Origin of the sequence: Amycolatopsis sp. NPDC049688 (assembly GCF_040674975.1) — a bacterium.
Lineage (GTDB): Bacteria > Actinomycetota > Actinomycetes > Mycobacteriales > Pseudonocardiaceae > Amycolatopsis.
Genome location: NZ_JBFANY010000017.1, coordinates 1 through 217,087, shown reverse-complemented (window position 1 = coordinate 217,087; position 217,087 = coordinate 1). Strand labels below are relative to the sequence as shown.

The following is a 217,087-nucleotide window of genomic DNA, read 5'->3' as shown; positions in this document are numbered from 1 at the left end:
GCCCGCCTCCTCGAAGGCGCCCCCGCCACCGCCACCGCCGAAGCCGTCAAAGACCCCGTCATGGCCGCCATGATCGGCGGCATGGACCTCCAGCAGGCCATCGTCGCCGGCGGCGGAGCTCTGCCCGCCGACAGCAACGGCACCCCCTGGAACGGCAAATACATCATCGCCTCCGGCAACCTCCTCGCCGACTTCCGCGCCAACGCCGCCGCCGAAGCCCAAGGCCGCCTCCAAACCGCCCGCCTCTACAACATGACCGACGACCCCGGCGTCAAAGCCATGCTCAAGTTCAACCTCGCCCGCGACACCGTCCACCAAAAGCAATGGCTCGCCGCCATCGAAGAGCTCAAAGCCGACGGCCTGGAGGACGAGATCGCCCCCAACGCGTTGCTGGACGAAGAAGACCAGACCCACAACCACACCATCTGGCACCTCTCCGACGGCCCCGACGGCGCCAAAGGCACCAGCTGGACCACCGACGCCGGCATCGAATACCTCATGGACCCCCAACCGCTCGGCGGGCCGGGCACTGCACCCAAACCCGACCCCGCCCTCTACGGCACCTACGCCCCGCTCATGGACGCCAAGGGCACGGCCAAGGGCAAGGCCAAGGAAGTCAAGAACAAGCTGACCTGACCCGACCGCGATCGGTGCGGGACCGCTGAACACCCAGCGGTCCCGCGCCGGGTGGTGCGTCCGGGTGAGGAGGGCGACGTCACGGTGTCCGGGGTCCCCCGACGGGGTATCCCAGCCGGAGATCACCCGCACCTCTGGAGGCCCAGTGCAGCCCTGGCCCGGTTCCCCCTACCCGCTCGGAGCCGATTACGACGGCGTCGGCACCAACTTCGCGCTCTTCTCCGAGGTCGCCGAGCGCGTCGACCTCTGCCTGTTCGCCCCGGACGGAACCGAGACCCGGGTCCGGCTGCCGGAGGTCGACGGCTTCGTCCACCACGGCTACCTGACCGGTGTCGGGCCCGGTCAGGAGTACGGCTTCCGGGTCCACGGGCCGTACGACCCCGCTCGCGGGCTGCGGTGCAACCCCGCCAAGCTGCTGCTCGACCCGTACGCCAAGGCGGTCACCGGCCGGGTGGACTGGGACGAGTCCGTCTTCAGCTACCGCTTCGGCCGGCCCGAGGAGCGCAACGACGACGACTCGGCGGCCCACACGGTCCGCGCGGTCGTCGTCAACCCGTACTTCGACTGGGCCAACGACCGGCCGCCGGGCGTGCCGTACAACGAGACCGTCGTCTACGAGGCCCACGTCCGCGGGCTGACGAAGCTGCACCCGGACATCCCGGAGGAGCTGCGGGGCACCTACTCCGGGCTGGCGCACCCGGTGATGATCGAGTACCTGAAGACCCTCGGCGTCACGGCCGTCGAGCTGATGCCGGTCCACCAGTTCCTGCACGACCACGCCCTCACCGAGCGCGGCCTGGCCAACTACTGGGGCTACAACACCATCGCCTACTTCGCGCCCCACAACGGGTACGCCGCCTCGATCATGCCCGAGACGCCGGGCAGCGAGGTGCACGAGTTCAAGGCGATGGTGCGGGCCCTGCACGAAGCGGGGATCGAGGTCATCCTCGACGTCGTCTACAACCACACGGCCGAGGGCAACCACCTCGGGCCCACGCTGTCCATGCGCGGCATCGACAACCAGGCGTACTACCGGCTGGTCGAGGACGACCCGCAGTACTACATGGACTACACGGGAACCGGCAACTCGCTCAACGTGCGGCAGCCGCACACCCTGCAGCTCATCATGGACTCGCTGCGGTACTGGGTCACCGAAATGCACGTCGACGGCTTCCGCTTCGACCTCGCCGCCACCCTGGCCCGCGAGTTCTACGACGTCGACCGGCTGGCCACCTTCTTCGACCTGGTGCAGCAGGACCCGGTGGTGAGCCAGGTGAAGCTGATCGCGGAGCCGTGGGACGTCGGCCCCGGCGGGTACCAGGTCGGCAACTTCCCGCCGCTGTGGACCGAGTGGAACGGCCGCTACCGGGACACCGTCCGCGACTTCTGGCGCGGCGAACCGGCGACGCTGGGCGAGTTCGCGTCGCGGATCACCGGCTCGTCCGACCTCTACCAGAGCGACGGGCGGCGCCCGTTCGCGTCGATCAACTTCGTCACCGCCCACGACGGCTTCACGCTGAACGACCTCGTGTCGTACAACGATAAGCACAACGAAGCCAACGGCGAGGACGGCCGGGACGGCGCCGACGACAACCGGTCGTGGAACTGCGGCGCAGAGGGCCCGACCGAGGACGAGAAGGTCCTGGACCTGCGGGCACGCCAGCGCCGCAACCTGATCGCCACGCTGCTGCTGTCCCAGGGCGTGCCGATGCTGCTGCACGGCGACGAGTTCGGGCGCACCCAGCAGGGCAACAACAACGCCTACTGCCAGGACAACGAGCTGTCCTGGGTGGACTGGTCGCAGCTGGAGCAGCACCGCGAGCTGTTCGAGTTCACCTCGGCCGTCGTCGACCTCCGCCGCCGGCACCCGGTGTTCCGCCGCCGCCGCTTCTTCGCCGGCCGCCCGATCCGCCGCGGCGACGAACTGCGCGACATCGCCTGGTTCACCCCGGCCGGCGAGGAGATGACCGACCAGGACTGGGAGGCCGGCTTCGGCCGCAGCATCATGGTCTTCCTCAACGGCACGGCGATCCCCGACCTCGACGCCCGCGGCGAACGGGTGCTGGACGACTCGTTCCTGCTCTGCTTCAACGCCCACGACGACGACATCACGATGACCGTCCCCGACGGCGAATACGGCGCGGAGTGGGCGATCGTCCTCGACTCGGCGACGGGCGAGGTGTTCCACCGGTCCGTCGGCGGCGTGCTGGTCGGCGTGGCGGGCGACCAGCTGGCCACCCCGCGCACGGTGGCGGGCAACGGCACGGTGGTGGTCGCCGGCCGCGCCCTGACCGTGCTGCTGCGGACGAAGGAGCAGGACGGGTAAGCCCGGGCCCGCGGGGTAGCCGGAGCCCGGCGGCGGGCACCCCGGCTACCGCCGCGGGAAACGGGAGGCACCATGGGCAAGGCGACACACCACCTGGAGGTCCACGCGCCGGCGCAGGCCTGCTACGACTGGTGGCGGCCGCTGACCCGGCTGCCGGAGATCTTCTCCGACGTCGAATCGGTCGAGGCGGTCACCGGCGACGGGTCGCGGACGCGCTGGAAGGTGGCGGGCCCGGCCGGGACGACGGTCGAGTGGGAAGCGGCGATCACCGAAGACGCGCCGCCACACCGGCTGGCGTGGACGACGGCCGCGGACTCCGATCCCGACGTCACCCACTCCGGCAGTGTCCGGTTCGAGGACAAGGGCGGCAACCGGACGGAAGTGGACATCACCATCGAGTACCACCTGCCCGCCGGCAAGCTCGGCGAAGCGGTCGCGACCCTGCTCGCCGACCCCCAGCGCAAGGTGGAGCGGGCCGGCGCCGAATTCAAGCGCGTCATCGAGACCCGGTGAGGCACGGGACGCCGGCGGTGCAGGACGAGCCGCCGGCGTCCCGGGCAGGGGTCAGCCGAGGCCCGGGCCCTGGGCCGGCTGCGGCCCGGAGGTGCTGCGCCCGGCGCGGGCGGTCAGCAGGCCGAGGGCGATCATGCCGACGCCGAGGGCGAGGTGCAGCCAGTTGTCGGCGGTGTTCACCGGCACGAAGTTCGCGTCGCTGCCGTGGTCGATGAGCAGGCCGTACAGCCACAGGACCAGGTAGACGGCCCCGCCGGCGACCAGGTACAGCCGGGCGCCGCGCGCGGTGCGGGCCGCGGCGAGGCCGACGACGCCGAACAGCAGGTGGACGATGTTGTGCAGGACCGAAACCATGAACACGCCGAGCAGCATGGCCATCGAGTCGTGGCCGGCGAAGCTCAGCTGGTCGTAGTGCGTGGTGACGCCCGGGATGAACCCGAGCAGGCCGACCAGCAGGAAGACGACCGCAACGACCGCGGCGGCGACCTGCACGGGCGACTTCGTGCGGGGGTGGGTGGCGGTGGACATGGGATTTCCTTTCCGCAGTCGGCGCGCCCGCCCGGTGGGAGGGCGCCAGGCCGGGCGGCTACCCGGCGGTACCGCGGCTAATCTCCAGCGTGGCCACGGTGCGGCTTCACCCGCAAAAGACCACTAGGCGCCGGATGTCCGGAACCCGGACGGATGAACTTCCGGCCGGTCGCCGCGCGCGTGTGTATCCGGGCCCGGACGGGGGTACGCGCGCGGGCAAGGCCCGTTCCCGGCAGCTCCAGGTGGGAGTCCGATGACCGACACGGTGGCACGCCCGGCCCCGATCCCGCACCGGCCGGTGCAGCGGGGGAAGCGCGGCGCGACGATCCTGAAGACGATCCGCACCACCGACCACAAGACGATCGGCGTGCTGTACCTGACCACGTCGTTCGGGTTCTTCCTGATCGGCGGCCTGACGGCGCTGCTGATGCGCGGCGAGCTGGCCCGGCCCGGCATGCAGTTCCTGTCGCCGGAGCAGTACAACCAGCTGTTCACCATGCACGGCACGATCATGCTGCTGCTCTACGCCACGCCGAACCTGTTCGGGTTCGCCAACTTCGTGCTGCCGCTGCAGATCGGCTCTCCGGACGTGGCGTTCCCCCGGCTCAACGCGTTCTCCTACTGGCTGTACCTGTTCGGCGGGACGATCGTGCTCTCCGCCTACGCCACGCCCGGCGGCCCGCCCGACTTCGGCTGGACCGCCTACACGCCGCTGTCCAACGCCATCCACAGCCCCGGCGTCGGCGGCGACCTGTGGATCACCGGGCTGATCGTCGCCGGCCTCGGCACGATCCTCGGCGCGGTCAACATGATCACGACCGTGGTGTGCCTGCGCTGTCCCGGGATGCTCATGTGGCGGATGCCGATCTTCACCTGGAACATCCTGTTCACGTCGATCCTGATCCTGCTCGCGTTCCCGATCCTGACCGCGGCGCTGTTCGCTCTGCTGGCCGACCGGCACCTCGGCGCGCACGTGTTCGACCCGGAGAACGGCGGCGCGATCCTGTGGCAGCACCTGTTCTGGTTCTTCGGCCACCCCGAGGTGTACGTGGTCGCGTTGCCGTACTTCGGGATCGTCACCGAGATCGTGCCGGTGTTCAGCCGGAAGCCGCTGTTCGGCTACAAGCTCATGGTGTTCGCGACCATCGGGATCACCGGGCTGTCGGCGGTGGTGTGGGCGCACCACATGTTCGCCACCGGCGCCGTGCTGCTGCCGTTCTTCTCGATCATGACGTTCTTCATCGCGGTGCCGACCGGGATCAAGTTCTTCAACTGGATCGGCACCATGTGGCGGGGGCAGCTGACCTTCGAGTCGCCGATGCTGTGGTCGGTCGGGTTCATGGTGACCTTCCTGCTCGGCGGCCTGACCGGGGTCATCCTCGCGTCGCCGCCGCTGGACTTCCACATCCACGACAGCTACTTCGTCGTGGCCCACTTCCACTACGTGCTGTTCGGCACGATCGTCTTCGCGACCTTCGCCGGGATCTACTTCTGGTTCCCCAAGATCACCGGCCGGATGCTCGACGAGCCGCTGGCGAAGTGGCACTTCTGGACGACGTTCATCGGCTTCCACACGACGTTCCTCATCCAGCACTGGCTCGGCGACGCGGGCATGCCCCGCCGCTACGCGGACTACCTGTCGAGCGACGGTTTCACCTGGATGCACATGGTGTCCACGATCGGTGCGTTCCTCCTCGGCCTGTCGGTGCTGCCGTTCATCTGGAACGTCTTCAAGAGCTACCGCTACGGCGAACCCATCACGGTCGACGATCCCTGGGGCTACGGCAACTCCCTCGAATGGGCCACCACGAGCCCGCCGCCCCGGCACAACTTCCTCGAGCTGCCGCGCATCCGCTCGGAGCGCCCGGCGTTCGAACTGCACTACCCGCACATGGTCGAACGGATGCGCGCCGAAGGACACGTCACCCGCGGGCACCCCGAAGGCAAGGCTTCGGGCGCGGAGCTCGCGGCCGCCGCCACCCAGCCCGGTGACCAGGGCGAAACCGAGGATCCCCGCGGCCGCTGAGCCGCCGGGTGGCCGCCCGCGGTGCGGGCGGCCACCCGGGCCGAGCCGGTCAGAGGATGGGTGTCCCGCCGGTGACCGCGACCCGCGCCCCGGACACGTAACTGCCGTCGTCGGAGGCGAGCAGCACGTACACCGGCGCCAGCTCGGCCGGCTGGCCGGCGCGGCCCAGCGGCACCTGCTCACCGAAGGTCTTCACCGCCTCCTCCGGCATGGTCGACGGGATCAGCGGCGTCCAGATCGGCCCCGGCGCGACGCTGTTGGCCCGGATCCCCTTCGGTCCCAGCATCTGCGCCAGCGCGGCGGTCATGTTGGCGATGCCCGCCTTGGTGACGTCGTAGGGCAGCAGCTGCGGGGTGGGGTTGTCGGAGTTCACCGACGAGCTGCCGATGATCGACGCGCCCGGCTTCATGTGCGGCACCGCCGCCTTGACGAGGTGGAAGAACGCGCTCAGGTTGATGGCGAGGGTGCGGTCCCACTCCTCGTCCGGGATCTCTTCCAGGGTCTCGTGGCTCATCTGGAAGGCGGCGTTGTTCACCAGGACGTCGATCCGGCCGAACTCTTCGACCGTGCGGGCGACCAGGGCCCGGCAGTGCGCCGGATCGGCGACGTCCCCGGGCACGACAACGGCCTTGCGCCCGGCCTCCTCCACCCAGCGCCGCGTCTCTTCGGCGTCCTCGTGCTCGTCCAGGTAGGAGATCAGCACGTCGGCGCCTTCGCGCGCGTAGGCGATCGCGACCGCGCGGCCGATGCCGCTGTCCGCGCCGGTGATGAGCGCCGCCTTGCCGGTCAGCTTGCCGGAGCCGCGGTAGGTGTGCTCGCCGTGGTCGGGCCGCGGCGTCATCGCGGCGGTCGTCCCGGGCGGGGTCTGCTGCTGCGGGGGCTGCTGGGACACAGTGGCTCCTCGGGTGCGGTGATGGCTCTTCCGTCCCCGTGTTCCCGGCCGCGGGCGATTCAGTCCGTCATCTTGATGATGACTTCCTACTTGTCATCGTTCTGATGACATGCTAGAACAGAAGTGCGTGTTGACACCCACCGTCGAAGTCAGGAGGAGGACACCGATGTTGATGCGCACCGACCCGTTCCGCGAGCTGGACCGCCTCACCCAGCAGGTCTTCGGCACCGCCGGCACCTGGACCAAGCCCGCCGCGATGCCGATGGACGCCTACCGGGCCGGCGACGAGTTCGTGGTCTGCTTCGACCTGCCCGGCGTCGCCGCGGACGCCATCGAGCTCGACATCGAGCGCAACGTGCTGACGGTCAAGGCCGAGCGCCGCCCGCTGCCCAGCGGCGACGACGTGCAGATGCAGGTCTCCGAACGGCCGCTCGGGGTCTTCTCGCGCCAGCTGTTCCTCGGCGACACCCTCGACACCGACCACATCGCGGCCGACTACGAGGCGGGCGTGCTGACGCTGCGCATCCCGGTCGCCGAGAAGGCCAAGCCGCGGCGCATCGAGATCACCGGCAGCCAGTCCGACCGCAAGGAGATCCAGGCCTGAGGGACGCACGGTGAACGACCACGTTCGTGCCGCGGCGGAGCGGATCTTCGCCGCGGCCGCCGAACTCGGCACCACCCGCCAGGAGGCGATCCTCGTGACCCGGGCGGTCCACGCGGTCAAGAAGGGCCGCCCGACCGAGGTCGCCCTCACCGACACCCCGCAGCACCGCCGGCGTCAGCTGGCCCACGTCGTCGGAACCGTGTTGTGGGACCCGTACCTGAACGCGGACGAGGTGCTCGCGGCCGTCACGAGCGCTCCGCGCGAGCGCCCGGTTCCGGCCGCCGCCTGAGGATCACTCCCCCGGTCCGGGCCGGCGCACGGTCAGCGCCGGCCCTTCGCCGCGCCCCGAAAGCGGCGTCGGGCCGAACCAGTCGAGGCACACGACCATCGCGTCGTCCTCGGCCTGGCCGCCGTGCCGGCGGGTCGACAGTTCCCGCAGCATCGCGCCGGGGACGTGCGCCGCCGGCAGCTCGGCCGTCGCCGTCACCGCCTCCGCCAGCTCGCGGTCGCCGTAGAGCTCACCGTGCGGGCCGAGCGCGTTGTAGACGCCGTCGCTGACGAAGACGAACCGGTCACCCTCGGCCGCCTGGAACCCTTCGACCGTGTAGATCGTGCCGTCGAACGTGCCCAGCGGCAGCTGCTCGTCGAACAGAACCCGCTCGGCCTTGCCGTCCCGCAGCCGCCAGAGCCGGGGCGAGCCGGCGTCGACCACGGACACCGCGCCGGTGGCGAGGTCGAACTCCAGCAGCAGCGCCGCCACGTGCTCGGCGCCGCGGAAGTGCGCGTACAGCGCCTGGTCGGCGAGCTCCGCCTGGGCGTCGAGGGGCACCCCGGCGCGCCGGGCGTTGCGCAGCGCGTTGATCGCGAGGTTGGTCAGCAGGGCCGCTTCGCTGCCCTCCCCCATGCCGTTGATCAGCGTCACGGCGAGCTTCTGCGCCGACGCCGACCAGTCGAAGCAGTCGCCGTAGATGGCGTAGGCCGGCTCGAGCTGGCCGCCGAGCGCGAACTCGGCCCGCGTGCAGGCGCGCCCGGGCAGCAGCTGCCACTGCATCTCCGCCGCCAGCGTCAGCCGCGACGAACGCCGCGCCTGGATGTAGAGGTCGGTGTCCCGGTCGGCGACGAACAGCTCGTGGGCCACCGCCTCGGCGAACCGCTCGAGTTCGGCCCACACCGGCGGTTCGGGCTCCTGCGGCAGGGTGACGGCCAGGACGCCGAGCCGGTCGCCGCGCACGCTGACCGGCAGGTAGCCGGTGACGCGGTCGCCGTCGCGGGTGAACGCGGCCGCCTGCGCGACGAACGCCGCGCCCGGCGAGGTGCCCTCGACCGGGATCGGCTCCGCCGTGTAGGGCTGCTCGCCCACCTGGCACAGCTCCGTCAGGGCGTAGTCGGCCATCAGCAGCTCGACCGACAGCGCACCGAAGTGCTCCCCGAGTCCCGCGCGCAGCGCCCCGGGCAGGTCGTGCGGCGGTACGTCTCGGAGAAGACGCTCCACCGCCAGGGATCTGTCCAACGCCTGCCTCCTGCTCACGGGGTCCCAGCGCGCCGGCGCCGGAGTCGGTCCTGTCGAGTCTGCGCCGCTCCGGCGGGCCGGTCCACGGCGAGTCGCGCGAGCTGTGCTGCCGGTTCAGCATAGGGATGCCACAGTGGACGCCGTGGATCGATCCCGCGAGCAGGCCGCCCCGGACGGGACGGCTGCCGTGTCGGACCTCGCCCGCCTCTTCGAGTCGGTGGTCGAGGGCGAGCGGGACGTCTCGCCGCGCCCGCTGTCGGTGTCGCAGCTGCGTGCGGTCGTCGCGCTGGATCGCCACGACGGTGTCAACCTGCGGGAACTCGCCGAGCAGCTCGGTTCGACGCCGCCGCTGGTGAGCCGGCTCTGCGACCGGCTGGAGGCGGTCGGCTTCCTCGAGCGGCTGCCCAGCGCGCGCAGCCGGCGGGAGCTGACGCTGCGGCTGTCCGACCGCGGGCGGGCCTACCTGCAGGAACTGCGGGCGCGGCGGCGCGACCGCGTGGAGCTGCTGCTGGCGAAGATGAGCCCGGCGGGCCGCACCGCGCTGGCCGCCGGGCTGGCGGAGTACCGGGCGCTGGCCGAGCGGGCCGGGGAACCCCCGGATTTGCATCACTGACACCACTGTTGTTATATGGCAATACTTAGGTCGGCGTACAGCAGAGCGCGCCCGAACACCGGAGGAGGAGTCGGTGCTGGGCACGGACGACAGCCAGGTCCGCACAGTGTTGGCGCGCGTGCTGGAGGAGGACCGGACCGCGCTGGCCCACGACTGGGCCGGCCCGGAAACGGGCGACGGCGGCTCGCCCCAACTGCGCCGCGAAGCGGTCGAGCTGGTGGAAGCGCTCCGGCAGGCGCTCACCGGCACCCTCCCGGTGTCGCGGATCGTCGAGCAGGACCCCGCGGTGCGGGACGCGCTGACGTCGCTCTCGGAACGCCGGGCCCGCGCGGGCGCCCAGCCGTCGGCCACGGCCATGGCGATCCTGGCGCTCAAGCGCACGATGCTGGGCGCGATCGAGCGCCACACCGAAGACTCCGCGCTGCGCTACCGGGCCGCGCTGCTGGTCAACGAGCTGCTCGACAGCGCGGGCGTGCTGACCTTCGAGGTCTACTCCACCGGCCGGGAACGGATCATCCGCGAGCAGCACAGCCAGATGCTCGAGCTGTCCACGCCCGTCGTGCGGCTGTGGCGGCACGTCCTCGCGGTGCCGCTGATCGGCACGCTCGACAGCGCCCGCAGCCAGGTCGTGATGAACAGCCTCCTGGAGTCCATCCAGGCGAACGAGGCGCGGGTGGCGATCATCGACATCACCGGCGTCCCGACCGTCGACACCGCGGTGGCGCACCACCTGCTGCAGACGGTCAGCGCCGTCCGGCTGATGGGCGCGGAGTGCGTGATCAGCGGCATCCGCCCGTCGATCGCCCAGACCATCACGCAGCTGGGCATCGACCTCTCCCACATCGTCACCCGTGGCTCGCTGGCCGACGCACTGGCGACCGCGATGCAGCTGCTCGGCGACAGCGGCAGGCCGGGCGCGGTGTCCGGGTGAACGCCGGCCTGCCGATCCTGCGGCTGGGGGACATCCTGCTCAGCGGGCTGATGAGCGACCTGGACGACAAGACGGCCCTCGCGTTCACCGACGAGCTGACCACGCGGATCGCCGACGAGGGCATCCGTGGCGTGATCATCGACATCTCCCGGCTGGAGATCGTCGACTCGTTCGTCGCCCGCGTGCTCATGCAGCTGGCCGGCACCGGACGGCTGCTCGGCACGCGGATGATCGTGGCGGGGATGCGGCCGGCCGTCGCGCTGACCCTCACCGAGCTCGGGCTGCAGCTCACCGGCGTCCGGACCGCGCTCAACGCGGAGCAGGCGATGGAGCTGCTGGGCTGGCGCCGTCCCGCCGAGGCCGCCGAAGAGGCGCCTCATGCTTCCTGACGAGCGGACCACCCCGTCCGGCGAGCACCCCGTCCGTGTGGAGGAGGACCTCCTCGCGGCCCGCCACGCCGTGCGGGCCGCCGCGGTCGCCGCCGGGTTCTCGATCGTCGACCAGACGAAGATCGTCACCGCGGCCAGCGAGCTCGTCCGCAACGCCTACATCCACGGTGGGGGCGGCACGATGACCGTGGAATCCGTGCGGGACGCCGCCGGCCGGCACGGGCTCCGGCTGCGCGTGCGCGACGAGGGCCCCGGAATCGCCGACGTCGAGCAGGCGATGACCGACGGCTTCAGCACCGGCGCGGGGCTCGGGCACGGCCTCGGCGGCACCCGCCGCCTGGTCGACGACTTCGACCTCGACACCGCGCCCGGCCGCGGCACCACCGTCACGGTCGTGCGCTGGAAACCATGACCGTCACCGCCGACCTGACGCGCCAGATCCGCGTCGACCACCCCAGTGCCGGGTACGCCGCCGCCCGCGTCGCGCGCGAAACCGCGCAGGACGCCGGGCTGCCGGCGGTGCTCGCCGACCGCGCCGCGGTCGTGGCCGCCGAGCTGGCCGGCAACATCGACAAGCACACCGGGGGCGGCTCGGTGTTCGTGCAGCGGTCGCTCGGCGGGCGCGGCATCGACGTGCTGGCCGCCGACGACGGCCCGGGGATGGCCGACCTCGACCACTGGCTGCTCGACGGCAACACGAGCACCGCCACCCTCGGCGCCGGGCTGGGCGCGGTGAAGCGGATGGCGACCGAGTTCCGGATCACCTCCTCCCCCGCGGACGGCACGCTCGCCGCCGCCCGCCTGCTCGACGCGGCCTCGCCCCCGCTGCGCGGCGCCACCGGGCACTTCCGCCTGGCGCGCGACGGCGAGGAGTACTGCGGGGACGCCGTCGCGCTGGCCGAGGTCACCGGCAGCCGGACCGCCGTCGTCGCCGACGGGCTCGGCCACGGTCCCGACGCCGCCGAAGCCGCGGACGCCGCGCTGCGCGTGTTCACCGAGAACCCGGACCGCCCGCTGCCGCACCAGCTCACGAACATGCACCGCGCCCTGCGCGCGACCCGCGGCGCCGCCGTCGCGCTCGTGCGGATCGCGCCACGGCGGCTCGAGTTCTGCGGTGTCGGCAACGTCGGTGGCGCGAGCGTCGGCGACGGGCCGGCCCGGCTGCTGCTCAGCACCCCCGGCATCGTCGGGTTCACGCTGCCGGCCGCGCCGGTCCGGCACCTGGCGCTGGCCGAAGACGACGTCGTCGTCCTGCACACCGACGGCGTCGGCACCGGCTGGCGCGTCCCCGGGCGGACCCCCGACCTGCTGCTGCTCGCCGCGGACCTCGCCCACCGGCACCGGAACCCGCGCGACGACGCGGCCATGCTCGCCCTGCACGCGGACCGGCCCGCCTGATGCGCCCCGACCTGGCCCGGATCCGGCGGCGGCTGCGCACCGCCTGCACCCAAGCCGGGGTGCCCGCCGACGACCGGGGACGCCTGGTGCTCGCCGTCACCCTCCTCGCCGAACCCGCGCTGACCGCCGGGGAAACCGTCGACCTGGCGACGGCGGCGTCGGACCGCCGGCTCGCCGTGACCGTGCGGCTGGAGCACGCCGTGACCCAGGGCAGCCGCGACGCCCTGCCGCTGCTGCCCGAGCGCGGCGACGGCGACACCCTCACCTGGCACCTCGCGGGCGGCCGCCCGGCGGCCCCGGCCGACCCCGACGACGACCGGGCGACGCGCGAGGAAATGCTCGCGCTGGTCGCCCGCGCCGACACGCTGGCACAGGAGCAGCGCGACCTCAAGCACGAGCTCGCGGAGACCAACAGCGGCGTGCTCGCGATGTACGTGGAACTGGAGCAGCGGGACGAACAGCTCCGCCGCGCGCACGCGGCGATCTTCCGCGAGCTGGAGGACGCGCTGCGCCCGCGGCCACCGGCGGTACCGGGCCTGGAGCTGGCCGTCCACTACTCCCCGACGGACCAGGACTCCCCCACCGGCGGCGACCTCTACGACTGGTTCATCCTGCCCGACGGACAGGTCCACGTGACGCTGGTCGACGCGGTCGGCCACGGCGTCACCTCGACCCGCCACGCCCTGACCGTCACCCACGCGATCCGCACCCTCGCCCTGGAGGGACACCCGTTCCCGGACCTGATCGCCCACGCGTCCCACACCCTCTCGGCGATCGAACCGGGCCTGATGGCGACGGTCCTGCTGGCCCGCGTGGACCCGGTGACCGGCCGCACCCGGTTCGCGAACGGCGGGCACCCGGAGCCCGTGGTGGTCACCGCGGCAGGCCCGGCGCGGCTGCTGCCCGCCCCTGTCCCCGGCCGCGGCGTCGGCTTTCCCGACCCGGGCAGTCCGGAGCTCGTCGACCTGGTCGTCGAGCCCGGCGACACGGTGCTGCTGTACACCGACGGCCTGGTGGAAAGCCGCAAGAACGTCGACGAAGGCCAGGCCCGCCTGCTCGCACTGGCGGCGGCCCACCGCACCCGGCCGACCGCGGAACTGCCCCGCGAGATGGTGACCCGGATGCACGACGTCGTCCTGCACGCCGACGACACGGTCGTCCTGGCCCTGCGCCGGACGGCCGTGGCGTAGGAGGCACGGCCGCGGGTACCCCGCGCCCGATGCACACCGGCCGCGTGCGGGGTGTCGGCCGGCACCGAGCGCCCGGGCCGTCCCCCGGCCGTCCTTTTCGGACACTCGGCCGCCGCGCAGGTCGCGGTGCGGCGCCCGGACCTCGTCCCGCACTACCTGCGGCCCGGGCCGCGGCGCCTGCTCCGGATGATCCACCCGGAGTCCTGGGCGCGTGTTGATCACGGAGTTCGCCGGGGGTTAGCCGCGGTGCGCCCGGGTATGCCGGACACGCGCGTCGGCACGACGTTCGGGCACGAGTTCGTCGGCGTCGTCGAAGAGGTCCTGCGATGGCGACGGCGGTGAAGGTCCGGCGCGGCCTCGTGGCTCTGGCCGCCGGGCTCCTCGTCTTCGCCGCCACGGCGTGCGACCGGCCCCCGGCCTCGCCCGGGACGGTGCACGGCGTCGCCGTCGACGGGAAGCTCACCACGAAAGCGGGTGGCCTGGGGGTGGCCGGGCCGCCTACTGGGGCCCGTTCGTCAGCGAAAGGTTGAACGTGTAGCGCGAGGCGCGGTAGACGTGCCAGCCGTACTCGACCACGCGGCCGCTGTCGTCGTAGGTCGTGCGCTGCATCGTCAGCAGCGCCGCTCCCGGCTCTTCGTCCAGCAGCTCCGCGTCCTCCTCGGTCGCCAGGCGGGCGCCGATGTGCTGCTCGGCCGCGTGCAATCGCACTCCCGCCGAGCGCAGCAGCTGGTAGAGGCCGTGCTCACGCAGCTCGTCGTCGCCCGGGTCGAGCACGTCGCCGGGCAGGTAGTTGTTCATCAGGGCGAGGGGCTCGCCGTCGGCCGACCGGATCCGCTTCAGCCGCCGGACGCGCGTCAGCCCGGGTGCTTCCAGCAGCTCGGCGACCTCAGCAGCGGCGTCTTCGACGCGGTTGACCAGCACCGCCGACGCCGGCTTGCCACCCAGCCCGGCGAGGTCGTCGAACAGGCTGCTCAGCCGCAGCGGCCGGGCGACCTTCGTCCGGACGACCTGCGTGCCGACCCCGCGCCGCCGGACGAGCAGGCCCTGGTTGACCAGGGTCTGGATCGCCTGGCGGATCGTCGGCCGGGACAGGTGCAGGCTCGCGGCCAGGTCGATTTCGTTGCCCAGCCGGGCGCCCGCCGGCAGCCTGCCGTCCTCGATCGCGGCGTGCAGCTGGCGGGACACCTGGAAGTACAGCGGTTCCGGGCTGTCCGGGTCCAGGACGATCTCGCGGCCCGGGTCCCAGGCCCCGAAGGTGACGTCCACCTTGTTCATCCCCGGAGCCTACCGCCACCGCACCCTCTGTAGGAATGACTTGTTGTCCATATGTCTTGACAAAGTCGCTCGCCGCTGCGATCGTCGTCTTCGAGGGCACGCACGCCCTCTCAGACTGCGAGCGGAGTGTGGAACCGTGACCGAGGTGCTGCGGCGCATCGTCGACCGGCGCGTGCACGACCCGGGAGCGATCGCCGAGGCGGCCGCGAGCCGCGTGCGGGCGAAGTCGCCCTTCAACGACAAGGGCCGCACGATGATCGTCGCCGCGGACCACCCCGCTCGCGGCGCGAACGCGGTGGGCGGTCGCCCGACGGCGATGGCCGACCGCGGCGAGCTCCTCGAACGGCTGTGCCTGGCCCTCGAACGCCCCGGCGTCACCGGCGTCCTGGCGACCGCGGACGTCATCGACGACCTGCTGCTGCTCGGCGTGCTCGACGGCAAGACCGTGCTCGGGTCGATGAACCGCACCGGCCTGGCCGGCTCGAGCTTCGAGATCGACGACCGCTTCGCCGGCTACGACGCGGGAACGATCGAGCGGATGCGGTTCGACGGCGGCAAGACGCTGACCCGCATCTGCCTCGACGACCCGGCCACGCCGAGCGTCCTGGAGAACACCGCCAAGGCCATCGGCGAGCTGGCGGACCGCAAGCTGATCGCCCTGGTCGAGCCGTTCCTGTCGACCTGGGTCGACGGGCGCATCGAGAACGACCTCTCCCCCGATGCCGTGATCAAGTCGATCACCATCGCCGCCGGGCTCGGCCGGTCCTCGGCCTACACCTGGCTGAAACTGCCGGTGGTGGACGAAATGGAGCGCGTGCTGGCGTCCTCGACCCTGCCCGCCGTCCTGCTCGGCGGCGAGGTGAAGGACCCGGACGCGGCCTTCGCGGCCTGGCAGCGGGCGCTGACCCTGCCGACCGTGCAGGGCCTGGTGGCCGGCCGCTCCCTGCTCTACCCCCACGACGGCGACGTCGCCAAGGCCGTCGACACCGCGGTGGGGCTGCTGTGAACCCCCGGCACCACCGCGACCCCAGCGCTACTACCGGCAGGAGCACCGTGAACACCATCGAACACTGGATCGGCGGATCCGCCACGCCGGCGGGCTCGAGCCGCACGTCGCCGGTCTTCGACCCGGCCACCGGACAGCGGCAGGCGTCGGTCCTGCTCGCCGAGCCGTCCGATGTGGACACCGCGGTCGCCGCCGCGGGCAAGGCGTTCGAGGCGTGGGGCGACTCCTCGCTGGCCCAGCGCACCAAGGTGATGTTCGCCTTCCGCGAGCTGCTGGTCCGGCACGAAGACGAGCTCGCCCGGATCATCTCGGCCGAGCACGGCAAGGTGATCGAGGACGCCCGCGGCGAGATCGTCCGCGGCCGCGAGGTCGTCGAGTACGCGTGCGGCATCGCCGACGCGCTCAAGGGCAGCTTCTCCGACCAGGTCTCCCGCGACGTCGACGTGCACGACTTCCGGCAGCCCCTGGGCGTGGTCGCCGGGATCACGCCGTTCAACTTCCCGATCATGGTGCCGCTGTGGATGCACCCGATCGCCATCGCCACCGGCAACACCTTCGTCCTCAAGCCCAGCGAACGGGACCCGTCGGCGTCGAACTTCGTCGCGCGGCTGTACGCCGAGGCCGGGCTGCCCGACGGGGTCTTCAACGTCGTGCACGGCGACAAGGTCGCGGTCGACGCGCTCCTCGACCACCCGGACGTGGCGGCGGTGTCGTTCGTCGGCTCGACCCCGATCGCGAAGTACGTGCACGAGCGCGGGACCGCGGCCGGCAAGCGCGTCCAGGCCCTCGGCGGCGCGAAGAACCACGCGGTGGTGCTGCCCGACGCCGACCTGGAGTACGCCGCCGGCCACCTCACGGCCGCGGCGTTCGGCTCGGCCGGCCAGCGGTGCATGGCGATCTCGGTCGGCGTGGCCGTCGGCACGGCCGGCGATCGGCTGATCGAGGTCCTCGAGCGCAAGGCCCGCGCAGTGCGCGTCGGCCCCGGCACCGACCCGGCCAGCGACATGGGCCCGGTCGTCACCGAGGCGGCCCGCGAGCGCGTGGTGCAGTCCGTCGCCCGGGGCGCGGAGCAGGGCGCCACGGTGGTGGTCGACGGCCGCGACCTGAAGGTGGCAGGCCACGAGGAGGGTTTCTTCGTCGGCCCGTCCCTGCTCGACCACGTGACCACGGAGATGGACGCGTACCGGGAGGAGATCTTCGGCCCGGTGCTGGCGATCGTCCGCACGGAGACGATCGACGAAGCGATCGCGGTCATCAACGCCAACCCGTACGGCAACGGCACGGCGATCTTCACCGGCAGCGGCGAAGCGGCCCGCAAGTTCCAGCGCGCGGTGAAGGTGGGCATGATCGGCGTGAACGTGCCGATCCCGGTCCCGATGTCGTACTACTCCTTCGGCGGCTGGAAGGACTCCCTCATCGGCGACAGCCCCATCCACGGCCCGGCGGGCGTGCGCTTCTACACCCGCGCCAAGGTGGTCACCACGCGTTGGCCGCACACGAGCGCCTCGGCGGCGTTCGCCTTCCCGACGTCCGGCTGACCCGCAACCGGAACACCCTCCTCCGGTTTCCGGTACGGTGGGCGGCGAACCACCGAAGGAGGCTGCCGTGGGATACCGAGGCCCGCTCCCGAAGAACGCCGTCGACCGCGTCAACAGCTGCGTCGGCGCACTCCGGACGTCACCACGCTGGGGACCTCTGGTCCGCCGGCACCTGACCCAGGTCACGTACACGGGCCGCCGATCGGGCCGCACGTTCAGCACCCCCGTCGGCTACCGGCGGACGGGCGACGTCGTCACGATCGGCGTCCGCCTGCCGGACGCGAAGTCGTGGTGGCGCAACTTCACCGGCGAAGGAGCCCCGCTCACCCTCGAACTCGACGGCACGGACCACACCGGCCACGCAGTGGCGCGCCGCGACGAAAAGGGCCGGGTGACCGTGACCGTCCACCTCGACGGGGCGGCCTAGGACCTGTTCGCGAAGGCAGCTGAGCAGCGTGGGCGGATGGCTCGCCGTCACCTCACCTCCCCCGAGGGCAGGTCTAGCCGGACTGCGCGGCCATCCCGTGCCACAGCAGATCCGCGAGGCTCGCCGCGTCACTGCGCCAGTCGCCGTCCGGGTCGAGCCACAGGAGGCCGCCCATGCCGCGCATGACCAGCACGGGGGTCAGGCCCGGGCGGACCGTCCCGGCCGCCACGTTGGCGTCGAGCATCTTCGCCACCGCGCCGAGCATCTCCTCGTAGGCGTCGACCGGCAGCTCACCGCGGAACGCCGTCGCCGTCCGCAGCGCGTCGGCCAGCCCCTTCTTCGTCATCATGTAGTGGGCGACGTGGTCGGTCACCCACACGCGGAGCGCCTCGGCCGGGGCGTGCTTCTCCAGCAGCACCGGCACGACGTCCACGATGTGCCGGACTTCGCGCCGGTACACCGCCAGGATCAGGGCCTCCGGGGTCGGGAAGTGCCGGTACACCGTGCCGACGCCGACCCCGGCCTGCTTCGCGATCGCGTTGAACGAAACCTCGCCGGTATCGGCCAGCGACGCGGCCGCCGCCGCGAGGATACGCTCGTGGTTGCGCCGGGTGTCCGCGCGCCGGGGACTGACCGATCCCGTCGTCATCGCCTCTCCCCGTCGTCGTGCCGTCCCGCTGAATCTAGCCGAGAGCTGGAGCAACTCCAGCGTGCCCGCTTCGTTGCCAAGCGGATTGTAATCCGCTAGCCTCGCGACCGAGTGAAGCGGATGAGTATCCGCTCCCCGTGCTAATCCCCCACCACACCGCCCGGCTCTGCGGAAAGAGACCAGTGGACATCTCACTCGAAGTCAACGGCACCACCGAACACCTGGACGTCGATCCCGGCGTCACGCTCCTGGACGCGCTGCGCGAGCGCCTCGCCGTCACCGGCCCGAAGAAGGGCTGCGACCGCGGGCAGTGCGGCGCCTGCACCGTGCACGTCGGCGGCAAGCCCGTGCTCTCCTGCCTCACCCTGGCCGCCACCGTGCGGCAGCCGGTGACGACCGTCGAAGGTCTGTCCACAGAGGACGGGCTGCACCCGGTGCAGCAGGCGTTCGTCGACCAGGACGCCCTGCAGTGCGGGTTCTGCACCGCCGGGCAGATCATGTCGGCGGTCGCCGCCGTCGAGCAGGACGTCGAGGACGTGCGGGAGTTCATGTCCGGCAACCTCTGCCGGTGCTCGGCCTACCCGAACATCGTCAAGGCGGTCGAGCAGGCGAGGCGGGCCGATGCGTCCCTTTGAGCTGACCGCGCCCACCACCGTCGAAGCGGCGGTCGCCACACCCGGCACCTTCCTGGCCGGCGGGACCACCCTGGTCGACCTGATGAAGCTCGACGTCCTGACGCCGCAGCACGTCCTGGACATCAACGGGGTGCCGCTGCGCGGCATCGACACGGCCGACGGGCTGCGCTTCGGCGCGCTGGAGCGGATGGGCACCATCGCCGCGCACCCCGGCGTCTACCCCGCGATCTCGCGTGCCCTGCTGCTGAGCGCGTCCCAGCAGCTGCGGAACATGGCCAGCATCGGCGGGAACCTGCTGCAGCGCACGCGCTGCTCGTACTTCCGCGACATCACGATGCCGTGCAACAAGCGGGTTCCCGGCAGCGGCTGCTCCGCGCTCACCGGCGCGAACCGGATGCACGCGATCCTCGGCACCAGCGAGTCGTGCGTGGCCACGCACGCCAGCGACGTCGCCGTCGCCCTGGTCGCGCTCGACGCGCGCCTGCGGCTGACGGACGCGAACGGCAGCCGCGAGGTCGCCCTCCGCGACTTCTACGAGCTGCCCGGCGACACACCCGCGGTGGAGAACGACCTGCGCCCCGGCGAACTGATCACCGAGGTGCTGGTGCCCCGGCTGGACTGGGCGGCGAACTCCACCTACGTCAAGGTGCGCGACCGCCAGTCCTACGAGTTCGCGCTGTGCTCGGCCGCCGTCGCGCTGGACGTCCGGGACGGCGTGGTCGCCGACGCCCGGGTCGCGGCCGGCGGCGTCGGGACGGTGCCGTGGCACCTGACCGGCGTCGAAGCCGCCCTGCGGGGCGCCCCGGCGACCCAGGCGAGCTTCGAAGCGGCCGCCGCCGTGGCGGTCGACGGCGCCCAGCCGCTGGCCGGGAACGCGTTCAAGGTGCCGCTGCTGCAGCGCACCATCGTCCGGGCACTGCTCGAACTGACCGAGGGGAGCTCCCGATGATCACCCGGCTGGACGCGCCGCTGAAGGTCACCGGCCAGGCCAAGTACGGCGCCGACCACAACTTCTCCGGCATGGCCTACGGCTACATCGTGCTCAGCACGATCGCCCACGGCGAGGTCGAAGCCATGGACGCCGCCGCGGCGAAGGCCGCGCCCGGCGTACTCGGGGTGTTCACGCCGTTCGAGCCCCTCGAACTGCGCACGCCGAGCCTGCCGGTGTTCGGCGAGACGTGGGTTCCGTTGCAGAACAAGGAAGTCACCTACTACGGCCAGCCGATCGGCTTCGTGGTCGCGGAAACGTTCGAGCAGGCCCGCGACGCCGCGACGCTCGTCGAAATCACCTACCGCACCCGGCCGGCCCGGACGTCGCTCGCCGAACACCTCGACACGGCCGAAATGGCGCCGCCGACCTTCAACGGCGCTCCCCCGGAAATCGAGGTGCTCGAAGACGGCGTCGAATCCTTCGAGGCCGCGCTGGCCGCGAGCCCGGTGGTCGTCGAGGCGACCTACACGACCGCGACGCAGAACCACGCCGCGATGGAGCCGCACTCCGCGGTCGCGGTGTGGGACGACGGCGAAGTGACCGTCTACAGCGGCAACCAGGCCTCCGACATGCAGGCGACGGAGCTGGCCGTCGCACTCGGTGTGGAGCGCGAGGCCGTCCACGCGATCAACCCGTTCGTCGGCGGCGCCTTCGGCGGCAAGGGACGCACGTCCACGCCGGCGTTCCTGGCCGCGGCGGCGGCCCGGGCGCTCGGCCGGCCGGTGAAGGCCGCCCTGAGCCGTGAGCAGGTCTTCACCGCGACCGCCGGCCGGGCCGCGACGGTCCAGAAGCTCGCGCTCGGCGCCGAGCGCGACGGCACCCTGGTCGCCGTGCGCCACGACTCGTGGTGCAGCACCGACACCGCCCGGTCGTTCGTCGAACCGACCTCGCACGGCACCTCGCGCGAGTGGTACGCCACGAAGAACCTGTCCATCACGCAGAAGATCGTGCCGCTCAACGTGCCGCCGACGACGTTCATGCGGGCGCCGGGCGAGGCTCCCGGCTCGTTCGCGCTGGAAAGCGCGATCGACGAGCTGGCGGTGAAGCTCGGCATGGACCCGATCGAGCTGCGCGTCCGGAACAACTCGATCGCCCCGCCGGGGCACGACCTGCAGTGGTCGAGCAAGCACCTCGACGAGTGCTTCCGGATCGGCGCGGACCGCTTCGGCTGGGCCCACCGGCCGGCCGGCTCGCGCACCGACGGCGACTGGCTCGTCGGCACGGGCGTGGCCACCGCGGTGTTCCCCGCCCTGCGGTTCCCGGCCACCGTCGGCATCACGCTGCGGGCGGACGAGACCGCCGTCGTCGCGACGAGCGGCGCGGACCCCGGCACCGGCCTGCTGACCGTGCTCTCCCTGGTCGGCGCCGAATCGCTGGACATCCCGGCGGACCGGATCGTGCCGCGGCTCGGCGACTCGGCCCTCCCGCCGGGCGGCATGTCCGGCGGCTCGACGGCGACGGCGAGCGCGGGCACCGCGATCATGCTCGCCGCCACCAAGGCGATCGACGAACTGGTCGCGCTGGCCGCCGATCCCGGTGGCCCGTTCGAAGGCCGGCAGGTCACCTACGCCGACGGCCGCGTCTGGGCCGGCGGGACGTCCATGCCGTTCGGGGAACTGCTGCGGGCGGTGGGCCGCGAATCGCTGGAGGTGACCGGCTCGTCGGCGCCCGGTGAGGAAATGACCAAGCACTCGTTCGCTTCGTGGGGCGCGCAGTTCTGCGAGGTCCGCGTGCACAAGTGGACGCGCGAGGCGCGGGTGTCCCGGATGCTCGGGGTGTTCGACGCCGGCCGGATCATCAACGACAAGGCCGCGCGCAGCCAGCTGATGGGCGGCATGATCTGGGGCGTGTCGGCCGCGCTGCACGAAGGCCTGGAGATCGAGGCGAACGGCCGGTTCGCCAACGGCGACTTCGCGAGCTACCTGCTGCCGGTCAACGCCGACATCCCCGAGGTCGACGTCCACTTCGTCGAGTACCCCGACACGCTGCACAACGCGGTCGGTGCGCGGGGCCTCGGCGAAATCGGCACGGTCGGCATGGCGGCGGCGGTCGCCAACGCGGTGTACAACGCCACCGGCATCCGGGTGCGGCACATCCCGATCACCATCGAGGACCTCCTCGAAGGCTGAGACCGCGGGCGGGGCGTGCCGGCGCCCCGCCCGCGCTTCCTCGGGAATTCGCCGGGTCTTCGTCCGTTCGGCCGATCGGGGCCGGGCGCCGTTATCCATCCGCGACCACGGAAGGGACTCCGCCCGTGACGGCGGCCCGTCCGCGGTCCTAGGCTGACGGGCGCTTCCCCCACCGTCCACGAAGGGCCCCCGCATGACCGACCCCGTCGTCCCCACCACGTCCGGCGCGGTCCGCGGTCAGGTCACCCCCGCCGGCGTCGTGCGCTTCCGCGGCATTCCGTACGCCGCCGCGCCCGAGGGCGAACTGCGCTTCGCCGAACCTGTCCCGGCGCCACCGTGGGAAGGCATCCGGGACGCGCGGAGACCGGGGCCGACCGCCCCGCAACGCCGGCACGACGTGCCCGGGCTCGACCTGACCCCGCTGGCCGGCACGGGCTGGCGGCCGGGACCGGAGTACCTGACGGTGGACGTCTGGACCCCGCAGCCGGGCGCGGCTTCGCTGCCGGTGCTGGTGTTCGTGCACGGCGGCGGGTTCATCGGCGGCACCGGGTCGGCCGCGGTCCACGACGGCACGGCGTTCGCCCGCGCCGGCGCGGTGCTGGTGACCGTGCAGTACCGGCTGGGCATCGACGGGTTCCTGCCCCTCGACGGCGGCACGACCAACCTCGGCCTGCGCGACCAGCTCGCGGCCCTGCACTGGGTCCGGGAGAACATCGCCGGGTTCGGCGGCGACCCCGCCAACGTCACGCTCTTCGGCGCGGCTTCCGGCGCCGTCAGCGTCGCCTGCCTGCTCGGATCGCCGCTCTCGCCGGGGCTCTTCCACCGCGCGATCGTCCAAAGCGGACATCCGGACATGGTCCGCGACGGCGTCCAGGCCCGGCGGCTGGCCAAGGTCGTCGCGGACGAGCTGAAGGTGGAAGCGACCGCGGAGGCGTTCCGCAAGGTGTCGACGGAGCAGCTGCTCGACGCGCAGGACGCGGTCCTGCGCCCGGGCGGCGCACCGGACCTGCGCGACGCGCTCGGCTACGACCGCGGCTACGGCCTGAGCCCGTTCCTCCCGGTGATCGGCGACGACGTCCTGCCGCAGCACCCGGGCAAGGCGATCAAGGCGGGCGCGGGGCGTGACGTCGACCTGATCGCCGGCAGCTGCAGCGAGGAGATGCGGTTCTACCTGGTGCCCACGGGAGCGCTGGAGGCGGTGACCGACGACCAGGCGGTGGCCTCCCTGGCGGTGTCCCACCCGGACCCGGCCGGCGTGCTGTACGCCTACGGCCTGGGGTCGGGACGCACGGCGGGCGAGGTCCTGGTGGAGGCCCTGACCGACCTGGTCTTCCGCGACGGCGTCCGCGCCCTGGCCGAGAACCACACCGGCCGGACGTTCCGCTACGAGTTCGAGTGGGGCTCGCCCCTGCTCGAGGGCCGCCTGGGCGCCTGCCACGGGCTCGAGCTGCCGTTCGTGTTCGACGCACTGGACGCGGTGTCCGGCCCGCGCGGCCTGCTCGGCGAGAACCCGCCCCGCGAGCTGGCCCAGGACCTGAACGGCGCCTGGCACCGCTTCGCCACGACGGGCGCACCCGGCTGGGCGGAGTACGAGGGCGAAGAAACGATGTTCCACGCGTACTGACGGGCTCTGTCGCCGCGCCTGCGGTCCCTGCTCGCCGCGACTGTCCGCACCGGACACCCGTCCCGCCTCGGATCTTCCGCACACCCCTCTTCACCTGCACCTGCACGCCCGTTCGAGCACCAGGTCACGAACCGGTCGCCCCCTTTGCTCCAGCGGGCTGGCTCGCGGCCGGGACGGTTGACGAGTCCCCTGCCGCGCTGCCAGGCTCAGGCCGCCCGGACGGCCGGATTGAATGGGGACCACCGATGCCCGAGGCGGGCTCTGCCGCACCGCCGCGCGCGTTCGTCCGCACGCTGCTGCGCAGCGGCACACCCGCGGAACCCGCCGAGCCGCTTCCCGACACCAGCGACCTCACCGCCGTCGGGGACGCGACCCTCGCCCGCGCCTCGCGCTACTGGGTCGCCGTGCCGCTGGCCTACCGGGCCGCGGCGTTCGTCAAGGTGTTCATCGGGTTCACCGCCGCGAACGGCGTGCTCGGGCTCGGGCCGGTGCTGGGCGCCACCGCCTTCGCCGTCGTGGTCAACACCGCCGCCGTGATCTGGGTGCTGCGTGCGGGCGGCCTGCGCGCCCGGTTCACCAGCCGCGCCCTCGCCCTCGACCTCTCTCTCGGCGTCGCCCTCAACCTCGTGGTGGCGATGACGGCCCCGCCCGCGATCCAGCCGTTCGCCGTCGACGTGTCCTGGACCTGGCTGGTCGGCTCGGTCGCCATGTGGGCGGGCACGTCCGGGCTGCCCGCGGCGCTGTGGCTGTTCGCGGCCGCCGTCCCACTGCGCGCCGCGCTGACCCTCGCCGGCGGTCTCCCCTTGGGCAACCAGCTCGCCATGACGCGGTCGATCGGCTGCCTGGTGGCGCTGGCGGTGGCGATCGTGCTCGCCGTGGCGATCCTCATCCTGCTCGGCGTCGGCACGCGGTTCGCGGTCGACATCGGGCTCCGGCGCGGGCGCCAGGCCGAGCGCCTCCGGACCCGGCGGATCATGCACGACAGCGTGCTGCAGACGCTCGAAGCGCTGGCCATTTCCGCGCCCGGCGACGACGCTCACGCCGTCACGCGGCTGTCGGAGCTGCGTTCGGTGGCCAAGGCGGAGGCGGCCGAGCTGCGCCGCCGGATCACCGAGCCGGTGCCGACGGGACCGACGCGGAGCTTCGCGGTCGAGCTCGCCGACGTCGCCACCGAACTGGCGCGCGACGGCCTGCGCACGCAGCTGGTCGCCGCGGACTTCGCCGACGATCACAAGGTCTCACAGGTCCGGCGCACCGCGCTCGTCGAAGCGGTCCGGGAGGCGTTGCGCAACACGGTGAAGCACTCGGGGACCAAGCAGGTCGTGCTGCGGGTGGAGGAACGCGACGGCGGGATCGCGGTGGTGGCCCGCGACCAGGGCCAGGGCTTCGACGTCGGCGCCCGGCCGCCGGGCTTCGGCATCAGCCAGTCCATCGTGGCGCGGCTGGCCGAGGTCGGCGGGCACGGCACGGTGGACTCGCAGCCGGGCCGCGGCACCCGCGTCACGATGTGGGTGCCCGGCTGAGCGTGGCCGGATCCCGGCGGTTCCTGGCATTCCTGCCACTCCCCGGCGCCCGCGAAGATCGGTAACTTCGCCGCGTGTCGAAAATCCTGCTCTCGGTCCACGTCCTGGCGGCGATCCTCGCCGTCGGCCCGGTCGCCGTCGCGGCCAGCATGTTCCCCGCCGCCGTCCGCCGGGGCGACGTCAAGTCGGCGACCCTCCTGCACCGGATCTGCCGCGTGTACGCCTACGCCGCCATCGCGGTGCCGGTGTTCGGCTTCGGCGTCGCGGGCACGATGCACGTCATGGGCGACCCGTGGCTGCTCGTGTCGATCGGCCTGACGGCGGTCGCGGCCGCGGTGCTCGCCCTGCTGGTCCTGCCGCGCCAGAAGCGCCTGCTGGCCGAGGAGCCCCCTTCGGACGTCCTCGGCCGGCTGGCCATGCTGACCGGGGTGTTCAACCTGCTGTGGGCGGCGGTGACGGTGCTGATGATCGTCCGCCCCGGCTCGTCGACCGGCGCCTAGACCGCCACCGCGAGCGGCACGCGCACCGCGACGAAGTCCGGCCGGTACCGCAGCGCGAACCCCAGCGAGAGGTAGAGCCGGATCGCGGCGGTGTTGCCGGCCGCCGCGTGCATGATCGGCGTCTCACCGCGCTCGCGGATGCCCGCGGCCACCGCGAGCACCAGCCGGGTCGCCAGGCCCTGGCCGCGGAACGCCGGGTCGGTGCAGACCGCGCTGATCTCCGTGTGGCCCGGCGGGTGCAGCCGCTCGCCGGCCATCGCGATGAGCGCGCCGCCGCGCCGGATGCCGAGGTAGGTGCCCAGCTCGACGGTCCGCTTCCGGAACGGCCCCGGCCGCGTCCGCTCGACGAGGTCCAGCATCTCGGGCACGTCCGCGGGGCCGAGCCGCACGGCTTCCGGGTCCGGCGCCGCCGCGACCCCCTCGTCGACCAGCTGCACGCCGGGGATCTCGTCGAGCACCTCCCAGCCGGACGGCGGCCGCGCGGTGGCCGCGGCGATCACGACGGTCGCCCCCGGCCCGGCGAGCTCGGCGACGTCCAGCCAGTCCTGTTCGCCGGGGTCGTCGGGCAGCGCCAGGAACGGCGCGACGTCCTCCGGGTAGCGCAGCACGCGCCCGCGCCGTTCCGCGAAATGGGCGTGCGGGCCGGTCAACGACGCCCAGGTGGGGTTGTCCAGCGGAGAAGCCATGGTTCCAGCATGCTGATCGGCGCGGGGTGGCCGCCGTCACTCCCACATCCTGGGTAGGGTGCGCACGTGGGTTCCCAGGTCCCGGTGTGGATTCCGGTCGTCGTCGCGCTGCTCGGCCTCGCCGGGGTGATCCTGACCCAGATCCTTTCCGGACGACGCGAGAACCGGCGGATGGCCGAAGACGCCGCCCGCGAGGAGCGTCGGTGGCAGCGCGAGCGCGAGGCGCGGACGCACGAAACCCGCGCCGACGCCTACGCCCAGCTGATGGGCGTCCTCGAAGCGTTCGACGGGGTCCTGTTCCAGGCCCGCGCGGTCGTCGAATCGGGCCGCAAGCTGGACGAACACCAGCTCGCCGAGCTGCGGGAGGTGCGCAGCGAGGCCCAGCACGCGCTCGGGCCCGTCGTGCTGCACGCACCGGAGGCGGTCCGGCGGCTGGTCAGCGACGCCACGCTGCCGCGGATGCGGCTGGCCGCGATGCTGCTGGACCCCGACCCCGACGACGGCGCCCGGCTGCGGCCGGCCTGGGACGCCGGCCAGCGCGGCTACCGCGTCATGCGTGCCCGGATGCGGGCCGACCTGGGCTTCGACGCGGAACCGGTGGACGAGCTGTACGGCCCTCAGCCCACCGTGGTCAGCTCCTCGTCCGAGAGCACGTCGGACCCGGCCGACACGACCAGCCTGCCGCCGCCGACCTGATAGCGGTAGTCGCCGTTCACCGCGACGAAGCCGTCTCCCGACGCTTCGGCGGGCAGCATGATGTGGGTGTCATCGGAGGCCGCCTGCCCGCGGGCCTGGCCGTCGTAGAAGATCCGGCCGTCGGGCGTCCGGCAGATGGTGACGAGCGACTTCGCGGTCTGGGCGACGAGCAGCGCCGTCCCCTGCCCGCCGGGGAGGTAGTGCGCGGCGTCCTCCGGGCACGGCTTCTCCGCCGTCGTGCTGGACGGCGTGACCGGCGGGGCGACGTCTTCCGCCGTGGTGACGACGACGGTCTTGGTGGTCGGCAGGGCGGGTGTCGTGTACTCCGGGAACGGCCCCGACGCGGCCGGGGCGGGCCGCGGGCGCCCGGCGAACAGCAGCACCCCGCCGACGGCCAGGCCGGCGACCACCATCAGGGTCAGCAGCACCCACAACGCCCGCGCGCGGGCCCGGCCGGGAGCCAGGCTCGCGCACGTCCCGCAGCGCCGGGCAGCGGGGTCGTTGTCCGCGCCGCACTGCGCACACGTCCAGGGAAAACCCGCCATCGGGCCTCCTTCGGCCCGGCGCCACGCCACGCCGGTCCCTCCATCGTCACCGACGGCGGCACCGGCTGCAACGCCTCGCGGCTAGCCCTGGACGACGTTGACCATCCACGGGATGCCGAACTTGTCGACGCAGGCGCCGAATTCGTCGCCCCACATCTGCTTTTCGAACGGAACCGTCACGGTGCCGCCGCCGCTCAGCTTGTCCCAGTAGCCGCGCAGGTCGTCGGCGTCGTCCCCGCTGAGGCTCACCGAGATGTTCGTGCCCGGGTTGTGCTCCATCCCGGCCGGGGTGTCCGACGCCATCAGGGTGAAGCCGTTCTCGGCCTCCAGCTGGGCGTGCATGACCTTGTCCGAGTCCGCTCCTTCGGGTGAACCGAACTCCCCGAACGTGTTCAGCGTCAGCGTGCCACCGAAGACGCTCTTGTAGAACTCCATGGCCTGCCGCGCGTCGTCGCGGAAGCTCAGGTACGGGTTGAGACGAGAAGCCACGGCCAACTCCTTCGATCGAAGAGAGCAGCATCCTCGCAGAGCTCACCGGCGGCGCCAATCGGCGGAATTTCAGCGTTGCGCGTCAGAGCGCGAACCGCCGGTGGGCGGTGGGTTCGAGGGGCAGGGCGCCGTGCAGCGCGGCCCGGGCGCGCAGCTCCAGCGCCCGGTCCAGCGGCCGGGTCCCCGGTGCCGTGGCGTGGAACGTCCCGCGGTCGAACAGGTAGACCAGCGCGAGTTTCCCCTCGCGGCGGCCGGCCGGCTCGCCGAACTCGACGGTCGCGCAGCGCAGGGAGCCCCCGTAGCCCGCCCTCGCCAGCCGGTCCGCGACGTCGACCAGGTCGCCGGTCAGCACGCGCAGGTCGCGGTTGCGGCGCCAGCACCGGACCGTCGAGCGGCCGTGCAGGTCCTGCGTCACCAGCGGGTGCACCGGCAGCCGCGCCGACGTCGCGGCGATCAGCTCCGCTTCGGTGCGGGCCAGCGCGTCCCCGTCCACCTTGAAGTCGACCGTGCCGCCGCCGGTGGGCGCCAGGCCGAGCGCGGCCCGCACCCGCGGGGCGGCCGCGGCGAGGGTGTAGAGGGACTGCAGGTGCGGGCGTGAAGTCCAGCACCGGACGAGCTTGCTGTCCAGCAGAGTCACGAACGTTCCTATCTTCGGTCGAGAAGACCGCCGGACCGGGCGCACTGGCAGTGTCCACTGTGGACGTCAGGCGCGGGGCGCGGGGGTCGGAAAGGACAGCATGCGCTTGTGGGGTGGATTCCGGTTGTGAACCGGGGGGTGGGGCGGCGAACGGCAGCACTTTGACGTTGAACGGTCACTGCGGGTCAGGTTCCGCCGATCAGCGGTGTCCTTTCGGCCTCTGCCGTGGCTGGTCGTTCGGTCGCGACGGGATTGCAAGCATGTCCTCGCCGGACGGGCAGGCTCTGGGATGACCACCTAGCTCCTTTGGTGTGAGAGTCGCCGTGGTGGCTTCCAGCATTTCTCGCCGAATCGGACATTTAGCGTTGCTAATAGATCTGGGTCAGAGCTAGTTTGGGGGTGTGAGTGAACTCGCCGATCGCCTGCTGGGGACCGTTCTGGGGATTCGGCGGGTGGTGCGCCGCCGGGTGCGCGCTGGTGCGCCGGGGCCTCCGCTGCCCGGTGCGCAGGTTGAGCTGCTGCGCGTGGTGGCCGACCAACCCGGCATCGGCGTTGCCGCCGCCGCGCGTGAGCTGCATCTGGCGAACAACTCCGTCAGCACGCTGGTCAACCAGCTCGTCGATGCTGGGCTGCTGCGGCGCGAGGCCGATCCGGCCGATCGGCGGGCCGCCCGGCTGGGCGTCACCGCCGTGGCCGCCGAGCGGATGGCGGCCTGGCGCCGGGTCCGCACCGGGCTCGTTGCCGACGCGCTCGCCCAGCTGTCCGAAGAGGACATCGCCGCCATTGAACAGGCGTTGCCGTCGCTCGAAAAACTCGTGGGAATTCTGAAGGAGCAGTCATGACCGAACCGGCGGCGGTGCGCTGCACCGGTCTGCGCCACTCGTTCGGGTCGACCCGCGCTGTGGACGGTGTCGACCTGGAAATCCGCCCTGGCGAGGTGTTCGGGCTGCTCGGCCCGAACGGGGCCGGCAAGACCACCACCCTCCGGATGATCACCACGTTGCTGCCGGCGGCTCCGGACCGGATCACCGTCTTCGGTGTCGACGTCGCCCGGCGCCGGATGGTCGTGCGGCGGCTGATCGGGTACGTGCCGCAGCAGCTGTCCGCCGATGGCGCGCTGACCGGCCGGGAAAACGTCGCCTTGTTCGCGCGGCTGTTCGACGTGCCGCGCGCCGGGCGGCGCGAGCAGGTGCAACTCGCGCTGGACCTGGTCGGGCTGGGCGGCGACGCCGATCGGACGGCGAAGACGTACTCAGGTGGCATGATCCGCCGGCTGGAACTCGCTCAGGCTCTGGTCAGCTCGCCGCGGCTGCTCGTCCTCGACGAGCCGACGATCGGGCTCGACCCCGTCGCCCGCTCCTCGGTGTGGGACCGCATCGGCTCGATCCGCGCGGCGACCGGCATGACCGTGCTCGTCACCACGCACTACATGGACGAAGCCGAGCAGTACTGCGACCGCGTCGCCCTGATGCACGCCGGCCGGATCCGGGCGCTCGGCACCCCGGCCGAGCTCGAGGCCGACCTCGGTCCGGGGTCCACTTTGGACGACGTGTTCCGGTCCGTGACCGGTGATCGCCTGACGAGTGAAGAAGGAGGAATCCGCGGTGTCCGTGCCACTCGCCGTACCGCCCGCCGTCTCGGCTGACCCGGGTCCGCTGCGCCGGCTGCGGGTGCTCGCCGCCCGCGTCGGCGCGATGTGCCTGGTGGAGCTGCAGAAGCTGCGCCGTGACCAGACCGAGCTGCTCACCCGGGCCATCCAGCCCGCGCTGTGGCTGCTGATCTTCGGGGAGACGTTCACCCGGCTGCGGGCGATCCCGACCGGCTCGACCCCGTATCTCGACTACCTGGCGCCGGGCATCCTCGCGCAGTCGGCGTTGTTCATCGCCATTTTCTACGGCATCCAGATCATCTGGGAACGCGACGCGGGCGTCCTGGCCAAGCTGCTGGTGACCCCGACCCCGCGCGCGGCGCTCGTCGCGGGGAAGGCGTTCGCCGCCGGGGTCCGCGCGCTCGTCCAGGCCCTGATGGTGCTGATCTTGGCCGCGCTCCTCGGCGTCGGGCTGACCGCGAACCCGCTGAAGCTCCTGGCGATGGCCGTCGTCCTCGTGCTCGGTTCGGCGTTCTTCTGCTGCCTGTCCATCGTGATCGCCGGGATCGTGCTGTCGCGGGAACGGCTGATGGGCATCGGCCAGGCGATCACGATGCCGCTGTTCTTCGGGTCGAACGCGCTGTACCCGGTGGACCTGATGCCGCCGTGGCTGAAGGTGCTCAGCCACGTGAACCCGTTGAGCTACCAGGTCGACGCGCTGCGCGGCCTGCTGATCGGCACTCCCGCGCACCTCGGCACCGACTTCGCCGTGCTGGCCGTGGCGACGGTGGCGGCCGTTTCGGTCGCCTCGGCCCTGCTCGGGAGGTTGGCCCGGTGAGGTCCATGTCTCACCGAACGGAAGCTTTATCGCCGGATGCCTAATCTCGATTCCGTGAAACGTCGCCGGGGTGTGGTCCCTTTTGCCGGATTGTGTGTGCTCGCCGGAATTCTGGTCGCCGGGACGGCGGCCCCCGTCGCCCTCGGCGCGGGCCTGCTGTCGAATCAGGTCAGCGATTCGGTGGACGCCATTTCCGCCCAGCTGGCCGCGGCCGACCCGCCCTTGGTCACGACGGTGACCGACCGCGACGGCACCCCGATCGCGACGCTCTACGCGCAGTACCGCCTCCCGGTCACCGCGGCCGGGATAGCGACCACGGTGAAGGCCGCGATCATCGCGGTCGAGGACCGCCGGTTCTACACCGAAGGCGGCGTCGACCTGCAGGGGATGCTGCGCGCGGCGGTCAACGACAGCACTGGCGGCGCGCTGCAGGGCGCGTCGACGATCACGCAGCAGGACGTCAAGAACTACCTGATCAACGTCGTCGACCGGAACGACCCCGCGGCCCAGCAGGCCGACCGGGAGGACTCCCTCGCCCGCAAGCTGCGGGAAGCGAAAATGGCCGTCCAGCTGAACGAAACGAAGAGCAAGGACGACATTCTCGCCGATTACCTCAACGTCGTCGAATTCAGCGGAACCGTGTACGGGGTCGGAGCCGCGGCAAAAGCGTATTTCGGGACGACGGCGGACAAACTGACCGTGCCACAGGCGGCCCTGCTCGCCGGAATGGTGAACAACCCCACGATCTACAACCCGTACGCGCACCCGGACAAGGCGCTGCAGCGCCGCAACCTCGTCATCGACGACATGGTCACCAACGGCTCCATCCCCGCCTCGTACGCGGCCACCGCGAAGGCCACCCCGCTCGGGGTGCTGCCGAACGGCCCGGTCACCCCGTCCGGCACCTGCCTCGGCGCGGCGCCGGACGCGGGATTCTTCTGCGCCTACGCGGAAAGCTACCTCGTGCACGCCGGGTTCACCGCCGACCAGCTGGCCACCGGCGGCTACACGATCAAGACGACGCTCGACCCGCGCGTCTCGCAGGTGACGAAGGACGCGGTCGACGCGAACGTGCCGACCACCCAGGACGGCGTGGCCAACACCTTCGCCGTCGTCCAGCCGGGCCAGGACGGCCACCAGGTGCTGGCCATGGTCGCCAACCGCAACTACGGCACCGACCCGGCGCAGGGCGAGACGTCGACCGACATTGTCGCCGACGCGAGCAACGAGTTCGGCGCGGGCTCGTCGTTCAAGATCTTCACCTCGGCCGCGGCCCTCGTCACCGGCAAGGCGGGCCTGGACACCCCGCTGCCCAACCCGGACAGCCAGTGCTTCCCGGTGCCGGACGCGCCCTGCTACACGGTTCACAACGACGGCCACTACGCGGACCCGATCACCCTCGCCGACGGGCTGGCGACGTCGCCGAACGTGGCCTTCGTCGGGCTCGAAAGCCAGGTCGGGATGCCCGCCGTGCTGGACATGGCCGCCAAGCTCGGGCTGCGCAACACCCTCGCGACCAACGACGCCGGCCACGCACCGGACCCGAAGTCGGGCAATCCGCAGTACAGCCGGCCGCAGTCGCAGTACTTCCAGAACCTGCTGTCGTTCACCCTCGGCAACAGCCCGGTGAGCCCGCTGGAGATGGCGAACGTTTCGGCGACGCTGATGAGCGGCGGCGTCTGGTGCCCGCCGAACCCGATCCTGTCGGTGACCGACCGGAACGGGACCGCGGTGCCGGTCCGGCAGCAGGCGTGCGAGCGGGTGATCCCCACCGGCGTCGCGAACACCCTGGAGGCGGGGCTGAGCAAGGACACCACGAGCGGCACGTCGGCCGAAGCGGCCCGTGCGGCGGGCTGGACCCGGCCCGACATCGGCAAGACGGGCACGACGCAGCAGAGCGAATCGGTGGCGTTCGTCGGCGGTGTCGACGGCTACGCGGTGTCGTCGATGGTGTTCGCCGACGGGCCGCACCCGCGCGAGATCTGCCCGGGCACCCCGGTGCACCTGGGCAACTGCGGCCACGGCGCGTTCGGCGGCACGGTCGCAGCCCCGCCGTACTTCCACGCGATGAGCGTGCTGCTGGCGGGCGTCCCGGACCAGCCGATCCCGCCGGCGGACCCGGCGTACCTGCAGGCCCGGTCGTGACCTACCGCGGTTCGAGGAAGACGAGCGGGATCTCCCGCTCGGTCTTCGTCTGGTACTGCGCGTAGTTCTTGAAGTCGGCGGTGATCTTCGGCCACAGCTGCGCCCGCTCCGCGGCATCGGCGACCCGGGCGCGCATCGGCTGCTTCGGCCCACCCTTGATCGACACCTCGACGTCGGGCTGGTCCCGCAGGTTGAGGAACCACGCGGGATGCACGTCGTCCCCACCGCGCGACGCCACGACGACGTAGGTGTCGCCGTCCTGGTGCGGCGAGGTCAGCAGCACGGTCCGCGGCTGCCCGCTCTTGCGCCCGACGGTGGTGAGCTCGAGGACCGGCATGGCGGCCTGCCACCCGACCCGCCCGCGGGTCAGCTTGATCAGGCCGCGGTGCACGGCGTTCATCGTCTTGAGGGCGAAGTCGCTCGGCATGCGCCCAATCTAGCGCCGGGTTCGCCGAAACCGCCCCACCGGGCGCCGGCGATGTGCGAGGCTGCCGGGCGAACGAAGACCGAAAGAGAGAAGACCGATGCTGATCTGGGGCTGGCGCACGCGGATCTACGTGCTGGCGATGACGACCTTCCTGTGCGGCCGCTGCGGCAACCCCGCCTCCCACGCGGTGCGCAAGGCGGTCACGAAGTTCACGCTGTTCTTCATCCCGTTGTTCCCGATCAGCGTCAAGTACACGGCGCAGTGCACGTTCTGCGGGATCGAGAACCGCATCCCGAAGGAGGACGCGGTCCGCCTGCAGGCGCAGGAAGAGCAGAACCAGGCCCAGCCGCAGGCCGCACCGGGGTACCCCCAGCAGGGCCTGCCGCAGGGTCTTCCGCAGCAGGGCGTTCAGCACCCTTCCGGGTACCAGCACCCTTCCCAGCCGCAGGGGTTCCCGCAGCCGGGCCAGCAGGGCCAGTTCCCGCAGCAGGGTCAGTAGGCAGGAGCCCGGCCGCCACCTTTCCGTGGCCGGGCCTCCGATGCCGAGCCTTTCCGCGAGCACACCTCCCCGACCCTGAATCCCTCCCGCAAACAGGCCTCCGGGTGCCGGAACCACCCCCGCAGCAAGTACCCGGCTCAGCCGCTAACCGCCCACCGGCACGAACCCCGCGGTCCACCGCCCGATCCGCACCGCAGCCGCCGCGCGGACCGCGGCCACCGCGTGCGCGGCCGGCCGGGCGAGCGCGGGCCGGACGTCCGGCGGCACGCGGCCCGGCGCGTCCGCGACCTCCCGCGCAAGACCACCCATCCGAGTGAGATCCGCGGCGGTGTGCACGGCCGCGACGACCGCCTTCACCTCCGCCTCCCGCGGCGCGTGCAGGGCCGGCAGCGCACACGCCTGGTCCTCGCACGCGGCCCCGAGCGCGGCCGCCGCGGCGACCTGCTCGCGCCCGTGTCCGCCCAGCGTGTGGTCACTTTCCAGGACCGAGCGCGTGGCGTCTTCGAGCGCGATCGCGACGAGTCCGCACAGGTCCGCCTGCCGGCAGGCGAGCGTGAACAGTTCCTTCTGGAACGCGGTCGGCATGGCGGCCGGAAACCAGCCGGACGGGTGCCGGCCTCTCGTCCCCCGGCCCGGAATTGTCGGACCCCCATGCTCTCCTCGACGGGCAAGAGCGGTGCACCCCGCACCCGGAGCAGAAGGAGAGACCGATGGCAGGCGAAACGACGGTCACGGTGGTCGGCAACCTGACGACCGACCCCGAACTGCGGTTCACCCCGGCCGGCGCGGCGGTCGCGAACTTCACGGTCGCGAGCACCCCGCGGCAGTACGACCGCGAATCCGGCACCTGGCGCGACGGCGACGCGATGTTCCTGCGCTGCAGCCTGTGGCGGCAGTACGCGGAAAACGTCGCGGAGTCGCTGGTGCGCGGAACCCGCGTCGTCGTCCACGGCCGGCTGAGACAGCGGTCGTACGACACGAAGGAGGGCGAGAAGCGCACCGTGATGGAGCTGGAGGTCGAGGAGATCGGGCCGGCCCTGCGCTACGCGACCGCCAAGGTGACCAAGGCCGTCCGGGCGACGGGCACCGAGGGCAGCAGCGCGTGGACTCCGGAACCGGTGGCGGTGGGCGACCCGCCGTTCTGAGCCCATCCGTTCGCGGCCGTCCTCCGAACGTCCGTCGACGGGGATTCGACCCGATCTGGACCGCCGGCGGTGACGATGAAGGAACGCTCCGGCCGGTTTCCACCCGCATGTCGAAATCCCGTCTTCCGGTTCGACGCAGAGGCAGGGACAAGGCCGAACCACGAGCGGGAGGGACCGAGATGAACGGGAACGAGAAGACCGGCTCACCGGCGGCGCACCCCGTGGTCAACCACCGGATGCGGGCGATGCTGCGAGCGGTCGGCGCCGGCCGCGCCCTGGTGTCCTGCAGCAGCGAACCCGACCTGTTCATCGACGGCCTCTCCTGCGGCGACCAGTTCGCGGCCCACGAGCTGGCCCACCAGGGCCTGGTCCGCGCGGCCCGGCCGGGCCGCCCGGGCGAGCTGGTCCCGGCCGTCCTGACGGCGGCGGGCCAGGCGGTCATCACGGCCGGGGAACGCCCCGCGGCCTGACCCGGCAACGGGCACGGTGTTTGACAACTCCACAAAGCAAAGGCGCCCTCCCGGCCCGGCGGCGCGGCTTCGATCGTCCTGGCGGCCGTTCCGGGCCCGGCTGCCGTGACCCCGCCCACCCGCGCACCACCCGGGATCGCGACTACCGTGGCGGACATGAGCAACACCGAGGCCGCCCCCGCCGAGCTCGCCTGCGGCGACCGGCCCGCGGCCGCCGATCCCGACCGCCCGGCCGTCGAGGTCCTCACCCCGCGTGAGGTCCCGCTGGGCGGCCCCCGCGCGATGCGCGTGCGCCGGACCCTCCCCCAGCGGTCGCGTTCCCTGATCGGCGCGTGGTGCTTCGCCGACCACTACGGCCCGGACGAGGTCACCGGGCCCGGCGCGATGGACGTGGCCCCGCACCCGCACACCGGCCTGCAGACGGTGAGCTGGCTGTTCGCCGGCGAGATCGAGCACCGCGACAGCCTGGGCACGCACGCCCTGGTCCGGCCCGGCGAGCTGAACCTGATGACCGGCGGCCACGGCATCTGCCACTCGGAGGTCTCGACCGCGGCCACGAAGACGCTCCACGGCGTCCAGCTCTGGGTGGCCCTGCCCGAGCGCCACCGGCACACCGCACGGGCCTTCGACCACTACGTCCCGTCGGTGAACCGGATCGAAGGCGCGGAGATCCGGGTGTTCCTCGGCTCGCTGGCCGGGCGCACGTCCCCGATCCCGACGTTCACCCCGTTGCTGGGCGCGGAGGTCGTGCTGAGCCCGGACGCCCACATGTCCCTCGGCGTGGATCCCGGCTTCGAGCACGGCATCCTGGTGGACACCGGCGAAGTCGTCGTGGCCGGCACTCGCGTCCGCGCGGCGGAACTCGGGTACGTCGGCACCGGCGTGCGCTCCCTCACCTTGAGCAACCGCGGTACCGTCCCGGCCCGGTTCCTCCTCCTGGGCGGCACCCCGTTCGACGAAGAGATCCTGATGTGGTGGAACTTCGTCGGCCGCACCCACGAGGAGATCGCCGCGTTCCGCGAAGCGTGGCAGGCCGGATCGGACCAGTTCGGCAGCGTCACGGGCTACCCGGGTGAACGCCTGCCCGCGCCGGCCCTGCCGACGGTCCGCATCAAGCCCCGCCGCAATCCGGCGTCAGGCCAGGAACGCGCCCACGGCTGAGCCGAACGCGGGTGCGTCGTCGAGCCACGGGTAGTGCGCGGCGCCGGGCAGCACGACGACCTCGCCGTCCGGGAACAACCCGGCGAGCCGGGCCGCGACCGCCGGGCTGGCGATCCAGTCCAGTTCACCGGCCAGCACCAGCACCGGACCGGTGACGCCACCGAGCGCGGTGCGGGTCGTGCCGGGCTCGAAAGCGCCCGCGGAGTTGTAGATCCGCGCGGCTGTGCCGTTGCGCTGCACGCGTTCCCCGGCGTGGTGGCGCTGGGCCGCGGAGTCCCAGCGGCCGTAGTACAGCGGCGCGACGGCGGCCCAGTCGGCGGCCGTCGCGGTCTTCGCGGCGATCGCCTCGTAAGCGGCGGACGCGGCGGCGAACCACGGCGCGCCGGCCCGCCGGGCCACGATCCGCCGTCGTTCGGCGGCGGGCAGTTCGAAGCCGGCGGCCCGGGGGCTGGGCGCGATCAGCGCGAGCCGGCGCAGTCGCTCCGGGTACCGGGCCGCGTAGTGGAGGGCCAGGCTCGCGCCGGCCGAGTGCCCGAGCAGGTCGAACCGGTCGAGGCCGAGGTGCTTGCGCAGCGCCTCGACGTCCTCGACCTGCCGGTCGCACCGGTAGGTGGCCGGGTCGCGGGGCTCCTCGGAGGCACCGGTGCCCCGCAGGTCCAGCACGGCGAGGCGCCGCCGGGCGGTCAGCCCGCCGAGGTCCCCGAGATAGCCGCCGGCCCGCATCGGCCCGCCGGGCAGGCACACGACCGGCGGCTCGGCACCGGAGCCGTGCAGGTGGACGGCGAGCCCGGTGCCGTCCGGGGCGGGGAAGACCGGCATGCCCCGACCCTGGCATCCCGCCTCCGGGGAAACAACCGGCGGGTCACCGATCCCGGGCGAGATAGGCGTCCAGGGTCGCCATCCGGTGGCTCCGGGCGAACCGCTCGACCTCCGCCGGCTCGGCTCCGCTCTCGATCAGCTCCAGCAGCTGTTCGTGTTCCTCGACCGACACCGGTGCGCGTCCCGGCACCGACGTGAACGTGCTGTCGCGGACGGCGGCCAGGCGGGTCCAGCAGCGCTGGACCAGGTCCACCAGGTTCGGGTTGGGGCAGGCGCGGAACAGCACCTCGTGGAACTCGGCGTTCAGCGCGGTGAACGCCAGCGGGTCGAACTCGGCGAGGCTGCGGCGCATCCGGTCGTTGAGCTCGCGGGCCCGGCCCAGTGCCTCCGCCGTCAGGTGCGGCGCGGCCAGGCCGGTGGCCGCGCCCTCGACGATCGCCACGGTCTGCATCGCGTGCTGGTAGGCGGTGGGATCGATGGCCACGACCCGGGCACCGACGTTCCGCTCGAACTCGATCAGCTCTTCGGCCTCCAGCCGGCGCAGCGCCTCGCGGACCGGCACCGCGCTGACGTCGAGCTCGCGGCCGATCTGGTCGAGCACCAGCCGGTAGCCCGGGCCGTACCGGCCGTCGAGGATCCGGGCCTTGATCGTCTCGTAGGCCAGCTGGGACTTGGTGACCGGTCTTCCCGCGGACGCGCTGATCATGTAGGAAACCATATATGGTTCCGCCGACGGACGACGCTCAGGAGGCCGCGCCGATGCCGATCCCCCCGCCTGCCCCGACCGCGGCCGACCTGATCGTCGACGGGCTGCGGGCCCACGGCGTGGACACCGTCTTCGGCCTGCCCGGCGTGCAGACCTACGACCTGTTCGACAGCCTCGCCCGCGCGGACGGCGAGATCCGCGTGATCGGCGGCCGGCACGAGCAGACGGTGGCCTACATGGCGTTCGGGTACGCCCAGGCGACCGGGCGCACCGGCGTCTGCACTGTGGTGCCGGGCCCCGGCGTCCTCAACGCGTCGGCCGCGCTGCTCTCGGCGCACGGGGCGAGCGCCCCGGTGCTGTGCCTGACGAGCGAGATCCCGCGCGCGTACCTCGGGCGCGGGCTCGGGCACCTGCACGAGATGCCGGACCAGCTGGCGACCCTGCGCACGATCACGAAGTGGTCCGCGCTGGTCGAGCACCCGGCGGAGGTCCCCGACGCCTTGGCGACGGCGTTCCGGGAGGCGGCAGGCGGGCGGCCACGGCCGGTGGCCCTGGCGGTGCCGTGGGATGTGCTGGGGTTGCGCGCTCCCGCCGAAGCCTCCGGCCCGCTGCCGCTGCCGCGCCCGGCCGTCGACCCGGTCGCCGTCGGCAAGGCCGCCGAGCTCCTGGACGGTGCGAAGCACCCGATGATCATGGTGGGCGGCGGCGCCCGGCACGCCGCCGCCGAGGTCCGGGCGCTGGCCGAGCGGCTGCAGGCGCCGGTGGTGCCGTTCCGCGGCGGCCGTGGCGTCGTGGGCGACGACCACCCGCTCGGCTTCACCTGCGTGTCCGGCTTCGAGCGCTGGGCCGAGACCGACGTCGTCATCGGCATCGGATCGCGGCTGGAACTGTCCTGGTTCCGCTGGCCCGGCAAGCCCACGGGCCTGAAGACGATCCTGCTCGACATCGACCCGCGGCAGGCGACCCGGCTCGAGGCGGACGTCGCGGTCGTCGCCGACGCGGCCGACGCCACGGCCGCCCTGACCGCGGCCGTGGGTCCACGACGGACGGACCGGACGGCGGAGTTCACCGCGCTGAAGGCCGCCGTGGCGCAGCGGTTCGCCGACGTCGGACCGGAACTGGAGTACCTCCGGGCGATCCGGGACGTGCTGCCGCGCGACGGCTTTTTCGTCGAAGAGATCTGCCAGGTCGGCTTCGCGTCGTACTTCGGGTTCGAGGTGTACGCGCCGCGCACGTTCATCACCTGCGGCCACCAGGGCACACTCGGCTTCGGCTACCCGACGGCGCTGGGGGTGCAGGCGGCCTTCCCCGGACGTCCGGTGGTTTCGGTGGCCGGGGACGGTGGTTTCCTGTTCGCCGCGCAGGAACTCGCCACCGCTGTCCAATACGGACTGAACGTGGTGGCGGTCGTGTTCGACAACGGGTCCTACGGCAACGTCCACCTCGACCAGGAGCGCCTCTTCGAGGGCCGCGCACTGGGCGGCCGGCTGCACAACCCGGACTTCGCCCGCCTGGCCGAGACGTTCGGCGCGCTCGGCCTGACCGCGCGCACGCCGGACGACCTCCGCGGCGCCCTGGACAAGGCGTTCGCGGCAGGCCGGCCGTCGCTGATCCACGTGCCGTGCGAGCTGGGCGTGGGCGCGTCGCCGTGGAAGTACCTGATGCCGAAGTCGGACCGCAGTTAGCCGGCCCGCTGTTCGAGCGCGGCGAAGATCCGGTCGACGTCGGCGGCGGTCGTCCGCCAGTTGCTGAAGGCGGCGCGCAGCGCGGGCCGGCCGTCATGGACCGTCGGGGTCAGGAACGTGGTCCCGTCTTCGGCGATGGCGCGGACGAGGGCGTCGATGCGGTCCTGGGTGGCGTCCCCGGCCGGGGTGAAGCAGACGACGTTGAGCCGCACCGGCGCGAGCAGGTGCCAGCGGGGCGAGCCGTCGATCCGCGCGCCCAGGTCCCGGGCCAGTGAGACGCAGCGCTCGACGATCTCGCGGTGCCCGGCGCGGCCGTAGGCGACGAGCGAGAACCAGGCGGGCAGGGCGCGCAGCCGCCGGGAGTTCTCCGGCGTGAGGTGCAGGAAGTCCGGGATGTCGCCGATTTCGCCGAGGTAGGCCGCGTTGTTGCTGAAGACCCGCAGCTGCAGATCGCGGCGGCGGGTGAACTGGACGGCCGAATCGTAGGGCACGTTGAGCCACTTGTGCAGGTCGACGACCACCGAGTCGGCCTGGTCGAGGCCCGCGGTGAGCGCCGCGTGCTCCGGCGCGAGCGCGGCGAACCCGCCGAAGGCCGCGTCGACGTGCAGCCAGAAGTCGTGACGCTGCTTGAGCGCGGCGATCGCACGCAGGTCGTCGAAATCGACCGTGTTGACGGTCCCCGCGTTCGCGACCACGATCGCCGGGCCGTCGAGCGTCTCGAGCACCTCGGCGAGTTTCGCGACATCGACGGCTTCGCGGCCCGGAAGCACCGGCACCTTCCGCAGGGAGGAACGTCCCATCCCGAGGAACGACAACGCCTTCAGGACGCTGGAGTGCGGCGAGCCGGAGAGCACGGTGACGGGCCCGAGCGCGGCGGCGCCTTCGACGGAGACCGTCACGCCGGCTCGTTCGCCGAGCCACTCGCGGGCGATGGCCAGGCCGGTCACCGTGGACATCGTGGCGCCGGTGACGAACGCGCCGGAGAACTCTGGGCCCAGCCCGAAGAGTTCGGCCAGCCAGCCGACGGTCTCGCGTTCGAGGTCCTGTGCGGAGGAGTCCATCCCGCTGGCCGGGTTCTGGTCGTAGGCGGCGGTGAGCCAGTCGCCGGCCAGCGAGGCGGGAGTGGCCCCGCCGGTCACGAACCCGAGGTACCGCGGCCCGGCACTGCCGGCGAAGCCGGGCTCCCACTTCCGCGAGAACTCCTCCAACGCACCCCGCGCCCCGGCGCCCCCCTCCGGCAGCGGCGCGGCAAGCACCCCCACGGGCGGAACAGCGGCCGCCCGTTCACCCAGCCCGGCGAGCGCCGCACCGGCGATTTTGCTTGCGGCATCGAGAAGATCGGGCAGGGAGTGCAGATCATCGGCCAACCTCGGGTCCATACCCCGACGCTAGGCCGCTGCCCACCCCCTGTCGCGGTCCAATCCCCCGAAACTGGCCTCCCGCCCCACCACTCACCACCCCAATGCCCGCCCACCCACACGAGATGCCCGGCAAGTCCCACGAACCGACCCCTTAGGCCAGCGAACCGACCCCACAGGCACGCGAGCCGACCCTCCAAGCACGCAAACCGACCGCGCAGGCACGCAAGCCGACCACGCAAGGCCCCGAACCGATCCCACAGGCACGCAAGCTGACCACGCAGGTTTCCGAACCGACCCTCCAGGTACGCAAACCGACCCTCCGGGTACGCGGCCCGACCCTCCAGGTACGCAAACCGACCGCCCGGGCACGCCAACCGGCGGTCCGCGCAAGCGAACCGGCGGTCCGCGCAGGCGAACCGCCGGCTCAGCAGCTCCACAACTCAGCGAGCCGACGGCCCGGCACCCCCAGCGGAGTACACGCCCCGTCCCTCCGGCCCGCCGCCATCCCGGCTCACCCGCCGGAGCCGGCGGACCCGGCCCTCCGCCGGGTCGAACGTCACCCGCCTCAACGGGGCCGCCACCAGCAACACCACCGCCTCCGCCGACAGCGCCGCCAGCACCATCGCCGCCACGAACTGGGCTGCTCCCGAGGTTGCCGTCGCCAGTACCGCGAAGCCCGCCAGGACCACCGCCGGCGGGGCCAGCAGGCCCGTCAGCACCGGTACCCACGGCACCCGGTCACCGTCGGGGCGGCGGGCGGACACCACCGCCGCCCCGGCGCAGGTGACCGCCGCGACCAGCAAGCAGCCGCCGACGGTGTCGCTCAACCGGTGCCAGCCCAGTGCCACCGCAGCCGCCGAGACCCAGGCCACGCCGAACCCGCCCGCCGTCAGCGCCGTCGACCGGAACCGGCGGGGCAGGACGATCGCGAGCGCCACCAGCACCGCCATCGCCGCGCTCACGTGCCCGCTCGGGAAACTGTTGTGGCTCGCCACGCCCAGCCGGTCGTCGGTGCTCGGGCGGTCCAGCACGTACAGCTTGAGCAGCTGCGCCACCACCAGGGGCGCCGCCAGCAACAGCAGGGCCGTCACGCCGAGGGCGAACCGCCGCCGGGCCAGGGAGATCACCACCAGCAGCACCGCCACCCCGCCGAGCACGACCACCAGGTCGGCTTCGCGCAGCGGGGCCGCCCAGTCCACCGTCGTCGACTGGGCGCTGTGGACGACGCCGTTCTCGACGCCGCGGCCGGCCTGGGTGCGGACGAACAACAGGTAGGCCGCGACGAACGCCAGGGCGAACCCGGCCGCGCTCGCCGCCAGGACCGCGGTGCGGGACGCGGCCCGGGTCGCGAGCGCGGGGCCGGCCGGGCGGGGCGCGGAGGGTGCGTCGGTGAGGATCACTGCCATGTCCCCGAGTCTCGGACGCGCATTTCGGGATCCCGTCAGGACGATGTCATGGTTTTGCAACAAGATCCGCCCGGGTCGCCATGACGTGCGCTTTTCCGAATAATGGCGCCGTGGCCGAGGTACTGGTGGTAGAGGACGACGCGGCGGTGCGGGAAGGTCTGCAGCTGGCCCTGCGCAGGCAGGGACACGTGGTGCGCACCGCGGAATCGGGCGAGCTCGGCATCGAGGCGCTCGTCCAGCACCGGCCCGACCTCGTCGTGCTCGACCTGATGCTGCCCGGCATGGACGGCTTCGAGACCTGCCGGCGGATGCGGGCCTCGGGCCCCGTCCCGATCATCATGCTCACCGCCCGCAGTGACGACTTCGACGTCGTCGCCGGGCTCGAAGCCGGCGCCGACGACTACGTCGCCAAGCCGGTCGAGCCGCGGGTGCTGGACGCGCGGATCCGGGCCGTCCTGCGCCGGGCCGTCGGCGAACGGCCCGGCGAGCCGGCCGCGGCCGAGGAACGGCATGGTGACCTCGTGATCGACCGGGCCGCGCTCGAGGTGACCAAGCGCGGCGAGCCGGTGTCGCTGACGCCGACCGAGCTGAAGCTGCTGCTGGAACTGTCGCGCACGCCCGGGCAGGTGTACAGCCGCCAGCAGATCCTCTCCGCCGTGTGGGACCACGACTACCTCGGGGACTCCCGGCTCGTCGACGCCTGCGTGCAGCGGCTGCGCGCGAAGATCGAGGACGTCCCGGCGAAGCCGGAGCACGTGCAGACGGTCCGGGGGTTCGGTTACCGGTTCGGCCGGTCGTGACGGCACCGCCGATCCGGACGTGGCTCGCCGGGCTGCGGCCCCGGCTGGTCGCCGCCTTCGCCGTGATCATGATCCTCGGCGCCACCGCGGCCGCGGGCGCCAGCTACGTCTCCGCGCGCCGGGCCATCCTGGAAGGCATCCAGGACCAGACCATGCTGAAGCTGCGCGACCAGGTCACCGCGTACCTGCCGACCATTTCGGTGCCGCCGTCCAGGGGCACACTCGACGCCTTCGCGACGGCTCTCAAACCCAGCAACGTGCTCGTCGTCTACCACGACCTGCACTCGTCGGCGGGGCTCTCGCTCGACGAGGTGCCGGCCGGGTTGCGCCACGCCGTGGCCGGCACCACGAACATCCAGTTCCAGCGCGTCGACCTCGGCGGCGTCCCGACGTTCTTCGTCGGCCTGCCGGTGCAGACCGCCAGTGGCCGGCCGAGCGGCCTCGAGGTCTACGCGATGGTGTTCCTGACCGACCAGCGGGACGCCATCGACGAGCTGGCCCGCAACGCCTGGGTGTACTCCGCGCTCGCCCTGCCCATCGCCGTCGCCGTGGCGCTCCTGGCCGCCCGGCAGGTGCTGCGGCCGGTGCGCGCGCTGAACACCGCGGCGAGCCAGCTCGGCCGCGGCCGGCTGGACGTGCGGCTGCGGGCGAAGGGTTCGGACGAACTCGCCCAGCTGGTCACCACGTTCAACCACACCGCCGCGGAGCTGGAGCGCACGGTGGGCACGCTGCGCACGATGGAGGCGGACGCGCGGCGGTTCGTCGCCGACGTCTCGCACGAGCTGCGGACGCCGCTGGCGGCGATGAACGCGGTCACCGACGTCCTCGACGAGGACGCCGAACAGCTGCCGCCGGACACCGCGGTCGCGGCGCGGCTGGTGTCGGCCGAGACGCGGCGGCTGACCCGGCTGGTGCAGGACCTGATCGAGATCTCCCGGTTCGACGCCGGGCGGGCGGAGCTGCGCCGGGAGGAGCTGGACGTCGCCGCGGCGATCGGCGACAGCCTCGCCGCGCGCGGCTGGGAGCCCGGTGCCGAACTGGTCGCCGACCTGCCCCCGGGAATCACCGCCCGGCTGGACCGGCGGCGGCTCGACATCGTCGTGGCGAACCTGGTCGGCAACGCGCTGCGGCACGGCGCGCCGCCGGTCGAGGTGGTGCTGCGGGAGGAGTTCGGTGCCGTCGTGCTCACCGTCACCGACCACGGTCCCGGGATCCCCGCCGACGTCCTGCCACGGGTCTTCGACCGCTTCACCAAGGCCGACACCGCCCGCGCCCGGTCCGAAGGCAGCGGCCTCGGGCTGTCCATCGCCCGGGAAAACGCGCGGCTGCACGGCGGCGACATCGTCGCGGCCGACACCGGCGGCGGCGCCCGGTTCGAGCTGCGCCTGCCGCGGGAGGGCGCGTGAAGAAACTCCTCGTCCTGGCGGTGCTGCTGCTGGTGAGCTCGTGCGGGATCAAGCCGACGCCGGTGCTCGGGGCGGGGCCGGCGCCGACGCTGCGCAACCCGGTGAACGACGGGCCCGGTACGGACGCGACCCTCTACTTCGTCCGCGACGGCCGGCTGGCCCCGGTGTCGCGGCCGGCCGGATTCCCGGCGACCGTCGACGGGGCCCTGGCGATGCTGCTGGCCGGGCCGACCTCCCAGGAAGCGGCCGACGGGTACACGACCGCGCTCCCGGAGCGGTCCGGAGCACTCACGGTGTCTTCCGGACCTCCGGTGACGATCAACGTCTCGTTCTCCCTGCGGCTGATCACCGGCACCGGCATCAACCAGCTGGTCTGCACCGCGTCCGCCGCCCTGGTGGTACAGGGCCGGAACTCCGCCGACGGCGGCATCGCCCTGGCCGGGCCGGACGTCCGGCTGCCGTACCAGACCTGCCAGGCGTGAGCGGCATGTCGACATGGCGTCAGGCGGGATAGGGGCGCGCCGCCCGGGCCTCGGCCAACGACCGGGCCCACCACCCGAGCTGGCCGAGCATCGCCTTCGCCGCGACGCCCGCCGCCTCGTCGATCGGCACGCCGTCGTCGCCGAAGCACGCGTGCGCACCATGGAAGCTGACGGTCTCGCGGATGGTCACCGCGTGCAGCTCCGCGAAGACCGCGCGCAGGTGCTCGACCGCGCGCAGGCCACCGGAAATGCCGCCGTAGGAAACGAAGGCGACCGGCTTGGCCCGCCATTCCGGCTGGTGCCAGTCGATGGCGTTCTTCAGCGACGCGGGAAAGCTGTGGTTGTACTCCGGGGTGACGACGACGAACGCGTCCGCGGCCGCCAGCCGAGGGGCCACCTTCGCGACCGCGGCGACGACCGCCGGGCTCGGCTCGGCGCCGAACGCGGGCATCACCAACGGCAGATCGGGCTCGGCGAGGTCGACGACGTCGACCGCGAAACCGCCGTGCCGGCCCGCGACACCGGCCACCCAGTCCGCCACCACCGGCCCGAACCGTCCTTCCCGGACACTTCCCACGATCACCGCGACCCGCACCGGCTCTTCCGACACATCTCCTCCTCGGCACAGCGGAACATTGCTGCACCCCAGGATGGAAGTTCAAGCTCCCTTGAAGTCAAGACGCTGGCTGTGGTTGGCTTCCGCCATGACGAACGTCGCGGCCCGGCCGCTGCCCGACCTGACGGTCGGCGAACTTTCCCGGCGCAGCGGGGTTCCCGCGTCGGCCCTGCGCTTCTACGAGGATGAAGGGCTCATCCACAGCCGCCGCACCGCGGGCAACCAGCGGCGCTACCGCCGCGACACGCTGCGGCGCGTGACGTTCATCCGGATGTCCCAGCGGGTCGGCATGCCGCTGTCGAAGATCCGGGAGGTGCTCGCCCTGCTCTCCGACGACCGGACGCCCACCCGCGCCGACTGGGCGCGGATCTCCCGCTGCTGGCAGGAGGACCTGAACGCGCGGATCCGCCAGCTGGAGCAACTGCGCGACCAGCTGGTCAACTGCATCGGCTGCGGCTGCATGTCCATGGCCAGCTGCAAGCTCGCCAACCCGGACGACCGGCTCGGCGTGGCCGGCCCGGGCCCGCAGCGGCTGGCCGACCACCGCGGCGAGGGCTACGAGGACTGCTGAGCTACCGGCGTTCCAGCAGGCCGCGGACGTACATCGCCTGGCCGGCGTGCTGGATGTCGTCGTCGAGGACGCTGATCAGCCGGACGCCGAGGGACACCGGCGGGTCCCACGCTTCGTCGACGATCCGGTCGAGGTCGTCGTCGGCGAGGCCGGAGACGTACCGGAGGGTCTGCTCGTGCACGGCGTCGTAGTAGCCGGTCAGCAGGCCGGGGTCACCGACCCGGACCGCCTCGACGTCGGCCGGACGGTGGCCGTAGCCGGTGTCGCCCGCGGGGAAGGGGAGGCCGAACCGGGAAAGCCAGTCCTGGCCGGTCCACACCTGCTCGGTCCCGGCCACGTCGGCGACGTGGTCGTCCTGGACCCGGGTGAGGTGCCACACCAGCCAGGCGATCGAGTTGGCTTCGCCGTCCAGCCGGGTGCGGAGCTGCTCGGCGGTGAGTCCCTCGACCGCCGCGTGCACCGTCCCCTGGACCCGGCCGAAGCCGTCGACGAGCAGTTCGGCCACGTTCATTCCGCTGCCTTCCGTTGCTGACCCCGGTTCCCCGGCGGGCTACCCGATCATGCCCGCCGGGAAACGGTGTCCGCTAGCGGGGCAGCAGCTGGTCGAAGAACGAGCGGTAGCGGCGCAGCGCGATCCGCAGCTCCTCGGTGGCCGGTTCGCCCTGCTGCCACTGGCTTTCCAGCTCGCTCTTGTGCTCGGCGAAGGTGGTGGCGAGCGCGCTGATCACGGCCGCGACGAGCTCGTCGGCCTGCTGGACGGCCTGCTTCGGGTCGTCGACGAAGCCGGTCTGGACGTTCTGCCAGCGGTCGCGGAACCCGGTGACCTTCTCCTCGTCGATCAGCGGCGGCGCTTCGACGTCGCCACCCGAGGCGGCGGGCGTTTCCACATCTCCGCCCGAAGCGGCGGGCGTCTCCACGTCCCCGCCCGATTCGGCGGGCGCCTCCACGTCCCCGCCCGATTCGGCGGGCGTGCTGTCGGTGTCGTGCCGCCCGGCCGAGGCCAGGTCGGCGGTGCTCAGGTTCTGGTCGTCGCCGGCCGTGCCCGGCTCGCCGAAGGCGGCCCGGTCCTGGCCGGGTACCTCGGTGCCGCTGTCGCCGGTGTAGGCCTCGCGGTCGTCTTCATGCCCGGTCAGGTCCCGGTCGTCCTCGGCGTCGTGCCGCGTCAGGTGATCGGTCATGGTCAACGTCCTCCACTCGACTCGGTCCGCGGGGCCGCGGACGCCTGGCGCTCGGTCTCGTGACGGTCGGTGTCCCGTCGTTCGGTGTCGCTGTCGTGGTCGGTGTCGCGGCCGCCGTGGTCGTGGCCGTTGCGGCGGTCGTGGTGATCATGGTGGTCGTGGTGCTCGTCGTCGGCGCCGTCGGTCAGCAGGTCCTCGAAGACGGTGCGGTAGCGCACCATCGCGTCGCGCAGGTCCTCAGTGGACGCTCCGTCGCGCTTCTGCTGCGTGGTGTGCGCGGCCCGGTAGTGCTCCAGGGTCTTGGCGTGCCGCACGGAAAGGTCGGCCACCTGCTGCTCGTAGCCTTCCGTCGGGTACCCGCGTTCGGCCATCAGGGAGTTCAGGAGCTGATCGGCTTCGGCGACCGCGGCGGACGGCTGGTCGACGAACTTTTCCTGCACCTGCGCCCATTCCCGGGCGTAGCGCTCGCGCGCCGACGCCGAAAGCGGGCGGATGTCGAGTTCCTTGTGCCGGCGCTCCCGCTCGGCGAGCTCACGCTGCGCCGCCCGGGGGCTGTCCTTCTCCGCGACCGTGCGGTCGTACTCGGGACCGAACCGCTGCTGCAGCCGTTTTCGCTGCATTTCCTGCGTCACCAGCCAGATCACGGCGCCGAGCACCGCGACGGCCACGACGACGATCAACACGATCAGCCATGTGGGCATCGCTCAAACTCCTTCAAGGATGTCAAGCCCCCGATGCGTCCGGTGTTCCCGGATTACCTCGGCCGAAAACGGGCACCGGCCGCCTGACCTCGGGATTCGGCCGACCGGCGGCGTGGATACGGCCGGATGCCGCGCCGCGCCACGCGGTGTGACGACACCGACACGACACCCCTTACCGGTGTTACCGCTGCAGTGATATCGTTGATAACAGAAGCGGCGGACAAGGCGCCGCCCGGACCGGAAGAAGGAACCGATGAGCACCACCGGCACCCGCGTCGCGATCGTCACCGGCGGCTCCCGCGGCATCGGCCGTCAGGTCGCCGAACGCCTGGCCGCGGACGGCATGGCGGTCGTCGTCAACTACGCCGGCAACGAAAAGGAGGCCACGGCCGCCGTCGACGCCATCACCGCGCGCGGTGGCCGGGCGATCGCGGTCCGCGCCGACGTGGCCGACCCGGCCGCGGTCGCGGAGCTGTTCGACACCGCGGAACGCACCTACGGCGGCGTCGACGTCGTCGCCCACCTGGCCGGGGTGATGAACCCGCCGACCCCGATCGCCGACACCGACTTCGACGTCCTCGACCGGGTGCACCGCACCAACATCCGCGGCACGTTCGCGGTGGCCCAGCAGGCGGCGCGGCGGGTGCGCGACGGCGGCGCGGTGATCACCACCTCGACGTCGGTGCTCGGGCTCAACCTGCCCGGCTACGGCATCTACAACGCGACGAAGGGCGCGGTCGAGGCGATCACCATGATCCTGGCGCGCGAGCTGCGCGGCCGCGACATCACCGTGAACACCGTCGCCCCCGGCCCGACCGCGACCGCGCTGTTCCTCGACGGCAAGGACGAGGAGACGATCGAGCGGATGGCCAAGCAGCCGCCGCTGGAACGGCTCGGCAAGCCCGAGGACATCGCCGAGGTCGTCGCGTTCCTCGCCGGCCCGGCGCGCTGGGTGAACGGCCAGGTGCTGCGCGCCAACGGCGGCATCGTCTAACGGGTGAACCGGCTGATGATCACGTGGTCCTTCGCCGGTCCGCGCACCGCCCACTCCTGGCGCCAGCGCCGGGCGTCCGTCACGCGGTACTGGCCGCGGTAGTGGTCGGCGCGGCAGGGGTGGTCCGCCGTCCAATGGCCTTCACGCAGGTCGAGGTCGTGGAAGAAACCGCCGTGGTCGAAGTGCACCGCCGCGCGGCCGGGGCCCGCCGGGCGGTAGTGCAGGGTCCGGGTGACCGGCCCGGTGTGGCCGCCGAGCCGCAGCTCGCCCTCCTCGTGGTAGACGAGGACGCCGCCGGCTTCGGTGAAGGTGGCGGTGCCGGTGACCGACCCGGCCGGGTCGCCGTCCGCGGTGCGGATTTCCCGGTCCAGGTGCCAGGCACCGCCGAAATACGCGGCGAGATCGGGCACGGGCAGGTACTCCACCCCTGCAGTCTGCCACCCCGCGGCGGGGCGGGCCGGAACTGTCGGACCCCCGCTCTATAGTCGGCCGGGTGGCAGAGACCGACCTCGCACCCGCGTCCGACGCGCTGGAGACCCTCCGGCGCGTGTTCGGCTACGACAGCTTCCGCGGCGACCAGGCGGCGATCGTCGAGCACGTGATCGCCGGCGGCGACGCGCTCGTGCTGATGCCCACCGGCGGCGGGAAGTCGTTGTGCTACCAGATTCCCGCGCTCGTGCGGCCCGGCGTGGGCGTGGTCGTCTCGCCGCTGATCGCGCTGATGCAGGACCAGGTCGACGCGCTGCGCAACGCCGGCGTCCGCGCCGGTTTCCTCAACTCCACCCAGGACTACGCGGCCCGGCAGGAGGTGGAGGCGGCGTTCCTGAACGGCGAGCTCGACCTGCTCTACCTGGCGCCGGAACGGCTTTCGGTCGAATCCACCGTGCGGCTGCTCGACCGCGGCAAGATCTCGCTGTTCGCGATCGACGAGGCGCACTGCGTCGCCCAGTGGGGCCACGACTTCCGGCCCGACTACCTCCAGCTTTCCGCGCTGCACGAGCGGTGGCCGGACGTGCCGCGGATCGCGCTGACGGCGACCGCGACCGAAGCGACGCACAAGGAGATCGCGGCGCGGTTGAACCTCGACGAGGCCCGGCACTTCGTCGCGAGCTTCGACCGGCCGAACATCCAGTACCGGATCGTCGGCAAGAACTCGCCGCAGCGCCAGCTGCTCGAACTGCTGCAGACCGAGCACAAGGGCGACGCGGGGATCGTCTACTGCCTGTCCCGCAACTCCGTCGAGAAGACCGCGGAGTTCCTGGTGCAGAACGGGATCCCGGCGGTGCCGTACCACGCGGGGCTCGACGCGCGCACCCGGGCGAAGCACCAGTCCCGGTTCCTGCGCGAGGACGGGCTCATCGTCGTCGCGACGATCGCGTTCGGGATGGGCATCGACAAACCGGACGTCCGGTTCGTCGCGCACCTCGACCTGCCGAAGTCGGTCGAGGGCTACTACCAGGAGACCGGCCGGGCGGGCCGCGACGGCCTGCCGTCCACCGCCTGGCTCGCGTACGGGCTGCAGGACGTGGTGCAGCAGCGCAAGATGATCGACACGTCCGAGGGCGACGAGGCGCACCGCCGCCGGCTGGGCGCGCACCTGAACGCGATGCTCGCGCTGTGCGAGACCGTCGAGTGCCGTCGCGTGCAGATCCTCAACTACTTCGGGCAGCAGGCCGGCCCCTGCGGCAACTGCGACACGTGCCTGAACCCGCCGGAGAAGTGGGACGGCACGATCCCGGCGCAGAAGCTGCTGTCGACCGTCGTGCGGCTGCGCAACGAGCGGCGCCAGAAGTTCGGCGCCGGCCAGGTCATCGACATCCTGCTCGGCAAGTCCACGCCCAAGGTCACGCAGTTCCAGCACGACACGCTCAAGACGTTCGGCATCGGCACCGAGCTGCGCGAGCCCGAGTGGCGGGCGGTGGTGCGCCAGCTGCTGGCCCAGGGCCTGCTCGCGGTCGAAGGCGACTACGGCTCGCTCGTGCTCACCGAAGGCAGCGCGGAGGTGCTCGGCGGCGAGCGTCAGGTGCTGCTGCGCCGCGAACCCGAGCGGGCCGCCACCGCGAAGGTCCGCAGCACGCGGAAGGCCGCCGCCTCCGCGGAGATGCCCGCGGAGGCGGCGCCGCTGTTCGAACGCCTGCGCGCCTGGCGGGCCGCCGTCGCGAAGGAGCAGGGCGTGCCCGCGTACGTCGTCTTCCACGACGCGACCCTGCGCCAGATCGCCACGCAGCGGCCGTCGTCGCTGGCGGAGCTGGGCACAGTCAGCGGGGTCGGCGAGAACAAGCTCGCCAAGTACGGCGAAGGCGTCCTCGAGGCCCTGACGGCGGCCGGGTGACCTAGCGGGTGGCCGGTCCCGGGTGGCCCGGCTGCCCGGTCACCGAGTTCACCTTGCGGACCGCACCGGCGATCTGCTGGTGGTACTTGCCCTTGGTCTTGTCGTCGACGAACTTCGCGGCCTTGCCGACGACCTGGTTCACCTTCTCGGGGTTCTTCTTGGCGTACGCGCGAGCCGCACCGGCGGCGCCGGCCAGCATGGTCAGCTTCTTCATCAGAGGCACGGTGGCCCTCCCTCGTCGGTAGCGGTCATCCTGACAACGCGGACGAACCACCCGGAGGTTCCCCGTGTGACGAGGCCCAAAACCTGGGCCCGCCACGGCCGGCCCCGGAAAATGCCGCGCGGATCCCCGCCGCGCCGCTCTAGGCTCGCGATCATGCGCGACCTGGCCGCCCTGCCGAAGGCCCACCTGCACGTCCACCTGGAGAGCACGATCCGCCCGGAAACGCTCCGCGAACTGGGCGAAGCCAACGGCGTCGACGTCCCGGGCGAGCCGCCGGTGTTCGACGGCTTCCGCGCCTTCGCCGACTACAACGCCCTCATCCGTTCGTGTCTGCAACGACCGGAGGACTTCGAGCGCATCGCCCGCGAGTACGTCGAGGACGAAACCGCGCAGGGCACGCGCTACGCCGAACTCACCTTCACCGCGGCCGCACACGGGGAACGGCTGGGCGACCCGGAAATGCCCCTCGAATCCGTCCTCAAAGGACTGTCGCAGCGCGGAGACCTGGCGTGGCGGCTGCTGCTCGACCACTCGCGGCGCCGTTCGGTCGAGCGCGCCGAGCGCACCCTCGACCTCGCCCTCAAGTACGACGACGTTTTCGCGATCGGCATGGCGGGCGAGGAAAACCACTCGCTCCGGCCGTTCGCGACGGTCTTCGAAAAGGCCCGCGCCGGCGGCCTCCACCTGCTGCACCACACCGGCGAGGACGCCGGCCCGGACAGCATCCGCGAGGCCATCGACGTGGGCCGTACCGAACGGCTCGGGCACGGCATCCGCGTCCTCGAAGACCCCGAACTGGTCGCCGAAGTCCGCGACCGGGGTCTCGCACTCGAGGTGTGCCCGTCCTCCAACGTGACGCTCGGTCTCGTGCCCTCGCTCGCCGAGCACCCGCTCCCCCGCCTGCTCGCCGCGGGGCTGACGGTCACGCTCAACACCGACGTCCCGTCGGTCACGGGCGCGAACCTGGCCGGGGAATACGCCCGGGTGCAGCAGGCTTTCGGCTACGACGACGCCGTGATGGCGGACTTCGCCCGCGCGAGCGTCACCGCGTCCTTCGCGCCCGAAGCGACCAAGAAGGCCATGCTGCGGGACATCGACGCGTGGCTCACACCGGCAGCAGCCGGGTGACCAGCGTGCCGAGCTGGTGCACCGTGCGGCACTCGTGCATCTCCACGACACCGGCGTACTCCAGCGCCGCGGAGTCGCCGGTGGACCACAGGGACCTCCGCTCCGGGTTCAGCCAGTAGACGTGCCGGGCGCGGGCCTTGATCTCGCGGACGGCGTCGAGGTTCGGGTCGCCGCCGTTCGTGCGGGCGTCGCCGAGGATCAGCACCGACGTGCGCGGGCCGACCGCGTCGAGCCAGTTCGCCGTGAACTGGCGCAGGGAGCCGCCGTAGTCGCTGTGGCCGTCCCAGCGCACCAGGGCGGCCTCGGCCAGCATGCGCGCGCCGAGGTGCTCGGGGTCGGCCGCGCCGGTGGTGACCAGGTGGGTGACCTCGTCGGTGCTGTCGACGAAGGCGAACACCCGGATCTTGCTGAACTGGTCGCGCAGCGCCTGCACCAGCAGCATGGTGAAGTTCGCGAAGCCGGCGACGGACCCGGAGAGGTCGCACAGCAGCACGATTTCGGGCCGGCCCGGACGGCGGTGGCGGTAGGCCGGCCGCAGCGGCACCCCGCCGGTCGACAGCGACCGCCGCAGCGTGCGGCGCAGGTCGATCTGCCCGCGGGTGGTGCGCTTGCGGCGGGCGGCCAGGCGCGTCGCCAGCTTGCGGGACAGCGGCTGGATCGTCCGGCGCAGCTCGGCGAGCTGGGTGCGGCTCGCGATGAGGAAGTCCACCCGATCCGGCGAAGGCGCGATGGCGTGCTTGGCGACGCGTTCCCGGCCGCGGACCTCGGCCGCGCGCCGGCGCGCCTCGGTGCGGACCTGCCCGCGGAAGCCTTCGACGCGGCGGCGGATCTCGTCGCGATCGAGCCGGTCGGTGAACTCGCCGCGCGCGCCGCCGCCGCGGACCGCGGCCAGCACCCGCGCGATCAGCGTCTGCGGCTGGAGCCGCTCCAGGGTCTGGTGGGCGGAGAAGCCGCCGCCGGGCCCGGACGCCGAGCCGTACTGCCCGAGCAGCTCCACCGCGAGCCCGGCCAGCTGCCCGAGCGCCTGCTGGTCGCCCTCGGCGAGCGCGGCGGCCAGCTCTTCCCGCAGCTCTTCCAGCGTCGTCGGCCGGTCTTCGCGGGCGCGTTCGGGCGTGCCGATCCCGGCCGGGAAGTACAGGTCGAACGCGGCGTCGAAGACCGCGCGCTGCCCGCCGCGGCGGACCAGGGCGGCGGCCAGGCCTTCGCGGACGAGCGAGCGGTCGTCGAGGCCGAGGACTTCCAGCGCGGCCGCGGCGTCGACCGTCTCGCTCGGACCGGCCGGGATGCCCTGGGCCCGCAGCGCCCGGACGAACTCCGCGAGCCGCTCCGGCACGCCGCCGGTCACGACGCGTCCAGGACCTGTTCGAGCTTCAGGCCGGCCCCCGCCTTGGCGATGTCGTCCTGGTGCTTGAGCACGACGCCGAGGCTCTCCCGCACGACCTGGTCGTCCAGCGTCGACGCGCCGAGGGCGAGCAGGGTGCGCGCCCAGTCGACGGTCTCGGCGACCGACGGCAGCTTGCGCAGGTCCATCGCCCGCAGCGCGGCGATCACCCGGACGACGGAATCGGCGAGGGCGGCGTCGATGCCGGGCACCTTGAGCCGGACGATGTCGCGCTCGAGCTCCTCGTCCGGGAAGCCGATGTGCAGGAACAGGCACCGGCGGCGCAGTGCCTCGGACAGCTCGCGCGTCGCGTTGGAGGTCAGCACGGCGAACGGCGCGCGGGTGGCGGTGATCGTGCCGAGCTCGGGGACGGTCACCTGGAAGTCGCCGAGGACCTCCAGCAGCAGGCCCTCGACCTCCATGTCCGCCTTGTCGGTCTCGTCGATCAGCAGCACGGTCGGCTCGTCGGAGGAGATCGCGGTGAGCAGCGGGCGGCGCAGCAGGAACTCCTCACCGAAGATGTCGGTGCGGGCCTGCTCCCAGGTCTCGTCGCGGCCGGCGGTGATCCGCAGCAGCTGCTTGGCGTGGTTCCACTCGTACAGCGCGCGGGCCTCGTCGATGCCTTCGTAGCACTGCAGGCGCACCAGCCGCGACCCGCTGACCTGGGCGACGGCCTTGGCGAGCTCGGTCTTCCCGACGCCGGCAGGCCCCTCGACCAGCAGCGGCTTGCCCAGCCGGTCGGCGAGGAACACGGTGGTCGCCACCGCGGTGGATGCGAGGTAGCCGGCCCCGGCCAGCTTGGCCGACACGTCGTCGACGGAGGTGAAGAATCCGGTGCCCACCACGTGCCTCCTAAGCGGTTGCTCACCCCGGACTCTACCGGACCGCCGGACACGCGCACCCGGGTTAGCATCGGCCGCGTGACCTACGCTGCGGCTTCCGGCCGATACGACTCGATCCCCTACCGGCGCTGCGGGCGTTCCGGGCTCAAGCTGCCGGCGATCTCGCTCGGCCTGTGGCACAACTTCGGCCACGACCGCCCGCTGCAGGCCCAGCGCGACATCACCCGCCGCGCTTTCGACCTCGGCATCACCCACTTCGATCTGGCCAACAACTACGGCCCGCCGTACGGCTCGGCGGAGGAGAACTTCGGCAGGCTGCTGGCCACCGACTTCCGGCCGTACCGCGACGAGCTGGTGATCTCGACCAAGGCCGGCTACGACATGTGGCCCGGCCCGTACGGCGAGTGGGGTTCGCGCAAGTACCTGCTGTCCTCACTGGACCAGTCCCTCGGCCGGCTCGGCCTCGACTACGTCGACATCTTCTATTCCCACCGCTTCGACCCCGAGACGCCGTTGGAGGAAACCGTCGGGGCGCTCGACGCGGCCGTCCGCGCGGGGAAGGCGCTGTACGTCGGGATTTCGTCGTACAGCTCCGAGCGCACGGCCGAAGCGGCGCGGCTCCTGCGCGAGCTCGGCACGCCGCTGCTGATCCACCAGCCGTCGTACTCGATGCTCAACCGCTGGATCGAGGAGGACGGCCTCCTGGACACGCTCGACGCCGTGGGTGCGGGCTGCATTGCGTTCTCCCCGCTGGCGCAGGGTCTGCTGACCGACCGGTACCTGAAGGGCGTCCCCTCGGATTCCCGGGCCGCGCAGGGCAAGTCGCTGAACCCGGACACCCTGGACGAGAACCGCCTGGGCCGCGTCCGCGCGCTCAACGACATCGCGGCCCGGCGCGGGCAGTCGCTGGCGCAGCTCGCGCTCGCGTGGGCGCTGCGCGACCACCGGGTGACGTCGGTGCTGATCGGCGCGAGCAGCGTGCAGCAGCTCGAGGACAACGTCGGCGCTCTCGGCAACCTCGAGTTCTCCTCCGAGGAACTGACCGAAATCGACGGCCACGCCACCGACGCGGACATCAACCTCTGGAAGCGTTCTTCGGACTCCTGATCCCCGCCCTCACCGGCGCCGCCGCACCGTCCTGTTCGCCGCCGAACGCGGAGGCAGCATGAAGAAGGTCCTGGTCCTGGGCCGCGGCGGCGCCGGGAAGTCCACCCTGGCCGCCCACCTCGCCGCAGCCACCGGCCTGCCGCTCGTCGAACTCGACAAGCACTTCTGGGCCGCCGACCTCACACCCCTTTCCCCAGACCGGTGGACAGCCGTCCAGCAACGACTCACCGGCCCCGACAGCTGGATACTCGACGGCGACCTCGGCCCCTACGACGTCCTCGACGTGCGCCTCGCGGCGGCCGACACCGTCATCGTCCTGGACTTCCCGCTCTGGACCTGCGCCTGGCGCGCCGCCCGCCGATCCCGCGAAAACCTCGCCTTCTGGCGATGGGTGCTCGGCTACCGCAGGCAAAGCCTGCCCGCGATCATGGCCGCGATCACCGACCACGCCCGGACGGCCGACGTCCACCTGCTGCGCAACCCTCGCGAGGTCGGCCGATTCCTGTCGCAGGTCACCCGTTCCGCTTGACGGATGCCGTCGGGGGCGCCCCCCCTTTTCCACTTTACCGGCGGGCACCGACATTTTCGGCCGGAGGCGTGCCCTGCGCTTCCGCCGACAGCCCCTGCCACTCCGCCCAGGTCGCCAGCCGGTCCGCATAGGCCTGCTGGATCATCGGGTAGAAGCCCTGGCCGAAGAGCACCCGCAGGGGCGGGTTGGCCGAGTCGACGACCTTGAGGAGGGCCTGGGCCGCGGCGGCCGGGTCCCCGGCCGGCTGCCGGCCCGCGACCTCGGCGAGCCGGCGGCGGAGCCCGTCGTAGGCCGGGCTGGGCTCGGCGACGTGCCCGTTGGCGAGGGGGTCCGGGTTCTTGCCGTCGCGGGTGGCGTAGCCGCCCGGCTCGACGATCGTGACCTTGATGCCGAACCCGGCCACCTCTCCGGCCAGGGTCTCGTTCAACGCCTCGATCGCCCACCGCGACGCCTGGTAGGCCCCGCCGAGCGGCATCGCGAGGATCCCCGCGGCCGACGACAGCTGGACGAAGTGGCCGGCGCCCTGTTCGCGCAGGTAAGGCAGCGCCGCCTGGATGACCCACACCGGGCCGAACACGTTGGTCTCGAGCTGGTCGCGCAACTGGCGCTCGGTCAACTCCTCGACGGCACCGATCTGCGCGTAGCCGGCGTTGTTCACGACGACGTCGAGGCGGCCGAAGTGCCCGGCGGCCCGCTTCACCGTCTCGAAGACGGCGTCCTTGTCCGTCACGTCCAGCTCCAGCGGGAGCACCGCGTCGCCGTAGGTCGCGGCCAGCGCGTCGAAGCTCGCGGTGGACCGGGCGGTGGCGGCCACCCGATCGCCCCGGGACAGCGCCGCCTCGACGAAGCAGCGGCCCAAGCCGCGCGACGACCCCGTGACGAACCAGACCTTGCTCATCGGCTCTTCCGTTCTCTGCAGTGGCATCCGATCGCCCACAGGACACCGGGAGCCGCACCCTTGTGACAGCCTGACGTTTGACCAAATTTCGAATCTGGTCATATGATGAGCGCATGCCTCCTGCCGAAGACCGCGCCGAACGGGCCGAGCGCATCCTCGACGCCGCCGCCGAGCTGCTCCTGCGGGCCGGCTACCGGCGGACGACGATCGAAGACGTCGCCGAGCGGGCCGATGTCGGCAAGGGCACCGTCTACCTGCACTGGAAGAACCGCGAGGAGCTGTTCCTCGCGGTCCTGCTCCGCGATTCGGTCCGGGTGCTGGAAGAACTCGTGGCCACGATCGCGGCCGATCCCCTCAGCGTGCGGTTTTCGCGCCTGAGCGAGATCCAGTACGCCAATGTGCTGAAGCGTCCGCTGCTGCGGGCCGGGTACGCCGACGACGCCGAGACGCTCGGCAAGCTGCTGCCGAAGCTGCACGGCAAGCTCGACCCGCGGCACGCCGAGGCCTTCGTCGAGTACCTGGAGCTGCTGGCCGGCCATGACCTGCTCCGCACGGACCGCCCGGTCCGCGAGCTCGTCGTCGTCTTCCAGGCCGTGCTGCACGGGTTCCTCGCGGCCTCTCCGCCACCCGAACCCGCCCTGCTCGCCGACACGATCGCGCGCGCCTTCGAGCCGCTCGCCGTCTCGACGAGGCAGCTGCGCGCCGTGGCTCCGCGGGCACTGGAGCTCTTCACCGAAGCCGTCGCGCTCGACCGCAAACAGCTCGAACGCGCCTACTGAAATCCCCTGGGAGGATCCTTGCGCACCGGAATCCTGATCGACGAACTCGGCGTCGGCTTCGACGCCATGACGACCCAAGCCCGCGAAGCGGCGAAGCTCGGCTACAGCACGCTCTGGATCGCGCAGCGCGGCGGCTGGGACGCGCTCACGGCGCTGCCGGCGCTCGCGGCGGCCGCGCCCGGCGTCGAGCTGGGCACGTGCGTCGTGCCGACGTACTCGCGGCACCCGATCACCATGGCCGCGCAGGCGCTGACCGCCCAGGCGGCCACCGGCGTGCCCGTCCACCTCGGTCTCGGGCTGAGCCACAAGTTCATCGTCGAAAACGAGTTCGGCTACTCCTACGACCGCCCGATCCGCCACCTGCGCGAGTACCTTCAGGCGCTGCAGCCGTTGTTGCGCGGGGAAAAGGCGGACGTCCACGGCGAGTCGCTGACCGCCGCGGGCGCGGTGAACGCGCCCGGCGCGCAGCCGCCGTCCGTGCTGATCGGCTCGGTGAGCCCGCAGTCGACGCGGCTGGCCGGCGAGCTCGCCGACGGCGTCATCACGACGTGGGCGGGCCCGCGGGCGATCGGCGAGTTCGTGGTGCCGGCACTGGGGGCCGGCTCGCGCGTGGTCTCCGGTCAGCTGATCTGCGTGACGTCCGAAGTGGACGAAAGCCGCAAGTGGGTCGAGGAGACGTACGGCGGAGCGGCGAACATCCCGGCGTACCGCGCGATCCTCGACCGCGACGGCCACCGGCGAGTGTCCGACAGCATGCTCGTCGGTGACGAGGAAACCGTTCTGCGCCAGGTGAAATCCCTCGAGGATGCGGGCGCGACGGAACTGCTGGTGATCCCGGTCGGCTCGCCGGAGGAGCAGGCCCGCACGCGCGAACTGCTGGCCGCGTGAACCGCCTCTGGGTCGACGCCCCACACGCGGCCCCGGACGCCTGAGCTCACCCGGCCGCGGGGGCGCCCCCGTTTTCCACTCTACCGGCGAGCACCGACAATTCCGCGCCATCCGGCGTCCGCCAAGGCGACAGACCCGCCCGGTGGTGTTGTGGCTGTGCGAGCACGACCGCCGGCCGGCCGAAGTGCGTGTCCCGGTCGGCCGCGAGTGGCTCACCGGGATGGCACGGCGGTACGGGCCCGGCGTCCGCTAGCGCGGCGCCGGCAGGTGGGCCGTCTCCGGGAACAGGTTCAGCGCCCGCAGTGCCGCGCCCAGCTCGGCGATGTCCGCCGGGTTCGTCAACGACCGGCCCAGTTCCTCGGTGATCCGCTTCAGCCGGTGGCGGATCGTGTTGGGGTGGCAGAACATCCGCTCCGACGTCAGCTTCGCCGACCCCTGGCAGTCGAACCACGCCCGCAGGGTCAGCAGCAGCACGTTGCGTTCGTCGCCCGGGAGGTCGAGCAGCGGCTGGAGGACGTGGTGGGCCAGCTGCACCGACGCCTCCGGTGCGCTGGCCACCAGCCCGGCCAGCGGCGACTCGGTGAACTGGACCAGGCCCGGCGTTCCCGGCGTCATGCTCGACAACGCCACCCGCGCGAGGTGCAGCGCGCGGGCGGTGTTGCCGAGGCCGGTGAACACCGGGCTCATCCCGACCCGGCCCACCGGGTGCTCGCGGACCAGGGAAACGATCGCCGGTGCCGCGGCGGGGTCCCGCAGGGACACCACTCCCACCTGCAGGTCCGGTGTGAGCCGCCAGGCCGACGCGTGGTGCAGCGCGCGCAGCCGGGCCTCCGCCTGCGGCAGCGGTTCCTGGCCCAGCCGCGGGGTTTCCGCCGCGACGACGACGAACGTTCCGTCGAGGGACAGGTCGAGCACGCGGGCGATGTCCCACAGCGTGCCCTCGGTCGCGGCGCCGCCCGCGAACAGCGCCTCGACGAGCGCCGAACGCCGGTTCTGGTGCGCCACCATGACTTCCGCGGTCGTGTCGCGGTAGGACGTCGTCAGCGCTTCGGCGAGGTCGTCGATCAGCGCCCAGATCGCCGTCGTCGCGGCGACCAGCGCCGCCAGGTCCTGGGCGGCGGCGGTCAGCTCGACGAACCGGTGCCAGACCTCGGTCAGGCCGATCCGGTAGGCCCGCAGCAGCTCCGGCAGCGGCGCACCCTGCAGGGCGCGGGCCCGGCCGGTCGCCCGGGCCTGGGACAGGTCCGGGACGTCGGAGCCGCGCAGCGTGCGCATCACGTGCTCGAGGTTGGCGCGCACCGAGTTCCGCAGCTCGGCGTGCGTGACGAACCGGGCGTCGGCGTAGACCGGCATTTCGGCGCGGATCTGCCGCACGGTGCTTTCGATCAGCTCGGGCAGCTTCCGCTCGACCTCGGCGGCGAGGACGGCGACGCGCGGCGCGCGCCCGTCGGACAGAAGCGCCTGGTAGTGCATGGTGCCCTCCGGTCCCGGACCTCCTCGTCGAGACCCGAGACCGACATCTAACCCGAACGGTGGCACCACGTTCGGGTGAACTTGCTACAGAAACCGCGAATGCGGAAGTTCTTCTGTGGAACCTCCGCATTCGCGTCAAGCCAGCTTCGCGGCCGCGCTCTTGATCGCCTCCCGGATCCGGAAGTAGGTGCCGCAGCGGCAGACGTTCTGGATCGCGTCGATGTCGGCGTCCGTCGGGTTCTTCGTCTTCTTCAGCAAGGCGACCGCCGCCATGATCTGGCCCGGCTGGCAGTAGCCGCACTGGGCCACGTCCTGCTCCAGCCAAGCCTCCTGGACCGGGTGCAGCTCGTCGCCGTCGGCCAGCCCCTCGATCGTGGTGACCTCGCGCCCGGCGCACTCCGACACCGGCGTGACGCAGGGGTTGAACGCCTCGCCGTCGAGGTGGCTGGTGCAGGCCTTGCAGACGTTGATGCCGCAGCCGTACTTCGGCCCGCGGACCTTGAGCTTGTCGCGCAGCGCCCACAGCATCGGCAGGTCGGCGGGCGCGTCGACGGTGACGGTCTTCCCGTTCACCACGAAGGTGTAGTTCGGCATGGTTCTCCTCAGCGCGGGAACGGGTCGAAGTCGACCGGGAAGGTGATCGGGAAGCTGCGGGGCTTGATCCCGGTCGCCCGGGCGTAGGCGTTGGCGATCGCGCCGACCGGCGCCGGCAGGCCCAGCTCGCCCGCGCCGCCGATGTCGTCCCCGGTCGCGGGCATGACGTGCACGGTGACGTCCGTCGGCGAGTTCTTCTGCCGCGCGTAGTGGAACTGCGAGTAGCTGCCTTCCAGCGGCAAGCCTTTGTCGATGTGCAGGCCCGCGGTGAGCGTCGTCGAAATCGCGTCGGTCAGGCCGCCGAGCATCTGCGCCTGGATCCCGCGCGGGTTCACCGGCTTGCCGACGTCGACCGCGATCGTCGCCTTGGTGACGCGAGGATGCTTCGGGTCCCGGGCGTCGATCTCGACCAGGCAGGCGGTGTAGGACTTGTACTCGCCGTGCACCGCGATGCCCTGCGCGAACCCGGCCGGCATCTTCTTGCCCCACTCGCCCAGCTCGGCGACCTTGTCCAGCACCGCGCGCTGACGCGGCTCCTTGATGAACTCGCGGCGGAAGACCACCGGGTCCTTGCCGAGTTTCGCGGCGATCTCGTCGACCATGATCTCCTCGGCGCCGCGGGTGTTCGCGGAGTAGACCGACCGCCACGCCGAGGTGTGGAACTTCAGCGGCACCTCGTTGAGCAGCTGCGTGGTGACGCCGAAGTTGTACGGCGACTTCACGGTCAGCAGGAAGACCGTCTGCGCGAAGCTGAGGTTGCCGCCGACGGGCAGCTTCGCCGCGAACGCCGTGAGGATCTCGCCGAGCCCGTGGCTCCAGTCGGTTTCGACGCTCGCCACGCGGTGTTCGAACGTCAGCACCTGCCCGAGCGCGAAGGTCGCACGGATCCGGTGGTAGCTCGCCGCGCGCCCGCGGCCGTGGCGCATGTCGTCGATCCGGCTCCACATGAGCCGGACGGGTTTCTTCATCGCCTTTGAGATGTGCGCGGCTTCGAGGGCGGCGTCGAAGAACAGCCGGCGCCCGAAGGACCCGCCGCCCTGCTGGACGTGCACGGTGACCTTGTTCTCCGGCAGCCCCAGCTCCTGGGCGATGGTCTGCTTCGCCACGATCGGCGACTTGAGCCCGGCCCAGATGGTCGCGCTGTCCTCGCGGACGTCGGCGACCGCGGAGTTCGACTCCATCGGCGCGTGGCTGGCGAAGGCGAAGTCGAACTCGCCGTCGACGTACTGTGTCAGCAGGGGCGGCACGGCGAACGGCAGCGCGGCGGCCCGCAGCTTCTTCTTGATGGTCTCGTTGTTTTCGCCGTCGACCGTGCCCGGCCCCCAGGTGACGTCGAGGGCGTTCTTGCCGTCCAGGGCGTGGCCGAACGTCTCGGCCATCACCGCGACCCCGGTCGGCACGACGGCGATGTCGATGATCCCCGGCATGGCCCGGACGGCGGCCTCGTTGTTCACCCTCTGCACGGTGCCGTTGATCGTCGGCGGACGCCGGACCATCACCGGGTTGGCGCCGGGGATGTCGAGGTCGAGCGTGTAGACCTGCTTGCCGGTGACCATCGCGCGGGCGTCCTTGCGCGAGGTGGGCGTCCCGACGAGGGTGTGCGCCGCCTCGGCTTTCGGCTGGATCGCCCCGACGCTCAAGCCCGAGCGGGACGCGGGCCCGGCGAGGTCGCCGTAGGCGGCGCTGCGGCCGTCGGGCGCCCACACGTAACCGTCGCGTGTGGACAGTCGCGACGCGTCGGCTCCCCACTGCGCGGCGGCCGCGGCGACCATCCGGGCGCGGGCGGTCGCCGCGGTGCCGCGGACCGGGTCGTAGAGCGAGCGCATCGTGTTGGACCCGCCGGTGAGCTGGTTGAACAGCAGCTCGGTGCGGGCGTCGGAAAGCACGACGTCGACGCGGTCGAGGGGCAGGTCCAGCTCTTCGGCGACGAGCATCGCGGTCGCCGTCGTGATGCCCTGGCCGACCTCGGCCCGCGGCAGCTGCAGCCGCGCCCGGCCGTCGGACGTCATCTCGAGCACCAGCATCCCGGCGGTCGGTGCGCAGGACAGCGTCAGCACGTCGCCGAGGTCGAGGATCTCGGCCGGCTGCGGCAGGGTCGGGACGACCGCCTCGGCGCGGCCCGGGGCCACCGCGTCGGCGGTGAGTTTCGTGGCGACGGTGAGCGTGGGTGCGGCGACCAGGTAGGTCAGGAAACGGCGGCGGCCGACCTGACCCGGCTCGGCGGCGCCTTCTTCGGTGGTGGGACGGGCCATCGGGGATCCCTTGCTGGGAGGTGGCGGGGTGCGCGCCACGCTAAGGAGCCCGCGGCCGGCCGTCAACGCGGAGTAGTCGAGTTCGCCCATCTCTGTGACGAGATGACAGCGGAAGCCGCCGAATGTGTGCGCCGCCACAGTGCCGGACGGCGCAACGGGCTGGTTCAGCCGGCCCCGCGGGCGCGCCGGGCCTGGATCAGGTCCTCGCGGGCGCGGGCCACGCGGGAGCGGACGGTGCCGACCGGGCAGCCGCAGATGTCGGCGGCTTCGGCGTAGGACAGCCCGAGGACCTGGGTCAGCACGAGCACCTCACGGCGTTCGGGCTCCAGCCCGTCGAGCAGCAACCCCAGTTCGACGAGGTCCTCGAAGCCGGCCGCGGGATCGCGGGTGCGCTCGGCGGCGGCTTCCCAGTCGGTGTCGGCGATCTTGGGCCGCGCGCCGGCCGCCCGGATCTGGTCGACGACCACCCGGCGCGCGATGGCCAGCAGCCAGGTCCGAGACGACGAGCGTCCCGCGAAGCGGCGAAGGCTCCCGAAGGCGCGAAGGTAGGTCTCCTGCGTCAGGTCGTCCGCGGCCGAGGCGTCGGTGAGGTGCGCGAGGAAGCGCCAGACGTCGGCCTGGGTGGCGCGGACCCACTCCTCCAGGGCGCGCCGGTCCCCGCGCCCGGCGGCGAGAGCCAGGGCCGTGACGCGGTCGTCGTCCTCACGGTGAGTCATGATCCGAGAACATACAGCGGCGCGAAGCGCCTCGATTGAGGGTGGCGGCGGGGAGGAAGACGGAGGCAATGACCGGGAACTCCGCGGATCCGCCGTCCGACTACTCGACCATGGAGTGCGAGGAATGCCGTGAAGCGCTTTCGGCCCGTTTGGACGGTGAGGCGGAGCCGGCGTCGCCCGACGAGCACCTGGCGTCCTGCGCGGCCTGCCAGGAGTGGTTCGCCGGCGCGGAACGGCTGCGGCGCGCGATGCTGCTGCGCCCGGCACCGCCGGTACCGGACCTCACCGCGGCGATCCTCGAACGCACGCCGGCGCCGTCCGGCGAGGGCTGGGGACTGCGGGTCGCGTTGACCGTGGTGGCGATCGCCCAGCTGGGGCTGGCGTTCGCGGAGCTGCTCGGGACCGCGCACGGCGGCATCCACCTCGGCCACGAAAGCGGCGCCTGGAACCTGGCGGTCGGCATCGGCCTGCTGACCGCGGCCCTGCGGCCGCAGACGGCGGGCGGCCAGCTGCCGCTGCTGACCGGGTTCGTCGGCGTGCTCCTGGTGTGGTCCGCGGGCGACCTGGCGGCAGGCCAGGTGACGCTGTCCCGGCTGGCCACTCACCTGCTCGTGGTGCTCGGGCTGGCGTTGTTGTACGCGGTGCACCGAGCGCACCGCGGCCGGGGCACGCCGGTTCCCGCGGCGACGGCGGACGAAGGCGCGCCGACGTCCGGGTCCACTGTGGACGCACCGGCGGCGCCACGGCCACGGGTGCGGGGTTTCCGCCGCCAGGCCCACGGCCGCCACGCGGCCTGACCAGCGCCGGGTAGGGCGTTATACGCCGGTCACTCGACCTGCTTGACCGCCCACTCGGCCCACTCGCGCTGCATGACGGAGAAGCGCTTGCCCCACTCCAGGACGAGCCGGCCGTACAGCGACTGGTTGTCCTCGCCCCAGTCGATCGTGGTTTCCAGCTCCTCGAGCCGCCGCTCGCGCTCCCGCCCCGACTCCCCCATCGAGGCGAGGTAGCCGCGAGCCTGGTCCGGGGCGACCGAGCCGAGGAAGTACACCCGCAACAGGGTGGCGCTGCGCGGCGGCCCGCCGGGTTCGACCTCGATCAGCCAGTGCCGCAGCTCCTCGAGCCCGGCTTCGGTGATCTCGTACTCCTTGCGCCCGCGCGGCCCCTCGGCGAGGACGCGGATCATGCCCGCGGCCTCCAGCTTGCCGAGCTCGCCGTAGAGCTGGCTCTGCGTCGCGGGCCAGACGCTGGCCATCGCCCGCTCGAACCGTTTCAGCAGGTCGTAGCCGCTTCCGGGTTCGTCGGCCAGCATCCCCAGCACCGCGTGTCGAAGGCTCATGGCCCCATGATGACATTCCACTATTGACATGTCCAACCGGCACGTTCTAGCTTCGACATGTCAATGTTGGAATGTCGGGAAGGACCGTCGTGAACTACCTGAAGAGCCTGCTCCCGTGGATCGCGTTCGCCGTCGTCGCGACGCAGTTCGACTGGCGCTGGTCCGGGCTCACCGGCCTGGTGATCTCCGCCGCGCTGCTGCTGCTCGCCCGCCGCGACGGCCGCCCGGCGGACACACTGATCATCGAGTGGAGCGGGTTCGCCTTCTTCGCCCTGCTCACCGCCGTCGCGTTCAGCTTCCCCGCCTCCCCCCTGAAGACCTACACCGGCGCGCTCACCGACGCGTGGCTGGCGCTCACCGCGTGGGGCTCGCTCGCCATCGGGAAGCCGTTCACCCTCGGCATCGCCCGTATGTCGACCCCGGAGGCGCTCTGGAGCAACCCGCTCTTCAAGCGCGTCAACGTCGTCATCACGCTGGTCTGGGCGGCGAGCTTCACCGTCGGCGGGATCGCGGGCATCGCCCTGCTGAACTTCGCGCCGCACGCCACCTTCGCGCTGATCGCGCTCAAGGTGCTCTGCTTCGCCGTCCCCGTCGCCTTCACCATCCGTTACCCGCGCATCGTCCGGGCCCGGGCCGCCGCATGACCACCACCGGCTTCCACCTCACCGGCGCCTACGCGCCCGTCCACGACGAGCTGACCGCGTTCGACCTGCCGGTGACCGGCGCCCTGCCGCCCGAGCTGACCGGCTGGTACCTGCGCAACGGCCCGAACCCGCGCGGGGACAGCAAGCACTGGTTCACCGGCGACGGCATGGTCCACGGCGTCCGCCTCGAACGCGGCCGCGCCGCCTGGTACCGCAACCGCTGGGTGCGGACCGAAAGCTTCGAAAACCCGGACCTCAAGCCGTACAACGAAGACGGCACGCGGAACCTGCACAGCAGCGTCGCCAACACGCACGTCGTGAACCACGCCGGCCGCACGCTCGCGCTCGTCGAGTCGTCGTTGCCATACGAGATCACGACGGACCTGGAAACCGTGGGCGTGTACGACTTCGGCGGCGAACTGGCCGACGCGATGACCGCGCACCCGAAGATCTGCCCCGCGACCGGCGAGCTGCACTTCTTCGGCTACGGCAGCATCACCGCCCCGCACGTGGGCTACTACCGCGCCGACGCGGCCGGGAAGCTTGTCGTCAAGCAGCCGATCGACGTGCCGGGGCTGACGATGATGCACGACTTCGCGCTCACCGCGGAGCACGTCGTGTTCTACGACCTGCCGGTGGTGTTCGACCGGGCGTCGGTCGGCCAGGGCATGCCCTACCGCTGGGACACCGGCTACGGCGCCCGGCTCGGCGTGCTGCGCCGCGACCGGCCCGAAGCCGGCGTCCGCTGGCTGGAGATCGAGCCCTGCTACGTCTTCCACACGCTCAACGCGTTCGACACGCCGGACGGCCGGATCGTCGTGCACGTCATGCGCTACGACCACCAGTGGTGGGCGGGCCACGAAGACCCGCCGGCGTCGCTGTGGCGCTGGACGATCGACCTCGCGGCCGGCACGGTCACCGAGGACCGGCTGGACGACCGCCCGGGCGAGTTCCCCCGCATCGACGACCGGCTCACCGGGTCCGACGCGCGCTTCGGGCACGTCACCGGCCACGACGTCCTGCGCCGCTACGACCTGCACGCGGGCACCTCGACCGAGCACGTCTTCGCGCCCGGGCGTCTCCCCGGCGAGGCGGTGTTCGTCCCCGCCGAGGACGGCGAAGGCTGGCTGCTCACCTACGTCCACGACGCGGCGGAGGACCGCAGCGACCTCGTCGTGCTCGACGCCGGGAACCTCGCCGCGGCGCCGGTGGCGACGGTCCACCTCCCGCAGCGGGTGCCCGCGGGCTTCCACGGGAACTGGCTGCCGGACGCTTAGGCGAACTTCGTCTTCGGCTTCTCCTGGAGGACGCCGTCGACGAAGACGTCCACCTTCTCGTCGAGGAACGCCACCAGGCCGGCGGCGCGGGCGCTCTCGGGCAGCGGCGTCGGGTAGCTCCAGGCGAGGTCCCCGTGCCCGGCCACGTCGAAGTGCTCGGCGGCGCCCTTGTACGGGCAGTGCGTCACGACGTCGATCTTCTGCAGCAGGTCCATCCGGACGTCGACGCGCGGCAGGTAGTAGCGGGTCGGCAGGCCGGTCTCGAACAGCAGGTGCGGGCGCACCGAGTCGGCGACCGTCACGCCGCCGACCTCGATCCGGACGTGCCGCGAGCTCGGCAGGATGTCCACCCGGACCCCCGGGTCGCGCGGGTGGGTGAAGATCTGTTCGTCCTCTTCGAACCAGTCGAACGCGCCGAACTCGAACCGGACGTGGTCCCGGAGCTCCTCGACCGGCGAATCCGGGTACTCCAGCGCGCCGTCCACCGCCTCGGCTGCGGCACCCTTTATCGTCGACAGAACAGCTTCTCCGCGGCTCGGCGAGTGCGCCGTCCGGCCGGAGGGGGTGAGAACACCGCTCACGACGTCCGCGCGCGGGATGTAGTACGTGGGGTAGTACGGAACTTCCCACACCAGGAGGGGGTGCACCGTGTCCGCGACGACCTGCCCGCCGAGGAACACCCGTACCCGCTTCGCGCCGTGTGCCACGCGGACCCGGCCGCGTACCGGAGTGCTCATGCCCCGGTCAACGGGTCCCGGAGCGGGCGTATTCCGGCGGAACCGGGACGCGGACGGCTAGCGTGGCAGGGAGCACGAGGACGACAGGAGGCGGGCACGGGTGGCCGGCGTAGAAGTTCCCACGGTCGGTACCCCCGCCGGGATGCGCAAGATCAACCAGCGGGCGGTGCTGGACCTGCTGCGCCGCGGCGGGCCGGCGACCCGGCCGCAGGTGGCGAAGGACACCGGGCTGTCGAAGCCGACGGTCAGCCAGGCCCTGCTGGCCCTGGAGGCCGCCGGCCTGGCGCGGCCGACCGGGCAGACCTCCACCGGCACCGGCCGCTCGGCGGTGCTGTACGAGGCCGACCCGACCGCGGGGTACGTGCTGGGGGTCGACATCGGCCGCGAGCACATCCGGGTCGCGGTGTCGGACCTCGGCCGCGCGCTCGTGGCGCGCCGCGACGAGCGCAACACGGCCCGCTCGGGCGCGGCCCTGGTGACGGCGGTCGGGAAGATCGCGGCTTCGGCGGTCGCGGAGGCCGGTCTTTCGGCGGCCGACATCGTTGTCCGCGTGGTCGGCTCCCCCGGCGTCGCCGATCCGGAGAAGCGGTGCTTCCGGCACGCGCCGAACCTGCCGGGCTGGGGCCGCGCGGGCCTGATCGACGACCTCGAGGCGGCGCTGGGCCCGGACCTGATGGTGGAGAACGACGCGAACCTGACGGCGGTCGGCGAGTGGGAGAGCGGCGCGGCCCGGGGCGCGTCGGTGTTCGGCTGCATCACGATCGGCACCGGCGTCGGCATGGGCATGATGGTCGACGGCCGGGTGTTCCGCGGCGCCACCGGCGCGGCGGGCGAGATCGGCTACCTCCCGTACGGCCGCACGCGCGCGGCCGACGAGCCGTCGACCCCACCGGCCCGCGGCCACCTCGAAGAGGCGACGGCGGCCCAGTCGGTGGTCCAGGGCGCCCGCGAACTCGGCCTGGGCACGGCGAAATCGGCCCGCGAGGTGTTCCGCCTGGCCCGCGAAGGCGACGAACTGGCGCGGCGCGCGGTGGAGACGGAGGCGGACCGCCTGGCGTACACGGTGGCCTCGGTGGCGGCGGTGATCGACCCCGAGCTGATCGTCCTGGGCGGCGGCATGGGCACGGCGGCTGACCTGCTGCTGGAACCGATCGACCGGGCGTTGCGCGCGTTCACGCCGTTGGTGCCGAAGGTGGTCCAGGGTGAGCTGGGCGAGGACGCGGTGCTGACGGGCGCGATCAGCGTAGGGCTGCGGGCGGCGGAGGGCTTGGTCTTCGAGCGCCGCGTCGGCGCCGCCTGAACATCCCATAAGAAGTAACAAGTAGTTGACTAAATCTCGGTAGCTGATCGCTTGCGGCCGCGATTTAGTACTGAATATAGTACTAACTCGTGGACGACGAGGAGACGGTGCAGGCGGTCCGCCGGAGCGTGCTCCGGCTCGCCCGGCGGTTGCGCGGCAGCCGCTCCGCGGGGGCGTTGAGCCCCGCCAAGGTGGGCGTGCTGGGTTACCTCTCCCGGCACGGCGCGAGCAGCCCGGGCGAGATCGCCGCCGCCGACGCGCAGCGGCCGCAGGCGCTGACGAAGGTGTTCACCGAACTGGAGGCCGACGGGCTGATCAGCCGCTCGCGCAACGAAGACGACGGACGCAGCGTCGTCCTCGGCCTCACCGAGCCGGGGGCAGCCGCCCTGGAAGCCGACATGCGCGAACGCGACGAGTGGCTCGCCACCGCGTTCGGCGCGCTCGGCGAGACCGAGCGCGGGGTCCTCCGGCTGGCCGCTCCCCTGCTCGAACGCCTCGCCGACCAGCCCGCCGCGAAGGAGAAAGCATGACCTTCCCGCTGCCCCGCACGTGCCCGTACACGCCACCGCCCCGGCTCGCCGAGCTGCAGCGCGAGGCACCGATCAGCCGGGTCCGGATCTGGGACGGCAGCACGCCGTGGCTGCTCACCCGCTACGACGACGTCCGCGCGGTGCTCGCCGACCGGCGGTTCAGCGTCGACCCCACCCGGCCCGGCTACCCCGCGCGCGGCCCGGCGAGCCGCGGCCGGCGGACGGGCCGCGGCTCGTTCATCTCCATGGACGGTCCCGAGCACGCCCGGCTGCGCCGGATGCTCATCGGCGAGTTCACCGTCCGCCGCGTCGAAGCGCTGCGGCCGGCGATCGAACGCACCGCCGCGCGCCTGCTGGACGAGCTGGCCGCCGGGCCCCGGCCCGCGGATCTGGTCGCCGGGTTCGCGCTGCCGCTGCCGTCCATCGTCATCAGCGAACTGCTCGGCGTGCCCTACGAGGACCACGCCTTCTTCGAAGACCGCGCCCGCGCGATGCTGGACGACTCCGCCGGCGGCGACGCCAACCGGGCCGCCACCGCGGAACTCGCCCGCTACCTCGGCACCCTGCTGCACCGGCGAAGCACCCGCCCCACCGATGACCTGCTGGGCCGGCTGAGCGCCGGGCAGGTCGCCACCGGCGCGCTTTCGCGGGCCGACGCGGTGGCCACGGCGATCCTGCTGCTGGTCGCCGGCCACGAAACCACCGCCAACCAGATCGCCCTCTCCACCGCGTTCCTGCTGGACAACCCGGAGCACGCCGAGGTTTTCCGGAGCGGGGCCCCGGCGACCGCGGTCGACGAACTGCTGCGGCTGCTGACGATCACCCACCTCGGCCGCCGCCGCGTCGCGACCGAAGACGTCCGGCTCGGTGACGTGACCATCCGCGCCGGCGAGGGGGTCATCGCCGCCGCCGACGTCGCCAACCGCGATCCCGGCGAGTTCGCCGACCCCGACGCGGCGGACTTCGCTCGCAGCCCCAACCACCACCTCGCCTTCGGGCACGGCGAACACCTGTGCCTCGGCCATCACCTCGCCCGCCTCGAACTCCGCGTCGCGCTGTCCGCGCTGCTGCGGCGCCTGCCCGGGCTCCGGCTCGCCGTTCCCACGGGTGAGCTGCCGTTCCGCCACGCCCACCCGATCTACGGGATCGACCGGCTCCCGGTCCGCTGGGACTGAGTCCTAGGCAGCCCGCCAAGCCTCGCCGCCGGCCGAGATTCGCCAGGGGGTCAGGCGCAGTACCGTGATCTTCGGGTCCCGGTGGTCCTCGCCCCCGAGGATCTTCGGGTCGTAACCCAGCGGCTCCGGTGCCGAGGCGAACAAGTCCCACAAGTACTTGCGGGTCGCCTCGTCGTCCGCGAACTCGGCGCGGCACTCCGCCACCGCCACCTCGTGCTGCGGGTCCCAGTACGAGCACGACACGTACGGCGACGCCTTCAGGTGCGCGAGCTTCAACGGCGTCGGCCGGGTGAACAGCCAGCCCGTCAGGCCCTCCGGCCCCGGCTCCCAGATCGGGTGGACGACCCGGGACCGCGGTCTTCCCCGGCGGTCGACGGTGACCAGCGTGCACCACACGATCCGGTGCGCCACGCGGACGAACCCTTCGGCCAGCTCGGCCGGCACCCTGCTAGATTCCACAACCATGGTTGTGCATCCTAGCACCCTCGACCTCTCGCTCACGGCCCTCTTCGCGGGCTGGGCGATGACCGACGAGGTCCAGCGGCGCCTCACCACGCGGGGCTTCGGCGAGCTGCGGTTCAACGACGGCGTCGTGATCCAGCACGTCCTGGCCGCGCCCCTGTCCATCACCGCGCTGGCCGAACGGATGGGCGTGACCCAGCAGGCGGCGTCGAAAGCGGTCGCGGACCTCGAACGCCGGGGGCTGCTGCGCCGCGAGCCCGATCCGGCGGACGCGCGCACGAAGCTGCTGCACCTGACCGCGCACGCACTGGCCGCCGTCGAGACAACCCGCGAGTTGCGGCGGGACCTTCAGGACGAGCTCGTCGCGGAGTACGGCGCCGAACGCGTCGACGACGCCCGGGAACTGCTGGCGTCGGTCATCGGCCGCTTCGGCGGTGACGACGCCGTTCGCGCACGGCGGGTCCGGCCGCCGCGGTGAATCCCGTGTGCCGCAACAACGTCTAGCGCGTGATCACGCAGGTCCCCGACGCCGTGGCCAGCAGCTTCCCCGCGGCGTCGCGGATCTCGCCCTCCGCGAAGGCGATCCGCGAGCCTTCCTTCACCACCCGGCCCGTCGCCCGGATTTCGCCGCGGCCCGCGTGGATCGCGCGCAGGTAGCTCACCTTCAGCTCCACCGACGCGTACCCCACCCCCGCCGGCAGCGTCGTGTGGACCGCACAGCCGATCACCGAGTCCAGCATCGTCGCCGCCACGCCGCCGTGGACCATGCCGATCGGGTTGTACAGGGACTCGTCGGGCTCGGCGACCGCCACGACCTCGCCCACCGCGATGTGGTCCCAGCGCATCCCGAAGTGGGCGGCGATCGGCGCCGGCGGCACGCGGCCCTCGGCGATCGCCGTCATGTACTCCAGACCGGACATCGTGGCGCCGAGCCGGGCCGACGCCAGCGGGTCCTGCCACGTGATGGTCTTCGAGCGGACCCGGTCTTCGACGTCGGTCATGCGGACTCCTCGGTTATGACAACTGTCTTAATCGTCGCCCGGTGGGCCGGCGAGCGTCAAGCGCGTCGTGACCCAGGCCACCGGTGGTCCGCCCGCGCCGCGGGTGGAATCATCCGGGGGTGAGCACCGACCGCAAGCCGATCGACCCGGAACGCGTCGCGGCGGCGGTCGACGGGCTCGGCGACCGCGCCGTCATCGACGAGTGGGCCCGGCGCTTCTCCGTGGTCGCCGACCCGTCCCGGCTCGCGCTGCTGGTGTCCATCCACTACGCCCGCGAGATCAGCGTCACCGACCTCGCCGCGGCGACCGGCATGACCGACACGGCGGTGTCGCAGGCCCTGCGGCTGCTGCGGGCCCACGGGCTGGTCACGCCGCAACGCGACGGCCGGGTGGTGCGGTACCGGCTGGCGGACGCCACCGTGCACGAACTCATCCACCGCGTGCGCCCACATCCCGCGAACGACCCCTCGGACCGGTAGCGTGCGGGCATGACGGGATTGCCGGACACCATCACCGCCTGCCTGTTCGACCTCGACGGAGTATTGACCGGCACGGCGATCCTCCACCGCGAAGCCTGGAAGCGGACGTTCGACGAGTTCCTGCGCGCCCGCGACGGCGCCGGGTTCGCCGAGTTCACCGACCTCGACTACGCCGCCCACGTGGACGGCCGCCCGCGCGCCGACGGCGTGCGGGAGTTCCTGCGGTCACGGGGAATCACGCTGCCCGAGGGCGAACCGGACGACCCGGTGGACGCCCCGACCGTCAACGGCGTGGGCAACCGCAAGAACGAACTGGTCCTCAAGATCATCGACGAACGGGGGGTGAACCCCTACCCGGGTTCGGTGCGCTACCTCGAAGCGGTGCAGGCCGCCGGGCTCCGGATCGCCGTGGTGACGTCGTCGGCGAACGGCGCGAAGGTCCTCGACGGCGCCGACCTGAGCAAGTACGTCGAAGCGCGCATCGACGGCATCGTCATCCGCGAACAGCACCTGAAGGGCAAGCCGGCCCCGGACTCGTTCCTGGCCGGCGCCGCGGCGCTCGGCGTCGAACCCGCGCACGCGGCCGTCTTCGAGGACGCCCAGTCCGGCGTCCAGGCCGGTAAGGCCGGCGGCTTCGGGTACGTGGTCGGCGTGAACCGCGCCGACCAGGCCGCGGAACTGCGGGCCCACGGGGCCGACATCGTCGTCGACGACCTCGCCGACCTCCTGGAGGACCGATGACCGAACCGCACGGCTACGAGTGCTCGCCGTGGGAACTGCGGTGGCGCGGCATGGACGTCGACGCCCTGCAGCGCACCGAATCGGCGTTCGCGGTGTCCAACGGCCACATCGGGCTGCGCGGCACCCTCGAGGAGGCCGAGCCGCGCGGGCTGCCCGGCACGTACCTCAACGGCTTCTACGAACAGCACGAACTGCCCTACGCCGAGGCCGGCTACGGCTACCCCGAAGAGGGCCAGACCGTCGTCAACGTGACCGACGGCAAGATCATCCGGCTGCTCGTCGAGGACGAACCGCTCGACATGCGCTACGGCGCCGCCACCGCGCACGACCGGGTGCTGGACTTCCGCAAGGGCACGCTGTCGCGGACCACGGAGTGGTCGTCGCCGACCGGGCGGCGGGTCCGCGTGCGCACCGAGCGGCTCGTGTCGTTCACCCAGCGCGCGATCGCCGCGATCCGGTACGAGGTCGAGCCGCTCGACGAGGACCTGCAGCTGGTCGTCCAGTCGGACCTGCTGGCCAACGAGCCGATCGAGTCCGACACGAGCGACCCGCGGGTGGCCGCCGCGCTGGAATCGCCGCTGGTCGGCGAGTTCCACCGCGCGTCGGACTACAACGCCGTGCTGGTGCACCGGACCCGCCGCTCCGGACTGCGGATGGCCGCGGCGATGGACCACAAGATCGAGGTGGACGACGGGATCCGCGCCCGCATCCACTCCGAAGAGGACCTGGCGCGCCTGACCGTCGCGGTCGACGTGCCGAAGGGCGGGCGGCTGCGGATCACCAAGTTCCTCGCCTACGGCTGGTCCGCGCAGCGGTCGGTGCCCGCGCTGCGGTCGCAGGTCGAGGCGGCGCTCGCCGGCGCCCGCCAGACGGGCTGGAAGGGCCTGCTCACCGAGCAGCGCGAATTCCTGGACGACTACTGGCGGACGTCGGACATCGAGATCGAGGGCGATCCCGAACTGCAGCAGGCGGTCCGCTTCGCCCTCTTCCACATCCTGCAGGCCGGGGCCCGCGGCGAGAGCCGCGCGATCGCCGGCAAGGGGCTGACCGGGCCCGGCTACGACGGGCACGCCTTCTGGGACACCGAGTCCTTCGTCCTGCCGGTGCTCACCTACACGATCCCGGACGCGGCGCGCGACGCGCTGCGCTGGCGGCACTCCACAATGGACAAAGCCCGCGAACGCGCGCACCAGCTGGGGTTGCGCGGCGCGGCGTTCCCCTGGCGGTCGATCAACGGCGCCGAGTGCTCGGCGTACTGGCCGGCGGGCACGGCGGCGTTCCACGTCAGCGCGGACATCGCCGACGCCGTCCTGCGCTACCTCAACGCGACCGGCGACGAGGAGTTCGAGCGCGCCTACGGCACCGAGCTGCTGCTGGAAACCGCACGGCTGTGGGCTTCGCTGGGCCACCACGACCGGCACGGGACGTTCCGCATCGACGGCGTCACCGGGCCGGACGAGTACTCCGCGGTGGCGGACAACAACGTCTACACGAACCTGATGGCCCGGCGGAACCTGCAGGCAGCCGCGGCGTCGTGCGAGCGGCACCCCGAGGTCGCAGCCCGGTTCGGCGTCGACACCGTCGAGCTGGACTCCTGGCGCGCGGCCGCCGCGGCGATGTACCTGCCCTACGACGAAGAACTCGGCGTGCACCCGCAGTCGGAGGGCTTCCTCGACCACGACGAGTGGGACTACGAAAACACCCCTGCGGCACACTACCCGCTGCTGCTGCACTACCCGTACTTCGACCTGTACCGCAAGCAGGTCGTGAAGCAGGCGGACCTCGTGCTGGCGCTGCACCTGTGCGGCGACTCGTTCAGCCCGGAGGAGAAGGCCCGCAACTTCGCCTACTACGAAGCCCGGACGGTGCGGGACTCTTCGCTGTCGGCGGGAACGCAGGCGGTCATCGCGGCCGAGGTGGGCCACCTGGAGCTGGCGTACGACTACCTCGCCGAAGCCGCCCTCACCGACCTGCACGACGTGCACAACAACGTCCGCAACGGCCTGCACATGGCGTCGCTGGCCGGGGCGTGGCAGGGCGCCGTGGCCGGGTTCGGCGGCCTGCGCGACCACGGCGGGACCCTCGCGTTCGCCCCGCGGCTGCCCCCGCAGCTCGGGCGGATCACGTTCCGCCTGATGTTCCGCGGCACCCGGTTCCAGGTCGAGATCGACCCCGACCAGGTCACCTACCACGTGGTGGCCGGCGACCCCCTCGAAGTGCTGCACCACGGCGAGCGCATCACCGTCACGGCGGAGCCGCAGCGGTACCCGATCCCGAAGATCGACGCGGGCCCGACGCCGAAGCAGCCGCCCGGCCGGGCCCCGATGCGGCGGGACTCGGAAGCGGTGCGTCAGTACGCCGAGCCGGCCAATCCGATCACTGAGGAAGGTCGCTGACGACGTCGTCCCGCGCGGGCGGGGCCGGGATTTCCTCGGTCCCGCCCGGGCTGACGTCCGGGTCCGGGGCGGTCGGCACGTCGTGCGTCAGCTGCCCGGGGGTCGGGAGCTTCGGAAGCTCGTCGTCATCGTCGTCACGGCCGTGGATGCGCTGCTGCTCGCTCATGCTTTCCGGAATACCCGGTTTTCCCGCACGGGGCCAGCGGATCAGGCCGCGCTTTTCGCCGCCGCCCGCGCCTTGTCCTGCAGGCTGAGCAGCAGGCCGTCGCGGGTCGACCAGGGGCAGATCGTCACCTTGCCGCCGGCCACCATCAGCAGGGCTTCCGCGACGACGGCGCCGGCCAGCGCCTGGTGGGCGCGGCTGCGGGAGATGCCCGGCAGCTCGGCCCGCCTCGACGGCGGCAGCGCGGCCAGCCGCGGGATCCACGCGCGGAGGTCGTCGAGCCGCAGCTCCTTGCACTTGCCGGGGCGGGCGCCTGCGAGCCGCGCGAGCTGCTGCAGCACCTTTGAGCAGCCGACGACCCGCGGATCGTCGACCTCGGCGGCCCCGAGCGTGGTGGTCACGACGTCGAGAGCGTGCGCGCGCAGCGCCTTGACCTGCTTGTTCGACACGCGCTCGGACGGCAGCCAGTCCCGCGTCATGGACCGGGCGCCCAGCGGGAGCGAACGCGCGAAGGTGGCCTTCTCGCCGCGGCCGGCGGCCAGCTCGACCGTCCCGCCGCCGATGTCGAGCACCAGCATCGGCCCGGGCTCGTCGGCGTACCAGCGGCGGGCGGCGAGGTAGGTCAGCTCGGCCTCGCAGCGGCCGGAGAGGAACCGCAGCTCGACCCCGGTTTCGCCGGCGACGTGCCGGACGACGTCGGCCGCGTTGGCCGCGTCGCGGATCGAGGAGGTGGCGAACGGGTAGACGTCGCTGACGCCGTGGTGGTAGGCGGTGGTCATGCCGGCGGCGACGGCGGCCGTGACGGCCTCGATGCCCCGGTCGGAGAGCCGGCCGCGGGCGTCCAGCTCGCGGTCGAGGCGCAGCCGGGTCTGGTGGTTGACCAGCGGCTCCCGCGGCGACCCGTCGACCGGCACGACGACGAGCCGCGCGCTGAACGAGCCGACGTCCAGCACACCCACCGCGGGCTCTTCGATTTTCCGCACAGCTGGGCGCACCTCCACTTCCGTCCGGTTGAATATCCCCAGTTCGACGGTTTGAAACATGCAATGATGTCGGATCTCACGCGTTCTTGCCGCGTATTTACGGTTTTGCACCCCACCGGACGTGCCCATCTGCTGCGAAGGTCACAGTGAGATAACCCGATTGAGTGAATCGTTGTGCCCCTGGACACGATTCGGTAACGCACGCCGCCGGACGACGATTCAGGAGACATCGGAACCGTGTGGAGCAGGGGAACGTGATGGAGCGACGCTCCGAACTCGTGCGGCCCGCTGCCGTCGTGCTCGCGGTCGTGGCCGGGCTGGGCTGCGTCCTGCTCGGGGTCACGTCGGTGCTGGCGCCGGCCTCCCCGGTGACCCCGGGCGCGGAGGCGGCGGACCGCGTGACGGCCGCCCCACCGCCGGCGGCGCTGCTGGTCCCCGACCTCGACCTGCAGCTGAACCACCTGGTCGCACTGGGCCGCACGGCGGGCCGCCGCGAGCAGCCGGGCACGGCGCTGGGGGTGGGCTGGTTCAGCGACGGCCCGGCCCCGGGATCCCCGGGTGTCGCGGTGTTGTCGGGTCACGCGGGCTTCGGCTACGCCGCCGGCGCCTTCGCCCGCTTGGCGCGCCTGAAGCCGGGCGCTGCGATCACGGTCCGCGACGCCCACGGGCACGAGACGAGGTTCGCGGTCCGCCGGGTGACGCTGTTCCCGGCGAACGAGCCGGACAGCACCCTGGTGGCCCCGGAGGGCACAGGGCCGGAGCTGCGGCTGATCACGAGCGACGGGAGTTACGACAGCGCCGGGCTCGGCGGGGCACGGGTGGCGGTGTACGCGACCCCGGCTTGACCCAGCTCGCGCGAGCGCCTGCGGGCGCGCACCAGGCGCCCCGGCCGCCGTGCGGCCCATCACCCAGGGGCGCAGCAGGCAAGCCGCCACCGATCCCGCCCCGGCCTGGACGTTGTCCACGGTTGAGCGGCGCGGAATTGTCGGTGCTCGCCGGTAAAGTGGAAAACGGGGGGGCGCCCCCGCGGCCGGTGAGCTCAAACATCCGGGCCACCCACAGGCTGCCGGGCCGGCAACCACCAGCTCGCGTGGCGGAACCGCCCCGGCGAGCGGGCAGTCACCCGGCCCGACACCCCTCAGCCACCCGCTGCCGCGGGCTTCCGGCTCAGCCGATCAGCTCGCGCAGCTGCGACACCGCCGCCACCCGGCCTTCGCGGCCCGGCTGCAGGGGGTTCACCACCAGCGTCGTCGCTCCCGCGGCCGCGAACGCCGCCAGGCGCTCCTTCACGTACCCCTTCGGGCCGACCAGCGAAATCGCGCGCAGCAGCTCCAGCGGGACCGCCGCGGCCGCCTCCTCCTTCTTGCCGTCCAGGTACAGGTCCTGGATCAGCTTCGCCTCCGCCTCGTAGCCGTAGCGGCAGGCCAGGTCGTTGTAGAAGTTCTTGCCGCGCGCGCCCATTCCGCCGATGTACAGGGCCAGGATCGGCCGCACGTGGTCCAGCAGCGGCTCCACGTCGTCGCCGATGGCCAGGGCCACCGTCACGTACGTGTCCAGTTCGCCCAGGGCCGCGTCGCGCTTGGCCTTGCCCTCCGCCAGGGATGCGCCCCAGACGTCGGCGGCCTTCTCCGGGTGGAAGAAGATCGGCTGCCAGCCCTCCGCGATCTCGGCCGTCAGGGCGACGTTCTTCGGGCCGATCGAGGCCAGCAGCACCGGGATCCGCTCCCGCACCGGGTGGTTGATCAGCTTGAGCGGCTTGCCGAGCCCGGTGCCCTGCTCCGGCGGCAGCGGGATCGTGTAGTGCTTGCCCTCGTGCACCACGCGCTCGCGGCGCCACACCTGGCGGCACACCTCGACGATCTCGCGGGTGCGGCCCAGCGGCGCGTCGTACTTCACGCCGTGGAACCCCTCGATGACCTGCGGGCCGGACGCCCCCAGCCCGAGGATGAACCGTCCGTCGGAGACGAAGTCGAGGCCGGCCGCGGTCATCGCGGTCAGCGTCGGCGTGCGGGTGTAGATCTGGAAGATGCCCGACGCCAGCTGGACGCGCTCGGTCTTCGCGGCCAGGTAGCCGAGCTGGCTGACCGCGTCGAACGAGTACGCCTCCGGTACGAAGACGACGTCGAGGCCGGCCTTCTCCAGTTCGACGACGTCGGCGACGCTTTCGGCGAAGCCTCCGGAGTAGCTGATCCCGGTCCCGATCCTCATGGGCGTCCTTCCGCGGTGAACGAGCGCTTAGTCGCTCGTCATTATGCGCGCCGGGCGGCGGCTTCCGGTGTGGGCACCGCCACTCTCAGCCCGGGACGACCGTCCCCCGCACGTCGCCGAAGCCGATGCGCGTGCCGCCCGGGCCGGGGGCGGTCGCGCTGATCACGACCTCGTCGCCGTCTTCGAGGAACGTCCTGCTCACCCCGCCCGGCAGTTCGAACGGCTCGCGGCCGCCCCAGGACAGCTCCAGGAACGAGCCGCGCTGGTCGCGCTCCGGGCCGGTCACCGTGCCCGAGGCGAACAGGTCGCCGGTGCGCAGGCTCGCGCCGTTGACGGTCAGGTGCGCCAGCTGCTGCGGGGCCGTCCAGTACTGGGTCGCGAACGGCGGGCTCGACACGAGGTGGCCGTTGAGCCGGATCTCCAGGGCCAGGTCCAGGCCCCATTTCTCGCCGGTCCGCAGGTACTCGAACGGCTCCGGGTCCTGCGGCGGGCCGTCGACGCGCGCGTGCTCCAGCGCGGCCAGCGGGACGATCCACGGCGACACCGACGTCGCGAAGGACTTGCCGAGGAACGGGCCCAGCGGCTGGTACTCCCAGGCCTGGATGTCGCGCGCCGACCAGTCGTTGACCAGGCAGACGCCGAACACGTGGTCCGCGAAGTCCGCTGTGGACACCCGAGTGCCCACGGTGGACGGGACGCCGACGACGAACCCGACCTCCGCCTCGATGTCCAGCCGCTGCGACGGGCCGAACGACGGCGCGTCGGCGTTGCGGGGCTTGCGTTGCCCGTGCGGCCGGACGACCGGCGTGCCGGACGCCACGACGGTGCCGGCCCGGCCGTGGTAGCCGATCGGCAGGTGCTTCCAGTTCGGCGGCAGCTCGGCCGCGTCGGGCCGGAAGATCTTGCCGGCGTTGAGGGCGTGGTGCTCACTGGAGTAGAAGTCGACGTAGTCGGCGACGTCGAACGCGAGGTGGGTGGTCACCTCGGCCAGCGGCACCAGGTGCGGCCGGAGCTGGCCGGCGTACCGGGGTTCGGTGAGCCATTCCGTGACGCTCGCGCGCACGTCCCGCCAGGTGCCGGGCCCGGCGGCGAGCAGCGGGTTGAGCACCCCGGCGGTGAGCAGCGGCGCGAAGGCGGCGGCGGTCACGGCGGCCGCGGCGGTCAGGTCGAGCACGTGGTCACCGACGGGCACGCCGATCCGGCGTTCGGGCGCACCCCCGGCGGAGAAGACACCGTAGGGCAGGTTGTCCAGGCCGAACGGCGTGTCGTCGGCAAGGTCGAGCCAGGTCACGTTCACTCCTCGTCCCGGGCGGCTCCCGCCGCCGAGTAGTCGGCCGGCCCCGCACCACCGGCGGCACCGGACCAGGCCACGTTCATTCTTCGCCGCGGACGGCCCGCGCCGCGGGCCGGGGCGGCCGCCACCAGTGGCTGCCCTCCGCGGGCCAAGGCGGCCGCCGCCCCTTCGCGCCGCCGGCCCGACCGCTGCTGCTGCTGCTGCTGGCCCATCCCACCGGCGCCAGGCCGCAGCCACCCCCGGCTGCCGCCCTCCGATCCCACCCGCAGCAAGCCGCACCGACGGCAGTCACCCTCGGTTGCCGCCCCACCCGAGCCGAACCGCCGGCCTGGACGGCCGCTACTGGCTCATCCCACCCGCACCAGGCCGCAGCCACCCTCGGCCGCCGCCCTACGCGGGCCGAACGGCCGGCTCGGAAGGCCGCGGGCCCAGCCCGCCCGCAGCAAGCCGCACCGAGAGTTGCCGCCCTCGGCTGCCGCCCTGGCCGGACCTGCCGCTCCGTCACTTCCCGTCCTCTGGGGCGCGCGATGCCACCCAATCCGCCACCACGTCCGCCAGGACCGGCAGGGGCAGGGTTCCGCTGCCCAGCACCGTGTCGTGGAACTCGCGGATGTCGAACCGGTCTCCCAGCGCCCGCTCGGCCTCCGCGCGCAGCCGCTCGATCTCCAGGCGGCCCACCATGTAGCTGAGGGCCTGGCCCGGGTGGCCCGCGTAGCGGTCGATCTCGGCGTCGATCTCGATCTGGGCCATCGGGGTGTTGTCGCGCAAGTAGTCCGCCGCCCGTTGGCGGCTCCAGCCCAGCGCGTGCAGGCCCGTGTCGACCACCAGGCGCGCCGCGCGCATCGAGTCCTGGGTCAGGAGGCCGAGGCGGGCCACGTCGTCCGAATACAGGCCCATCTCGTCCGCCAGGCGCTCCGCGTACAGGCCCCAGCCCTCCGCGTACGCGTTGAACATCGCGATCCGGCGCAGCAGCGGCACGCCCGTCAGCTGCTGGGCCAGCACCAGCTGGAAGTGGTGCCCCGGCACGGCTTCGTGGAACGCCACCGCCTCCCCCAGGGTCCGCTGGCGCTCGTCCGCCTCCTGCGTGTTCGCGTAGTACGTCCCCGGCCGCGAACCGTCCAGGGACGGCTCGATGTAGTAGGCGATCGAGCCGCTTTCGGCCTCCGCGGCGGGCACCGGGGCGACCTGGCAGCGCTCCGCCGGCACCCGCGAGAACCACTGCGGCGCCACGGCTTCCGCGCGCGTGATCGTCGCCCGGGCGGCGTCCAGCAGCTCGTCGCCGTCGCGCCAGCGCAGCGCCGGGTCCGTGCGGATCCGGTCGAAGATCTCCGCCAGGTCGGTCGTGCCGAACACCTTCGCGCCCAGCTCGCGGTACTCCTCCGCCAGCTGCTCGATGATCGCCAGGCCCGTGTCGTGCAGGTCCTGGGGCGTGCGCTCGGTCGTCGTCTCCGCGCGGATCAGGGCCGCGTACCGCTCCGGGCCGCCCGGCAGGTCGCCGATGCCCGGCGACGTCTCGGGCCGCGCCACCGGGACGACCTCGCCGGCCAGGAAGTCCCGGTACCGGGCGTACGCAGGCCGGACCACCTCGGCCAGCAACCGGTCGCGCTCGGCTTCGAGCCCGTGGACCGGCACCTTCAGCGGGTCGTTCTCCGGCGCGCCGAGGTACCGCTCGACGTAGCCGACGCCGATGCGCGCCAGGAACTCCGGCGGGATCAGGCCCGCGGCGAGCGCGGCGCGCTGCCGCTCGATCAGCTGGTCCAGGTACGTGCCGACCGCCTCGAGCCGGCTGAGGTAGCCGCGGGCCTTGGCCTCGTCGTCGAGCACCGTCTGCGGCAGCGCCATCAGCAGTTCGAGGGCCGGCGCGGCCAGCCCGTCGCTGACCGCGATGTCGGCCCGGCCGGAGTCCAGCACGTCGATCTGGGTGCGAGCCTGCCAGATCACGACGTCGCGGGTCACCCGTTCGGCCGGCGGCAGCGCCGCCGCGTCGATCGCCTCGGCCCGCGCGATGATCCCGGCGAGCCCGGCGCGGTACCGGGCCGCGGCTTCGGCGGTCTGGTCGGCGAGCTTGTCGTGGGTGCCCGGCAGGCCGTACAGCGACGGGAACAGCGGCTGCGCCTCGAACATCAGCTCCAGGCACTCGTCGGCGAGCCGGTCGGGCGTGTCCCGGCGCGCCGCCACCCACTCCGCGACGACGCCGGCGAGCACCGGCAGCGGCAGGGTTCCGCTGCCCAGCACGACGTCATGGAACTCGCGGACGTCGAACGCCTCGCCCAGCGCCTGTTCGGCCTCGGCACGCAGCCGCTGGATCTCCAGCCGACCCACCATGTAGCCGAGGGCCTGCGCCGGATCGGCGGCGTACCGGTCGATCTCCGCCTCGATCTCCAGCCGCGCCATCGGCGTGTGCTCGGCGAGGTAGTCGACCGCCTGCTGCCGGCTCCACCCGAGCGCGTGCAGGCCGGTGTCGACGACCAGCCGCCCGGCCCGCATCGAGTCCTGGGTCAGCATGCCCAGCCGCGAGACGTCGTCGGAATACAGGCCCATCTCGTCGGCCAGCCGCTCGGCGTAGAGACCCCAGCCCTCGGCGTAGGCGTTGACGTGGGCGATGCGGCGCAACAGCGGCAGCCCGCTCAGGTCCTGCGCGAGGCACAGCTGGAAGTGGTGCCCCGGCACGGCTTCGTGGAACGCGACGGCCTCGCTGGTGATCCTCGGCCGCTTGTCCGCTTCGTACGTGTTCGCGTAGTAGACCCCCGGGCGCGTCCCGTCTAGCGACGGGCGCAAGTAGTACGCGATCGTGCCGCTCGCCGCGTCGGCCTCGGGCACCGGCCTGACCTCGCACTTCTGCTCCGGCACCCGCGAAAACCATTGCCCCGCCACGGCTTCCGCGCGCGTGATCGCGGCCCGGGCCCCGGCCAGCAGCTCCTCGCCGTCCCGCCAGCGCAGCGCCGGGTCGGTCCGGATCCGGTCGAAGATCTCCCCGAGGTCCGTGGTGCCGAACAGCTTCCCGCCCAGCTCGCGGTACTCCTCGCCGAGCTTTTCGATCAGCGCCAGCCCGGTGTCGTGCAGGTCCTGCGCCGTGCGGTCGGTCGTCGTTTCCACGCGGATCAGCGCGGCGTACCGCTCCGGCCCGCCCGGCAGGTCGCCGATGCCCGGCGACGTCTCGGGCCGCGCCACCGGCGCGACCTCGTCGGCCAGGAAGGCGCGATACCGCGCGTACGCGGGCCGGACGACCTCTTCGAGCAGCCTGTCCCGCTCGGCCTCGAAGCCGTCGAGCGCATACGGCGGTGTCACCCGCAGCGGGTCGCTCTCGGGCGCGCCGAGGTAGCGGTCGACGTAGTCGACGCCGATGCGCACCAGGAACTCCGGCGGCACCAGCCCTTCGCCCACCGCCGCGCGCTGACGGCCGATCAGGGCGTCGAGGTAGCCGCCGACCCCGGCCAGCCGGGTCAGGTAGCCGCGGACCTTCGGCTCGTCGTCCAGCACCGTCTGCGGCAGGTAGAGCAGCAGCTGCAGCGCGGGCGAGGCGATCCCGTCGCTGACCGAGATGTCGGCCCGGCGGGAGTCGATCTCGTCGATCTGCGCTTTCGCCTGGGAGATCACGACGTCCCGCGTGACGCGCTCGGCCGGCGGCAGCCCGGCGGGGTCGATCGCCTCGGCGCGCGCGGCGATCGCCGCGTACGCGGAGCGGAACCGGGCTGCGGCTTCCGCGCTGGGATCGGGCAGCCGGTCGTGCTCGCCGGGCAGGCCGAACACCGACGGGTAGAGCGGCTGCCGCTCGAAGTTCACCGCCACCAGCTCGTCGGCGAGCCTGCCGGGCGTGTCGCCCCGCGCGGCCACCCAGTCCGTGACCACCTTGGCCAGCGCGGACAGCGGCAGCATCCCGTGCCCCAGCACGACTTCGTGGAACTCGCGGATGTCGAACGCCTCGCCCAGCGCCTGTTCGGCCTCGGCACGCAGCCGCTGGATCTCCAGCCGGCCCACCATGTAGCCGAGCGCCTGGCCGGGCCAGCCGACGTACCGGTCGATCTCCGCCTCGATCTCCAGCCGCGCCATCGGCGTGTTGTCGACCAGGTAGTCGATCGCCTGCTGCCGGCTCCAGCCCAGCGCGTGCAGGCCCGTGTCGACCACCAGCCGGCCCGCCCGCATCGAGTCCTGCGTGAGCATGCCCAGCCGCGAGACGTCGTCGGAATACAGGCCCATCTCGTCCGCGAGCCGCTCGGCGTAGAGGCCCCAGCCTTCGGCGTAGGCGTTGAACATGCCGATCCGCCGCAGCAGGGGGAGGTCCTGCAGTTCCTGGGCCAGGCTCAGCTGGAAGTGGTGCCCCGGCACGGCTTCGTGGAAGGCGATCGCCTCGCTGGTGAACCGCGGCCGCTTGTCCGCTTCGTACGTGTTCGCGTAGTACGTGCCCGGACGGGTTCCGTCGAGCGACGGCTGGAGGTAGTACGCGATCGTGCCGCTCGCCGCGTCGGCCTCGGGCACCGGCGCGACCTCGCACTTCTCCGCCGGGATGCGCGAAAACCACTGCGGCGCGACGGCTTCGGCGCGGGCAATGGCTTCCCGGGCCGCCAGCAGCAGCTCCTCGCCGTCCCGCCAGCGCAGGGCCGGATCGGTGCGCAGGCGCTCGAAGATCTCGGGGAGTTCGGTGGTGCCGAACACCTTCGCGCCCAGCTCGCGGTACTCCTCGCCGAGCTTTTCGATCAGTGCCAGCCCGGTGTCGTGCAGTTCCTGCGCCGTGCGGTCGGTCGTCGTCTCCGCCCGGATCAGGGCGGCGTACCGCTCGGCCCCGCCCGGCACGTGGGAGATCCCCGGGGCGGTGTCCGGCCGCCCGGCCGGTTCGACCTCCGTGCGGAGGAAGTCCCGGTACCGCGCGTACGCCGGGCGGACCACCTCCGCGAGCAGCCTGTCCCGCTCGGCTTCGAAGTCCTCGACCGCCGCTGTCGTGCTCACCTTCAGGGGGTCGTTCTCCGGCGCGGACAGGTACCGGTCGAGGTAGCCGACGCCGACGCGGGCGAGGTAGGCCGGCGGCACCAATCCTTCGGCCAGGCTTTCGCGCTGCCGCTCGGTCAGCTCGGCGAGGAACGGCTCGATGGCGCCCAGCCGAGCCAGGTAACCGCGGGCCTTCTTTTCGTCGTCCAGCTTGTAGTACGGCAGGTACATCAGCAGCCCGAGCGCGGGCGAGGTGAGCCCGTCGCTGACCGCGAGGTCGGCGGCCCGCGCGCCGAGCCGGTCGGCTTCCACCTCGGCGGAGGCGATCACCACCTCACGCGTGACGGCCTCTTCCGGCGTCAGGCCGTCGGTGGCCAGCGCCCGCGCACGGGTGGCGATGCCGGTGTACGCGGCCCGGAACCGCTCCCGGGCCTCCCGGGTCTGGTCGGCGAGGCGGTCGTGACCGCCGGGCAGGCCGAGCACCGACGGGTACAGCGGTTCCTGCTCGAACGACAGCTCGACGAGCTCGGCCGCCAGGCCGTCGACGGTGTCGCCGTGCCCGGCCACCCACTCGTCGACGACGGTGGCGAGCACCGACAGCGGCAGCGGGCCGCCGGCCAGCACGAGGTCGTGGAACGCGCGGACGTCGAACCGCGAGCCGAGCCGCTGCGCGGCGCGGGTGCGCGCCCGCTGGATCTCCCGGCGCCCCACCAGGTACCCCAGCGCCTGGCCCGGCCACGCGATGTAGCGGTCGACCTCGGACTCGATTTCGGGACGCGCCTCCGGCGTGTGCTCCAGCAGGTAGTCGACGGCCTGCTGCCGGGTCCAGCCCAGCGCGTGCAGGCCCGTGTCGACCACCAGCCGGCCCGCCCGAAGCGAGTCGCCGGCCAGCATGCCGAGGCGGGCGATGTCGTCGGAGTAGAGCCCCATTTCGTCGGCGAGGCGCTCGCTGTAGAGCCCCCAGCCTTCGATGTAGGCGTTGAAGCCGCCGATGCGGCGCAGCAGCGGCAGCTCGGTGAGCCCCTGCGCGATGCTGAGCTGGAAGTGGTGGCCCGGCACGGCTTCGTGGAACGCGGTCGTCTCGGCCATGTGCCGGAAGCGCTCGGTGGCTTCGTGGGTGTTCGCGAAGTAGATCCCCGGCCGGGAGCCGTCGACGGCCGGGCGCAGGTAGTACGCCGCGGGCGCGCCGGGCGCGACCTCCGCCGGCACCGCCTCGACCGTGCACTGCTGCGCCGGGATCCGGCCGAACCACTTCGGGGCCTCCGCGGCCGCCCGGGCGACGGCCGCGCGGGCGGTCTCCATCAGCTCGTCCGCGCTGCGCCAGCGCAGGGCCGGGTCGGTGCGCAGCCGCGTGAAGATCTCGGCGAGGTCGTCGGTGCCGAACACCTTCAGCCCCAGCTCCCGGTACTCGGCGGCGAGCGCTTCGATGGTGTCGAGGCCGATCCGGTGCAGCTCGTCCGGGGTGAGCTCGGTGGTGGTGTGCATGCGCGCCAGGCCGGCGTACGTCTCCGCGCCGCCCGGCAGCCACGACAGGCCGGGCCGGTCCTCGGGGCGCCCGTGCGGCTTCACCTCGGTGACCAGGAATTCGCGGTACTCGGCGAAGGCCGGGCGGACGACGTCGGCCAGCAGCTCGTCCCGCCGCCGCTCGAACGCCTCGTCCGGGGCCGGCTGGCGGCGCAGCGGATCGGCCTGGGGGTCGGCGAGGTAGCGGTCGAGGTGCGCGACCGCGGCGTCGACCAGGTGGGCCACCGGGAGCAGGCCCGCGGCGATGCCGTCGGCGTGCCGCCGGGCGGCCTGGCGGAGGTACGCCGGGATCGCGGCGAGCCGGCCGAGCTGGGCCTCCGCGGTCTCCCCCGCCGTCACCGTGGTCATCGGCAACGCCATCAGCAGGCCGGACGCGGTCCCGATGGAGAGGTCGGTGACGGTGAACTCGGACAGCCGGCTGTCGATGGCCGCGATGCGGTCCTCGGCCGTGGTGATCAGCACCTCGCGGGTCACCCGGTCTTCGGCGTCCTCGGCCTCCAGCGAGCGGGCGCGGTCGAGGAACGCCGCGAGCCGCGCGCGGAACGCCTGTTCGGCCTCGGCGGACAGATCCGGCAGGCCGGGCTCCGCCGGGCGGACGCCCAGCAGCGCGGGCGTCAGCGGATCGGCGGCGAACAGCGCTTCGACGAACTCGTCGGCGAGTTCGGTGACCGCGGTCATGGCAGGACCCCCAGCTTCGACTGTTGTGCTCCCGGCCGACCCTAACGGAGATCACCGACAGAAACGGCGGACCGTTCGCCCGCGGCGGACGGCCTGCGGCACCGCGGATCGGCGAAGCGGTAGCGTTCGAGGGGTGCCCGTGACCGATCCCGCCGACATCCGCCTGCTCGCCGCGCTCGCCGACCTCGGCAAGGCGGCCGTGCACGAGCTCGCGGCGAAGGTCGGCATGGATCCCCGCGAGGTCGCCTACCGGCTGGTCGCCCTCTCCGGCAGCGGGCTGCCCCTGCTCGTCGGCGTGGAAAGCGATCCGAACGGCCTGCGCGCGGCCATCGCCGGCGCCCCGCCGTCGTGGGCGAACCGGCCGCAGTACCCGCCGTCGCAGCCGGTGCCGCAGCAGCCCGCGGCGCCGATGCCGCCGCCGGTCCAGGGGACGCCGTCGGGTCCGTACACGGTCCAAGGCGCACCTTCGGGGCCGTACACCGTGCAGGGCGCACCTTCGGGGCCGTACCACGTCCAGGGCACGCCGTCCGGGCCGCACCAGGTCCAGGGCACACCGTCCGGCCGCTATCCGGGCCCGCCGCCGCAGCGGCCGGCCCGGCCGGCCACGCCGCCGCCGGTGCCGCTCGACCCCGCCGTGAGCACGTGGGGCATTCCGCAGACGGCGTCCTGGGCCCGCGGTGACCAGCCGCCGGCCGCCCCCGCCGGTGGCAAGCGGGGCAAGCTCGGCGAGGTCATGGAGACCCAGGGCCTGGAGGGCGAGCAGCTGTCGGTGCAGTTGCTGGAGGTCCAGGACCCGGCGGACTACCTGTTCGGCGCGGCCGGCTACCGCCTGGAAGACGGCGAGCGCGCGGTGGTCGTGCACACCGAGATCACCAATCGCGGGCCGATCCCGTTCGCCTCATTGCCGGACAACTACCTCGAGCTGCTCGCCGCCGACGGCCAGGCGATCGGCAAGGCGCCGGTGTCGCTGACCTCGCGGCCGCCGCACAAGATCGGCGTCAACCCGGGCGAGACGCTGGGCGGCCACACGGTGTACGTCCTGCCGGACGCCACCCGCGTGGTCTCGGTGCGCTGGAGCCCGCGGCCGGAGCCGGACGAGCGCACGCTGATCTGGTCGATCGAGGATTAGTAGCTTTCTTCTCGCAGGATTTCCAGTGCCTTCGCGAGGTCGTCCGGGTACTCGGACTCGAACTCGACCCACCGGCCGTCCGCCGGGTGCGCGAAGGCCAGCGTCTTCGCGTGCAGCCACTGCCGGCTCAGCCCGAGGTGGCGGGCGAGCACCGGGTCCGCGCCGTAGGTCAGGTCGCCGACGCAGGGGTGCCGCAGGGCCGAGAAGTGGACGCGGATCTGGTGCGTCCGCCCGGTTTCGAGCTTGATGTGCGCGAGCGACGCCGCGCGGAACGCCTCGACGACCTCGTAGTGCGTCACGCTCGGGCGGCCGCCCTGGACGACGGCGAACTTGTAGTCGTGGCGCGGGTGCCGGTCGATCGGGGCGTCGATCGTGCCGCGCGTCGGGTCCGGGTGGCCCTGGACGATCGCGTGGTAACCCTTGTCGACCGTGCGCTCCTTGAACGCGCGCTTCAGCACGGTGTACGCGTGCTCGCTCTTGGCCACCACCATCACGCCGGTGGTGCCCGCGTCGAGCCGGTGCACGACGCCCTGGCGCTCGGCCGCACCCGACGTCGCGATGCGCAGGCCGGCCGCGGCGAGGCCGCCGACGACGGTCGGGCCGGTCCAGCCCGGGCTCGGGTGCACCGCGACGCCGACCGGCTTCGAGATCACCACGATGTCGTCGTCGTCGTGCAGGATCTGCATGCCCTCGACCGGCTGCGCGACGACCTCGACCGGGTTCGCCGGCTCCGGGAGGGTGATCTCCAGCAGGCCGCCCCCGGAAAGGCGGTCGGACTTGCCCGCGGGACGGCCGTCGAGCAGCACGTCCCCGGCTTCGGCGAGCTCGGCGACCACCGTGCGGGACAGCCCGAGCAGCTTGGCGAGGCCGGCGTCGACCCGCATCCCGTCGAGCCCGTCGGGTACCGGGAGCATCCGCGAGCTCACGCCTGCTCCTCCGGCGCCTGGGCCACCTTCTTCTTGTCCTTGGTCGACGTGCCGTCGTAGTCCTTGCCCAGCAGGGACAGCAGCACGATCAGGGCGCCGCCGACGCAGATCGCGGAGTCGGCGATGTTGAAGATCGCGAAGCCCTTGCCGTTGGGGGCGAAGGCCGAGATGAAGTCGACGACGTGGCCCTGCAGCCCGCCGGGCGCGCGGAAGATGCGGTCGGTCAGGTTGCCGGTGGCGCCGGCGAGCACCAGGCCGAGGCCGATCGCCCAGCCGATCGAACGCAGCCGCCGCGACAGCCAGATGATCGCGATGACCACGGCGAGTGCGACCAGGGCGAGCACCCACGTCATGCCCGTCGCCATCGAGAACGCGGCGCCGGGGTTGCGGATCACCTGCAGGTAGATCAGCCCGCCGAGGACCTTGACCGGCTCCTTGCCCTCCAGGTTGGCCACGACCAGGTTCTTCGTCACCAGGTCGATCGCCCAGAACACGACGGCGACCGCGAACACCCAGCCGACCCGCCGCTTCGGCCGCGGCTTCGCCGGTTCTTCCGGCGTCTCCTGCACGGTCTCGGGCGCCGCCTCGGCGGCGGCTTCGGTGTCGGGTTCGGAGTGGCTGGGCTCGGTGCTCACCGGTCCATTGTCCACGGCGCTGGTCAGGTCCCGTCGGCGGCGGTGACCGGCCCGCGCAGGAGCACGGCGAACGCGGCCGCGAACAGCACGCCCGCGGCGGCGACCGCGCCGGGCACCGGGGGCAGGAACACGGTCGCGACCAGCACGAACACCCCGGCCACGGCGGCCAGGAACCAGCTGCGCTCGTAGCCGGCCAGCAGCAGGAGGCCGAGGGCCGCGAGCAGCGCGCCGCGCACGTCGCCGCCGAGCCGGAGCTGCAGGAAGCCGGCCAGGTCGAGCAGCGGGACGGCGGCGAGCGCCCCGAGCGTGCCGAGCAGGAACCGGCCGGGACGCGGCGGCCGCAGCTGCCGCCAGTACCAGCCCGCCGCGGCGAGCACCACGCAGGCGAGACCGGCGAGCCAGCCGAGCCTCGCCGAGGGCACCGCGTCGACCGAGACCGCGGTCGCGTACGCCCTGCCGTTCAGCACGCTGGTGCTGACGGCGTTGAGGCGCTGGTAGCCCTCGAGGCCGCGGGCCGGAACCAGGGCGACGGCCGCCATCACCAGCAGTGCGAACCCCAGGGCGGCCAGGGGGAACCAGGACCGCCGTGAACTCCCCATCGCGTCAGGGTATCGGGCGCGGGTTCGCCCGCAGCAGGGCGATGAAGGCGGCGGCGAGCACAATCAGCGCCGAACCGAGGACGCCCACCAGATCCGCCGAGAGCACGACCGCGACCAGGGCGTACGCGGCCGCCGTCACCAGGATGAGACGGCTGCGTTCGTACGCGGCGAGCAGCAGCAGGCCCAGCGTGGCCAGCAACGGGCCGCGCAGGCCGTCACCCAGCCGGAACTGCCACGATCCGACCAGGTCGAGCAGCGGGACGGCGAGCAGCGCGCCGATCGTGCCGAGGACGAACCACGCCATCCGGCCGGGGCGCCGGGTGAGCGCGTACCAGACGGCCGTGCCGACGACGACCACGCCGAGCGCGACCAGCCATCCAGGGCCGTTCGGCAGGCCGCTGCCTCCCACGTGGAAATCCAGGGGCATCCGCAGCGCGCGGCTGTACTCGGTCGCACCGGGCGGGACCGCCGGCCGGAGCAGGAGGTTCGCGGATTCGCTCTCGGCCCGGCTTCGGCGGGCCAGCAGCTGCACCGCGGCCAAGCCGATCTGCGCGAACCCCAGCAGTGCCAGCGGAAACCAGGAACGCGGCCCTCTCCCCATCGGCCCAGGCTAACGCTCAGCAGAAGGGCGGCAGCTCCCGCGGGTCGCCGACCGGCGCCCAGCGGCCGTCCACCTTCGCGTACTCCCAGCGGGCGCCCCGCGCGACGATCTGCCGCAGGGCCAGCACCACCCGGTCGACGTGTTCCTCGGTGCTGCCGAGGCCGAGGCTCACGCGGACCGCCTGCTGCCCCTCGCCGCCGGTGACGCCGATCAGGCGCTTGGCCGCGATGTGAGCGCAGAAGGCGCCGTCGCGGACGCCGATGCCGTACTCGGCGGACAGCACCGCCGCGAGCCACCCCGGGTCGAAGCCGTCGACGACGAAGCTGACCGTGCCGACGCGGTCGACCGGCGCGTCGAACAGCCGCAGCTCGGCGCAGCCCGGGATGCCGTCGAGGCCCTTGCGCAGCCGGGCGAGCAGCGCCTGCTCGTGCGCCACGACCGCGTCCCAGTGCCGGCTCAGGGTTTCGCACGCGACGCCGAGGGCGTACACGCCGACGGTGTTGGGCGAGCCGGCTTCGTGGCGCTCCGGCCCGGTGTTCCAGACGACGGCGTCCTCGGTGACGAGCTTGGTCGCACCGCCGCCGGCGAGGTAGGGCCGGGCCGCACGCAGCCAGTCCGCGCGGCCGATCAGCGCGCCCGCTCCGAAGGGTGCGTACAGCTTGTGGCCGGAGAGGGCGACGTAGTCGACGTCCAGTTCCTTGATCGAGATCCGCCGGTGCGGGGCCAGCTGGGCGGCGTCGAGCGCGACGCGGGCGCCGTGTTTCCGCGCCACCGCGGCGATTTCCGCCACCGGCAGCAGCTCACCGGTCACATTGGACGCTCCGGTGACGACGACGAGCCGCGGGCCCTGCGGGGCGGCCGCGAGCGCCTCGTCGACGGCGGCCACCGCGGCCAGGCGGGTGCGCGGGGTCGGCAGCCGGCGCACGTTCGGGCCCGGCCACGGCAGCAGTGCGGCGTGGTGCTCGGTGTCGAACACGATCACCGTGGTGTGCCGCGGCAGGCTGCGGGCGAGCAGGTTGAAGGCGTCGGTGGTGTTGCGGGTGAACACGACGGTGTCGGTCCGCCGCGCGCCGGCGAAGCGGCGCAGGACGTCGCGGGTGCGCTCGTAGAGCTTGGTGGAGACCTGCGAGGCGAAGCCGGCACCGCGGTGGACGCTGGCGTACCAGGGCAGGAACTCGTCGACCTTCGCCCGGACGGCGTCGAGGCAGGGGGCGCTCGCCGCGTGGTCGAGGTTGGCGTACCCGATGTCCCCGCCGGTCACCAGCGGGACGCGCAGCGCCGCCCCGGCGACGGCCGGGATGTCTTGCGCGGCAAGAGTTTCGGGCTGCGTGCGGTCGATGGCCAGAGTCATCGGGTGCCTCCTCGGCGATCCGGGGGACCCCCGGCGAGGGGCCCGCGCTTGCCCGTCGCACGGCGCGACCGGCCCGGTCTTCACCCGGGGCACCCCACCGCGGTAGGAGGGTTGCCGGCCAGCAAGCCGGGGCTTCGCGCTGGCACTCATGACCTGGTTCGAAAGGTAACCGAGAGCGCGCCCGGCCGCCAACCCCCGTCGCACATTCTGAGACGCCGCTCACAGAGCGTGCTCAGCGCCCGGACTCACCCCGCCAGCGGGCCAGGCGCCCGGCCCGGTCGACCGCGCGGAGCCGGCGTTCGACGGCGTCGCGGACGGCACTCGTCGTCACCACCAGCAGCTGGTCGTTCTCCTGAAGGCGGCTCGTCTTCTGCGGGGTGAAGCCCGCGCCGGCGCGGACGACCAGGCTGATCGTCGCCCCGACCGGCAGCCGCAGCTCGGACAGGTACACGCCGTGCAGCTTCGACCCCGGCTGGATCCGGACCTGCAGCAGCTCGGCGCCCAGCTCGTCCAGCGGCGCGGAGTCGACCTCGATCTCGTGCGCCTCGGACTTCCTGGCCAGCCCGAGCCGGCGGGCGAGCGGCCCGAGCGTCGCCCCCTGCACCAGCGTCAGCACGATGACCAGCACGAACACCGCGTCGACCAGCCGCTGGGCGCCCGGCAGGCCGTGCGACAGCGGGATCATGGCGAGCACGATCGGCACCGCCCCGCGCAGCCCGGCCCACGACAGGAACGCCTGCTCCCGCCACGGCAGCCGGAACGGCAGCATGGACAGCACGACGGAGATCGGCCGCGCCAGCAGCAGCACGACGGCGCCCGCGACCAGGCCCGGCACGATCGCGTCGAGCAGCCGGCTCGGCGAGGCGAACAGGCCGAGCAGCACGAACAGCCCGATCTGCGCCAGCCAGCCCAGCCCTTCGGCGAACGACAGCGTGTCCGACCGGTGCGGCAGCCGCGAGTTGCCGAGCACCAGGGCGGCGACGTAGGTGGCGAGCAGTCCGGACGCGTGCAGCAGCTGCCCGGACGAGTAGGCGACGACGCACACCGCGACCGTGGCGAGCGGGTAGAGGCCGGTCGCCGGCAGCGCGGCCCGGCGCAGCGCGAACCCGCCGAGCCAGCCGAAGGCGAGGCCGATCACCAGGCCCGCGGTCAGTTCGTAGACCACCAGCAGCGGCAGCGTCCAGTCCACAGTGGTGCCTTCGGCCAGTACCACGACGGCGATGTAGGCCGGCGCGTCGTTGATCCCCGACTCGAGTTCGAGCGCGCCGGTGAGCCGTTTTCCGATGCCGGCCGTGCGCAGGACGGAGAACACCGCGGCCGCGTCGGTGGACGCGAGCACCGCGCCCCACAGCAGCGCGAGCCGCCAGTCGAGCCCCAGCAGCCAGTGCAGGCCGGCGCCGGTGACCGCGACGCTCACCACGACGGCCACTGTGGACAGTGCGATTCCGGTGCCCAGCGCGGGTTTCACCGCCGACCACCGAGTGGTCAGGCCGCCTTCGGCGAGGATCATGACGAGCGCCGCGAGGCCGAGCGACTGGGTCAGCTCGGGGTTGTCGAACCGGATGCCGAAGCCGGCTTCGCCGAGGAGGACGCCCATCGCGAGGTAGAGCAGCAGCGAGGGGAGGCCGAGCCGGATCGACACGCGCACGGCCAGCACGGAGGCGAGCAGCACGACACCGCCGACGCCGAGCAGCACGGGGAGCTGGTCCATGCCGCCTCCTCCCGAGTGCCGTGGGGCACTCAGAATAGTGAAGCGGCGGGGTTAACTCGTTCGTGTACCGCTGCCCCGCGGTGGACACCCGGTGTGTTAAGGCCGGCCCAACGTGCCGAAATCGACTCCCAGCGCCGCGAACGGCGCCTCCGCCAGCACCTTGACCGCGCGGTGGCCGTCGCGGCGCACCCAGCCGGCGTCGACGGCCCGGTCGAGCAGGGCCGCGGGCAGTGCTCCGGCCAGGTGGTCGCGGCGCTCCGTCCAATCCAGACAGTCACGCAGCAGCGGCCGCCGCCCGGCGGCGACCGGCACGCCGAGCTCGCCGAGCTTTTCGCGGCCGCGCGGGGTCAGCGTCAGCCCGTCGGCGGTGTCGACCAGGCCGGTGGCCAGCATGCCGTCGCGGAGGGCGACGCCGAGCTCACCGGCGAGGTGGTCGTAGCAGGTCCGCGCGAACCCGAGCCGCCGCACCCGCAGCGACGGCTTCAGCCCCGTCACCGGGCGATGCTCGGCGTGCTGGGCGAGGTGCTCGATCAGCTCGGCGACCCGCGGGTCGGCGATCCGGACGTAGCTGGCGCGCCCCTGCTTGACGCGGACGACGAACCCGGCGCCGGCCAGCCGCGTCACGTGTTCGCTCGCCGTCGACAGCGCGATCCCGGCCGCCTTCGCGAGCTCACCGACGGTCCAGGCCCGCCCGTCCAGCAGCACGAGGCACATGGTCGCCCGGCTCGGGTCGGCGAGCACCGCGGCCACCTCGGCCAGCGCGATCGTCTCCATGCCCCCACGCTACGACCCCGACCCTTCGCCCGCGGCCGAACCATCGCACCGGACCGGCCGGCTCGCGTACCTGCAGGGTCGGTTGGCGTACCTGGACGGTCGGCTCGCCGGCCGACCCTCTGGGTACGCGAACCGGCTCCCTGGGTACGCGAACCGACCCTCCGGGTCAGAGGGGTTTGAGGAACTTGGCGGCCAGCTGGACGGCCGGGCCCGAGTCGTTGGAGTTCTCCAGGACCACGGCGAAGGCGATGTTCCCGCGGTAGCCGACGAACCAACCGGTGGCCTGCTCGCCGTCGCCGAACTGGGCCGTGCCGGTCTTGCCGAACACCGTGCCCGCCGACGCCGCGGCGTGGCCGGTGCCGCTGGTCACCACCGCGCGCATCAGCTTCCGGACCTCGGCGAGCACCGGAGCAGGCGGCGGCGAGTAGCCCTTGACCACGGTGGTCTCCAGGTCGTGCCACAGCCTCGGCGTGATCGCCTTGCCGGCCGCGACCGTGGCCGCCATCAGCGCGCCGCCGAGGGCGCTGGCCTGGATGCGGCCCTGGCCGAACCCGTCCTCGACCTGCTCGTCCTTGCTCGCCGCGGGCTCGACCTTCCCCAGTTCGGTCTTGATGCCCGGGATCTCGTAGTCGGCGTTGAGGCCCAGCTCGTCGGCGGCCTTCTGCAGCCCGTCCGCCGGCAGGGCGAGCGCGAGCTGCCCGAACGTCGTGTTGCACGAGCGCGCGAACGCCGTCTGCAGGTTCGTGGCGCCCAGCTCGAAGTCCTCGTTCTTGACCGTCCGCGTGCCGATCGTCGCGACCCCGGGGCAGTCGACCGGCGACGTCGCGGTGAGGCCGCTCTGCTGGATCGCCGCCACCGAGGTCGCGATCTTGAACGACGACCCCGGCTCGTACAGGCCGCTGAGGGCCTTCGGGGCGTTCCCGGCCGCGGCGTTCTGCGCGACGGCGAGGATGTCGCCCGAACCGGTGTCGAGGGCGACGAGCATCGCCGACCCCTGGTAGCCGTCCACCGCGGCCTGGGCCGCGCCCTGCGCCGCCAGGCTCAAGCTCGACACCATCGGCTTCGCGCTCTCGGCCGGCACCTTCCCGAACAGCGTCTCGACGCTCTTGCCGCCGGCGTCGACGCGTTCGACGGCCAAGCCGCCGCCGGCCGCCGCGGTGACCTGCCCGGTGAGCGCCGTGCGCAGCAGCGGGGCCGGGTTGCCGTCCACCAGCCGCGCGACGCCGGCCCGGCTGAAGACCAGCGGCTTCCCGTCGCGGTCGGCGACCGCGAGGGTGTCCTGCGGAGCAGTGCTGATCACCAGCCGCTGGCCCGCCTCCAGCTTGGGGTGCAGCAGTGACGGCGCCCAGTGCACGAGCCACCTCCCGCCGCCTTGCGCGAGCTCGAAGGGGACGTCGTAGGTCCAGACCTGGCCCGGCTTCAGCGTCCACGAGAGGCTGAACGTGCCGCCCGTCTTCTTCGTGCCGGCCGGCGTCGGCTGCAGGACGGTCAGCTTCGCCGCCACCGACGCCGGGTTCAGCGTGTTCCGCGTGCTGCGCAGGGCCACCGCCGCGGCGGTGTTGTCGTCGGTCAGCCGGGCGGCCGCGTCGGGGTTGTTCTCGGAGAAGTCCTGCAGGTACTCGGTGATCGCCGAGTGCGGATCGAGGGCGCCGGGGCTCTCCACCGCCGTCGCCCCGGTGGCGGCCTCCGGCGTCGATCCCCCGCTGTTCAGCAGGAAGAACGCCGCGGTCACGATCACGACGACCAGCAGCGCGCCGCCGATCAGGATGCCGCGTCTCTTGCCAGGGCTCATTCCGGTTCCCCTCCCCCAAGGAGCCACCCGCGGGTGGCCGGTCGAGTCTGCACCCTACCGGCCACCCGGCGGCAATCAGGCCTTCGCGACCGCCGCGGTCACCTTCGTGCCGTCGCCGACCGTGCCGGCGAAGCCGTCGCCGGCCGGGCCGTAGGTCACCGACGTGGCCAGGGTCTCCGCGGCCAGGAACTCCTGGTGCACCCGAGCCGCCTCGACGACCTCGGCCGGCGCGTCGACGGTCAGCGCGATCCGGTCGGCGACGTCGAGCCCGGCGTCGCGGCGCGCCTGCTGCACGACCCGGACCAGGTCGCGGGCCAGGCCCTCGGCCGCCAGCTCCGGCGTCACCTCGGTGTCGATCAGCACCAGCCCGGAGCCGCCGGGCAGCTCCGCCGCCGCACCGCCGCCCTTGACGACCAGCCGCCGCTCGAACTCGCCCTCGCGCAGCGCGATGCCCGCCGCGACCACGGCGCCGCCCTGGAACGACCAGTCGCCCGCCTTGACGGCCTTGATCACCGTCTGGACGTCCTTGCCCAGCCGCGGGCCGGCGGCGCGGGCGTTCACCGCGACCTCGAACCCGCCGTGCGCGGCGACGTCGGTGGTCAGCTCGACCTCCTTGACGTTCACCTCGTCCCGCAGGATGTCGGCGAACGCGGCCAGCGGTTCGGCGTCCTCGGCCGCCACGACCAGCGACGACAGCGGCAGCCGCACCCGCAGCTTGTTCGCCTTCCGCAGCGACAGCGCCGACGACGCGACCTGCCGCACCCGGTCCATCGCGGTGACCAGGGCCGCGTCCGCGGGCAGGTCGTTGGCGTTCGGCCAGTCGGTCAGGTGCACCGAGCGGCCGCCGGTCAGCCCGCGCCAGACGACCTCCGTGGTCAGCGGCAGCAGCGGCGCCGCCACCCGCGACGTCACCTCGAGCACGGTGTGCAGCGTGTCGATCGCGTCCTGGTCACCGGCCCAGAAGCGGTCCCGCGAGCGCCGCACGTACCAGTTCGTCAGCACCTCGAGGAAGTCCCGCACGGTCTGGCACGCGCCCGCGACGTCGTAGCTGTCCATCGCGTACTCGACGTCGGTGACCAGCTCGTGCGTCTTCGCCAGGACGTACCGGTCGAGCACGTTCGGCGAATCCGTGCGCCACCGGCCCTCGACGCCTTCGGCGTTCGCGTACAGCGCCAGGAAGTAGTACGAGTTCCACAGCGGCAGCACGGCCTGGCGGACGGCGTCGCGGATGCCCTTGTCGGTGACGATCAGGTTGCCGCCGCGCAGGATCGGGCTCGCCATCAGGTACCAGCGCATGGCGTCGGAGCCGTCGCGCTCGAACACCTCGTTGACGTCCGGGTAGTTGCGCAGCGACTTGGACATCTTCGCACCGTCCGAGCCGAGCACAATCCCGTGCGACACGCAGGCGCGGAACGCCGGCCGGTCGAACAGCGCCGTCGCGAGCACGTGCAGCAGGTAGAACCAGCCGCGGGTCTGCCCGATGTACTCGACGATGAAGTCGCTCGGGTAGTGGTGCTCGAACCAGTCGGCGTTCTCGAACGGGTAGTGCACCTGGGCGTACGGCATCGAGCCGGAGTCGAACCAGACGTCCAGGACGTCCTCGACGCGGCGCATGGTCGACTTCCCGGTCGGGTCGTCCGGGTTCGGCCGGGTCAGCTCGTCGATGTAGGGGCGGTGCAGGTTGTCGAGCCGCACGCCGAAGTCCGCTTCCAGCTCGTCGAGCGAACCGTAGACGTCGGTGCGCGGGTACTCGGGGTTGTCCGACTGCCACACCGGGATCGGCGTGCCCCAGTAGCGGTTGCGCGAGACCGACCAGTCGCGCGCGTTCTCCAGCCACTTGCCGAACTGGCCGTCCTTGACGTTCTCCGGGTACCAGGTGATCTGCTGGTTCAGCTCGACCATCCGGTCCTTGAACTGCGTCACGGCGACGAACCACGACGACACCGCGCGGTAGATCAGCGGGTTGCGGCAGCGCCAGCAGTGCGGGTACGGGTGGTCGTAGGTCTCGTGCCGCAGCAGCAACGCGCCCTGCTGCGCCGCGGATCCCGTGCCGTTCTTCAGGTCGCGGATGATGTTCGGGTTGGCGTCGAACACCTGCTGGCCGGTGTAGTCCGGCACGGTCGCGTCGAACTTGCCCTGCGCGTCGACCGGCGTCACCGGGGCGATCCCGGCGGCGTCGGTGACGACCTTGTCCTCTTCACCGTAGGCGGGCGCGATGTGCACGACCCCGGTGCCGTCCTCGGTCGTGACGTAGTCGGCGGCCAGCACCTGGTGCGCGTTGTCGGCCCCGAGGAAGTACGGGAACGGTGGCGCGTAACGGGTTCCGAGCAGCTCCGCGCCCGTGTAGTGCGCGACGGCCGTCGGCTCTTCGCCGAGTTCCCGTGCGTACGCGGCAACGCGCGCTTCGGCGAGCAGGAACCGCTTGCCGGGAAAGCTTTCGCTCTCCACGACGACGTACTGGACCTCGGGGTGCACTGCGGTGGCCATGTTGGACGGCAGCGTCCACGGCGTCGTCGTCCAGATCAGCAGGTACGTGCCGTCGAGGTCGTTCCCGTTGCCCTGCAGGCGGAAACCGACGGTGACGGCCGGATCCTGCCGCGTCTGGTAGACGTCGTCGTCCATCCGCAGCTCGTGGTTGGACAGCGGCGTCTCGTCGCGCCAGCAGTACGGCAGGACGCGGTAGCCCTCGTAGACGAGTCCCTTGTCCCACAGGCGTTTGAACGCCCAGAGCACCGACTCCATGTAGGAGACGTCGAGCGTCTTGTAGTCGTTGTCGAAGTCGACCCAGCGGGCCTGGCGGGTGACGTAGTCCCGCCACTCGTTCGTGTAGCGCAGGACGGACTCGCGCGAAGCCTCGTTGAACTTCGCGATGCCCATCTCTTCGATCTCGGACTTCTCCGTGATGCCGAGCTGCCGCATGGCTTCGAGCTCGGCGGGCAGCCCGTGGGTGTCCCAGCCGAAGCGGCGCTCGACCTTGCGGCCCTTCATCGTCTGGTAGCGCGGCACCAGGTCCTTGACGTACCCGGTGAGGAGGTGGCCGTAGTGCGGCAGGCCGTTGGCGAACGGCGGGCCGTCGTAGAAGACGTACTCGTTGTCGCCGTGCTCGCCCGCGGGCCGGGCGTCGATGGTCGCCTGGAACGTCCGGTCCGTCTCCCAGTAGGCGAGGACCTGCTTCTCCAGCGCGGGAAAGGACGGCTGCGCGGGGACGCCTGCGCCGTCGTCAAGCTGGGCCTGGGGGTACATCCCGGTGCTCCTCGGTTCGTCGCTCTCGTACGGACGACCGGCTCCCGGTCACCCACACGGGGACGAGACGCCTGACGGCGTTCCGCGGTACCACCCCGCTTGCCCGGCACGTGCTCCCGGACCGCTCGTTCGACGGCTGTCACGGGCCGCACCCGTCCGGTTCTACTGAGAGCGTGACGCTCGGTTCTTCCGGAGGCTCCCCGGTGATGGCCGGATCGACGCCTGTTGCCTACCAGGTTAACCGGCCCGCGCAACCGGGTTGTCACGAGGGGCAGGTACACCGGCGAGCGTCACGCCGATCGCCACGAGCCACAACGCCCCGGTGATCAGCCCCACCGCGTGCAGCCCGGTGACGAAGCCGTTCCCCACCGCGGCGCCGAGCACCGCCACCCCGAGCGCGCCGCCGGCCTGGCGGGCGGTGTTGTTGATGCCACTGGCGGCCCCGGCCCGCCCGGGCGGGACACCGCCGACCGCGGCCGTCACCACCGCCGTCGTCAGCAGGCCCATCCCGGCCCCGAGCCCGAGCAAGGTCGGCAGCAGGGCCGCGTACCCGCTGGTTCCGTTGAGCAGCACCAGGTTCAGCATCCCAAGCGCGCCCAGCGCCAGTCCCGCGACCATCAGCGGCCGGGGCCCGAACCGTCCGGTCAGCCGGCCCGCCACCGGCGCCAGTGCCGAGAGCGGGAGGAACAGCGGCAGCACTTCGAGCCCGGCTCGCAGCGGTCCCGCGTGCCGCACGCCCTGCAGGTACAGCGTGAGCACGAGGATCGTGCCGATGCCGACGAAGTTCATCGCCGCCGCGACGAAATTGGCGGCCGCCGTCCGCCGGGCGACGCCCAGGGGCAGCATCGGGTGCGCCGACCGGTGTTCGACGAGCAGGAACGCCCCCAGCAGGACCACCGCGAGCCCTCCGGCGACGACACTCCCGCCGATGATCGCGTAGACGCCAGCCCCGAGCGCAGGCGCGGCCGTCGCGATGCCGGCGACGTCGACCCGCCCGGGCCCGCGCTCGCCGCGCGGGACGAGCCGCCGCGTCGCGAAGACGGCCGCGAGCACCACGGGGACGTTGAGCCAGAACACCGGCCGCCAGCCGGCCGCGGTGACGACGGCGCCGCCCAGCACCGGGCCCGCCGCCAGGGCCAGGGCGGAGACGCCGGCCCAGATCCCGAGGGCCCGCGCGCGCTCGGCGTGTCCCGGATAGGCGTTCGTGATCACGGCGAGGGTGCCAGGCAGCAGCAACGCCGCGCCCAGGCCCTGTCCGGCCCGGGCGGCGACCAGCCAGGCCACCGACCCGGCCAGCCCGCACGCGGCCGACGCCGCACCGAACACCGCGAAGCCCGCGAGGACGACCCGGCGGTGGCCGAAGACGTCACCGAGAGCCCCGCCGGTGAGCAGGAACGCGGCCAGGACGACGGTGTAGCCGTCCACCACCCACTGCAGCGCCGCGAGGCCGGCGCCGAGATCGGTGCCGAGGGCGGGCAGGGCGACGTTGACGACGGTGACGTCCAGCTGCACGAGGAACATGCCGGCGCACATGGTGAGCAGGAGCATGCCTCCAGTGGACCGCGCGGACACTTCCGTCGCGGTGGAAGCGTGCCGGGGGCATCCTGGGGACATGGAAGGCGACGCCGACATCGCCCGCACGGCCACGCTGTTCGCGGACCCGGCGCGGGTGCGCGTGCTGCTCGCGCTGGCCGACGGCCGGGCGCTGGCGGCGTCGGTGCTGGCCGCCGAAGCGCGGCTGTCCGCCCAGGGCGTCAGCGCGCACCTGGCGAAGCTGCGGGACGCGGGCCTGGTCGTCGCGGAGAAGTCGGGGCGGCACCGGTTCTACCGGCTGGCCGGGCCGGACACCGCCGAGCTGCTGGAGACGCTGGCGCGGTTCTCGCCGTCCCAGCCGGTGACGTCGCTGCGCGAGGGCACGCGAGCGGAGGCGTTGCGGACGGCCCGGACCTGCTACGACCACCTCGCGGGCCGGCTCGGGGTGGCGGTCACGTCGGCGTTGCTGGCGCGGGGCGCGCTGTCCGGCGCGCCCGACACGCGACGGCGTCCGGGCGACCGGATTTCCGCTCCGCTGCGCGAACACCCGTACACGCTGGGTCCCGCGGCTTCCGGGGTGTTCGGCTCGCTGGGGGTGGACCTGGATCTCGTCGCGGCGGGACGGCGTCCGCTGCTGAAGTTCTGCCTGGACTGGAGCGAACAGCGCCACCACCTGGCGGGCGCGCTGGGCGCGGCCGTCGCGGCCCGGTTCGTGGACGCGGGCTGGGTCCGGCGCCGCGCGCGAGCCCACCGCGCGCTCACCCTCACCGCGGAGGGCGCGGCGGCCCTGGAAACCCACCTGGGCCTGGCCGACCTCGCCGCCTGACGGGCATCACGCGTGATTGGAGAGGCATCACGCGTGATTGGCGGGGCATCACGCGTGATCAGGGGGTCGACACGGGGTCAGCGGTGGGCGGCGGCCAGGGTGGCGTCGGGGGTGCAGGTGGCGCAGGGGGTGAAGCCGAGCTGGCGGGCCTCGCCGACGCCGATCGGGATCAGGTCGCGGGTGCCCAGCCAGGCGCATGTGCGCAGGTGGTAGCGGGGGTGCTCGTCCACCACCACGACCTCGTCCTCGAGGTCGGCCAGGACGGCGACGTCGGCCTCCGGGGTCTCTTCGACGCCCGGCTCGGCATCGGCCTTCGTTTCGGTCTCGGCTGAAGCGTCGGCGGGTACCTCGGCCGGTTCGGGCGCGTCGGCCAGGTCACCGGCGGCCGGGATCAGGGTGGTCTGTTCTTCGGCCGGTTCCGCGGGCGCCACGTCCGGCTCGGCGGGTGGCTCGGCCGGCGCTGCGGCAGCAGGGCGGCGACGGCGGCGTAGCCAGTCGGCGACCAGGATCAGCCCGGCGAGCACCGAGAGGCCGATGGAGACCCACGCCCACAGCGAAGAAGCGGTGATCAGCGCCGTGACGAGCAACCCCAGAGCCGCCAGCACGAGGACCAGCACGATGTACAGCACGCTGCATTACAACACGAACCGGACGGGCGCGGACCACGACCCGCCCACCTGCCGTACCGGATCGGCTCCGAACCGTGGCCCACCCCCGCCGGACGGACCGGCGGGGGTGGGCCCGGAGGAAACTCAGCCGGCTTCGGCCCGCGGGCCGAACGAGTAGCCCTGGCCGCCGCTCGTCGAACCGGACGACTGCCCGGAGTTCGACGAGGCCGACGCCGGGGCCGCGGAGCCGCGGTCGTCGAGTTCGCGCAGCTGGGACTCGAGGAACCCGCGCAGCCGCGTGCGGTACTCCCGCTCGATCGTGCGCAGCTCTTCGATCTTCTTGCCCAGCCCGCTCTTCTCGGAGTTCAGGCTGTTCATCGTCTCGGTGTACTTCCGCTGCGACTCGCGCTCCAGCGTGGTCGCCTTGTCGCGCGCCTGGCGCTCCAGCGTCTCCGCGCGGGTCCGCGCGTCGTTCAGCATCGTGTCGACGCGGGTGCGCGCCTCGTTCACCATCGAGTCGGACTTCGCCCGGGCGTCCGAGAGCAGCTGCTCGGACTTCGTGCGGGCCTCGGCCAGCATCCCGTCGGACTCGGTCTTCGCCTCGGCGGTGAGCCGGTCGGCCATCTCCTGGGCCAGGCCCAGCACCTTGGCCGCCTGGACGTTCGGCTCCGTGCTGTCGCCCACCATCGAGTGCGACTGCGTCTGCTCCATGGCCGACTGCGGCGGCGGCACCGGCGCCAGGCGCCGCGACGGCTCTTCGCGCATCGGGGGCGCACCGACGTTCGCCTTGGCGCTTTCCAGCTCGCTGCGGGTCGACTCGAGCTCCGCGTCCAGCTGTTCCATCTGCTGGCGCAGTTCGTTGTTGTCCTCGATCAACCGGGCCAGCTCGGTCTCCACCAGGTCGAGGAACGCGTCCACCTCGTCCTCGTTGTAGCCCCTCTTGCCGATGGGCGGCTTGCTGAACGCGACGTTATGCACGTCAGCGGGGGTCAACGACATCAGATCACCTCACGCACTCCATGGCCTGCAGGGTCCACCCAAGTCTCCCCGATCAACTTGGAGTCGCCAGTTGCATCGCGAAGAACACAACCAACAGCAGCACCATAATCGACAAGTCCAGTCCGACGCCGCCGATCCGGACCATCGGAATGATCCTTCTGAACAAGCGGACCGGCGGGTCCGTCACTGTGTAGATGGTCTCGAGCGTGACCGCAACCCCTCCGGCCGGATGCCACTCACGAGCGAACGTCCGGACGAGTTCGACCACGATCCGCGCCGTCAGCAGCAGCCAGAAGGCGAACAGCACGTACCAGACGACCAGCCACACAGCTTCCACGTACCTACTCTAACCGGGCGTCCTCCTCGAAGACGCAGTTGAGGGGGCCGACCCCGGATCGGGTCGGCAAAGTCACGTCTGCTTGCGCTCAGCGGTAACGCCGACTTCAGCCCCGCAAAAACAATCCGCCCTCGGCAATCCGCCGACGGTCTTCCGCGGTGACGTCCACATCGGGCGGTGAGAGAAGGAACACCTTGTTGGTGACCTTGTCCATCGACCCTCTGAGCGCGAACGCCAGCCCGGCCGCGAAGTCGACGAGCCGCTTCGCGTCCGCGTTCTCCATCTCGGTGAGGTTCATGATCACCGGGATGCCCTCGCGGTAGTGCTCCCCGATCGCCCGCGCCTCCGCGTAGCTGGTCGGGTGCAGCGTGGTGATGCGGCTCAACGGGTCACGCACCGGCTGGCGCACGACCGGCTCGACGACCGGGCGCAGCCGCGCCACGGGCTCCGGCTGCCGATCCATGGCGAGGGCGCCGTGGACGGCGGGCTCGGCGCTGGGCACGGAGCGTGACCGGCTGCGGCTGACGGGCTCGTCGTACGTGTCGTCGACCTCGCGGTACCGTGAGCGCGACGACCGAGGGGCCGGCTCCTCGTAGGAGTCGTAGTCGTCGTCGTAACCACGCCGGTAGTCGTCCCCGTCGTCGTAGCCGTCGTCGTCAGCGGGCACCATCCCGAAGTAGGCCTTCAGCTTCTGCAGCGCGCTCATGCCTCTCCCTAGCCCTAGCCGCTCCCGCACCGACTGTTTCCACGCCGTCAGTGCCCCGCGCGGGCGGCCACGAAACGTGACGACCGCGCGAGCTCCCTACGGCGAGGCTAAACCGCGTCCACCGAGCAGCGCGGTTCCGACACGCACACAGGTGGAGCCGTGCGTGATCGCCTGCTCGAGATCATGGCTCATCCCGGCGGAGACGTCTGCGGCATTCGGGTGATCTTTGCGGAGGTCCTCTCCCGCGCGAGCGAGCCGCTCGAAGGCGGCCGCCGGGTCCGCACCCAGCGGCGCGACGGCCATCAGGCCGCGAAGCCGCAGCTCATCCGTCTGCGCGATCCGGTCGGCCAGCTCCTTCAGCTCGCCGAGCGGGCAGCCGCCGCGCCCGGGGTCGTCGTCGAGGCTGGCCTGGATCAGCACGTCGAGGGGTTCGTCACGTATCTGGGCGGTTTGAACCGCACGCACCGCCTTGGCGAGCGCGTCGGCAAGTCGCGCCGAATCGACGGACTGCACCTCGTCCGCCCATCCGACCACCGACTTCGCCTTGTTCCGCTGCAGCCGGCCGACCATGTGCCACCGCAGCCCGGGGACTTCGGCGGCTTTCGGGCCGGCCTCCTGGTCGCGGTTCTCCCCCACATCGGTGACGCCGAGCTCGGCCAGCAGCGCGACGTCGGACGCGGGGAAGGTCTTGGTGATGGCGATCAGCTTGACCTCTTCGCGGGCACGCCCGGCGGCGCGGCAGGCGGCGGCGATCCGCTCCTCGACCTCGCGCAGGTTTTCGGCCAGCTCGGCCTTCCGGTCGGGGCTCATGCCTCGACCCAGGTGATGCCGGCGATCCGCCCGGTGGTCCCGTCGCGGCGGTAGCTGAACAGCGTCTTGTCCTCGTTCGTGCACCGCGGGTCGACGCCGATCTTGCCGACACCCAGGTCGGCGAGCTGCCGCCAGAGCCCGGCGCGCAGGTCGAGCCCGGGCGTCCCCTTGCGTGTCTTGCAGGCGCTGCCGGGGACGTGTTTCTCGACGTCGGCGGCCATTCCGGCGGGGACCTCGTAGCAGTCGCCGCAGATGGCCGGCCCGAGCAGGGCCTCGATGCGCCCCACCTCCGCACCGGCCGACCGCATGGCTTCGATCGCGGCCGGGACGACGCCGACCCGTGCGCCCACCCGCCCCGCGTGCACCGCCGAAACCACCCCGGCCTCGGCGTCGGCCAGCAGGATCGGCACGCAGTCGGCGACCAGCACCACGAGCGCGACGCCCGGGGTCGCGGTCACCAGGGCGTCGGTCGCCTCCGCCGCGGCGGTCTCCGAGCCGTCGACGATGGTCGCCGTCCGGCCGTGGACCTGCTCCATCCAGGCCAGCTTGTCCTCGGCCAGGCCCAGCTCGGCGGCCAGGCGCTTGCGGTTGGCGTAGACGTTGCCCTCGTCGTCGCCGACGTGGTCACCCAGGTTGAAGGTGTCGTAGGGCGGCCGTGACGCGCCGCCCGCCCTGGTCGTGACCACTCGCCGAACCCGCACGAAATCCTCCTGAACGTGAGAAAGGCCGCCACCCACGACTCTAGTTCGCGGGTGACGGCCTTCCGGAGCTGGTGGCTAGCGCCGCATGAACGGCGGGACGTCGACCTCGTCGTCCGACGGGTCGTCGTGCACCGGCATCGCGCGCCCGGGCAGGCTGCCCTGGGTCGCGTTGGAGCCCAGCGGCGAGTAGCCGCGCGAGCCGCCGCCGGGCTGCGGGAGCCCGCCGGCCGGCTGGTTTCCGGTGGCCGAGGGCAGCGGCGAGTGCGTCCGCGGCGGCGCCACCGGGTAGCCGGAGCTGCCCGCCGACGGCACCGGCGTGGCGCCGGACGGCGGCGTCGGCGGGTTCGAAACCTGCCCCGCCGAGGCCGAGGCCGTGGTGGACGACGCACGCGAGCCGGAGCCGAAGGTCGACGGGTCCAGCTTCTTGTGCGTCGGCGCGCCGGCGTCGAACCCGGCGGCGATCACCGTGACCCGGACCTCGTCGCCGAGGGAGTCGTCGATGATCGTGCCGAAGATGATGTTGGCGTCCGGGTGCGCGGACTCCTGCACCAGCGACGCTGCCTCGTTGATCTCGAACAGGCCCAGGTCGGAGCCACCGGCGATGGACAGCAGCGCGCCGTGGGCGCCGTCCATCGACGCCTCCAGCAGCGGCGAGTTGATCGCCTTCTCCGCCGCCTGGATGGCCCGGCCCTCCCCGCGCGCCGAGCCGATGCCCATCAGCGCGGAGCCCGCGCCGGACATGACGCTCTTGACGTCGGCGAAGTCCAGGTTGATCAGGCCCGGCGTGGTGATCAGGTCGGTGATGCCCTGGACACCGGACAGCAGCACCTCGTCCGCGGAGCGGAAGGCGTCCATCAGCGACACGCCGATGTCGCCGAGCTGCAGCAGCCGGTCGTTCGGGATGACGATGAGCGTGTCGCACTCGTTGCGCAGCGCCTGGATGCCGTCTTCGGCCTGCTTGCCGCGGCGCTTGCCCTCGAAGGTGAACGGGCGGGTCACCACGCCGATGGTCAGCGCGCCCAGCTTGCGGGCGATCTGCGCCACGACCGGGGCACCACCGGTGCCGGTGCCGCCGCCTTCACCGGCCGTCACGAACACCATGTCGGCGCCCTTGATGACCTCTTCGATCTCTTCGCGGTGGTCTTCGGCGGCCTTCTGGCCGACCTCGGGGGCGGCGCCCGCGCCGAGGCCGCGGGTCAGTTCACGGCCGATGTCCAGCTTGACGTCGGCGTCGGACATGAGCAGTGCTTGCGCGTCGGTGTTCACCGCGATGAACTCGACACCCTTGAGGCCGACCTCGATCATGCGGTTCACGGCGTTCACGCCGCCACCGCCGATGCCGACCACCTTGATCACCGCAAGGTAGTTGTGCGGGGGCGTCATCGAAGTCCGCCTTCCTGATCGTCAATACCCGTACAGCCCGCCGGCCGGTGATCAACTCTCAACCTCAACCCCAGATTGAGAGTTATGTCAACTGCCGACGTTAGGCAGGACGGTAGGCACCAGGCACGCTCTAATCCAGTAGGCACGCCGTGTGTCGCAAAGGTGTTTTGCCACAACACGTTCGAGCGCGCAAGAGCGGGGAGCCGGAAGCACCGCCCCGGCCCGATCTGCTATGGCGCAAGATCAGGCCGGTGCCGGCATGCTCATGAGCACGTCGGTGGGCGTTCCGGTGGGCGAACCGCCCGCCTGCTCGACGCTCACCGCCAGCTTGTCCACCGGCCCCACGCCGTCGGCCACGACCAGGCCCCCGTCGTCGGACGCGGCGATCACCCCGGCCGAGCGCGGCGCGTTCGAGCCGGTGATCAGCCAGGCCTCGTAGACCTTGCCGCCCGGCTGGGCCGGCAGCCCGGTGTCCATCACCATGACGCGGTTCAGCGACTTCGAGACGATGACGGTGACGCCGCCACCGATGGGCGCCTCGCCGTGCACGGTCTTCGCGTCGGGCGCCGACAGCAGCGCCGCCACCGGCTCGTAGCGCTGCTTCGCCTGGTCGAGGCGGGATTGCGCGGCCTGCAGCTCCTGCTGCTGGGTCAGCGCGATCCCGCCGAAGACGCCGCCCGCGGCGAGCCCGACGACGGCGGCCGCGGCCGCCACGACCACCGCCCAGCGCGGGGCCCGCGCCGACCGCCGGGACCGCTCGTGGGAGCCGGGCCGGGTCCGCGGGGGCAGCTGGCGGGTGGCGTGCATGGCCGCCAGCACCCGGTCCTTGAACTCCGGCGGCGGCTCCTCGGCCATCGCCGCGCCGAGCCGGGCCGCGGTCGCGCGCAGCTCGGCGACCTCCTGCGCGCAGGACTCGCACTGCTCGAGGTGGCGGGCGAACTCCGCGCGCTCGACGTCGTTGACGGCGTCGAGGGCGAAGGCGCCGGCCAGGGTGTGCATCTCCGGCGTGCTCAAGCGGTCACCCCCAGGCAGTCCCGCAGGCGGATCAGCCCGTCCCGCAGCCGCGTCTTGACGGTGCCCTGCGGCGTCGACAGCACTTCGGCCACCTCGCGATACGTATAGCCCTGGTAGTAGGCGAGCAGCACGGACTCGCGCTGCAGGTCGGTCAGGAAGGACAGGCACCGGCGCACCTGGGAGCGTTCGAGCCGGGCGGTGACGGACTCGGCGACCTCGTCGAACGGCCGGCCGCGGGCGGCTTCGAAGGTCGCCTTCTGCTCCCGCTCGGTGCTGGCCCGCGCCGAGCGGACGCGGTCGACCGCGCGGCGGTGGGCCAGGGTCATCGCCCAGTTCAGCGCCGAGCCGCGCTCGGGCGCGTACCGCGTCGCGGTGCGCCAGAGCTCGACGAGCACCTCCTGGGCGACCTCTTCGGACTGGGCCGCGTCCCGCACGATCCGCCGGACGAGCCCGTAGATCGGCCCGGCGAGCTGGTCGTAGAGCAGCTCGAAGGCCCGCTCGTCGCCCTTGGCCACGCGCACCATGAGCTCTTCCGCCGTCGGGCCGGGCAGGGTTTCGGAGGGCACCGGCGCCATGTGGCGCGGGCGGGCCGGCTCATCCATGCAGCTGTCCTCCGGCGTTCTGCGGGGTGCGCGGCACGACCGCGGCCTTCCGCAGCCACAACGTGACGCCGTGGCGGCGGATCAGCGCGGACACCCGCTGCGGGAGCAGCGGCCGGGCCAGCACGAGCCGGGCCAGCCACCGCGGGTTCACCGGGCGGCGAACTCCCCGAAGCGTAGCGACCAGCGGCGTGGTGGTGCCGCGGCGCAACGCCACGGTGAGGTCGAGCAGCGCTTCCGGGCGCGGCAGGCGCATCCGGTACTCGCCGTCCATCTCCTGGAACGGCGAGACGTAGAACTCCTTGGCCGTGCGGGCGCGCCCGGCGTCGTCGGGGTGCAGGAGGTAGGCGTGGCGGCCGCCGTAGGTGTTGTGCACCTCGGCGACCACGCACGCCAGCCGGCCGTCGGGGTCGTGGCACCAGTAGACGCTGATCGGGTTGAACACGTACCCGAGCACGCGCGCGGCGGCCAGCATCACGACCCGGCCGCCGCGCAGGTCGACGCCGCGCTCGGCGAGCCACGCGTCCAGCTTCTCCCGGATGCCGCGGGGATCGCTCGCCACGAAGTGGTCCCGGCGGTCGAACCGGGCGAACGGCCGCAGCCACCACGGCAGCCGCGGGAGGTCGTCCAGGTCGACCCGCCACAGGTACACGCGATGGGCGAAGGCGTGCGGCGGGTCGATCCGCCGCACGTGCGCGACCGTGGCGTCGTAGAGGGCGTTCGTCACCAGGTCACCCCGAGGCTTTCGGCGGCCCGGGCCCCCGAAGAACAGCCGTCCTCGTGGAAGCCCCAGCCGTGGTAGGCGCCCGCGTACGCGAGTACGCCGTCGTTGAGTTCGGGCAGCCGGCGTTGCGCGGCAACGGATTCCGGTGTGTAGACGGGGTGCTCGTACTGCATCCGCGCGACCAGGTGCTCCGGCCGGGGACCGCCCCCGGGGTTGAGCGTGACGACGTACCCGGTCGGCTCGTCGAGCCGCATCAGCCGGTTCATGTCGTAGCTGACCTGGACCGCGCCGGTCGGCGCGCCGCACGCGGGCGCGCGGTAGTTCCACCCGGCCCTAGCGTCGGCCAGCGAGGGCAGCACGCTCGTGTCGGTGTGCAGCCAGGCTTCGTTGGCCGAATACCGGAACGCGCCGAGCACCTCGCGTTCGGCGGCGGTCGGGTTGGCCAGCAGGGCGAGCGCCTGGTCGGCGTGCGTGGCGACGACGACCTTGTCGACGCGGTGCGGCGTGTCGGCGTCGTCGCGGATCTCGACGCCGGCCGCGGTCCGCAGCACCGACCGCACCGGCGTCGACAGGTGGACGGCGGTGAGCTGCTTGGCCGCCAGCTCGACGTACTCGCGGGAGCCGCCGGCGACGGTCCGCCAGACGGGCGAGTTCTTCACCGAGAGCATGCCGTGGTTGCGGAGGAACTCGAACAGGTACCGCGCCGGGTACCGGAGGGTGTCGGAGCGGTCGGCCGACCACACCGTCGACACCAGCGGCAGCATGAAGTGGTCGACGAAGTAGCGGGTGTAGCCGCCGATGGCGAGGAACGCCCCGAGCGTGACGTCCCCGGCGTCCTTCGCCGCCAGCAGCCGCTTCGCGTGCCGGTGGAACCGCTTCACCTCGGCCAGCATCCGCAGGTACCGGCCGCGGAAGGCGTTGCCGCGCTGGGCGAACAGCCCGGGCAGGCCCTTCGCGCCGGCGTACTGCAGGCCGCAGCCGTCGCAGCGGATGCTCATCGACATCTCGGTGTCGCGGGTGCGCACCCCCAGCTCGCCGAACAGCTTGAGCAGGGTCGGGTAGGTGCGCTCGTTGTGGACGATGAAGCCGGAGTCCACGCCGATCGTGCCGCCGTGGGTGCTCGGCACGTCGTGCGTGTGCGCGTGCCCGCCCAGGCGGTCGTCGGCCTCGAACAGCAGTACTTCGTACTTGCGTTGCAGCAGGTAGGCCGCGGTCAGTCCGGCCACCCCGCTGCCGATGACGCCGATGCGTTCTCCCGTGATCTCCACACCGGTCCTTCGGGACCGCGGCCCGGCCGGATTGGCGGGCCGGGCGACCAATCCACCGGGGCGGGGTGCGCGAATCCCGGGCATGCCGAACACCACCGCGCACCGTCTCGCTTCGTTCGCCGAAAAGCTGCTCGGCGGGCCCCTGCCCGTCGGCCTCCGCACCTGGGACGGCACCCGCGCCGGCCCGGCGGACACGCCCACCGTCGTGCTCCGCAACCGCCGCGCCCTGCGCCGCCTGCTCTACGCGCCCGGCGAGCTGGGGCTCGCGCGCGCCTACGTCACCGGGGACCTCGACGTCGAGGGCGACCTCGCCGACGGCTTCCGCCGGATCTGGGCCCTCACCCGCACGGGAGAGCTCAACCGGGTCGCGCTCGGGCCGCGCGACTGGGCGGAGGCCGTCGCACTGGCCGCTCGCCTGGGGGTCGCGGGGCTGCCGCCGAAGCCGCCCGCCGAGGAGGCCCGGCTGTCCGGGAAGCTGCACAGCCTGCTGCGCGACCGGTCCGCCATCGCCCACCACTACGACCTGGGCAACGCGTTCTACCAGCTGCTGCTGGACGAGTCGATGGCCTACTCGAGCGCGTACTTCACCTCGGAGTCGCAGAGCCTGGCCCAGGCGCAGCACGACAAGCTGGAGCTGATCTGCCGCAAGCTGGGGCTGCGGCCGGGCATGCGGCTGCTGGACGTCGGCTGCGGCTGGGGCTCGCTGCTGGTCCACGCGGCCAAGCATCACGGCGTCGAGGCCGTGGGGATCACGCTGTCGGCGGAGCAGCTGCAGCACGTCCGCGGCCGGCTCGCCCAGCACGACCTCGAGGACCGCGTCGAGGTGCGCCGTCAGGACTACCGCGAGCTGCCGGACGCGCCGTTCGACGCGGTGGCGTCGATCGAAATGGGCGAGCATGTCGGCGAGGTCAACTACCCGGCGTACGCGGCGACGCTGCACCGCATGGTGAAGCCGGGTGGCCGCCTGCTGCTCCAGCAGATGTCGCGCGGGAACGTGGCCCCGGGCGGCGGCGCGTTCATCGAGCGGTACATCGCGCCGGACATGACCATGCGCCCGGTGGGCCGGACGCTGGACCACCTGGAGTCGGCTGGGTTCGAGGTCCGGGACGTACACGCAATGCGTGAGCACTACGTCTGGACGGTCCGGGCCTGGGCGGAGACCCTGGAGGAGAACTGGGCCGACGTCGTCGCGCTGATCGGCGAGACCGGCGCGCGGGTCTGGCGGCTGTACCTGGTGGGCGGGGCGCTGGCGTTCGAGGAGAACCGGATGGGTGTGGACCAGATCCTGGCCGTGCGGCCCGGCGAGCACGGCCGGTCCGGGATGCCGGCGACGCGGGAGTGGTGCTGATGCCGCAGCTGCTGGTCACGGCCGTCGTCACGCTGGTGGCGGTCGCGGTGACGTTCGGGATCGCGCTGGCGCGCGGGCGGTACGACACGATCGACAGTTTCTGGGGGCTCGGATTCGCGATCGTCGCGCTCGTGGCCTTCCCGTTCGGCGACGGCCCGCTCCCGCTGCGGCTCGTGGTGGTCCTCCTGACGGTCGTCTGGGGTGTCCGGCTTTCGGTGCACCTGCACCTGCGCAACCACAAGCTGCCCGAGGACCCGCGGTACGCCCGGATGGGCCACGGGCGGCTGAAGATGTTCGTCCGGGTGTACCTGTTCCAGGCGGTGGTCCTGTACTTCGTGTCGCTGCCGGTGCAGTTCGCGGTGGACGGCACGGGTATCGGCGTGCTCGGCTGGCTGGGCATCGTCGTGTGGGCGGTGGGTTTCGCGTTCGAGACGATCGGCGACGACCAGCTGCGCCGGTTCAAGGCCGACCCGGCGAACCGCGGCCGCGTACTGGACACGGGCCTGTGGCGCTACACGCGTCACCCGAACTACTTCGGCGACGCGTGCGTGTGGTGGGGCCTGTACCTCCTCGCGTGTTCGACCTGGCCGGGCGCGGCGACGGTCCTTTCCCCCGTGGCGATGACGTTCACGCTGGCCCGCGGGACGGGAAAGCCCATGCTGGAGAAGGGAATGGCCCGCACCCGCCCGGCGTACGCGCAGTACGTCGAGCGCACCAGCGGGTTCTTCCCGTTGCCGCCGAAGAAGGTCACTCCCCGGTGAGGCCGTCGGTGAGTTCGCGCAGCACGTCGAGGTGCCCGACGTGCCGCGCGGTCTCCTCGATCATGTGCGTGAGGACCCAGCGGACGTTGAAGGTCTCGCCCTTGTGCGTGACTTCGTCGTCGAAGCTGAGTTTTGCGACGATCTCCCGGCTGCGCGCGCACTGCTTTTCGTAGTCGGCGAGCAGGGTTTCGAGTTCGGTGCCGGGCGGGACCCGGAACTCGGCGTCCGGGTCCTGTTCGAGTTTCGCTTCCCAGGTGTCTTCTGCACCGTCGACGACGACGCCGAACCAGAACCATTCGTCGAGCGTGAGGTGGGCGACCAGGCCGGCGACGGTGGTGAGTTCGCTGGGCAGGTGGACCTGGCGGGCTTGTTCGCCGGTGAGCCCGCCGGCTTTCCAGGCGACGGTGGCGCGGTGGTAGTCGAGGAGGCTGGTGAGGATGTCCCGTTCACCGCCGGTGAGCGGGACCTTGGGGCGGTGAGGTCGTTCGGTCATGGGCGGGACTCTGCCAGAGGGGTCCGACAGTTCCGGGTGGCGCCGCCGGTTCACCGGGAGAACTTGGCGAGGTGGCTGTCGACCCAGGTGCGCCCGAACCCGGCGAGGACAGGGCCGGACCAGCGGCCGGCGATCTTGACGTCGGCCCAGAGGGGCATGCTGGGACCGCCGATCGTGCCGTGGCCGACCTGGACGGCCGATGCGCCTTCGGGCCAGCGGAAGACGAAGTGCGCGTACATGAAGAGCCAGGCCCGGTTTCCGGCGGCGTCTTTGGTTTCCCGCGGGCCTTCGGTGGGGTAAGGGGCGCGGTAGAAGGTCTGGGTTCTGGTTCCGGAGCGGAATTCGTCGGGGATGAGACCGGGGCGGAGGAGCGGGTCAGTCTTCGACAATGGTGATCGTGCCGGTGCCATCGCAGCTTCCGCAGCCCTTTCCCCTGCAGTCACCACAGGTACGAGTGATGTTTTCCATACGAGAATCGTGACATCACCTTCAAGGTGAACACCACTACCACTCGCGTATACGCATAGAGAGATTATTCGGTTTCCTGACTGAATTCGTCGGCGACCGACCGAAGAAAATCGGTCGCTTCTCCACCCCTCAGCGCATGCGACCGGAAGAACTCGAACAACTCGAGGTGATAACCGATATCCCGCGGATCACGCAACGCGACCGTGCCGGAGAACAACTCGACCGTGACCAGCCGCTCGTCGTAGATCACGAAGAGGTTCAACGGAGACGCCCGAACTTCACTCGCCTGCGGGATGACCGAGATCTCGATGTTCTCCCGCTCGCTCAGTGCAGCAAGGTTCGCCGACTGGCCGATCATCACGGAGAGCGATGCCCGCCGCCAGCGGACCGCCTGCTCGGTCAACACGAACTCGAACCAACGCCCGGTTTCGCTCAACACCCGCTGCCAGGACAACCGCGCTTCGAGCATCTTGCCGACATCACGCTCCGGCCGGCCTTTGACGGTCGAGGTGAGCACGTGCCGCGCGTAGTCCGGCGTCTGCAGCAGGCCACTGGGGATCGCGGGCAGAAACTGCCGAACCACCTGCGAGGACTCGTGCAGCGCCTTGATTTCGAGCTGACCACGCCACAGCCCGGTGCGCGCGAGCGTCCGCCACGACGTGTACCCGACGTTCGCGACCCGGGCCAGCGCCACGAGCTTTTCGGCGGCATCGGCCGGGACGGCCAGCGCCGCGACGATCTGCTCGACGTCGATCACCGACGGGAGGATCTTGCCTGTCTCGATGCGGCTGATCTTCGCCTGGCTCATGGCACACCGCGCAGCCAGTCTCTCGCCCGAGAGACCAGCAGCTTGCCGCAGTTCGCGCAGCAGCTCCGCCAAGGTCGCGCGCTGCTCATCCTGCTGGTCCGGCTCCAGCATCCCATTCGCCAAACGGCACCCCGTGACTCAGAGCCAAATCTCGCCAATGACGATACTGCGCCGAATCGGCCCCCTCAACCAACTCGGCACCGATGAATGTCCCGTCGGGATTGTAGTCGAGATGCACCACCGCCACCTCGTCGAAGAGCCAGAAGTCCTGATCAGGCAGCCCCCAGCTGCACTCCGTGATATCGACCACCCGGTAATCCTCACCGGCCGCGATATTTCCGGGAATACCCCAGGCGCGCTGGTAGCGAAGGTAATCCGTCAACGGACGGCGGATCAATTTGGCGCGCTGAACGGTTCGACCGGACGCAACGATCTTCTCGATACGGCCATGCCACGAGGCGTTGTGATCTGCAGGACGTTCGCCACCGGCCAGAAACAATTCGATGTTGGACTGTTCGGCCGGCATCGCGTAAGTCTGCCGCGTTTCGAGCCGGAACGCCGACACCCTGAACTCGTCGAAGTACCTCGTCCACTCAGCGCCCAAGCGCACGCAAGGCCTCCTCGACAAGGTCCACCGACAGCTCGACAGCCTGTTCACACGAGGAGAACACCAGCCCCTCGCTGCTCGTGACCGCGTTCCCCTGCAGTACGAGTGTGTTGCGATCCGACAGGTAGACAGTCGGGCACGTACCGTCATCGCACGTCCCGGCAAGCTTCCTGAGTTTCATAGGCGCCACGCTAACGGGCACGCTCAGTGCACACAAGACTACCCAGCGGTTACTCTCGTGTTCGCATAACCCCGCTCACGAAGCCGTCACCTTCGCTCGATAAGTCGACTTCTTCGCCTGGTTCCCGCACACCCCCATCGAGCACCACCGCCGCGTCCCCGGCCGGGACGTGTCCAAAAACAACGCCCCGCACCGCTCCCCCGCACACCGCCGCACCCGCGCGAACTCCGGCGATGTCACCAACTCCAGCGCATCCCGGGCCACCAAAGCCAGCATCGCCGACCCAGGATCCGCCGCCTGCCAACGCAACTCACCCGACACCGCAAGCGAAGGCGCCGGCACCGGCAAAGCCGCGAACCGGTTCAACCGCTGCCGCGACGACGGCCGCAGCGAACCCGTCAACAGCTCGTGAACCGCCTCCCGCACCGCCCGGGCGTCACGAGACGACGAAGGCACGACCGGCGACGAAAACGGCCCGAACTGATCGATCCAAGCCCCCCACGCCCGCTCGTCCGGCAGCTCCTCGGTCTCCCCCGGCGTCCCGCGGTAGCGAAGGGTCCGGATGAAGTCGAGGCACAGCCGGCCCGCGCCCGCGCGGAATCTGTCCGTCATACGGGTCACAGTACGCCGGAACCGGTTTGACTGGTACCGTCGGGAACCGATCAAACCGGTTCCAAGAGGGGGCGCGCGTGACCGAGACCGAACAGAAGGCCCCGCCCGGGTGGCTCGTGCTGCTGCTGGCCGTCTCCTGTGGACTGACCGTCGCCAACCTCTACTACGCCCAGCCGCTGCTCGCCGAGCTGCGGGGGACCTTCGGGGTCGGTGAGGCCGCCGCCGGGGGTGTCGTCACCGCCACGCAGATCGGGTACGCCGCCGGGATGCTGCTGCTCGTCCCGCTCGGGGACCGGCTCGAGAACCGAGGCCTCGTCGCGACACTGCTCGCCGTCGCCTGTGCCGGGCTCGTCGTCACCGGGGTTGCGCCCGGGTTCGCCGTCCTGCTGATCGCTTCGCTCGCCGTCGGGGCCGCGTCGGTCGTCGTGCAGATCCTCATCCCGTTCGCCGCCGACATCTCGCCCGATGCCATCCGCGGGCGGATCGTCGGGCGGGTCGTCAGCGGGCTGCTCTTCGGCATCCTGCTCTCGCGGGTCGTCGCCAGCTTCCTCGCCGAGGTCACCGGCTGGCGGGTCGTCTTCCTCATCTCGGCCGCCGCGATGGCCGCGCTCGCCCTCGTGCTGCGGTTCATCCTGCCGCCCCGCGCGCCCAAGACCGACGTCCCCTACGGGCAGCTGCTCCGCTCCACCTTCGCCATGGCGCGCAAGCACCCGGCGCTGCGGCACCGCGCCCTCTACCAGTCCGCGATGTTCGGGGCCTTCAGCGCCTTCTGGACGACCATCGCCTTCGTGCTGACCGCGCCGCCGTTCAACTACTCCCAGCTCGGCGTGGGCCTCTTCGCGCTGGCGGGCGCCGCCGGCGCCGCGGTCGCGCCGCTGGCCGGGCGGTGGTCGGACCACGGCCACGGCCGGCCGCTCACCGCGGGCGCCTTCGTGCTCTGCGCCGCGGCCTTCGCGCTGGCCGGCTTCGGTGCGCACAGCGTCGTCCTGCTGGCGATCGCCGCGATCGCCGTCGACATGGCCGTCCAGACGACGCTGGTGGTCGGGCAGCACACGATCTACCAGCTCGACCCGTCGGCCCGCGCCCGGATCAACAGCGTCTACCTGGGCACGTTCTTCATCGGCGGCGCGATCGGCTCCCAGGCGGGCTCGGTCGCCTACCACCTCGGCGGCTGGACGGCGGTCGTCGTGTTCGCCGGCGTGCTCCCCCTGCTCGGCCTGGCCGGGATGACCCGCACGCAGGTCTAACGCGCCAGCAGCCCGAGAACCAGCGCCAGCGGCGGCCACGCCTCCCGCCCACGACGGGTGCACGCGAAGGCACGCTGCCGCACCTCCGGCCCGGCCAGCGGCAGCAGCGTCACCCCCGGTTGCGTGGCCCGGCCCACCGGCATCAGGCCGACCGCGGGAGCCGGCCCCGTCACGATCAGGTCCTCCACCAGCTCCAGGCTGTCCGCGCGGTGCGTCACCGCCGGGGTGAACCCCGCCATCGCCGCCAGGCGGCGGACGACGTCCTCGTCGGCGCTGTTGCGGGAGTTGACGATCCAGCCGTGGCCGCGGAACGCCTCGAAAACCGCCAGCGCCCCTTCGCCGCGGGCCAGGGACGCGTCCGCAGCCGGGACGGCGAGCCCCCAGCGCGCTGTCCACAATGGACTCGCCGTGAGCGTGGAGTCCACACTGGCCGGAGCGAGATCGTAGTCGTAGGTGAGGGCGAGGTCGATGTCGTCGGCCAGCAGCGCCGCAAACGCTTCCCAGGGCTCGTACTCGCTGATCCGCAGCTCCACCCGCGGGTGGTGCTCGGCGAGCGCGGCCGCGGCGGGGAGCACCGAGCGCCGCACGGCCGTGGCGAACCCGGCCACCCGCACGGTGCCGGCCGGCTCGGCGTGGGGGTCGAGGTCGGCGTGGGCGGCCTCCACGGCGGCGAGGATCGTCACGGCGTGTTCGGCCAGCCGCCGCCCCGCGGGCGTGAGCCGCACGCGCCGGCCGTCCGGTTCGAGCAGCGGCACGCCGGTTTCCCGCGCCAGGACCGCGATCTGCTGCGAGACCGTGGACGTGGTCGTCCCGAGCACGTCCGCCACCGCCCGCATCGAGCCGTGGCGGGACAGCTCGAGCAGGAACCGGAGCCGGCGCGTGTCCACGCGCTCATTGTCCATGAATCGCGAACGGTATGTCCATGATTGCCACGTGGACATGAACGGTCGTGGTCGGCTTTGCTGGACCCGTGCCGTCCTCGTCCCGCGCCGGAGCGTCCCTCGCCGTCGCCGCCATGCTCTGTGTCCAGCTCGGTCTCGCCGTGTCGGTCGGCCTGTTCGATCAGGTGGGTCCCGCAGGAGCCGCGTGGCTGCGCCTGGCGTGGGCCGGGGTGCTGCTGCTCGTCGTGGTCCGGCCGCGGCCGTCGTCGTTCCGGCGCAGCACGTTCCTGGCCTGCTGCGGGCTGGGCGTGGTCACGGCGGGGATGACCATGCTGTTCATGGAGGCCGTCGCCCGGTTGCCGCTGGGCACGGCGAGCGCGCTGGAGTTCCTCGGCCCGCTGACCGTCGCCGTCACGCGCGGCCGCGGCGGCAAGCGGCTGTGGCCGGTCCTCGCCGCGGCCGGCGTGCTGCTGCTGACCCAGCCGTGGCAAGGCAGCGTGGACCTGCCCGGAGTCAGCTACGCACTCGCGTCGGCGGTCTGCTGGGCGGCCTACATTCTGCTGACGCAACGGGTCGGCGACGAAGTGGCGGGCGTGCGCGGACTCGCGGTGTCGATGCCGGTGGCGGGCCTCGTGGCGACGCTCGTCTACGGACCGGAGGTGCTCGGGCACCTGACCTGGCCGCTGCTGCTGACCGGCCTCGGCCTCGCGGTGCTGCTGCCGGTGGTGCCGTTCGCGCTCGAAATGCTCGCGCTGCGGCGGCTGACGGCCCCCGCGTTCGGGACGCTGATGAGCCTGGAACCGGCCATCGCCCTGACGATCGGGTTCGTCGTGCTCCACCAGGTCCCGGACGCCGCAGCGGCGGCGGGCGTGGTGTTCGTCGTGGCGGCCGGGATCGGCGCGGAGCGGACCGGGGCGCGGGAGCCGGCCGGGCAGCCGGCCTAGGCGAACACCTCCCGCCGCGCGGCCACCCACTCCGCATACGTCGTGCCCGGACGGCCGAGCAGCTCCTCGACGACGCCGGTCGGCACCTGCGGGTGCCGCAGGGTCTCCGCGAAGCCCGCCAACAGCCAGCCGACGGCCGATTCCGGGACGCCGTACCCGATCCACTGCGCGCGCTGCTCCGCCGGGGTCAGCTCGCGGAACCGGATCTCCTTGCCCAGCACCGCCGCCAGGGTGTCGACCTGGCCGCGCAAGCTGATGGCCTCCGGTCCACTGAGGACATACGTCGTGCCGATGTGGCCGTCCGAGACGAGCACCCGGGCCGCCACGGCCGCGATGTCGCCGAGGTCGATGGGCGTCTGCGTCGCGTCGCCGTAGGCCATCGCGACTTCGCCCGCGCGGACCATGGGCGCCCAGTCGAGCGTGTTGTTCATGAACACGCCGGGCCGCAGGAAGGTCCAGGCGAAGCCGGCGTCCCGGACCGCGGCCTCGACGGCGGCGTACTCGTGGCCGCTGGACCCTTCGTGGTCGTCGCCGACGCTGCTGCCCGACAGGGCGACCACCCGCTCGACGCCGGCGTCCGAAGCCAGCTCGCAGAACCGCCGGACGGTCCGCGCCATCGGCGCCAGATACACCGCCGAGACGCCCTTGAGCGCGACCGGCAGCGTCGACGGCCGCGCCAGCGAGCCCACGACCACCTCGACTTCGCTCGGCAGCTGCGCGCGTCCGGGGTCGACGGTCAGCGCCCGCACCGACACCCCGGCGGTCAGCAGTTCGTCGACCACCAGCCGCCCGACGCTGCCGGTCGCGCCCGTCACCAGGATCGTCATGAACACCCTCCTCGTTCTCGTATGACGTACGAGATCGTACGGCATACGAGAACGCGGATGCACGCGAAATCGAAACTTCAGGAAGTGATGGTCGGCAGCTCGGGCGCCGCGACGTCGTAGACCTTGCCGTCCTGGGTCAGCAGGGCCGCCAGGACCTTGGCCTTGCGGTCGGTCTGCTCCGCGGTCCCCCAGCGCACGATCTTCCCGCTGGCCAGGGTGAACTCCACGCTCGCCGGCGTCTTCGCCGTCGCCGTCGTGACCTGCTTCAGCAGCTGCTCCGGGATCACCCCGAGCACCGCCGTCACCGCCCGGGTCACCGGGTCGTCCGCCGACACCTTCGGCAGCTTGAGCTCCGGCAGGCCCGGGGGCCGCGCCGCGACCGTCTTGAACACCACGCCGCCGCCGTCGACGAGGTGGACGCCGTCGCCGCCCGGGCCGCTGTCGAAGAACGCGATCGCCGTCCGCTCGGTCACCGTGATCTCGACCGTGTTCGGCCACGACCGGGACACCTCGACCGTGGCGATGCCCGGCATCGCGGCCACCCGGTCGCGGATCTCGTCCGTGCTCAGCCGCAGCATCGGCTTGTCGGCCGGCACCGCCGCGACCGTGCGGATCTGGTCGGCGGGCACGGTGCGCGAGCCGGTGACCGCGACGTCCTGCACCCCCAGCATCGAGCTGAAGAACAGCAGGTACACCATCGCCACGATGGTCAGCACGGTCAGCAGCGCGACCCACCGGCGGCGGATCTCCACCTGCCGGTTGGGCCGGTTTCGCGGCGACGGACGCGCCGCGGCGCGGGTCCGGCGGCGCTCCTCCTCGGAGCGCCGCCCCCGTCGTTGCCGGGCCAGGGCCGCGCGATCCGGTGCGTCTTCTTCCGAAGGACGGCGTTCCCTGGTCGGACTCATGGCCTCAGCGCTTGTCCAGCTCGGCGAGGATCTCCGGGCCCAGCTGCGTCACGTCCCCGGCGCCCATGGTCACCACGAGGTCGCCCGGCTTGGCCAGCCCGGCCACCAGCGGCGCGGCGAGGTCGAACGCCGGCTCGTAGTGCACCGACGCGGTCACCCGGTCGGCGATCAGCGCGCCGGTGACCCCCGGCTCGGGCTCTTCGCGGGCGCCGTAGACGTCCAGCACGACGACCTCGTCGGCCAGCGACAACGCCTCGGCGAACTCCGTCGAGAACGTCTTGGTCCGCGAGTACAGGTGCGGCTGGAACACCACGATCACCCGGCCGCCCCCCGCCGCCGTGCGGACCGCGCGGAGCTGGGCGGCCACCTCGGTCGGGTGGTGGGCGTAGTCGTCGTAGACGCGGACGTCACCGGCCCGGCCCTTGAACTCGAACCGCCGCCGAACGCCGCCGAACGCCGCGAGCCCCCCGACCATGCCCTCGACCGGCGCGCCCAGCTCGATCCCGGCCAGCAGGGCCGCGAGCGCGTTGTTCGCCATGTGGTCGCCCGGCACCGCGACCGTGACGTCGATCAGCTTGGTCTTCAGCGAGATCCGCACGACGCCGCCGTCGGGCCGCGACTCGTAGGACATGATCTTGGCGTCGTCGGGGCCGCTGACCCAGTAGCCGTACCGCTGCACCCGGATCCGGCGCTTGGCGGCCAGGTCGCCCAGTGCGTCGGCGCCCTCGTCGTCGGCGCAGACGATCAGCAGCCCGTCCGGGTCGAGGCGGTCGAGGAAGTCGGTGAACACCTTCGTGTAGGCCTCGGCCGTGCCGTGGTGGTCGAGGTGGTCCGGCTCGATGTTCGTCACCACCGCGACCGACGGCGAATAGGCCAGGAACGAGCCGTCGCTCTCGTCGGCCTCGGCGACGAAGATCCCGCCTTCGCCGTGGTGGGCGTTGGCGCCGGACTCGTTGAGGTCACCGCCGATGGCGAACGACGGGTCGAGCCGGCAGTGCTGCAGCGCCACCGTCAGCATCGACGTCGTCGACGTCTTGCCGTGCGTGCCCGCGATGCAGGCGACGCGGTGGCCCGCCATCAGCCCGGCCAGCGCCTCGGCCCGGTGCAGCACCGGGATCCCCGCCTCACGGGCCGCGGCCAGCTCGGGATTGGTCTCCTTGATGGCCGTCGAGACGACCACAGCCGACGGCAGCTGCGGCAGCGCCGAGATGTTCGAAGCGCTCTGCCCGACGAACAGCTCGGCGCCCTGCGCACGCAGCGAGAGCAGCGCGCGCGACTCCTTGGCGTCCGAACCCGACACGAAGGCCCCTCGGGCCAGCAGGATCCGCGCGATCCCGGACATGCCGGCCCCGCCGATCCCGATCAGGTGCGCGCGGCGCAGCTCTTCAGGCAGTTCAGACACCGGCGACCTCCAGGACGATGCGAGCGAGAGTCTCGTCGGCTTCGCGGTGGCCCATGCCGACCGCCGCCGCCCCCATCTTCGCGACGCGGTCGGCGTCGGTGACCAGCGGGACGACCAGCTCGGCGACCTTGGCCGGGCTGAGGTCGGCGTCGTCGATCATCAGCGCGGCGCCGGCGTCGACGGCGGGGCGGCCGTTGGTCGCCTGCTCGCCGTTGCCGATCGGCAGCGGGACGAACACCGCGGGCAGCCCGACCGACGTCACCTCGGCGACGGTCATCGCGCCCGAGCGGCAGATCGCGACGTCGGCGGCGGCGTAGGCGAGGTCCATCCGCTCCAGGTACGGCACCGGCACGTACGCCGGCTTGCCCGGGAACTCCTGCACGACCAGCGTGTTCTTCGGCCCGTGCGCGTGCAGGACGCCGACCCCGGCGTCCGCGAGGTCCTTCGCCGCGCCGGACACGGCCGCGTTGATCGACTGCGCCCCCTGCGACCCGCCGAACACCAGCAGCGTCGGCGCGTCCGGGTCCAGCCCGAAGAACTCCCGCGCCTCGGCCCGGAGCGCGGCCCGGTCCAGGGCCGTGATCGACCGCCGCAGCGGGATCCCGACGACCTCGGCCTTCGGCAGCGGCGTCCCCGGGACGGCCACGGCGACGCGCTTGGCGAACCGCGCGCCCACCTTGTTCGCCAGGCCGGCCGACTTGTTGGCCTCGTGCACGACGATCGGGACGCGCCCGCGCGCGGCCAGGTAGGCCGGCAGGGCGACGTAGCCGCCGAAGCCGACGACGACGTCCGCGCCGACCCGGTCCAGCACCTCACGGGTCTTGCGGACCGAGTCGCGGACCTTCAGCGGCAGCCGGACCAGCTCCGGCGTCGGCTTGCGCGGCAGCGGCACCGGCGGGATCAGCTCCAGGGGGTAACCGCGGGCCGGGACGAGCTTGTTCTCCAGGCCGCGCTCGGTGCCGAGCGCGACGACCGTCGCGTCCGGTCGCAGCCGCATGACGGCGTCGGCCAGGGCGAGGGCGGGTTCGATGTGTCCTGCGGTGCCACCTCCGGCGACCACGACCACGGGCCCCTTGCCCGTGGCGGCTCGCTCGGTTCCCTTGACGGGCTTACTCACCTATGACCTCTCCGGTTCGCGGTACTCCGGGTACCACGGCTCGCTGTTGTCCGCGCAGCCCCGCCGCGAGACGTGGCCGTGCTCGTCCGTGCCGCGCTGCGGCGCACCGGTTCGCGGACCGACCTGCGTCGTTCCTGTGCCGGGGCGGGCCGGGCCGCACGGGGCGCCGGCCTGGCCGCCTTCGCCCCGGGCCGCCCCGCCCCCTTGCGCGTGGCGGGCGGGCGGTACGGGTCGGGCGCGGGCAGCCGCAGCAGGCGTCCGAATTTACCCGGCCCCTGCGTGCGCAGCGCGGCCACCGCCTCCGGTTCGTGCCGGGCGGCGTTCGCGAGCACGCCCATGATGAGCATGGTGATCACCAGCGAGGTGCCGCCGTAGGAGATCAGCGGCAGCGTGACGCCGGTGACCGGCAGCAGGCCGACGACGTACCCGATGTTGATGCCGGCCTGGGCGACGAGGAACACCGTCAGCGTGCCGGAGACGATCCGGATCCACGGGTCGATGTTGCGGGTGGCGATCCGCAGGCCGACCACGGCGACCCCGCCGAAGAGGACGAGCACGACGACGCAGCCGATCAGGCCGAGCTCCTCGCCGATCAGGGCGAAGATGAAGTCGTTCTGCACGTTCGGCAGGTAACCCCAGTTGGACGTGCCCTGGCCCAGGCCCTTGCCGAGGAATCCGCCGTCGGCCAGGGCGAGCTTCGCCTGGTTGGCCTGGAACCCCTCGGCGGTGGTGTCGGCGTCCGGCGAGAGGAACGACATCACGCGCGCGAGCCGGTAGGGCGCGATGAGGGCCAGCACGAGCACCCCGGCCAGGCCGCCGGCGAGGATGACGCCGAACAGCCGTTTCGGGGCGCCGGCGAACCACAGCAGCGCCAGCAGGACCACGGCGAGGGTGACCGTGCCGCCGAGGTCGGGCTGCAGCATGACCAGGGCGAACATCAGCAGCGCGATCGGCACCACGGGCACCAGCAGGTGCCGCCACTGGTGGATCACGTTGTACTTGATCACCAGGATGTGGGCGCCCCAGAAGGCCAGCGCGACCTTCGCGGCCTCGACCGGCTGGAAGGTGAACTCGCCGATCTTGAACCAGCCCTGCGAGCCGTTGACCGTCGAGCCGAGCGGGGTGAGCACGAGCACCAGCAGGCCGAGGCAGATCACCGTGGCGGTGGCCGACATCCGCCGGATCCGCTCCAGCTTGACGCGCAGGCCCAGCCAGAACACGACCGAGCCGAGGGCGACGAAGACCAGGTGCTTGACGAACAGCGAGTACACGCCGCTGCCGGTCTTCGGGTTGTAGGAGGCCACCGACGACGCCGAGAGCACCATGACGATGCCGATGACGGTGAGCACGCCGGTGAGGGCGAGCACGAGGTGGAACGACGCCAGCGGCCGCGAGAGCCACGCGGTCAGCGCGGTCCGGAACGCGACGAAGCCGCTCTCCTTGCGCTCGCGGCGCGGCCGCTTCGGCGGTGCTTCGGGCTTGCTTTCAGCTGTCGTCACTCGGCTCCCCCGCTGCGTCGTCGCGGAGGACATGCACCGCCGCGGCGAACGCGTCGCCGCGGGCGCCGTAGTTCGGGAACATGTCCAACGACGCCGCGGCGGGTGCCAGCAGCACCACGTCACCGGGCCGGGCCATCGCGCTGGCCGCACTCACCGCCGCAGTCATGGGTTCATCGTCACCCGGACGGAGGCTGTTCACCGGGACATCCGGCGCGTGTCGCGCAACCGCGGCGGCGATCACGGGTGAATCCACACCGAGGAGCACGACCCCGCGCAGGCGGCCGGCGATGCTGCTCACGAGTTCGTCGACCGAGGCGCCCTTGAGCTGGCCCCCGGCGATCCACACGATGCTCTCGTGCGCCCGCAGGGACCCGGCGGCCGCGTGCGGGTTGGTCGCCTTCGAGTCGTTGACGTACCGCACCCCGGCCACCTCGGCGACCTCGGCGGCCCGGTGCGGGGCCGGCTGGTACTCGCGCAGCCCCTTCAGCACGGCTTCGGGCGTGACGCCGTGGGCGCGGGCCAGCGCGGCCGCGGCGAGGGCGTTGGCGACGTTGTGCGGGCCCGCCGGACGGACGTCCGACAGCGTGGCGAGCTCCTCGGCGCTGTTCGCCGGGTCGGCGACGAAGGCGCGGTCGACCAGCAGGTCCTCGACCACGCCGAGTTCGCCGGCGCGCGGGGTGTCGAGCTGGAAGCCGACGCGGCGGGCGCTCCCGGGCGCGTGTTCGGCGGCGATCCGGGTGGACCAGTCGTCGTCGGCGTTGTGCACGGCGACCTTGGCTCGGGCGTACACGCGCCCCTTCGCGGCCGCGTACTCGTCCATCGAGCCGTGCCAGTCGATGTGGTCCTCGGCCAGGTTCAGCACCACGGCCGCGTCCGGCGCCAGCGTCGAGGACCAGTGCAGCTGGAAGCTGGACAGCTCCACGGCCAGCACGTCGTAGCCCGCGCGGACCGCGTCGAGCGCCGCGTAGCCGATGTTCCCGCAGGCCACGGCGTTGGAGCCGGCCGCATTGAGGATCGATTCGAGCATGCCGGCGGTGGTCGTCTTGCCGTTGGTGCCGGTCACCACCAGCCAGGACGGCGGGTGCTCGCGCAGCTGCCCGACGCGCCAGGCCAGCTCGACGTCACCGATCACCTCGACCCCGGCTTCGGCCGCGGCCACGAGCAGCGGCGACGTCGGCCGCCAGCCGGGGCTGGTGACGACGAGCGCCGTTCCTTCCGGCGGTTCGGTCAGCCCCGGCACCAGCTCGGCACCGAGGCCTTCGAGCTCGGCCAGGCGCTCGGCGTTGCCGTCGGTGACGGTGACGCGGGCACCCAGCTCGACCAGCACCGGCACCACCGACTTGCCGGTGACCCCCGCCCCGGCGACGAGAACGTGACGACCATTGACGTCCACGATCAGCCGCCGAGACCCAGCTGCTCGCTGTAGAACAGGCCGAGCCCGAACATGCAGCAGATCGCCGAGAGCAGCCAGAACCGGATGATCACCGTGGTTTCGGCCCAGCCGGCGAGCTCGAAGTGGTGGTGGAACGGCGCCATCCGGAACAGCCGCCGCCGGGTCGTCCGGAACACCGCGATCTGCGCGACCACCGAGATCATCTCGACCATGAACAGGCCGCCGATGACGATGGCGAGCAGCTCGGTGCGGGTGGTCATCGAGAGCCCCGCGACCAGGCCGCCGAGGGCCAGCGAGCCGGTGTCGCCCATGAAGATCTTCGCCGGGGCCGCGTTCCACCAGAGGAACCCGACGCAGGCGCCGGTCGCCGCGGCGGCGACCACGGCCAGGTCCAGCGGGTCGCGGACGTCGTAGCAGGCGGGCGCCGGGCCGTTGGAACAGGACAGCCGCTCCTGCCAGAACGAGATGACCACGTAGGTGGCCAGCACCATCGCCGCCGCGCCGCCGGCCAGGCCGTCGAGGCCGTCGGTGAAGTTCACCGCGTTCGACCAGCCGGAGATGACGATGTAGCAGAAGATCACGAAGATCACCGACGGGAAGGTGATCAGCGCGAGGTCACGGACGTAGGAGAGGCTCTCCGACGCCGGCGTGATGCCGTGCTCGTTCGGGAAGTTCAGCACCAGCACCGCGAACGCGACGGTGACCACCAGCTGGCCGACCAGCTTCGCGGTCTTGTTCAGCCCCAGGTTGCGCTGCTTGCGGATCTTGATGAAGTCGTCGAGGAACCCGACGATCCCCAGGCCCACCGCGAGCATCAGGACGAGCAGCCCCGACGCCGTCGGCGCGCCGCTGCGGGAGTTGAACATCCAGTTGATCAGGTGCGCGGCGAAGTACCCGACGACCATCGCGATGATGATCGCGACCCCGCCCATGGTCGGGGTACCGCGCTTGGACTTGTGTCCCTGGGGGCCTTCCTCGCGGATCTCCTGGCCGAAGCCCTGCCGGGAGAAGACCCGGATCAGGTAGGGCGTGAGCAGGATGGAGATCAGCAGGCCCGCCGCGGCCGCGATCAGGATGCTGATCACGCGTCACCACCGTTCGAGCGATTCTCGGAGTTGTCGGTTTCCCGGGGTTCGAGCAGGGCCTCGGCGACCCGCCAGAGGCCGGCGGCCTTGGAGGCCTTGACCAGGACCACGTCCCCGGGGCGCAGCTGATCATGCAGCAGGGCGATCGCGGCCTCGACGTCGGGTACCAGAGCCGACTCCTCGCCCCAGGAGCCTTCCTGGAACGCGCCCTGGTGCATGGCCGCCGCCTCGGGCCCGATCACGACGAGCTTCGAGATGTTGAGCCGGACGACCAGCCGGCCGATCTCGTCGTGGGCGTTGACCGAGTCCGCGCCCAGCTCGCCCATCACGCCGAGGACGGCCCAGGACCGGCGGCCGGTGTCCCGCGTCATCGCCGCGAGGGCCTTGAGACCGGCCCGCATCGACTCGGGGTTGGCGTTGAAGGAGTCGTTGAGGATCGTGACGCCGTCTTCGCGGGTGACGACCTCCATCCGCCGCGCCGAGCGCCGCTCCACGGCCGACAGCCGGGCGGCGACCTCGGCCGGGGACGACCCCAGCTCCAGGGCGATCGCGGCGGCGGCGAGCGCGTTGCTCACGTGGTGCTCGCCGTGCAGCGGCAGCCGCACGTCGGCCTCCCCGGCCGGGGTGACCAGCCGGAACGACGGGCGGGCCTGGTCGTCGAGCGTGATGCCGGTCGCCCGGACCTGGGCCGACGGGCTCTGGCCGAAGAAGACGACCCGGGCCTTCGTCCGGCTCGCCATGGCGCTGACCAGCGGGTCGTCGGCGTTGAGCACGGCCACGCCGTCCTCGGGCAGGGCCTCGACCAGCTCGCCCTTGGTCTTCGCGATGCCCTCGCGGGAGCCGAACTCGCCGACGTGCGCGCTGCCGACGTTGAGCACCGCGCCGATCCGCGGCGGGGCGATCTCGGCGAGGTGGGCGATGTGGCCGGGCCCGCGCGCGGACAGCTCCAGCACCAGGTGCTTCGTCTCCGCGTCGGCGCGCAACGCCGTCCAGGGGTGGCCGAGCTCGTTGTTGAACGACCCCGGGGGCGCCACCGTCGGGCCGAGCGGCTCCAGCAGCTGCGCGATCAGGTCCTTCGTCGACGTCTTCCCGGACGAGCCGGTGACCCCCACGACCGTCAGGTTGCCTTCGGCCAGGCGCTGCACCACGAACCGGGCGAGCTTGGCCAGCGCGGCCAGCACGGCGGCGCCGGAGCCGTCCTTGTCGCCGGTCAGCGCGACCGACCGCTCGTGGGCTTCGCCCGCACCGATCGGCGGGACGACGATCGCCGGCGCGTCGACCTCGCGGGCGGCCAGCACGGCCACGGCGCCGGCCTCGACCGCCTGCGCGGCGAAGTCGTGGCCGTCGACCTTCTCCCCCGGCAGCGCGGCGAACAGGCCGCCGGGCGTGAGCTTCCGGGTGTCGAACTCCACGGTGCCGGTCACCTGCGCGCCCGGCTCGGCGCGGTGCAGCCGGCCGCCGACGACGTCGGCGATCTCGGCCAGGCTGAGCACGATCACACACTCACCTCGAGTTTGTTGCGGATGGCCGCGGCCAGCTCGTCGCGGTCGGAGAACGGGTGCACGACGCCGCCGGCCTCCTGGCCGGACTCGTGCCCCTTGCCGGCGAGGAAGACGATGTCGCCCGGCCCGGCCAGGGCGACGGCGTGCGCGATGGCCTCGCGGCGGTCGCCGATCTCGACGACCTCGCCGCCCTCGGCGGGGCCGACCGTGCGGGCGCCGGCCAGCATGGCGGCGCGGATGGCCGCCGGGTCCTCGGAGCGCGGGTTGTCGTCGGTGACGATCAGGACGTCGCTGCGGCGGGCCGCGGCCTCGCCCATCATCGGGCGCTTGGCGGTGTCCCGGTCGCCGCCGCAGCCGAGCACGGTGATGATCCGGCCCTCGGTGCGGGCGCGCAGCGCGTCCAGGCCCTGGGCGACCGCGGCCGGCTTGTGGGCGTAGTCGACGACGGCGGTGAACTCCTGGCCGACGTGGACCCGCTCCATCCGGCCCGGCACCTGCACCTCGGCGAGCCCGGTGACGATGTGCTCCAGGGACACGCCCGCGGTGCTCAGGATGGCGGCCGCGAGCACGGCGTTGGCCACGTTGAACTCGCCGGGCAGCGGGATCCGGGCGGGCGCGCTGACGCCGTCCGGGCCGTGCAGGGTGAACGTCTGCTCGCCCTGCGGGGTGGCCTCGATGTCCGTGGCCTTCCACGCCGCTTCGGTGCCCGGATCCGTGGTCACGGTGATCGTCTGCGGGGTGAGCAGGGCCTGGCCCCACGCGCTGTCGACCACGACGACCTCGTGCGTCGAGCGGCCGTCGAACAGCAGCGACTTCGCGGCGAAGTACTCCTGCATGTCCTTGTGGAAGTCCAGGTGGTCCTGGGAGAGGTTGGTGAACGCGCCGACCGCGAACCGGGTGCCGTTGACCCGGCCCAGCGCGAGCGCGTGGCTGGAGACCTCCATCGGCACGTGCGTGACCCCGCGTTCGAGCATCACCGCGAGCAGCGCCTGCAGGTCCGGCGCCTCGGGCGTGGTGAAGCCGCTGACCAGGCGTTCGCCGGCGATCCGGGTCTCGACCGTGCCGATCAGGCCGGTGGTCAGGCCGGCCGCCTGCAGCCCGGCGTCGACCAGGTAGGACGTCGTGGTCTTGCCGGAGGTGCCGGTGACGCCGAGGACGGCCAGCTTCAGGGAGGGCTCGCCGTAGATCCAGGCGGCGATCTCGCCGAGGGCGGCGCGCGGGTCGGCGTGCACCAGGATCGGGACGCCGGCGTCGCGCAGGGCGGGCCGCTCGGCCCCGGCGGCGTCGGTGAGCACCGCGACGGCCCCGGCGGCGACGGCCTGGTCGCTGAAGTCGGCGCCGTGGACGCGGGCGCCCGGGAGTGCGGCGAAGAGGTCACCGGGCAGCACGTGCTGCGCGCGCAGCGTGGTGCCGGTGACGGTCAGCTCGGCCGCGTCGGGCGAGCCGGCGATGAGGCGGGCGTCCGCCCTGGCGAGCAGCGTCGCCAGCGGGACCGGGACGATGCGCGCCGGGCGAGGCGGCGCGGGGACCGCTTTCACCGGGCTTTCCGGCACCTGGGAACTGGACGAGGACACGGACACGGCCAAGAGGCTACCGGCGGCCGTTCCGGGCCCCCGCACGCGGTACGGCGATTGCGTGCGGCCCGGGCACATGTGCTAAGTGGCTCCCTGGACCTCGTTGCCCCGCAACGGTTTCCCGCCCGCCAGCTCATGTGGACACTCTGCCGCAGCCGGTCGTGAGTGGGAAACAGTAGTATAATAAATATTTGAAGAAGGAAAACCGCTGGGGGGGCTGGGCGGGGACGTGGCGCGCGACCCGGAGCTGCTGAAGCTCGTCGGGAAGCCGTTCTCGAAGGAGGACTACGGCGTCGGCCTGCGCAAGGTCCCACTCACGACCGGCTGGGCGGGCCTGCCTGGGCTACGGGGCGATGATGAGCGGGACCTCCGGCGAGGGCCCGTCCGACAACGGGATCTGGTACCGCTGCGTCAGGTACGACGCGATGGTGTGGAACAGCGGCGCGGCGGAGTGCCCCACCGGCAGCGTCGTGTCCGGGGCGTCCAGCCGGATGCCCACGACGAACCGCGGGTGGTCGGCGGGCAGGATGCCCGCGAAGGTGATGTTGTACAGGTGGTCGCTGTAGGCCCTCGTCCGCGGGTCGACCTGCTGGCCGGTGCCGGTTTTCCCGGAGATCTGGTAGCCCTCGACCGCCGCCGTCGGGGCGGTGCCCTTCTGCAGGCCCTTCCCGTTCTGGGCGACCGCGCGCATCATGTCCCGCACCGTCTTGGCGGTCTGCGGACTGACGACTTGGACCGTCTTCGGCGCCGGCTCGGGCACGGTCGTGCCGTCCGGGTTGACCTTGGCCTTGACGATCCGGGGTTCGACGCGCAGGCCGTCGTTGGCGATCGCCTGGTACATCCCGGCCATCTGCAGGATGGTCATCGACAGGCCCTGACCGATCGGCAGGTTGCCGAAGGTGGTCGCCGACCACTGGCTGCGGGCGGGCACCACACCCGCGCTCTCGCCGGGGAGGCCGACGCCGGTGCGCTGGCCGAGCCCGAACAGCTTGAGCAGGTTCGAGTAGCGCTCCTCACCGATCTTCTGCGCCAGCAGCAGGGTGCCGATGTTGGACGACTTGGCGAAGATGCCGGTGGTGGTGAACGTCTGGGTGCCGTGCGTCCAGGCGTCGTGCACCGTCTTGTCGGCCACCTGCAGGGCACCGGGCACCTCGACCGTCGACTCCGGCGTCGCGATGCCGTAGTCGATCGCCCCGGTGGCGGTCACCAGCTTGTTGACCGACCCGGGTTCGAACGGCGTGGTGACGGCCGGGTTGCTCAGGTCCTCGGTGGTCCAGGTGCTCTGGTCGTTGGGGTCGAACGTGGTGTCGTTGGCCAGCGCGTAGACCTCGCCGGTCTTGGCGTCCAGCACGACGGCCTGGCCGCCCTTGGCGTGGGAGTTGCGGACGTAGTCCGACAGCTGGCGCTGCACCTCGTACTGCAGGTCGGAGTCGATCGTGAGCTCGAGGTCCGAGCCGGGGACGGCGGCCTGGATGTCGCGCTCGGTGCCCGGGATGACGACGTTGTCGCTGCCGTTCTTCGTGTTGACCAGCATCCGGCCCGGCGTCCCGGCGAGGTCGTTGTCGCGGATGAGCTCGAGCCCGACGAGGCCGTGCAGGTTGTGCTTGGAGACGTCCGGGTCGTCGGAGCGCCAGTTCGCGGCGCCGACGATGTTCGCCGCCAGGTTGCCGCCCGGGTACTCGCGCAGGGCGCGCTTCTCGACGCCGATCCACGCGAAGTGCTTGACGATGTCGGCGGCGATCGACGGCTCGACGTTGTTCACCAGGTAGGTGAAGGACGCCTGCTTGCGGAACAGGTCGAGCAGCTGCTGCTCGCTGATCACGTTCGGCAGCTTGCCCGCGATGTACTTGGCCGCCGCGGCGGTCTCGGAGTCGAACGTCTTGGCCGTACCGGGATTCTTGGCGGCGAAGTCGTCCATGCTCTTGTGCAGGGCCTTGAGGTTCACCGAAAGCGTCCGCACCTCGACGCTGAACGCCAGCTTGGCGCCGTTGCGGTCCACAATGGACCCGCGCTGGGCGGGGATGTCGATGGTCTGGGCGCGCTGCCGCTCGGCCGCGGCCGAGAGCGCCGCGGCGTCGAACCACTGCACCTGCACCAGTTTCACGCCGGCGACGAGCAGCACGGCGACCAGCAGCAGGCGCACTGCGGAGAACCGGCTGCGGTGCCCGCCGTTGCCGCGGCGGGCGGCGGCGCTGCGTGTCCCGGCGGCGTACGTCCGCCGCGCGCTGCCTGCGGCGCGGGCGCGGACCTGGCTGCGGCCCGAAGCCATCACTGGCCGCCTCCCGGCTGCGCGGGCTGCTCTTCGGCGGGCACGGCGGGCTGGTCGCCCTCGATCGGCGCACCCTGCTGGGACTGCGTGCCCGCGGCCGGCGCGGCGGGCGGCGCGGCCGGCACGACCGGGGCGTCCGCCTTGGCCTTCTTGGGCTCGCCGACGAGCGACGTCCGGCCGTCCGGGCCGACGACGATCCGCGCCGGGTCACCCCCGGGCACCATGCCCAGCTGCTGGGCCGCGGGGGCCAGCGAAGCGGGCGACTCGGCCTTCGCGACGTCGCGCTGCAGCTGTTCCTTCTGTTCGGCCAGGTTCGCGTTGGCCGTGCGCAGCTGCTCGAGCCGGTAGGAGTCGGCGATCGCCTGCGTGGTCAGCCACAGCGTGGTCGCCACCCCGGCGGCCAGCAGCGCCATCATCATCAGCACGAACGACGCCCGCGACTTGGGCAGCAGGGACCGGAGCGCGAGCTTCGGCTTCGGCTCGGCGGCTTCGGGCTTCGGCTGCGGCCGTGGCTCGCGGTCCTTCAGCAGGTCGGCACGCTGGGCACGGCGGGCGTAGGCGCGCTCGGCCGCGGAGGTGCGGCCCCGCGACGCGCGCCGGCCGGGCTCGGGCGCCTTCGGGTCCGGCTCGACGGTGGTCGAGGTGCGGGCGGCGTCGCTGCGGCCCCGCGTCGCCGGCGCGGCCCGGCGGCGGGACTTCGCGGGAGCGGTCATCGCGGCTCTCCGATCCTCTCTGCGGCCCGCAGCCGCACCGAGGCGGCACGCGGGTTTCGTTCGATCTCCTCTTCGCCGGCCTTCTCGGCGCCGCGCGTCAGGAGCTTCAGCTCCGGTCCGTGGCCCGGCAGTTCCACCGGGAGGCCTTCGGGGGTGCGGGACTTCGCGAGCTCGGCCAGCGCCTGCTTGACCAGCCGGTCTTCCAGGGACTGGTAGGACTCGACGACGATCCGGCCCTGCATCGCCAGCGCGCCCAGTGCGGCCGGCATGGCGCGGCGGAGCACCTCGAGTTCGCCGTTGACCTCGATCCGCAGCGCCTGGAAGGTGCGCTTGGCCGGGTGCCCGCCGGTGCGCCGGGTGGCCGCCGGTACGGCGTCGTAGAGCAGCTCGACCAGGCGCCCGCTGTTCGTGAAGGGCTCCTTCTCGCGCGCGGCCACGATCGCCTTGACGATCCGCTGGGCGAAGCGTTCTTCGCCGTAGTCCCGCAGGATGCGGACGAGCTCGCCGGGCGCGTAGGTGTTGAGGACGTCGGCGGCGGTGAACCCGGTGGTCGGGTCCATCCGCATGTCGAGCGGCGAGTCCTTGGCGTAGGCGAACCCGCGTTCGGCGCGGTCCAGCTGCATCGACGAGACGCCGAGGTCGAACAGGATGCCGTCGGCTTTTTCGATGCCCAGGCTGTGGAGCGCCTCGGGCAGCCCGTCGTAGACGGTGTGGACGAGGTCGACGCGGTCGCCGTGGCGGGCCAGGCGTTCCCCGGACTTCTCCAGCGCGGCGGGGTCGCGGTCCAGCGCGACGAGGCGCAGCCGCGGGAACGCTTCGAGGAGGGCGTCGGAATGCCCGCCGAGGCCGACCGTCGCGTCCACGAGGACGCCGTCGCGGCCGGTGAACACGGGAGTGAACAGCTCGACGATCCGGTCGAGCAGCACCGGGACGTGCTCGGGTGCCGTCATCGTTCCCTCCCCCTTTCTCGCCTGGACGGCCCGGGGGAAATATGGCGGATGCCGTCAGGTCCCTGTCCGCCCGCTGCGGACCTGGTACCGGGGAAGGTGCACCAGGGCTGTTGAGCGGACAGAGGCCTCACGGCATCCGGGTGGGCTTCCCCTACTCGCGCGGACGGCGAACCTCTCGTCCCCCGACGACGAAGGTGCACCGCGACCGCACGCCTAGAAGACGCCCGGCAGTACTTCCTCTCGAGCCTTCGCGTAGCTGTCTTCGTGTTCCTCCAGGTACGCCTGCCACGCTTGGGCGTCCCAGATCTCCAGCCTGGTGATCGCCCCGATCACCACGCACTCCTTGCTGAGCCCCGCGTAGCGGCGGAGCTCGGGCGCGATGGTGATGCGCCCCTGGCCGTCCGGACGTTGCTCGTCCGTGCCGGCGAACAGGTAGCGCTGGTAGGCCCGAACCGCCTCGTTCGTGAACGGGGCCTCGGCGACCTTGCGCGCCATCTGCTCGAATTCGGCGCGAGGGAAGACGAAGAGGCAGTGGTCCTGCCCCTTGGTGACCATCAGCCCACCCGCCAAGGCGTCACGGAACTTCGCGGGCAGCGCGAGCCGCCCTTTGTCGTCCAGCTTCGGGGTGTGGGTGCCGAGGAACACGGCCTCCACCTCCCTACCGTCCACGGTGGCGAACCACCCCGGACGGCCACGGGGCTTCCCTTCCGCCCCACTGGGCACCACCGTACCCCACTTTTCACCACAGTCAACGCGACAAACGCGCGGACCACTCCGTCGAGTGTTCCGTTTGCGCAGGTCAGCAGGGTGGGGGTAGGTGGGGGGTGTGGTGGGGCGCGGTGGCCAAGATCCCCCGCACCGGGGGCCGGAGCAACCTCAGCTGTTCCCCATGCGTCCGCATAACGGCCGCGAAAGAACCCTCCCACCCCTCAAGTGGGGCCGAGTGGGGGGCACGGTGGGGAACCCGGGTGGGGCCCGGTGGGGGACGCGAACGTGATCCGCGGGGCATCTCCCGTGATCGAGCGGGCATCTCCCGTGATCAGCGGGGCATCACCCCGCCGACCCGTGTCGCCCCTCCAATCACGCGTGTCGCCCCTCCAATCACGCTTGATGCCCCTCCAATCACACGTGATGCCCCTCCAATCACACGTGATGCCCCTTCGAGCTCAGTCCTCGGGGTTCAGGAGGGCGGCGACGCGGGCCGCGAGGCGGGTGCTGTCGACCGGGCTGACCGTCACCCACTCCTGCCCACCCCGGCCCGGGGTCTTCGTCGCGCAGTAGGCACCGACGTCCGTGTCGAACCACGTCAGCCCACCCACCCGCGCCACCCGCCCGGACGGCGACCGGCGGCTGACGCTGAACTGCCCCGCCGCGTACACCGGCCGCGCCTGGATCGCGCGGACCTCCTCGAGCTGCGCCGCCGCCGTCCCCGAAACGGGGTCACCCGAGAGCGTCGACGCCGGGAGGCTGATGCCGTAGCTGGGGCCGGGCGACAGCTCCGGCAGGACGTCGACGATCGCCGTGCAGAGCTCGCCCTCGCGGATCGAGTCCAGGCCGATCGTCTGCTCCGGCTGGGTCGCCAGCACGCCGCGGCGGCCGCGGGCCGCCGTCACCGCGCGGAACGGCGTCGACGCCGTCATGTCGGCCAGGGCCTCGCACGCGACGTACACGTCCGCCGCCGCCAGCAGCTCCAGGCGCGCGGCCAGTGCCGGCTCCAGCCCGGACCCGTCGTGCAGGCCCCGCGAAGCCAGGTTCTCGTAGACCGCCTTCCGCACCTCGGCGCGTTCCGCGTCGGTGGCGCCGACGCTGCGGACGGTCAGCGGTTCCGGCGGGCGGTCGTGGCCGAGGTCGGTCCAGAGGATGTCGAACGCCGACGCCGAAAGCCGGATCAAGCCCGCCCCAGCGGCGGCGGGGCCGGGAACGTCTCGGCGGGCACGTGGCCCCGCAGGGCCGTGTCGCGCGTCCGCAGGACGTCGATCGCCTTCTGCCGCGCGGCTTCCGCTTCGGCGCGGCGGGCCGCCATCTCACCCGCCAGCCCGGCCAGCACCAGCACGTTCCCGCTGGACGCCGCGTCGCGGATCATCGACGCCGGGTCGTAGGTCACCGGCGGCGGCATGTCGGCGCGGGCCCGCGCGGCCACCTCCGCCTGCGCGCCGACCGCGTGGCCCACCGACGCCGAGACGGCGGCGGAGTGCGAGAGCCACCGCGCGGCCCGGCCGAGCGCCGCGCGCGCTGCGTCCCCCGCCTCGCCCCGCCAGTGTTCTTCCGAGGAGGCGACCAGCGCCGCGACATCGGCGGTGGACTCCTGCAGCCGTTTCGCGAGCCCGTCCCAGCGCGCACCCGCTTCGCCGGCGGCGACCGGATCGTTGCCGCGCTCGACCTCCGCGGCCATCGCCTCGTGGCTGTAGGCCTCGTACCGCGCGGTGGGCACGGGGGGTTCGGGCACGGCGCACCTCCTGGTCAGGGCAGCTTCGGTTCGACCAGCCCGGCCACCGTGCCCGCGCGACGGCACGCGAGCGGGGTGTCCGAGAAGCCGGTGTTGCTGACGTCGATCTGCACGCTGGCGCCGTCGCCCACGCCGATCAGCACGGCGCAGGTGCCGTCGGCGGCCTTCTTGTCCGCCACCCGCAGCGCGGGGTGGGTACCGACCTTCGTCTTCGTGGCCGTCTTCTTCGCGACCTCCAGGTCGGCCAGGCCGTCGGTGTCGCTGAGGGTCACGGTGACGCCGAAGGTGCCGGGCACGGTCCAGTCGCACGCGCGGAGACCGGCGATGTCCTTGGGTTTGCCGACGACACCGATCCCCGCGGCCGACCGGTCCTGCGGGTTGAGCAGTGTGCAGGGGTCGAGCGCGGCCAGGCCCGTCCAGGCGACCGGAGGCCGTTCGGACGTGGCCGGGTGCCCCACGGTGGCCGGCTCGGCGCTCGGCGGCTGCCCGCAGCCGCCGAGCAGGAGAAGAAGGACAGGCGCGCCCCACCGGAGCCGCCCGCGCGCCCGCTCAGCCACCCGTGCAGTCCACCCCTTCGGCCGCCTGCTCGTCGGCGTGCTGGTACTTCGCCAGTGCCTCGCCGATCCGGTGCTTCAGCGTCTCCAGCTCCTTGCCGAACGCCGTCAGCTGCTGGACCGCCGAGCCCTGGCCGCCGATGCCGTATTCAGCCATGAACTCGCCGATCTCGCCCGCGTACCCGCCGCCGAGCGGCACGCTCCGGCCGAGCACCTTGGCTTCGCGGACCATCTCGCCCACGACGTCCTGCAGGGCGCCGAGCTTCGCGTAGGCGTCCGTGGCCAGTTCGGGCGCGACCGCGAAGCCGCGCAAGTCGAAGGGCGGCTGCGTTCGCACCTCGCTCATAAGCGGTTACGCCTCTCCGTAGCCGGGCGACCTCGAACCGCAGCATACGACAGAGCAGGGTGTCAGCGGGAGCACCCAGAATCGGGTGAAAGGGCACCCGTTCGGGGTATCGTCGCTGCTTGCGCAGTGTCATCGCGGGGTTCCACCCCCCGGTTCGCCCGGGTTTGACACACTGGGTGGCAGGCTGGTCGCTGCGCGCGGACACCAGCGAGGGGGCCGTTTCGGCCCGGCCGGGCGCACAATGCGCGCGGCCATGCGCCACCAGGAGGTCGAGTGACGTCGAGAATCCAGTCTGCCGCGCCCGGATCGGGCGAGCAGGCATCCGGGCGGCCGCCTTACCCGGCGGAGCCCTCGGGCAACGGCCGGGCCCACGGCCACCCCGGCAGAGTGGCGCTGGACGAACTGCACGAGACCGCGCGGCGGATCGCCGCCAACGTGGAGCGCGTGCTGGTCGGCAAGCCCGACGTCATCCGGATCGCGCTGGTCACGCTGCTCGCCGAAGGCCACCTCCTGGTCGAGGACGTGCCCGGCGTCGGGAAGACGTCACTGGCCAAGGCCCTCGCCCGGTCGATCGACTGCACGGTCAGCCGCATCCAGTTCACCCCCGACCTGCTGCCGAGCGACGTCACCGGCGTCTCCATCTACAACCGCCAGTCCGGCGAGTTCGACTTCCGCCCCGGCCCGGTGTTCGCGAACATCGTGGTGGGCGACGAGATCAACCGCGCCTCGCCGAAGACGCAGTCGGCGCTGCTGGAGTGCATGGAAGAGCACCAGGTCACCGTCGACACCTCGACCTACCGCCTCGACCAGCCGTTCATGGTCATCGCGACGCAGAACCCGATCGAGATGGAGGGCACCTACGCCCTCCCCGAGGCGCAGCGCGACCGGTTCACCGCGCGCGTCTCCATCGGCTACCCCGACCAGCAGGCCGAGCTGGCCATGGTCGACGAGCACGCCGGCCACAACCCGCTCGAGGAACTGCAGCCGGTGTCCGACGGCCAGACCGTGCACCGCCTGATCGAGACGGTCCGCGGCGTGCACATCGCGCCGGAGGTCCGCCGGTACGCCGTCGACGTCGTCGCGGCCACCCGGCAGGTCCCGGAAATCCGGCTGGGCGCGTCCCCGCGGGCCACGCTGCACCTCGTGCGCGCGGCGCGGGCGCAGGCGGCGCTGTCGGGCCGGGACTACGTGGTGCCGGACGACCTGCACACGGTCGCGGTCCCGGTCCTGGCGCACCGCCTGGTGCTGACCACCGAGGCCCACGCGGCGCGGCGGTCGGCGACCGACGTCGTGCGCGCGGTGCTGCACCGGGTGCCGGTGCCGCAGGGTTCCCGGCCCTAGTACTGCCGAAGAGGAAGAGAACGGCATGCTGCGTGCCCTGTCCGGCCTGACCACCCGCGGCCGCTGCCTCCTGGCCGCGGGGATCGCCGCCGCGGTGTGCTCGTTCGTGCTCAACGAGCGCGACCTGCTGCGGGTGGCGGTGTTCGTGGTGGCGCTGCCGCTGCTGGTCGCCGTGTTCATTTCGGCGACCCGGCTGCGCATCGGCGCCACCCGCGCGCTGCGCCCCGAGCGGGTGGCGGTCGGCGGGAACGGCGAGGTGCAGCTGGAGCTGTGGCGCAGCGGACGGCTGCCGGCCGGCGAAATCCTCCTCGAAGACGGCGTGCCGTACGCGCTGGGCTCGCGCCCGCGGTTCGTCGTCGAACGGCTCCCGCACGACCGCCGGGTCGCGCTGCGCTACCCGCTGCAGCCGGTGCTGCGCGGAATCCAGCAGGTGGGACCGCTGCGCGCGACGATCACCGACCCGTTCGGGCTGTGCGAGTTCGAGCGCGAACTGATCGGGCATTCGCGGCTGGTCGTGGTGCCCCGCGTGGTGGCGCTGTGGGGCCTGCCGAGCGGCGCGGGCATCGGCGTCGGCGACGACGGCACGGTCCGCCTGCACGCCGGGCAGGGCGAGGCCGACGTGATCGTCCGCCAGTACCGCCAGGGCGACGACCTGCGGAAGGTCCACTGGCGCTCGACGGCTCGCCGCGACGAGATCATGGTCCGCGTCGAGGAACGCCCGTGGCGCGGCGGCACCACGGTCCTGCTCGACCACCGCGCGGCCGCCCACCACGGCGCCGGCCCGGCGGCCAGCCTGGAGTGGGCCGTGTCGTTCGCGGCGTCGGCGGCGTTGCATTTGCGCCGGTCAGGCCACCGGGTCCGGCTGGTGAGCGAGCACGGCGCCATCCTGGCCGACACCCCGGGCGACGGCGGCGACCACTACGACCACGTGGTGCTCGACGCCCTGGCGGCGCTGCAGCCGGCCCACCAGCGCGACATCACGCTGGCCGGCGACCCGGCGGAGGGCCAGGAGCTGATCGCGGTGCTGGGCACGGTGAGCACGGAGGCGGTGCACGAGCTGACCCAGTTCCGCCCGCGAGGGATCCGGAGCCTGGCGGTCCTGCTGGACACCCCGACGTGGTCGGCGGGCGTGACGGCCCCGGAGCAGCGAGCGGCGGCCACGGAGGACTCGGCGGCCCTGCTGCGCGCGGCGGGGTGGGGCGTGGTGGTCGCGGGACCGGGCTCGCCGATGCCGCAGGTGTGGGCGGAGCTGTGCCGGAGCGGCGCTCGCCGGGGGACGCTGATCGGGGGGCCGCGATGAGGACCACCGCGCCGCACTCCCACCTCCGCCGCGGGAAGCTGCCGATGTGCACCGGCACCGCGCACCCACCCGGCCGGCCCGCATCCCGGGCCGGACTCCACCGCGGCGACCGGCCCAAGGCCGCCGCGGCCACCCGCCTTCCCCACCCGATCGAGGGCCCGCGATGAGCACCGCCGCACCCCCGCGTCCCACCGACCGGCCCGCACCCCGGCCGGACCGGCCGCTTTCCGCCTGGCGCAGCAGCGTCCTGGCCCCGGTCGCCGCCGGTGTCGCCACCCTCTGCGCCGCCACCTCCGTCACCAGCGTCGTCTCCGGGCTCGCCTGGTTCGGGTACCTCTTCGTCGCCGTGCTGCTCATCGGGGCCGCCGGTCTCGCGCTGCGCTCGCTGCAGGTGCCGACCGTCCTCGTCGGGCTCGGGCAGCTGCTCGTCCTGCTGTTCCTCATCACCGGCGCCTTCACCACCCACGGCATCCTGCAGGTGATCCCCGGTCCCGAAGCGTTCTCCGAGATCGGGACCACGCTGTCGGCCGCCGCCGAGCAGATCCGCGTCGGGCTGCCGCCCGTCGAGGGCAGCCAGCCGATCCTGTGCCTGGTCACCATCCTGATCGGGCTCGTCGCCGTCCTGGTCGACACGCTCACCGTCGCCGCCGCGGCGCCCGCCGCGACCGGGCTCGTGCTGCTCTGCGTCTACGCCGTGCCGGCCGCGCTGAGCGAGGAAATGCTGCCGTGGTGGACGTTCCTGCTCGGCGGCGCCGCGTTCGCCGGCCTGCTGGCCGTCGACGGCAACCACCGGCACCGGCGCTGGCGGACCCGCGAAGCGCCCGGGCGCAGCGGCAAGCCGGGCGTGCTGTCCGCGCCGGTCGCCGTCGTGTGCGCGGCGATCGTGCTCGGCCTGCTGGGCGGGGCGATCAGCTGGGTCGGCACCGTCGGGCGGATGCCCTTCGGCGGCAACGGGAACGGCCCCGGCGCGGGCTCCGGCGGCTTCGGCATCCAGCCGTTCACCGAGCTGCGCGGCATGCTCGACCAGGGCGCCAACCGCGAGCTGTTCCGGGTCCGCGGCCTCGGCACCGACCGGCGGCTGCTGCGCGCGATGACGCTGGACACCTACTACCCCAACAAGGGCTGGGGCCTGCACGACGAAGGCCGTTCGCAACAGGGCACGCCGGTCGGGCCGCAGCTGCCGCCCGCCCCGGGCGACGACGGCACCGGCGCCGCGCGCAAGATCGACGTCGAGCCGACGAGCTGGCGCGACAACTGGCTGCCGGTGTACGGCGCGCCGCGGGTGATCGACGGCGCGGCCAACGGCTACCTCTACGACCAGATCAGCGGCACGGTGTTCACCACGCGCAGCGAGGCTCCGCCGGCGTACACGGAGTACGCGTCGCTGAAGGAACCGACGGCGGCCGAGCTGCGCGTCACCTCGCGGGTCGACGACCTGCCGCCGCGCTACACCGAGCTGGCCCCGGTCGACGACCGCGTCCGCGCGAAGACCGAGCAGCTGATCGCCAGCGCGTCCAACGACTTCGACCGCGCTTCGGCGATCTGGCGGTACTTCACGGCGCAGAACGGCTTCGTCTACGACACGAAGACCGCGCCGAAGGTCGACGCCGACGCCCTCGCCGACTTCATCCTCAACGGCAAGCGCGGGTTCTGCGAGCAGTTCGCGTCGGCGATGGCCGTGATGCTGCGGGTGGCGGGCATCCCGTCGCGGGTGGCGATCGGCTTCACGCCGGGCGTGCAGGTCAACGACTACCTGTCGATCAGCACCCAGGACGCGCACGCGTGGGTCGAGGCGTACTTCGGCGACAAGGGCTGGGTGACGTTCGACCCGACGCCGCTGTCCGACGGCCGCGGCATCACCCCGTCGTACCTGCAGGCCGGCCCGCAGGACGGCACCCAGCCGGACGACACCCAGGTGGCGCCGAGCACGGTCCAGTCGAGCGCGGCACCGACCGGAGTCCCGCGCGACACCGAGCCGAACCTGCCGGCCCAGGCGGCGAAGGACGCTTCGGGCAGCGACGGCTGGTTGTTCGACTTCGCGTTGGTGCTCGCGTTGCTGGGCGCGGGCGCGCTGGTCGTCGCGACGCTGCTGCGCCGGCTGCTCGACCGCAAGCGGCCCGCCGCGCCACCGGCTCCGCTCCCGGAGGCCGGACCGGCGCCGGGCGACCGAAGCGAAGGGGCGTTGCTCGTCCGGGCCCCGGCCCCGGCGGCGGCCGCCCCGTCCCGGGCGCAGGCCCTGCTCGGCTGGCTACCCCTGGTGGCGGCGGGATTGTGGATCACCGCCCTGGGCCTGCTGGCGGCGACCGTGGCGTGGTGGCTGGGTGTGCTGGTGGTGCTGCTGTCACTGCTGGTGGCAGGCCCGGCGATGGTTCGCGAGGCGGTCCGCCGACGGCGCCTGCAGCGGATAGTCCAGCAGCAACCGGGAGCGGCCGACGCGGCGTGGGCGGAGCTGCGCGCGGAGTGCGCCGACCGTGGGCTGCCGATCCCGAGCAGCGACACGATCCGCGTGGCCGGCCAGAAGCTGGCGGCGAAGCACCACTTGGACGACGAAGGCCGCGACGGGCTCCGGACGGTCATCGGCGTGCTGGAGAGGTCGTGGTACGGCGAGGACGAGACGCCTCAGCCGGAGCTCCAGCCGGCCTTCGACGGGCTGCGGCGGAGCCTGCGCCGGAACGCGCCGCTTTCGTGGAAGGGCCGGTTGTTCCCGCGGTCGGTCTTCCGCAACCGCGACTGAGGGGGCTTTTCGGGCATCTCGCGTGATCGGGGAGGCATCACGGTGATGCCCCGCCAGACACGCGAGATGCCCCGGCAATCACGCGAGATGCCCGCCTGATCACGCGAGATGCCCGCTTGATCACACGAGTTCCGCCTTCAGTCATGCGAGTTTCGGTGCTGATCCCGCTGCTTGCGGGTTTGATCACACCAGGTCGGGCGGGGGCGCGGAGCCTCACTCTTGTGGGGGTCACCCACTGTCACCTCGGGAAACCCGCCCGGCCGCAAGGTGGGTGAGCACACAAGAAGATCCGCGTCCCGCCGAACGGCGGGACGCGGATCTCTGGTCTTGCGGCGCTACTGCTCCTCGAAGCGCTGGCGGAAGCGCTCCTCCATCCGCTGGGTGAAGGAACTCCGGCGGCCTGGTTGCTTGCCGCCGCGGGCGCCTGGTCCGCCGCCCTTGCCGTCTCCGTCGGCGCCGTGCCGAATCGATGTGACGGCCATCATGACTCCGAAGAACATCACGAGGAACCCGAGCACGCTGATCAGCGGGATGTCGGCCACCCGGAACTGCGGCACCACCACGCCCAGCACCAGCAGGGCCACGCCCACTACGAACAGGGCGATGCCCTGAATACGCCGTCGGCGAGCGGGGCGACGCAACCGGGTGCCACGCACCGTGGATGCGAACTTGGGGTCCTCGGCATAGAGCTCGCGCTCGATCTGATCGAGCAGCCGCTGCTCATGCTCGGAGAGTGGCATCTTTCCTCCTCCGGCACAGCTGTCGCGGGCGCCGGGCCGCGCAACGTCCTGGACCCAACAGCCAACCCCAGGCGGGGTGGCACTGTCCAGGATACGAGGCCCGCGCCCGCACGACTACCCGATCCCGCATCCAGAAGGGATCGAATTGGGCTAAATCCGGCCCGCGGGGTGTTGCGGACGGTCACCGTCGCCGATCGTAACCGTTTTACCGCATGTTCGACGATGTGGGGGAACGCCGACCGTGCCGAGGATCACCCCGGGTGATCGGCCGCTCGACACCGGCGCGGAGGTGGCAGCACCCCCAGCCGCTTCTCACCCCTCCCGAGGCGCCAGCAACGACGCCGGCCGCACCGCCGCGGAGCCGAACTTCGACCTCGCCACGTCCGCCGCCACCTCCGCATCGCGCCAGCGCGGCTCGGGTGACTCGAACACCAGCTGCTCCCCCGCCTCCCCCGTGTCCAGACCCTCCACCCGGACCCCGATCAGCCGGACCGCACCCGTCGGCGCGTGCTCCTCCAGCAGCGCCACCGCCACCGCGTGGATCTCCCGGGCCACGTCCGTGGCCGAGACCAGCGTGCGGGCCCTCGTGATCGTCCGGAAGTCCGCGAACCGCACCTTGATCGACACCGTCCGGCCGCGCACACCCCGCGCTCGCAACGTCGCCCCCACCCGCGTCGCCAGGCGAAGCAGCTCCAGGCTCAGGGAAGCCCGGTCATGCCTGTCGACGTCGAACGTGTGCTCCGCGCCGATCGACTTCTCCGGGGCGTCGACCACCACCGGGCGCTCGTCCACCCCGTGCGCCAGCCGGTACAGGTGCTCGCCGATCGCCGTGCCCAGTGACTTCTTCAACCGCTCCGGCGGGAACGCCGCGACGTCGGCGATCGTGTCCAGGCCCAGGCGCCGCAGGTGCTCCTCCGTCCGCTCGCCCACGCCCCACAGCGCCGACACCGGCAGCGGGTGCAGGAACGCCAGGGTCTCCGCCGCCGGCACCACGACCATGCCGTCCGGCTTCGCCATCCCCGAGGCCAGCTTCGCGACGAACTTGACCTTCGCCACCCCGACCGAGCAGGTGATCCCGTGCTCGGCCTCGACCCGCGCCCGCAGCTGCGCGCCCAGCGCGGCCGGCGTCGCGCCCAGCCGCCGCAACGCCCCGCTGACGTCCAGGAACGCCTCGTCCAGGCTCAGCGGCTCCACCAGCGGGGTCAACTCGCGGAAGATCCCCATCACCCCGCGGGACACCGAGCTGTACAGCCCCGGCGTCGGCGGGATGTTGATCAGGTGCGGGCACAGCCGTTTCGCTGTCGAAAACGGCATCGCCGACCGCACGCCGAACTTCCGCGCCGGGTAGTTCGCCGCGGCCACCACCGCCCGCGGACCACCACCGGACACGACCACCGGCTTGTCCGCCAGTTCGGGCCGGGTCCGCAGCTCCACCGACACGAAGAACGCGTCCATGTCCACGTGCAGCAGCCCGCACCCGGTGTCGTCCGGCACCGGCTCGCCCGGCCGGACCCGGAACCGGCCCATTCCGCCCGGCAACTCGGCATTTCGTCCCACGCCGGGGACGCTACCGGCCACCCCCGACAGTTTCCGATCACCGCAAGCGCGACGGCGGGAAATCCTCAGGCGGGCCGTGCCACCGCGTGCAGCCGGCCCGCGATGTCCCGCAGCGCCGGCGACGACGACGCCGCCTGCTCGAACGCGGCCAGCTCGTCGTCACGGACGTCGCCGGGCACCAGGTCCGAGATCACCCGGTCGCCCTGCAGCAGCGTGACCTCGAGGCCGGCGGCCTCCAGGCCGGCGCGCAGGCCGTCGGCGGAAAACCGGCGCAGCACCGTGTCGCCCGGGGCGATCCCCTCCGCGCTTTCGAGCAGCCGCCGGGCCTCGCCGACGCGGCCCGCGAGCGCGCGGTGCAGCACCGCCGCGTGGCGGTTCGCCACCAGCACCGACACCGCGCCACCCGGCGCGACCGCCGTCGCGAGGGCCGTGAGCACCGCGGCCGGGTCGTCGACGATCTCCAGCAGCCCGTGCGCCAGCACCAGGTCGGCCGAGCCCGCCTCGACGTGCCTGCCGAGCGCGTCGGAGTCGTCCGCGACCACCGTGATCAGCTCGGAGACGCCCTCCTCCTCGGCGCGGCGCTGCAGCGTGGCCAGCGCGTTCGGGCTCGGCTCGACGACCGTCACCCGGCAGCCCGCCGCCGCGAACGGCACCGCCCAGCCGCCGCTGCCGCCGCCGACGTCGACGACGCGGGGGTGCTCGGCGCCGCGGGCGCGGGCGGCCTCGATCTCGGCCTCGAGCACCCGGCGGACGGCGCCCGAACCCCGGGCGGCCACGGTCTCCGTCTTCATGTCGCACAGGGTAGTGCCCGCCCCGCGCCGTCTCCCGGGCTCCTCCCTTCGAGTGAACGCCCCTTGCCCGGCGGCGCTCCGAGCCCGCACCCGTAGGCTGGAGAACGTGCACACGGTCGCCGTACTCAGCCTCAAGGGAGGCGTCGGCAAGACGACGGTCGCTCTCGGTGTCGCGTCCGCCGCCCTGCGTAGGGGCACCCGGACCCTGGTGGTGGACCTCGACCCGCAGGGCAACGCCACCACCTCGCTCGACCCGCCGTTCACCGACGCCACTCTCGCGGACGTGCTCGAGACCCCCACCCGGGACATGCTCAAGCGCGCGATCGCGCCGAGCGTCTGGAGCGAAGACGTCGACGTGCTCGTCGGCGCCGAAGAGCTGGAGCTGCTCAACGACCCCGAGGCCGACAGCGAGCGCCTGGCGAACTTCTCCCGCGCCCTGGACGAGCTGCACCGGGAGCCGTTGCACGAAACGCCGTACGAGCTGGTGATCCTGGACTGCCCGCCGTCGCTGGGGCGGCTGACGAAGTCGGCCCTGGTGGCCGCGGACAGCGCGCTCATCGTCACCGAACCGACGATGTACGCCGTCGCCGGCGCGCACCGCGCCCTGGAGGCGATCGAGAAGATCCGCAAGGAGCTCAACCCGCGGCTGCGCCCGATCGGCGTCCTGGTGAACAAGCTGCGCGTGCGCTCCTACGAGCACCAGTTCCGGATCGCCGAGCTGCGCGAGAACTTCGGCTCGCTGGTGATGCCGACGGCGATCACCGACCGGCTGGCGGTGCAGCAGGCGCAGGGTGCGTGCAGCCCGATCCACGAGTGGCACTCGCCCGGCGCCCAGGAGATCGCGCTCACGTTCAACATGGTGCTGGCCAAGATCCTGCGGTCGAACCGGGCGGGGCGCCACCGCATCGCCGGCGAGGACCCCGAGGGCCCGGACTGGCCCGAAGGCCCGGCGCCGGAAACCCCCGAGGCACCGGCCGAGGTGTCCGAATCCGCGGGGTGAGCCGTGCCCGAAGGTGACACCGTGTTCCTGGTCGCCAAGCGCTTCGCCAACGCGATGGCCGGGAAGACGTTGCTGCGCGGCGAGTTCCGCGTGCCACAACTGGCCACTGTGGACCTCGCCGGGCGCGACGTCCTCGGAGTCGGGACCGTCGGCAAGCACCTGTTCACCCGCTTCTCCGGTGACCTGACCCTGCACTCGCACCTGATGATGGACGGCATGTGGGACGTCTACCCGGCCGGCGCGAAGTGGCGCCGGCCCGGTCACCACGCCCGGGCGATTTTGACCGCGGCCGACGTCCAGGTGATCGGCTTCCGCGTCCACGACCTCAAATTCGTGGCCACGCCCAAGGAACACGACCTCGTCGCCCATCTCGGACCCGACCTGCTGGATCCACAGTGGACGGACGACCACCTGAAGCAGGCGATCGCGAACCTGACCGCCGACCCCGCCCGCGAGCTCGGCATCGCCCTGCTCGACCAGCGCGTGATGGCGGGCGTGGGCAACCTCTACAAGTGCGAAATCGCTTTCCTGCTCGGCGTCACACCGTGGACGCCGGTGTCCGAAGTGGACGCCACGCAGACGGTCGCACTCGCCCGCAGGCTGCTGCTGGCCAACGCCCGCTCCGGGCGGTTCGACCAGAGCACCACCGGCCACTTCGACCGCAACCGCAAGAACTGGGTCTACGAGCGGACGCGCCAGGGCTGCTACCGCTGCGGCGGCAAGACCCTGGTCCGCACCCAGGGCCACGACGTCCACCGGCGGCCGACGTGGTTCTGCCCGAAGGACCAGACAGGCCCGTACCCGGCGCAGTAAGCTGGCTCACGTGACGACGTTCAAGCTCCCGCTTTACGGGGCCGACACCGAACGCGGCGACCTCGCTCCCTGAGCCGCCCTCGCTCCTTCCCGTCACCTTTCCGCCTTCCCAGGGAGCTCGGTCATGCCCGGAATCCTCACCGGGCAGGCGCTGCGCGCGTTCGCGCACGCCCTGCCCAAGGTCGAACTGCACGTCCACCTGGTCGGCTCGGCGAGCCTGCCGACCGTCCTGGAGCTGGCCCGGCGCCGCCCCGCCGCCGGCGTCCCCACCGACGAGCGCGAGCTCACAGAGTTCTTCACCTTCCGCGACTTCGCCCACTTCCTCACCGTGTACCTCGCAGTCACCTCGCTGGTCCGCGACCGCCACGACATCCACACCCTCGTCACAGGCCTGGCGGCGGATCTCGCCGCGCACAACTGCCGCTACGCCGAAGTCACCGTGACGCCGTACAACCACCTGCTCGACGGCATGCCCGGCGACGAACTCCTGTCCGGGCTCGAAACCGGCCGGGCCCGCGCCGCCGAACTGGGCGTGGAACTGGCCTGGTGCTTCGACATCCCCGGCGAGAAGGGCCGCCGGGCCGGACAGGAGACGCTCGTGTTCGCGCTGCGCGAACGGCCCCCGGGCCTGGTGTCGTTCGGGCTCGGCGGCCCGGAGCTCGGCGTCGGGCGCGCGCAGTTCGAGCCGTACTTCACGCGGGCGCGCGAAGCCGGGCTGCACAGCGTCCCGCATGCCGGGGAGACGACCGGTCCGGCCACGATCTGGTCGGCGCTGCACGACCTCGGCGCCGAGCGGATCGGCCACGGCACCAGCTGCGCGGCCGACCCGGCCCTGCTCGAACACCTTGCGGCGCACCGGATCCCGCTCGAGGTGTGCCCGACGTCGAACGTGCGGACCGGGCAGGTCCCGTCCCTGGCCGCGCACCCCGTCCGGCGGATGCTCGACCACGGCGTCGTCGTGACGCTCAACACCGACGACCCGCCGATGTTCGGCGCCACGCTCACCGGCGAGTACGTGGCTGTCGCCGAGACGCTCGGGCTCACCACGGCCGAACTGGGCCGGCTCGCGGCGAACGCCGTGGACGCGTCCTTCCTCGACGAGCAGCGGAAAGCCGTCCTGCGGACCGAGATCACAGCAGTGTTGTCTCGAAAATGACGTTGCACGGCACCACGAACTTCACCTAGCGTGGCAGTACACGAGAAAGGAGGTGGTCCTAAGTTGTATTCCAACAGGACTCGTGAGGTGACTGTCCGCTAGCGGATGGCACGTGGAGGACTTTGAGCAGCGATACAACCGAGCCACCTTCGGCTCATCGCCTGCTTCACGTGGTGCCTGATAGCGAATACCAGGCAGTCACCGTGCCCCCGGGGTTCCCGAGCACCAGTCCGGCTCGGGCTCAGGCGTTTGACGGCGCTTGAGAGGCACCCCGGGGGTTCCTTATTGTGCTCATCCGTGCAGGTCATGCCACCCGGCGGCGCAGGACGACCGTCCGGCGATCAGCGTTCCGCCGGTGCATCCCCCGGACGGCTGAAGCTCGCTAGCCTGGACGCATGCTCAGGCCCGACTACCCGATCACCACGGAACGCCTGCTCCTGCGCCCGTTCACGCCCGACGACCTCGACGCGTTGAACTCCTTCCAGTCCCGCGCCGACGTCGCCCGCTACCTGTACTGGGGGCCGCGCAGCCGCGCCGAATCCGCCGCGGCGCTCGCCAAACGGGTGCACAGCTCGACGTTGACGAAGGAAGGGCAGTTCCTGGCCATAGCGGTCGAGCTGGCCGTGACGGGTCAGCTGATCGGCGACCTGAACCTGGAGTGGCTCAGCAGCGAACACCGCCAGGGCGAGATCGGGTTCGTCTTCCACCCCGACCACCACGGCAAGGGCCTGGCCGCCGAAGCGACCACCGAACTGCTGCGGCTGGGCTTCGAGGACCTGGGGCTGCACCGCATCATCGGCCGCTGCGACGGCCGGAACACCGCGTCCGCCGCGCTGATGGAACGCCTGGGCATGCGCAAGGAAGCGCACCTGAAGGAGAACGAGATCGTCAAGGGCGAGTGGACCGACGAGCTCATCTACGCGATGCTCGAAGACGAGTGGAAGGACCGCGACTGAGTGGTCCCGTTCACGCGGGAGTGACGCTCCGGTCGCGGGCCCCGGGCGATTTGGCAGCATGGGGGCGTGTTCTTCGACAAGATCGTCCGCCCGGCGCTGTACCGGCTCTCCTACCACGACCCCGAGCTGGTGCACGAGCGCACGATCGGCGTCCTGGCCCGGCTCGGCAAGGCCGCGCCCGCGCTCGGCGGGGCGCTGCGCGTCGACGACCCGGTGACGGTGCTGGGCCTGCGCTTCCCCAACCGCGTCGGCCTGGCCGCCGGGATGGACAAGAACGGCCGCGCGCTGCCCGCGTGGGCCGCGCTCGGCTTCGGGTTCGTCGAGGTCGGCACGGTGACGCGGCTGGCGCAGCCGGGCAACCCGAAACCTCGGCTGTTCAGCCTCCCCGCCAGTGACGCGGTGATCAACCGCATGGGCTTCAACAACGACGGCGCGGAAGCGCTCGCGGCCAAGCTCGCCCGCGACGGGAAACCCGGTGTGCCGCTCGGGATCAGCATCGGCAAGTCGAAGGTGACACCCCTCGAGGACGCCGTCGAAGACTACCGGTTCTCCCTGCGGGCGCTGCACCCGTACGCCGACTACTTCGCGATCAACGTCAGCTCGCCCAACACCCCGGGGCTGCGGCAGCTGCAGGACCGCACGGCGCTCGCCGAGCTGCTCGGCGAGCTGGGTTCGACGTCGCTCGAGCTCGCCGCGGGCGGTTCGCCGACGCCGGTGCTGGTGAAGGTGGCGCCCGACCTCACCGACGAGGCGCTCGCCGAGCTGCTGGAGGTCGCGCTCGAACACGGCGTCGCCGGCATCATCGCCACGAACACGACGCTGGCCCGCGACGGCATCGCGGCCGCGGAGAGCAGCCTGGCCGGACAGGCGGGAGGACTGTCCGGCCGGCCGCTGACCACCCGCGCGGCCGAGGTCGTGCGGTTCGTGCACGACCACACCGGCGGGAACCTGCCCATCATCGGCGTCGGCGGGATCATGGGCCCGGACGACGCGGTCCGGCTCGTCGACGCCGGCGCGTCGCTCGTGCAGCTCTACACGGGCTTCGCGCTGCACGGGCCGGGCTTGGTGCGCCGGGTCAGCCGGGGCCTCGCAGCCCGGCGGTAGACGCGAAGCGCACGTAACCGCGCCAGGATTCGTAGCGCTCCAGGCCGGGACCGTCCGCCGCCAGGCACCGGACGGCCAGCGGTGCGGTGCCGTCGTCCAGCTCGACGCGGTCGAGCACGAAGGGCTCCTTCAGGGTGGCGGCGAACTGCTCGAACGCGGCCGGCGACAGGCGCCAGCGCTCGCCGTCCAGGCCGCAGCCGCCCGGGAGCACCCCCGGCTGCGGCGGTTCGGTGGGGAGCAGGACCATCCGGTACGCCTCGATGGTCCGGACCGGTCCGGTGAAGCGGGCGCCGAGCCCGGTCAGTTCGGCGTTGAGCGGCTGCCCGCGCAGGTGCGCGCCGAACACGACGACGTCCTCGCCCGGCTCCGGGTAGGGCGTCATCGGCTCGTCCGTGCAGACGGTCGCCAGGTCGAGGGCGATCTGGTCCTCGAACGCGCGCGTCAGGAAGGTGACGCCGAACGGGCGGCGGTCGCCCGGCAGCACCGGGACGGTCACCGCGGCCACGTCGAGGAGGTTCGCGAAGGCGGTGCAGGCGGCCAGGCGGTGGCCCACGCCGGCCGGGTCGGCCAGGGCTTCGGCGATCCCCGGGTGTTCCGGCACGGTCGGCACGATGAGCGCGTCGAAACCGTCGAAACCGTGCTCCGGCACGGAGATCGGGGTGAGGATCGCGCCCGCGGCGGTCAGCCGGGCGACGACGGTCCTGAGCGCGAGGGTCGCCGCCTCACCGAGGGGAAGGTCGGCGGGGTAGGCGATCCGCGGGTGCTCGCCGGCGCCGAGCCGGACGTCGGCGGGCCAGGAGCGGTCGCCGCCGGTCATCAAGGTGAGGGCGCGGCGGGCCGCGACCAGGCCTTTCGCGTACACGGAGACGGTGTCGGCGGCGGGCAGCAGGCCGCGCGTCGGCTTCACCGCGGCGACGGCGTTCAACGCCGCCGGGACCGCGCCACCGGTGCTGAGGGCCAGGTCGACGACGCCGAGCGCGACGGCGACCGCGGCGCCGTCGCCGCCGACCTTGGTGCGGTCCCAGGCCGAGGCGAGCGGGCCGGACCCGGTCTTGCCGAGCACGACGGCGCCGGCCGAGGTGAGCCGCGCGACGACGGGGGCGCTGGTTTCCGCGACGCCGTGGACCGACGGCTGCTTCGCGACGTCGATCCGGTCCTGGACGGCGATGACCGTGCCGGCCAGCGGCAGGTCCTCCCCCGCCGTGACGCGTTCGTCGACGGCCTTGGCGTCGACGAGGACGTCTTCGACGGCGCGGAGGGTGGTCCAGAGGTCGGGGCGGCCGGCTTCGGTGAGCCGTTCGAAGGCCGCGATGACGCGCTGGGAGGCGGTGGGCGGGGTGGTGGGCACGGGGTCCGGGTCCGGCGGGAGCGTGTTCACGGGGCGTCCTTTCCTCGGCGGTCGAGAAAGTCCACTGTGTACGGTCGGCGCCGGCGAACCTCAGTCCACGGCGGGCCTCCCGGCGAGTGACACCTCGGCATGCATGACAGAAACGTTAGGTGGCCGACGTTTCCGTAGCCATCAGTTTCCGATTACGCGCCGGTTTCGGCACCAAGAGGTGAACAGGGCGCGACGCCGGGGTGAAACGCACGATCACGCACGCGCCGTGACGAACCCTCGCCTCCACCATCCGGCGGCACTCGAACGGCCGAGTTTGAGATCCTGATGGCCCAACGAAGCCCGAATTCGCGTGATCAGAGGGCCGACACGCGTGATTCAGCGGTCGACACGCGTGATCCGGAGGTCGACACGCGTGATTGGGAGGTCGACACGTCCCACCCAGCCCCGCTCCACCGTGTCGACCCTTCAATCACGCGTGTCGACTCTCCCATCACGCGAGTCGACCCTTCGGTCACGCGGGGGTGGGTCAGGAGAGTTCGCGGAGGGCCATGGCGAGGCCGGCCAGGCGGTCGGTGGCGTCGGTGAGGGCCTGCTTGGACGTGACCAGGCCGTCGCTGGAGGCGGCGACCGTGTGGCCCGCCGCGGCGACCAGGCCGCGGTAGCCCTCGAGGCCGTCGTCGAGCTGTTCGCGGAGCTTGCCCACCGCCGCGTCCAAGGCCGCCTGCTCGCGGGCGGGGGCGGAGTCGCGGCCGCGTTCGATCGCCTGGATGCGGCCTGCCAGGCCGCGCAGGGCGGCTGCTGCGTCGGCCGCCGTCTGGCGGGCGTCCGCGACCGCCACCTCCGAGACCGGGGTCGTCCCCACCGAAGACGGCACCGACAGCTGGCGCAGCAGCTCGGTCAGCGACGCCTCGCACTCGGCGAGCCGTTCCATCGGCTCGCGGGCCGCCGACCGGGCGGGCGGCAGCGGTGGCGGGCCGGCGGGCGCCGCCGGGATCGGGGTGCGCTTGAGGTCGCGCAGCTTGAGCCCGGAGCGGACGCTGAACGTGCCGAAGATGACCGCTCCCGCGAACGCCGTGATGGCCTGCGGCATCATCGCGACGCCGGCCGGGCTGAGCCAGCCCACCGCGGCGGCCACCGTGACGACCATGCACAGGATCGTCAGGATGATCCACAGCGTCATCGCCTTCGACGTCCGGCGCTTGCGGCGTTCCAGCTTGGCGGCCGGGTGGTTCCAGCGGTCCCACTTCGCGCGGGCCTCGGCGAACGCCGGGACCTGGCTCGCCATCGACGACAGCGAGGCCGTCATGTCCGGCCGCCGCACCGGCGGGCGCTGCAGCGGGTTGGGCCGGGCGGGCTTCCCGCCGGCCTGCTCGGCCGGCGGGAAGTACTTCTGCACCTTCTGGAGCTTTTCCTGGGCGCGCACGGCGTAGTCGGGCAGCTTCTCGATGTGCTTCTCCAGCTTGGCGCTCAGCTCGCCGAAGTCACGTCGTCTGCCCTGCTGCCCCATGGTGCGCCCCCTCGGAACGGTCGGCCCGGTCAGGCCGGGTTCTTGCCCTGCTCGGCCTGCACGCGCGCCTGGATCTCGCGCTGGATGTCGGCGGAGCTGTTCGCCGGCTTCTGGGCCGCCTTGCCGCCGTCGGTCACCTGGGCGACCGAGTCACCGTGCATCGACGCGCGGATCTGCTGCAGCCGCGACTGGCCGGCCAGCTGCGTCGTGGAAGCCTGGACCTCCATCATCCGCCCCTGGACCGAGTTCTGCGCCAGCTCCGCCGAGCCCAGCGCCGTGGTGTAGCGCTTCTCGATCTTGTCGCGGACCTCTTCCAGCGAAGGCGTGTTGCCCGGCGCGGCCAGCTGGCTCATCTGGTTCAGCGACGCGGAGACCTGCTCCTGCATCTTCGCCTGCTCCAGCTGCGAGAGCAGCTTCGTGCGCTCGGCCAGCTTCTGCTGCAGCATCTGCGAGTTGCGCTCCACGGCCTTCTTGGCCTGGGCCGCGGCCTGCAGCGACTGGTCGTGCAGCGTCTTCAGGTCCTCGATGCTCTGCTCGGCCGTGACGAGCTGCGTCGCGAAGCTCTCCGCGGCGTTCTCGAACTCGGTGGCCTTCTGCTCGTCACCCTTGGCACGCGCCTCGTCCGCGAGGACCAGCGCCTGCCGGGTGGAGGCCTGGAGCTTCTCGACCTCGCCGAGCTGCCGGTTGAGCTTCATCTCCAGCTGCCGCTGGTTGCCGATCACGGAGGCGGCCTGCTGCGTCAGCGCCTGGTGGTTGCGCTGCGCCTCCTCGATGGCCTGCTGGATCTGTACCTTCGGGTCGGCGTGCTCGTCGATCTTCGACGAGAACGCCGCCATCATGTACTTCCAGAACTTCACGAACGGGTTGGCCATCTCCTCCGCCTGCCTTCTTGCGTCCCACGGGCCTAGGTACTCGGGGTGTGGGGCGTCGCTCCCCTGCTGCATCGTCAACGCACCAACCCCGGCGTCGGGTTCCATCGTGTCAGGTCGGCCACGTCCGTTCCAGGCGACCCGGCCGAATTCAGGGTTCCCCCCGATCACTACCCGTAGACAACGCGGACGGCCCCGGGCGGGTTGCCCGGGGCCGTCGGCCTTCTGCGCTGGACCTACGCCGCGATCGTGGAGGCCAGCTTGGGCTGGCCGATCGTCGTGCGCAGGGTGGTGTTCATCCGCGGCGCCGGGGAAACCCGCAGGTCGGCGAGGTCGTTCCCGATCAGCTCGGACATCAGGCGGCCGCCCTCGATGCCGGCCGCCGAGGCCTCGGCGCCCCGCTTCTCCCGGGGCGTTCCTTCCACGATCCGCTCGTCGACCGGTGCGACCTCGACGTTGTCGAGGGCCGATACGTCCGCCGCCACGTTGTGCAGCAGTTCGCCGAGCGGAAGGTCCAGGGCCTGGCAGATGGACGCGAGCAGTTCGCTCGACGCCTCCTTCTGGCCCCGCTCCACCTCCGAGAGGTAGCCGAGGCTGACCCTGGCGGCGCGGGAGATGTCGCGCAGCGTACGACGCTGGTTGGTGCGGGCATGACGGAGCCGATCACCGATCGCCTCACGCAACAGCACGGTCATCACGCGCCTCCCTTCCGAACAAGTACCCCCTACGTTACCCAGAGCGGCGCCCCGGGCGCAGGAGTTGGTGTGCACGTACGCCAAGGGCGAACGCGTGTTTCACCCCAGATGTTCCCCGAGCAGGGCAAACGCCGCCAGGACCGATTGGGTCCTGATCAAGTCGCGATCGCCGGTCAAGGCCAGCGTACGGACGGTGACAAACGACGCTTCACCTCGGGCCGGGGGCTCCGCCACCCGAGCCTCCGAAAGACGCAGGGTGCGTGTTCCCGGCCCGGCGAGCCCGATGTGCACCGTGCCCGGGTCGACGCCGTCCTGGGCGGCGGGTCCGGCCACCCCGGTGAGGCCGAGGCCCCAGGTCGCACCGCAGCGGTCACGGGCTCCCTCGGCCAGCTGCGCGGCGACCTCGGGGTGGACGGCACCGTGCTCGGCCAGCAGCTCCGCGGAGACACCGGCCAGCGCGGTCTTCAGCTCGGTCGCGTAGACCACCAGTCCCCCGCGCAGGACCGCGCTCGCCCCCGGCACCTGCGCGAGGGTGGCGCAGACAAGCCCGGCGGTGAGCGACTCGGCCGCGGCCACCGTCTCGCCCCGGGCGGTCAGCGCGCCGATGAGGGCAGCGGCCTGCTCGTCGGCCACCCTCAGCTCCCGGTCACCCGGCGCCCGGCCGCACGCAGCCGCACCGCGCGGACCAGGTAGTCCACCCCGGTCACCACCGTCAGGACCAGGGCCAGCCCCATCAGCGCCCAGCGCACCGGGTCCGCCCCAGCCGGCAGTGGCAGCAGGTACGCCACGATCGCCGCGATCTGGGCCATCGTCTTCGCCTTGCCACCGCGGCTCGCCGGGATCACGCCGTGGCGGATCACCCAGAAGCGCAGCAGCGTCACGCCGATCTCGCGGACCGCGATCACGATCGTCACCCACCAGCCGAGCTCGCCCAGCACGCTCAGCCCGACCAGGGCCGCGCCCGTCAGCGCCTTGTCCGCGATCGGGTCGGCGATCTTGCCGAAGTCGGTGATCAGGCCGTACTTGCGGGCCACCCAGCCGTCGAGCTGGTCGGTGGCCGAGGCGATCGCGAACAGCCCGGTCGCGAGCGCGCGCCAGGTCGTGTCGTGGCCGTCGCCGACGAACAGCGCGACCACGAACAGCGGCACCAGGACCAGCCGCGAGAGCGTCAGGAGGTTCGCGACGTTGAGCGTCGGGACCGGGGTCGGCTCCGGGACCTGGGCGGCGGTGTCGCGTGCCAGGCCCTCGTCCGCGGCGTCGCTGGGGAGCGCACTCACCGGTCGGCGTCCGGTACCGCGCGGACGATCAGGTCCACGCCCGCCGAGTCCACGACCTCGCAGCGGAGGAAGTCGCCGACCTGCGTCTTCTCCGGCGCGTCGAGAATGACGCACTCGCCGTCGACCTCCGGCGCCTGGTGCGCGGCGCGGCCGGTGAGCTCGCCGTCGTCGTCCAGCTCCACCAGGACATCGACGAACGTGCCGATCCGGTCCTCGGCGCGCTGCGCGGTCAGCTCCTCGACCAGCGCCGAGATCCGCGTGACGCGCTTGGTCACCTCCTCGGCGTCGAGCTTGCCGTCGAAGGTCTCGGCCTCGGTGCCGTCCTCGTCCGAGTAGCCGAAGACGCCCACGGCGTCGAGCCGCGCCCCGGTCAGGAACCGCTCGAGCTCGGCCAGGTCGTGCTCGGTCTCACCGGGGAAGCCGACGATCACGTTGGTCCGGATGCCCGCCTCGGGCGCGTACTCGCGGATCTGCTCGCACAGCGCCAGGAACGAGTCCGTGGAACCGAACCGGCGCATCCGGCGCAGCACCTGCTCGCTCGAGTGCTGGAAGGACAGGTCGAAGTATTCGGCGACACCCGGCGTGGTCGCGATGGCCTTGACCAGCTGCGGGCGCGTCTCGGCCGGCTGCAGGTAGGAGACGCGGACGCGCTCGATGCCGTCGATCTCCGCCAGGCGCGGCAGCAGCCGCTCCAATGCGGTGGCGCCGTCGCGGCCGAAGTCCTTGCCGTAGGACGTCGAGTTCTCGCTGACCAGGAACAGCTCCTTGACGCCGTGTTCGGCCAGCCACATCGCCTCGGCGACGATCTCGTCGGGCTGCCGCGAGACGAACGAGCCGCGGAACGACGGGATCGCGCAGAACGAGCAGCGCCGGTCGCAGCCGGAGGCGATCTTCAGGGCGGCGACGGGCGAGTCGTCGAGCCGCGTGCGCAGCACCCGCGGGCCCCAGCCCTTCTGCGCGTGGCCGGGGACCTCGACCGTCTCCGCGGCGGCGGGCCGCTCGACCGGGCTGATCGGCAGCAGCTTGCGGCGGTCGCCCGGCGTGTGCGAGGCGATCTTGCGGCCGGCGACGACGTCGTCGAGCCGGTCGGACAGCTCGGCGTAGTGGTCGAAGCCCAGCACCGCGTCGGCCTCCGGGAGGCTGTCGGCGAGCTCGTGCCCGTAGCGCTCGGCCATGCAGCCGACGGCGACGACCTTCTTGCCCGTGTCGGACGCGGCGAGCAGCGTGTCGACGGAGTCCTTTTTGGCCGACTCGACGAAGCCGCAGGTGTTGACCACCACGACGTCGGACTCTTCGGGGTCGGCCGCCAGCTCCCAGCCGCCGGCCGCGAGCCGGCCCGCCAGCTCCTCCGAGTCGACCTCGTTGCGGGCGCAGCCCAGGGTCAGCAGGGAGACGCGTCGGGTGGCGGCTGGGTCCGTGGCAGGGGAAGGCACAATGCTCAGAGTAGCCGCCGGTCCCGGGCGGCCCGACGACGGCGTAGCCGGTGACAACCGGGGCTACGCCCCGGGCCGGGGGCTTCGCCACCCGGACCCCCCAAAAGCGGCTGTCACAACCGGGGCTTCGCCCCGAGCCGGGGGCTTCGCCACCCGGACCCCCCAAAAGCGGCTGTCACAACCGGGGCTTCGCCCCGGGCCGGGGGCTTCGCCACCCGGACCCCCGAAAGGCGGCTGTGCCGCCGCGCGCGCCGGGCGATGTGGCAGGGTGGACGATCGTGCCCGCCGACTCGCCCCGCCCGACCGTCCGCCGCGCCCGGATCGCCGACGTCCGCAAGATCAAGGCCCTGGTCGACTCGGACGCCGGCCGCGTCCTGCTGGAGAAGGACCTGGTCACGCTGTACGAGGCGGTCCAGGAGTTCTGGGTCGCCGACGTGGATGACGAGGTGGTCGGCGCGGCCGCGCTGCACGTGCTCTGGGAGGACATCGCCGAGCTGCGCACGGTGGTGGTCGACAAGGCCGTCCGCGGCCAGGGGGTCGGCCGCGTGCTGGTCGCCCGGCTGGTCGACGAGGCACGTGAGCTCGGTCTCAGGCGGCTGTTCGTGCTGACCTTCGAGACCAGCTTCTTCGCCGGCCACGGGTTCGTCGAGATCGACGGCACCCCGGTGTCGCACGAGGTCTACGAGGAGATGCGGCGCTCGCACGACACGGGTGTCGCGGAGTTCCTGGACCTGCCTTACGTCAAGCCGAACACCCTGGGCAATTCCCGCATGCTGCTCGAACTCTGAGTGAAAACCTCCTTTCGGGCGGTGACGTGCGCCACTGCCCTGCCCGAAGCTGATCACGCCACTTGTCCACCGATCGGCGAGGAAACACCGAATGCGCACGACACTGCGGAACCTGGGGGCCACCGTGACGGTGGCCGTTTCTGTCGGCGCGGGCGCCCTGCTGGGCACCGGCACCGCCGCGGCCGTCGACATCCCGACGGTCACCGACCAGTACCTCTTCTCGACCTCGCTCTCGAACTTCGAGACGATCCGGAACCAGGCGCCCTATTCCGGCCAGCTCGACTGGTCGTCCGACGGCTGTTCGTGGTCGCCGGACACCCCGTTCGGGTGGCAGTTCCTGCCGGGCTGCCACCGCCACGACTTCGGCTACCGCAACTACAAGAAGCAGGGCCGGTTCACCGAGGCGAACCGCCTGCGGATCGACGACAACCTGTACACGGACCTGAAGAGCGTCTGCGGGTCGAACATCGCCTGCAAGGGCGCGGCCTGGACGTACTACCAGGCGGTCCGCAAGTTCGGCGGCTGACGCTCAGCTGATCCGGACGGTCGCCTCCCCCGCGTCCTCGCTCACCGACACCAGCTCGATCCGGCTGGCCGCGAACGACGTCGCCTGCGGGCCGGTCCGGGGACCGCTGTGGAGCTCGGCCGTGGTGCTCTCGCCGCGGCCGGGCTCCTTCAGCAGGAACGCCAGCGTGGCCTCGCCCTGCCAGATGCAGGTCATCCCGGGCCGGCACCGCGAGTCGGCGACGACCCGGGTGTAGCGCACGGTGAGGTCCTTCCCCTGCACCGCGGCCTCCTGGCCGAGGCGGAGGGTGACGTCCTGCCCGGCGGGCGCGCTCACGGTGCCCGGCGGCGCCGGCGCCGCGGGCGGACCCGGAGCGGCGGCGACCGAGCTCCCGGCGCCCACGGTGAGCACGGCGAAGGCGAACAGTGCGGCGGCGAATCGCGGTAGGTCCACGTGCTCAGGACGGAACCGGGCGAGCACGGGTTGCACCGCTCACTCCTCGTCGTCGCCCGCGTCGGCGTCCACCGGGCCGCCGCCGCGGATCATGAACAGGACCGACTCGAGTTCCTCCGGCTTGATCAGCACGTCACGGGCCTTCGAACCCTCCGACGGGCCCACCACGCCGCGGCTCTCCAGCAGGTCCATCAGCCGCCCGGCCTTCGCGAAGCCGACCCGCAGCTTGCGCTGCAGCATCGACGTCGAGCCGAACTGGGACGTCACGATCAGCTCCGCCGCCTGCAGCAGGACGTCGAGGTCGTCGCCGATGTCCGGGTCGATCTCCTTCTTCTCGCCGGCCTTCTGCGCGGTGACGCCGTCCTGGTACTCCGGCTGCGCCTGCTCCTTCGCGTAGTTGACGACCGCGGCGATCTCCTCGTCGCCGACGAACGCCCCCTGGATGCGGACCGGTTTGCCCGCCCCCATCGGCAGGTAGAGCGCGTCACCCATACCGATGAGCTTCTCCGCGCCCGGCTGGTCCAGGATGACCCGCGAGTCGGTCAGCGACGACGTCGCGAACGCCAGCCGCGACGGCACGTTGGTCTTGATCAGGCCGGTCACGACGTCCACCGACGGCCGCTGCGTCGCCAGGACCAAATGGATACCGGCGGCACGGGCCTTCTGGGTGATCCGGACGATCGCGTCCTCGACGTCGCGCGGAGCGGTCATCATCAGGTCGGCGAGCTCGTCGACGATCGCCATGATGTACGGGTACGGCCGGTACTCGCGTTCCGAGCCCGGCGGCGCGGTGATCTCGCCCGAGCGGACCTTCTTGTTGTAGTCGTCGATGTGCCGGACCTTGTTGACCTGCATGTCCTGGTAACGCTGCTCCATCTCCTCCACCAGCCAGGCCAGCGCGGCGGCGGCCTTCTTCGGCTGGGTGATGATGGGCGTGATCAGGTGCGGGATGCCCTCGTACGGCGTCAGCTCGACCATCTTCGGGTCGATCAGGATCATCCGGCACTCGTCCGGCGTCGAGCGCGCGAGCAGCGACACCAGCATCGAGTTGACGAAGCTCGACTTACCGGAACCGGTGGACCCGGCGACCAGCAGGTGCGGCATCTTCGTCAGGTTCGCGGTGACGAAGTGGCCTTCGATGTCCTTGCCGAGGCCGATCACCATCGGGTGGTTGTCCTTGACCGTGGACGGCGCGCGCAGGACGTCACCCAGGCGGACCATCTCGCGGTCGGAGTTCGGCACCTCGATGCCGACCGCGGACTTGCCGGGGATCGGCGCCAGCAGCCGGACGTTGTCGGTGGCCACCGCGTAGGCGATGTTCTTGGTCAGCGCGGTGATCTTCTCGACCTTCACACCCGGGCCGAGCTCGACCTCGTAGCGGGTGACCGTCGGGCCGCGGGTGAAGCCGGTGACCTGCGCGTCGACGTTGAACTGCTCCAGCACGCCGGTGATCGCCTCGATCATGGCGTCGTTGGCCTTGCTGCGTGACTTCGGCGCGTCGCCGAGCTTCAGCAGGTCGGGCGGCGGGAGCTGGTAGTCGCCCTCGACCGTGCGGGTGACCGCGAGCGGCGGTTCCGGGGCCTTCTTCGGCTTCTTCTCCGGCACCTCGGCGACGGGCTTGGGCTTGGGCGGCTTGATCGGCGTCGGCGCCTCGGCCAGCATCGCGTCGATGTCCAGCTGCTCGGGCTCGGCTTCGCTGGCCTGGCGGCGCCGGGACGGCTTGCGCAGCCGCGCGGTCTTCGGGTCGGCGTCGGTGACCTTCTCTTCGTCGGTCGCGAAGCCCGAGCGCTGCGCTTCGGCCTCGGCGAGCTCCTCCTCGTCGAGGCCCCAGTTGCGCAGCCGGTGCGGGATCTCGCGGACCGGCGTGCCGGTGAACACGAGCACGCCGAAGAACAGCGCGAGGATCAGCAGCGGCACCGCGACCCAGGTGGTGACGCCCATGGTGAGCAGGCCGCCGGAGAAGGCGCCGACGATGCCGCCGGCGTACATCCGGCCGTCGTTGGTCTCCGGCAGCGCGGTGAAGATGTGCAGCATCCCGAGCACGGACAGGACGACCATGATCGTGCCGACGACCATCCGCGGCCGCGTCTCCGGGTGCGGCTCGGACCGCATCAGCGCGACGGCGACGACGACCAGCACCAGCGGCAGCGTGACCGCCCCGGCGCCGAGGACGGTCCGGGTGGCGATCTCCACCCCGGTGCCGATCGGCCCGGCCGCCCGCCACCAGACGCCGACGGCCGCGATGATGCCCAGGCCGATCAGGCCCAGCGCGAGCCCGTCGCGGCGGTGTTCCGGTTCGAGTTCGCGGGTGCGCCCGACCGTGCGGGCCAGTGTGCCCAAGCCCTTGGCCAGCAGGTTCCAGGTCCCACGGACGCTCTTGCCGAAGATCCCGGGTGTCTTGCGGCGGGACCGTGGCGGCGGCTTGCGAGCGGACGACGTACGTGGCTTCGCGGGTGTACGCGGCTTACGCGCCGCTGCCCCCTTCGCGCCGCTTCCCGTGCTTCGCTTCCTCGTCGCCGACCCAGCCATGCCGTTTACGGTAACCGGCCGTGGCGGTTCATCCCACGCGCCACTCTCGGCCCAGGGTGAACTTCTGCCTCACACCGAAGGTTGAGCGGCCATCCGGGTGAACCGATCCGGCCAGTGCGCAAACGGGTGAAATCGGCGTCTGCCATGCTCTGCCCCATGCTCGCGCTGCGCACCGACGAACCGCCCCGCCGTGCTCCCGCCATCTGGCGGACCATGCTGAACATCGACCGGGGGCTGGTGAACCTCGTCGGGCGGCTGACCGTCACCGGCCGGGTGCCCGCCCAGCTGCGGGGCCGGCCGCTGCTGATGGCCGCGAACCACATCGGCGTCTTCGACGCGTTCGTGCTGATGGCCGCGTGCAAGCGGATCGGCATCAACCCGCGGTTCATGCTGGCCGGCGGTATCCTCGACGCGCCCGTCATCGGGCCGGCGCTGCGGGTCAGCGGGCACCTGCGGGTCGACCGCAAGCACGCCGGGACCGCCGTCGGGCAGTTCGCCGAGGCCGTCGAGGCGATGAAGACCACACGCGAACCGATCATCGTCTACCCCGAGGGCCGGATCAGCCACGACCCGGGCCTGTGGCCGGAACGCGGCAAGACCGGCGCCGCGCGGCTCGCGCTGGCTTCGGGCGTGCCGGTGATCCCGATCAGCCAGTGGGGCGCGCACGAGGCCGTCTACTGGGGCACCGAGACCGTCAACGGCCCGGCCGACCTGGTCCCGCTCGCCCGCTCCGGGCTCAGCGCGCCGCTGCGCCGGCCGCGGTTCCGGGTGCACTTCGGCGACCCCGTCGACCTGTCGGACGTCGAGCCGGAGCGGCCGGGCGCCGGAGTGCGCGCGCACGCGAAGATCATGCAGGCGATCACCGACGGCCTGATCCCGCTGCGCCGCGACGAGCTCGACCGCCCGAAGTTCCACGACCCGACGCGGCCCACCGACACGGTCAGTCCCTGGAAGCCGCCGTCCGCACTGTGAGACACGCGAGGCGGCGCCCCTAGAGTCGGCGACGTGAGCACACGGATACTCGTCGTCTACTACAGCTCGACCGGGAACACCGCCGCCCTCGCCGAGTCCCTCGCCGCGGGCGCGCGCGAGACCGGGGCGGACGTGCGCGTGCGGACCGTGCCGGAAACCGTGCCCGCCGAAGCGATCGCGCAGAACCCGCGGTGGCAGGCCTGGGTCGACGCCGGCCCGCACCACGAGCTCGCCACGCTCGGCGACCTCGAGTGGGCCGACGGGCTCGCGGTCGGCAGCCCGACCCGGTTCGGCGGCCCGGCCGCCCAGCTCAAGTCCTATTTGGACAGCACGGGTGGCCTGTGGGCCCAGGGAAAGCTGGCGGACAAGGTGGCGACGTCGTTCACGACGGCGTCGACCGCGCACGGCGGCCTCGAGTCGACGCTGCTGGCGATCAACAACGTCTTCTACCACTGGGGCGCGATCGTCGTCCCGCTCGGCTACACCGACCCGCACCTGATGCAGTCCGGCAACCCCTACGGCGGCTCGTTCGTCTCCCGCCGGTCGGCCGCGCCGGACGACGTCGCCCTCGACGCCCTGCGCCTGCAGGGCCGCCGGCTGGCCACCATCACCACGCACGTCGCCACCGGGCTCAAGCGGCCCGGATAACCGGGGAAAACGTTTCGGCGGTGACGGCGCGGCCTCTAGAGTCGCGACGGTGACCACCGAGCTCCCCGTCCTCGCGCCACCGCGCGTCGCCCACCGCGGCCGCGGCACCGCCTACGTCCTGCTCGCCGCCCTGTTCTTCAGCACCTCGGGCACGCTGGGCAAGTCGGTGATGACGGCCGGGATCACGCCGGAGCAGGTGGCCGCGGCCCGGATCGCGCTGGCCGGGTTCGTGCTGCTCGCCGGGGTCGCGCTGGTGGCGCCGCGGAAACTGCGGGTGCGGCGGGCGGAGCTGCCCGTCCTGGCCGGCTACGGCCTGCTCGGCGTGGCCGGGGTGCAGCTGCTCTACTTCGTCGCCGCGGGCCGGATCCCGGTCGGCATCGCGATCCTGCTGGAGTTCGTCTCGCCGGTGCTGATCGCGCTGTGGGTGCGGTTCGTGCGGCGGCAGCGGTTGCCGCGGCCGGTCTGGGGCGGCATCGCGCTGGCCATGGCCGGGCTTGCGCTGGTCGCCCAGGTCTGGGAAGGCGTCACGCTGGACGGGCTCGGCCTGCTGGCCGGCTTCGGCGCGGCCCTGTGCTCGGCGGGGTACTTCCTGCTCGGCGAGCGCGCGGTGGCCGGCGTCGACCCGCTGGGGCTGGTCACCTGGGGCATGGTGATCGGCGCGGTGGCGATCAGCTTCGTCGCGCCGCCGTGGACGTGGCCGGCCGGGCTGCTCGGCGCGCCGGTGGAGTTCGGCGCCGGGCACCCGCCGGTGTGGCTGCTGCTGACCCTGCTCGTGCTGGTCGCGACGGTGCTGGCGTACGTCTGCGGGATTTCGGCGCTGCGGCACCTGCCGGCGTCGGTGGCGAGCGTGCTCGGGCTGATCGAACCGGTGATCACGACGGTCGCGGCGTGGGTGCTGATCGGCGAGGAGCTCGCGTGGCCGCAGCTGCTCGGCTCGGCGATCCTGCTGGCCGGCGCGTACGTCGTGCAGCGGAAATCGGAAATCCTCGTGCCGTGAGGGTTGCGCAAATTCTGCACCAGCTCGCTCCCGGGTGCGAAAATCCATCCTCTACCCCGGGGAGGAAGCACCTTGGCGACGAAGTCCGGGCTGCGGCCCGACCTGCGGCAGCGGCACGTCCGGATGATCGCCCTCGGCGGCATCATCGGCGCGAGCCTGTTCATCGGCAGCGGCGCGGTGATCCACACCGTCGGCCCGGCCGCCGTCCTGTCCTACGCGCTCGGCGGGCTGCTCGTCGTGCTCGTCATGCGGATGCTCGGCGAGATGGCGACGGCGGCGCCGGCGCTGGGCTCGTTCATGGAGTACGCGCGCGACTCGCTCGGCGGCTGGGCGGGCTTCACGATCGGCTGGCTGTACTGGTACTTCTGGGTCGGCGTGGTCGCGTTCGAGGCGGTCGCGGGCGCGAAGATCCTGCAGGGCTGGATTCCCGGCGTGCCGCAGTGGGTGTTCTCGCTGGCGCTGATGCTGCTGCTGACGGCGACGAACCTGGCGTCGGCGCGGTCGTTCGGCGAGACGGAGTTCTGGCTGGCGTCGATCAAGGTCGCCACCATCGTCGTGTTCCTGGTGCTGGGCACGCTGTTCGTGCTCGGGCTCTGGCCGGACGCGCACTTCTCGGTGGGCAACATCGGCCTCGACGGCTTCGTCGCCAAAGGCCCGTTTTCCGTGGTGCACGGCGTGGTCATCGTGATCTTCTCGTACTTCGGCGCGGAGATCGTGACGATCGCGGCGGCCGAGTCCGACCAGCCGGAGACGGCGGTCCGCAAGGCGACCTCGACGATCGTCTGGCGGGTGATCGTGTTCTACGTCGGTTCGGTGGCGCTGCTGGTGATGATCACACCGTGGCGCGAAATCCCGAGCGAGACGAGCCCGTTCGCGGCGGCGTTCGGCCGCTTCGGCGTCCCGGCGGCCTCGACGATCGTGTCGGCGGTGGTGCTGACGGCGGCCCTGTCGGTGCTGAATTCGGGGCTGTACACGGCATCCCGGATGCTGTTCGCGTTGCGGCGCCACGGGTGGGCCCCGTCCTGGATCGCGGACACGAACGCCCGCGGCGTGCCGTGGAAGGCGATCCTGGCGTCGACGTCGGTGGGGTACGTGGCGGTGGTGATGAGTTACGTGTCCCCGGACAAGATCTTCTACTTCATCATCAATTCGGCGGGCGCGGTGGCACTGTTCGTGTACGCGATCATCTGCGGGTCGCAGCTCCGGATGCGGCGGTCGCTCGAAGCGTCGGCGCCGGAGAAGCTGAAGCTGCGGATGTGGGGATATCCGTGGTTGAGCTGGGTGACGCTGGTACTGACGCTGGTCGTGGTGGCGTCGATGCTGTTCGTCGACGAGGACGCCCGGGCGCAGTTGTATTTGAGCCTGATCAGCCTGGCGGTGATCTTGGGTGTCTACGCCCTCATCCGCCGGCGATCCGGCCATGCCGGTGGGTAATTGACCGGAGACGTACGGTGTACTCGTCGATGCCGAACTGCAACAGAAATCGTCCAAGTGTCGCAAGATCGTTCCGGCTGCACCACGAGATCACAACTAAGCCAGCCGCCGGCTGGTTCTCCGTAACAGCCCGCTCGCCGCGACGTCGGTAATGGTTACCACGATCCGGCGAGGGGACAGAAATGCGGAAGCCGAAACCAGAAGCTGAGCGACGACACGTCAAGTTCGAGCACGACCCTTTCCGGACACCGTTCCAACGGGACCGCGACCGGGTGCTGTACTCGTCCGCCTTCCGGCGGTTGTCCGGTGTGGCTCAAGTCGCCGCGGTGAACGAGCAGCGAGTTCTCCACAACCGCCTCACGCACAGCCTCAAGGTGGCACAACTCGGCCGCAGGCTGGTTCAACACCTGAAGCACGACAAATCCGCGGAAGCTCGCGCACTCCGGAAGCTTTCCGGCATCCAGGCCGATGTCGTGGAAACCGCCGGGCTCGTACACGATATCGGGCACCCGCCGTTCGGGCACGTTGCCGAACCTGTCCTCGACGCCTGCCTGCGCGGAGCCGGAGGCCTCGAAGGGTTCGAAGGCAATGCCCAATCGTTCCGAATCGTCACGAAGCTCGCCAGGCGGAGGACCGAGCACCCGGGCCTCGATCTCACCCGCGCCTCGCTCGACGCGATGCTCAAATATCCTCAGCCCAGATCGGCGGCCGCCGACGCCCCCTTCGCCGCCCCGACCTGGACGGATCGGGGGTATGGCAGCAAGTGGGGGACGTACCTCAGTGAACTGAAGGACTTCCGCTGGGCACGCCAGGGCGCCACCACATGCCTCAGATCCGCCAACGCCATTCTCATGGACTGGGCCGACGACATCACGTACGCGACTCACGACATCGAGGACTACTTCCGCGCCGGGCTCATCCCGCTTCACAACCTGGCCGGCGACCGGGACCGCATCGCGAAGCATGCGTGTCGCCGGCTCAGCGGGCTTCCGAATTTCGATCCGGCCCGGTTCGGAGAAGAACTGGACAAAGTCATCGACAGGTTCACCGCAGGCATCAAATCCTCATGCTGGGAGACCCGCCGGAACCGTGCCGCCATGAACAAGATCACGACGGACAACCTCAGCGAATGCGTGGCCGCGGTTTCACTGGTGGAAGCGGCTCCGTTCGTGTCCGTGGATCCGCAGTGCCAGTACCTGGTCGAGGCGCTGAAAGAACTGACCTGGTTCTACGTGATCGACCGGCCTTCGCTGGCAGTGATGCAGGAGGGGCAGAAGTACATCATCCAGTCGCTCTACGACCGGCTCAGCAACTGCCTCGCAGAGTCGCCCAAGAGTCCTCGGCTGCCCATCCAGCTTCGTGCGACCTACCGCGACCTGGGACACGACCCTGACTTCATGTCCTCCTGCACCAAGACTTCGGAGGCCCGGCGAGCGCGAGCGGTCGTCGACTACATGTGCCTGCTCACCGAAGCCCAAGCCGTCGACCTGGACGAGCGATTGGGCGGCCGCTCCCACAGTTCGATGTTCGGGGCCTGGTTCAGCTAACCGCCGGCGATCCGGGACAGGGCCCCGAAAAACACGTCCGTGATCTTCGCCGGGTCCGGGGCCACGAACGCCTGGCCCCCGGTCGCCGCCGTCAGCTGGTCCAGCTCGGCCTTGTCCGCGTCCGGGCCGATGCCCACTCCGATCAACGGGATCGGGCGGCGGGGGTCCTGCAGCTTTCCCAGCTCCGCCAGCAGATCCGCGCGGGAAATGCCGTGCGGGTCCTCGTTGCGGCCGTCCGTCATCACGATCACCAGGTTCAGCCGGCCCGGCTCCCACTCGCGGCGGGCCGTGCGGTAGGTGTCCAGGACGCTGTCGTACAGGCCCGTTCCGCCGTCCGGGGTGGCCTTCACCTGGGCCAGCTTCTCCAGCGCTCCACTGGCCAGGTGCTGGGCCACCGGGGCCATCGGGAGCAGTTCGCGGTAGTCCTTGTCGCCGTCCAGGCGCGTCGAAAACGCCAGCATCCGCAGCTGGGTCGCCGGTTTGAACAGGCGCAGCGCCTTCGCCGCCGCCTGCATCGTCACCTGCATCCGGTTCAGGCCCGTTCCCGGGACCTGGGCGTTCATCGAACCCGAGACGTCGATCAGCACCTGCACCCGCGCGCTCAGGTTGATGCCGGCCCACTGGTTGAGCAGCTCGTCGACGGCCTGCGCGGACGGCAGGTTCGCCGTGCGGAAGCCCTCCGGCGACACCCTCGGGTCGTCCGGGTGGTCGCGCAGCGCCTGGCCGCCCGCCGCGCGCAGGCCCGTCTTCGCGATCGCGTCCGCCCCCGCGTCGCCGAGCACCGCGGCGCGCAGCGCGTCGACGATCGGGCGCTGCTGCGGGGTGATCCCGCCCAGCTCCGCGAACGGGTAGTCCAAAGTGGGCACCGCCGGCGAGTAGACGGCCACGAGCGGGGACTTCGGGTCCTCGACGTTGTGGCGCAGCAGGGAGTTCTCCGACGCCGGGAACGCCGTCACCGCGGCCGTGCCGCCGCTGTCGCTTGACCCCGGCAGCCGGGCGATCAGTTCCGTCTCGTCGCCGAGGGTGTTGGCCGAGAACCGCCGCAGCAACGCGACGTACGCGCCCGACGGCTCGGGCGCCGCCTTGACCGCGTCCTGCAGGCCGAGCAGGGCCACCGCGCCGACCGGGTCGCGGGCCGGGTCCGGCATCCCCGGGACGACGCCCGGCGCGGCCAGCACCTCAGCCCAGGTGGGCACGCGCTCGGGCCAGCCGAGGCCCTTGACGACGTCCGCGGCGACGGCCAGCACCACCGGGGAACTGGCCACCGATGCCCCGCTCCCGGGGACGTCGGCGGCTCCGAGCTGGTGGGCGCGGCGCAGCGCGAGCGTCGAATCCGGCACCCAGACCTGCGGCCGCGGGCTGCCGTCGGAGAGGGCGAGCCGCTCGGCGGCCTGGGTCGCCTCCCTGGTCTGGACCTCGACGCTGCCGCACGGCAGGTCGAGCCCGCGCGCGACGAGCGACATCGCGGGCGCGATGTCCGCGGACGCGGTGACGAGGACCTTCGCGGGCTGCTCGCACGACGGCCGGGAACGCCCGGCCGACACCGTCACCCACGCCGCGGCGCCGAGGACGAGCACGAGGCCGGTCGCGAGGGCGGGCAGGAGCAGCCGGCGTCGTCTGCCGTCCGAGTGACGTCCCATCGGCGCGGCCTCTCTGCGCGAGGCGGGGTGGGATCAAGGTTATCCCGCGGCAAAGCCGCCGCACGTGGGCCGGACGGCCTAACAGCTCACCCCGAAGAGGGATCGGGCCCCTCCCGCAGCGGGATGTCCACGATTCCCGCGGCCGAAACCCAGCGCCCCAATGTGGCGTTCGGTGCGTCAGATGCACCGAACGCCACATTGGGGCGTTCGGGCAGGTCTAGACCGGGATGACCGTCGGGACGATCATCGGACGGCGGCGGTAGGTGTCGGCCACCCAGCGGCCCACCACCCGGCGGACTGCCTGCGCGATCCGGTGCGTGTCCGTGATGCCCTCGGCCTCCGTGCGCGCCAGCTCCATCTCCACCAGCGGCACGACGGCGTCCAGCGCCTTCGGGTCGTCGGAGAAGCCGCGGCCGGACACCGTCGGGCTGCTGACCGCGCGGCCGGTGCTGGAGTCCACCGCGACGCTGATCGAGATGAACCCGCCCTCGCCGAGGACCAGCCGGTCCGACAGGGTCGACTCGCCGACGTCGCCGACCGACAGGCCGTCGACGTACACGTGCCCGACCTCGACGCGGCCGGTGCGGGACGCCTTGCCGTCGACCAGGTCGACGACCACGCCGTCCTCGGCGATGACCACGTTCTCCGCCGCGACGCCGGTGCGGATCGCCAGCTCGCCGTTCGCGCGCAGGTGCTTCCACTCGCCGTGGACCGGCATCACGTTGCTCGGGCGCACCGCGTTGTACAGGTACAGCAGCTCGCCCGCCGACGCGTGGCCGGACACGTGCACCTTGGCGTTGCCCTGGTGGACGACGTTCGCGCCGAGCCGGGTCAGGCCGTTGACCACGCCGAACACCGCGGTCTCGTTGCCCGGGATCATCGAGCTGGCCAGCACGACGGTGTCGCCCGCGCGGATCGAGATCTGCCGGTGCTCGCCGCGCGCCATCCGCGACAGCGCCGAGAGCGGCTCGCCCTGCGAACCCGTGGAGACGAACAGGACCTTGCTCTCCGGCAGGGTGCTCGCCTGGTCGAGGTCGACGAGCAGGCCGTCCGGCACGTTCAGCAGGCCCAGCTCGGCCGCGATGCCCATGTTCCGGACCATCGACCGGCCGACGAACGCGATCCGGCGCCCGTGCCGCTGGGCGGCGTCGAGCACCTGCTGGACGCGGTGCACGTGGCTGGCGAAGCAGGCCACGATCACACGCTGGTCCACGCGCCGGATGACGTCGTCGAGGACCGGGCCGATGTCGCGCTCGGGCATGACGAACCCGGGCACCTCGGCGTTGGTCGAGTCGACGCAGAACAGGTCGACGCCCTCGTCGCCGAGCCGGGAGAAGCCGGCCAGGTCGGTGAGGCGCCCGTCCAGCGGCAGCTGGTCGAGCTTGATGTCGCCGGTGTGCAGGACCACGCCCGCCGGGGTGCGGATCGCCACCGCGAGCGCGTCCGGGATGGAGTGGTTGACCGCGAAGAACTCGAGGTTGAACACGCCGACGTCACGGCGCTCGCCCTCGCGGACCTGGATCAGGTTCGGCCGCTGCCGGTGCTCCTTGGCCTTCGCCGCGAGCAGGGCGTTGGTGAACTTCGAGCCGTAGATCGGCAGGTCCGGCCGCAGGCGCAGGAGGAACGGGACGGCACCGATGTGGTCCTCGTGCCCGTGGGTGAGCACCAGGCCCTCGATGTCGTCGAGGCGGTCCTCGATCGCGCGGAAGTCGGGCAGGATCAGGTCGACGCCGGGCTGGTCGTCCTCGGGGAAGAGCACCCCGCAGTCGACGATGAGCAGCCGTCCGCCGAACTCGAAGACGGTCATGTTGCGCCCGACTTCGCCGATGCCGCCCAGCGCGACGACGCGCAGGGCTCCCTCGGGCAGTTCGGGCGGGGCGTTGGTGGGGCCTGGACCAGGGGGAAGTGAGCTCACCGAGGCAGGGTCCCAACGCTGGTGTGCGAGGTCGGCGCGACGTAGGCCGCTCGCGAATCTGCTTGTGCCACCCGCTCACCATGCCAGGCCTGGGCCGCCGTGTCGCCCAGCGGCACGCCGCCCTGGGCAAGATCACCGGCGATCAGGGCCGTCTGCTCGGTGGTCGGGGCGACGATCGGCAGCCGCGGATCGCCGATGTCGAAGCCGCGCAGCCGCAGCGCCGCCTTGCTGAACGCGACCCCGCCGACCCGCGACATCGCGCGCAGCACCGGCAGCATGCCGCGGTGGTTGGTGCGCGCGGTGGAGGTGTCGCCGTTCTCGTAGGCGTCGATCATCGCGCGGATCCGGCCCGCGACGACGTGACCGATCACACTCACCACGCCGACGCCGCCGACCGAGATCCACGGCAGGTTCAGGCCGTCGTCGCCGGAGTAGTAGGCGAGGTGGGTGTTGGCGATGACCTCGGAGCCGGCGATCAGGTCGCCCTTGGCGTCCTTGACCGCGACGATCCGGGGGTGCTCGGCCAGCCGCAGCAGCGTGTCGACCTCGATCGGGACGACCGAGCGCGGCGGGATGTCGTAGAGCAGCACCGGCAGCCCGGTGCTGTCGGCGACCGCGGTGAAGTGGGCGAACAGCCCGGCCTGGCTGGGCCGCGAGTAGTACGGGGTGACGACCAGCAGGCCGTGCGCCCCCGCTTCCTCGGCCTGCTTGGCCTGCTCGACGCTGTGCGCGGTGTTGTTGGTGCCCGCGCCGGCCACGACGGTCGCGCGGTCGCCGACGGCCTCGACCACGGCGCGGATGAGCTGCTGCTTCTCCGCGTCGCTCGTGGTCGGGCTCTCGCCGGTGGTGCCGTTGACCACGAGGCCGTCGTTCCCCAGCTCCACGAGGTGCTCGGCCAGCTCCTGCGCCCGCTTCAGGTCCAGCGCGCCCTCGGCGTCGAACGGGGTGGCCATCGCGGTGAGCACGCGCCCGAACGGCCGTCCGGGCGCGGCGGTAGGTGGGTTGGACATGGGAAGACGGTACCCCGAGGGTCCGACGAAAACCGCGTCGACCTGGTCACCAGGAGGATTTCCCGGGCCTGGCCGTTCGTCGCGGAACTTCTACTTGACCTTGGTCACGATCGGGGCGGAGATCGGGCCGCCGTCGGCCTTGGTGAGGATGCAGTAGAACTCCCGCGTCGGGTACTCGCCGGACTTGTCGGGCACGCTCTGCCACTCGCCCTGGGTCGGGACGAGGGCGCGGTACTTGAGGCCGTCGCGCTGGGTGGCGGGGACGATCGACGAGCGGAAGGAAGCCGCGCAGCGGGCTTCGGCCACCGCCGTGACGGCCTCCACGCCCGGGTAGGCCGCGATCTCCGCGTCGCTGTCGGACCAGTTCGTGGTGCCGATGGCGTCCCCGCTGTCGTAGATCTCGACGGTGTGGCTCTCCTTGCAGTCGCCGTCGTTCTCGTCGCTGATCACCCCGCCGTCCTGGACCGGCGCGTTGTAGCACTGGTAGCTGGAGCTGGCGTCCACGCGCATCTGGCCGCCGAGGCCGAACGTCATCGTCGGCAGCTTCTGGGCGTCCGGCGCCGGCTTTTCGAAGGCTTTGCCCGCGAAGAAGCCGCCGATCAGGGCGCCCACGACCAGCACGGCCGCGGCCGCGAGCCACCACGCGCGGTGGTTGTTCTTCGCAGGCGGCTGCGGTGCCGCGGCGCCGAGCATCGCGGTGCCGTGCGGCGGGGTGGGCCGCACGCCCTGCGCCGTGGTCAGCAGGTTCTGGGCCTGGGACGCGGTCAGCCGGGCGTCGGGGTTGGTGACGAGCAGGCCGAGGATGGCCGCGGCGATCGGGCCCTGGCCGCGGGTCAGGTACGGGATCTCGGTCATGATCGCGTGCAGCGTCGCGGCGGTGGTCGCGCGCTCGAACGGGATCGAGCCTTCGACCGCGAAGAACAGCGTCGCGCCGAGGGACCACAGGTCGGACGCGGGCATCGCTTCCCGGCCCTCGACGCGTTCGGGCGCCATGAAGGCGGGCGAACCGACGATCATGCCGCTGGTGGTCAGCCGCGGGTCGTCGACGGCGTGGGCGATGCCGAAGTCGGTGAGCTTCACGCGGCCGTCCGGCGCGACGAGGATGTTCGCCGGCTTGACGTCCCGGTGCACGATCCCCGCGGCGTGGGCCGCCTGCAGCGCGGCGAGCACCCGCTCCCCCAGCTGCGCGGCCTGCGCGGCGGGCATCGGGCCGCGCTGCCGGACGAGGTCGGCCAGGCTCGGGGCTTCGACGAGCTCCATGACGATGAAGGTGGTCCCGCCGTCGGTGACGACGTCGTAGACGGTGACGATCGCGGGGTCGTTGAGCCGCCCGCCGGTGCGCACCTCACGCAGGGCGCGCTCGGAGAAGACAGCGGCGGACTCGGCGTCGGGCAGCCGCAGCTCCTTGACGGCGACCTGCCGCCCGATGACCTGGTCCTGCGCCCGCCACACGACGCCCATGCCGCCCCGGCCGAGTTCGCCGAGCAGGAGGTAGCGGCCCGCGACGACCCGCTGACCAGGCGTCATGGGCGCCTGCGGCGGGTAGGGCCGGGTCTGTTCGTCGGTCACGGTGCTCCTTTTGGCGGCGGTCGCGCAGATGCTAGTCGGACCGTCCGGGAGCGCTGCGGGTTCCGCGGAATTCGTGACGTCAGCCGGCGAAGGTGAGGAAGATCAGCACCAGGTTCAAGGCGATGATGATCGCCGCGATCACACCGGCCGCGACCGTGGTCAGGCGGCGGTTGGCGTCCTCGCCCATCAGGTCGCGGTCCGCCGTCAAGCGGATCAGCGGCACCAGCGCGAACGGGATCCCGAACGACAGCACCACCTGCGACACCACCAGCGCGGTGCTCGGGTCCGCGCCCAGGGCGAGGACCACGATCGCCGGCGTCAGCGTCACCAGGCGCCGCAGGACCAGCGGGATCCGCTTGTGCAGCAGTCCCTGCATGATCATCGCGCCCGCGTACGCACCGACCGACGTCGAGGCCAGGCCCGAGGCCAGCAGGCCGATCGCGAACAGCAGCGCGATGCCCGGGCCGAGCGCCACCGCCACCGCGCCGTGCGCGCCCTCGATGCTGTCCACCCCGTCCTGGCCCTGGAGGTTCGTCGCGGCCAGCAGGAGCATCCCGAGGTTCACCGCGCCCGCCAGCAGCATCGCCAGGCCGACGTCGGCCCGGGTCGCCCGCAGCAGCCGGCGGCGGCGGACGCCGTCCGGGCGGCCGTGGCGGTCGCGGACCAGGCCCGAGTGCAGGTACACCGCGTGCGGCATCACCGTCGCGCCCAGCATCGCCGCGGCGATCAGGACGCTGCCCGCGCCGTCGAACTTCGGGACCAGGCCGCCCAGCGTCGCCGCGGCCGACGGCGGCTCGACGAACAGGCTCGCCAGGAAGCCGATGGCGATCACCGCCAGCAGGCCGGTGACGACCCGCTCGAACGTCCGCTGGCCGCCGCGGTCCTGGACCGCCAGCAGGGTCAGCGACACCGCGCCGGTGATCAGGCCGCCGGCGACCAGCGGCAGGTCGAACAGCAGGTTGAGGGCGATCGCGCCGCCGACGACCTCGGCCAGGTCGGTGGCGATGGCGACGACCTCGGCCTGGGCCCAGTAGGCCAGCCGTGCGGGCCGGGACAGGCGGGCGCGCAGGGCCTCCGGCAGCGACATCCCGCTGACCAGGCCCAGCTTCGCCGACAGGTACTGCACGAGCACGGCCATCAGGTTCGCCGCGACGATCACCCAGACCAGCAGGTAGCCGTAGCGGGCGCCGGCGCTGATGTTCGAGGCGACGTTCCCGGGGTCGACGTAGGCGATGGCGGCGACGAACGCGGGCCCGAGCAGGGCCGAGCCGGTGCGCAGCCGCGACACCAGTCTCGGGCGGACTGCCTCGGTCACAGCCATGAAGCCACCTCTCGAAACCCGGGTCTCGGGTGTCCAAAACCGAAGTTTAGGCACGCCGAACTTTGTTTTTCAAGGGTGACGGCTCCCACCCTCGTCCCGGGATACCCAGCCGAGCGCGGCCGAAAAGTCAGGGGTGGGCGACCTCGTGGCCGGACTCGCGCAGGGCCGCGACCGCGTGGCCGAGGTCGGCGGCGCGGACCAGGATGTGGTCGGTGTCGTAGGTCGACATCGAGAACAGCGCGACCCCGGCCGCGGCCAGCTCCGAGGCGAGCGCGGCGATGATGCCGGTCAGGGTGAACTCCAGCGGGCCGCGGACCGACAGCAGCCGCCAGCCGTCCTCGGCCGCCGTGGCGCCGGCCGGCTCGCGGCCGGCCGGGCAGATCACCGACAGCTCTTCGGGCGTGCGCGTCACCGAGACGAACGCCTCGCCCGGCTCGAACAGCTCCGCGGGCACCGCGGCGTCCGCGGGCAGCCGCACGACGGCGTATTCGCCGGGCCGGACGTCGATCGCGAGTCGCTTCATCAGCCTTCCAGCACCTTCGGGCTCGTGGCGATCTCGGTGCCGTCCGGCAGCGTCGAGATGGTGAAGTCCGCGAACACGTTCGCGGCGGCCTTCTGCAGCTGCCGCAGGCATTCCACGGCCAGCTCGCGGATTTCGACGTCCGCGTGCTCGGTGGCCCGCATCGCGACGAAGTGCCGCCAGGCGCGGTAGTTGCCGGTGACGACGATCCGCGTCTCGGCGGCGTTCGGCAGGACCGAGCGGGCGGCCTGGCGGGCCTGCTTGCGGCGCAGGGTCGCGGTCGGGACGTCGGCGAACTTCTCCTCGAGCCCGGCCAGCAGCTCGGTGTAGGCGTCGACGCTCGCCTGCGTCGCGGCGAGGAACTTCTCGTGCAGCACCGGGTCGTTCGCGATGACCTCGGGCTCGACGAACTCGGCGTTGCGTTCCGGGACGTACCGCTGCGAGAGCTGGGAGTAGGAGAAGTGGCGGTGCCGGATGAGCTCGTGGGTCAGCGACCGGGAGATGCCGCTGATGTAGAAGGTCACCGAACCGTGCTCCAGCACCGAAAGGTGGCCGACGTCGATGATGTGCTCGAGGTAGCCGGCGTTGGTCGCGGTGGCCGGGTTCGGCTTCTGCCACGACTGGTAGCAGGCGCGGCCGGCGAACTCGGCGAGCGCTTCGCCGCCGTCCGCGTCCGTCGACCACGGCACGTCCTCGGGCGGGAAGAACTCGGTCTTCGCGATCAGCTGCACTCTGGGTGACACGGTTGCGGCCACGTCAGCACTCCTTCTCCCGGCTCCCGGGCAGCCTAACCGCGCGGGGGCGGCCACTCCCGGGGGACACGGTGACAGCACGGCTTCCTTGACTGACGTCACCGATGACGTCATAGTGGTGTCATGGACCTGACCCCGTACATCGCCAACCTTCGCGAGGACCTCGCGAACACGGCTGCCGCCGGGGACGAGCACACCCGGCGGGCGGCCGCGCTGCTGTCTTCCGCGCTCGAACCCGCCGTCCGCCTGACCCTGATGAACGCCCTCGCCGACCTCGCCGCCGAGGTCACCGCCGCCCTGCCGGGCCAGGTGGTGGACGTCCGGCTCGACGGCCGGGACGTCCGGGTGGTCGTCACCGGCACCGCCGAAGAGCCGACGTCACGGGAGACACCACGTGACACCACACCGCCGCCACCGATCGACGGCGGTGACATCAGCCGGATCACGCTGCGGCTGGTCGAGCAGATCAAGGGCCAGGCCGAACGCGCCGCCGCGGCGCAGGGCGTCTCGCTGAACACGTTCGTTTCGCAGGCGGTGCAGGGCGCGCTCGGCCACGGCGCACTCGGCGGCGGGGGCCGCAAGCACCACGGCAAGGACGGCGGCACCGGGTCGCACCTGCACGGCTGGGTCGAAGGCTGAGGGACGGGACGATGAGCGAAGAACAGACCACACCGGACGACCTGGTCCGCATCGACGAGTTCGAAACGGACGTCCCGCTGGAGCTCGACGTCAGCGTCACGATCGGCCGCGTCGAGGTCGTCCTCGAAGGCGACTCGGGCGCGCGCGTCGAACTGCGGCACGACCAGGGCGAGCAGCAGCCGTGGGTGGCGGGCGTGAACAGCCTGCTGTCCTGGGTCGGCGAGCGCTTCGGCGACCAGCTGGGCGTCGACCCGGCGTCCTCCCCCGCCGAGGCGGTGCGGCAGAGCCGGATCGAGAAGCTCGGCAACCGCCTGGTCGTCCAGGCGCCGAAGGCGTGGCAGCTGCGCAACGCCCCGCTGTCGGTGAAGGTGCAGGCGCCGGCGGGCTCGCACGTCGAGGTGCGGGCGGGCGCGGCCGACGTCACGGTGACCGGCTCGGCCGGCCGCGTCGACCTGCTGACCGGCTCCGGCGAGGTGAAGCTCGAGCGCGCCGACGGCTCGGCGACGATCCGCACGGGCAGCGGCGCGGTCAAGCTCGGCCCGACGCTGGGCGGGCTGCAGCTGCGCAGCGGCAGCGGCCACGTCGAGGCGTCGTCGATCGCCGGCTCGGCCACCCTGGCCACCGGCACCGGCGACGTCTGGCTGGGCGCGGTGTCGGGCGAAGTGATGGCCCGCACCGGCAGCGGCGACCTCTCGGTGGCCGACGCGGGCTCGGGCAGCCTCGACCTGATCACCGGCTCCGGCGAGGTCCGGATCGGCATCCGCAGCGGAACGGCCGCCGAAGTCGACCTGACCTCCAGCGGCGGCCGGGTGTCCAGCGAGCTGGATGTCGCGGACACCGCTCCGGAGGGCGGCGTGAAGCTGAAGGTCCGCGCCCGGACGGGCACCGGCAACGCCGTGGTGACGCGCGCGGCGGGCTGACACAACCGGGCCTGCGGCCCGGGCCGGGGGCTCCGCCACCCGGAGCCCCCGAAGAGCGAACTGAGTAAGGGGGAAGGACGGGCCGTTCCCGGCCAAGGGGAGCCGGGAACGGCCCGTTCGCATGCCGCCGTCCCGGCGACAAGCCTGGCGTTCCCGGCCCCGGCCCGCCAGGATCGTCGCGTGGACGACTACCTGGGGACGGCTCACGCGCCGGGCACGCACCTCGTGCCGGTCCAGCTCGAAAACCGCACGCTTTACGTCGAAGCGACGCCGGTCGGCGGCGGCGACGAAGAAGTGGCGGGACGGCTGCTGAAGTTCGAGGGGTTCACCGAGACCTTGAGCCAAGTCGCGAACACCGTGACCGACGCCGTCCACGCCGGGCTGACGAAAGCCAAGCCCGCCAAGGTGACCGTCGAGTTCGGGTGCGAGGTCGGAATGGAAAGCGGACAGCTGACCGCGATCCTCGTGAAGGGTACGGCGAAGGCCAATCTGAAGGTGACGATGGAGTGGAAGCCCGGCGGCGACTGACACTCACCGGAGCCGCTTCATCGCTTTCTCGGCCTTCGCACGAATGGCCTTCGGGGTCTTGCGGTCGTCCAGCAGGGCTTGCATGAAATCCTTGCCCTGCCGGGGATCGCGCTTCGCCACCGCTTCGGCGGCAGTGAAGCGTTCCGCCGGCTTGAGGTTCTTGTTCCGGGCTTGCTCGACCTGCGCACGGAACTGCTGCTTCTTGCTGAGGCGAGGGGGCTCGTCGACCTTCGCCGGAGCTGGTTTCTCCGGCTCCGGCTTCGCCGCCTTGCGCAACGCCGCGACCGCCGGCGACCCGGCGGTCTTCGCCGGGGTCAGCCCGGCAGCCCGGTTCAACGCGCGCAACCGGACCAGGCGGTCCAGGCCGGACCGCGCCGCCAGCCGGCGGTACGCATCCGCGGCCAGGGACGGGTCGAGCTGCTCCAGCCGCGCCACCACGTCCAAAGACTGCCGTCCCGGGGCGGACGCGGCAATCTCCCCCAGCAGCCTGATGGCCCTCGCACGGTGGCGCGGGAGGAGCATGGTCGCGAAGTCGGCCCGGCGGCCGATCGGGATTTTCCGGTCTTCAGCGAGCAACGTGTAGACCTTCTTGCCCAGACCGGGCTGCAGCGCGACCAGTCGCGATGCGGCTTGCCCCCGTACGTCAGCCGGTTCCCGCCGATTCGTGACGATGGTTTCGAGCAGACTCGCTCCTTGCTCGCGGGCACGGCCGTCGGCCAGGTCGGAGGCGGCCATCAGCCGGTTTTCCGGCCGGCTCGACCGGGTCGCGAGCCCGGTGAGCGCCTCGACGCCTCGATCCTGATCGAGGTCGTACAACGCAATGGCCGCGGTACGGCGGATCGCGAACGCGGCCCCGGTGCCTTCGGCCAGCTCGGCAAGCCGCTGAAGCGCTCGTTCGTACCCTGCCGGATACTGCCCGGCGACCGTCGACGCGTCGACCCGCGCGGCTTCGAGCCGGGTGTCGTCTGCCAGCGTGAAGAGGACGTCGAGACCCGCTTCGACGTCCACTTCCGCCAACGCACGTCCGGCCTCGATCCGGTCCACCGCTTCCTCGCGGCCGTTCAAAGCGAGTTCGCGCAGGATGGGGATCGCCCGTCGATCGGTGTCGCCCAGCGCCCGCGCCGCCCGGCGCCGGTTCGCCGTCGGCTGCCGGGGTTCCTCCGCCAGCAGGGCCAGCAGGTCGGCGCTGACCCCGGGCGCGTGCCGCCGCGCCGACACGGCCGCGTCCAGGCGGGTGTCGAAGCCGGCCCGCTCGTCGCGGCTCAGCATCGCCAAGGTGACGTGCACCTGCTCCGGATCGTGGTCACAGCTCGTATCGGCCGCGGCCAGCCGCATGCGTTCCGGGCAACCGGGATCCTCGACGAGACGCCGTAGGGTCTCCAGGCCCCTCGTTCTGTCCCGGGCCACGACCAGCTGCGCGGCTTCGAAGCGCAACGCGTGCAGGTCGTGGGTGGCGGCAAGCCGTGACAGCGCTCGCAGCCCGTGCTCCAGGTCGAACTCCACCAGCACCTTCGCCGCTTGCAACCGTTCTTCGGCATCCGTCGCGTCGGTGGACACGAGGTGGTTCGCGGCGGTGATCCCCCGGCGCAGGTCCAGCTCGAGCAACAGCCGCAACGCCTCGAAGCGCACCGCGCGTTCCCGTCCCTCCCGGAGGATCGCTTCGAGGGCCTCCGCGGCGGCGGCGGGATCCAGTTGGCACAACACTGTCGCCTCTTCGCGCCATTCGAAGACGTTGCTCGGGTGCCGGACGTGGTCGACGAGGCCTCGGCGGAGCCGGTCACGCACCTTCTCCGGCACTTGCAGTCCCTGGCGGATCGCATCGGCCACGAAGCCGTGGTTGTGTTCCCAATACCGGCGCCGAAGCATCCGGGACAGCACCCGAGTCAGGTCCTTGCGGGGTGCCCACAGCCCCACCAGGAAGAGTTCGACTTCCCAGTTCTTCCAGCGCTGCAGCCGTGGACGCAGGTACCGTCCCGGCCGGGCCCGCCGCGCGACCAGGTGTTCCGCCGCAAGGTATTCGAGAATGGTCTGGTGGAGGAACTCCGGCCCGCTTCGCCGGCTTGTCACCAGGCTGGTGGCGAGGAAGACCTCGTGGACGATCTTCGCCCATTCCGGGCCCTCGACCGTGTCGGGCGGTGGCACGTGGCGGGATGCCACCTCCACGAGGGTCGGCACCGGCCGTCCGGTCGGGAACCCGGTGGCGGCCACCTCGTGGTGTGCGCAGGCCCACTCGCGCAGCACCGGCAGCGCCCTCTCGAAGAGATCGTCGACGGCCCGCTCGGCTTTGGGGCCGTTGCGGCCGACCCACTCGCGCAGCACCCGGCGTGCTCGATCCCGGCGTTTCTGGCGCAGCACCAGGACGAACTGCCGGTACAGCTCGACGCGGCTGGACGGCAGCTGCCGACCTGGATGCTGCGAATACAGTACGCACATCATCGTGGCGATCAACGGGATCGTCCCGAGCTCACGAATTTCGGCTTCCTCGACCCGGGCCACGAAGCGCACGGACTCCTCTTGGGCGTCCGGCACGTCAAGGGCCTCGAACCACCCCTTCGCGAATTCACCGAGCTGCCCGCGAGCGAACGGTTCGATGACGAACGTCGGGTAGCTGTCGTCTTCCGCAAGCACCTTGTGGTGCTCGACGCCGGTCGGGCGGGTCGTGACGACGAAGCTGAACCGGTCACCGGCGCGATGCCGCTTCACCAGCCTGACGACCGCGCTGCGGTCGGACGGATCGGCGATCTCGTCCAGTCCGTCGGCCAGCACGAGCCAGCGCGCACCCGGCACGGGGTCGGTGGCGAAGAGCTGTTCGAGCTGCCCCCGGTCGAGGTCGATGTCGAAGCCCTGCACGCCCCGCGCCAGCATTTCCTTGAGTCCCCGGCCCATCCGCAGCGCGTCAGCGGCGACCGGAACGGGGACGAACGGGCCGCCGTCGCCGCGAAGCCACTGCTTGGCCAGTTCGGCGGTGAGGTGCCGGACCAAGCTGGACTTCCCCGCACCGGGACCACCGAGGATCTGCACGCCCGGAAAGGTCCGCAGAAGCTGATCGGCCTCGACGCGCACCGCCTCGTCCGGCTCCACCGCGTGGTAGCGGCTGGTCTGCTGGCGCAGGTACACCTTTCCCAGTGGCGGCGACACCTCCGCCCCGGCCAGCTCGGCGTGCGGGTGCCGGTCGTCCGCGACGCTCGCCGCCTCGAGGTACTCGCGGAGCCGCGGCCCCGGGAACGGGATGCCCAGCTCAGCGAGCTGGGCATCGTCGAGCTGATCGAGCCAGGAGCGGTTGCCCGCGGAGACCGATCGATGGGCCGCTCCGAGGTCGGGATACGCGGCGAAGACGGACTGCACGGGGATCAGCCGGGCGGTGTCCCCGTGCTGCGCGTCCCGGTAACGCACCACGCCGGTGACCGCGCCCGTCCGCCAGTTGAGGGCCGGACCGCCGCTGAAACCCGGCCCCACCGCGCCGTGCACCGTCTTGAGCAGGTCGGCACCGGCCACATGCCGGGACGGGCCGGCCAGGGTCAGGGTCGCCGAGTCGCCGGACCGGTAACGGCCCATCGGGTAGCCGAATGCCCACAGCGGCTCCTCCGGCTCGGCTGCCGGGTGCAGCACCACGTGGGCACGCCCGACCTCGTCCTGGGCTTCGAGCAGGACGAGATCCAGCCGGCCGGGATCGTTCGCGTGGTAGGTGCCCGGAACAAGGCGGAAGTCGGTGGCGGGAACGAACTCGGTCGCCTCCGAGCGGACGACTTCGGAGATCCGCTTCGAGCGGTCCGTGATGACGTGCGCGCACGTGAGGAGGACACCCGGCGCGACGAAGAAACCCGTGCCCTCGGTTTCCGGCCCCACCAACGGCACGGTGGCCGCGCGCAGAGCGTCCGCCAGCTTCGCTCGTCCTCCCTCCATCCCACCTCCTGCGCGAGCGTCCGGCGATCCACCATCCTCGCAGTTCCGCTTCGGTCCCGGAACGGGCAAATTCCCCTGCAGGAAAAGGATCTTGTCCCCGGCGAGAGCAGCTCAGCGGACCAGCTTGCCCAGTGGTGCCGCCAGGTCGCCGCGGGAACCCACCGTCACCCCCGACAGGCCCAGCCACTCCGCCATGTGCGTCAGCTCCGCGGCCAGCTCGGGCAGCACTCGGGCCACGTCGGCGCCCTTCTCCGCGAACGCCCCCTGGACCCGCAGCACCCCCGCCGCGCGGTCGGACTTCAGGTCCACGCGGGCCACCAGTGAGCCGTCCAGGAGGAACGGGAACACGTAGTACCCGTACACCCGCTTCGGCTCCGGGACATAGATCTCGATCCGGTAGTGGAAGCCGAACAGCCGCTCCGTGCGGGCCCGCTCCCAGATCAGCGGGTCGAACGGGCACAGCAGCGCCCGGCCCGTCACCGACCGTGGCGTCCGGGCCGAAACGTGCCGGTACGCCACCTGCTTCCAGCCGCGGACCGTGACCGGCTCCAGCTCGCCCGACTCCACCAGCTCCGCCACCGCTTGGCGGGCCGGGGCGGGGCCGAGGCGGTAGTAGTCGCGCAGGTCCGTCTCCGTGGCCACGCCCAGCGCCCGCGCCGACCGCGAGATCAAGCCCCGCGCGCCCTCCTCCGCCGTCACCGCACGCGCCAGGATTTCGGGGGGCACCACTCGTTCGGTCAGGTCGTAGAGGCGTTCGAAGGACTTGCGTGTGCCCGTCGTCAGCTGGCCGATGCCGAACAGGTACTCGCAGACGCGCTTGACCTCCGAGCGCTCCCACCAGGACCCCGGGCCGCGCCGCTGGGCGTCCGCCGCCACCGCCCGCTCGATGCCGCCCGCGCCGATCGGGCCCAGTTCCTTGACCACCGACAGGATCTCGTCCACCAGGCCCGGCGACTTCTCGATCAGCGGCCCGTAGTGCCGCCACCAGCCGTCGCGCTTCGCGCCCGAGCGGATCAGGGGCCAGTCCTCGATCGGGAGCAGGCTCGCCTCGTGCGCCCAGGTCTCCACCAGCATCCGCGGGCGGCGCGCCGAATCCGCCCACGCCGCCGCGTCGAGCAGGGCCGGGTCGTACGCGCCCAGGCGCGAGAACACCGGCATGTAGTGCGCCCGGACCGCCACGTTCACCGAATCCAGCTGCAGCAGGTGGACCCGCGACAGCACCCGTTTCAGGTGCTGCCGCGAAGGCACGCCGGACGGACGCGGGTCGGTGAAGCCCTGTGCGGCCAGGAACGTCTTCCGGGCCGTCGAGACACTGATCGTTTGCATGGTGAGCTCATGGTGCCACCCACCACCGACAAAAACCGCGACCGCTAAGTTCAGCACCTATGAGCGACGCCGCCGTCCGCCCCGCCGACCTGTCCGACGCCGCGGAAATCGCCCGCATCCAGCGCGAAACCTGGCACGCCGCCTACGAGGACCTCCTCGGCAAGCAGGCCCTCGCCCAGCTCGACGCCGCCGACCTGGCCGGGACGTGGGCCGAGACCATCGACTACCCCGGCAGCCAGGTCTACCTCGCCACCGAAGGCGAGTTCACCGTCGGGTTCTGCGTCGCCGGCCGCGCGCCCGAAGGGGAGGTCGCCCAGGCCGACGGGAGCCTGCCCGAGGACGCCGAGACCACCGGCCTGATCGCCACCCTGCTCGTCGAGCCGCGGTGGGGGCGCCGCGGGCACGCCGGGCGGCTACTCGCGACGGCCGCCGCGGGCCTGCGGGCCGACGGCGCCTCCCGCGGCATCGCCTGGGTCGCCCAGGGCGACCACGCCTCCCTCGGTTTCTATCGCCGGGCCGGCTGGAACCCCGACGGCACCGTCCGCACCCTCGACACCGGTGAACGCACGGTCCGCGAGGTCCGCCTCACCGGCACCCTCGACCTGGCGCTGGCCTGAGTCCCGGAAGATCACCCACCGCATCACGGCGTACATGAACACGCCTTCGCACGCGCCGGCCACCAGCCGGGAGACGTGGTATTCGACGCCCAGCGCCGTCAGCCCCGCGCCCACACCCAGCAGGAACGCCGCGTAATTGACAGCAATCGCCACGATGTAAAGGACGAGCTGGATTCCGACGGCGGCGTGGGAATGGAAGTTGAACGTCCGGTTCAGCGCGAAGCTCAGCCCGAACGCGCAGACGTACGCCAGCGTGATCGCCAGCCACACCGGCCAGCCGAGCACGCCGTGGAAGACGGTCAGCAGCCCGAGGTCGACGCCGAAGGTGAACCCGTTGATGAGGCAGAAGCCGAGAAACGTCGGCGCCACGATCCGCGACAACCCCAGGGGCAGGAAGCGCACGACGGTCCGGCAGAGGGCGCCGAATCGGTCAGCGGGCGTACGGGGTTGCTCGGCGGCCACCCCGCCAGTGTTCCGGCGAGAGGTGACGGGAAGCGGTCCGGCAGGTGATCTTCTGGTGCGGACCACCCGCCGAACACGGGGGCTAACCCCCGTGCGCGGAGATCTCGGACTGATAACTTGGAAGAACGCGAGAGCTTTTCAGGAGGTGACACGATGAGCTGGATCCTGCTGACACTGGGCGTCGCGTTCGGTTCGGCCATCGTGCCGCTGATCAACGCCGAAGTGTTCCTCCTGGGGCTGTGCGCGAGCCAGCCGGGGCTGCACTGGCTGTGGCTCGGCGCGGCGGTGGCGGTCGGCCAGATCGCCGGCAAGACGCTGTACTACCTGGCCGCGCGCGGGACGATCAAGCTCCCGAAGCCGCTGCACGACCGGTTGCACCGGGAGCGTCCGATGACGCCACGGCGCGTGAAGTGGCAGCTGCGGACGAAACGGGTCCGCGGGTGGGTCGAGCGGCTGCGCGAGCGGTGTCACCGGCACCCGCACTGGATGGCCGGGACGTACGGGGTGAGTTCCCTGGTGGGGTTGCCCCCGTTCATGGCGACGAGCGTGCTGGCGGGACTGGTGCGGATGCGGCTCGCGACCTTCCTGACCACGGGGCTGGCCGGAAGGTGGATCCGCTTCAGTTTGATAGCGGCTTCACCGGCGGTGTTCGCGGGCTGGCTGCACCATTGAGATCAGGGCAGACCAGGCGGCGCGGGAGACAGTGAGCTGGCCGAGGTGGCGGGCTTTGGTGTCCCGTACGCCGACAGTGTCGGCGAGGCGAACCTCGACGCATTCGTCTTTTGCTGTGTAACTCGACTTGCGCCAGTCGAAGCCCACCTCAACGCACTCGCCTTCGGTAGCGCTGTAGCTCGACTTGCGCCACGTGAACATGGTGCCCCCCTAACGCGCCGCCTCCCGAAGCAGGGCTTGCGAGGCGTCTTCGGCCAATGCCTTGTCCTGTAAGAGGTTTACCAGCTTTCGGTAGGCGGCGATAGCGTCCAACTCGTTGACGAAGGCGCTGGCGTGGTGATGTTCCAGGAGGACGATCGCCGGATCGCTAGGGAACTCGTAGAGAGCGAACATGCCGCCTTTGCCCGGGTGATACCCCACGGCAGCGGGCACGATACGCACTGAAATGTTAGATCTGAAACCTAAGCGAAGCAGGTGGTCGATCTGGTCGGACATGATGTTCGCATCGCCGACCACCTCGCGGATCGCCAGTTCGGAGATGATGACCTTGAGCCGGACGGGGTCGTAACCGGAGAGAATGCGCTGCCGTTTCATGCGAGCCATCAGGCGAGCATCGACTTCCTCGACCTTGATTCCGGAGGCGGCGAGCAAAGCGCGGGCGTAGTCGGGGGTCTGCAGCAAACCGGGGATGATCAACGGGGACCAGTTGGTGATCAAGCTGGCCGTCCGCTCGCACTGCATGACCCCGGTGAGCGCCGCCGGGAGGTCGGACGGGTTCGAGTCCAGCCAGTTGAGCTCCCGCGTGTGCTGCACCAGCTCCAGGATCCGGCTGGTCACCACCCGATCGACCCGCAAATACCCCAGGATCCGCGCCACTTCCTCGATCGGCGGCACCCGGATGCCCAGCTCCCACTGCGACAGCAACCGCGGATCCACTTCCAGGGCCCGCGCCAGCTCGCGCAACCCGAACTTCCGCGCCTCACGCACTTCACGCAGCGATGCCGCCAGCGCCCGGGAACCAGGAGATGTCGAAGTCGGTTTCATGCCGGGGATGCTACGAAACCGCCTCATTTCCCGAATGGACGACAACTGTCAGCGAATTGCCACACCCCCGTCCCGGCCACCGCGACCAGGAAAGCCCACCCGCCGATCGGCTCGGCGAACACCGCCACCAGAAAACAAAATGCCGAAAACCCGCCGAGCCCGCGCAGGACACCCCGGGTGGTCGCCGCGGCCGCCGCCGGGCCGCCTTGCACCAGCGCGAACACCGCCACCACGGTCGTCCCGGTCGGGAAGGGCGCGAGCACGCCCGTCAGGTCGGGACCGAGCCGTCCGGCCGCCGCCGTCAGGGCCACCACGAGCCCCGCCGTTGCCAGTGCTCGCGCGGGCAGGTCCCACCACGGCAGCATCACGGGCCCGGACTCGCCCGGGTCAGGCAGCAACCGGCTGCCCGCCCAGGCCGCGGCCAGCGCCAGCCCGAGCGCCACCCACACCGGCACCGGCGCGAACGACAACGCCAGGTCCAGCGCCAGGCACACGAGCCAGCCGACCAGCAGCGTGCCCACCCAGCCGCGGGCGCGGGACACCCGCGCGAACACCACCGCGAACGCGGCCAGCGACACCAGCCCCAGCAACGACGCCGACGCGGCCCGCGCGACGAACGCCGGGCCGTGCTCCAGGTACGTGATCAGCAGGATCGGCCCCGCGACGACCGGCATCGCGACCAGCAGGCCCGTCAGGCCCGGTCCCCAGCGCCGTCCGGCCAGCGACGAGCCCACCACGAGCATCGGCGCCAGGACGAGCTTCAGCAGCAACGTCACCGGTCGGCCTCCGCGGCGATGCGCACGAAGCTGCGGACCAGCGGGCTGCTTGCCGCCTTCGGCCACGCCACCACGAGCTCGCTCGCCGGGCGGTCGGTCACCGGTACGACCCGCAACCCCGGGGGCACCGGCTGGCCAGCCGGGGCGAGGGCCGCGGTGCCGTTCCACAGCGCCGCTTGCAGGCACTCCTGGACCGTCCGCATGACCGGGGCGTCGTCGCCGGGCGGGCCGCCCGTCCAGTAGACCGTCCAGCGCGGGTCGGCGCCGTCCGGGAGGCGGACCCAGCGGCGGCCGGCCAGCTCGGCCGTCGACACCGCGGCACGGTCCGCGAGCGGGTCGTCGTCGCGCAGCACCACACCGACGGGAACCCGGCGCAGCACGTGGACGCCGATGCCCGCCGTCTCGAACGGCGTGCGGGTCAGGGCCACGTCGACCAGGCCGGTGCGGAGGCCGGCCGTCGGGTCGGCGAGGTCGGTCTCGTGCACGCGCACGTCGACGTGCGGGTGCCGCGAGCGGAACAGCGAAACCAGGCGGGCACCGACGTGCTCGGCGGCGTCGGCCAGGGTGCCGACCGTCAGGGTCGCCGCACCCGCCGCCGCGGTCACCCGGTCGCGGATCCGGCCGGCCTGCGCCAGCAGCGCGACGGCCTCGTCGTACAGCACCGTGCCGGCACCGGTGAGCGTGACGCCCTTGGGGGTGCGCTCGAGCAGCGTCGCGCCCAGCTCGTCCTCCAGGCCGCGCACTGCGCGGCTGAGCGGCGGCTGCGCCATGTGCAGCCGGTCCGCCGCCCGGCCGATGTGCCGCTCCTCGGCCACCGCGACGAAGTAGCGGAGTACCCGCAAGTCCATACCCCCACGGTATCGAGTTGCCGCAACGGGTCTTGGACACCCCCGTCCACGCGCGCCGAGGATCGGACGCATGCGCATCGGAACCTTCACCTACGACACGACCCGGGACCTGCCCGGCACCGTGGAAACCGCCGCCACGCTGCCCGAGATCTTCGAACGGGCGATCCGCGGCGAGTTCGACGTCGCCGAACTCGGCCTGACCTTCCACCTGCGGCTGCTCGAGGAAGGCACCCCGTTCGTGGCGCTGCCGATCTTCCCCAACCGCGTCTTCCGGCACTCGTGCGTCTTCGTCAACACGCGTTCGGGGATCACCGGTCCGCGCGACCTCGTCGGCCGGACCATCGGCGAGTTCGGCACGTACGGGCAGGACTCGGGCGTGTGGGCCAAGGGGATTCTCATGGACGAGTACGGGTTCCGGCCCGAGGCGAACCGCTGGGTGATCGGCGGCCTGGACCGCCCCGCCGAGCCCTTCGGCTTCATCCCGCACCCGCACCCCGGCGGCGTCGAGGTCACCACGGCTGGGCAGAAGACGCTGAACGACCTGCTCGCCACCGGCGAAATCGACGTGCTGTTCTCCGCGAACGTCCCGCAGTGCGTGCTCGACGGCTCCCCGGACGTCGGCCGGCTCTTCCCGGATTTCCCGGCGCGCGAACGCGACTACCACCGACGCACCGGGATCTTCCCGATCATGCACACGGTCGTCGTCCGGCGGAACCTCCTGGACGACGACCCCGGGCTGGCCCGCCGCGTCTACACGATGTTCGAAGCCGCGAAGGACGCCGCGGCCGAGCGCTACCGCCGCGGCCGGCGGCTCTACCAGGTGCAGACCATGCTGCCGTGGGCGAACGCGCTGGTCGACGAAACCCTCGGCGAGTTCGGCGAGGACTGGTGGCCCTACGGCATCTCGGCCAACCGCACCGCGCTCGACACCTACCTGCGGTACCACCACGAGCAAGGCCTGTCCTCGCGGCGGTGGCGGGTCGACGAGATCTTCGCGCCGGAGCTACTCGGCACGTGAGCGTTCGGCGGCTTCCAGCTCGACGGCCTTCGTCATCGTCTCGCGCGCCCGGCGGCGGTCACCGGCGATGTCGTACGCGTACGCGAGCTTGTACCAGGCCCGCCAGTTCTCCTGGTCGGCCTCGACCTCCGCGCGGCGCTGCTCGAACCACGCGTCGGCCGCGTCGCGGTCCACCCGGCCCGACGGGCGGCGCGGGAGGTCCGAGACGTCCGGGAGCGCGCCCTCGGCGTCCAGGCGCCGGGACAGGCGCTGGATCTGCAGGCCGTTGCGCCAGGTCACGACGACGACCCAGATGCCCAGGATCGGCAGCAGCAGGACGCCCGCGCCCAGCGCGATGCCGACCGCCGTGCCCGTTTTGAACAGCGCGAACGCCCGGTCCGCCAGCAGGACCAGGTACACGACCAGCGCCGCCGTCAGCAGCAGCGCCACATTGCGGGCCCTCACAGGTCGAGGACGTTTTCCAGGCCGACCGTCAGGCCGGGCCGCTTCAGCACCTCGCGGACGCCGAGCAGCACGCCCGGCATGAAGGACGTCCGGTCGAGGGAGTCGTGGCGGATGGTCAGGGTCTCCCCTTCGCCGCCGAACAGGATCTCCTCGTGCGCGACCAGGCCCGGCAGGCGGACCGAGTGCACCCGGACCTCCTCGACCGTGGCACCGCGGGCGCCGTCGAGCTCCGCCGTCGTCGCGTCCGGGCCCGGCGTCACGCCGGCCTCGGCGCGGGCGGCGGCGATCATCCGGGCGGTGTGCGCGGCGGTGCCCGAAGGGGCGTCGGCCTTGCGGTTGTGGTGCAGCTCGATGATCTCCGCCGACGCGTAGAACTTCGCCGCCTGGGCCGCGAACCGCATCGCGAGAACCGCGCCCAGGGCGAAGTTCGGCGCGATCAGCACGCCGAGCGAAGGCTTCGGCTCCAGCAGCGCGCGCAGCTGGGAAAGGCGCTCCTCGCTGAAGCCGGTGGTGCCGACGACCGCGTGGATGTCGTGCTCCACCAGGTACTTCAGGTTGTCCATGACGGCGTCGGGGTGGGTGAAGTCGACGACGACCCGGGCGTCGGCGAGCGCCGCGAAGTCGTCGCCCGCGTCCAGCGCGGCCACGAGCTTCATGTCCGAGGCGCCTTCGACGGCGTTCACCACCGTCGCGCCCATCCGGCCGCGCGCACCGAGCACACCGACGTTGACGGTCATGAAGCGATCACCTCGTGCAGGTCGTCCGGAAGGTCGTCGGCGTGAGCGTACGGCCCGACGACCGCCGCCGCCGAGACGCCACCGGGCCGGGCGAACAAAGTGCGAGCGAGCGCACACACGTCCTCGGTGGTCACCGCGTCGATGCGGGCGATCGTGTCGTCGACGCCCAGGTAGCGGCCGTAGTTGAGCTCGTTCTTGCCGATCCGCGACATCCGCGACGACGTGTCCTCCAGGCCCAGCACCAGCCCGCCGCGCAGCTGCCCCTTGGCGCGCGCCACCTCGGCTTCGGTCAGGCCGTCGACGCCGACCTTGTCGAGGACCTCGCGGATGACGCCGGCGACGTCGCCGAGCTTCTCCGGCTGGCAGCCCGCGTACACGGCCATGTGCCCGGTGTCGGCGTAGCTCGCGACCGACGAGTACACCTGGTAGGCCAGCCCGCGCTGCTCGCGGATCTCCTGGAACAGCCGGGAGCTCATGCCGCCGCCGAGGGCCGCGTTGAGCACCGACAGCGCGAACCGGCGGTCGTCATGGCGCGACAGCGAGCGCAGGCCGAGCATGACGTGCGCCTGCTCGGTGTCGTCGGTGTGCAGGGCCAGCTTCGGCGGGGTCTTGATCCGGGCGCGGCCCTCGCGGGGCGCGATCGGCGTCGCGGTGCCGGTCAGGCGCTCGCCGAGGGCCTTGCGGACCAGCCGCAGCACCTGGCTGTGGTCGATGTTCCCGGCCACGGACAGGACCATCCGCGGCAGCGTGTAGCGGCGCTTGTAGAAGTTCCGCAGCGCGGCCGGGGACATCTCGATGATCGACTTCTCGGTGCCGAGCACGGGGCGGCCGAGCGGGTGGTCGCCGAGGACGGCCGTCACGAACGTCTCGTGCAGCAGGTCTTCGGGGTCGTCGTCGCGCATCGAAATCTCTTCGAGGACGACGCTGCGTTCCATGTCCATGTCGCGGTCGGTGCACAGGGCGTCGAACACGACGTCGGTGACCAGGTCCACGGCCAGCGGGAGGTCGGCGTCGAGGACCTGCGCGTAGTAGCAGGTGTGCTCCTTCGCCGTGAAGGCGTTGAACTCGCCGCCGACCGCGTCGATCTCCTCGGCGATCTGCGTGGCGTCGCGGTGTTTCGTGCCCTTGAACAGCAGGTGTTCGAGGTAGTGCGCGGCGCCGGCGACGGCGGCCGGCTCGTCGCGGGAGCCGATGGCGACCCAGAGCCCGACGGTGGCCGAACGCGACGCGGGGACGCGCTCGGTGATCACGCGCAGGCCGCCGGGCAGGACGCTGCGCTTGACGACCGCACCGTCCGGAGTGGACTCGAGCGTGCGGGTGGTGCCGACGGGCTGCTCGTGCCCGGAAACCTGCCGTGCCATGGGTTCCTTACTCAACTTGCCGTGAAGGCCACCTCGGGACATCCCGAGGTGGCCTTCACGAAGCAGAAACGAGCTGTCTTACTTGGCGTCGGCCTTGTCGGCGTCGGCCGGCTTGTCGCCGCCCTCGGCGGGCTTGGCCGCGTCCTCGTCCTTGACCACGATCAGGCTGATCTTGCCGCGGTTGTCGATGTCGGCGATCTCGACGCGGAGCTTGTCGCCCACGTTGACCACGTCCTCGACCTTGGCGATCCGCTTGCCGTTGCCCAGCTTCGAGATGTGCACCAGGCCGTCCTTGCCCGGCAGCAGCGAGACGAACGCGCCGAACGCGGCCGTCTTCACCACGGTGCCGAGGAAGCGCTCGCCGACCTTCGGCAGCTGCGGGTTGGCGATGGCGTTGATCTTGTCGATCGCCGCCTCCGCCGACGGGCCGTCGGCCGCGCCCACGTAGATCGTGCCGTCGTCCTCGATGGAGATGTCGGCGCCGGTCTCCTCGGTGATCGAGTTGATCATCTTGCCCTTCGGGCCGATGACCTCGCCGATCTTGTCGACCGGGATCTTCACGGAGGTGACGCGCGGCGCGAACGGGCTCATCTCGTCCGGGCCGTCGATCGCCTCGGCGATGACCTCGAGGATGGTGCTGCGGGCGTCCTTCGCCTGCTTCAGCGCGGCCGCGAGGACCTCCGACGGGATGCCGTCGAGCTTGGTGTCGAGCTGCAGCGCGGTGATGATGTCCTTGGTGCCGGCGACCTTGAAGTCCATGTCGCCGAGAGCGTCCTCGGCACCGAGGATGTCGGTCAGCGCCACGTAACGCGTCTCGCCGTCGACCTCGTCGGAGACCAGGCCCATCGCGATGCCCGCGACCGGCGCCTTCAGCGGCACGCCGGCGTTGTACAGCGCCATGGTGGACGCGCAGACCGAGCCCATCGACGTCGATCCGTTGGAGCCCAGCGCCTCGGAGACCTGGCGGATCGCGTACGGGAACTCGTCCCGCTTCGGCAGCACCGGCACCAGGGCGCGCTCGGCGAGCATGCCGTGGCCGATTTCGCGGCGCTTCGGCGAACCGACGCGGCCGGTCTCACCGGTGGAGAAGGGCGGGAAGTTGTAGTGGTGCAGGTAGCGCTTCGTCGTCTCCGGCGAAAGGGAGTCGATCTGCTGCTCCATGCGCAGCATGTTCAGCGTGGTGACACCCAGGATCTGGGTTTCGCCGCGCTCGAACAGCGCCGAACCGTGCGCCCGCGGGATCACCGCGACCTCGGCCGAAAGCGACCGGATGTCGGTGAGGCCGCGGCCGTCCATGCGGATCTTCTCCGTGAGGACGCGCTGGCGCATGATCTTCTTCGTCAGGGCCTTGAACGCCCCGCCGATCTCCTTGTCGCGGCCCTCGAAGGCTTCGCCCTCGCCCAGGCCGACCTTCTCGATCACGGCGGCCTTGACCTCGTCGGTCGCGGCGTCGCGGTCCTGCTTGCCGGCGATCTGCAGCGCGCGGGCCAGGTCGTCGGTCGCGATGGCGGCGACGGCCTCGTAGACGTCCTGCTGGTAGGCCGGGTAGACCGGGAACTCGCCGGTCGGCTTGGCGGCGTCGGCGGCCAGGCGCTGCTGCGCCTCGCACAGGACCTTGATGAACGGCTTGGCGGCCTCGAGGCCCTCGGCGACCGAGGTCTCGTCGGGCGCCTTGCCGCCCGCGGCGATCAGGTCGAGCGTGTGCTCGGTGCCCTCGGCCTCGACCATCATGATCGCGACGTCGTCACCGACGATGCGACCCGCGACGACCATGTTGAAGGTCGCCTTCTCCAGCTGGGTCCACGTCGGGAACGCGACCCACTGGTCCTCGATCAGCGCGACGCGCACGCCGCCGACCGGGCCGGAGAACGGCAGGCCGGCGATCTGGGTCGACGCCGAGGCGGCGTTGATGGCCAGCACGTCGTACGGGTCGTCCGGGTTGAGGCTCTGGACGGTGATGACGACCTGGATCTCGTTGCGGAGACCGTCGGCGAACGACGGGCGCAGCGGGCGGTCGATCAGGCGGGCGGTGAGGATCGCGTCGGTCGACGGGCGGCCCTCGCGGCGGAAGAACGCGCCCGGGATGCGGCCCGCGGCGTACATGCGCTCTTCGACGTCGACCGTCAGCGGGAAGAAGTCGAAGTGCTCCTTCGGGTGCTTCGACGCGGTCGTCGCCGAGAGCAGCATGGTCTCTTCGTCGAGGTACGCGACGACGGCGCCGGCGGCCTGGCGGGCCAGCCGGCCCGTCTCGAAGCGGACGGTGCGGGTGCCGAACCGGCCGTTGTCGATGACGGCTTCGGTCTCGTGCACGGTGACTCCGGTGGAGTCGGTCATAGACAATTCTCCTCTTTGGTTCCTTCTACTGGCGCGAGTCTCCCACCCTGGGACCCGTTTCGCCTGAGGACGCTCGAGGAATGAGGCCGGTCTTCGATCGAAGTTCACGGGACGCTTCCCGGGAACCACTACCGAGGACCGGCGGACGGACCCTCGTGCGCGCTCGCGCCGTTTTGTGACGAGGGGGAGCGACCGCGTGGTCACTCCCCCTCGGTAAAGCTATCGGCGCAGGCCGAGGCGCTGGATCAGCGCACGGTAACGCTCGATGTCCACCTTCATCACGTAGTTCAGCAGCCGGCGGCGACGGCCGACCAGCAGCAGGAGCCCGCGACGCGAGTGGTGGTCGTGCTTGTGAGCCTTGAGGTGCTCGGTGAGGCCGACGATGCGCTTGGTGAGCAGCGCCACCTGGGCCTCGGGGGATCCGGTGTCCGAGTCGTGCACGCCGTACTCGGCCAGGATCGACTTCTTCTCTTCGGTGGACAGCGCCACTTGTGTTGCTCCTCGAGATAATCAGTGCCGTGCGGCCCCGGACGCCGGATGCACGCCGGGAAGACGGTCACGGCCGCCACGGACTGCAGCCGGACCCGATCGTTGAGGTTACCAGCCCGCTGAACAGGCTCTTCAGCCGCGGTCCAGCGCGAAGGCCCTGGCCACCCGGTACCGGGGACCACCCGCCTCGCGCTCGCTGGTCATCAGCGTCACTTCCGCGGCGCGCCACCACCGGCTCGTGAAGCTCCCGAGACCTTTGGTCCAACGCGCGGCGAGCCCGGGTTCTTCCCGGGGGAAGCGCGCGAGCGTCAGGTGGGCCCGGTAGGGCCTCGGTTCGGCGTCGGCGCCCGCGGCGTGCGCGAGCGGCGTCAGCTCCGATCCGGCGGCAGTCAACCACAGCACCCCGGGGAACGTCGCGGCCTTTTCCAGCCGGACGTCGACGGCCGGGCGGCCGGCCAGCCGCTCGCCCAGCCAGGCGGCGCGGGTCTCGACGTCGTCCTGCCCGTAGTAGGCGAGGGTGATGTGCCAGCGCCCGGGCGGCTCCCAGCGGAGGCCGTCGCCCGGGGTCCCGACGGCTTCCGTGATCGCTTCGGCGACGTCGGCCGGCGGGAGCAGCGCGCTGAACAGGACCGGCATCAGGAGCCGTTGCCCGCCCGGCGGAGCAGGTCGGCGATGGCCGGGAACTCGTCGTCGAGGCGCTTGGCGGCCTCGCCCAGGTCCTCGTCCTCGGCCAGGTCGCGCAGGTAGGCCAGGACCTTCTGGTCCTCGTTGACCACCGGGATGTTGTCGCGGCCGACGGTGGGACGGGAGTCGCGGACGTCCTCCATCGCCGCCAGCATCGCCTCGCGGTTGCCCGCCGCGACCTCGGGCACGAGGATCTTGCGCTCGAGCATGATCATCCTGGCCAGCACGACCGGGTTGCCGATCTTCGCCCGCCGCCCGCTCATCACCTGGCTGAGCATGGGGGCGCTGATCCCGAGGACTTCGGCCAGGAACGCCTGCGAAACGTCGAACGCGACGACGAGCCGGCGCACGCGGTCGCCGAGCGGCTCCCCGTACCACTCGCGCTGCAACGCGATGTTCCGCTGGACGATCTTGTGGTCCTCCACCAGTTCCGCTCCCCTAAACCCCGTGCACACGTCCGTAGGCATCTTGCCACCGCCGTCACGGGCGTGACCGCGTTATCCCCTATTCGTCCCCGGTCAGGGCGTCCGGGGGCAGTTCGAGTGCCTTTCTCGTCTCCACGACGTCGTCGTCGATCTGCGCGACCAGCCCGGCCGAGTCGGCGAACCGCACCTGGTCGCGCAGCCGCGTCACGAAGTCGATGGCCACGTGCTGGCCGTAGAAGTCCTCGTCGACGTCGAGGACGAACGCCTCGACGGTCCGCTCGCGCCCGGAGAACGTCGGGTTGGTGCCCACCGAGACCGCGGCGCGCAGCCGGCGCGCCGGGTCAGCCGAACGGGTGAACCACGCGCTGTAGACGCCGTCGGCCGGGACGGCGGCGAAGCGCGGGGTCGACAGGTTCGCCGTCGGGTAGCCCAGGTCGTGGCCGCGGCCGACACCGCGGACGACGATGCCCTCCAGCCGGTGCGGGCGGCCGAGCGCCTCGGCGGCGGCGACCACGTCACCGGCGTCGATGCACGACCGGACGTAGGTGCTCGAGAAGGTGATGGCCGACTGGTCCTCTTCGGACAGTTCCTTGCCCTGCAGCTCGGCGCCGTAGGCGGCGAAGCCGAACCGGCGGCCGAGGGTGCGCAGCAGCTCGACGTTGCCGGCCGCCTTGGCGCCGAAGGTGAAGTTGTCGCCGACGATCACCGCGGCCGCGTGCAGCCGGTCGACCAGCACCTCGTGCACGAACTCCTCCGGCAGCAGCCGGGACAGCTCGAGGGTGAACGGCAGCACGCAGAAGACGTCGATGCCGAGGCTCTCGACGATCTCGGCCTTGCGCCGCAGCGTCGTCAGCTGCGCCGGGTGGCTGCCCGGGCGCAGGACCTCCGACGGGTGCGGGTCGAAGGTCAGCATGACGCTCGGCAGGCCGCGCTCGGCGGCCGCCGCCACCGTCCGGCCGATCAGCTCCTGGTGCCCGCGGTGGACACCGTCGAACACGCCGATGGTGACCACGCACCGGCCCCAGCTGCCGGGGAGGTCCCCCAGTCCACGCCACCGCAGCACGTCACACTCCCGTCTCTCGAGCCCACCCTAGGCGGGCAGCAACACGACAACCGCGCGGGACACGCCTTGTTCGTCGGCGGCCAGGGCGAGCACCCGGCCGTCGGGCCCGAAGAGCCCGTAGGTGCCTTCGATGCCCGCCGCCGGGATGCGCTGGCCGTGGCGGACCGCCTTGGCCGTGGCGGCGTCGAGGTCGCGGCGCGGGAACGCGGCGGCGACGGCGGCGTCGAGGTCGAGGCTCAGTTCGGGCTGCTCTTCGAGCTGGTCGAGGGTCCTCGCCTTGGCGAGGGTGAAGGGGCCGACGGTGGTGCGCCGGAGGGCCTGCAGGTGGCCGCCGACGCCGAGGTCGGCGCCGAGGTCGCGGGCGAGCGCGCGGACGTAGGTGCCGGAGGAGCACTCGACGACGGCGTCGACCTCGATGTGGTCGTCCTCGTGCCGGATGCCGAGGACGTCGAAGCGGTAGACGGTGACCGGGCGGGCCGGGATGACGACGTCCTCGCCGGCGCGGACCCTGGCGTAGGCGCGCTTGCCGTCGATCTTGACCGCGCTGACCGCGCTGGGCACCTGCTGGATGTCGCCGGTGAGCTTTCCGACGCCCTTGGCGATGTCTTCGTCGGTGGTGTGTTCCGTGTCCGCCGTGGTGAGGACTTCACCCTCGGCGTCGTCGGTGGTGGTGCTGCTGCCGAGGCTGAGGGTGGCCAGGTAGGTCTTGCGGTCCAGGGCCAGGTGGCCGAGCAGCTTGGTGGCGCGCTCGATGCCGAGCACCAGGACGCCGGTGGCCATCGGGTCGAGCGTGCCGGCGTGCCCGACCTTGCGGGTGCCCATGATCCGCCGCGCACGGGCGACGACGTCGTGCGACGTCATGCCGGCGGGCTTGTCGACGATGAGCAGGCCGGGAGGCGGGGCGGGGCGGCGGGGCGGTTTCGGGCTCGACACGCGGCAAACCCTATCGGCCGCTGGTCGCGAATCGATCAGGCCGCTCGGCTGGCCGCCGAGCGGGAAGCGGCCGCCCGGCCGGGCGGCACTGATCGCGCGGGCGCTGGCCGCCCGAGAACGGCGGGGTCGCCGCGGGCCGCCTGCCCACGAGCGGCGAGGTTGCCGCGGGCGTGCCTGCCTGCAAGCGGCGGGCGTCCGCGGTGGCGCCGGCGCCGGTCAGGCCGCGACGATCGGCGTCTCCGGGAGAGCCGCGTCCCAGCGGCGGCGGGTGATGCGCACCGGGAGCTCCTCGCCGCGGGCCTCGGCGAGGAACAGGTGGGTGCGGGTGCGGCGCCACCACACGAGCATCCGGAACGTGCCGAAGGCCAGCACCGCGACCAGCGCCAGCAGCGACAGCCGGAAGCTGCCGCCCGTCCACTGCAGGAGCACGCCGACCGCGAGCGCGGCGAACGTCGTCGCCACGAAGCCGCCGACGTTGACCACGCCGGTCGCCGTGCCGACGCGGCTGAGGGGGTTGTAGTCGCGGGCCAGCGCGAAGCCGATCATCGACGCCGGGCCGCCGAGGGCGAGGAAGGCGAACGCGGGCACCAGCACCGGCAGCGGCACCCGGCCCGGCCAGCCCAGCAGCACCGCCCAGACCAGCGCGGCCCCGCCGATGTAGCCGCCGACCAGCGGCATCCGCAGCGACGGACGCCGTCCGATCAGGCCACCGAGCAGCGGGCCGCCCGCCATCGACCCGAAGACGAACACCGTGAGCATCGCGCTCGCCGTCGCCTTCGACTGGCCCTGGCCCTGCACCAGCCACGGGACGCCCCAGAGCAGCGTCAGGGCGTTCGGGGCGAACATCGTGCTGAAGTGGACCCAGAAGCCCAGGCGCGTCCCCGGCGTCCGCCAGGCCTCGGCGACCTGGCCGGCGAGCTCGCGCGGGCGGACGGCTTCGCGGACGGGCGGCTGTTCGCCCGCCGGGACGTCACGGACCCGGAGCGTCACGACCAGGGTGTACAGGACGGTGACGGCGCCGACGGCGAGGAAGGTCGGGGTCCAGCCGGCGCTGTCGAGGACGAGGGCCAGCGGGACGGTCGCGGCGAGGTTGCCGATGTAGCCGACGGCGGCGGTGAACGACGTCAGGAGTGCGTACTGGCGGCCCGGGAAGTGGGCCGCGACCAGGCGCAGGACGCTGACGAAGGTGAGCGCGTCGCCGAGGCCGAGGACGCCGCGGGCGAGCAGGCCGAGACCGTAGGAGTGGGCCACGCCGAGCAGGAGCTGACCGGCGCCGAGGACCAGCACGGCGACGGTGAGGACGCGGCGCGGACCGTAGCGGTCGACCAGGACGCCGGTCGGGATCTGCATCGCGGCGTACACGCCGACCTGCAGGACGGTGAAGGTGCCGAGCGCGGCCGCGCCGACGCCGAAGCGCTCGGCGGCCTGCAGCCCGGCGACCCCGAACGACGTCCGGTGGAAGACGGCGAGGAGGTAGACGGTGACGGCGGCGAGCCAGATCAGCCAGGACCGGGCGGTGGCACGGCCGGTGGCGGGCACAGGTTCCTCCAGGGTGGGGCGAGTTCGGGGCGCAGGACGCCCACGCTGCCGTCCCTACTACTTGTATCGCCTAAGCAACCACGATCCATAGCCGTGGGACGGGTGGTTTTCCCCACAGGTAACGGGCATCACCCGTGCTCAGCGGGGCATCACGCGTGATCGGGGAGGCATCTCGCGTGATCGGAGGGGCATCACGCGGGGCGGGTGGCGCCGGTCACGGCCCAGTTTCCGGAGCGCCAGCGGGCCAGGACCGCGGCCAGGCGGAGGAGCATGAAGAGGGAGAGGCCGGTCCAGATGCCCGTCAGGCCCCAGCCGAAGCCGAGGGACGCCCAGATCAGCGGGAGGAAGCCCAGCGCCGCGCTGCCGAGGGTCGCGTTGCGGAGGAAGGCCGCGTCGCCCGCGCCCAGCAGCACGCCGTCCAGGGCGAAGACGACCCCCGCGATCGGCTGGAGGGCCACGAAGAACCACCAGGCGTGCGGGATCTCCGCCAGGACGCCCGGGTCGGACGTGAACGCGTGCGGCAGCACCCACGACAGCGCCGCGAACAGCACACCCAGGAAGCACCCCATCAGCAGCCCGTACCCGGTGATCTGGGACGCCACCCCGCGCGCCTGCCGCGCCGAGCCCGCCCCCAGCGCGGCCCCGACCAGCGACTGCGCGGCGATCGCCACCGAGTCCAGCACCAGCGCGAGGAACGTCCACAGCTGCAGCACCACCTGGTGCGCCCCGACCGCCTCGGTCGACGTCCGGGCCGCCACCGCGGCCGCCGAGATGAAGCACGCCTGGAACGCCAGGCTGCGCAGCACCAGGTCGCGGCCCAGGCCGAGCTGGGCGAGCATCACCTTGAAGTCGGGCCGCAGCCCCGCCTTCTCGCGCACCAGCGCGGCGAAGAACAGGGACGCCGAGATCACCTGCGCGGCGACGTTCGCGATCGCCGAACCCTCCAGGCCGAGCCCGGCCCAGTACACGAGCACCGGGCACAGCACGGCCGAGATCCCGTTGCCGGCCAGCACGTACCGCAGCGGCTTCGCGGCGTCCTGCACCCCGCGCATCCAGCCGTTGCCGGCCATCGTGACCAGGATGAACGGCGCTCCGAACAGCGCGATCCGCACCCACGACACGGCGGCCGACGCGATCTCGTCACTGCCCGACAGCACCCGCGCGACCGGCCAGGCCAGCAGCTGGCCCGCGGCCAGCACGACGAGCCCGACGAACACCGCCAGCCACGTGGCCTGGACGCCTTCGCGGACCGCGTCGGCCCGGCGGCCGGCGCCGTGCAGCCGCGCGGTGCGGGACGTCGTGCCGTACGACAGGAACGTCAGCTGGCTCGACACCTGGGCCAGCACGACGCCGCCGAGCGCGAGCCCGGCCAGCGACAGCGCGTCGAGGTGACCGACCACGGCCGTGTCGACCAGCACGTACAGCGGCTCGGCGGCCAGCACCCCCAGCGCGGGCACGGCCAGGCCCAGCACGCGCTTCGCCGGAACCCGCTCGGTCTCCTCCACATTCACCACGAACCGGACTCTAACCGCCGCCACCGACAGGTTCCGGCCGAAGGGAAGCCCCGCTCACAGCAGCGGCGCCCGCTCCAGCGCCTCCCGCAGCCCCGCGACGACCTCGTCGGCCGAGCCCGCGATGGTGCAGCCCGCGGCCTGCCGGTGCCCGCCGCCGCCGAACTCCGCCGCCACCGCCGAGACGTCGATGCCGATGCTGCGCAACGAGATCTGCCACTGCCCGGGCTGCGCCGGGTCCTGTTTGAGCACCGCCGCGACGGCCGCCTCGCGCACCGAGCGGACGACGTCGATGACCGACTCGACCTCTTCGCCGCGGACCGTGCGCGCGGCTTCGACGGGAACCACCGCGTGCACGAAACCCCGGCCCTGCGCGGCTTCCGGCTCAAGCCGGGCCTCGCGCAGCACTGACGACAGCATCGGCAGCCACGAAAACGGGCGCTCGTCGACGATCCGCCGCACCACCGCTTCCGGGTCCACCCCCGCCTCCAGCAGCCGGGCCGCCATCCGGTGCGTGTCCGGGCTCGCCCGGCGGAACCCGCTCGTGTCCGTGACGATCCCCGCGTAGAGCCCGCGCGCGATCGGCTCGTCCAGCGCGGCACCCAGCTCCTCGAGGATCCGGAACACGAGGACGGCGCTGGCCTCGGCGCGCTCGTCGACGACGTGGCAGGTGCCGTAGAACGTGTTGGTCGCGTGGTGGTCGATCACCAGTACCGCACCGGCGAGTTCGACGCGCCCGGCGAGCCGGCCGAGCCGCTTCGGCGTCGGCGTGTCGACGCAGACGAGCAGCCCGTCGGTGTCCGGCAGGGCGTCCGGGTGCGTCAGCAGGCCGTCGTCGTCGAGCCACCGCAGCGTCTCCGGCGCTTCGTCCGGCTCGCCGAAGGAGACGCGCACCTTCGCGCCGCGCTGCCGCAGCGCCCGGCCGAGGGCGAGCGCGCTGCCCAGCGCGTCCGCGTCGGGCCGGACGTGCCCGAGCACCGTCACGTCGGCCGCCGACGCGAGCAGCGCCGCGGCGTCCCGGATGTCCTGCGCCAAAGTAGGGGTCACGGTGCGTCACGCTACGCTCTGCGGGATGCCTGAGTACGCGATGCTGGTCTACCCCTCGGCCAACCGGGTCTACGCCGCCTCCGCCCCCGCGCTGCTGCGCGCCGAGCTGGCGGTGTTCGGCGCGGGCCTGGCCGCCGAGCTGTCCGCGATCGAGGAGGTCGAGCTCGGCGGCGTCGGCTACGTCCGGTTCACCAGCTCGGCGCCCCTGGACGGGCGCGACCTCGCGCTGCTGTCGAACCTCTCGTCGCTGTATGCGCTGTTCGAGCTGGGTGACGGCGTCCTCCGTCCGGTGCAGGTGACACCGCTGGCGAAGGCCGACTCGGACCTGCTGACCATCCAGAAGTACGCGGGCAAGACGAACGAGCTGTTCACCAAGCTCCTGGTGAACGTCACGCTGATGGCGGCCGCGGACCCGTTCTCGGACCGGCCGAAGTACCTGCTCGACCCGTTGTGCGGCCGCGGCACCACGCTCAACCAGGCGATGATGTACGGCCTGCACGCGACCGGCCTGGACGTCGACGCCAAGGACTTCGAGGCCTACGAGGCGTTCATCAAGACGTGGCTGCGGAACAAGCGCGTGAAGCACACCGCCGAGTCGGGACAGCTGCGGCGCAACAAGGTCCGGCTCGGCCGCCGCCTCGACATCGAGTACGCGCTGGACAAGGAAGCGTACAAAGCGGGCGACACGCGCAAGCTCACCTACTTCAACGCCGACACGCTGACCACCGACGAGGTGCTGCGGGCGAACTCGTTCGACGTGATCGTCACCGATGCGCCGTACGGCGTCCAGCACGGCAGCCACCGCGAAGCCGGTCTGCAGCGCAGCCCGCGCGACCTGCTCGCGGCGGCCGTTCCGGTGTGGACGCGGGTGCTGCGGCCCGGCGGGGCGCTCGGCATCTCGTGGAACACGACGGTGCTGCCGCGAGAGGAGCTCGTCGAGGTGCTCCGCAAGGCCGGGCTGGACGTGCGCGAAGGCGGGCCGTGGGACGAGTTCGCCCACCGCGTCGACCAGGCCATCCTGCGCGACCTGGTCGTCGCGGTGAAACCCGCTTCCCGGAACGCTACTGCGTGAGTTCCGCCGGGGCCTGGCCGTTCTCCGCCGGCGCACCGGCGGGCGCGGGCGGCGTGCTCAGGCCGCGCTTCACCGAGTCCAGAATGGACAGTCCCTGGCCGACGAGCCCGGCGGCCATCTCGCCGAGGCCGTCGGCGCCGTTGAGGATGTTGACGTTCGCCCCCGACAGCCCCCGGCCGGCTTCCTTGACGATCTGCGGCAGCTGGTCGATGAGCATCCGGTCGAGCGCGACGCGGTTGTGCGACGCGGCCGCCTCCGCCTGGATGCGCATCTTCTCCGCCTCGGCGACCGCCAGGATGCGGATCCGCTCGGCTTCGGCGTCGGCCGGCTTGATCACCTCGGCCACGAGCTGCTGCTGCCGCAGCTCGGCTTCGCGCTGGGCCAGCTCGGTGCGCGCGTCGATGACCTCCTGCTGCGCCTTCGCCTGCGCGAGCGGGCCGGCCTGAGCCGCCTCGGCCTGCGCCGCTTCGACCTCGGCGCGGTACTGCGCCTGCACGATCGACGTCTGCCGGGCGTACTCGGCCTGCGTCCGCTGCGACTCCTGCTCGGCTTCCGCCGCGGTCTTGTTCGCGACCGCCTGGGCGATCTGGGCGTCCCGCTGGATGGCCGCGTTGTGCGGCGCGGCCATCGCGGCGATGTAGCCGAGCTTCATGTCGTCGATCGACTGGATCTGCAGGGCGTCGACGGTGAGGCCGATCTTCGCCATCTCCACCGCCGAGCCGTCGAGCACCTCGGTGGCGAGCTTCTGCCGCTCGGTGATGATCTCCTCGACGGTCATCGACCCGATGATGGACCGCAGGTGGCCGGCGAAGATCCGGCCGGTCAGCACGGACATCTGGTCCTGGTCGGAGAGGAACCGCTGGCCGGCGTTGACGATGCTCTCGGTGTCGTTGCCGACCTTGAACGCGATCACCGCGCGGACCGTCAGGGCGATGGCCTGCTTGGTGACGCACACTTCGGTCACCTCCGCCTCGCACATCGCGAGCGTGAGGAACCGGACTTTCCGGAAGACGGGCATGACGAACGCACCGTGGCCGGTGACCACCCGGAACGGCGACGCGCCCTTGCTGTTCTTGCCCCCGGAGATCAGCATCGCCTCGTTGGGAGCCGGCACACGATAACCGAACATCGACTGTCCTTCTGCGAACTAGGAAGCAGGATCCGAGGCGTCCCACGCCACGACGTCGACCGTGCGCCGGCCCCGGGTTTCCACGACCAGGACGGTCGTGCCCTTCGGCAGCTCCGTGTCGGACCAGGCAAGGAAGGTTTCCAGGCCACCCCTGATCCTGATCAGCACCTCCCCGGGGCCCCGCTGCCCGCGGGTGCCGACCAGGAGGACTCCGGTGCGGCCGGACGGGGAGAGATCGGAGTGCATGGGTGCCGACCTCCCTCGGTGGCGGCCTCGGTGCGGGTTCACCCCCGCTGGTCCCATTGTGCTCCCGGCGGGCGCGCGAAGCGGGCACTGTGAGGTTCCGATCAGGAGGCAACCAGGCGGGCCGCTCAGGCGTACACGGCTATACTCGCGGACTGTGACCGTCGAGCAACGCCCGCTGCGCGCGGACGCCCGCCGCAACCGGGAAGCGCTGGTCGCGGCGGCACGGGAAGTGTTCCGCGCCAAGGGTGTCGACGCCCCGCTCGACGAGATCGCCCGCCGCGCCGGGGTCGCGATCGGCACCCTCTACAACCGGTTCCCGACGCGGGCGGACCTCGTCGAAGCCGCTTTCCTGCCGACGCTGCAGGAAGCCGAGGGCGTCTTGGCGGAAGCCCTCGCGTGCGAAGACCCGTGGGACGGTTTCGTCCTGTTCGTCGAACGTTCGGTGCAGATGCAGGTTTCCGACCGCGGCTTCACCCAGGTGTGCTCGCGGGCGTTCGACCCGGCGTCGGGGCTGGAGAAGGCCAAGCAGGCCAACGCTTCCCGGATGCAGCGGATCGTGTCGCGTGCCCAGGACGCGGGGGTGCTGCGGCCCGACTTCCGGCTCGTGGACTTCGCGGTGGTGTTCGCGGCGGCGTCCGCGGCGCCGGACTGGCGGCGCGGGCTCGCCCTGGTCCTCGACGGCCTGCGTCCGCGATGACCTGGCTCGCGGACACGGCCACGTCCTACGACACGGTGGCGTCGAGTTACGCCGAGTTCGTGTCCGACGCCCTCGAGAAGCAGCCGTATCTCCGGGCGGCGCTGACGCTGTTCGCGTCGCAGGTCGACGGGCCGGCGGTGGACGTCGGCTGCGGCCCGGGGCACTTCACGGCGTACCTGGCTTCGCTGGGCGTCGGCGCCTCCGGCATCGACCTCTCACCGGGCATGATCGACCTCGCCCGCCGGTCGCACCCGGAACTGCGGTTCGAGGTGGGCTCGATGACCGACCTCGCCCTGCCCGAGGCGTCGGTCGCTGGCGTCCTGGCGTCCTGGTCGCTGATCCACGTCCCGGACGAATCGGTGCCGGTGGCGCTGGGCCACTTCCACCGCGTGCTGCGGCCGGGCGGGGTGCTCATGATCGGCTACCACGTCGGCGCGGGCACGCGGCGCAAAACCGAGGGCTACGGCGGGCACCCGATGCGGGTCGACGTGCACCTCCGGCAGCCGTGGTGGCTGGCGCGGCGGGTGCGGGAAGCCGGGTTCACCGTGGAAGCGGAATGGCTGCTGAGGCCGGAAGCCGAGGTGCCGTCGGCGATCCTGTTCGCCCGGCGTTAGGGCTGGCCTGCCTCGAGCACCGCAAGGTCGCGGGTGGCGTAACGGTGGTGCTCGGCTTCTTCCTTCAGCACCACCTTGAGGCAGCGGCGCACGACGTACTCCTCGTCGGGATACGGGTCGGCCGGCTTGCGACCGCAGACCCGGTCGAGTCCGGCCGGGGTGAGCCCGCCGACGACCCGCCGCATCGCGGCCATGCGGGCGAGTCTCGGCGCGAGCACCTCGTCGAGCGTCGGAGTGGCTTCGAGGGTGAGGCCGAGCTTCGCCGCGTCCTCGGGCGGCATTCCCCCGGCGGGCAGGCCCAGCGAGTGGTAGGGCGCTTCCTCCTCGAGCACGGCGTTGCCGAGCCAGGCATCGGAGGCGAACAGCAGGTGCCGTTGCGTCTCGCCGAACGACCACTCGCCGTCGACGCGCTCGTGCAGTTTGCCCTCGGGCAGCAGCCTCGCCCGGTCGAGCGTCGCGGCCCACCTGGTCTCGATGGCGGTCCCCTGGGCGTATTCGGAGACCATCGGAGCAGTCTGCCCGGCATCGGCGCCCTGGGCGAACGCCTGCGGCCTCCAGGCCGCCGTACAGGGGCCGAGGGTGCCGGTGATGTCCCACGCCTGGTCGAACACCAAGGTCGCCGGGGCGATCCAGAACGTGAAGTGCTTCCGGCGCCGGGCCGGCTCGACCCAGCGGACGATATAGTCCAGGTCCAGCAGCAGCCGGCCCGGCGGGAGGTCGTCGTCGTCCTCGACGAGGGCGGCCGCGTGGACGCGGCAGTCGTGCCAGCCCATCTGCGCGAAGTCGGCGTCGGTCCAGACGGCTTGGGACACCTCGGTCACGACAGGCGCTCCCCCACGAACTTCAGGACTTCCGGCAGTACGCCCCGCCAGTATTCGTCGTCGTGCCCGCCCGGGGAAAACCGGGACACCGTGGGCGAAACCGCCTTCACCAGCCGGCGGTCCGCGCCCAGGAACGGGTCCGACTCGCCGCACCACACGCCCAACGCTCCGGGGCGCAGATCGGCGGTGTGCAGCAACGGTTCGGAATCCCGCCAGTTGGCCTCGTCCGCGAAGACCTTGCGGCTGCGGGCGTCCGGCCAGCTGACGAACAGCGCCGCGCTCGCCGTGGCCACCGCCTTGAGGTCCGGGTGCGCCCGAGCGAACCGCAGCGCGCCGAAGCCGCCCATGGAAATGCCGAACACCGCCGACGGCGGACGCAGGTCGCGGGCGGCCAGCCAGCCCGGGACCTCGTCGGTGAGCATGCGCTGCGGGTCGTCGTCGCCACCGACGTTCACCCAGTAGTGGTCGCCGTCGATCGCCGCGACGGCGAACGGTGGGGTGCCCGCGCGGACCGCCGCCGTCAGCAGGTCCGGCACGCCCAGCTGGAGGAACGTGCGAGCCCGGGCGCCGCGGCCGTGCAGGGCCAGGCACACGGGCAAGCCCGCGGCCGGGACGCCTTCAGGCGTGATCAGCACCAGGTCGACGTCGGTGCCGCGGGCCGCCGAGCGCAGACGCTGGACTGTCACCGGCCCGGGCGGCGCCGTCGGCCGGGACGGTGGCGGCACCGCCGGCGGGCCGGGCGGGGGCTCGGCAGCCGAGCAGCCCGCCAGCAGCGCCAGTGCGCTGCCGGCGAGCAGGCCGCGGCGGGAAAGCACGGGTCAGCCCCGGCTCTCCTCCTCCGCGAACTCGTCTTCGTCCACTTCTTCGCGCGGGGCCTTGTACGGGTCGGCGTCGCCCGCGTGCTGGGCCTCGGCCGCGCGGCGCGCGACCTCCGCGTCGGCCTCACGGGCCTTCGCGAGGAGGTCCTCGATGCGCTTCGACTCTTCGGGGATGGTGTCCGCGACGAACGTCAGCGTCGGCGTGTAGCGGACGCCGGTGCCCTGCCCGACCTTCGTGCGCAGCACGCCGCGCGCCGATTCGAGGGCGGCCGCCGCACCGGCGAAGTCCGGGACGGAGTCCAGCTTCTCGCCGAGGACCGTGTAGTACACCGTCGCGTCGTGCAGGTCGCCGGTGACCTTTGTGTCCGTGATGGTCACGTAGTCCAGCCGGGGGTCCTTGACCTCGTGCTCGATCGCCGACGCGACGATCTGCGAGATCCGCTTGGCGAGCTTGCGGGCCCGAGCAGGATCGGCCATGTCGTTCTCCTAGGGAAATCTAATCGTCCGGTCCGAGCAGCCGGCGGCGCGCGGAGAGCAGTTCGAACTCCGGCCGGCTCGCCACGTACCGCTCACACGAGTCGAGCACGTCCCGGACGTGCTCGCCACCTTCGGCGACCACGGCCACCCCGATGAGGGTCCGGCGATGCAGGTCGGCGTGCCCGGCTTCGGCCACCGACACAGCGAAGCGCTTGCGCACCTCGGCCAGCACCGGACGAACCACGGATCGCTTCTGCTTCAGCGAATGGACGTCGCCGAGCAGGATGTCGAGCTCGAGAGCTCCGACGAACATAGGCAGTTTTGGTGTGTAGTAGGGAGACACCGGGTGTGCGCGAGAACGCACACCCGGTGCCGGACTTCCTTACGCGCGGGGCTTTTCGCGCTGCTCGTACGTCTCGATCACGTCGTCGACCTTGATGTCGCCGTACGAACCGAGCGTCAGACCGCACTCGTAGCCCTCGCGGACCTCGACCACGTCGTCCTTGAACCGCCGCAGCGAGCTGATCGGCAGGTTCTCCGCCACGACGGTGCCGTCGCGGAGCAGACGCGCCTTGGCGTTGCGCCGGATCTCGCCGGACATGACCAGGCAACCCGCGATCGTGCCGATCTTGGAGGACTTGAAGACCTCGCGAACCTCCGCGCGGCCCAGCTCGACCTCTTCGTACTCCGGCTTGAGCATGCCCTTGAGGGCCTGCTCGATCTCGTCGATCGCCTGGTAGATGACCGTGTAGTACCGGACGTCGACGCCCTCGCGGGTGGCCCGCTCGGTCGCCTTGCCCTGGGCGCGGACGTTGAACCCGAGGACGATCGCGTCGGACGCGGTCGCCAGGTCGATGTCCGACTCGGTCACGCCACCGACACCGCGGTGGACCACGTTCAGCTCGACCTCGTCGCCGACGTCCAGCTGGAGCAGCGAGGCTTCGAGGGCCTCGACCGTACCCGAGTTGTCACCCTTGATGATCAGGTTGAGGCTGTTCGTCTCCTTCAAGGCGGAGTCGAGGTCCTCGAGGCTGACCCGCTTGCGGCGCGACGCGTTGAGCGCGTTCCGCGTGCGAGCCGACCGGCGCTCGGCGATCTGCCGGGCGACGCGGTCCTCGTCGACCACCAGGAAGGTGTCGCCCGCGCCGGGCACCGACGTGAAGCCGATGACCTGGACCGGACGCGAGGGCAGCGCCTCGGTGACGTCGACGTTGTGCTCGTCGACCATCCGGCGGACGCGGCCGTAGGCGTCACCCGCCACGACCGAGTCACCGACGCGCAGCGTGCCGCGCTGGACCAGGACGGTGGCCACCGGGCCGCGGCCGCGGTCGAGGTGCGCCTCGATCGCGACACCCTGGGCCTCCATGTCCGGGTTGGCCCGGAGGTCCAGAGCGGCGTCCGCGGTCAGCAGGATCGCCTCGAGCAGGCCGTCGATGTTGATGTTCTGCCGCGCGGAGATCTCGACGAACATCGTGTCGCCGCCGTACTCCTCGGCGACCAGGCCGTACTCGGTCAGCTGCTGCCGGATCTTGTCCGGGTTCGCGCCTTCCTTGTCGATCTTGTTGATCGCGACCACGATCGGGGCCTTGGCGGCCTGCGCGTGGTTGATCGCCTCGACCGTCTGCGGCATCACACCGTCGTCGGCCGCCACCACGATCACCGCGATGTCGGTCGAGTTCGCACCACGGGCACGCATGGCGGTGAACGCCTCGTGACCCGGGGTGTCGATGAAGGTGATCAGGCGCGGGTTGCCCTCGAGCTCGGTCTCGATCTGGTACGCACCGATGTGCTGCGTGATGCCGCCGGCCTCGCTCTCGCGGACCTTCGTCTTCCGGATCGTGTCGAGCAGGCGGGTCTTACCGTGGTCGACGTGACCCATGATGGTCACGACGGGCGGCCGGACCTGCAGGTCCTCTTCCTCGCCGGAGTCTTCGCCATACGTGATGTCGAAGGTCTCCAGGAGTTCGCGGTCCTCCTCCTCGGGGCTGACGACCTGAACGTTGTAGTTCATTTCGCCGCCGAGCAGCTCGAGGATGTCGTCCGACACCGACTGCGTCGCGGTGACCATCTCGCCGAGGTGGAAGAGCACCTGCACCAGCGAAGCCGGGTTGGCGTCGATCTTCTCGGCGAAGTCGGTCAGCGAGGCACCGCGCGGCAGCCGGATCGTCTCGCCCTGGCCCTTGGGCAGGCGGACGCCGCCGACGCTGGGCGCCTGCATGTTGTCCATGTACTCCTGGCGCTTCTGCCGCTTCGACTTGCGGCCCTTGCGCGAGGGACCACCGGGGCGCCCGAAGGCACCCGCGGTACCGCCACGGCCACCGGGGCCGCCACGGCCGCCGCCGCCACCGCGGAAGCCGCCGCCACCGGCCGGGGCGCCGCCCCCACCGGGACCGCCGCCACCCGGGCGGAAGCCGCCGCCACCGCCGCCGCCACCGGGGCCGCCGCGGAAGCCACCGCCGCCGCCACCGCCACCGGGACCGCCGCGGAAACCGCCGCCGCCACCGGGACGACCGCCGCCACCGGGGCCGCCACGGGCACCGCCACCGGGGCCACCGCGGGCGCCGCCACCGGGACCGGCGGGACGCTGCGTGCGGCCCGGCATCATGCCGGGGTTCGGCCGCGGGGGCATGTTGCCCGGGCTCGGCCGGTTGCCACCGGCGCCACCACCCGGCCGCGGGGCCGGACGGTCACCGCCGGCGCCACCGCCGGGACGCGGGGGCCGGTTGTCGCCGCCCTGGCCGCCACCGGGGCGCGGGGCCTGCGGACGCGGGGCCGGGGCGCCGGAACCGACGCCGAACGGGTTGTTGCCGACGCGCGGCGTGCGCGGGCCGGGCTTGGGACCGCCGGGCTTGGGGCCCTGCGGCTTCGGCGGGACGACCGAACCGGTGCCCTGGGCGGGCGCGGCCGGGGTGTCCTGCTTCGGAGCGGCCGGAGCCTCGGCTTTGGCGGCCGGGACCTGCTGCTGGGGTGCGGGCGCGGCGGGCTGCTGACGCGGGCCGGGCCGCGGACCGGGGCGCTGCCCCGGGGTGGCCGGCTTCGCCGCCGCGGGCGCCTGCTGCTGGGGTGCGGCCGGAGCCGCCTGGACCGACGGAGCCGGAGCCGCCTGGGCCGCCGGAGCCTGCTGGGCAGGCGCGGGGGGCTTCGGGGCGGCGGGCCCGGGCTTGGCGGCCGGCGGCCCGGGGCGCGCCGACGGACCGGGGGTGGGCTTCTTGGCGCCCTTGGGCGCATACGCGTCGCGGAGACGGCGGGCGACGGGCGCCTCGACCGTGGACGACGCGGACTTGACGAACTCGCCCTGTTCCTTCAACTTCGCGAGCACGTCCTTGCTGGTGATGCCGAGCTCCTTCGCGAGCTCGTGTACGCGGGCCTTGCCTGGCACAACTCTCCTCATCTAGGGGAGGCCAGGCGGAAAACCCGCTGACCTCGTCCTTATTGTCTGACGCTCATGGCTTCAGCTTCACGGCTGACTCATGACGGGTCGACCTGCTTCCTTGCTTCCTCGCGACCCCGGGGACATCCCGGGTTCGTGGTGCGGGGTGGTGCGCCCGACGTGCTCGCGGACCTCGCGGGCGTCGAGCGCCCCGGGAGCCCGCAGGGCCCTCGGGAAGGCTCGCCGCCGTTCGGCCTTGGCCAGGCAGTCCGGGTCGGGGTGCAGCCAAGCCCCCCGGCCCGGCAGCCGCCGACGTTCGTCGACGACCACCCGCCCGGCCACCGCGACCACGCGCAGCAGCTCACCGATCAATGCCCGCCGCTTGCAGCCGACACAAGTCCGCACCGGGGAATTCCGGTGGGGCTGGTGCTCGGCTACCCGCCGCGGGCTTCGAACCACTCCTGAGTCTAGCGCTTCGACCTTCACTCAGCCGAACCGGTTGTCGCGGCGGGCCGCGACGGACGGGCGTGGTCTTGATCACCCTCGTCGTCCGCCGGTGCGGCGTCGCTGCGGATGTCGATCCGCCAGCCGGTCAGGCGGGCGGCGAGGCGGGCGTTCTGGCCCTCCTTGCCGATCGCCAGCGACAGCTGGAAGTCCGGCACCACGACGCGGGCGGTCTTCGCCCGCTCGTCCACGACTCGTACGGAAACAACCTTCGCGGGCGACAGCGCATTCCCGACGAAGCGGGCCGGATCCTCGGAGTAGTCGATGATGTCGATCTTCTCGCCGGCCAGCTCGCTCATCACGTTGCGCACGCGCGCGCCGACCGGGCCGATGCAGGCGCCCTTGGCGTTGACGCCCGGCACGGTCGACTTGACCGCGATCTTCGTGCGGTGCCCGGGCTCGCGCGCCACGGCGGCGATCTCGACCGTCCCGTCGGCGATCTCCGGCACCTCGAGCGCGAACAGCTTGCGCACCAGGTTCGGGTGCGAGCGCGAGAGCGTGATCTGCGGGCCGCGGTTGCTGCGCGAGACCGTGACCACGTACGCCTTGATCCGGCTGCCGTGCTCGTAGGACTCCCCGGCGACCTGCTCGCCGGACGGCAGCACGCCCTCGGTGTCACCCACCTGGACCACGACCATGCCGCGCGCGTTCGCGCGGGCGTCGCGCTGGATGACGCCGGCGACGATCTCGCCCTCCTTGGTGGAGAACTCGCCGAAGGTCTTCTCGTGCTCGGCGTCGCGCAGCCGCTGCAGGATGACCTGGCGCGCGGTGGTGGCGGCGATCCGGCCGAAGCCCTCGGGTGTGTCGTCCCACTCCTCGTCGACCTGGCCGTCGTGGGTCAGCGTGTGCGCGAGCACGCGCACCAGGCCCGTCTTGCGGTCGATGTCGATGCGGGCGTGCGGCTGGTGGCCCTCGGTGTGCTTGTACGCGGTGAGCAAGGCCGTCTCGATGGCCTCGATCACCGTTTCGAAGGGGATGTCCTTGTCCCGTTCGATCGCCCGCAGCGCGGCGATGTCGACGTTCACTTCGACCCCTTCTCCGTCTCGGCCGCGATCAAGCCGGACGCGTCGTCTTCGAGCAGTTTCAGGTCCTCGGCGGGCGGCTGCTTGAACTCGATCTCCACGACCGCCTTCGCCACGTCGGCGTAGCGGACGTCGCGGATCTTGCCGCCTTCGAGGACGCGGGCGGCGGACTCGCCCGCGTGGCCGACCCGGCCGATGAACGCCGCGCCGTCGGCCGGGGTGACCTTGACCAACCGGAACCGCGCGCGCCGCCAGTGCCGGGCCTGGGTGAGCGGGCGGTCGAGCCCCGGCGAGGTGACCTCCAGCGTGTAGGCGCTCGCCAGCACGTGGTCGTTCTCGTCGAGAGCCGCCGAAACCTTGCGGCTGACCTCGGCGACCTCGTCCAGCCCGACCCCGTCGTCGGCGTCGACGACGACCTTGACCAGCTGCCGCCGGCCGGCCTGCTGCACCTCGAACGAGTCGAGGTCGAAACCCGCGGCGGTGACGGCTTCGGCCACTATCGGCTGAAGCCGGCTGGCGAGTTCTCCTGGCACGTGGGGCTCTCCTCGGTTGCGCGGTCGGTGGTGGACCAGCTTATCCGGTCGCCCGCTCGGCCCGCGCGAGCGGCGGGGCCGCCCCGGGGCCTGGCAGGATGGGGCGGCGTGACCGGAAGACCGACCGAGCTGACCCGCCGGACCGCCCTCCGCGCGGGGGCGCTGGCCGCACTGGCCGTTCCCCTCGCCGCCTGCGGGCCGGGCTACGACGAAAGCCCCGATCCGCTGCAGCCGCTGCTGGCCGCCGCCCGTGCGGACGCCGACGCCGCGCGGGCGCTGGCCAAGGGCGCGGACGCCGACGCCGCCGGCCAGCTCGCCGACGCGCGCGCGGCACACGCGGCCGCCCTGAAGTCCGAAGTGGACCGGCTGAACCGGCCCACGCCGTCGCCGTCACCGGCGCCTCCGGCGCCCGCGGCGCTGGGCGACCTCAAAGACCGGCTGGCAGCCGCGCGCAAGCAGGCCGAAGACCTGGTGCCCGGGCTGCCGCGCTACCGCGCCGGGCTGGTCGCCGCGGTGGCGGCGGGCTGCGCGGCGCTGCAGCGCACCGCCCCGGCGCTCGGCCCCGGCGAGGACGCCCCGAAGCCGCCGGCCGCGGCCTCCGGTGCGGTGCCACCGGAGGCGGTGGACCCGCTGCAGGGGGCGCTGGCCGCCGAGCACGCGGCGGTCTGGGTGTACGGGCTGGTCAGCGCCTTCCTGCCGGGCGACTTCGGCGACGCCGAGAAGAGCGGCGCGGCGGAGCACGCCCTGCGCCGTGACCTCCTGCAGACGATGCTCTCGGCGGCCGGGGCGACGCCGGTCGCGCCGGAGGCCGCGTACGTGCCGAAGAACCCGGTGACGGACGCGAAGTCGGCGTCACAGGTGGTGGCGACGGCCGAGGCGGACTGCGCGTCGGCCTGGCTGGCGGTGGTGAACCACACCGACGACGCGGGCCTGCGCACGACGGCCCTGCACGCGCTGGTCGCCGCCTCCCGCCGTGGCACGCCCTGGCGCTCGGAGGCCGGCGAGAAGCCGGTCGCGATCGCCATGCCGGGCCAGAACTCCTGACTCCGGCTCAAACACCCGGTGTGGGGGGGGGGGGGGGGGGGTCCGCCAGACCCCCCCCAAAGCGCCGCGGGTAAGAGAGGCAAGGAGGAGACAACGATCTATGGTAA

The 217,087-nt window shown here is 72.2% G+C and carries 213 protein-coding genes, 2 pseudogenes and 1 riboswitch; of the genes and pseudogenes, 85 read left to right on the top strand and 130 right to left on the bottom strand.

Annotated features, from left to right (window positions below):
* The 3 genes from AB0J55_RS37940 to AB0J55_RS37930 all read left to right on the top strand — a co-directional run.
* On the top strand, positions 1-636 hold a 636-nt coding region (locus tag AB0J55_RS37940; protein WP_364260162.1), incomplete at its 5' end, for a manganese catalase family protein.
* A 145-nt stretch (positions 637-781) separates the two neighbouring features.
* Entirely contained in the window at positions 782-2,962 is a 2,181-nt protein-coding gene (gene glgX, locus AB0J55_RS37935) for a glycogen debranching protein GlgX (protein ID WP_364260159.1), read from the top strand.
* A gap of 72 nt (positions 2,963-3,034) precedes the next feature.
* Positions 3,035-3,475, top strand: a complete 441-nt coding sequence (locus AB0J55_RS37930; RefSeq protein WP_364260157.1) for an SRPBCC family protein — start codon at positions 3,035-3,037, stop codon at positions 3,473-3,475.
* A 51-nt stretch (positions 3,476-3,526) separates the two neighbouring features.
* Here the strand turns inward: AB0J55_RS37930 and AB0J55_RS37925 are convergent, their stop codons facing one another.
* Positions 3,527-4,003, bottom strand: a complete 477-nt coding sequence (locus tag AB0J55_RS37925) for a DUF4383 domain-containing protein (protein WP_364260154.1) — start codon at positions 4,001-4,003, stop codon at positions 3,527-3,529.
* Positions 4,004-4,256: 253 nt separating this feature from the next.
* Here AB0J55_RS37925 and ctaD point away from each other — a divergent pair, with 253 nt between their 5' ends.
* A complete protein-coding gene (gene ctaD, locus AB0J55_RS37920) occupies positions 4,257-6,029 on the top strand; it encodes a cytochrome c oxidase subunit I (protein ID WP_364260151.1) in 1,773 nt (590 codons plus the stop codon).
* A 49-nt stretch (positions 6,030-6,078) separates the two neighbouring features.
* On the opposite strand, the gene AB0J55_RS37915 is transcribed toward ctaD, so the two are convergent.
* A complete protein-coding gene (locus AB0J55_RS37915; RefSeq protein ID WP_364260148.1) occupies positions 6,079-6,921 on the bottom strand; it encodes an SDR family oxidoreductase in 843 nt (280 codons plus the stop codon).
* A 166-nt stretch (positions 6,922-7,087) separates the two neighbouring features.
* On the opposite strand from AB0J55_RS37915, the gene AB0J55_RS37910 reads away from it, so the two are divergent.
* Together AB0J55_RS37910 and AB0J55_RS37905 are read left to right on the top strand one after the other, a co-directional pair.
* A complete protein-coding gene (locus tag AB0J55_RS37910) occupies positions 7,088-7,525 on the top strand; it encodes an Hsp20/alpha crystallin family protein (protein ID WP_364260145.1) in 438 nt (145 codons plus the stop codon).
* Between the two features lie 10 nt (positions 7,526-7,535).
* Complete coding sequence (locus AB0J55_RS37905) at positions 7,536-7,814, top strand: hypothetical protein (RefSeq protein WP_364260142.1); 279 nt, start codon at positions 7,536-7,538, stop codon at positions 7,812-7,814.
* Positions 7,815-7,817: 3 nt separating this feature from the next.
* Here the strand turns inward: AB0J55_RS37905 and AB0J55_RS37900 are convergent, their stop codons facing one another.
* Entirely contained in the window at positions 7,818-9,035 is a 1,218-nt protein-coding gene (locus tag AB0J55_RS37900; protein ID WP_364260139.1) for a PP2C family protein-serine/threonine phosphatase, read from the bottom strand.
* A 187-nt stretch (positions 9,036-9,222) separates the two neighbouring features.
* Between AB0J55_RS37900 and AB0J55_RS37895 the strand changes: the two genes are divergently transcribed.
* The 6 genes from AB0J55_RS37895 to AB0J55_RS37870 all read left to right on the top strand — a co-directional run bounded on the left by AB0J55_RS37895 (position 9,223) and on the right by AB0J55_RS37870 (position 13,556).
* The gene (locus AB0J55_RS37895; protein ID WP_364260187.1) at positions 9,223-9,648 is read left to right on the top strand and encodes a MarR family transcriptional regulator; all 426 of its coding nucleotides are present in this window, start codon (positions 9,223-9,225) and stop codon (positions 9,646-9,648) included.
* 73 nt (positions 9,649-9,721) lie between these two features.
* Positions 9,722-10,579 (top strand): STAS domain-containing protein, encoded by an 858-nt coding sequence (locus tag AB0J55_RS37890; protein WP_364260136.1) that lies wholly within the window; start codon positions 9,722-9,724, stop codon positions 10,577-10,579.
* Positions 10,576-10,968: an STAS domain-containing protein gene (locus AB0J55_RS37885; RefSeq protein ID WP_364260133.1), complete on the top strand. Its 393-nt coding sequence runs from the start codon at positions 10,576-10,578 to the stop codon at positions 10,966-10,968. Before AB0J55_RS37890 ends, AB0J55_RS37885 begins: the two co-directional genes overlap by 4 nt.
* Positions 10,958-11,380, top strand: coding sequence for an anti-sigma regulatory factor (locus tag AB0J55_RS37880; protein WP_364260130.1), 423 nt, complete (start codon positions 10,958-10,960; stop codon positions 11,378-11,380). The genes AB0J55_RS37885 and AB0J55_RS37880 overlap by 11 nt, the downstream gene beginning before the upstream one ends.
* On the top strand, positions 11,377-12,366 hold the full coding sequence (locus tag AB0J55_RS37875; RefSeq protein WP_364260127.1) for an ATP-binding protein: 990 nt from the start codon (positions 11,377-11,379) through the stop codon (positions 12,364-12,366). Before AB0J55_RS37880 ends, AB0J55_RS37875 begins: the two co-directional genes overlap by 4 nt.
* The gene (locus AB0J55_RS37870; RefSeq protein ID WP_364260124.1) at positions 12,366-13,556 is read left to right on the top strand and encodes a PP2C family protein-serine/threonine phosphatase; all 1,191 of its coding nucleotides are present in this window, start codon (positions 12,366-12,368) and stop codon (positions 13,554-13,556) included. Before AB0J55_RS37875 ends, AB0J55_RS37870 begins: the two co-directional genes overlap by 1 nt.
* Before the next feature lie 498 nt (positions 13,557-14,054).
* Here AB0J55_RS37870 and AB0J55_RS37865 read toward each other — a convergent pair whose 3' ends face one another.
* On the bottom strand, positions 14,055-14,831 hold the full coding sequence (locus tag AB0J55_RS37865; protein ID WP_364260121.1) for a GntR family transcriptional regulator: 777 nt from the start codon (positions 14,829-14,831) through the stop codon (positions 14,055-14,057).
* A gap of 136 nt (positions 14,832-14,967) precedes the next feature.
* Here AB0J55_RS37865 and AB0J55_RS37860 point away from each other — a divergent pair, with 136 nt between their 5' ends.
* The 3 genes from AB0J55_RS37860 to AB0J55_RS37850 all read left to right on the top strand — a co-directional run bounded on the left by AB0J55_RS37860 (position 14,968) and on the right by AB0J55_RS37850 (position 17,802).
* A complete protein-coding gene (locus tag AB0J55_RS37860; RefSeq protein ID WP_364260119.1) occupies positions 14,968-15,837 on the top strand; it encodes an aldolase in 870 nt (289 codons plus the stop codon).
* Between the two features lie 47 nt (positions 15,838-15,884).
* Positions 15,885-17,375, top strand: coding sequence for a CoA-acylating methylmalonate-semialdehyde dehydrogenase (locus AB0J55_RS37855; RefSeq protein ID WP_364260116.1), 1,491 nt, complete (start codon positions 15,885-15,887; stop codon positions 17,373-17,375).
* 67 nt (positions 17,376-17,442) lie between these two features.
* Positions 17,443-17,802, top strand: coding sequence for a hypothetical protein (locus tag AB0J55_RS37850; protein ID WP_364260113.1), 360 nt, complete (start codon positions 17,443-17,445; stop codon positions 17,800-17,802).
* 73 nt (positions 17,803-17,875) lie between these two features.
* Here the strand turns inward: AB0J55_RS37850 and AB0J55_RS37845 are convergent, their stop codons facing one another.
* Complete coding sequence (locus AB0J55_RS37845; RefSeq protein ID WP_364260110.1) at positions 17,876-18,451, bottom strand: TetR/AcrR family transcriptional regulator; 576 nt, start codon at positions 18,449-18,451, stop codon at positions 17,876-17,878.
* 182 nt (positions 18,452-18,633) lie between these two features.
* Here AB0J55_RS37845 and AB0J55_RS37840 point away from each other — a divergent pair, with 182 nt between their 5' ends.
* From AB0J55_RS37840 to AB0J55_RS37815, 6 genes are all read left to right on the top strand, one after another.
* Complete coding sequence (locus tag AB0J55_RS37840; RefSeq protein WP_364260107.1) at positions 18,634-19,086, top strand: (2Fe-2S)-binding protein; 453 nt, start codon at positions 18,634-18,636, stop codon at positions 19,084-19,086.
* On the top strand, positions 19,073-20,035 hold the full coding sequence (locus AB0J55_RS37835) for a xanthine dehydrogenase family protein subunit M (protein ID WP_364260104.1): 963 nt from the start codon (positions 19,073-19,075) through the stop codon (positions 20,033-20,035). The genes AB0J55_RS37840 and AB0J55_RS37835 overlap by 14 nt, the downstream gene beginning before the upstream one ends.
* Positions 20,032-22,206, top strand: coding sequence for a xanthine dehydrogenase family protein molybdopterin-binding subunit (locus AB0J55_RS37830; RefSeq protein WP_364260101.1), 2,175 nt, complete (start codon positions 20,032-20,034; stop codon positions 22,204-22,206). Before AB0J55_RS37835 ends, AB0J55_RS37830 begins: the two co-directional genes overlap by 4 nt.
* A 193-nt stretch (positions 22,207-22,399) precedes the next feature.
* Entirely contained in the window at positions 22,400-23,830 is a 1,431-nt protein-coding gene (locus AB0J55_RS37825; RefSeq protein WP_364260098.1) for a carboxylesterase family protein, read from the top strand.
* Between the two features lie 245 nt (positions 23,831-24,075).
* Positions 24,076-25,353 (top strand): ATP-binding protein, encoded by a 1,278-nt coding sequence (locus AB0J55_RS37820; protein ID WP_364260095.1) that lies wholly within the window; start codon positions 24,076-24,078, stop codon positions 25,351-25,353.
* Between the two features lie 74 nt (positions 25,354-25,427).
* The gene (locus AB0J55_RS37815) at positions 25,428-25,853 is read left to right on the top strand and encodes a hypothetical protein (RefSeq protein ID WP_364260092.1); all 426 of its coding nucleotides are present in this window, start codon (positions 25,428-25,430) and stop codon (positions 25,851-25,853) included.
* Here AB0J55_RS37815 and AB0J55_RS37810 read toward each other — a convergent pair.
* Positions 25,850-26,539, bottom strand: a complete 690-nt coding sequence (locus AB0J55_RS37810; RefSeq protein ID WP_364260089.1) for a GNAT family N-acetyltransferase — start codon at positions 26,537-26,539, stop codon at positions 25,850-25,852. The genes AB0J55_RS37815 and AB0J55_RS37810 overlap by 4 nt on opposite strands.
* A 66-nt stretch (positions 26,540-26,605) precedes the next feature.
* Here AB0J55_RS37810 and AB0J55_RS37805 point away from each other — a divergent pair, with 66 nt between their 5' ends.
* Positions 26,606-27,235: a hypothetical protein gene (locus AB0J55_RS37805; protein ID WP_364260086.1), complete on the top strand. Its 630-nt coding sequence runs from the start codon at positions 26,606-26,608 to the stop codon at positions 27,233-27,235.
* Here the strand turns inward: AB0J55_RS37805 and AB0J55_RS37800 are convergent.
* The 3 genes from AB0J55_RS37800 to AB0J55_RS37790 all read right to left on the bottom strand — a co-directional run bounded on the left by AB0J55_RS37800 (position 27,157) and on the right by AB0J55_RS37790 (position 28,906).
* The gene (locus AB0J55_RS37800) at positions 27,157-27,780 is read right to left on the bottom strand and encodes a hypothetical protein (RefSeq protein ID WP_364260083.1); all 624 of its coding nucleotides are present in this window, start codon (positions 27,778-27,780) and stop codon (positions 27,157-27,159) included. The two genes, AB0J55_RS37805 and AB0J55_RS37800, sit on opposite strands and share 79 nt — an antisense overlap.
* Positions 27,781-27,861: 81 nt before the next feature.
* The gene (locus AB0J55_RS37795; protein ID WP_364260080.1) at positions 27,862-28,269 is read right to left on the bottom strand and encodes a VOC family protein; all 408 of its coding nucleotides are present in this window, start codon (positions 28,267-28,269) and stop codon (positions 27,862-27,864) included.
* An 82-nt stretch (positions 28,270-28,351) separates the two neighbouring features.
* Positions 28,352-28,906, bottom strand: coding sequence for a hypothetical protein (locus AB0J55_RS37790; protein WP_364260077.1), 555 nt, complete (start codon positions 28,904-28,906; stop codon positions 28,352-28,354).
* Positions 28,907-29,307: 401 nt separating this feature from the next.
* Between AB0J55_RS37790 and AB0J55_RS37785 the strand changes: the two genes are divergently transcribed.
* From AB0J55_RS37785 to AB0J55_RS37770, 4 genes are read left to right on the top strand one after another with little or no spacing between them, the layout of a single operon-like run.
* Entirely contained in the window at positions 29,308-29,748 is a 441-nt protein-coding gene (locus AB0J55_RS37785; protein ID WP_364260074.1) for a MarR family transcriptional regulator, read from the top strand.
* Positions 29,745-30,551, top strand: a complete 807-nt coding sequence (locus AB0J55_RS37780; RefSeq protein ID WP_364260071.1) for an ATP-binding cassette domain-containing protein — start codon at positions 29,745-29,747, stop codon at positions 30,549-30,551. The genes AB0J55_RS37785 and AB0J55_RS37780 overlap by 4 nt, the downstream gene beginning before the upstream one ends.
* Positions 30,511-31,332 carry an ABC transporter permease gene (locus tag AB0J55_RS37775; protein WP_364260068.1) on the top strand — a complete coding sequence of 274 codons (822 nt, stop codon included), beginning with the start codon at positions 30,511-30,513 and terminating at the stop codon, positions 31,330-31,332. Before AB0J55_RS37780 ends, AB0J55_RS37775 begins: the two co-directional genes overlap by 41 nt.
* A gap of 36 nt (positions 31,333-31,368) precedes the next feature.
* Complete coding sequence (locus AB0J55_RS37770; RefSeq protein WP_364260065.1) at positions 31,369-33,477, top strand: transglycosylase domain-containing protein; 2,109 nt, start codon at positions 31,369-31,371, stop codon at positions 33,475-33,477.
* A gap of 1 nt (position 33,478) precedes the next feature.
* On the opposite strand, the gene AB0J55_RS37765 is transcribed toward AB0J55_RS37770, so the two are convergent.
* Complete coding sequence (locus AB0J55_RS37765; RefSeq protein WP_364260062.1) at positions 33,479-33,904, bottom strand: nitroreductase/quinone reductase family protein; 426 nt, start codon at positions 33,902-33,904, stop codon at positions 33,479-33,481.
* Positions 33,905-34,001: 97 nt separating this feature from the next.
* Between AB0J55_RS37765 and AB0J55_RS37760 the strand changes: the two genes are divergently transcribed.
* Positions 34,002-34,403: a zinc-ribbon domain-containing protein gene (locus AB0J55_RS37760; protein WP_364260059.1), complete on the top strand. Its 402-nt coding sequence runs from the start codon at positions 34,002-34,004 to the stop codon at positions 34,401-34,403.
* 144 nt (positions 34,404-34,547) lie between these two features.
* On the opposite strand, the gene AB0J55_RS37755 is transcribed toward AB0J55_RS37760, so the two are convergent.
* Positions 34,548-34,988: a hypothetical protein gene (locus AB0J55_RS37755; protein WP_364260056.1), complete on the bottom strand. Its 441-nt coding sequence runs from the start codon at positions 34,986-34,988 to the stop codon at positions 34,548-34,550.
* A 125-nt stretch (positions 34,989-35,113) separates the two neighbouring features.
* Here AB0J55_RS37755 and AB0J55_RS37750 point away from each other — a divergent pair, with 125 nt between their 5' ends.
* From AB0J55_RS37750 to AB0J55_RS37740, 3 genes are all read left to right on the top strand, one after another.
* Positions 35,114-35,548 carry a single-stranded DNA-binding protein gene (locus AB0J55_RS37750; protein ID WP_364260054.1) on the top strand — a complete coding sequence of 145 codons (435 nt, stop codon included), beginning with the start codon at positions 35,114-35,116 and terminating at the stop codon, positions 35,546-35,548.
* A 179-nt stretch (positions 35,549-35,727) separates the two neighbouring features.
* Entirely contained in the window at positions 35,728-36,018 is a 291-nt protein-coding gene (locus AB0J55_RS37745) for a hypothetical protein (RefSeq protein ID WP_364260052.1), read from the top strand.
* Positions 36,019-36,174: 156 nt separating this feature from the next.
* A complete protein-coding gene (locus tag AB0J55_RS37740; protein WP_364260049.1) occupies positions 36,175-37,179 on the top strand; it encodes a pirin family protein in 1,005 nt (334 codons plus the stop codon).
* Here AB0J55_RS37740 and AB0J55_RS37735 read toward each other — a convergent pair.
* Positions 37,153-37,998 (bottom strand): alpha/beta hydrolase, encoded by an 846-nt coding sequence (locus AB0J55_RS37735; protein ID WP_364260046.1) that lies wholly within the window; start codon positions 37,996-37,998, stop codon positions 37,153-37,155. The genes AB0J55_RS37740 and AB0J55_RS37735 overlap by 27 nt on opposite strands.
* A 43-nt stretch (positions 37,999-38,041) precedes the next feature.
* A complete protein-coding gene (locus AB0J55_RS37730; RefSeq protein WP_364260043.1) occupies positions 38,042-38,716 on the bottom strand; it encodes a GntR family transcriptional regulator in 675 nt (224 codons plus the stop codon).
* A gap of 41 nt (positions 38,717-38,757) precedes the next feature.
* On the opposite strand from AB0J55_RS37730, the gene AB0J55_RS37725 reads away from it, so the two are divergent.
* Positions 38,758-40,389, top strand: coding sequence for a thiamine pyrophosphate-dependent enzyme (locus AB0J55_RS37725; protein WP_364260040.1), 1,632 nt, complete (start codon positions 38,758-38,760; stop codon positions 40,387-40,389).
* Here the strand turns inward: AB0J55_RS37725 and AB0J55_RS37720 are convergent.
* Both AB0J55_RS37720 and AB0J55_RS37715 read right to left on the bottom strand, forming a co-directional pair.
* Positions 40,386-41,768, bottom strand: a complete 1,383-nt coding sequence (locus AB0J55_RS37720) for a pyridoxal-dependent decarboxylase (RefSeq protein ID WP_364260037.1) — start codon at positions 41,766-41,768, stop codon at positions 40,386-40,388. The two genes, AB0J55_RS37725 and AB0J55_RS37720, sit on opposite strands and share 4 nt — an antisense overlap.
* A gap of 422 nt (positions 41,769-42,190) precedes the next feature.
* Complete coding sequence (locus AB0J55_RS37715; RefSeq protein ID WP_364260184.1) at positions 42,191-43,150, bottom strand: phosphatase PAP2 family protein; 960 nt, start codon at positions 43,148-43,150, stop codon at positions 42,191-42,193.
* A 116-nt stretch (positions 43,151-43,266) separates the two neighbouring features.
* Here AB0J55_RS37715 and AB0J55_RS37710 point away from each other — a divergent pair, with 116 nt between their 5' ends.
* The 3 genes from AB0J55_RS37710 to AB0J55_RS37700 are packed head-to-tail and all read left to right on the top strand — an operon-like array spanning position 43,267 to position 45,844.
* The gene (locus tag AB0J55_RS37710) at positions 43,267-43,956 is read left to right on the top strand and encodes a response regulator transcription factor (RefSeq protein ID WP_364260034.1); all 690 of its coding nucleotides are present in this window, start codon (positions 43,267-43,269) and stop codon (positions 43,954-43,956) included.
* A complete protein-coding gene (locus AB0J55_RS37705) occupies positions 43,953-45,362 on the top strand; it encodes a HAMP domain-containing sensor histidine kinase (RefSeq protein ID WP_364260031.1) in 1,410 nt (469 codons plus the stop codon). The genes AB0J55_RS37710 and AB0J55_RS37705 overlap by 4 nt, the downstream gene beginning before the upstream one ends.
* Positions 45,359-45,844, top strand: coding sequence for a hypothetical protein (locus AB0J55_RS37700; protein ID WP_364260028.1), 486 nt, complete (start codon positions 45,359-45,361; stop codon positions 45,842-45,844). The genes AB0J55_RS37705 and AB0J55_RS37700 overlap by 4 nt, the downstream gene beginning before the upstream one ends.
* 19 nt (positions 45,845-45,863) lie before the next feature.
* Here AB0J55_RS37700 and AB0J55_RS37695 read toward each other — a convergent pair whose 3' ends face one another.
* Positions 45,864-46,454 (bottom strand): NAD(P)H-dependent oxidoreductase, encoded by a 591-nt coding sequence (locus AB0J55_RS37695; protein WP_364260025.1) that lies wholly within the window; start codon positions 46,452-46,454, stop codon positions 45,864-45,866.
* A gap of 94 nt (positions 46,455-46,548) precedes the next feature.
* Between AB0J55_RS37695 and soxR the strand changes: the two genes are divergently transcribed.
* Complete coding sequence (gene soxR / locus AB0J55_RS37690; RefSeq protein ID WP_364260022.1) at positions 46,549-47,031, top strand: redox-sensitive transcriptional activator SoxR; 483 nt, start codon at positions 46,549-46,551, stop codon at positions 47,029-47,031.
* A gap of 1 nt (position 47,032) precedes the next feature.
* Here soxR and AB0J55_RS37685 read toward each other — a convergent pair whose 3' ends face one another.
* From AB0J55_RS37685 to AB0J55_RS37675, 3 genes are all read right to left on the bottom strand, one after another.
* The gene (locus AB0J55_RS37685; RefSeq protein WP_364260019.1) at positions 47,033-47,542 is read right to left on the bottom strand and encodes a DUF664 domain-containing protein; all 510 of its coding nucleotides are present in this window, start codon (positions 47,540-47,542) and stop codon (positions 47,033-47,035) included.
* A 73-nt stretch (positions 47,543-47,615) separates the two neighbouring features.
* The gene (locus tag AB0J55_RS37680) at positions 47,616-48,209 is read right to left on the bottom strand and encodes a hypothetical protein (RefSeq protein ID WP_364260016.1); all 594 of its coding nucleotides are present in this window, start codon (positions 48,207-48,209) and stop codon (positions 47,616-47,618) included.
* A gap of 2 nt (positions 48,210-48,211) precedes the next feature.
* Positions 48,212-48,910: a hypothetical protein gene (locus AB0J55_RS37675; RefSeq protein WP_364260013.1), complete on the bottom strand. Its 699-nt coding sequence runs from the start codon at positions 48,908-48,910 to the stop codon at positions 48,212-48,214.
* A gap of 253 nt (positions 48,911-49,163) precedes the next feature.
* Between AB0J55_RS37675 and AB0J55_RS37670 the strand changes: the two genes are divergently transcribed.
* Positions 49,164-49,904, top strand: a complete 741-nt coding sequence (locus AB0J55_RS37670) for an SDR family oxidoreductase (RefSeq protein ID WP_364260010.1) — start codon at positions 49,164-49,166, stop codon at positions 49,902-49,904.
* On the opposite strand, the gene AB0J55_RS37665 is transcribed toward AB0J55_RS37670, so the two are convergent.
* Complete coding sequence (locus tag AB0J55_RS37665) at positions 49,901-50,329, bottom strand: DUF6314 family protein (RefSeq protein WP_364260007.1); 429 nt, start codon at positions 50,327-50,329, stop codon at positions 49,901-49,903. The two genes, AB0J55_RS37670 and AB0J55_RS37665, sit on opposite strands and share 4 nt — an antisense overlap.
* A gap of 68 nt (positions 50,330-50,397) precedes the next feature.
* Here AB0J55_RS37665 and recQ point away from each other — a divergent pair, with 68 nt between their 5' ends.
* Entirely contained in the window at positions 50,398-52,236 is a 1,839-nt protein-coding gene (gene recQ / locus AB0J55_RS37660) for a DNA helicase RecQ (protein WP_364260004.1), read from the top strand.
* 1 nt (position 52,237) lies between these two features.
* Here the strand turns inward: recQ and AB0J55_RS37655 are convergent, their stop codons facing one another.
* A complete protein-coding gene (locus AB0J55_RS37655) occupies positions 52,238-52,459 on the bottom strand; it encodes an antitoxin (RefSeq protein WP_364260001.1) in 222 nt (73 codons plus the stop codon).
* A gap of 153 nt (positions 52,460-52,612) precedes the next feature.
* Between AB0J55_RS37655 and add (AB0J55_RS37650) the strand changes: the two genes are divergently transcribed.
* Positions 52,613-53,587, top strand: a complete 975-nt coding sequence (add, locus tag AB0J55_RS37650; RefSeq protein ID WP_364259998.1) for an adenosine deaminase — start codon at positions 52,613-52,615, stop codon at positions 53,585-53,587.
* On the opposite strand, the gene AB0J55_RS37645 is transcribed toward add (AB0J55_RS37650), so the two are convergent.
* Both AB0J55_RS37645 and AB0J55_RS37640 read right to left on the bottom strand, forming a co-directional pair.
* Entirely contained in the window at positions 53,565-54,932 is a 1,368-nt protein-coding gene (locus AB0J55_RS37645; protein ID WP_364259995.1) for a VWA domain-containing protein, read from the bottom strand. The two genes, add (AB0J55_RS37650) and AB0J55_RS37645, sit on opposite strands and share 23 nt — an antisense overlap.
* Positions 54,929-55,810, bottom strand: a complete 882-nt coding sequence (locus AB0J55_RS37640; RefSeq protein ID WP_364259992.1) for a MoxR family ATPase — start codon at positions 55,808-55,810, stop codon at positions 54,929-54,931. Before AB0J55_RS37640 ends, AB0J55_RS37645 begins: the two co-directional genes overlap by 4 nt.
* Positions 55,811-55,888: 78 nt before the next feature.
* Between AB0J55_RS37640 and mgrA the strand changes: the two genes are divergently transcribed.
* Both mgrA and AB0J55_RS37630 read left to right on the top strand, forming a co-directional pair.
* On the top strand, positions 55,889-56,917 hold the full coding sequence (gene mgrA, locus AB0J55_RS37635) for an L-glyceraldehyde 3-phosphate reductase (RefSeq protein WP_364259989.1): 1,029 nt from the start codon (positions 55,889-55,891) through the stop codon (positions 56,915-56,917).
* A gap of 58 nt (positions 56,918-56,975) precedes the next feature.
* Positions 56,976-57,446 (top strand): hypothetical protein, encoded by a 471-nt coding sequence (locus tag AB0J55_RS37630; protein WP_364259986.1) that lies wholly within the window; start codon positions 56,976-56,978, stop codon positions 57,444-57,446.
* A gap of 34 nt (positions 57,447-57,480) precedes the next feature.
* On the opposite strand, the gene AB0J55_RS37625 is transcribed toward AB0J55_RS37630, so the two are convergent.
* Positions 57,481-58,344 (bottom strand): SDR family NAD(P)-dependent oxidoreductase, encoded by an 864-nt coding sequence (locus tag AB0J55_RS37625; protein ID WP_364259984.1) that lies wholly within the window; start codon positions 58,342-58,344, stop codon positions 57,481-57,483.
* A gap of 113 nt (positions 58,345-58,457) precedes the next feature.
* On the opposite strand from AB0J55_RS37625, the gene AB0J55_RS37620 reads away from it, so the two are divergent.
* Both AB0J55_RS37620 and AB0J55_RS37615 read left to right on the top strand, forming a co-directional pair.
* Entirely contained in the window at positions 58,458-59,123 is a 666-nt protein-coding gene (locus AB0J55_RS37620) for a helix-turn-helix domain-containing protein (RefSeq protein ID WP_364259981.1), read from the top strand.
* An 18-nt stretch (positions 59,124-59,141) separates the two neighbouring features.
* Positions 59,142-60,011 (top strand): TIGR03564 family F420-dependent LLM class oxidoreductase, encoded by an 870-nt coding sequence (locus tag AB0J55_RS37615; protein WP_364259978.1) that lies wholly within the window; start codon positions 59,142-59,144, stop codon positions 60,009-60,011.
* A 249-nt stretch (positions 60,012-60,260) separates the two neighbouring features.
* On the opposite strand, the gene AB0J55_RS37610 is transcribed toward AB0J55_RS37615, so the two are convergent.
* The 4 genes from AB0J55_RS37610 to sigC form a co-directional block, all read right to left on the bottom strand.
* The gene (locus AB0J55_RS37610; RefSeq protein WP_364259975.1) at positions 60,261-61,484 is read right to left on the bottom strand and encodes a helix-turn-helix domain-containing protein; all 1,224 of its coding nucleotides are present in this window, start codon (positions 61,482-61,484) and stop codon (positions 60,261-60,263) included.
* Positions 61,485-61,619: 135 nt separating this feature from the next.
* A complete protein-coding gene (locus tag AB0J55_RS37605; protein ID WP_013224858.1) occupies positions 61,620-62,078 on the bottom strand; it encodes a (2Fe-2S)-binding protein in 459 nt (152 codons plus the stop codon).
* A gap of 8 nt (positions 62,079-62,086) precedes the next feature.
* The gene (locus AB0J55_RS37600) at positions 62,087-64,330 is read right to left on the bottom strand and encodes a molybdopterin cofactor-binding domain-containing protein (RefSeq protein ID WP_364259972.1); all 2,244 of its coding nucleotides are present in this window, start codon (positions 64,328-64,330) and stop codon (positions 62,087-62,089) included.
* A 164-nt stretch (positions 64,331-64,494) separates the two neighbouring features.
* Positions 64,495-65,046, bottom strand: coding sequence for an RNA polymerase sigma factor SigC (gene sigC, locus AB0J55_RS37595; RefSeq protein WP_364259969.1), 552 nt, complete (start codon positions 65,044-65,046; stop codon positions 64,495-64,497).
* 68 nt (positions 65,047-65,114) lie between these two features.
* On the opposite strand from sigC, the gene AB0J55_RS37590 reads away from it, so the two are divergent.
* On the top strand, positions 65,115-65,843 hold the full coding sequence (locus AB0J55_RS37590) for a zf-HC2 domain-containing protein (RefSeq protein ID WP_364259966.1): 729 nt from the start codon (positions 65,115-65,117) through the stop codon (positions 65,841-65,843).
* A gap of 29 nt (positions 65,844-65,872) precedes the next feature.
* Here AB0J55_RS37590 and AB0J55_RS37585 read toward each other — a convergent pair whose 3' ends face one another.
* On the bottom strand, positions 65,873-66,385 hold the full coding sequence (locus AB0J55_RS37585; RefSeq protein ID WP_364259963.1) for a helix-turn-helix transcriptional regulator: 513 nt from the start codon (positions 66,383-66,385) through the stop codon (positions 65,873-65,875).
* A gap of 89 nt (positions 66,386-66,474) precedes the next feature.
* On the opposite strand from AB0J55_RS37585, the gene AB0J55_RS37580 reads away from it, so the two are divergent.
* Both AB0J55_RS37580 and AB0J55_RS37575 read left to right on the top strand, forming a co-directional pair.
* A complete protein-coding gene (locus tag AB0J55_RS37580) occupies positions 66,475-67,029 on the top strand; it encodes a hypothetical protein (RefSeq protein WP_364259960.1) in 555 nt (184 codons plus the stop codon).
* Positions 67,026-68,306 carry a carotenoid oxygenase family protein gene (locus AB0J55_RS37575; RefSeq protein ID WP_364259957.1) on the top strand — a complete coding sequence of 427 codons (1,281 nt, stop codon included), beginning with the start codon at positions 67,026-67,028 and terminating at the stop codon, positions 68,304-68,306. The genes AB0J55_RS37580 and AB0J55_RS37575 overlap by 4 nt, the downstream gene beginning before the upstream one ends.
* On the opposite strand, the gene AB0J55_RS37570 is transcribed toward AB0J55_RS37575, so the two are convergent.
* On the bottom strand, positions 68,303-69,043 hold the full coding sequence (locus AB0J55_RS37570) for a DUF427 domain-containing protein (protein ID WP_364259954.1): 741 nt from the start codon (positions 69,041-69,043) through the stop codon (positions 68,303-68,305). The two genes, AB0J55_RS37575 and AB0J55_RS37570, sit on opposite strands and share 4 nt — an antisense overlap.
* 100 nt (positions 69,044-69,143) lie before the next feature.
* On the opposite strand from AB0J55_RS37570, the gene AB0J55_RS37565 reads away from it, so the two are divergent.
* The 3 genes from AB0J55_RS37565 (at position 69,144) to AB0J55_RS37555 (ending at position 72,048) form a co-directional block, all read left to right on the top strand.
* Positions 69,144-70,343: an ROK family protein gene (locus tag AB0J55_RS37565; protein ID WP_364259951.1), complete on the top strand. Its 1,200-nt coding sequence runs from the start codon at positions 69,144-69,146 to the stop codon at positions 70,341-70,343.
* 89 nt (positions 70,344-70,432) lie between these two features.
* Complete coding sequence (locus tag AB0J55_RS37560) at positions 70,433-70,873, top strand: MarR family transcriptional regulator (RefSeq protein ID WP_364259949.1); 441 nt, start codon at positions 70,433-70,435, stop codon at positions 70,871-70,873.
* Entirely contained in the window at positions 70,870-72,048 is a 1,179-nt protein-coding gene (locus AB0J55_RS37555; RefSeq protein WP_364259946.1) for a cytochrome P450, read from the top strand. Before AB0J55_RS37560 ends, AB0J55_RS37555 begins: the two co-directional genes overlap by 4 nt.
* A 3-nt stretch (positions 72,049-72,051) precedes the next feature.
* On the opposite strand, the gene AB0J55_RS37550 is transcribed toward AB0J55_RS37555, so the two are convergent.
* On the bottom strand, positions 72,052-72,513 hold the full coding sequence (locus AB0J55_RS37550) for a pyridoxamine 5'-phosphate oxidase family protein (RefSeq protein WP_364259943.1): 462 nt from the start codon (positions 72,511-72,513) through the stop codon (positions 72,052-72,054).
* Between AB0J55_RS37550 and AB0J55_RS37545 the strand changes: the two genes are divergently transcribed.
* On the top strand, positions 72,512-72,988 hold the full coding sequence (locus AB0J55_RS37545; RefSeq protein ID WP_364259940.1) for a MarR family transcriptional regulator: 477 nt from the start codon (positions 72,512-72,514) through the stop codon (positions 72,986-72,988). The two genes, AB0J55_RS37550 and AB0J55_RS37545, sit on opposite strands and share 2 nt — an antisense overlap.
* Positions 72,989-73,010: 22 nt before the next feature.
* Here the strand turns inward: AB0J55_RS37545 and AB0J55_RS37540 are convergent, their stop codons facing one another.
* Positions 73,011-73,511, bottom strand: coding sequence for a PaaI family thioesterase (locus AB0J55_RS37540; RefSeq protein WP_364259937.1), 501 nt, complete (start codon positions 73,509-73,511; stop codon positions 73,011-73,013).
* A 119-nt stretch (positions 73,512-73,630) separates the two neighbouring features.
* On the opposite strand from AB0J55_RS37540, the gene AB0J55_RS37535 reads away from it, so the two are divergent.
* The 3 genes from AB0J55_RS37535 to AB0J55_RS37525 are packed head-to-tail and all read left to right on the top strand — an operon-like array spanning position 73,631 to position 77,127.
* Entirely contained in the window at positions 73,631-73,990 is a 360-nt protein-coding gene (locus AB0J55_RS37535) for a metalloregulator ArsR/SmtB family transcription factor (RefSeq protein ID WP_364259934.1), read from the top strand.
* A 9-nt stretch (positions 73,991-73,999) separates the two neighbouring features.
* Positions 74,000-74,731, top strand: a complete 732-nt coding sequence (locus AB0J55_RS37530; protein WP_364259931.1) for a beta-phosphoglucomutase family hydrolase — start codon at positions 74,000-74,002, stop codon at positions 74,729-74,731.
* Positions 74,728-77,127 carry a glycosyl hydrolase family 65 protein gene (locus AB0J55_RS37525; protein WP_364259928.1) on the top strand — a complete coding sequence of 800 codons (2,400 nt, stop codon included), beginning with the start codon at positions 74,728-74,730 and terminating at the stop codon, positions 77,125-77,127. Before AB0J55_RS37530 ends, AB0J55_RS37525 begins: the two co-directional genes overlap by 4 nt.
* Here the strand turns inward: AB0J55_RS37525 and AB0J55_RS37520 are convergent.
* A complete protein-coding gene (locus AB0J55_RS37520; RefSeq protein ID WP_364259925.1) occupies positions 77,108-77,293 on the bottom strand; it encodes a hypothetical protein in 186 nt (61 codons plus the stop codon). The two genes, AB0J55_RS37525 and AB0J55_RS37520, sit on opposite strands and share 20 nt — an antisense overlap.
* A gap of 41 nt (positions 77,294-77,334) precedes the next feature.
* Positions 77,335-78,273, bottom strand: a complete 939-nt coding sequence (locus AB0J55_RS37515; protein WP_364259922.1) for an exopolyphosphatase — start codon at positions 78,271-78,273, stop codon at positions 77,335-77,337.
* 257 nt (positions 78,274-78,530) lie between these two features.
* Here AB0J55_RS37515 and AB0J55_RS37510 point away from each other — a divergent pair, with 257 nt between their 5' ends.
* A complete protein-coding gene (locus AB0J55_RS37510; protein ID WP_364259919.1) occupies positions 78,531-79,118 on the top strand; it encodes a class F sortase in 588 nt (195 codons plus the stop codon).
* A gap of 322 nt (positions 79,119-79,440) precedes the next feature.
* Here the strand turns inward: AB0J55_RS37510 and AB0J55_RS37505 are convergent, their stop codons facing one another.
* From AB0J55_RS37505 to AB0J55_RS37490, 4 genes are all read right to left on the bottom strand, one after another.
* A complete protein-coding gene (locus AB0J55_RS37505; RefSeq protein WP_364259916.1) occupies positions 79,441-80,481 on the bottom strand; it encodes an LLM class F420-dependent oxidoreductase in 1,041 nt (346 codons plus the stop codon).
* A gap of 85 nt (positions 80,482-80,566) precedes the next feature.
* The gene (gene fahA, locus AB0J55_RS37500) at positions 80,567-81,778 is read right to left on the bottom strand and encodes a fumarylacetoacetase (protein WP_364259913.1); all 1,212 of its coding nucleotides are present in this window, start codon (positions 81,776-81,778) and stop codon (positions 80,567-80,569) included.
* Positions 81,775-81,987, bottom strand: a complete 213-nt coding sequence (locus AB0J55_RS37495) for a hypothetical protein (protein WP_364259910.1) — start codon at positions 81,985-81,987, stop codon at positions 81,775-81,777. The genes fahA and AB0J55_RS37495 overlap by 4 nt, the downstream gene beginning before the upstream one ends.
* A 289-nt stretch (positions 81,988-82,276) precedes the next feature.
* Positions 82,277-88,900 carry a DUF885 domain-containing protein gene (locus AB0J55_RS37490; RefSeq protein WP_364259907.1) on the bottom strand — a complete coding sequence of 2,208 codons (6,624 nt, stop codon included), beginning with the start codon at positions 88,898-88,900 and terminating at the stop codon, positions 82,277-82,279.
* Positions 88,901-89,033: 133 nt separating this feature from the next.
* Between AB0J55_RS37490 and AB0J55_RS37485 the strand changes: the two genes are divergently transcribed.
* On the top strand, positions 89,034-90,029 hold the full coding sequence (locus AB0J55_RS37485; RefSeq protein ID WP_364259904.1) for an AsnC family protein: 996 nt from the start codon (positions 89,034-89,036) through the stop codon (positions 90,027-90,029).
* On the opposite strand, the gene AB0J55_RS37480 is transcribed toward AB0J55_RS37485, so the two are convergent.
* From AB0J55_RS37480 to AB0J55_RS37435, 10 genes are all read right to left on the bottom strand, one after another.
* A complete protein-coding gene (locus AB0J55_RS37480; protein WP_364259901.1) occupies positions 90,026-90,955 on the bottom strand; it encodes an RluA family pseudouridine synthase in 930 nt (309 codons plus the stop codon). The two genes, AB0J55_RS37485 and AB0J55_RS37480, sit on opposite strands and share 4 nt — an antisense overlap.
* Entirely contained in the window at positions 90,952-91,524 is a 573-nt protein-coding gene (gene lspA / locus AB0J55_RS37475) for a signal peptidase II (protein WP_364260181.1), read from the bottom strand. Before lspA ends, AB0J55_RS37480 begins: the two co-directional genes overlap by 4 nt.
* A gap of 89 nt (positions 91,525-91,613) precedes the next feature.
* Positions 91,614-92,189 carry a hypothetical protein gene (locus AB0J55_RS37470; protein WP_364259898.1) on the bottom strand — a complete coding sequence of 192 codons (576 nt, stop codon included), beginning with the start codon at positions 92,187-92,189 and terminating at the stop codon, positions 91,614-91,616.
* 4 nt (positions 92,190-92,193) lie between these two features.
* The gene (locus AB0J55_RS37465; protein WP_364259895.1) at positions 92,194-92,790 is read right to left on the bottom strand and encodes a hypothetical protein; all 597 of its coding nucleotides are present in this window, start codon (positions 92,788-92,790) and stop codon (positions 92,194-92,196) included.
* 16 nt (positions 92,791-92,806) lie between these two features.
* Positions 92,807-94,141, bottom strand: coding sequence for an aminotransferase class V-fold PLP-dependent enzyme (locus AB0J55_RS37460; protein WP_364259892.1), 1,335 nt, complete (start codon positions 94,139-94,141; stop codon positions 92,807-92,809).
* Positions 94,142-94,180: 39 nt separating this feature from the next.
* Positions 94,181-94,295: riboswitch (SAM riboswitch) on the bottom strand.
* 78 nt (positions 94,296-94,373) lie between these two features.
* Positions 94,374-95,852: a potassium/proton antiporter gene (locus AB0J55_RS37455; protein WP_364259890.1), complete on the bottom strand. Its 1,479-nt coding sequence runs from the start codon at positions 95,850-95,852 to the stop codon at positions 94,374-94,376.
* Between the two features lie 96 nt (positions 95,853-95,948).
* The gene (locus tag AB0J55_RS37450; RefSeq protein WP_364259887.1) at positions 95,949-96,626 is read right to left on the bottom strand and encodes a metalloregulator ArsR/SmtB family transcription factor; all 678 of its coding nucleotides are present in this window, start codon (positions 96,624-96,626) and stop codon (positions 95,949-95,951) included.
* Positions 96,627-96,792: 166 nt separating this feature from the next.
* Positions 96,793-98,418, bottom strand: a complete 1,626-nt coding sequence (locus AB0J55_RS37445) for a penicillin-binding transpeptidase domain-containing protein (protein WP_364259884.1) — start codon at positions 98,416-98,418, stop codon at positions 96,793-96,795.
* 75 nt (positions 98,419-98,493) lie between these two features.
* Positions 98,494-101,661 carry an isoleucine--tRNA ligase gene (ileS, locus tag AB0J55_RS37440; protein WP_364259881.1) on the bottom strand — a complete coding sequence of 1,056 codons (3,168 nt, stop codon included), beginning with the start codon at positions 101,659-101,661 and terminating at the stop codon, positions 98,494-98,496.
* Positions 101,662-101,898: 237 nt separating this feature from the next.
* Positions 101,899-103,209, bottom strand: a complete 1,311-nt coding sequence (locus AB0J55_RS37435) for an MFS transporter (protein ID WP_364259878.1) — start codon at positions 103,207-103,209, stop codon at positions 101,899-101,901.
* 64 nt (positions 103,210-103,273) lie between these two features.
* On the opposite strand from AB0J55_RS37435, the gene AB0J55_RS37430 reads away from it, so the two are divergent.
* Positions 103,274-104,020, top strand: coding sequence for a metalloregulator ArsR/SmtB family transcription factor (locus AB0J55_RS37430; protein ID WP_364259875.1), 747 nt, complete (start codon positions 103,274-103,276; stop codon positions 104,018-104,020).
* Between the two features lie 77 nt (positions 104,021-104,097).
* On the opposite strand, the gene AB0J55_RS37425 is transcribed toward AB0J55_RS37430, so the two are convergent.
* The 11 genes from AB0J55_RS37425 to AB0J55_RS37375 all read right to left on the bottom strand — a co-directional run bounded on the left by AB0J55_RS37425 (position 104,098) and on the right by AB0J55_RS37375 (position 113,169).
* Positions 104,098-104,649 carry a hypothetical protein gene (locus AB0J55_RS37425; RefSeq protein WP_364259872.1) on the bottom strand — a complete coding sequence of 184 codons (552 nt, stop codon included), beginning with the start codon at positions 104,647-104,649 and terminating at the stop codon, positions 104,098-104,100.
* Between the two features lie 123 nt (positions 104,650-104,772).
* On the bottom strand, positions 104,773-105,627 hold the full coding sequence (locus tag AB0J55_RS37420; RefSeq protein ID WP_364259869.1) for a DivIVA domain-containing protein: 855 nt from the start codon (positions 105,625-105,627) through the stop codon (positions 104,773-104,775).
* A 52-nt stretch (positions 105,628-105,679) separates the two neighbouring features.
* Positions 105,680-105,955, bottom strand: coding sequence for a YggT family protein (locus AB0J55_RS37415; RefSeq protein WP_013224824.1), 276 nt, complete (start codon positions 105,953-105,955; stop codon positions 105,680-105,682).
* Positions 105,956-106,070: 115 nt separating this feature from the next.
* On the bottom strand, positions 106,071-106,670 hold the full coding sequence (sepF, locus tag AB0J55_RS37410; RefSeq protein ID WP_364259866.1) for a cell division protein SepF: 600 nt from the start codon (positions 106,668-106,670) through the stop codon (positions 106,071-106,073).
* A 96-nt stretch (positions 106,671-106,766) separates the two neighbouring features.
* Positions 106,767-107,480 (bottom strand): YggS family pyridoxal phosphate-dependent enzyme, encoded by a 714-nt coding sequence (locus tag AB0J55_RS37405; protein WP_364259863.1) that lies wholly within the window; start codon positions 107,478-107,480, stop codon positions 106,767-106,769.
* Complete coding sequence (gene pgeF / locus AB0J55_RS37400; protein WP_364259860.1) at positions 107,477-108,181, bottom strand: peptidoglycan editing factor PgeF; 705 nt, start codon at positions 108,179-108,181, stop codon at positions 107,477-107,479. The genes AB0J55_RS37405 and pgeF overlap by 4 nt, the downstream gene beginning before the upstream one ends.
* Positions 108,182-108,256: 75 nt before the next feature.
* Entirely contained in the window at positions 108,257-109,564 is a 1,308-nt protein-coding gene (ftsZ, locus tag AB0J55_RS37395; RefSeq protein WP_364259857.1) for a cell division protein FtsZ, read from the bottom strand.
* A 243-nt stretch (positions 109,565-109,807) separates the two neighbouring features.
* Entirely contained in the window at positions 109,808-110,563 is a 756-nt protein-coding gene (locus AB0J55_RS37390) for an anti-sigma factor (protein ID WP_364260178.1), read from the bottom strand.
* Between the two features lie 11 nt (positions 110,564-110,574).
* Positions 110,575-111,180, bottom strand: coding sequence for an ECF RNA polymerase sigma factor SigK (gene sigK, locus AB0J55_RS37385; RefSeq protein ID WP_364259854.1), 606 nt, complete (start codon positions 111,178-111,180; stop codon positions 110,575-110,577).
* The gene (locus tag AB0J55_RS37380) at positions 111,173-111,907 is read right to left on the bottom strand and encodes a DUF1365 domain-containing protein (protein ID WP_364260175.1); all 735 of its coding nucleotides are present in this window, start codon (positions 111,905-111,907) and stop codon (positions 111,173-111,175) included. The genes sigK and AB0J55_RS37380 overlap by 8 nt, the downstream gene beginning before the upstream one ends.
* Entirely contained in the window at positions 111,901-113,169 is a 1,269-nt protein-coding gene (locus AB0J55_RS37375; RefSeq protein WP_364259851.1) for an FAD-dependent oxidoreductase, read from the bottom strand. The genes AB0J55_RS37380 and AB0J55_RS37375 overlap by 7 nt, the downstream gene beginning before the upstream one ends.
* An 82-nt stretch (positions 113,170-113,251) precedes the next feature.
* Between AB0J55_RS37375 and AB0J55_RS37370 the strand changes: the two genes are divergently transcribed.
* Together AB0J55_RS37370 and AB0J55_RS37365 are read left to right on the top strand one after the other, a co-directional pair.
* Positions 113,252-114,517, top strand: coding sequence for a cyclopropane-fatty-acyl-phospholipid synthase family protein (locus tag AB0J55_RS37370; RefSeq protein ID WP_364259848.1), 1,266 nt, complete (start codon positions 113,252-113,254; stop codon positions 114,515-114,517).
* A complete protein-coding gene (locus AB0J55_RS37365) occupies positions 114,517-115,278 on the top strand; it encodes a DUF1295 domain-containing protein (protein ID WP_364259845.1) in 762 nt (253 codons plus the stop codon). The genes AB0J55_RS37370 and AB0J55_RS37365 overlap by 1 nt, the downstream gene beginning before the upstream one ends.
* Here AB0J55_RS37365 and AB0J55_RS37360 read toward each other — a convergent pair.
* The 5 genes from AB0J55_RS37360 to AB0J55_RS37340 all read right to left on the bottom strand — a co-directional run bounded on the left by AB0J55_RS37360 (position 115,265) and on the right by AB0J55_RS37340 (position 118,447).
* Entirely contained in the window at positions 115,265-115,771 is a 507-nt protein-coding gene (locus tag AB0J55_RS37360; protein WP_364259842.1) for a DinB family protein, read from the bottom strand. The two genes, AB0J55_RS37365 and AB0J55_RS37360, sit on opposite strands and share 14 nt — an antisense overlap.
* Positions 115,772-115,821: 50 nt before the next feature.
* The gene (locus AB0J55_RS37355) at positions 115,822-116,010 is read right to left on the bottom strand and encodes a hypothetical protein (RefSeq protein ID WP_364259839.1); all 189 of its coding nucleotides are present in this window, start codon (positions 116,008-116,010) and stop codon (positions 115,822-115,824) included.
* Between the two features lie 293 nt (positions 116,011-116,303).
* Entirely contained in the window at positions 116,304-117,158 is an 855-nt protein-coding gene (locus tag AB0J55_RS37350; protein WP_364259836.1) for a helix-turn-helix transcriptional regulator, read from the bottom strand.
* Positions 117,133-117,657: a DUF6879 family protein gene (locus tag AB0J55_RS37345; protein WP_364259833.1), complete on the bottom strand. Its 525-nt coding sequence runs from the start codon at positions 117,655-117,657 to the stop codon at positions 117,133-117,135. Before AB0J55_RS37345 ends, AB0J55_RS37350 begins: the two co-directional genes overlap by 26 nt.
* Positions 117,658-117,910: 253 nt before the next feature.
* Positions 117,911-118,447, bottom strand: coding sequence for an ABATE domain-containing protein (locus AB0J55_RS37340; RefSeq protein ID WP_364259830.1), 537 nt, complete (start codon positions 118,445-118,447; stop codon positions 117,911-117,913).
* A 77-nt stretch (positions 118,448-118,524) separates the two neighbouring features.
* On the opposite strand from AB0J55_RS37340, the gene AB0J55_RS37335 reads away from it, so the two are divergent.
* Positions 118,525-119,694, top strand: coding sequence for an MFS transporter (locus AB0J55_RS37335; RefSeq protein ID WP_364259827.1), 1,170 nt, complete (start codon positions 118,525-118,527; stop codon positions 119,692-119,694).
* Here the strand turns inward: AB0J55_RS37335 and AB0J55_RS37330 are convergent.
* Positions 119,691-120,596: a LysR family transcriptional regulator gene (locus tag AB0J55_RS37330; RefSeq protein WP_364259824.1), complete on the bottom strand. Its 906-nt coding sequence runs from the start codon at positions 120,594-120,596 to the stop codon at positions 119,691-119,693. The genes AB0J55_RS37335 and AB0J55_RS37330 overlap by 4 nt on opposite strands.
* A gap of 68 nt (positions 120,597-120,664) precedes the next feature.
* On the opposite strand from AB0J55_RS37330, the gene AB0J55_RS37325 reads away from it, so the two are divergent.
* Positions 120,665-121,519, top strand: coding sequence for an EamA family transporter (locus AB0J55_RS37325; RefSeq protein WP_364259821.1), 855 nt, complete (start codon positions 120,665-120,667; stop codon positions 121,517-121,519).
* Here AB0J55_RS37325 and AB0J55_RS37320 read toward each other — a convergent pair.
* The 9 genes from AB0J55_RS37320 to AB0J55_RS37280 form a co-directional block, all read right to left on the bottom strand.
* Positions 121,516-122,346: an NAD(P)H-binding protein gene (locus tag AB0J55_RS37320; RefSeq protein ID WP_364259818.1), complete on the bottom strand. Its 831-nt coding sequence runs from the start codon at positions 122,344-122,346 to the stop codon at positions 121,516-121,518. The genes AB0J55_RS37325 and AB0J55_RS37320 overlap by 4 nt on opposite strands.
* 77 nt (positions 122,347-122,423) lie before the next feature.
* A complete protein-coding gene (locus tag AB0J55_RS37315; protein ID WP_364259815.1) occupies positions 122,424-123,251 on the bottom strand; it encodes an FtsQ-type POTRA domain-containing protein in 828 nt (275 codons plus the stop codon).
* A gap of 4 nt (positions 123,252-123,255) precedes the next feature.
* A complete protein-coding gene (murC, locus tag AB0J55_RS37310) occupies positions 123,256-124,653 on the bottom strand; it encodes a UDP-N-acetylmuramate--L-alanine ligase (protein ID WP_364259812.1) in 1,398 nt (465 codons plus the stop codon).
* Positions 124,646-125,770 (bottom strand): undecaprenyldiphospho-muramoylpentapeptide beta-N-acetylglucosaminyltransferase, encoded by a 1,125-nt coding sequence (gene murG / locus AB0J55_RS37305; protein ID WP_364259809.1) that lies wholly within the window; start codon positions 125,768-125,770, stop codon positions 124,646-124,648. Before murG ends, murC begins: the two co-directional genes overlap by 8 nt.
* Positions 125,767-127,269 (bottom strand): putative lipid II flippase FtsW, encoded by a 1,503-nt coding sequence (ftsW, locus tag AB0J55_RS37300; RefSeq protein WP_364259806.1) that lies wholly within the window; start codon positions 127,267-127,269, stop codon positions 125,767-125,769. Before ftsW ends, murG begins: the two co-directional genes overlap by 4 nt.
* Positions 127,256-128,662 (bottom strand): UDP-N-acetylmuramoyl-L-alanine--D-glutamate ligase, encoded by a 1,407-nt coding sequence (gene murD / locus AB0J55_RS37295; RefSeq protein WP_364259803.1) that lies wholly within the window; start codon positions 128,660-128,662, stop codon positions 127,256-127,258. The genes ftsW and murD overlap by 14 nt, the downstream gene beginning before the upstream one ends.
* A 2-nt stretch (positions 128,663-128,664) precedes the next feature.
* The gene (gene mraY, locus AB0J55_RS37290) at positions 128,665-129,747 is read right to left on the bottom strand and encodes a phospho-N-acetylmuramoyl-pentapeptide-transferase (RefSeq protein WP_364259800.1); all 1,083 of its coding nucleotides are present in this window, start codon (positions 129,745-129,747) and stop codon (positions 128,665-128,667) included.
* Entirely contained in the window at positions 129,744-131,246 is a 1,503-nt protein-coding gene (gene murF / locus AB0J55_RS37285) for a UDP-N-acetylmuramoyl-tripeptide--D-alanyl-D-alanine ligase (protein ID WP_364259797.1), read from the bottom strand. Before murF ends, mraY begins: the two co-directional genes overlap by 4 nt.
* Positions 131,243-132,787 (bottom strand): UDP-N-acetylmuramoyl-L-alanyl-D-glutamate--2,6-diaminopimelate ligase, encoded by a 1,545-nt coding sequence (locus tag AB0J55_RS37280; protein WP_364260172.1) that lies wholly within the window; start codon positions 132,785-132,787, stop codon positions 131,243-131,245. The genes murF and AB0J55_RS37280 overlap by 4 nt, the downstream gene beginning before the upstream one ends.
* 253 nt (positions 132,788-133,040) lie before the next feature.
* Here AB0J55_RS37280 and AB0J55_RS37275 point away from each other — a divergent pair.
* Positions 133,041-133,130 (top strand): annotated as a pseudogene (locus AB0J55_RS37275) (ABC transporter substrate-binding protein); the annotation flags it as partial.
* 36 nt (positions 133,131-133,166) lie between these two features.
* On the opposite strand, the gene AB0J55_RS37270 reads toward AB0J55_RS37275, so the two are convergent.
* The 8 genes from AB0J55_RS37270 to AB0J55_RS37235 form a co-directional block, all read right to left on the bottom strand.
* On the bottom strand, positions 133,167-135,092 hold the full coding sequence (locus AB0J55_RS37270; RefSeq protein WP_364259794.1) for a penicillin-binding protein 2: 1,926 nt from the start codon (positions 135,090-135,092) through the stop codon (positions 133,167-133,169).
* Entirely contained in the window at positions 135,092-135,805 is a 714-nt protein-coding gene (locus tag AB0J55_RS37265) for a hypothetical protein (RefSeq protein WP_364259791.1), read from the bottom strand. Before AB0J55_RS37265 ends, AB0J55_RS37270 begins: the two co-directional genes overlap by 1 nt.
* Positions 135,802-136,755 carry a 16S rRNA (cytosine(1402)-N(4))-methyltransferase RsmH gene (rsmH, locus tag AB0J55_RS37260; RefSeq protein ID WP_364259788.1) on the bottom strand — a complete coding sequence of 318 codons (954 nt, stop codon included), beginning with the start codon at positions 136,753-136,755 and terminating at the stop codon, positions 135,802-135,804. Before rsmH ends, AB0J55_RS37265 begins: the two co-directional genes overlap by 4 nt.
* A 213-nt stretch (positions 136,756-136,968) precedes the next feature.
* The gene (gene mraZ, locus AB0J55_RS37255; RefSeq protein ID WP_004561064.1) at positions 136,969-137,400 is read right to left on the bottom strand and encodes a division/cell wall cluster transcriptional repressor MraZ; all 432 of its coding nucleotides are present in this window, start codon (positions 137,398-137,400) and stop codon (positions 136,969-136,971) included.
* 521 nt (positions 137,401-137,921) lie between these two features.
* Complete coding sequence (locus AB0J55_RS37250; RefSeq protein WP_364259785.1) at positions 137,922-138,647, bottom strand: ESX secretion-associated protein EspG; 726 nt, start codon at positions 138,645-138,647, stop codon at positions 137,922-137,924.
* On the bottom strand, positions 138,644-139,201 hold the full coding sequence (locus AB0J55_RS37245; protein ID WP_364259782.1) for a PPE domain-containing protein: 558 nt from the start codon (positions 139,199-139,201) through the stop codon (positions 138,644-138,646). Before AB0J55_RS37245 ends, AB0J55_RS37250 begins: the two co-directional genes overlap by 4 nt.
* Before the next feature lie 14 nt (positions 139,202-139,215).
* Complete coding sequence (locus tag AB0J55_RS37240; protein WP_364259779.1) at positions 139,216-139,758, bottom strand: DUF3558 domain-containing protein; 543 nt, start codon at positions 139,756-139,758, stop codon at positions 139,216-139,218.
* Positions 139,751-140,101: a hypothetical protein gene (locus AB0J55_RS37235; protein WP_354811546.1), complete on the bottom strand. Its 351-nt coding sequence runs from the start codon at positions 140,099-140,101 to the stop codon at positions 139,751-139,753. Before AB0J55_RS37235 ends, AB0J55_RS37240 begins: the two co-directional genes overlap by 8 nt.
* A gap of 273 nt (positions 140,102-140,374) precedes the next feature.
* On the opposite strand from AB0J55_RS37235, the gene AB0J55_RS37230 reads away from it, so the two are divergent.
* From AB0J55_RS37230 to AB0J55_RS37220, 3 genes are all read left to right on the top strand, one after another.
* On the top strand, positions 140,375-141,442 hold the full coding sequence (locus tag AB0J55_RS37230) for a MoxR family ATPase (protein ID WP_364259777.1): 1,068 nt from the start codon (positions 140,375-140,377) through the stop codon (positions 141,440-141,442).
* A 25-nt stretch (positions 141,443-141,467) separates the two neighbouring features.
* Positions 141,468-142,742 carry a DUF58 domain-containing protein gene (locus tag AB0J55_RS37225; RefSeq protein WP_364259774.1) on the top strand — a complete coding sequence of 425 codons (1,275 nt, stop codon included), beginning with the start codon at positions 141,468-141,470 and terminating at the stop codon, positions 142,740-142,742.
* A 163-nt stretch (positions 142,743-142,905) separates the two neighbouring features.
* Complete coding sequence (locus AB0J55_RS37220) at positions 142,906-145,476, top strand: DUF3488 and transglutaminase-like domain-containing protein (RefSeq protein WP_364259771.1); 2,571 nt, start codon at positions 142,906-142,908, stop codon at positions 145,474-145,476.
* A gap of 335 nt (positions 145,477-145,811) precedes the next feature.
* Here AB0J55_RS37220 and AB0J55_RS37215 read toward each other — a convergent pair whose 3' ends face one another.
* From AB0J55_RS37215 to AB0J55_RS37205, 3 genes are all read right to left on the bottom strand, one after another.
* Positions 145,812-146,216 carry a DUF3040 domain-containing protein gene (locus AB0J55_RS37215; protein ID WP_364259768.1) on the bottom strand — a complete coding sequence of 135 codons (405 nt, stop codon included), beginning with the start codon at positions 146,214-146,216 and terminating at the stop codon, positions 145,812-145,814.
* Positions 146,217-146,528: 312 nt separating this feature from the next.
* Positions 146,529-147,743, bottom strand: a complete 1,215-nt coding sequence (locus AB0J55_RS37210; RefSeq protein ID WP_364260168.1) for a DNA polymerase IV — start codon at positions 147,741-147,743, stop codon at positions 146,529-146,531.
* Between the two features lie 95 nt (positions 147,744-147,838).
* The gene (locus AB0J55_RS37205) at positions 147,839-148,564 is read right to left on the bottom strand and encodes a methyltransferase domain-containing protein (protein ID WP_364259765.1); all 726 of its coding nucleotides are present in this window, start codon (positions 148,562-148,564) and stop codon (positions 147,839-147,841) included.
* Between the two features lie 106 nt (positions 148,565-148,670).
* Here AB0J55_RS37205 and AB0J55_RS37200 point away from each other — a divergent pair, with 106 nt between their 5' ends.
* The 5 genes from AB0J55_RS37200 (at position 148,671) to AB0J55_RS37180 (ending at position 153,593) form a co-directional block, all read left to right on the top strand.
* Complete coding sequence (locus AB0J55_RS37200; RefSeq protein WP_364259761.1) at positions 148,671-149,564, top strand: ParA family protein; 894 nt, start codon at positions 148,671-148,673, stop codon at positions 149,562-149,564.
* Positions 149,565-149,567: 3 nt separating this feature from the next.
* On the top strand, positions 149,568-150,377 hold the full coding sequence (locus AB0J55_RS37195) for a DNA-formamidopyrimidine glycosylase family protein (RefSeq protein WP_364259758.1): 810 nt from the start codon (positions 149,568-149,570) through the stop codon (positions 150,375-150,377).
* 124 nt (positions 150,378-150,501) lie between these two features.
* Positions 150,502-151,533 carry an adenosine deaminase gene (add, locus tag AB0J55_RS37190; protein WP_364259755.1) on the top strand — a complete coding sequence of 344 codons (1,032 nt, stop codon included), beginning with the start codon at positions 150,502-150,504 and terminating at the stop codon, positions 151,531-151,533.
* Between the two features lie 395 nt (positions 151,534-151,928).
* Positions 151,929-152,489 (top strand): GNAT family protein, encoded by a 561-nt coding sequence (locus AB0J55_RS37185; protein ID WP_364259752.1) that lies wholly within the window; start codon positions 151,929-151,931, stop codon positions 152,487-152,489.
* A 66-nt stretch (positions 152,490-152,555) separates the two neighbouring features.
* Positions 152,556-153,593 (top strand): quinone-dependent dihydroorotate dehydrogenase, encoded by a 1,038-nt coding sequence (locus AB0J55_RS37180; protein WP_364259749.1) that lies wholly within the window; start codon positions 152,556-152,558, stop codon positions 153,591-153,593.
* Here the strand turns inward: AB0J55_RS37180 and AB0J55_RS37175 are convergent.
* The 7 genes from AB0J55_RS37175 to rimO form a co-directional block, all read right to left on the bottom strand.
* Positions 153,565-154,971, bottom strand: a complete 1,407-nt coding sequence (locus tag AB0J55_RS37175; RefSeq protein ID WP_364259746.1) for an amidase family protein — start codon at positions 154,969-154,971, stop codon at positions 153,565-153,567. The genes AB0J55_RS37180 and AB0J55_RS37175 overlap by 29 nt on opposite strands.
* 487 nt (positions 154,972-155,458) lie before the next feature.
* Positions 155,459-156,439 carry a hypothetical protein gene (locus tag AB0J55_RS37170; protein WP_364259743.1) on the bottom strand — a complete coding sequence of 327 codons (981 nt, stop codon included), beginning with the start codon at positions 156,437-156,439 and terminating at the stop codon, positions 155,459-155,461.
* 29 nt (positions 156,440-156,468) lie between these two features.
* Complete coding sequence (locus AB0J55_RS37165; protein ID WP_364259740.1) at positions 156,469-157,311, bottom strand: PspA/IM30 family protein; 843 nt, start codon at positions 157,309-157,311, stop codon at positions 156,469-156,471.
* Positions 157,312-157,544: 233 nt separating this feature from the next.
* Positions 157,545-158,003 carry a helix-turn-helix transcriptional regulator gene (locus tag AB0J55_RS37160; protein WP_003066272.1) on the bottom strand — a complete coding sequence of 153 codons (459 nt, stop codon included), beginning with the start codon at positions 158,001-158,003 and terminating at the stop codon, positions 157,545-157,547.
* 99 nt (positions 158,004-158,102) lie between these two features.
* Positions 158,103-158,636 carry a CinA family protein gene (locus AB0J55_RS37155; RefSeq protein ID WP_364259736.1) on the bottom strand — a complete coding sequence of 178 codons (534 nt, stop codon included), beginning with the start codon at positions 158,634-158,636 and terminating at the stop codon, positions 158,103-158,105.
* A gap of 2 nt (positions 158,637-158,638) precedes the next feature.
* Positions 158,639-159,280 carry a CDP-diacylglycerol--glycerol-3-phosphate 3-phosphatidyltransferase gene (gene pgsA, locus AB0J55_RS37150; RefSeq protein ID WP_364259733.1) on the bottom strand — a complete coding sequence of 214 codons (642 nt, stop codon included), beginning with the start codon at positions 159,278-159,280 and terminating at the stop codon, positions 158,639-158,641.
* A complete protein-coding gene (rimO, locus tag AB0J55_RS37145) occupies positions 159,277-160,713 on the bottom strand; it encodes a 30S ribosomal protein S12 methylthiotransferase RimO (protein ID WP_364259730.1) in 1,437 nt (478 codons plus the stop codon). The genes pgsA and rimO overlap by 4 nt, the downstream gene beginning before the upstream one ends.
* Before the next feature lie 278 nt (positions 160,714-160,991).
* Here rimO and AB0J55_RS37140 point away from each other — a divergent pair, with 278 nt between their 5' ends.
* Positions 160,992-161,501, top strand: a complete 510-nt coding sequence (locus AB0J55_RS37140; protein ID WP_364259727.1) for an amino-acid N-acetyltransferase — start codon at positions 160,992-160,994, stop codon at positions 161,499-161,501.
* Between the two features lie 91 nt (positions 161,502-161,592).
* Positions 161,593-162,027 (top strand): phospholipase, encoded by a 435-nt coding sequence (locus AB0J55_RS37135; protein WP_364259724.1) that lies wholly within the window; start codon positions 161,593-161,595, stop codon positions 162,025-162,027.
* Positions 162,028-162,030: 3 nt separating this feature from the next.
* Here the strand turns inward: AB0J55_RS37135 and AB0J55_RS37130 are convergent, their stop codons facing one another.
* Both AB0J55_RS37130 and AB0J55_RS37125 read right to left on the bottom strand, forming a co-directional pair.
* On the bottom strand, positions 162,031-162,459 hold the full coding sequence (locus AB0J55_RS37130) for a hypothetical protein (protein ID WP_364259721.1): 429 nt from the start codon (positions 162,457-162,459) through the stop codon (positions 162,031-162,033).
* Positions 162,460-162,498: 39 nt separating this feature from the next.
* Entirely contained in the window at positions 162,499-164,988 is a 2,490-nt protein-coding gene (locus AB0J55_RS37125; RefSeq protein WP_364259718.1) for a DNA translocase FtsK, read from the bottom strand.
* 156 nt (positions 164,989-165,144) lie between these two features.
* Between AB0J55_RS37125 and AB0J55_RS37120 the strand changes: the two genes are divergently transcribed.
* The 5 genes from AB0J55_RS37120 (at position 165,145) to dgt (ending at position 170,586) form a co-directional block, all read left to right on the top strand.
* Positions 165,145-165,960 (top strand): lysophospholipid acyltransferase family protein, encoded by an 816-nt coding sequence (locus AB0J55_RS37120; protein ID WP_364259715.1) that lies wholly within the window; start codon positions 165,145-165,147, stop codon positions 165,958-165,960.
* 33 nt (positions 165,961-165,993) lie between these two features.
* Positions 165,994-166,608, top strand: a complete 615-nt coding sequence (wrbA, locus tag AB0J55_RS37115; protein ID WP_364259712.1) for an NAD(P)H:quinone oxidoreductase — start codon at positions 165,994-165,996, stop codon at positions 166,606-166,608.
* A gap of 49 nt (positions 166,609-166,657) precedes the next feature.
* Entirely contained in the window at positions 166,658-167,605 is a 948-nt protein-coding gene (locus AB0J55_RS37110) for an EamA family transporter (protein WP_364259709.1), read from the top strand.
* A gap of 72 nt (positions 167,606-167,677) precedes the next feature.
* On the top strand, positions 167,678-169,039 hold the full coding sequence (locus AB0J55_RS37105; RefSeq protein ID WP_364259706.1) for an amino acid permease: 1,362 nt from the start codon (positions 167,678-167,680) through the stop codon (positions 169,037-169,039).
* Positions 169,040-169,221: 182 nt separating this feature from the next.
* Positions 169,222-170,586, top strand: a complete 1,365-nt coding sequence (dgt, locus tag AB0J55_RS37100) for a dGTP triphosphohydrolase (protein WP_364259703.1) — start codon at positions 169,222-169,224, stop codon at positions 170,584-170,586.
* Here the strand turns inward: dgt and AB0J55_RS37095 are convergent.
* The 7 genes from AB0J55_RS37095 to thyX all read right to left on the bottom strand — a co-directional run bounded on the left by AB0J55_RS37095 (position 170,583) and on the right by thyX (position 179,316).
* Positions 170,583-172,226: a substrate-binding domain-containing protein gene (locus AB0J55_RS37095; protein WP_364259700.1), complete on the bottom strand. Its 1,644-nt coding sequence runs from the start codon at positions 172,224-172,226 to the stop codon at positions 170,583-170,585. The two genes, dgt and AB0J55_RS37095, sit on opposite strands and share 4 nt — an antisense overlap.
* 217 nt (positions 172,227-172,443) lie before the next feature.
* The gene (locus AB0J55_RS37090; protein ID WP_364259697.1) at positions 172,444-174,141 is read right to left on the bottom strand and encodes a ribonuclease J; all 1,698 of its coding nucleotides are present in this window, start codon (positions 174,139-174,141) and stop codon (positions 172,444-172,446) included.
* Positions 174,138-175,151, bottom strand: coding sequence for a 4-hydroxy-tetrahydrodipicolinate synthase (dapA, locus tag AB0J55_RS37085; protein ID WP_364259694.1), 1,014 nt, complete (start codon positions 175,149-175,151; stop codon positions 174,138-174,140). The genes AB0J55_RS37090 and dapA overlap by 4 nt, the downstream gene beginning before the upstream one ends.
* A 90-nt stretch (positions 175,152-175,241) precedes the next feature.
* Complete coding sequence (locus tag AB0J55_RS37080; RefSeq protein ID WP_364259691.1) at positions 175,242-176,720, bottom strand: serine/threonine-protein kinase; 1,479 nt, start codon at positions 176,718-176,720, stop codon at positions 175,242-175,244.
* 79 nt (positions 176,721-176,799) lie between these two features.
* A complete protein-coding gene (locus AB0J55_RS37075; RefSeq protein ID WP_364259688.1) occupies positions 176,800-178,041 on the bottom strand; it encodes an Nramp family divalent metal transporter in 1,242 nt (413 codons plus the stop codon).
* Between the two features lie 127 nt (positions 178,042-178,168).
* Complete coding sequence (locus tag AB0J55_RS37070; RefSeq protein WP_364259685.1) at positions 178,169-178,564, bottom strand: ACT domain-containing protein; 396 nt, start codon at positions 178,562-178,564, stop codon at positions 178,169-178,171.
* Complete coding sequence (gene thyX, locus AB0J55_RS37065) at positions 178,564-179,316, bottom strand: FAD-dependent thymidylate synthase (RefSeq protein WP_364259683.1); 753 nt, start codon at positions 179,314-179,316, stop codon at positions 178,564-178,566. Before thyX ends, AB0J55_RS37070 begins: the two co-directional genes overlap by 1 nt.
* Positions 179,317-179,436: 120 nt before the next feature.
* On the opposite strand from thyX, the gene AB0J55_RS37060 reads away from it, so the two are divergent.
* The 3 genes from AB0J55_RS37060 to AB0J55_RS37050 all read left to right on the top strand — a co-directional run bounded on the left by AB0J55_RS37060 (position 179,437) and on the right by AB0J55_RS37050 (position 181,400).
* Positions 179,437-179,952: a toxin-antitoxin system HicB family antitoxin gene (locus AB0J55_RS37060; RefSeq protein ID WP_364259680.1), complete on the top strand. Its 516-nt coding sequence runs from the start codon at positions 179,437-179,439 to the stop codon at positions 179,950-179,952.
* 11 nt (positions 179,953-179,963) lie between these two features.
* Positions 179,964-180,872 carry a DUF4097 family beta strand repeat-containing protein gene (locus AB0J55_RS37055; protein ID WP_364259677.1) on the top strand — a complete coding sequence of 303 codons (909 nt, stop codon included), beginning with the start codon at positions 179,964-179,966 and terminating at the stop codon, positions 180,870-180,872.
* Between the two features lie 180 nt (positions 180,873-181,052).
* Positions 181,053-181,400 carry a CU044_2847 family protein gene (locus AB0J55_RS37050; RefSeq protein ID WP_364259674.1) on the top strand — a complete coding sequence of 116 codons (348 nt, stop codon included), beginning with the start codon at positions 181,053-181,055 and terminating at the stop codon, positions 181,398-181,400.
* Between the two features lie 3 nt (positions 181,401-181,403).
* On the opposite strand, the gene AB0J55_RS37045 is transcribed toward AB0J55_RS37050, so the two are convergent.
* Both AB0J55_RS37045 and AB0J55_RS37040 read right to left on the bottom strand, forming a co-directional pair.
* Positions 181,404-185,303 carry a trypsin-like peptidase domain-containing protein gene (locus AB0J55_RS37045; RefSeq protein ID WP_364259671.1) on the bottom strand — a complete coding sequence of 1,300 codons (3,900 nt, stop codon included), beginning with the start codon at positions 185,301-185,303 and terminating at the stop codon, positions 181,404-181,406.
* Positions 185,304-185,414: 111 nt separating this feature from the next.
* The gene (locus AB0J55_RS37040) at positions 185,415-186,629 is read right to left on the bottom strand and encodes a crosslink repair DNA glycosylase YcaQ family protein (RefSeq protein WP_364259668.1); all 1,215 of its coding nucleotides are present in this window, start codon (positions 186,627-186,629) and stop codon (positions 185,415-185,417) included.
* A gap of 59 nt (positions 186,630-186,688) precedes the next feature.
* On the opposite strand from AB0J55_RS37040, the gene AB0J55_RS37035 reads away from it, so the two are divergent.
* Positions 186,689-187,246 (top strand): GNAT family N-acetyltransferase, encoded by a 558-nt coding sequence (locus AB0J55_RS37035; protein WP_364259665.1) that lies wholly within the window; start codon positions 186,689-186,691, stop codon positions 187,244-187,246.
* 66 nt (positions 187,247-187,312) lie between these two features.
* Here AB0J55_RS37035 and AB0J55_RS37030 read toward each other — a convergent pair.
* A pseudogene (locus tag AB0J55_RS37030) lies at positions 187,313-187,615 on the bottom strand (GtrA family protein); the annotation flags it as partial.
* A gap of 246 nt (positions 187,616-187,861) precedes the next feature.
* Between AB0J55_RS37030 and AB0J55_RS37025 the strand changes: the two are divergent.
* On the top strand, positions 187,862-188,380 hold the full coding sequence (locus AB0J55_RS37025; RefSeq protein ID WP_364259662.1) for a hypothetical protein: 519 nt from the start codon (positions 187,862-187,864) through the stop codon (positions 188,378-188,380).
* Here AB0J55_RS37025 and AB0J55_RS37020 read toward each other — a convergent pair.
* Genes AB0J55_RS37020 through AB0J55_RS37005 form a run of 4 tightly spaced genes read right to left on the bottom strand, consistent with a single transcriptional unit; the run spans position 188,345 to position 191,048 of the window.
* Positions 188,345-188,581: a DUF397 domain-containing protein gene (locus AB0J55_RS37020; protein WP_364259659.1), complete on the bottom strand. Its 237-nt coding sequence runs from the start codon at positions 188,579-188,581 to the stop codon at positions 188,345-188,347. The genes AB0J55_RS37025 and AB0J55_RS37020 overlap by 36 nt on opposite strands.
* Before the next feature lie 9 nt (positions 188,582-188,590).
* Positions 188,591-189,424, bottom strand: a complete 834-nt coding sequence (locus AB0J55_RS37015; protein ID WP_364259657.1) for a Scr1 family TA system antitoxin-like transcriptional regulator — start codon at positions 189,422-189,424, stop codon at positions 188,591-188,593.
* Between the two features lie 23 nt (positions 189,425-189,447).
* Entirely contained in the window at positions 189,448-190,200 is a 753-nt protein-coding gene (locus AB0J55_RS37010; RefSeq protein WP_364259654.1) for a hypothetical protein, read from the bottom strand.
* The gene (locus tag AB0J55_RS37005) at positions 190,197-191,048 is read right to left on the bottom strand and encodes a LysR substrate-binding domain-containing protein (protein WP_364259651.1); all 852 of its coding nucleotides are present in this window, start codon (positions 191,046-191,048) and stop codon (positions 190,197-190,199) included. The genes AB0J55_RS37010 and AB0J55_RS37005 overlap by 4 nt, the downstream gene beginning before the upstream one ends.
* A 70-nt stretch (positions 191,049-191,118) precedes the next feature.
* Between AB0J55_RS37005 and AB0J55_RS37000 the strand changes: the two genes are divergently transcribed.
* Entirely contained in the window at positions 191,119-192,066 is a 948-nt protein-coding gene (locus AB0J55_RS37000) for a 4,5-dihydroxyphthalate decarboxylase (protein WP_364259648.1), read from the top strand.
* Here AB0J55_RS37000 and AB0J55_RS36995 read toward each other — a convergent pair.
* From AB0J55_RS36995 to AB0J55_RS36940, 12 genes are all read right to left on the bottom strand, one after another.
* The gene (locus AB0J55_RS36995) at positions 192,052-192,510 is read right to left on the bottom strand and encodes a hypothetical protein (protein WP_364259645.1); all 459 of its coding nucleotides are present in this window, start codon (positions 192,508-192,510) and stop codon (positions 192,052-192,054) included. The two genes, AB0J55_RS37000 and AB0J55_RS36995, sit on opposite strands and share 15 nt — an antisense overlap.
* Positions 192,507-193,247: a 4-hydroxy-tetrahydrodipicolinate reductase gene (gene dapB / locus AB0J55_RS36990; RefSeq protein ID WP_364259642.1), complete on the bottom strand. Its 741-nt coding sequence runs from the start codon at positions 193,245-193,247 to the stop codon at positions 192,507-192,509. The genes AB0J55_RS36995 and dapB overlap by 4 nt, the downstream gene beginning before the upstream one ends.
* A complete protein-coding gene (locus tag AB0J55_RS36985) occupies positions 193,244-194,608 on the bottom strand; it encodes a pitrilysin family protein (RefSeq protein ID WP_364259639.1) in 1,365 nt (454 codons plus the stop codon). The genes dapB and AB0J55_RS36985 overlap by 4 nt, the downstream gene beginning before the upstream one ends.
* A 78-nt stretch (positions 194,609-194,686) precedes the next feature.
* On the bottom strand, positions 194,687-196,942 hold the full coding sequence (locus AB0J55_RS36980) for a polyribonucleotide nucleotidyltransferase (protein ID WP_364259636.1): 2,256 nt from the start codon (positions 196,940-196,942) through the stop codon (positions 194,687-194,689).
* A 219-nt stretch (positions 196,943-197,161) separates the two neighbouring features.
* Positions 197,162-197,431, bottom strand: a complete 270-nt coding sequence (gene rpsO / locus AB0J55_RS36975; protein WP_003084034.1) for a 30S ribosomal protein S15 — start codon at positions 197,429-197,431, stop codon at positions 197,162-197,164.
* Between the two features lie 132 nt (positions 197,432-197,563).
* Complete coding sequence (gene thpR, locus AB0J55_RS36970) at positions 197,564-198,067, bottom strand: RNA 2',3'-cyclic phosphodiesterase (RefSeq protein ID WP_364259633.1); 504 nt, start codon at positions 198,065-198,067, stop codon at positions 197,564-197,566.
* Entirely contained in the window at positions 198,067-198,540 is a 474-nt protein-coding gene (locus AB0J55_RS36965) for a helix-turn-helix transcriptional regulator (RefSeq protein ID WP_003084028.1), read from the bottom strand. Before AB0J55_RS36965 ends, thpR begins: the two co-directional genes overlap by 1 nt.
* A gap of 79 nt (positions 198,541-198,619) precedes the next feature.
* Positions 198,620-199,603: a bifunctional riboflavin kinase/FAD synthetase gene (locus AB0J55_RS36960; protein ID WP_364259630.1), complete on the bottom strand. Its 984-nt coding sequence runs from the start codon at positions 199,601-199,603 to the stop codon at positions 198,620-198,622.
* A 27-nt stretch (positions 199,604-199,630) separates the two neighbouring features.
* Positions 199,631-200,536 (bottom strand): tRNA pseudouridine(55) synthase TruB, encoded by a 906-nt coding sequence (gene truB / locus AB0J55_RS36955; RefSeq protein ID WP_364259627.1) that lies wholly within the window; start codon positions 200,534-200,536, stop codon positions 199,631-199,633.
* A 216-nt stretch (positions 200,537-200,752) separates the two neighbouring features.
* Entirely contained in the window at positions 200,753-202,075 is a 1,323-nt protein-coding gene (locus AB0J55_RS36950; RefSeq protein WP_364259624.1) for an MFS transporter, read from the bottom strand.
* Between the two features lie 191 nt (positions 202,076-202,266).
* Positions 202,267-203,586: an MATE family efflux transporter gene (locus AB0J55_RS36945; RefSeq protein ID WP_364260165.1), complete on the bottom strand. Its 1,320-nt coding sequence runs from the start codon at positions 203,584-203,586 to the stop codon at positions 202,267-202,269.
* Between the two features lie 57 nt (positions 203,587-203,643).
* Positions 203,644-204,633 (bottom strand): bifunctional oligoribonuclease/PAP phosphatase NrnA, encoded by a 990-nt coding sequence (locus AB0J55_RS36940; RefSeq protein WP_364259621.1) that lies wholly within the window; start codon positions 204,631-204,633, stop codon positions 203,644-203,646.
* 25 nt (positions 204,634-204,658) lie between these two features.
* Here AB0J55_RS36940 and AB0J55_RS36935 point away from each other — a divergent pair, with 25 nt between their 5' ends.
* The gene (locus AB0J55_RS36935; protein WP_364259618.1) at positions 204,659-205,705 is read left to right on the top strand and encodes an SAM-dependent methyltransferase; all 1,047 of its coding nucleotides are present in this window, start codon (positions 204,659-204,661) and stop codon (positions 205,703-205,705) included.
* On the opposite strand, the gene AB0J55_RS36930 is transcribed toward AB0J55_RS36935, so the two are convergent.
* Both AB0J55_RS36930 and AB0J55_RS36925 read right to left on the bottom strand, forming a co-directional pair.
* Positions 205,695-206,834: an SPFH domain-containing protein gene (locus AB0J55_RS36930; protein WP_364259615.1), complete on the bottom strand. Its 1,140-nt coding sequence runs from the start codon at positions 206,832-206,834 to the stop codon at positions 205,695-205,697. The genes AB0J55_RS36935 and AB0J55_RS36930 overlap by 11 nt on opposite strands.
* Positions 206,835-206,852: 18 nt before the next feature.
* On the bottom strand, positions 206,853-207,080 hold the full coding sequence (locus tag AB0J55_RS36925) for a hypothetical protein (protein WP_003084005.1): 228 nt from the start codon (positions 207,078-207,080) through the stop codon (positions 206,853-206,855).
* Positions 207,081-207,234: 154 nt separating this feature from the next.
* Here AB0J55_RS36925 and AB0J55_RS36920 point away from each other — a divergent pair, with 154 nt between their 5' ends.
* Together AB0J55_RS36920 and AB0J55_RS36915 are read left to right on the top strand one after the other, a co-directional pair.
* A complete protein-coding gene (locus AB0J55_RS36920) occupies positions 207,235-207,777 on the top strand; it encodes a helix-turn-helix domain-containing protein (RefSeq protein WP_364259612.1) in 543 nt (180 codons plus the stop codon).
* Positions 207,774-208,391: a class I SAM-dependent methyltransferase gene (locus tag AB0J55_RS36915; RefSeq protein ID WP_364259609.1), complete on the top strand. Its 618-nt coding sequence runs from the start codon at positions 207,774-207,776 to the stop codon at positions 208,389-208,391. The genes AB0J55_RS36920 and AB0J55_RS36915 overlap by 4 nt, the downstream gene beginning before the upstream one ends.
* Here the strand turns inward: AB0J55_RS36915 and AB0J55_RS36910 are convergent.
* The 8 genes from AB0J55_RS36910 to rimP all read right to left on the bottom strand — a co-directional run bounded on the left by AB0J55_RS36910 (position 208,388) and on the right by rimP (position 215,936).
* Positions 208,388-209,212 (bottom strand): DinB family protein, encoded by an 825-nt coding sequence (locus AB0J55_RS36910; protein ID WP_364259606.1) that lies wholly within the window; start codon positions 209,210-209,212, stop codon positions 208,388-208,390. The two genes, AB0J55_RS36915 and AB0J55_RS36910, sit on opposite strands and share 4 nt — an antisense overlap.
* Complete coding sequence (locus AB0J55_RS36905; RefSeq protein ID WP_364259603.1) at positions 209,209-210,027, bottom strand: alpha/beta hydrolase-fold protein; 819 nt, start codon at positions 210,025-210,027, stop codon at positions 209,209-209,211. The genes AB0J55_RS36910 and AB0J55_RS36905 overlap by 4 nt, the downstream gene beginning before the upstream one ends.
* A gap of 3 nt (positions 210,028-210,030) precedes the next feature.
* A complete protein-coding gene (gene rbfA, locus AB0J55_RS36900; RefSeq protein ID WP_364259600.1) occupies positions 210,031-210,507 on the bottom strand; it encodes a 30S ribosome-binding factor RbfA in 477 nt (158 codons plus the stop codon).
* Positions 210,508-210,526: 19 nt separating this feature from the next.
* The gene (locus AB0J55_RS36895; RefSeq protein ID WP_091315631.1) at positions 210,527-210,820 is read right to left on the bottom strand and encodes a DUF503 domain-containing protein; all 294 of its coding nucleotides are present in this window, start codon (positions 210,818-210,820) and stop codon (positions 210,527-210,529) included.
* Positions 210,821-210,889: 69 nt separating this feature from the next.
* A complete protein-coding gene (gene infB, locus AB0J55_RS36890; protein ID WP_364259596.1) occupies positions 210,890-213,886 on the bottom strand; it encodes a translation initiation factor IF-2 in 2,997 nt (998 codons plus the stop codon).
* A gap of 78 nt (positions 213,887-213,964) precedes the next feature.
* A complete protein-coding gene (locus AB0J55_RS36885; protein WP_364259593.1) occupies positions 213,965-214,282 on the bottom strand; it encodes a YlxR family protein in 318 nt (105 codons plus the stop codon).
* A gap of 77 nt (positions 214,283-214,359) precedes the next feature.
* Complete coding sequence (gene nusA / locus AB0J55_RS36880) at positions 214,360-215,406, bottom strand: transcription termination factor NusA (RefSeq protein WP_364259590.1); 1,047 nt, start codon at positions 215,404-215,406, stop codon at positions 214,360-214,362.
* Entirely contained in the window at positions 215,403-215,936 is a 534-nt protein-coding gene (gene rimP / locus AB0J55_RS36875) for a ribosome maturation factor RimP (protein ID WP_364259587.1), read from the bottom strand. The genes nusA and rimP overlap by 4 nt, the downstream gene beginning before the upstream one ends.
* 108 nt (positions 215,937-216,044) lie before the next feature.
* Here rimP and AB0J55_RS36870 point away from each other — a divergent pair, with 108 nt between their 5' ends.
* Entirely contained in the window at positions 216,045-216,980 is a 936-nt protein-coding gene (locus tag AB0J55_RS36870; protein ID WP_364259584.1) for a ferritin-like domain-containing protein, read from the top strand.
* The last annotated feature ends 107 nt before the right edge of the window (positions 216,981-217,087 follow it).

Coding starts and splice junctions, on each gene's coding strand:
- AB0J55_RS37930 (WP_364260157.1), top strand. CDS start 3,035: ATGGGCAAGGCGACACACCACCTGGAGGTCCACGCGCCGGCGCAGGCC.
- AB0J55_RS37925 (WP_364260154.1), bottom strand. CDS start 4,003: ATGTCCACCGCCACCCACCCCCGCACGAAGTCGCCCGTGCAGGTCGCC.
- ctaD (WP_364260151.1), top strand. CDS start 4,257: ATGACCGACACGGTGGCACGCCCGGCCCCGATCCCGCACCGGCCGGTG.
- AB0J55_RS37910 (WP_364260145.1), top strand. CDS start 7,088: ATGTTGATGCGCACCGACCCGTTCCGCGAGCTGGACCGCCTCACCCAG.
- AB0J55_RS37880 (WP_364260130.1), top strand. CDS start 10,958: ATGCTTCCTGACGAGCGGACCACCCCGTCCGGCGAGCACCCCGTCCGT.
- AB0J55_RS37875 (WP_364260127.1), top strand. CDS start 11,377: ATGACCGTCACCGCCGACCTGACGCGCCAGATCCGCGTCGACCACCCC.
- AB0J55_RS37870 (WP_364260124.1), top strand. CDS start 12,366: ATGCGCCCCGACCTGGCCCGGATCCGGCGGCGGCTGCGCACCGCCTGC.
- AB0J55_RS37865 (WP_364260121.1), bottom strand. CDS start 14,831: ATGAACAAGGTGGACGTCACCTTCGGGGCCTGGGACCCGGGCCGCGAG.
- AB0J55_RS37845 (WP_364260110.1), bottom strand. CDS start 18,451: ATGACGACGGGATCGGTCAGTCCCCGGCGCGCGGACACCCGGCGCAAC.
- AB0J55_RS37835 (WP_364260104.1), top strand. CDS start 19,073: ATGCGTCCCTTTGAGCTGACCGCGCCCACCACCGTCGAAGCGGCGGTC.
- AB0J55_RS37830 (WP_364260101.1), top strand. CDS start 20,032: ATGATCACCCGGCTGGACGCGCCGCTGAAGGTCACCGGCCAGGCCAAG.
- AB0J55_RS37825 (WP_364260098.1), top strand. CDS start 22,400: ATGACCGACCCCGTCGTCCCCACCACGTCCGGCGCGGTCCGCGGTCAG.
- AB0J55_RS37820 (WP_364260095.1), top strand. CDS start 24,076: ATGCCCGAGGCGGGCTCTGCCGCACCGCCGCGCGCGTTCGTCCGCACG.
- AB0J55_RS37810 (WP_364260089.1), bottom strand. CDS start 26,539: ATGGCTTCTCCGCTGGACAACCCCACCTGGGCGTCGTTGACCGGCCCG.
- AB0J55_RS37800 (WP_364260083.1), bottom strand. CDS start 27,780: ATGGCGGGTTTTCCCTGGACGTGTGCGCAGTGCGGCGCGGACAACGAC.
- AB0J55_RS37780 (WP_364260071.1), top strand. CDS start 29,745: ATGACCGAACCGGCGGCGGTGCGCTGCACCGGTCTGCGCCACTCGTTC.
- AB0J55_RS37770 (WP_364260065.1), top strand. CDS start 31,369: ATGCCTAATCTCGATTCCGTGAAACGTCGCCGGGGTGTGGTCCCTTTT.
- AB0J55_RS37765 (WP_364260062.1), bottom strand. CDS start 33,904: ATGCCGAGCGACTTCGCCCTCAAGACGATGAACGCCGTGCACCGCGGC.
- AB0J55_RS37760 (WP_364260059.1), top strand. CDS start 34,002: ATGCTGATCTGGGGCTGGCGCACGCGGATCTACGTGCTGGCGATGACG.
- AB0J55_RS37755 (WP_364260056.1), bottom strand. CDS start 34,988: ATGCCGACCGCGTTCCAGAAGGAACTGTTCACGCTCGCCTGCCGGCAG.
- AB0J55_RS37750 (WP_364260054.1), top strand. CDS start 35,114: ATGGCAGGCGAAACGACGGTCACGGTGGTCGGCAACCTGACGACCGAC.
- AB0J55_RS37745 (WP_364260052.1), top strand. CDS start 35,728: ATGAACGGGAACGAGAAGACCGGCTCACCGGCGGCGCACCCCGTGGTC.
- AB0J55_RS37740 (WP_364260049.1), top strand. CDS start 36,175: ATGAGCAACACCGAGGCCGCCCCCGCCGAGCTCGCCTGCGGCGACCGG.
- AB0J55_RS37735 (WP_364260046.1), bottom strand. CDS start 37,998: ATGCCGGTCTTCCCCGCCCCGGACGGCACCGGGCTCGCCGTCCACCTG.
- AB0J55_RS37730 (WP_364260043.1), bottom strand. CDS start 38,716: ATGGTTTCCTACATGATCAGCGCGTCCGCGGGAAGACCGGTCACCAAG.
- AB0J55_RS37725 (WP_364260040.1), top strand. CDS start 38,758: ATGCCGATCCCCCCGCCTGCCCCGACCGCGGCCGACCTGATCGTCGAC.
- AB0J55_RS37720 (WP_364260037.1), bottom strand. CDS start 41,768: ATGGACCCGAGGTTGGCCGATGATCTGCACTCCCTGCCCGATCTTCTC.
- soxR (WP_364260022.1), top strand. CDS start 46,549: ATGACGAACGTCGCGGCCCGGCCGCTGCCCGACCTGACGGTCGGCGAA.
- AB0J55_RS37685 (WP_364260019.1), bottom strand. CDS start 47,542: ATGAACGTGGCCGAACTGCTCGTCGACGGCTTCGGCCGGGTCCAGGGG.
- AB0J55_RS37680 (WP_364260016.1), bottom strand. CDS start 48,209: ATGACCGATCACCTGACGCGGCACGACGCCGAGGACGACCGGGACCTG.
- AB0J55_RS37675 (WP_364260013.1), bottom strand. CDS start 48,910: ATGCCCACATGGCTGATCGTGTTGATCGTCGTCGTGGCCGTCGCGGTG.
- AB0J55_RS37670 (WP_364260010.1), top strand. CDS start 49,164: ATGAGCACCACCGGCACCCGCGTCGCGATCGTCACCGGCGGCTCCCGC.
- add (WP_364259998.1), top strand. CDS start 52,613: ATGCGCGACCTGGCCGCCCTGCCGAAGGCCCACCTGCACGTCCACCTG.
- AB0J55_RS37630 (WP_364259986.1), top strand. CDS start 56,976: ATGAAGAAGGTCCTGGTCCTGGGCCGCGGCGGCGCCGGGAAGTCCACC.
- AB0J55_RS37625 (WP_364259984.1), bottom strand. CDS start 58,344: ATGAGCAAGGTCTGGTTCGTCACGGGGTCGTCGCGCGGCTTGGGCCGC.
- AB0J55_RS37620 (WP_364259981.1), top strand. CDS start 58,458: ATGCCTCCTGCCGAAGACCGCGCCGAACGGGCCGAGCGCATCCTCGAC.
- AB0J55_RS37610 (WP_364259975.1), bottom strand. CDS start 61,484: ATGCACTACCAGGCGCTTCTGTCCGACGGGCGCGCGCCGCGCGTCGCC.
- AB0J55_RS37605 (WP_013224858.1), bottom strand. CDS start 62,078: ATGCCGAACTACACCTTCGTGGTGAACGGGAAGACCGTCACCGTCGAC.
- AB0J55_RS37600 (WP_364259972.1), bottom strand. CDS start 64,330: ATGGCCCGTCCCACCACCGAAGAAGGCGCCGCCGAGCCGGGTCAGGTC.
- sigC (WP_364259969.1), bottom strand. CDS start 65,046: ATGACTCACCGTGAGGACGACGACCGCGTCACGGCCCTGGCTCTCGCC.
- AB0J55_RS37590 (WP_364259966.1), top strand. CDS start 65,115: ATGACCGGGAACTCCGCGGATCCGCCGTCCGACTACTCGACCATGGAG.
- AB0J55_RS37585 (WP_364259963.1), bottom strand. CDS start 66,385: ATGAGCCTTCGACACGCGGTGCTGGGGATGCTGGCCGACGAACCCGGA.
- AB0J55_RS37575 (WP_364259957.1), top strand. CDS start 67,026: ATGACCACCACCGGCTTCCACCTCACCGGCGCCTACGCGCCCGTCCAC.
- AB0J55_RS37570 (WP_364259954.1), bottom strand. CDS start 69,043: ATGAGCACTCCGGTACGCGGCCGGGTCCGCGTGGCACACGGCGCGAAG.
- AB0J55_RS37555 (WP_364259946.1), top strand. CDS start 70,870: ATGACCTTCCCGCTGCCCCGCACGTGCCCGTACACGCCACCGCCCCGG.
- AB0J55_RS37545 (WP_364259940.1), top strand. CDS start 72,512: ATGGTTGTGCATCCTAGCACCCTCGACCTCTCGCTCACGGCCCTCTTC.
- AB0J55_RS37550 (WP_364259943.1), bottom strand. CDS start 72,513: ATGGTTGTGGAATCTAGCAGGGTGCCGGCCGAGCTGGCCGAAGGGTTC.
- AB0J55_RS37540 (WP_364259937.1), bottom strand. CDS start 73,511: ATGACCGACGTCGAAGACCGGGTCCGCTCGAAGACCATCACGTGGCAG.
- AB0J55_RS37530 (WP_364259931.1), top strand. CDS start 74,000: ATGACGGGATTGCCGGACACCATCACCGCCTGCCTGTTCGACCTCGAC.
- AB0J55_RS37525 (WP_364259928.1), top strand. CDS start 74,728: ATGACCGAACCGCACGGCTACGAGTGCTCGCCGTGGGAACTGCGGTGG.
- AB0J55_RS37520 (WP_364259925.1), bottom strand. CDS start 77,293: ATGAGCGAGCAGCAGCGCATCCACGGCCGTGACGACGATGACGACGAG.
- AB0J55_RS37510 (WP_364259919.1), top strand. CDS start 78,531: ATGGAGCGACGCTCCGAACTCGTGCGGCCCGCTGCCGTCGTGCTCGCG.
- AB0J55_RS37505 (WP_364259916.1), bottom strand. CDS start 80,481: ATGAGGATCGGGACCGGGATCAGCTACTCCGGAGGCTTCGCCGAAAGC.
- AB0J55_RS37495 (WP_364259910.1), bottom strand. CDS start 81,987: ATGGGCCAGCAGCAGCAGCAGCAGCGGTCGGGCCGGCGGCGCGAAGGG.
- AB0J55_RS37490 (WP_364259907.1), bottom strand. CDS start 88,900: ATGACCGCGGTCACCGAACTCGCCGACGAGTTCGTCGAAGCGCTGTTC.
- AB0J55_RS37470 (WP_364259898.1), bottom strand. CDS start 92,189: ATGGGGAGTTCACGGCGGTCCTGGTTCCCCCTGGCCGCCCTGGGGTTC.
- AB0J55_RS37465 (WP_364259895.1), bottom strand. CDS start 92,790: ATGGGGAGAGGGCCGCGTTCCTGGTTTCCGCTGGCACTGCTGGGGTTC.
- AB0J55_RS37460 (WP_364259892.1), bottom strand. CDS start 94,141: ATGACTCTGGCCATCGACCGCACGCAGCCCGAAACTCTTGCCGCGCAA.
- AB0J55_RS37455 (WP_364259890.1), bottom strand. CDS start 95,852: ATGGACCAGCTCCCCGTGCTGCTCGGCGTCGGCGGTGTCGTGCTGCTC.
- AB0J55_RS37450 (WP_364259887.1), bottom strand. CDS start 96,626: ATGGAGACGATCGCGCTGGCCGAGGTGGCCGCGGTGCTCGCCGACCCG.
- AB0J55_RS37445 (WP_364259884.1), bottom strand. CDS start 98,418: ATGAGCCCTGGCAAGAGACGCGGCATCCTGATCGGCGGCGCGCTGCTG.
- ileS (WP_364259881.1), bottom strand. CDS start 101,661: ATGTACCCCCAGGCCCAGCTTGACGACGGCGCAGGCGTCCCCGCGCAG.
- AB0J55_RS37435 (WP_364259878.1), bottom strand. CDS start 103,209: ATGCTCCTGCTCACCATGTGCGCCGGCATGTTCCTCGTGCAGCTGGAC.
- AB0J55_RS37430 (WP_364259875.1), top strand. CDS start 103,274: ATGGAAGGCGACGCCGACATCGCCCGCACGGCCACGCTGTTCGCGGAC.
- AB0J55_RS37420 (WP_364259869.1), bottom strand. CDS start 105,627: ATGTCGTTGACCCCCGCTGACGTGCATAACGTCGCGTTCAGCAAGCCG.
- sepF (WP_364259866.1), bottom strand. CDS start 106,670: ATGAGCGCGCTGCAGAAGCTGAAGGCCTACTTCGGGATGGTGCCCGCT.
- AB0J55_RS37405 (WP_364259863.1), bottom strand. CDS start 107,480: ATGAGCCCCGACCGGAAGGCCGAGCTGGCCGAAAACCTGCGCGAGGTC.
- ftsZ (WP_364259857.1), bottom strand. CDS start 109,564: ATGACGCCCCCGCACAACTACCTTGCGGTGATCAAGGTGGTCGGCATC.
- AB0J55_RS37390 (WP_364260178.1), bottom strand. CDS start 110,563: ATGCACACCCTGGCCGGCGCCTTCGCCCTCGACGCCGTCAACGACGTC.
- sigK (WP_364259854.1), bottom strand. CDS start 111,180: ATGGATGAGCCGGCCCGCCCGCGCCACATGGCGCCGGTGCCCTCCGAA.
- AB0J55_RS37370 (WP_364259848.1), top strand. CDS start 113,252: ATGCCGAACACCACCGCGCACCGTCTCGCTTCGTTCGCCGAAAAGCTG.
- AB0J55_RS37365 (WP_364259845.1), top strand. CDS start 114,517: ATGCCGCAGCTGCTGGTCACGGCCGTCGTCACGCTGGTGGCGGTCGCG.
- AB0J55_RS37360 (WP_364259842.1), bottom strand. CDS start 115,771: ATGACCGAACGACCTCACCGCCCCAAGGTCCCGCTCACCGGCGGTGAA.
- AB0J55_RS37355 (WP_364259839.1), bottom strand. CDS start 116,010: ATGTACGCGCACTTCGTCTTCCGCTGGCCCGAAGGCGCATCGGCCGTC.
- AB0J55_RS37350 (WP_364259836.1), bottom strand. CDS start 117,158: ATGCTGGAGCCGGACCAGCAGGATGAGCAGCGCGCGACCTTGGCGGAG.
- AB0J55_RS37340 (WP_364259830.1), bottom strand. CDS start 118,447: ATGACGGACAGATTCCGCGCGGGCGCGGGCCGGCTGTGCCTCGACTTC.
- AB0J55_RS37330 (WP_364259824.1), bottom strand. CDS start 120,596: ATGGACAATGAGCGCGTGGACACGCGCCGGCTCCGGTTCCTGCTCGAG.
- AB0J55_RS37320 (WP_364259818.1), bottom strand. CDS start 122,346: ATGACGATCCTGGTGACGGGCGCGACCGGCAGCGTCGGGCGGCTGGTG.
- AB0J55_RS37315 (WP_364259815.1), bottom strand. CDS start 123,251: ATGAGTCCGACCAGGGAACGCCGTCCTTCGGAAGAAGACGCACCGGAT.
- AB0J55_RS37270 (WP_364259794.1), bottom strand. CDS start 135,092: ATGGCTTCGGGCCGCAGCCAGGTCCGCGCCCGCGCCGCAGGCAGCGCG.
- AB0J55_RS37265 (WP_364259791.1), bottom strand. CDS start 135,805: ATGACCGCTCCCGCGAAGTCCCGCCGCCGGGCCGCGCCGGCGACGCGG.
- rsmH (WP_364259788.1), bottom strand. CDS start 136,755: ATGACGGCACCCGAGCACGTCCCGGTGCTGCTCGACCGGATCGTCGAG.
- AB0J55_RS37235 (WP_354811546.1), bottom strand. CDS start 140,101: ATGAGCGAGGTGCGAACGCAGCCGCCCTTCGACTTGCGCGGCTTCGCG.
- AB0J55_RS37225 (WP_364259774.1), top strand. CDS start 141,468: ATGCTGCGTGCCCTGTCCGGCCTGACCACCCGCGGCCGCTGCCTCCTG.
- AB0J55_RS37220 (WP_364259771.1), top strand. CDS start 142,906: ATGAGCACCGCCGCACCCCCGCGTCCCACCGACCGGCCCGCACCCCGG.
- AB0J55_RS37215 (WP_364259768.1), bottom strand. CDS start 146,216: ATGCCACTCTCCGAGCATGAGCAGCGGCTGCTCGATCAGATCGAGCGC.
- AB0J55_RS37210 (WP_364260168.1), bottom strand. CDS start 147,743: ATGGGCCGGTTCCGGGTCCGGCCGGGCGAGCCGGTGCCGGACGACACC.
- AB0J55_RS37205 (WP_364259765.1), bottom strand. CDS start 148,564: ATGAAGACGGAGACCGTGGCCGCCCGGGGTTCGGGCGCCGTCCGCCGG.
- add (WP_364259755.1), top strand. CDS start 150,502: ATGCCCGGAATCCTCACCGGGCAGGCGCTGCGCGCGTTCGCGCACGCC.
- AB0J55_RS37185 (WP_364259752.1), top strand. CDS start 151,929: ATGCTCAGGCCCGACTACCCGATCACCACGGAACGCCTGCTCCTGCGC.
- AB0J55_RS37170 (WP_364259743.1), bottom strand. CDS start 156,439: ATGGGGCAGCAGGGCAGACGACGTGACTTCGGCGAGCTGAGCGCCAAG.
- AB0J55_RS37165 (WP_364259740.1), bottom strand. CDS start 157,311: ATGGCCAACCCGTTCGTGAAGTTCTGGAAGTACATGATGGCGGCGTTC.
- AB0J55_RS37160 (WP_003066272.1), bottom strand. CDS start 158,003: ATGACCGTGCTGTTGCGTGAGGCGATCGGTGATCGGCTCCGTCATGCC.
- AB0J55_RS37135 (WP_364259724.1), top strand. CDS start 161,593: ATGCGCACGACACTGCGGAACCTGGGGGCCACCGTGACGGTGGCCGTT.
- AB0J55_RS37125 (WP_364259718.1), bottom strand. CDS start 164,988: ATGGCTGGGTCGGCGACGAGGAAGCGAAGCACGGGAAGCGGCGCGAAG.
- AB0J55_RS37120 (WP_364259715.1), top strand. CDS start 165,145: ATGCTCGCGCTGCGCACCGACGAACCGCCCCGCCGTGCTCCCGCCATC.
- dgt (WP_364259703.1), top strand. CDS start 169,222: ATGCGGAAGCCGAAACCAGAAGCTGAGCGACGACACGTCAAGTTCGAG.
- AB0J55_RS37095 (WP_364259700.1), bottom strand. CDS start 172,226: ATGGGACGTCACTCGGACGGCAGACGACGCCGGCTGCTCCTGCCCGCC.
- dapA (WP_364259694.1), bottom strand. CDS start 175,151: ATGTCCAACCCACCTACCGCCGCGCCCGGACGGCCGTTCGGGCGCGTG.
- AB0J55_RS37075 (WP_364259688.1), bottom strand. CDS start 178,041: ATGGCTGTGACCGAGGCAGTCCGCCCGAGACTGGTGTCGCGGCTGCGC.
- AB0J55_RS37070 (WP_364259685.1), bottom strand. CDS start 178,564: ATGAAGCGACTCGCGATCGACGTCCGGCCCGGCGAATACGCCGTCGTG.
- AB0J55_RS37060 (WP_364259680.1), top strand. CDS start 179,437: ATGGACCTGACCCCGTACATCGCCAACCTTCGCGAGGACCTCGCGAAC.
- AB0J55_RS37055 (WP_364259677.1), top strand. CDS start 179,964: ATGAGCGAAGAACAGACCACACCGGACGACCTGGTCCGCATCGACGAG.
- AB0J55_RS37045 (WP_364259671.1), bottom strand. CDS start 185,303: ATGGAGGGAGGACGAGCGAAGCTGGCGGACGCTCTGCGCGCGGCCACC.
- AB0J55_RS37040 (WP_364259668.1), bottom strand. CDS start 186,629: ATGCAAACGATCAGTGTCTCGACGGCCCGGAAGACGTTCCTGGCCGCA.
- AB0J55_RS37035 (WP_364259665.1), top strand. CDS start 186,689: ATGAGCGACGCCGCCGTCCGCCCCGCCGACCTGTCCGACGCCGCGGAA.
- AB0J55_RS37025 (WP_364259662.1), top strand. CDS start 187,862: ATGAGCTGGATCCTGCTGACACTGGGCGTCGCGTTCGGTTCGGCCATC.
- AB0J55_RS37020 (WP_364259659.1), bottom strand. CDS start 188,581: ATGTTCACGTGGCGCAAGTCGAGCTACAGCGCTACCGAAGGCGAGTGC.
- AB0J55_RS37015 (WP_364259657.1), bottom strand. CDS start 189,424: ATGAAACCGACTTCGACATCTCCTGGTTCCCGGGCGCTGGCGGCATCG.
- AB0J55_RS37005 (WP_364259651.1), bottom strand. CDS start 191,048: ATGGACTTGCGGGTACTCCGCTACTTCGTCGCGGTGGCCGAGGAGCGG.
- AB0J55_RS37000 (WP_364259648.1), top strand. CDS start 191,119: ATGCGCATCGGAACCTTCACCTACGACACGACCCGGGACCTGCCCGGC.
- dapB (WP_364259642.1), bottom strand. CDS start 193,247: ATGACCGTCAACGTCGGTGTGCTCGGTGCGCGCGGCCGGATGGGCGCG.
- AB0J55_RS36985 (WP_364259639.1), bottom strand. CDS start 194,608: ATGGCACGGCAGGTTTCCGGGCACGAGCAGCCCGTCGGCACCACCCGC.
- AB0J55_RS36980 (WP_364259636.1), bottom strand. CDS start 196,942: ATGACCGACTCCACCGGAGTCACCGTGCACGAGACCGAAGCCGTCATC.
- thpR (WP_364259633.1), bottom strand. CDS start 198,067: ATGCCGGTCCTGTTCAGCGCGCTGCTCCCGCCGGCCGACGTCGCCGAA.
- AB0J55_RS36935 (WP_364259618.1), top strand. CDS start 204,659: ATGCCTGAGTACGCGATGCTGGTCTACCCCTCGGCCAACCGGGTCTAC.
- AB0J55_RS36930 (WP_364259615.1), bottom strand. CDS start 206,834: ATGTTCGGTTATCGTGTGCCGGCTCCCAACGAGGCGATGCTGATCTCC.
- AB0J55_RS36925 (WP_003084005.1), bottom strand. CDS start 207,080: ATGCACTCCGATCTCTCCCCGTCCGGCCGCACCGGAGTCCTCCTGGTC.
- AB0J55_RS36915 (WP_364259609.1), top strand. CDS start 207,774: ATGACCTGGCTCGCGGACACGGCCACGTCCTACGACACGGTGGCGTCG.
- rbfA (WP_364259600.1), bottom strand. CDS start 210,507: ATGGCCGATCCTGCTCGGGCCCGCAAGCTCGCCAAGCGGATCTCGCAG.
- AB0J55_RS36895 (WP_091315631.1), bottom strand. CDS start 210,820: ATGTTCGTCGGAGCTCTCGAGCTCGACATCCTGCTCGGCGACGTCCAT.